At 48.5% G+C, this 173,299-nt stretch carries 138 protein-coding genes, 2 tRNA genes, 1 pseudogene and 1 other annotated feature; of the genes and pseudogenes, 84 read left to right on the top strand and 57 right to left on the bottom strand.

Going from position 1 to position 173,299, the window contains the following annotated elements:
• Positions 1 to 242 precede the first annotated feature (242 nt).
• A complete protein-coding gene (locus Q0852_RS14275; RefSeq protein ID WP_299019026.1) occupies positions 243 to 548 on the top strand; it encodes an MliC family protein in 306 nt (101 codons plus the stop codon).
• 146 nt (positions 549 to 694) lie between these two features.
• On the opposite strand, the gene Q0852_RS14270 is transcribed toward Q0852_RS14275, so the two are convergent.
• From Q0852_RS14270 to hemL, 14 genes are all read right to left on the bottom strand, one after another.
• Positions 695 to 2,107 (bottom strand): phosphoglucomutase/phosphomannomutase family protein, encoded by a 1,413-nt coding sequence (locus Q0852_RS14270; protein WP_299019024.1) that lies wholly within the window; start codon positions 2,105 to 2,107, stop codon positions 695 to 697.
• Between the two features lie 67 nt (positions 2,108 to 2,174).
• Positions 2,175 to 4,580 carry a N,N'-diacetylchitobiose phosphorylase gene (locus tag Q0852_RS14265; RefSeq protein ID WP_299019022.1) on the bottom strand — a complete coding sequence of 802 codons (2,406 nt, stop codon included), beginning with the start codon at positions 4,578 to 4,580 and terminating at the stop codon, positions 2,175 to 2,177.
• 14 nt (positions 4,581 to 4,594) lie between these two features.
• Positions 4,595 to 6,559: a beta-N-acetylhexosaminidase gene (locus tag Q0852_RS14260; protein WP_299019020.1), complete on the bottom strand. Its 1,965-nt coding sequence runs from the start codon at positions 6,557 to 6,559 to the stop codon at positions 4,595 to 4,597.
• A complete protein-coding gene (locus Q0852_RS14255; RefSeq protein WP_299019038.1) occupies positions 6,556 to 7,446 on the bottom strand; it encodes an N-acetylglucosamine kinase in 891 nt (296 codons plus the stop codon). Before Q0852_RS14255 ends, Q0852_RS14260 begins: the two co-directional genes overlap by 4 nt.
• A 4-nt stretch (positions 7,447 to 7,450) precedes the next feature.
• The gene (locus Q0852_RS14250; protein WP_299019018.1) at positions 7,451 to 9,187 is read right to left on the bottom strand and encodes a glycoside hydrolase family 9 protein; all 1,737 of its coding nucleotides are present in this window, start codon (positions 9,185 to 9,187) and stop codon (positions 7,451 to 7,453) included.
• An 11-nt stretch (positions 9,188 to 9,198) separates the two neighbouring features.
• Positions 9,199 to 10,194 (bottom strand): ABC transporter ATP-binding protein, encoded by a 996-nt coding sequence (locus tag Q0852_RS14245; protein ID WP_299019016.1) that lies wholly within the window; start codon positions 10,192 to 10,194, stop codon positions 9,199 to 9,201.
• A gap of 25 nt (positions 10,195 to 10,219) precedes the next feature.
• Positions 10,220 to 11,191 (bottom strand): ABC transporter ATP-binding protein, encoded by a 972-nt coding sequence (locus Q0852_RS14240; RefSeq protein ID WP_299019014.1) that lies wholly within the window; start codon positions 11,189 to 11,191, stop codon positions 10,220 to 10,222.
• Positions 11,191 to 12,216, bottom strand: coding sequence for an ABC transporter permease (locus Q0852_RS14235; protein ID WP_299019012.1), 1,026 nt, complete (start codon positions 12,214 to 12,216; stop codon positions 11,191 to 11,193). The genes Q0852_RS14240 and Q0852_RS14235 overlap by 1 nt, the downstream gene beginning before the upstream one ends.
• Before the next feature lie 2 nt (positions 12,217 to 12,218).
• A complete protein-coding gene (locus Q0852_RS14230) occupies positions 12,219 to 13,205 on the bottom strand; it encodes an ABC transporter permease (protein WP_299019010.1) in 987 nt (328 codons plus the stop codon).
• Between the two features lie 140 nt (positions 13,206 to 13,345).
• Entirely contained in the window at positions 13,346 to 15,022 is a 1,677-nt protein-coding gene (locus tag Q0852_RS14225) for an ABC transporter substrate-binding protein (RefSeq protein WP_299019008.1), read from the bottom strand.
• A gap of 751 nt (positions 15,023 to 15,773) precedes the next feature.
• Entirely contained in the window at positions 15,774 to 19,160 is a 3,387-nt protein-coding gene (locus Q0852_RS14220) for a response regulator (protein ID WP_299019007.1), read from the bottom strand.
• A 310-nt stretch (positions 19,161 to 19,470) separates the two neighbouring features.
• On the bottom strand, positions 19,471 to 20,490 hold the full coding sequence (rsmC, locus tag Q0852_RS14215; RefSeq protein ID WP_299019005.1) for a 16S rRNA (guanine(1207)-N(2))-methyltransferase RsmC: 1,020 nt from the start codon (positions 20,488 to 20,490) through the stop codon (positions 19,471 to 19,473).
• Between the two features lie 116 nt (positions 20,491 to 20,606).
• Positions 20,607 to 21,656: an AI-2E family transporter gene (locus Q0852_RS14210; protein WP_299019036.1), complete on the bottom strand. Its 1,050-nt coding sequence runs from the start codon at positions 21,654 to 21,656 to the stop codon at positions 20,607 to 20,609.
• 360 nt (positions 21,657 to 22,016) lie between these two features.
• Positions 22,017 to 23,315 carry a glutamate-1-semialdehyde 2,1-aminomutase gene (gene hemL / locus Q0852_RS14205; protein WP_299019003.1) on the bottom strand — a complete coding sequence of 433 codons (1,299 nt, stop codon included), beginning with the start codon at positions 23,313 to 23,315 and terminating at the stop codon, positions 22,017 to 22,019.
• Between the two features lie 251 nt (positions 23,316 to 23,566).
• On the opposite strand from hemL, the gene clcA reads away from it, so the two are divergent.
• Both clcA and erpA read left to right on the top strand, forming a co-directional pair.
• A complete protein-coding gene (gene clcA, locus Q0852_RS14200; protein WP_299019001.1) occupies positions 23,567 to 24,970 on the top strand; it encodes a H(+)/Cl(-) exchange transporter ClcA in 1,404 nt (467 codons plus the stop codon).
• 62 nt (positions 24,971 to 25,032) lie between these two features.
• Positions 25,033 to 25,374 carry an iron-sulfur cluster insertion protein ErpA gene (gene erpA, locus Q0852_RS14195; protein ID WP_299018999.1) on the top strand — a complete coding sequence of 114 codons (342 nt, stop codon included), beginning with the start codon at positions 25,033 to 25,035 and terminating at the stop codon, positions 25,372 to 25,374.
• Between the two features lie 87 nt (positions 25,375 to 25,461).
• Here the strand turns inward: erpA and Q0852_RS14190 are convergent, their stop codons facing one another.
• Positions 25,462 to 26,784, bottom strand: a complete 1,323-nt coding sequence (locus Q0852_RS14190; RefSeq protein ID WP_299018997.1) for a peptidoglycan DD-metalloendopeptidase family protein — start codon at positions 26,782 to 26,784, stop codon at positions 25,462 to 25,464.
• A gap of 128 nt (positions 26,785 to 26,912) precedes the next feature.
• On the opposite strand from Q0852_RS14190, the gene tyrS reads away from it, so the two are divergent.
• Positions 26,913 to 28,100 carry a tyrosine--tRNA ligase gene (gene tyrS / locus Q0852_RS14185; protein ID WP_299018995.1) on the top strand — a complete coding sequence of 396 codons (1,188 nt, stop codon included), beginning with the start codon at positions 26,913 to 26,915 and terminating at the stop codon, positions 28,098 to 28,100.
• A 90-nt stretch (positions 28,101 to 28,190) separates the two neighbouring features.
• On the opposite strand, the gene Q0852_RS14180 is transcribed toward tyrS, so the two are convergent.
• The 8 genes from Q0852_RS14180 to gltB (Q0852_RS14145) all read right to left on the bottom strand — a co-directional run bounded on the left by Q0852_RS14180 (position 28,191) and on the right by gltB (Q0852_RS14145) (position 43,893).
• Entirely contained in the window at positions 28,191 to 28,802 is a 612-nt protein-coding gene (locus tag Q0852_RS14180; RefSeq protein WP_299018993.1) for a TRIC cation channel family protein, read from the bottom strand.
• Between the two features lie 118 nt (positions 28,803 to 28,920).
• Entirely contained in the window at positions 28,921 to 29,757 is an 837-nt protein-coding gene (gene btuF / locus Q0852_RS14175) for a vitamin B12 ABC transporter substrate-binding protein BtuF (RefSeq protein WP_299018991.1), read from the bottom strand.
• Complete coding sequence (locus Q0852_RS14170; protein WP_299018989.1) at positions 29,758 to 30,714, bottom strand: cobalamin biosynthesis family protein; 957 nt, start codon at positions 30,712 to 30,714, stop codon at positions 29,758 to 29,760. It abuts the gene before it with no gap.
• A complete protein-coding gene (mtnN, locus tag Q0852_RS14165) occupies positions 30,714 to 31,412 on the bottom strand; it encodes a 5'-methylthioadenosine/S-adenosylhomocysteine nucleosidase (protein WP_299018987.1) in 699 nt (232 codons plus the stop codon). Before mtnN ends, Q0852_RS14170 begins: the two co-directional genes overlap by 1 nt.
• A gap of 139 nt (positions 31,413 to 31,551) precedes the next feature.
• Positions 31,552 to 32,964 carry an FAD-dependent oxidoreductase gene (locus Q0852_RS14160; protein ID WP_299018985.1) on the bottom strand — a complete coding sequence of 471 codons (1,413 nt, stop codon included), beginning with the start codon at positions 32,962 to 32,964 and terminating at the stop codon, positions 31,552 to 31,554.
• A 14-nt stretch (positions 32,965 to 32,978) separates the two neighbouring features.
• On the bottom strand, positions 32,979 to 37,442 hold the full coding sequence (gltB, locus tag Q0852_RS14155) for a glutamate synthase large subunit (protein ID WP_299018983.1): 4,464 nt from the start codon (positions 37,440 to 37,442) through the stop codon (positions 32,979 to 32,981).
• Between the two features lie 438 nt (positions 37,443 to 37,880).
• Positions 37,881 to 39,353, bottom strand: a complete 1,473-nt coding sequence (locus tag Q0852_RS14150) for a glutamate synthase subunit beta (RefSeq protein ID WP_299018981.1) — start codon at positions 39,351 to 39,353, stop codon at positions 37,881 to 37,883.
• Positions 39,346 to 43,893: a glutamate synthase large subunit gene (gltB, locus tag Q0852_RS14145; protein WP_299018979.1), complete on the bottom strand. Its 4,548-nt coding sequence runs from the start codon at positions 43,891 to 43,893 to the stop codon at positions 39,346 to 39,348. Before gltB (Q0852_RS14145) ends, Q0852_RS14150 begins: the two co-directional genes overlap by 8 nt.
• A gap of 617 nt (positions 43,894 to 44,510) precedes the next feature.
• Here gltB (Q0852_RS14145) and Q0852_RS14140 point away from each other — a divergent pair.
• The 4 genes from Q0852_RS14140 to Q0852_RS14125 all read left to right on the top strand — a co-directional run bounded on the left by Q0852_RS14140 (position 44,511) and on the right by Q0852_RS14125 (position 50,594).
• Positions 44,511 to 45,446, top strand: coding sequence for a TIGR01212 family radical SAM protein (locus tag Q0852_RS14140; protein WP_299018977.1), 936 nt, complete (start codon positions 44,511 to 44,513; stop codon positions 45,444 to 45,446).
• Positions 45,447 to 45,571: 125 nt separating this feature from the next.
• Positions 45,572 to 47,503, top strand: coding sequence for a diguanylate cyclase (locus Q0852_RS14135; protein WP_299018975.1), 1,932 nt, complete (start codon positions 45,572 to 45,574; stop codon positions 47,501 to 47,503).
• Positions 47,504 to 47,643: 140 nt separating this feature from the next.
• Positions 47,644 to 50,010 carry an aerobic respiration two-component sensor histidine kinase ArcB gene (arcB, locus tag Q0852_RS14130; RefSeq protein ID WP_299018973.1) on the top strand — a complete coding sequence of 789 codons (2,367 nt, stop codon included), beginning with the start codon at positions 47,644 to 47,646 and terminating at the stop codon, positions 50,008 to 50,010.
• Positions 50,007 to 50,594, top strand: a complete 588-nt coding sequence (locus tag Q0852_RS14125) for a hypothetical protein (protein WP_299018971.1) — start codon at positions 50,007 to 50,009, stop codon at positions 50,592 to 50,594. Before arcB ends, Q0852_RS14125 begins: the two co-directional genes overlap by 4 nt.
• Before the next feature lie 66 nt (positions 50,595 to 50,660).
• Here the strand turns inward: Q0852_RS14125 and arcA are convergent, their stop codons facing one another.
• Positions 50,661 to 51,380, bottom strand: a complete 720-nt coding sequence (arcA, locus tag Q0852_RS14120) for a two-component system response regulator ArcA (protein ID WP_299018969.1) — start codon at positions 51,378 to 51,380, stop codon at positions 50,661 to 50,663.
• A gap of 299 nt (positions 51,381 to 51,679) precedes the next feature.
• Here arcA and Q0852_RS14115 point away from each other — a divergent pair, with 299 nt between their 5' ends.
• Positions 51,680 to 52,180 (top strand): DUF3293 domain-containing protein, encoded by a 501-nt coding sequence (locus tag Q0852_RS14115; RefSeq protein WP_299018967.1) that lies wholly within the window; start codon positions 51,680 to 51,682, stop codon positions 52,178 to 52,180.
• A 37-nt stretch (positions 52,181 to 52,217) separates the two neighbouring features.
• Positions 52,218 to 52,718 (top strand): putative 4-hydroxy-4-methyl-2-oxoglutarate aldolase, encoded by a 501-nt coding sequence (locus Q0852_RS14110; protein ID WP_299018965.1) that lies wholly within the window; start codon positions 52,218 to 52,220, stop codon positions 52,716 to 52,718.
• Positions 52,719 to 52,798: 80 nt separating this feature from the next.
• Here the strand turns inward: Q0852_RS14110 and Q0852_RS14105 are convergent, their stop codons facing one another.
• Positions 52,799 to 53,260 carry a hypothetical protein gene (locus Q0852_RS14105; protein WP_299018964.1) on the bottom strand — a complete coding sequence of 154 codons (462 nt, stop codon included), beginning with the start codon at positions 53,258 to 53,260 and terminating at the stop codon, positions 52,799 to 52,801.
• 171 nt (positions 53,261 to 53,431) lie between these two features.
• Entirely contained in the window at positions 53,432 to 55,147 is a 1,716-nt protein-coding gene (aceK, locus tag Q0852_RS14100) for a bifunctional isocitrate dehydrogenase kinase/phosphatase (protein ID WP_299018962.1), read from the bottom strand.
• Between the two features lie 287 nt (positions 55,148 to 55,434).
• Positions 55,435 to 55,547, top strand: a sequence feature (Thr leader region).
• Positions 55,548 to 55,634: 87 nt separating this feature from the next.
• On the opposite strand from aceK, the gene thrA reads away from it, so the two are divergent.
• From thrA to thrC, 3 genes are read left to right on the top strand one after another with little or no spacing between them, the layout of a single operon-like run.
• Positions 55,635 to 58,094: a bifunctional aspartate kinase/homoserine dehydrogenase I gene (thrA, locus tag Q0852_RS14095; protein WP_299018960.1), complete on the top strand. Its 2,460-nt coding sequence runs from the start codon at positions 55,635 to 55,637 to the stop codon at positions 58,092 to 58,094.
• 2 nt (positions 58,095 to 58,096) lie between these two features.
• On the top strand, positions 58,097 to 59,053 hold the full coding sequence (thrB, locus tag Q0852_RS14090; protein WP_299018958.1) for a homoserine kinase: 957 nt from the start codon (positions 58,097 to 58,099) through the stop codon (positions 59,051 to 59,053).
• A gap of 2 nt (positions 59,054 to 59,055) precedes the next feature.
• A complete protein-coding gene (thrC, locus tag Q0852_RS14085; RefSeq protein ID WP_299018956.1) occupies positions 59,056 to 60,342 on the top strand; it encodes a threonine synthase in 1,287 nt (428 codons plus the stop codon).
• Positions 60,343 to 60,425: 83 nt separating this feature from the next.
• Here the strand turns inward: thrC and Q0852_RS14080 are convergent, their stop codons facing one another.
• The 3 genes from Q0852_RS14080 to grcA form a co-directional block, all read right to left on the bottom strand.
• Positions 60,426 to 61,604 (bottom strand): dicarboxylate/amino acid:cation symporter, encoded by a 1,179-nt coding sequence (locus Q0852_RS14080; protein WP_299018955.1) that lies wholly within the window; start codon positions 61,602 to 61,604, stop codon positions 60,426 to 60,428.
• Positions 61,605 to 61,913: 309 nt separating this feature from the next.
• Positions 61,914 to 63,092: a dicarboxylate/amino acid:cation symporter gene (locus Q0852_RS14075; RefSeq protein ID WP_299018953.1), complete on the bottom strand. Its 1,179-nt coding sequence runs from the start codon at positions 63,090 to 63,092 to the stop codon at positions 61,914 to 61,916.
• Positions 63,093 to 63,369: 277 nt separating this feature from the next.
• A complete protein-coding gene (gene grcA, locus Q0852_RS14070; protein WP_299018951.1) occupies positions 63,370 to 63,747 on the bottom strand; it encodes an autonomous glycyl radical cofactor GrcA in 378 nt (125 codons plus the stop codon).
• 344 nt (positions 63,748 to 64,091) lie between these two features.
• On the opposite strand from grcA, the gene nfo reads away from it, so the two are divergent.
• The 4 genes from nfo (at position 64,092) to Q0852_RS14050 (ending at position 66,629) form a co-directional block, all read left to right on the top strand.
• Positions 64,092 to 64,934, top strand: coding sequence for a deoxyribonuclease IV (gene nfo / locus Q0852_RS14065; RefSeq protein WP_299018949.1), 843 nt, complete (start codon positions 64,092 to 64,094; stop codon positions 64,932 to 64,934).
• A gap of 103 nt (positions 64,935 to 65,037) precedes the next feature.
• A complete protein-coding gene (locus Q0852_RS14060) occupies positions 65,038 to 65,172 on the top strand; it encodes a hypothetical protein (RefSeq protein WP_299018947.1) in 135 nt (44 codons plus the stop codon).
• Between the two features lie 118 nt (positions 65,173 to 65,290).
• Positions 65,291 to 65,980, top strand: a complete 690-nt coding sequence (ung, locus tag Q0852_RS14055; protein ID WP_299018945.1) for a uracil-DNA glycosylase — start codon at positions 65,291 to 65,293, stop codon at positions 65,978 to 65,980.
• Between the two features lie 115 nt (positions 65,981 to 66,095).
• The gene (locus tag Q0852_RS14050; RefSeq protein WP_299018944.1) at positions 66,096 to 66,629 is read left to right on the top strand and encodes a hemerythrin domain-containing protein; all 534 of its coding nucleotides are present in this window, start codon (positions 66,096 to 66,098) and stop codon (positions 66,627 to 66,629) included.
• Positions 66,630 to 66,707: 78 nt separating this feature from the next.
• Here the strand turns inward: Q0852_RS14050 and Q0852_RS14045 are convergent, their stop codons facing one another.
• Positions 66,708 to 66,887 carry a DUF3545 family protein gene (locus tag Q0852_RS14045; protein ID WP_299018942.1) on the bottom strand — a complete coding sequence of 60 codons (180 nt, stop codon included), beginning with the start codon at positions 66,885 to 66,887 and terminating at the stop codon, positions 66,708 to 66,710.
• Positions 66,888 to 67,557: 670 nt separating this feature from the next.
• On the opposite strand from Q0852_RS14045, the gene Q0852_RS14040 reads away from it, so the two are divergent.
• Positions 67,558 to 68,991: a sodium:alanine symporter family protein gene (locus Q0852_RS14040; protein ID WP_299018940.1), complete on the top strand. Its 1,434-nt coding sequence runs from the start codon at positions 67,558 to 67,560 to the stop codon at positions 68,989 to 68,991.
• Positions 68,992 to 69,097: 106 nt separating this feature from the next.
• The gene (yaaA, locus tag Q0852_RS14035; protein WP_299018938.1) at positions 69,098 to 69,871 is read left to right on the top strand and encodes a peroxide stress protein YaaA; all 774 of its coding nucleotides are present in this window, start codon (positions 69,098 to 69,100) and stop codon (positions 69,869 to 69,871) included.
• An 86-nt stretch (positions 69,872 to 69,957) separates the two neighbouring features.
• Here the strand turns inward: yaaA and srmB are convergent, their stop codons facing one another.
• Positions 69,958 to 71,184: an ATP-dependent RNA helicase SrmB gene (srmB, locus tag Q0852_RS14030; protein ID WP_299019034.1), complete on the bottom strand. Its 1,227-nt coding sequence runs from the start codon at positions 71,182 to 71,184 to the stop codon at positions 69,958 to 69,960.
• 186 nt (positions 71,185 to 71,370) lie between these two features.
• Entirely contained in the window at positions 71,371 to 72,087 is a 717-nt protein-coding gene (locus Q0852_RS14025) for a methyltransferase (RefSeq protein WP_299019032.1), read from the bottom strand.
• A 388-nt stretch (positions 72,088 to 72,475) separates the two neighbouring features.
• Between Q0852_RS14025 and brnQ the strand changes: the two genes are divergently transcribed.
• The gene (brnQ, locus tag Q0852_RS14020) at positions 72,476 to 73,786 is read left to right on the top strand and encodes a branched-chain amino acid transport system II carrier protein (RefSeq protein ID WP_299018936.1); all 1,311 of its coding nucleotides are present in this window, start codon (positions 72,476 to 72,478) and stop codon (positions 73,784 to 73,786) included.
• A gap of 71 nt (positions 73,787 to 73,857) precedes the next feature.
• On the opposite strand, the gene fldB is transcribed toward brnQ, so the two are convergent.
• On the bottom strand, positions 73,858 to 74,376 hold the full coding sequence (gene fldB / locus Q0852_RS14015; RefSeq protein ID WP_299018934.1) for a flavodoxin FldB: 519 nt from the start codon (positions 74,374 to 74,376) through the stop codon (positions 73,858 to 73,860).
• A gap of 254 nt (positions 74,377 to 74,630) precedes the next feature.
• Here fldB and xerD point away from each other — a divergent pair, with 254 nt between their 5' ends.
• From xerD to Q0852_RS13980, 7 genes are all read left to right on the top strand, one after another.
• Positions 74,631 to 75,527 (top strand): site-specific tyrosine recombinase XerD, encoded by an 897-nt coding sequence (gene xerD, locus Q0852_RS14010; protein WP_299018932.1) that lies wholly within the window; start codon positions 74,631 to 74,633, stop codon positions 75,525 to 75,527.
• A 205-nt stretch (positions 75,528 to 75,732) separates the two neighbouring features.
• Positions 75,733 to 76,455, top strand: coding sequence for a bifunctional protein-disulfide isomerase/oxidoreductase DsbC (dsbC, locus tag Q0852_RS14005; protein WP_299018930.1), 723 nt, complete (start codon positions 75,733 to 75,735; stop codon positions 76,453 to 76,455).
• Between the two features lie 198 nt (positions 76,456 to 76,653).
• Positions 76,654 to 78,378: a single-stranded-DNA-specific exonuclease RecJ gene (recJ, locus tag Q0852_RS14000; protein ID WP_299018928.1), complete on the top strand. Its 1,725-nt coding sequence runs from the start codon at positions 76,654 to 76,656 to the stop codon at positions 78,376 to 78,378.
• A gap of 227 nt (positions 78,379 to 78,605) precedes the next feature.
• Positions 78,606 to 79,704, top strand: a protein-coding gene (gene prfB, locus Q0852_RS13995) for a peptide chain release factor 2 (RefSeq protein WP_299018926.1) whose coding sequence is annotated in 2 segments (ribosomal slippage) — positions 78,606 to 78,680 and positions 78,682 to 79,704 — 1,098 coding nt in all. Because the reading frame shifts where the segments join, the coding sequence is not laid out codon by codon here.
• A 32-nt stretch (positions 79,705 to 79,736) separates the two neighbouring features.
• Entirely contained in the window at positions 79,737 to 81,242 is a 1,506-nt protein-coding gene (gene lysS, locus Q0852_RS13990; RefSeq protein ID WP_299018924.1) for a lysine--tRNA ligase, read from the top strand.
• A 416-nt stretch (positions 81,243 to 81,658) separates the two neighbouring features.
• Positions 81,659 to 82,933 carry a dicarboxylate/amino acid:cation symporter gene (locus Q0852_RS13985; protein WP_299018922.1) on the top strand — a complete coding sequence of 425 codons (1,275 nt, stop codon included), beginning with the start codon at positions 81,659 to 81,661 and terminating at the stop codon, positions 82,931 to 82,933.
• 259 nt (positions 82,934 to 83,192) lie between these two features.
• Complete coding sequence (locus tag Q0852_RS13980) at positions 83,193 to 84,530, top strand: sigma-54 dependent transcriptional regulator (protein WP_299018920.1); 1,338 nt, start codon at positions 83,193 to 83,195, stop codon at positions 84,528 to 84,530.
• A gap of 89 nt (positions 84,531 to 84,619) precedes the next feature.
• On the opposite strand, the gene Q0852_RS13975 is transcribed toward Q0852_RS13980, so the two are convergent.
• Entirely contained in the window at positions 84,620 to 84,982 is a 363-nt protein-coding gene (locus Q0852_RS13975; RefSeq protein ID WP_299018919.1) for a PACE efflux transporter, read from the bottom strand.
• A 30-nt stretch (positions 84,983 to 85,012) separates the two neighbouring features.
• Here Q0852_RS13975 and Q0852_RS13970 point away from each other — a divergent pair, with 30 nt between their 5' ends.
• Positions 85,013 to 85,264 (top strand): LysR substrate-binding domain-containing protein, encoded by a 252-nt coding sequence (locus Q0852_RS13970; protein WP_299018917.1) that lies wholly within the window; start codon positions 85,013 to 85,015, stop codon positions 85,262 to 85,264.
• 185 nt (positions 85,265 to 85,449) lie between these two features.
• On the opposite strand, the gene Q0852_RS13965 is transcribed toward Q0852_RS13970, so the two are convergent.
• The gene (locus tag Q0852_RS13965; protein ID WP_299018915.1) at positions 85,450 to 86,484 is read right to left on the bottom strand and encodes an NADP(H)-dependent aldo-keto reductase; all 1,035 of its coding nucleotides are present in this window, start codon (positions 86,482 to 86,484) and stop codon (positions 85,450 to 85,452) included.
• Positions 86,485 to 86,682: 198 nt separating this feature from the next.
• Between Q0852_RS13965 and Q0852_RS13960 the strand changes: the two genes are divergently transcribed.
• Entirely contained in the window at positions 86,683 to 86,985 is a 303-nt protein-coding gene (locus Q0852_RS13960; protein WP_299018913.1) for a DUF6482 family protein, read from the top strand.
• Here the strand turns inward: Q0852_RS13960 and mutH are convergent.
• Positions 86,980 to 87,648 carry a DNA mismatch repair endonuclease MutH gene (mutH, locus tag Q0852_RS13955; protein WP_299018911.1) on the bottom strand — a complete coding sequence of 223 codons (669 nt, stop codon included), beginning with the start codon at positions 87,646 to 87,648 and terminating at the stop codon, positions 86,980 to 86,982. The two genes, Q0852_RS13960 and mutH, sit on opposite strands and share 6 nt — an antisense overlap.
• An 848-nt stretch (positions 87,649 to 88,496) precedes the next feature.
• Here mutH and rppH point away from each other — a divergent pair.
• The 5 genes from rppH (at position 88,497) to Q0852_RS13930 (ending at position 93,945) form a co-directional block, all read left to right on the top strand.
• The gene (rppH, locus tag Q0852_RS13950; protein WP_299018909.1) at positions 88,497 to 89,018 is read left to right on the top strand and encodes an RNA pyrophosphohydrolase; all 522 of its coding nucleotides are present in this window, start codon (positions 88,497 to 88,499) and stop codon (positions 89,016 to 89,018) included.
• Between the two features lie 26 nt (positions 89,019 to 89,044).
• The gene (gene ptsP, locus Q0852_RS13945) at positions 89,045 to 91,303 is read left to right on the top strand and encodes a phosphoenolpyruvate--protein phosphotransferase (RefSeq protein ID WP_299018908.1); all 2,259 of its coding nucleotides are present in this window, start codon (positions 89,045 to 89,047) and stop codon (positions 91,301 to 91,303) included.
• Positions 91,304 to 91,309: 6 nt separating this feature from the next.
• Positions 91,310 to 92,113 carry a sulfite exporter TauE/SafE family protein gene (locus tag Q0852_RS13940; protein WP_299018906.1) on the top strand — a complete coding sequence of 268 codons (804 nt, stop codon included), beginning with the start codon at positions 91,310 to 91,312 and terminating at the stop codon, positions 92,111 to 92,113.
• A gap of 56 nt (positions 92,114 to 92,169) precedes the next feature.
• A complete protein-coding gene (gene lgt, locus Q0852_RS13935; RefSeq protein ID WP_299018904.1) occupies positions 92,170 to 92,976 on the top strand; it encodes a prolipoprotein diacylglyceryl transferase in 807 nt (268 codons plus the stop codon).
• A 117-nt stretch (positions 92,977 to 93,093) separates the two neighbouring features.
• A complete protein-coding gene (locus Q0852_RS13930; RefSeq protein WP_299018902.1) occupies positions 93,094 to 93,945 on the top strand; it encodes a thymidylate synthase in 852 nt (283 codons plus the stop codon).
• Between the two features lie 203 nt (positions 93,946 to 94,148).
• Here the strand turns inward: Q0852_RS13930 and Q0852_RS13925 are convergent, their stop codons facing one another.
• The gene (locus Q0852_RS13925) at positions 94,149 to 95,291 is read right to left on the bottom strand and encodes a Na/Pi symporter (protein ID WP_299018900.1); all 1,143 of its coding nucleotides are present in this window, start codon (positions 95,289 to 95,291) and stop codon (positions 94,149 to 94,151) included.
• A gap of 483 nt (positions 95,292 to 95,774) precedes the next feature.
• On the opposite strand from Q0852_RS13925, the gene nhaA reads away from it, so the two are divergent.
• The 4 genes from nhaA to Q0852_RS13905 all read left to right on the top strand — a co-directional run bounded on the left by nhaA (position 95,775) and on the right by Q0852_RS13905 (position 98,602).
• Positions 95,775 to 96,935, top strand: coding sequence for a Na+/H+ antiporter NhaA (gene nhaA / locus Q0852_RS13920; RefSeq protein WP_299018898.1), 1,161 nt, complete (start codon positions 95,775 to 95,777; stop codon positions 96,933 to 96,935).
• A gap of 1 nt (position 96,936) precedes the next feature.
• Entirely contained in the window at positions 96,937 to 97,218 is a 282-nt protein-coding gene (locus Q0852_RS13915; protein WP_299018896.1) for a hypothetical protein, read from the top strand.
• 96 nt (positions 97,219 to 97,314) lie between these two features.
• A complete protein-coding gene (gene nhaR, locus Q0852_RS13910) occupies positions 97,315 to 98,199 on the top strand; it encodes a transcriptional activator NhaR (RefSeq protein ID WP_299018894.1) in 885 nt (294 codons plus the stop codon).
• A gap of 106 nt (positions 98,200 to 98,305) precedes the next feature.
• On the top strand, positions 98,306 to 98,602 hold the full coding sequence (locus Q0852_RS13905) for a metalloregulator ArsR/SmtB family transcription factor (RefSeq protein ID WP_299018892.1): 297 nt from the start codon (positions 98,306 to 98,308) through the stop codon (positions 98,600 to 98,602).
• 87 nt (positions 98,603 to 98,689) lie between these two features.
• Here the strand turns inward: Q0852_RS13905 and rpsT are convergent, their stop codons facing one another.
• On the bottom strand, positions 98,690 to 98,950 hold the full coding sequence (rpsT, locus tag Q0852_RS13900) for a 30S ribosomal protein S20 (protein ID WP_299018890.1): 261 nt from the start codon (positions 98,948 to 98,950) through the stop codon (positions 98,690 to 98,692).
• Between the two features lie 209 nt (positions 98,951 to 99,159).
• Between rpsT and murJ the strand changes: the two genes are divergently transcribed.
• The 10 genes from murJ (at position 99,160) to Q0852_RS13850 (ending at position 113,963) form a co-directional block, all read left to right on the top strand.
• Complete coding sequence (gene murJ / locus Q0852_RS13895) at positions 99,160 to 100,719, top strand: murein biosynthesis integral membrane protein MurJ (protein ID WP_299018888.1); 1,560 nt, start codon at positions 99,160 to 99,162, stop codon at positions 100,717 to 100,719.
• 115 nt (positions 100,720 to 100,834) lie between these two features.
• The gene (ribF, locus tag Q0852_RS13890; protein ID WP_299018886.1) at positions 100,835 to 101,806 is read left to right on the top strand and encodes a bifunctional riboflavin kinase/FAD synthetase; all 972 of its coding nucleotides are present in this window, start codon (positions 100,835 to 100,837) and stop codon (positions 101,804 to 101,806) included.
• The gene (ileS, locus tag Q0852_RS13885; RefSeq protein ID WP_299018884.1) at positions 101,803 to 104,652 is read left to right on the top strand and encodes an isoleucine--tRNA ligase; all 2,850 of its coding nucleotides are present in this window, start codon (positions 101,803 to 101,805) and stop codon (positions 104,650 to 104,652) included. The genes ribF and ileS overlap by 4 nt, the downstream gene beginning before the upstream one ends.
• Positions 104,652 to 105,182 (top strand): signal peptidase II, encoded by a 531-nt coding sequence (lspA, locus tag Q0852_RS13880; protein WP_299018882.1) that lies wholly within the window; start codon positions 104,652 to 104,654, stop codon positions 105,180 to 105,182. Before ileS ends, lspA begins: the two co-directional genes overlap by 1 nt.
• Before the next feature lie 124 nt (positions 105,183 to 105,306).
• Positions 105,307 to 105,741 (top strand): FKBP-type peptidyl-prolyl cis-trans isomerase, encoded by a 435-nt coding sequence (gene fkpB / locus Q0852_RS13875; protein ID WP_299018881.1) that lies wholly within the window; start codon positions 105,307 to 105,309, stop codon positions 105,739 to 105,741.
• A gap of 12 nt (positions 105,742 to 105,753) precedes the next feature.
• Positions 105,754 to 106,695, top strand: a complete 942-nt coding sequence (gene ispH, locus Q0852_RS13870) for a 4-hydroxy-3-methylbut-2-enyl diphosphate reductase (RefSeq protein ID WP_299018879.1) — start codon at positions 105,754 to 105,756, stop codon at positions 106,693 to 106,695.
• 136 nt (positions 106,696 to 106,831) lie between these two features.
• The gene (gene dapB, locus Q0852_RS13865) at positions 106,832 to 107,641 is read left to right on the top strand and encodes a 4-hydroxy-tetrahydrodipicolinate reductase (RefSeq protein WP_299018877.1); all 810 of its coding nucleotides are present in this window, start codon (positions 106,832 to 106,834) and stop codon (positions 107,639 to 107,641) included.
• 549 nt (positions 107,642 to 108,190) lie between these two features.
• On the top strand, positions 108,191 to 109,330 hold the full coding sequence (carA, locus tag Q0852_RS13860) for a glutamine-hydrolyzing carbamoyl-phosphate synthase small subunit (RefSeq protein ID WP_299018875.1): 1,140 nt from the start codon (positions 108,191 to 108,193) through the stop codon (positions 109,328 to 109,330).
• A 17-nt stretch (positions 109,331 to 109,347) separates the two neighbouring features.
• On the top strand, positions 109,348 to 112,572 hold the full coding sequence (gene carB, locus Q0852_RS13855; RefSeq protein WP_299018874.1) for a carbamoyl-phosphate synthase large subunit: 3,225 nt from the start codon (positions 109,348 to 109,350) through the stop codon (positions 112,570 to 112,572).
• A gap of 536 nt (positions 112,573 to 113,108) precedes the next feature.
• Positions 113,109 to 113,963: a magnesium transporter gene (locus tag Q0852_RS13850; protein ID WP_299018873.1), complete on the top strand. Its 855-nt coding sequence runs from the start codon at positions 113,109 to 113,111 to the stop codon at positions 113,961 to 113,963.
• Between the two features lie 132 nt (positions 113,964 to 114,095).
• Here the strand turns inward: Q0852_RS13850 and dacB are convergent, their stop codons facing one another.
• Both dacB and Q0852_RS13840 read right to left on the bottom strand, forming a co-directional pair.
• Positions 114,096 to 115,502, bottom strand: a complete 1,407-nt coding sequence (gene dacB / locus Q0852_RS13845; protein ID WP_299018871.1) for a serine-type D-Ala-D-Ala carboxypeptidase — start codon at positions 115,500 to 115,502, stop codon at positions 114,096 to 114,098.
• A 116-nt stretch (positions 115,503 to 115,618) separates the two neighbouring features.
• Entirely contained in the window at positions 115,619 to 116,611 is a 993-nt protein-coding gene (locus Q0852_RS13840) for a porin (RefSeq protein WP_299018870.1), read from the bottom strand.
• A gap of 514 nt (positions 116,612 to 117,125) precedes the next feature.
• Between Q0852_RS13840 and greA the strand changes: the two genes are divergently transcribed.
• Complete coding sequence (greA, locus tag Q0852_RS13835) at positions 117,126 to 117,599, top strand: transcription elongation factor GreA (RefSeq protein WP_299018868.1); 474 nt, start codon at positions 117,126 to 117,128, stop codon at positions 117,597 to 117,599.
• Between the two features lie 106 nt (positions 117,600 to 117,705).
• Here greA and yhbY read toward each other — a convergent pair whose 3' ends face one another.
• On the bottom strand, positions 117,706 to 118,002 hold the full coding sequence (gene yhbY / locus Q0852_RS13830; RefSeq protein WP_299018866.1) for a ribosome assembly RNA-binding protein YhbY: 297 nt from the start codon (positions 118,000 to 118,002) through the stop codon (positions 117,706 to 117,708).
• A gap of 140 nt (positions 118,003 to 118,142) precedes the next feature.
• On the opposite strand from yhbY, the gene rlmE reads away from it, so the two are divergent.
• The 15 genes from rlmE to nlpI all read left to right on the top strand — a co-directional run bounded on the left by rlmE (position 118,143) and on the right by nlpI (position 134,366).
• Positions 118,143 to 118,772, top strand: a complete 630-nt coding sequence (gene rlmE, locus Q0852_RS13825; protein WP_299018865.1) for a 23S rRNA (uridine(2552)-2'-O)-methyltransferase RlmE — start codon at positions 118,143 to 118,145, stop codon at positions 118,770 to 118,772.
• Positions 118,773 to 118,821: 49 nt separating this feature from the next.
• Positions 118,822 to 120,780, top strand: a complete 1,959-nt coding sequence (ftsH, locus tag Q0852_RS13820; protein ID WP_299018864.1) for an ATP-dependent zinc metalloprotease FtsH — start codon at positions 118,822 to 118,824, stop codon at positions 120,778 to 120,780.
• Positions 120,781 to 120,920: 140 nt separating this feature from the next.
• The gene (gene folP, locus Q0852_RS13815) at positions 120,921 to 121,766 is read left to right on the top strand and encodes a dihydropteroate synthase (RefSeq protein WP_299018863.1); all 846 of its coding nucleotides are present in this window, start codon (positions 120,921 to 120,923) and stop codon (positions 121,764 to 121,766) included.
• A gap of 9 nt (positions 121,767 to 121,775) precedes the next feature.
• Positions 121,776 to 123,113: a phosphoglucosamine mutase gene (glmM, locus tag Q0852_RS13810; protein WP_299018862.1), complete on the top strand. Its 1,338-nt coding sequence runs from the start codon at positions 121,776 to 121,778 to the stop codon at positions 123,111 to 123,113.
• Between the two features lie 200 nt (positions 123,114 to 123,313).
• Entirely contained in the window at positions 123,314 to 123,646 is a 333-nt protein-coding gene (secG, locus tag Q0852_RS13805; protein WP_299018861.1) for a preprotein translocase subunit SecG, read from the top strand.
• A gap of 11 nt (positions 123,647 to 123,657) precedes the next feature.
• Positions 123,658 to 123,742: transfer RNA gene (locus tag Q0852_RS13800), tRNA-Leu, on the top strand.
• A 57-nt stretch (positions 123,743 to 123,799) separates the two neighbouring features.
• A tRNA-Met gene (locus Q0852_RS13795) sits at positions 123,800 to 123,876 on the top strand.
• Between the two features lie 181 nt (positions 123,877 to 124,057).
• Positions 124,058 to 124,513, top strand: coding sequence for a ribosome maturation factor RimP (rimP, locus tag Q0852_RS13790; protein WP_299018860.1), 456 nt, complete (start codon positions 124,058 to 124,060; stop codon positions 124,511 to 124,513).
• Between the two features lie 22 nt (positions 124,514 to 124,535).
• Complete coding sequence (nusA, locus tag Q0852_RS13785) at positions 124,536 to 126,023, top strand: transcription termination factor NusA (RefSeq protein ID WP_299018859.1); 1,488 nt, start codon at positions 124,536 to 124,538, stop codon at positions 126,021 to 126,023.
• A gap of 28 nt (positions 126,024 to 126,051) precedes the next feature.
• A complete protein-coding gene (gene infB, locus Q0852_RS13780; RefSeq protein ID WP_299018857.1) occupies positions 126,052 to 128,802 on the top strand; it encodes a translation initiation factor IF-2 in 2,751 nt (916 codons plus the stop codon).
• Between the two features lie 96 nt (positions 128,803 to 128,898).
• A complete protein-coding gene (gene rbfA, locus Q0852_RS13775) occupies positions 128,899 to 129,294 on the top strand; it encodes a 30S ribosome-binding factor RbfA (protein ID WP_299018855.1) in 396 nt (131 codons plus the stop codon).
• A gap of 3 nt (positions 129,295 to 129,297) precedes the next feature.
• Positions 129,298 to 130,242, top strand: a complete 945-nt coding sequence (truB, locus tag Q0852_RS13770) for a tRNA pseudouridine(55) synthase TruB (RefSeq protein ID WP_299018853.1) — start codon at positions 129,298 to 129,300, stop codon at positions 130,240 to 130,242.
• 265 nt (positions 130,243 to 130,507) lie between these two features.
• Positions 130,508 to 130,777, top strand: coding sequence for a 30S ribosomal protein S15 (gene rpsO / locus Q0852_RS13765; RefSeq protein WP_005369538.1), 270 nt, complete (start codon positions 130,508 to 130,510; stop codon positions 130,775 to 130,777).
• A 333-nt stretch (positions 130,778 to 131,110) separates the two neighbouring features.
• On the top strand, positions 131,111 to 133,240 hold the full coding sequence (gene pnp / locus Q0852_RS13760; protein WP_299019030.1) for a polyribonucleotide nucleotidyltransferase: 2,130 nt from the start codon (positions 131,111 to 131,113) through the stop codon (positions 133,238 to 133,240).
• A gap of 226 nt (positions 133,241 to 133,466) precedes the next feature.
• Positions 133,467 to 134,366 (top strand): lipoprotein NlpI, encoded by a 900-nt coding sequence (gene nlpI, locus Q0852_RS13755; protein WP_299018839.1) that lies wholly within the window; start codon positions 133,467 to 133,469, stop codon positions 134,364 to 134,366.
• 119 nt (positions 134,367 to 134,485) lie between these two features.
• Here nlpI and Q0852_RS13750 read toward each other — a convergent pair whose 3' ends face one another.
• The 3 genes from Q0852_RS13750 to Q0852_RS13740 all read right to left on the bottom strand — a co-directional run bounded on the left by Q0852_RS13750 (position 134,486) and on the right by Q0852_RS13740 (position 138,569).
• Complete coding sequence (locus tag Q0852_RS13750) at positions 134,486 to 135,364, bottom strand: U32 family peptidase (RefSeq protein ID WP_299018837.1); 879 nt, start codon at positions 135,362 to 135,364, stop codon at positions 134,486 to 134,488.
• An 11-nt stretch (positions 135,365 to 135,375) separates the two neighbouring features.
• A complete protein-coding gene (locus tag Q0852_RS13745) occupies positions 135,376 to 136,383 on the bottom strand; it encodes a peptidase U32 family protein (protein WP_299018835.1) in 1,008 nt (335 codons plus the stop codon).
• Positions 136,384 to 136,529: 146 nt separating this feature from the next.
• Positions 136,530 to 138,569 (bottom strand): EAL domain-containing protein, encoded by a 2,040-nt coding sequence (locus Q0852_RS13740; protein WP_299018833.1) that lies wholly within the window; start codon positions 138,567 to 138,569, stop codon positions 136,530 to 136,532.
• A gap of 201 nt (positions 138,570 to 138,770) precedes the next feature.
• On the opposite strand from Q0852_RS13740, the gene Q0852_RS13735 reads away from it, so the two are divergent.
• From Q0852_RS13735 to deoD, 13 genes are all read left to right on the top strand, one after another.
• Positions 138,771 to 139,292: an SCP2 domain-containing protein gene (locus Q0852_RS13735; RefSeq protein ID WP_299018832.1), complete on the top strand. Its 522-nt coding sequence runs from the start codon at positions 138,771 to 138,773 to the stop codon at positions 139,290 to 139,292.
• Complete coding sequence (locus Q0852_RS13730; RefSeq protein ID WP_299018830.1) at positions 139,282 to 139,785, top strand: GNAT family N-acetyltransferase; 504 nt, start codon at positions 139,282 to 139,284, stop codon at positions 139,783 to 139,785. The genes Q0852_RS13735 and Q0852_RS13730 overlap by 11 nt, the downstream gene beginning before the upstream one ends.
• A gap of 125 nt (positions 139,786 to 139,910) precedes the next feature.
• Positions 139,911 to 140,312 (top strand): DNA polymerase III subunit psi, encoded by a 402-nt coding sequence (locus tag Q0852_RS13725; RefSeq protein ID WP_299018828.1) that lies wholly within the window; start codon positions 139,911 to 139,913, stop codon positions 140,310 to 140,312.
• Positions 140,302 to 140,748 (top strand): ribosomal protein S18-alanine N-acetyltransferase, encoded by a 447-nt coding sequence (rimI, locus tag Q0852_RS13720; RefSeq protein WP_299018827.1) that lies wholly within the window; start codon positions 140,302 to 140,304, stop codon positions 140,746 to 140,748. The genes Q0852_RS13725 and rimI overlap by 11 nt, the downstream gene beginning before the upstream one ends.
• 233 nt (positions 140,749 to 140,981) lie before the next feature.
• Positions 140,982 to 142,562 (top strand): peptide chain release factor 3, encoded by a 1,581-nt coding sequence (gene prfC / locus Q0852_RS13715; protein ID WP_299018825.1) that lies wholly within the window; start codon positions 140,982 to 140,984, stop codon positions 142,560 to 142,562.
• A gap of 153 nt (positions 142,563 to 142,715) precedes the next feature.
• Positions 142,716 to 144,803 (top strand): glycogen debranching protein GlgX, encoded by a 2,088-nt coding sequence (gene glgX, locus Q0852_RS13710; protein WP_299018823.1) that lies wholly within the window; start codon positions 142,716 to 142,718, stop codon positions 144,801 to 144,803.
• 69 nt (positions 144,804 to 144,872) lie between these two features.
• Positions 144,873 to 145,667: a TatD family hydrolase gene (locus Q0852_RS13705; RefSeq protein WP_299018821.1), complete on the top strand. Its 795-nt coding sequence runs from the start codon at positions 144,873 to 144,875 to the stop codon at positions 145,665 to 145,667.
• Positions 145,668 to 145,884: 217 nt separating this feature from the next.
• Positions 145,885 to 147,138, top strand: a complete 1,254-nt coding sequence (locus tag Q0852_RS13700; protein WP_299018819.1) for a NupC/NupG family nucleoside CNT transporter — start codon at positions 145,885 to 145,887, stop codon at positions 147,136 to 147,138.
• 314 nt (positions 147,139 to 147,452) lie between these two features.
• Positions 147,453 to 147,623 carry a XapX domain-containing protein gene (locus Q0852_RS13695; protein WP_299018818.1) on the top strand — a complete coding sequence of 57 codons (171 nt, stop codon included), beginning with the start codon at positions 147,453 to 147,455 and terminating at the stop codon, positions 147,621 to 147,623.
• Between the two features lie 421 nt (positions 147,624 to 148,044).
• Positions 148,045 to 148,818: a deoxyribose-phosphate aldolase gene (deoC, locus tag Q0852_RS13690; RefSeq protein WP_299018816.1), complete on the top strand. Its 774-nt coding sequence runs from the start codon at positions 148,045 to 148,047 to the stop codon at positions 148,816 to 148,818.
• A 197-nt stretch (positions 148,819 to 149,015) separates the two neighbouring features.
• Positions 149,016 to 150,347 (top strand): thymidine phosphorylase, encoded by a 1,332-nt coding sequence (gene deoA / locus Q0852_RS13685; RefSeq protein ID WP_299018814.1) that lies wholly within the window; start codon positions 149,016 to 149,018, stop codon positions 150,345 to 150,347.
• A 10-nt stretch (positions 150,348 to 150,357) separates the two neighbouring features.
• Positions 150,358 to 151,578, top strand: a complete 1,221-nt coding sequence (deoB, locus tag Q0852_RS13680) for a phosphopentomutase (RefSeq protein WP_299018812.1) — start codon at positions 150,358 to 150,360, stop codon at positions 151,576 to 151,578.
• Between the two features lie 129 nt (positions 151,579 to 151,707).
• Positions 151,708 to 152,427, top strand: coding sequence for a purine-nucleoside phosphorylase (gene deoD / locus Q0852_RS13675; RefSeq protein WP_075762499.1), 720 nt, complete (start codon positions 151,708 to 151,710; stop codon positions 152,425 to 152,427).
• A 138-nt stretch (positions 152,428 to 152,565) separates the two neighbouring features.
• Here the strand turns inward: deoD and Q0852_RS13670 are convergent, their stop codons facing one another.
• Positions 152,566 to 153,180: an AhpA/YtjB family protein gene (locus tag Q0852_RS13670; RefSeq protein ID WP_299018804.1), complete on the bottom strand. Its 615-nt coding sequence runs from the start codon at positions 153,178 to 153,180 to the stop codon at positions 152,566 to 152,568.
• A 114-nt stretch (positions 153,181 to 153,294) separates the two neighbouring features.
• Here Q0852_RS13670 and serB point away from each other — a divergent pair, with 114 nt between their 5' ends.
• The gene (serB, locus tag Q0852_RS13665; protein ID WP_299018802.1) at positions 153,295 to 154,248 is read left to right on the top strand and encodes a phosphoserine phosphatase; all 954 of its coding nucleotides are present in this window, start codon (positions 153,295 to 153,297) and stop codon (positions 154,246 to 154,248) included.
• A 32-nt stretch (positions 154,249 to 154,280) separates the two neighbouring features.
• Here the strand turns inward: serB and Q0852_RS13660 are convergent, their stop codons facing one another.
• Positions 154,281 to 156,653, bottom strand: a complete 2,373-nt coding sequence (locus tag Q0852_RS13660; protein ID WP_299018801.1) for a PilZ domain-containing protein — start codon at positions 156,651 to 156,653, stop codon at positions 154,281 to 154,283.
• A 129-nt stretch (positions 156,654 to 156,782) separates the two neighbouring features.
• Here Q0852_RS13660 and radA point away from each other — a divergent pair, with 129 nt between their 5' ends.
• Entirely contained in the window at positions 156,783 to 158,171 is a 1,389-nt protein-coding gene (gene radA / locus Q0852_RS13655; protein ID WP_299018799.1) for a DNA repair protein RadA, read from the top strand.
• Positions 158,172 to 158,289: 118 nt separating this feature from the next.
• Here the strand turns inward: radA and Q0852_RS13650 are convergent, their stop codons facing one another.
• The 3 genes from Q0852_RS13650 to ettA all read right to left on the bottom strand — a co-directional run bounded on the left by Q0852_RS13650 (position 158,290) and on the right by ettA (position 161,528).
• On the bottom strand, positions 158,290 to 159,177 hold the full coding sequence (locus Q0852_RS13650; protein WP_299018797.1) for a M23 family metallopeptidase: 888 nt from the start codon (positions 159,175 to 159,177) through the stop codon (positions 158,290 to 158,292).
• 123 nt (positions 159,178 to 159,300) lie between these two features.
• Positions 159,301 to 159,678 carry a PilZ domain-containing protein gene (locus tag Q0852_RS13645; RefSeq protein WP_299018795.1) on the bottom strand — a complete coding sequence of 126 codons (378 nt, stop codon included), beginning with the start codon at positions 159,676 to 159,678 and terminating at the stop codon, positions 159,301 to 159,303.
• A gap of 182 nt (positions 159,679 to 159,860) precedes the next feature.
• Entirely contained in the window at positions 159,861 to 161,528 is a 1,668-nt protein-coding gene (gene ettA, locus Q0852_RS13640) for an energy-dependent translational throttle protein EttA (protein ID WP_299018793.1), read from the bottom strand.
• A gap of 238 nt (positions 161,529 to 161,766) precedes the next feature.
• Between ettA and sltY the strand changes: the two genes are divergently transcribed.
• Entirely contained in the window at positions 161,767 to 163,698 is a 1,932-nt protein-coding gene (gene sltY, locus Q0852_RS13635; RefSeq protein WP_299018789.1) for a murein transglycosylase, read from the top strand.
• Positions 163,699 to 163,771: 73 nt separating this feature from the next.
• Entirely contained in the window at positions 163,772 to 164,086 is a 315-nt protein-coding gene (trpR, locus tag Q0852_RS13630; RefSeq protein ID WP_299018787.1) for a trp operon repressor, read from the top strand.
• Between the two features lie 68 nt (positions 164,087 to 164,154).
• Here the strand turns inward: trpR and yjjX are convergent, their stop codons facing one another.
• The 5 genes from yjjX to Q0852_RS13605 form a co-directional block, all read right to left on the bottom strand.
• Complete coding sequence (gene yjjX / locus Q0852_RS13625) at positions 164,155 to 164,676, bottom strand: inosine/xanthosine triphosphatase (RefSeq protein WP_299018786.1); 522 nt, start codon at positions 164,674 to 164,676, stop codon at positions 164,155 to 164,157.
• A 63-nt stretch (positions 164,677 to 164,739) separates the two neighbouring features.
• A complete protein-coding gene (locus Q0852_RS13620) occupies positions 164,740 to 165,378 on the bottom strand; it encodes a helix-turn-helix transcriptional regulator (RefSeq protein ID WP_299018784.1) in 639 nt (212 codons plus the stop codon).
• 495 nt (positions 165,379 to 165,873) lie between these two features.
• Positions 165,874 to 166,161, bottom strand: a complete 288-nt coding sequence (locus Q0852_RS13615) for a hypothetical protein (RefSeq protein WP_299018782.1) — start codon at positions 166,159 to 166,161, stop codon at positions 165,874 to 165,876.
• 108 nt (positions 166,162 to 166,269) lie between these two features.
• Positions 166,270 to 166,830 carry an NAD(P)H-dependent oxidoreductase gene (locus Q0852_RS13610; RefSeq protein WP_299018780.1) on the bottom strand — a complete coding sequence of 187 codons (561 nt, stop codon included), beginning with the start codon at positions 166,828 to 166,830 and terminating at the stop codon, positions 166,270 to 166,272.
• Between the two features lie 468 nt (positions 166,831 to 167,298).
• Positions 167,299 to 167,490, bottom strand: a complete 192-nt coding sequence (locus Q0852_RS13605; RefSeq protein ID WP_299018778.1) for a hypothetical protein — start codon at positions 167,488 to 167,490, stop codon at positions 167,299 to 167,301.
• 242 nt (positions 167,491 to 167,732) lie between these two features.
• Here Q0852_RS13605 and Q0852_RS13600 point away from each other — a divergent pair.
• Positions 167,733 to 167,982, top strand: a pseudogene (locus tag Q0852_RS13600) (transposase); the annotation flags it as partial.
• 218 nt (positions 167,983 to 168,200) lie between these two features.
• Here Q0852_RS13600 and Q0852_RS13595 read toward each other — a convergent pair.
• The gene (locus tag Q0852_RS13595; protein WP_299019028.1) at positions 168,201 to 168,485 is read right to left on the bottom strand and encodes a transposase; all 285 of its coding nucleotides are present in this window, start codon (positions 168,483 to 168,485) and stop codon (positions 168,201 to 168,203) included.
• Between the two features lie 388 nt (positions 168,486 to 168,873).
• Here Q0852_RS13595 and Q0852_RS13590 point away from each other — a divergent pair, with 388 nt between their 5' ends.
• On the top strand, positions 168,874 to 169,017 hold the full coding sequence (locus Q0852_RS13590) for a hypothetical protein (protein ID WP_299018776.1): 144 nt from the start codon (positions 168,874 to 168,876) through the stop codon (positions 169,015 to 169,017).
• 566 nt (positions 169,018 to 169,583) lie between these two features.
• Here Q0852_RS13590 and Q0852_RS13585 read toward each other — a convergent pair.
• Positions 169,584 to 170,057 carry a helix-turn-helix transcriptional regulator gene (locus tag Q0852_RS13585; protein ID WP_299018774.1) on the bottom strand — a complete coding sequence of 158 codons (474 nt, stop codon included), beginning with the start codon at positions 170,055 to 170,057 and terminating at the stop codon, positions 169,584 to 169,586.
• Entirely contained in the window at positions 170,050 to 171,405 is a 1,356-nt protein-coding gene (locus Q0852_RS13580; RefSeq protein ID WP_299018772.1) for a HipA domain-containing protein, read from the bottom strand. The genes Q0852_RS13585 and Q0852_RS13580 overlap by 8 nt, the downstream gene beginning before the upstream one ends.
• A 1,136-nt stretch (positions 171,406 to 172,541) precedes the next feature.
• Between Q0852_RS13580 and Q0852_RS13575 the strand changes: the two genes are divergently transcribed.
• Positions 172,542 to 173,120, top strand: a complete 579-nt coding sequence (locus tag Q0852_RS13575; protein ID WP_299018770.1) for a recombinase family protein — start codon at positions 172,542 to 172,544, stop codon at positions 173,118 to 173,120.
• The last annotated feature ends 179 nt before the right edge of the window (positions 173,121 to 173,299 follow it).

Raw genomic sequence — 173,299 nt, 5'->3', positions numbered from 1 at the left:
AGGGGGACGCGCTGATGTTCGGTATGGAAAGTCCCGTCCGCTCCGCCACTTATTAAGAAGCCTCGTCAGAAATGACGGGGCTTTTTACGTTTGCAATTTTGGTATTGGTCTAAGTGAAGCGGTAGTTCAGTTGGTTAGTCAGTCATTCCAACATCATTCTCGGCTCCTGTTCATCATTACATTCTGAACTCTGTTCTTATTGCTAGACTTATCGGAGAGAGAACCAGATGAGGGATATAACGGTGAAAAAGATATACTTGGCAGTGAGCATAGGGATGCTTGCTGCATGTACTGTCGATCAGAGCTACTTTCCAGTTGAAATTACTTATGACTGTCAGCAAGGGCAGTTTTTTACGATTACCTATCCGACCGCAGAATCAGCGGTAATCTTTTATCTAAATGAAACCAGGACATTAGAACGGCAACGCTCTGCTTCTGGGGCACAATACCAGGATTTGGAGGGAACAACTTACTTGTTCACTGAAGGTGATGAGGCGATGTTGGAGTGGGATGAGGTGAGGCTTGAAGGTTGTGCTGCAAGAGAATAAGAAAAGAGGGTAGCTAGGCTACCCTTGCCGCGAAAACCCGAAACCAGAGGCTTGCGAAATATAACAGCTATGCCGTGAATAACTCACGAGTTCCACACTTCCTACCACATTGAGTTTGCTGTGATAGGAAGCGCTGGAAAGGATGATTAAAGCTGCAGAAAGTTTTTTAGTTGCCGGATTATGCTTTCTGCTTTCTCTTTGTCTTTCATTTCGGCAAATAAGCGTAGCAGAGGCTCGGTGCCGGAGAATCTGGCTAGAGCCCAGCCGCCGTTTTTAAAATAAACCTTGGCGCCGTCAGCATAGCTGACTTTATCGATCTCATAGCCGAAATCAGGCAGTTCCTTGTTGACATAAATTTTTTCGTAAAGGCGTTGGTGTTCAGCCGGTTTGAAGCTGCAATCACCTTCTGCAGTGTAGGCATATCCATATTTGTTATAGATTTCATCAAGCATTTCAGACAGCTTTTTACCAGTGACGCTGATCATTTCAACTAATAGGCTTGATGCAAACACCCCATCTTTACCCTTTATGTGTCCACGAATAGTCAGACCGCCAGAGCTTTCACCACCAATCAGTGAGTCGTCAGCTTCCATCTGCGAGCTGACATGCTTGAAGCCGACAGGGACTTCAAAACACTTTTCATTGTGTGCTTCAGCGACTTTATCAAGCAGATGTGTGGTGGCGATATTTCGAACCACAGAACCTTTCCAGCCTTTATATTCCAGCAAGTAGTAGTAGAGCAGAAGTAAGACTTCGTTTGGGTGGATGAAATTACCTTTCTCGTCGATGATACCCAGCCGATCGGCATCGCCATCGGTGCCGATCCCAATGTCATAGCCTTCATGGGATACCATATGCTTCAGGCGATAGAGGGTAGCGGCACTCGGAGATGGCATCAGGCCACCAAAAGCCGGGTTTTGGCTGTCATTGATCACGTCGACATCGCAGCGGCCAGAGATCAGTACTGTTTGGAGAGCGTTTTTAGCCACTCCGAACATGGGGTCGATAAGAACTCGTAGGTTGGCTTTCTTGATTGCTTCAACGTCGATAAAGTTGATGATTGAATCGACGAATTCATTCATTGGGTTGATAAGCTTTATTAACTTGTCTTTTTGGGCATCATCAAAGTCGGCGAGTTTGATATCATCCTGAGAAAGGGTCGATATTTGTGTTTCGATCTTTTGGGTGATCACCTCATCGGCATCGCGGCCTCCTTCAATAAATACTTTGATACCGTTGTAGTCTGCCGGATTATGCGAGGCTGTGATACAGGCTGAGTACGTTGCTCCAATCTGTTTAGACTTGAACATAACGATAGGGGTCGGTACATATTTATCGATAAAGCTGACCTGAATGCCATTACCGGCCAGTACTTCTGAGAACCATGCTGCCGCTTTATCTGATAAAAAACGACGATCATAGCCGATCACAAAACCATTCTCGGTAACTTTTTCTTGAAGCATGATGTTGGCCACGGCTTGCGCGACCAGCTGTACATTTGCTTTGGTGAACTCCTCACCGATCAGGGCTCGCCAGCCTCCGGTTCCAAACTGGATCATGATGGAACTCCTATTTCTCTCTGTCGAATAACGAAATGACGGGGGTGAAAGTCACCCCCTAAAAAAATTAACCCATGACGACGGTTACGGTGTTGACTGAACCGGCTGCCTGCGCAGGGATAGCGCCTTCAATGCTTTCTCCGTTTAAGGTGATTGATTTCACGCCTTTGCTGACATGATTCGGGTTTTCTACTTTGATGTTGAAGGTGGCACCGCGCCACTCTCTGGTAACTTCAAATTCCGGCCAATCAGTTGGGATACAAGGATCTACACTCAGACCAGAGAAACCAGTTTGAACACCTAGAATGAAATTAGTTACGGCAAAGTATGCCCAGCCCGATGTACCTGTCAGCCATGGGTGGTTGGCACGGCCGTGATCCTGGTGGTCGCGGCCCATGATGAATTGCACGTACGAGTACGGTTCAGCAATGCGTTTTTCGATGATGTCATTTTGGTTGTATGGGTTCAGCGAGTCATAGAACTTCATTGCACGATCACCACGGCCCAGTTTCGCTTCAGCTACCCATGCCCATGGGTTTGGGTGGGAGAAGATCGCCCCGTTTTCTTTCACGCCCTGGTAAACACGGGTTACGAAACCGATGTCATCATTTGGAGTGGCAAAAGATGGTGCATTCAGGTGCAGGCCGTATTCAGAGAACAAGTTCTCATCAACCGCATCCATGGCTCTCTCACCACGCTCTTGAGAAGCAAGACCAGACAGTACGGCCAGAGTATTAGACTCCAGGTGGATACGACCTTCTTCTTGTTGTGCTGTACCGATTTTATCGCCGTTTTTGGTCAGGCCGCGGATATACCAGCCACCTTCATCATCCCAAAGGTGGGTTTCACAGGCTTCGCGAACATTGGCTGCCATTTCTGTGTATTTCTGTACATCAGCCTCTTTACCAAGGAATTTTGCCAGCTCGATGAACTCTTGCAGCGCCCAGAAGTGAAGGAAAGAGACCATAGATGATTCACCGCCACCCAGATTGAGGCAGTCGTTCCAGTCTGCGCGTAGTCCTTTACAAATACCTGTTTGGCCAACATGTTCGGCTGAGAAGTTCAGTGCTGCCTTCATGTGCTCGTAGACAGTTGCGTCTCCGTCATCAGCGTATGGAATGATTTCTTCGAAGAAGCTTTCTTCACCGGTTTCCATCACATACTTACAAATTGTCGGCACGAGCCACAGATGGTCGTCTGAACAGGTATCTCTGATACCGTGAATTTTATCTTCATCAGACGGGGTTGGGACGACTGTTGGCGATTTTGATGGTGCAACATCTTCTTTTTCTGGATCGAACCAATCTGGATCAAACAGGTGCAAGCCGTAGCCTGCTTTCACCTGACCGCGTAGCAGGTCAACCAGGCGCTTGCGGGTCATTGCTGCATTGGAGTGAGGTACGGAGATCGCGTCCTGAGCGGTGTCACGGTAGCCAAGGCCCGTACGACCACCGACTTCGATGAATGAAGCAAAGCGGGACCAGACGACACACGTTTCTGCCTGATACAGCGTCCAAGCATTGATCATAGTATCAAGGCCTTCGTTTGGTGATTTCACCTGGAATTTATTACAGCGAGAATTCCAGTGCTCTTTGATGGCAGCAAATGCAGCATCAACTTTAGTGAAATCCTGGTATTTTTCGCGAAGTTTGGCACCTTCATCTTTGCCGATCCCCAAGATGATGTTGAAACGTACTTCTTCGCCAGGCTGCAGGGTAAACTGCTTGTGCAGTGTGCCGCACTGGTTGTAGCAAGTCTGGACATGGTTTGAGCAGCGTCCGTTTTCAACAGCTACTGGGTTTGCTTCGTCGCGGTACATGCCAATGAACGAGTCACGCTGACCATCGTAGCTGTCTGGGTCGAAGCTGGATGCCAGATAGTAGAAACCTTCGTATTCACATGTGTTGTAGTACAGATCGTACAGGATCACACCGTCGTTGTAGGAGGTGCCTGAAGAGTACAGGCTCATCTGATGGTTCTGGTTATCAGACTGAATATGGCTGAAAGAGAACTCAACAAACGAGAACGTTGAGATGGTGCGTGGCTGATCACTGTCATTTTTCAGTACAATATCCCAGATTTCAGCATCTTCGCCTTTTGGTACAAATAGTGTTTTCTGGGCTGTGATGCCGTTGTATTCACATTTGAATCTCGAATATGACAGGCCGTGGCGTACTTCGTATTTGGCTTCTTCAAGACTTTTCGCGACAGGTTGCCAGGAGATTGACCAGTAATCGCCGCTTATGTCATCGCGCAGGTAGACATAGTGCCCTGGACGGTCAAAGGTTGCGTTAGGGCGGAATTTAGTAATACGGTTGTATTCCGGTGAATTGTAGAAGGAATATCCACCCGCATTGTGTGAAATCACGGTACAGAAATTTTCGGTACCCAGATAGTTGGTCCATGGCGCTGGGATATCAGGACGAGTGATTACATACTCTCTGTTATCATTGTCAAAATAACCGTATTTCATTATTTTCAATCCTTTTAATTATTTAAATTTTTCTTTGCGGTTAGCGGATGTTCACAGTGACGGTAATTAATGCCTGCCTTGTCTAGATATTTCAGTTGGCCATGCAGCCGGGCCTTGAAGTCTTTCCAGTTCCTTTTTTTCGGCTGGCTCCAACAGAGTTCTGCAATTGCCAGTAGGCGAGGGTAGAGCATGAATTCAAAACGGCTTTGACTGTTGATCAGCTCGCACCAGAGTGCGGTCTGGATTCCCAGAATATGCTGGTGTGCCGGGTCGTTGTGCTCAAGCGCAGAGAAAGGTTGGTAGCTGTAGACAGTATCGAGCGGGAGCTTACCTGCCCAGTCGACACCAGGTTCATCTGCCGAATAGCCTTGCGCCAGATCGAGGTAGGTGTACTGGGCTGGCTGCATGATGACGTCATGGCCTGCTTTGGCACAGGTAATACCTGCCTCCTCACTCAGCCAGGAAAAGATGAGGGCATTTTTGCTCAGTTTGTTGCCAAGGGTAGCTTCTTCCCAGCCCATCATTCGCCGTCCTTTGGCCTGTAAAAACTCTTCGGCAAAGCGCAGGATATGCCCTTGTAGTTCGCGATGATCCTGATAGCTGTGTTGTGTCATCATGGCCTGACAGGCTTTACTGTCGCTCCAAACTCCCTGGGGAACTTCATCGCCACCGATATGGATGTAGGGGGCAGGAAAAAGTTCGCAAATTTCTTCCAGTACCTTGGAGATAAAGTGGTACGTTCCTGGAAGTGCCGGTGACAGGATGTTATCCGGATAGCCCTGGATGCTGAGGTACTTGGAATGGTCGTCCGGGTCGATTAGCAAATCGGGCAGTGATTTGATGGCAGCGCGACAATGTCCCGGGATATCGATTTCCGGAATGATGGTGATGCCGCGAACATTGGCATAGTCGATGAGTTCCCGGACTTCTTGTTTGCTGTAATAGCCGCCGTATCGTTGACTGATCGTTGTGAATTGCGGCTTGATGGCTTCGTTCGGGCCACGCCAGGCTCCAATGTTAGTCAGCTCCGGAAAGGCATCAATTTCGATCCGCCAGCCCTCGTCGTCAGTCAGGTGCCAGTGGAAGGTATTGAACTTATAACGCGCTAACTGATCGAGCAGGAACTTGATCCGCTTGACCGGATGGAAATGACGGGCGCAGTCCAACATCATACCGCGGTAGCTGTAGTGTGGCTGATCCTGAATTTCAACCATAGGTAGCGTATAAGCAGCATGAACCTGGTGTGATGGTGATGTCGGGATCAGTTGCAGCAGTGATGCTGTCGCATGAACAAAACCAGATGATGAGCCAGCTTGTAGCCAGATATGATCCGGTTCTATCAGCAGGTGATAAGCACCTTCAGTCAAATCCTCATGATACTGATAGGTGATATTTCCTTGTTCCTGAACCGGAATATCTTCATGCAGGAGCCGGTATAGTTCAGACTGCAGCCAACGCGCACTGCCTGTGGCTTGCTCTGTTGGTGTGGTGATTGCAGCATGCTGGGTAAGCTGGAATTCTCCTTGTAGCCGGGTGAGCGAATCAGGAGCTGGGATCAGATTGATACTCTTGGCTGCCGGCAATGGTGTCGTGAAATGTTCGACGGCCGGTTGATCTAAGTTAATCGTGGTGACTTCTACCGGGATTGGCACGATTAACTCGTCTTCTCCGGCGATATTTAAAAAAGCTTCCGGAATACCCTCGTCATACAAGGTGAATGGTTTCGTGCCAATGGTGAACTCAGTATAAAAGTGAGAGTTAGAGTTCAATGCCTCAGCACGGTTTGGGGTTAAAGTGCAGTAACTGCCAAGTTGGTGCAACTGGCCATTCGATAGGCTATCGGCTTGGATCCAGCGATCCATCGAGAAATGCAGTGACCAGTTGTCTAAAGGCTGATCGCTGAGGTTATGCAAGGTCAGGGCAAAGCGTGAAGTCTGTTCGTTTTTGCTTATGACTGTTAAATCAAGGCGGTAACTCATAGTGCCCCCTCAAGCGGGTAGAGATTGTGGTTGCCTTTTTGTGCCATTGCAATGGCTCCGTCCATGGCATCGCCCTGAGGCTCGGCAAGCCGCGCTTGTAACGGAGGTGCCAGCCAGTTTTGGATGCGCTCACCAATACTGCCCATCAGGCAAATTCGATCGGCACCTCGCTGGATTAAGGCCGATAGCCACATTTCTACGTCGGCTGCGGTTTGTTTCAGTAATTCGATCGCCAGAGTGTCGCCGTCTGCGGCATAGGCAAAGATGGCTGGTGAAAACTGGCCGTAATCACGTGGCCGGGCGGTTTTAGACCAGCTGACGATTTCATCGACATCATGGTTGAAGTGAGCCATGACATGCTGCGCCAGTGTGGTGTGAGGGACAATACCGTCAACACTGAGCAGTACCTGCTGGATAAGGCGTAGCCCCATTACAGCCCCGCTGCCTTGATCGGAAATCGGGAATTCCCGCCCACCAATAACCTGTTGCTGGTTATCTTTTAGAAGAATGCCGCAAGAACCTGTTCCGGCAATCAGGATTGCCCCTTCTTTTCCGCGCCACGCACCCAGACAGGCACCGTAGGCATCGGTATTTAAAGTAAGCTCCCCATAGGGATGCGGTTGAGCCATAAAGTCATACCAGGCTTGTTTTTGCTCGGCTCCGGCCAATGCCAGCCCGACCGACATGTGACAATAATCATGGTTGCTCAGTTGAGCCTGGGCCGCCGCTGTTGCGATGGCATCCTGGATTGAGGCCATAGCCACTTGGCTGCCAAGCAGGATATTGGCACTGCCTGTCTTGGCTTCACCTAAGATGTAGCCTTGTCGGTTGCAGATCCGGGCGCGGCAGGATGTGCCTCCGCCATCAACTCCAACATAATATTTGATTGAGTTAGCCAAGGTGCCTCTCCTTAAACTGGCAAGTTATTGCAAGCAAATACCAGCCGGCATGAGGGATCCACTGTTCCCCCCAGCGCCAGTTTTGCAACATATCGTCTTTGTGCTCAATTGGCTTAAAGGCGATATCTTGCTCGTTTTCAAAGCCGGAGGTTATTCCGTTACAGACTCCGCCCTTGGCATTGAAAAAGCCCAGATCCGGAAGGTAGTCAGGATTATTATCGCCGTGGCCATCCAGCATGCACATATCGAACGGATTTAGCCCTAAAATCCAGTCAGTGAGCTGGTGGGCATAGGTTTTCAGGCCGGTTTTGAGTTGAATGTCGAGGTCCAGCTTTTGCGCTTGGTATGCCATAGCCGCAAGTGAGGATAAACGTGCATTTTCGCCCTGCCACCAGTAACCGCTCTCATTATGGTGAGGAATGAAAAAAGCACTGTGCTTTTCGCCTCCGAGTGGGCAGATATACTGACGGGGGTAACCGAACGGGTTGTTGACCTCGGTAGTGATTTTAAGCTCAAATTGCAGAGCATTGGCAACAACCTCCAGAGTTGCCAATTGCTTGTCTTCATCAGGCTCGATAGCAAGGTAGTGCATCAGGCTGATCGCTGGCAATCCGGCTTCAGCTGCGTGATAGTAAGGGCGGCTACCGTCACTGTTGGCTGACCAAAAGTGTTGTCGGTTGCAATCGGATTGCTGGCGGCTTGCCAGGCGGGCTGCCCAATATCTTGCCCCTTCCAGATAGCGGCTGTCATGTGTTGCCCGAAAGAGCTCAACTGCAGCCAGAAGGGCACAATATTCATCAATAATATTTTCCGTACCATCGTTGAGGTACTGGATGTTCATTTCAATCAGGTGCCAGTAGCCGGTTTCGGCAGACTTGAGATAGGCTTGCTGGCGCTTGTTGTCATCCAGAGCCAGTTGGCTGGCTGTTTGACTACGGGTCAGTCGTGATGCTGCGGCGAGTGCTGCGATAGTGACACCGCCCCCCTGACGGAATCCTGCCTGGTAGTCGTCAGACTTAATCCCATCCTGGGTTGAATATGAACAAATCTCCCGTTGCCCCGTGGACTTACTCCACTTGTCGAACACCGTTACATAAAAATAACCCTGCGGACTTTGCATCCGCAGTAAAAAATCCGCGCCGTGAATAGCCTCTTCCATAAGGCGGACGCGGGTAAAGTTAGCAATGGAATCTTCGTCTTCCAGCTCTTCGAATGCCTTTAGCATGTTCCAGACCACCATTGGGGTCTGCTGCGGGTTGAGGAAGTTGCTGTAAGACAGGTGACTTAAGTATTTGCTGACATCGCCGGAGGCGTCATACCAGCCTCCGTGGACATCCATTTTTTCGTTGCTGTTGAGCAGCGGTATATATTGGTCGGCACGATCAAAAATACCGCCGCAGCGTTGCGATTTGAAGTAGTGCAGGACATCGCTGAAGGTCTGGTGCATTAACAGGCCTTCGGCCACGACAAACGGTGCCGACAGAGTTTCTCCGACTCGGATTCGGTATTTACCGCACTCTGTGAGTGCGGTGAAATCGATCGAGTAGGTGTAACCCGTGTGCCATTGTGCAACCGTTCCACAGGCCTTGATAGGCAGCTGCATTATGGAGTGTTTATTTCGGCAGCAAATGACTTCTGCATGGCTGTTCGGCAGGTTTGGCTCTGCCTGCAAGATAGCCTGCTTGGCACCGAAACGCTCATACCCAATATGGTTGGTTAACAGCTGCATTGATCCTCCGTTTATTTCTCGTAGAGATAACAACGTACAAAGTGGTTATCTGATAGCTGGGTGACACTTGGTAATTGCTCGCGGCATCTTGCTGTGGCATGGGTACAGCGGCCTGCAAACGGACACCCAAGGCTCTCCGGCGTCCATAACGGGATTTCACCTTTGTTGCCTTTGAGTTTTTCATGAATAGATTTACTTGGATCTGGCACCGCCGAAACCAGAAGCTGAGTGTAAGGGTGCTGTGGGTTATGGATGATCTCCTCGGTATCGCCCCATTCCACCATGTGGCCGACATACATGACGGCCAGATCTTCAGCAATGTAGCGGGCTGTGGCTATATCATGGGTGATATACAACAGTGCCATCTCTCGCTCGAATTTCATCTCTTCCATCAGGTTCAGGACACCGGCACGGATTGAGACGTCCAGCATAGATGTTGGTTCGTCAGCCAGTACAACTTCGGCACCAACTGCAATGTTGCGGGCCAGGTTAACGCGCTGGCGCTGGCCTCCGGATAGCTGGTGGGGGTACTTGGCCGCTGTCTCCTTGGGCGGGATCAGTCCAACCTGCTCCAGGAGGCTGTAAACCATCTCTTCGAGCTCTTTTGTGTTGTTTCCCGATACTTTTTTGTGGATCAGCAAAGGGCGAGCGATGTGATGGTAGATGGTGTGGGTCGGATTAAGGGAGCCGAACGGATCCTGCCATACCATCTGGACACCCTGGCGATAAGTCATCACGTCATTTCTGCTGGTGATATCAGCAATGTCGCGCCCGTAATATTCAATGTGTCCTGATGTCGGCGGGTACATCTTGGCTATCATTTTTGCGGTGGTCGACTTTCCTGAGCCTGACTCCCCAACAACGGACAGGCCGCGACTTTTGTACATCTTGAATGATACGTCGTTGATTGCCCGCATCATCGGTTTTTTCAGAGAGTTGCTGTTGACCTGAAAGTCTTTAATCAGGTGCTTACCTTCGATAATTGGTTGTCCAACTGGCTTGCTCATAGTGCCTCCTTATTTGTTTTATTTATTAACTGCTTTTGTTGAAAAGGTGGCAGTTGGAATAACGCCCCGGCTCTAGCTGACGTAGTTTGGTCGGCTTGCAGAAGCAAGCTTCGTGGGCTTTGCTGCAACGAGCCTGGAACCGACATCCTTGCGGAACATCAAGCAGGTTCAGCGGGTTTCCCGGGATCCCTGTCAGGCGGGTTTTCGGGCCGGTTAATGGAGGAAATGAGTTGCCCAGACCGTCAGTGTAGGGGTGATATGGGCTTTCCAGGATTTGCTTTGATGGTGCGACTTCGACCAGCTCACCGGAATACATGATGCCGATGCGGTCAGAGAACTCGACCATCAGTGACAAGTCATGGGTAATGAACAGGATTGAGAAGCCGAACTCTTCCTTCAGGGCATAGATTTTTTGCAGAATTTCACGCTGCACGACGACATCCAGTGCCGTGGTCGGCTCATCCATGATGATCATCTTCGGACTCAGTGCCAGGGCAATAGCAATAACCAGGCGTTGGCGCATACCACCGGAGAACTGGTGCGGGTAATCGCGCAATCGGCTTGGATGGATATCGACGATTTCCAACAGTCCCTCAGCCCGGCGAACAGCCTGGTCGCGGGTTAAGTTGGTATGGCGCATGATGACATCGCAGAACTGCTCTTCCATTGTCAGCACCGGATTAAGGGCATTCATCGCGCTCTGGAATACCATTGATATTTCACTCCAGCGGAAAGCGCACATTTGCGGCTCACTGAATTTGAGAATATCGCCATGGCCGTCGAAGATAACTTCGCCTCCGGTAATGAATGCAGGCGGCTTATGCAGGCGCATCAGCGAGAAGGCTACAGTTGACTTGCCGCAGCCGGACTCTCCGGCAAGGCCGAAGATTTCGCCCTTGCCGATATCAAAGCTGACGTTGTTTACTGCCCGTACATCACCGGCATCGGTAATGTAGTCGACGCACAGGTTGCGAATGGAGATTTGTGGGTTGTTCATTATTTCTTTCCCCCTTGAAGGGCTGGTTGTGGCTCAACAACCGCTTTGGTTTGCTGTTGGTTCTGTTTTGCCAGGTTTTTCCAACGGCGCATGCCTTTATGGGAACGTAGCTGCGGGTTGGCAATTTCATCGACGGCAAAGTTCAGTAGTGCAAGGCCGACGGCAATCAGAGTCAGAGCTATACATGGAGCAAGGAGTTCCCACCAGGCACCGACCAACATAGAAGATGAGGTTTGGACGTTGTACAGCATGACCCCCCAGCTGATGCTGTTCGGATCGCCGAGGCCAAGGAAGGACAGGGTTGCTTCGGTCATGATGGCAAGCATGACTGAGCCGATGAAGCTGGCACCCACAATGGAGATCAGGTTTGGTAGGATCTCGACCAGGATAATGCGCCATGATGATTCGCCCAGCACTTCAGCCGCTTTGACGAATTCTTTCTCACGTAGAGATAGGGTTTGTGCCCTGACGATTCTGGCGCCCCAGGCCCAGGAGGTCATACCGATTACGATGGCAATCGTGAGAGGCCCTGCCTGACCGATAAAGGCAGCAATAACAAACAATAACGGGAACTGGGGAATAACCAGCATGATGTTCATAGTAGCTGAGAGAATATTATCGACCCGCCCACCGAAATAACCGGCGGACACCCCGATGATTGTTGCCAGAAAACACACCATGAAACCGGCACCAAAACCAACAGCAAGTGATGTGCGGGCTCCATAGACAACCTGAGACCAGACATCACGCCCCATTCGGGTTGTTCCCAGCGTATGCTCCGCTTTTTTAGACATCAGCAGAGTGCGGCGGCTGTCAGCCAGGTTTTGGGCAATCCAGCCATCGGGGTTGTTCTGGGCTGATTTTGCCACCCAGGCCGGGTATTCGTGCGGGTTACCTGTTCTTTTGTCCGGGGCGTGCTCAGTCAGCAAGGGAGCAAACAGCGCACCGAAGAGAAAAGCTGCGATAATTATTAACCCGACAAGAGCTTTGGTATTGCCGCTGAGTAGTTTAATGAGTCCTTTCATTGTTATTTCCCTCCCTTACGTAGGCGAGGATCCAGTGCCACGATAAGGATGTCAGCCAAGAAGTTAAAAAACAGCATGAATAGAGTCATGATAAGAAGCTGACCCTGAAGTACCTGGTAGTCTCGGGCTCTGATGGCGTTGAGCAATACCGTGCCAAGACCGGGGTAGTTAAAAATCATCTCGATGATCAGCTGGCCACCGATAGCCATCCCTATAGCCATTGAAAGTGCGGTGACACTAGGCAGCATTGCGTTACGTGCTGCGTATTTGAATACCACCCGGTTTTCGCTCAGGCCTTTGCCTTTTGCCATGGTGATGTAGTCTTCGTTGAGCAGGTTGATCATGTTGTTTCGCATGTTGATCAGGAAACCGCCGATCTGGATGATGGTGGCACAGAACAGAGGCAATACTGCGTGGTAGAGTACGTCTTTGTAGAAGGCCCAGCTCGTCCAGTCCGGTATCGTGCCTGCGGTGTAGGCATAGGTTGATGGGAACCATTGGGTCCCGATGGCAAAGGTATATAGCACCAACATGGCAACAACTACCGGTGGAACTGCCTGGACAACCATCATTCCCGGAGAGATAAATGCGTCGTATTTGCTGCCGCGGTTCCAGGCGGCAAAGATACCCAGAATGGAGCCAATGCAGAACGCCAGGATAACTGCTGTACCTGCAAGGAACAGCGACCAGCCGACAGCGCCGCCCAACAGATCGTTAACGGTTTGCGGGAAGGTTTGGATTGAAATCCCCAGATCCCAGGCGAGGATACCTTTGAGGTAGATAAAATATTGTTCATAGATAGGGCCATCAACAAAGCCCAGCAGCTCTTTCATTGCAGCGATTCGCTCAGGCGTTACCTGTATCGCGGCATTGGCAAACATCATGGTGACCGGGTCGCCAGGCATTGCCCGGGGTATTATAAAGTTGATTGTTATTGCGACCAGGAGCGCAATAAGATAGAAACTCAAACGTCGTAGAAAAAATCCCATAACTCACACCTTAATCATCCAGTTAGTATTTCTGACCAGATTTAAGACACACCATCCCCTGACCTGTGGCCATAACTAAATAAATGGGGGGAGGGTAGAAGAGGCGGTGCGCAATGCGCGCACCGCAAGTTAAGTAATAATTACGCTTTAGGTTTTAGGTCAAGTACTTGTAGCAGGCGCTCTTGTGTGTTGGTGATAGGCATTGGACGGCCCTTCGGATTCTTCTCGTTCCACCAGCCAGAGAAGCGTGCGGTGTTGTATTGAGAAGTGTATGCACCAGACATGACAGGAATCGTTACTTGGTTCTCTGCGATGATCTTCTGGATTTCATGGGCGATTTCTAGCTGCTCATCACGGTCTGCAGTTTTGTAGAAACCAGCTAGTAGCTTTTCTAGCTCAGCATCTTTCCAGTAATGCAGGGCAAAGCGTGGCATGCCTTCGTTTGCCTGTAGGCGTGAGTGGTAAGAGCTATCCCAGTAAGTGTAAGGGTCAGCACCGTGGAAGTAGTTGGTGTAAGCGACATCGTAGGTTGCATCCAGGAATGCCTGGTTGTAGACCGAGAAGTCAGGAGTGCTTGCTTTGGCTTGGATACCAACTTCCTGCAGCATTTCAACACTTAGCTGTACTGTATTGTTGAAGTCTGTCCAGCCGTTTGGCGACTGAATTGTCAGGTTAATCTTCTTACCTGTCGGTGTTTCGACAAAACCGTCACCGTTAGTGTCCTTAAAGCCCGCTGCTTTTAGCATTGCTTTGGCTTTCTTGACGTTGTAGGTCATGTACGGTTTGTACTTGTTATAGACACTGTCGTCAGACCATGCTGCAAATGCCTTACCCAGACCGGATGCATAGTCATTGACTACGCCGCCGCCATAGAAGGCGATGTCGATGATTGTCTGACGGTCGATAGCCATAGAGAAGGCACGACGGAAGTCAATGTCATTGATGGCTTCGTTGTTACCTGCATTCGGCGTTTTGTAGTTCAGCATGAATGCCTGAGTACCACCCGCAGGGTACCAGTACTTGTTATGAGGGTTGGCAGCTGCATAGGTGCTGTCTACATCAGGAATGAAAGAGTATGTCCAGTCGAACTGGCCGCTCAAAACTTGGCCAAGGAACTGATCGTTACCTGCAACCTGAGGTAGTCGCAGACAATCGACATCCAGGTTTTTGTTATCCCAGTAATTCGGGTTGCGGCACTGGGTGTATAGCTGAGGTGTGAAGGTGTCGATTTCAGTGAACGGACCGGTACCGACAGGGTTTTCATTGGTGAAGCGTGTTGGATCTTTTACTTTGCTCCAGACGTGTTTGGCGACAACAGAAACTTCGGAGATTAGGTATGGAACATTGGAGTTTGCTTCGGTTAGCGAGAAGATGACTTTGTTGCCTGAAGCTTTTACTGATTTCAGACGAGCGTTGATACCTGTACGGTCAAGTTCAGGGTGCTTTTTAAGAAGTTCATAGGTGAATTCTACGTCTTTCGCTGTAAAAGGTTTGCCGTCAGACCACTTCACACCATTGCGAAGCTCGAAGGTGACTTTCACCAGGTCATCAGACATGTAGTAGTCTTTTGCCAGACGCATGACTGGCTCGTTACCTTTTAGCTCATTGAAGACAACCAGAGGTTCATAGATGAAGTCCTGAACTGTATCCAGCTGAGTTTGAAGGTATGGGTTAAAGTTACGTACAAATGTAGGGTAGAACTTAGGTACCATGGTTAGTTCTACTTGATCGGCAGCAGAGGCAATAGGTGCTGTCATCATGGTAGTTGCTGCAGCAATTACTGCGAGTGCTAACGTGGTTTTCTTTTTGGCAAGCATAGCTGTTCCTTACTCTTGCTTATAGTTTCACTTATGGAAATTGATACCCCGCAGGGGCTCTCTTGAACCTACTTCGATAGAGTGTATTAAGCGCTCTTATCGAATGGCCTTGTAGGCTCTAAGTGCCTCTAGGAAACTCCGGATTGACCAGATCGTCAATCTGACTGCCCGTCAAAATCGTTAAATTCTTCAGGCCTGCTGTCAAAACCGTTAATTTGCCGTGATTGGGAAAGTGCCTCATGTGCTTAATATCACATTTTCCAGGCTTGATTATATTGTGGTTGTTGGTGGTTGTTTGTGTGTAGCTTGTTGATTTAATTGATTTTGTTTTTAGTTTTGTTGGTGGGGAATGTAACAAATGAACATTGATTAAGTTAATTCCTAACGGAAAATTTTGCTCCTTTATTTGTTGTGATTGGCTTCTCATAAACTAAAGTTTTCTATCATAGAATGCCTAGGTTGGGGGTTTTATGCCGGATGTGTAGGGTTTTTGAGCAGGATTTTATCATTTAAAAGCGACTTTTTTGGCTGTTTTTAGCAGTGATTTTGCTTTTGAAAAAGTGGCTTTACCGCGTTATGTCATTGGGGTAGGAGCGGTTGATATAGGGGATTATAGGTGGTGTGGGGCGATACCAGAGCAAAGAGATCAGGTGAAGCAGACCTAGGTTCGATAGGTGGAAAAGATGGGAAGGGCTGTCTGATTGCGGAATACGGCGAGAAAAACAAAGCCCGCAGAATGCGGGCTTGATGTTTACTGGCTGACTAGGTGCTGGAGCTTGTCTTTCATCTTTTTGATGTTCTGGCGTTCCGGCGTGGGGGCACAGCAGCGCTCGAGAACAAAATCTATCGTGCTGAGCACCGTGCGCCAGCGTGGCGTTTTGGGGAGTGTCTCAAGATGCAGGTATTTGTCCAGAGTGCGGGTTTGCAGTGTGCTACGATCCAAATATACTCGCCATAGTCCACTTTCTTCTGCCAGCTCGAATTTGTTTTTTTGCGCAGAGGTTTCCCAGAGCTTCAGTGTTGCTTTCATAACATCGACTAATAATACCCGGAGCGAGTCAGTTTTATTTTGTACGCTGTTATCCAGTTTGTCCGCAAGGCGGGTAAATTCGCCGCCAAGTTCCCGTAATTGCTGCAGGTTTCCTTTGTCTCCATCGAAAGCAAAGCCTGAAAGAACATCTATCGCATTTTCAAGTACCTGAACCCGTTGCTGGGTGGCCGCGCCGCCATTGTCGAAAATAAACATTCGTTGCAGGCCTGAGCCCTCAGGCAGGTTGATCACATCGGTTTCCAGTGTTTTAAGCTCTTCACCGATGCGATAGATCAGGCTACCGTTGAAGTGACGACTGTTCGTGATATCGGCAGGCAGGTGGGTTGCGAGGATATCTTCTATATTGTGTCTTTCTATTACTTCTGGTGCGCGCTGGAATAGCTTTCCGGCGGCACTGTTGGCGTAACGGATACGACCATCCTCCTGAACACAAATTATCCCCTCGCTGGTTGACTCCAGCAGGCCAAGCAGTCTGCTCTGTGTTTCAAGCAGTCCAGCCTCGATACTTTCCCGATGCTTGATTTCCTGTTCCAGGGCCTGATTTTTCTGGCGCTGGACTTCAGTCTTCCCGGCTTGAATATGAGCTCTTATCCGGGCGGTCAGTTCTTCTTTGTTGAAAGGTTTGGTCAGGTAGTCATTGGCGCCGCATTCAAAGCCTCTGACCCTGTCTTGGACTTGCCCCAGAGCCGACAGCATGATGATTGGCAGCTCCAGTGGGCTATGTTGTTTACGTAGGTGCTGGCAAACCTCATAGCCGTTCATACCCGGCATCATAATATCTAGCAGGAGCAGGGCAGGCTGTTGGCTTTCGAGCTGTTCGAGTGCTTGCGGCCCACTTTCTGCCGTGATCACCCGGTAGCCTTCCAGCCGCAGGTAATTGGTCAGAACCTGAAGGTTAACCGGTTCATCATCTACAATCAGCAGGAGATCGCCATCCTGGTTTTCCGGCAGATCATTGATTTCGCAGTGGGCTGTATCAAGCGATGGCACCTGGAAATGGTTGCTTGGGATTGCCTGCTGGATATCGGCGATATCCTCTTCTGATGCCTGATTCAGGGTAAAGCTGAATGTGGTACCCACCATCGGCTGGCTGCTGACATACAGCCGCCCTCCCATGATTTCGATAAGCTGGCGGCTGATCGACAATCCGAGCCCGGCTCCCTGGCGGTAGTTACCATTGTTGGTATTGGCTTGGATCAGTGGTTCGAAAATATGTTCCAGTTGCTCTGGCGAGATCCCCTGTCCGGTATCGACAACCTGGATACGGATCTGGTTTTCGAGCTGGGTGGCTGACAGGATGATTTTCCCTTCCGAAGTGTATTTGATGGCATTGCCGACCAGATTATAGAGAATCTGTTCCAGTCGTTGCTCATCACCTAATACCAGAGGGAGATCATCCGGAATTTGGTTGATAATCCTGACCGGTTTACTTCCTAGCAGGTGGGTAGACAGCTCCAGAACTAACCGGATCGCAGAGGCGAGATCGACCGGTTGCTTGTTAATATCAAGATCGCCGTAGCGCATCTTATGATAATCGAGCAGGTCATCAACCAGATTAGTCAGTCGCTGGCCGCTGTTGATCATCATCTCGAGCTGGCGGCGCTGGCTGTGCTGGATAGGACCGTTGGCACCAGCCAGTAATGATTCGGCAATTCCCACCATGCCATGGAGTGGCGTGCGCAGTTCGTGCGAAGTAGTGGCGAGGAATTCATCCTTGAGCTTATCGGTGGTTTGCAGCTCTTCGTTTTGCTGTTGGATCACCTGAAGGCTCTGTTCCTGTTCATTGTTTTGCTCACGGATCAGAGTCATTTTTTCGCGCACTGAGCGTTGCATCCGGGCAAAACTGGTGGCTAGGCGGCCGATTTCATCACTGCGCTCGGTACTTTCTATTTTCTGATCCATATCGCCGGCGGAGACTCGTTCAGCCGCCCAGGTGAGCCGAAGTAGCGGGGCGGTGATGGAGTTCGACAGCCAGTGCGACGCGATGATCACCAACACAATCGCGGTCACCATCGCTATCACAAACAATTTTTCCAGCTGGCGGATCCGGGCGAAAGCCTCTTCTTCCGGCAACTCGATCACCAAAGCCCAGGCGTTACCCATTACATCGATTGGAGCAAAGGCGCTTAATACCGGGACTTGGTTGAAGTTGAGGAAGCTACCGACGCCATTATTTCCGGACAGAGCATTTTCAATACCCGGACTGGACAGGTTATCTGGCAGTGTTTGTGGGGTCGGCAGGCGCGATAGGTGGTCGTTGCCGATCAGAAGGGTATGCACGTAGGTATTGCTACTGCCGGCATCTGTCATGAATTTGCTGATGGCTTCATTACTTAGCTGGAAGAAAACATAGCTGTGGAGGTAGCCTTGCTGGATGATGGGGGCGGCAAACCAGGCTGTATAGTCTTTGCTTGTTGGATCAACGGAAAAATCGGTGAAGGCGACTGGGACATGCTCCGGTTCGATTTGCTGCTGCTCGGCTTTATTTTTGATTGCCGCAAAGGTTTGTCGCAATGCGGTAAACGGAGTGTCTTCGGCAAGCAGGTTATAGCTGAATTTATCAGGGCTGAAGGCGGAGTAGACGACATTCCCCTGAATATCGACCAGCAAGATATCGCTGAAATCAGACCGTTTAAGGTACTCGTCATAGGCCCAGTTATAGCGCTTGTACATCAGGCGATAGCGTTCGTGGCCGACATAGTTGCTATTGTTGCTGCCGTCGTGGGGCTTGGCAGTCAGCGTCTCGGTAAAGTAGCGGCTACGGTCTCGGCCTTGTGTCTGGTAGGAGATATCTCCCAGCTGGTGATAGGCTCCGACTAAGCCGTAGAAGCGGCCTCCGCTGGCATTGGCCAGTTCTGAGCGGGCAAAGCTCTGTACTTCGGATTTTCTGGCCGAAAAAAATGTATTGAGCTGTTTCTGCTTATTTTCCAGCAATGAAGCCAAGTGGTTAGTACTTTGCTCAGCAAGATCATTGGTATGGGAATTAAGAAAAAATAGGGCGGAAAGTGTCAGCGGTGTAATGCTGAGCACGAGAAAAGCCAGCATAAGGGTATGCTGGAGGCGTTTGAAACGGGTGGTATTCTGCATTCCTGTGCCTGAAATTAACCAATTTAAAACGGGGTGTGATGTCATCGCCTAGCCTGATCATGGTTGTTGAATCCGAACGGTTGACCAGCGTGGCTTTTGACGTTTTTAGCGAATAGTTACCGATGCTCTGGAGCATCAAGGAATCCAGTTATACTGAGTTTTTTTTTGTGTTCAAGTAAGTGTGTCGGGAAGCGTGTGGCGAGACACATTATTGACGAGATTAACAAAGGACTGGGCTGAAAATGTCCCTATTTGAGGCGTTATCGTCTGGTTTGGGAATAGGGCTGAGCGTTAGCTCAGCCCGTTTGGCTTATTTTTTTGCAGCGTAAATATTGAATTTATTAGTACTGGCAGCCATTTCGCAGCTACCTAAGCTGGCCTCAATCAGAGGCGGGTAACGTAGGAAGCTATTGGCAACAATGATCAGTTGTCCTTCAGGCTTCAGGTAGCTTGGAGCCTGGGCGATGAAATCTTCTGTTGCTGCGTAGAATGTCTTAAGGCCAGCATGGAATGGCGGGTTGCTGATCAGGTAGTTATAAGGGCCTTCCAGCGCGGTGTAGACATTGGTCGCCGTAAATGTCGCTTCCAGGTTGTTGGCCTTGAAGGTTTCACGGGCCGATTCAATCGCCAGCGCACTGATATCACACAGTTCAAGGGTGATATCGGGATTTTTGGTTTTCATTACTGCGCCGATAACGCCTGCGCCACAACCAAAGTCGAGCACCCGGCCATGCAGGGCCGGCAGGGTTTTGAGCAGCAATTCAGAGCCTTTGTCGAATTCACCATGGCTAAAGACGCCCGGCAGAGATCGGATAGTCAGCTCAGTGCCAGCGACCTCAATTGGGTAGCTACGGAACCAGCTGTTAATGTCAAAGGCCGGAGCCTGATGGTCACAGCGTCCCCAGTAGAAGCTGCAGCGGCGTGCTGAGTCATATTTGGTGAGTGGGCCATAGGCCTGAAACATTTTTTCTGCACTGCGGACACCACTGCGGTTTTCACCGACGATACACACTTCGGTTTGCGGGCCGAATTTGGCCAGCAGCATGGCAAGCAGGTATTCCGCTTCGGCTTTCGCTTTCGGCCAATACAGCAAGATCATGTCGATATCGGCATCGGCGGTTAGCTCGGCACCGAAGTAAGACTGGATCTGGCTGTGGCGGCTCATGCTGCGGTGATAGCCATAATTGGTGGTAAATACTGCCACTGACTGAGCGACCTGGGCTAGCTCTAGTGGATATGAATCAGAGAGCTCGCCGACGACAAGGACTTTGCGGTTTTCAAAAAACTCAAGCTGGCGGGCAATAACCTGGCTTGCGGCAGTATAAGACATAAGGGCCTCAGATTTGCTTTACATGGAGTAAGGGCGCGAATTGTTCCACAAATTGCCGGGTATGAAAAGGTGAACAAAGCCGCGCAGGGCGGCTTTGCTGGAATGGTTGAGCGCGGTTAATGCTGATCCTGCTGATCCAAAAAGTCCTTGAATTCGACTTCGTAGAGTTTGAACAGCACCAAGGTGACAGCAAAGATGATTGGGCCGTAAATCATCCCAATCAGGCCGAATAGATGCAGCCCGCCGAGGATTGAGAAGAAAATGAGTAGGGTATTCATGCCTGAGTTGCCTTGCATGAGTAATGGGCGGAGGATGTTGTCGATAGAGCCGACCACGATTAGGCCCCAGCCAACCAGAAACAGAGCCCATTCCCATTGATGGCTTAATAGCAGGTAAATTGAAGCCGGTAGCCAAATCAGTGCGGTTCCGACTACCGGGATGAATGAAGCAAAGGCCATCATTGAGCCCCAGAATAGTCCGGGGAAACCGGCCAGCCACATTGCAAAACCACCAGCTACACCTTGTGCCAGCGCGGTCAGGAATGATCCCAGTACGGCAGATTTAGCAACTTGTTCGACTTCTGTCAGCAGGGCATCTTCCTGGCTGCGAGAGAGCGGGACGACATGGCGCAGTGCGGAGACCATTTTTTTGTGGTCTCGCAGCAGAAAGAACAGCACAAACAACATTAGCAGGAAGCTGATCACGAAGTTGGTCGCATCACCTAGGATCTTGGCGCTGACATTGAGCAACTGTGAGCCAAATTTGGAGGCCGCCGTGGCAATTTTCTGAACGACAACCTGGGCATCCATGGGTTCGAAAGGTGAATACTTGTCTATCAGGGCAAGGGCCTTGACGGCGTATGGGTGTGACAAGACTTCCTTGACCCCGCCGGAGGTCAGCCAGTCATAGCTATCTTTCGAGAATGTCGTACCTTGATGGACAATCGAACTGAAGACGACCAGTACCGGTATTACGATCATAAAGGTCAGCAAGAGGCAGGAAAGTAAGGCGGCCGTATTAGGCTGGCGCGGGATCTTGCTTTCAACCTTGGCGTGGAGCGGGTAGTAAAGCAGCGAAATAATAAAGGCCATGACAATCGGGCCGAGATATGGCTCGATCAGGCGGTAGCTGGCGTAAGCGGCCAGCGCCAAGGCCGCAATCAGCATCCAATGGCGTGATCCGGCTTGAAATGTTTTGGGCACTGTTTTTATCCTTGCTGTTTGTGAACTCTTAACGAGGGTTATAATTGCATCCACTTGCTTAAGTAGCAATCTTTTAGAAATCAATTGTTTTTAATGAGGTTCACATCAAGATGGGATGTTGTGATTGCGGTTGCGATTCTAAGAAAAAGCGTCGGGTTCCTATGGCTGTTTGGGTACTGCTGGCTTTAGCGGCGTTTGCGGTTTACTTCTGGCAGTGATGAAGAGAGTCGCTGTGGGGGGAGTAACTTCCAAAAGTCTGTAATGAAAGATAAAAAAAAGCCACTCAATGAGTGGCGTTTGTGTTTTTTGCTGTGCAAATATCGATTAAGCCTTGGCTTCTTCAGCCAGCGTTGCAAACGCAAATTCAGCGGCTTCCAGCGTGGCTTTAATCTCTTTATCGCCATGAGCCAGAGAGGTAAAGCAGGCTTCATAAGCTGATGGAGCCAGGTAAACACGTTTTTGTAGCATCAGGTTGAAGAAACGCTTGAAGCGCTCAACGTCGCACTTTGCTACGTCGCCGTAGCAGGTTACGCTTTCCTGATCGGTAAAGAAGAAACCGAACATTGCGCCAACCTGATTGGTTTTCAGCGGAATACCGTATTTTTCAGCCAGAGCCTGGAAACCTTCTGCCAGACGCTTAGTGGTATTAGCCAGGCGTTTTTCGTTGCCTTCCTCAGTCAGAACGCTCAGGCAGGCATGCCCTGCGGCCATTGCTACCGGGTTACCTGATAGTGTACCTGCCTGGTAAACTGGGCCAGTAGGAGCAACGTATTCCATCACTTCACGACGACCACCGAAAGCACCAACAGGCATACCGCCACCGATCACTTTACCAAGTGTGGTCAGGTCTGGTTTGATATTGTAGTAACCCTGCGCGCCACCTTCCGATACTCGGAAACCTGTCATTACTTCGTCCAGGATCAGTAGGGCTCCAAACTCGTCACAGATCTCACGCAGACCTTCCAGGAAGCCTGGTACCGGTGGAATGCAGTTCATGTTACCGGCGACTGGCTCGACGATAATGCAGGAGATTTCTTCCGGATGTTTAGCAAAGGCATCGCGAACTGACTCAAGGTCGTTGTAGGTGCAAGTCAGTGTGTGCTTGGCAAAGTCTTCTGGAACACCCGGAGAGCTTGGTTGGCCAAGGGTCAGGGCTCCGGAACCGGCCTTCACCAATAGGCAGTCTGCGTGGCCGTGGTAGCAGCCTTCGAACTTGATGATCTTGTCGCGGCTTGTATAACCACGGGCAAGGCGGATCGCACTCATGGTGGCTTCAGTGCCTGAGCTTACCATACGAACCATTTCCATCGATGGTACCAGCTTGGAAACGAGCTCCGCCATGGTAACTTCCATTTCGGTTGGGGCACCGAAACTCAGGCCTCGCTGGGCAGCTTCGATAACTGCATCGCGAATAGCAACGTGGTTGTGACCTAGAATCATAGGACCCCAAGAGCCGACATAATCGATATACGCTTTACCATCAGCATCAAAGATGTATGCGCCGTCAGCACGCTCGATAAAGAGTGGGCTGCCGCCAACACCGGCAAATGCGCGGACCGGTGAGTTAACACCGCCAGGAATCGTCTCTTGTGCTTTAGCAAATAAATCGGCTGATTTGCTCATTGTGTTGTCCTATTTTCAAATAATGTCTGATTTGAACTGCCTCGCATTGTACCTAAAATTCCAGGAACTTGGCGAGCGAATTGACAGAATGTGCTCCTTGTAGATTATCAAGTGGCTGAGCACTGATGGAAAGCTAGTTTGCAACATTGGCTATGTAAAAATATCCCGCTCTCAGTTAATCTAATGCCAGACGAACTTCGTCCTTCCTACCGCCCTTCCCGGGGCATTCCAAGTACAGATACGGTTTTGTAATGACTGATAACACCCAAGGCACACCTGCGCCTGAACGTCTGCAACCTAGCGGGCTGGTTAGGCGTTTTCTTTCTCGTGATAAAACACCGGTATCGGTGTTGTTTCTTTCTGCGCTGGTTGGCCTGATGGCTGGCCTGGTGTCGACTCTATTTGAAATTGCAGTTCATTGGGTTTCGGAGCAACGTACAGACTGGTTGCGTGATGTGTTCAGCAGTGTACTGCCATTGTGGCTGGCTGCTTTTCTGATTAGTGCGTTACTGGCCTGTATCGGTTATTACCTTGTTCATCGTTTTGCTCCTGATGCTGCGGGATCCGGGATCCCGGAGATTGAAGGGGCGATGGATGATATTCGCCCGGTTCGCTGGTGGCGGGTATTACCTGTGAAGTTTATCGGGGGCCTGGGGGCTTTGGGCTCAGGTATGGTGCTGGGCCGGGAAGGTCCTTCGGTTCAGATGGGGGGGAATATCGGCCGTATGGTGTCAGATATCTTCCGTCTCAAGGACAAGGAAGCCAGGCATGCCTTGCTAGCATCTGGGGCTGCAGGTGGCCTGGCTGCGGCATTTAATGCTCCGCTGGCCGGGATTATGTTTGTGGTCGAAGAAATGCGACCGCAGTTTCGCTATAGCCTGATATCTATTAAGTGCGTCCTGATTTCTGCCATTTTGGCTGACATTGTTTTCCGTACTATCCAGGGACAGCATGCGGTGATCACCATGCCTCAGTATGAAGCACCGGTGCTTAAGTCGCTGTGGTTGTTCCTGTTGTTGGGAATGTTTTTTGGTGTCTTCGGCGTGATTTTCAATCGTCTGGTTACCATGGCGCAGGATTTATTTGGCCGTATTCATCGTAATAACCGTCGTCGCTATGTGTTGACCGGTACGTTGCTGGGCGGTTGCTTTGGCTTATTGTTACTTTATCTGCCTGAGTTGACCGGTGGTGGTATTGCACTGATCCCGAGTGCAACGAACGGGGAATACAGTATCAGCCTGTTGTTGATTTTATTCCTGGCTCGGGTTGCGACGACTTTGCTGTGTTTCGGTTCCGGTGCGCCGGGCGGGATCTTTGCCCCTATGCTGGCCCTTGGCACCTTATTCGGAACTTTCTTCGGTGCTGTTGCCCAGCTGTTTTTCCCTGATTTGGGGATTGAGCCGGGGATGTTTGCGATTGCCGGAATGGGAGCTCTGTTTGCGGCTACAGTAAGGGCACCGATCACCGGTATCCTGCTGGTTATTGAGATGACGAACAATTATCAGCTGATCCTTCCGCTGATTATTACGACTCTAGGAGCAACAATGTTAGCTCAGGTACTGGGCGGACAACCAATTTACTCTCAGCTCTTGCGTCGTACGATGGAAAAGGAAAAAATAGCGCAAAGAAAACAGTCTGAAGTGGTCAATACTTGAACAACTTACTCAGGTATTAGATAATCAGCCTAATTACTGCAAGTGTTTTGAGAGGTTTTTTAATGAGCGATGCCAATGTACCGCTGAATTTTTCTGATGTGGCCGCGAATAAAGTAAAATCGCTAATCGCCGAGGAAGAAAACCCAAATCTGAAGCTGCGTGTTTATATCACCGGTGGTGGTTGTAGTGGTTTCCAGTATGGTTTTACCTTTGATGAGAAAGTGAATGAAGGCGATACAACCATCGAAAACAGTGGTGTAACACTGGTTGTTGACCCAATGAGCCTGCAGTACCTGATTGGCGGTACCGTTGATTACACCGAAGGTCTGGAAGGTTCACGCTTTTTCGTGAATAACCCGAATGCGACAACAACTTGTGGTTGCGGTGCTTCATTCAGTGTGTAAATTCTGACTGGGTTTTTAACCCTGTCGAAAGACAAAATAAAAGCCGTCGTTTATCAACGACGGCTTTTTTGTTGGAGCGGGTTCCGTTTAACTGCGGTTAATCAGTAACGGGCTATTGTCGGCAATCAGTCCGCTAAATTGCGATAACTGGCTCAGGCGCTCGCTGGCATACTGCTTGAATTTAGTTTTTTCGGCTCCTTTGAGCGATTTGGCTTGCGGCAGTTTTACGGTCCGTGGGTTCTTGTGAACACCGTTTACCAGAAATTCATAGTGTAGGTGCGGGCCTGTAACTCGACCTGTGCCACCCAGAGTTCCGACAGTTTGACCCTGTTTGACTCTTTCCCCGGTTTTGACTTTACGCTTGGTCATGTGCAGATATTTAGTGATATAGGTGGAGCTATGACGGATAAAGACATAGTTACCGTTGAATTTGTTGTAGCTTGATTTCATGACGATGCCGTCACCCGCCGCCCAGATAGGGGTGCCGACAGGGGCTACATAATCCGTACCGCGGTGAGCTCTAACGCGTCCAGTTACCGGGTGCAAACGGCGAGGGTTGAAGTTGGAGCTGACATAGCGGAAGTTGATTGGTGAGCGCAGGAAGGCTTTGCGCATCGCACGTCCTTCTTGGTCGTAATATTTACCGCTTTTGCTGCGAACGGCAGTAAAGGTTTCTCCCAGGTTTGTGAAGGTGGCGGCGATAATATTCCCGCGGCCAATCGGCTCACCTTCGACAAAACGTTCTTCAAACAGTACTGAGAAGCTGTCTCCTTCACGAATATCCAAGGCAAAGTCGATATCCCAACCAAAAATACCGGCAATTTCCATGATCTGGTTAGCGGTCAGACCGGCTTTGTCTGCGGCATTCCAGAAACTGGATGTAATCACTGCCTGAGCAAAATTAAGCTGGGTATCTACCTTTTTGGTTTCCTTGCGGGAGTGGTAGCTATCGCCGGTACGGGTGATCACCAGGGTTTCGGTGGCACTTTGTGGCTGGATCAGCTGGATGAGCTCGTTGTTCTGGTCGAAGCCAAACTTGAGGATATCGCCAGGACGAAGGCTGGTCAGGCTCTTGGTGCCTTTATCGGCATTGACCAAGCGGTAGAGCGTACCAGGTGAGAGGCCTACCTCGTCAAAGACAACGGCCAGGCTTTCACCGGATTTAACGGTGTGCTCTTTCCATTTCAGCCGTGCGTATTCGAGCTTCTCGTCTTTCTCAAGTGGCCTGAGCTGGTGGTCGTCGAGATTTAGATCGAGCGGATAGGGTTTTCCTATTTCAAACTTGCGTTCCGGATGAGTTTGTTTGTCATCTGAACCCTGAATAATGAGCAGGAGCACCACAAAGGCACTGATTAGTGATATGAGTATTTGGTGCACCCGTGGCAACCGAACAAGTTTCGATACTAGCATTAACTGGATTTTTTTCACAAAAGGGAAAAATAAGACAGCGCTTAGTCTAACTGGTTTCAAAAAACATCGCTATTCAAGTAAGATGTTCGATTATTACTTTTTTGCCAATTCTGTGGGAGAGAACAAGAATGGCCAGCATTGAACAAGCGTTAGCTGAAATTAAGCGTGGCGTCGATGAGCTGATTCCAGAAGAAGAGCTGATTGCCAAGCTGAAAGAAAATCGTCCTTTGCGTATTAAACTGGGTGCAGATCCAACGGCTCCAGATATCCACCTAGGTCACACGGTGATCTTGAATAAACTGCGCACTTTCCAAAAGCTTGGCCACGAAGTCACTTTCCTTATTGGTGATTTTACCGCTATGGTCGGTGATCCGACTGGTAAAAACACCACTCGTCCGCCGCTGACTCGTGAGCAAGTACTGGAAAATGCGAAGTCTTACACCGATCAGGTGTTTAAGATTCTGGATCCTGAGAAGACCAAGATTGTATTTAACTCTAGCTGGCTGTCTGAGCTGGGTGCTGAAGGCATGATCCGCCTGGCAGCAAACCAGACGGTTGCTCGTATGCTAGAACGTGACGACTTCAAGAAGCGCTATAACGAAGGTCGCCCTATTGCGATCCACGAATTTATGTACCCACTGCTTCAGGGTTATGACTCAGTTGCAATGGAAACGGATGTTGAGCTGGGTGGTACTGATCAGAAGTTCAACTTGCTAATGGGTCGTGAGCTGCAAAAATCCAATGGTCAGAAGCCTCAGGTTGTCCTGACGATGCCGTTGCTTGTTGGTTTGGATGGCGTGAAGAAGATGTCCAAGTCAGCGCATAACTACATTGGTATCTCTGATATACCAAGCGAAATGTTCGGTAAGATCATGTCAATCTCTGATGATCTGATGTGGAATTACTACGAGCTACTGTCTTTTCGTCCTCTGGAAGAAATTGACCAGTTCAAAGAAGATATGGCGAATGGTAAGAACCCTCGTGATATCAAGATCCTGCTGGCGAAAGAAATCATCGCTCGTTTCCACTCTGAAGCTGATGCCGATGCTGCTGAGCAAGAGTTCATTAACCGTTTCCAGAAAGGTGCAATGCCGGAAGAAATGCCTGAGTTCGAATTCGAAGCGGGTATTGCAATTGGTAACTTGCTGAAAGACGCTGGCCTGGTTAATTCGACATCAGACGCGATGCGTATGATCCGTCAGGGCGCGGCGAAGATTGATGGTAACAAGATTGAAGATACCAAGCTTGTTCCTGCTGCTGGTACTGCTATTTACCAGGTAGGTAAACGTAAGTTTGCACGTGTTACGTTGAATTAATTCAGCAAAACAGTGTTGAAAAAGGCGCCTTGAGCGCCTTTTTTTATATCTTTACTTGATGCGGAACCAACGGCTCCGTTCTGATTTAGTTCATTGCCTCGGGGCAAAGGTCGGAAGCGAGAGGTGCCAGCGAATGGCAGCCAGACGGATAGTTAGGGTCGAGATGATACCCGCCAGCGTAGCCACGGCTGAATCAACATGGATTATCAGGGCTCCCGTATGGATGATTCCGCCAAGGATACAGGCGGTGGCATAGACTTCAGTTCGCAACACCATCGGGATCTCTCGGGCCAGGACATCCCGGATCACCCCGCCGCCGCAGCCTGTCATGACCCCCATGATCACCGCAACCATTGGTGAGGCTCCGAAACGGAGTGCTTTTTCTACCCCGATCGCAACAAATACGGCTAAACCGATGGCATCGGCAACCGGAAGAATGTACCAGGGAATTTGCCTGGGACGGCGGATAGCCAGCATCGATATCAAACAGGTGGCAAAAATCATCCACAGGTAGTTAGTGTCTGTGATCCAGAATACCGGGGTGGCCCCTAAGGCCATATCTCGGATCGTCCCGCCCCCGATGGCCGTAACACTGGCCAAGACAACGACGCCAAATGGGTCCATGCGAAGACGGCCCGCCAACAACACACCTGATGCGGCAAACACTGCGGTGCCAAACATATCGAGAAAATAGATAAGCATGTTTGTACCTGTAAGCTCAGAGAAAGAAGATTTAGCTGAGATTGTACGACGAATAACAATAGGTACAACTTGCTACGGTTACTTTGTGAGCATATTCACAATGATTGTTGACACGCTGTTAAAGAGTGTTTTGTCTAACTATATCAAAGTAGTTACATACCTGTTTCACCGCTTTGATGGTGCGAGGAGTCGGGCGGTTGAGCCAATCGGCCTGCAGGGAGAAGATATGCTGGTTATCGATGGCTGGTAGTTTACCCTGCCATTTTTGCCAGGTGCCGGTTTCAGTGCCCGCATGTGGGGTGCTGAAAATGACCTCCGGCTGGCGAACAATGACTTGTTCTTCGGATATTTGCGGGTAGGCCGCTGGGCTGTCGGCAAAAATATTTCTGCCGCCGCAAAGGGTGAACACCTGACTCGGCCAGCTTTTATTGCTCACAGTAATGATCGGTGAGGAGCTGAGCTGGTAGAAATAACTGACCGGACGTTGGTTGCGGTGCCGGATTTGCAGGGCTTTCAGTGTGGCACGGAACTCGTTGGCATTACGCTTGGCAATTTCTGGTTGGGCGGAATAGCTTCCCAGTTCCTCGATAGCATCGGCAATATCTCCCAGCGCAACCGGGTTGGAATAATAGATAGTAAAGCCAAGTTGTTCTAGTTTGGTCATTTCTCGTGGCGGATTGCCACCTTTCCAGGCCAGGATTAGATCGGGCTTCAGGGTGACAATCCGTTCTAATTTGATCCCACGGAAGTTGGCAACTCGCTCGAGGGACTTGGCAGCCTCCGGGTAGTCACTGTAGTCGCTGGCAGCGATTAGCTGGTTACCAAGCCCTGCAGCATAGGCCAGCTCTGTCGTGTGTGGTGAGAGGCTGATCACCCGCTGGGTTTGAGGGGCAGCAACGGATAATGATGAAAAAAGCAGCAGACCCAATTGCAGGTAGCGATAGCTCCGACGCACTTAGAAAGCTCCTTGGAAAATAAGAATAAGCGCGGTTTGGATTACCAGCCAGCCGAGCAGGCGGTGAGTGACGACTTTTTCTATTTGCGCCAAGTGCAGAGCCGCCGGGGCAATTTTCCCACCGAGGCGGGGGCGTTCCATTTTTTGCTGGTCATAGATCGCAGGACCACCGAGAGAAAGGGATAACTTGTGGCCAGCTGCCGCCAGCAACCACCCTGGCCCGGGTAGTACCCAGCTTTCCCCCTGACGGGCAATTCCCTGCAGGGCCGTTTTGCTGTTGTGACCGATACAGATCAGCAGGGCAAAGATACGAAGTGGAATAAGATCGAGGATAGCCAGAATGCGTACGGCAGGCAGGCCGAATGCGTTATAGCGTTGCCGGCTTGGTGACCAGGCTCTGGCCAATCCGACAGCTAAGCGGTACATCAGGGCTCCGATCCCTCCGGCGAGGGCATACCAAAATAGTACGCCCGCTACCAGCCTGCCATAGGCTAGTAGTTGGGTTTCTGCTGCGGCTTTTCCTAACCCCAGTAGAGATAGGTTTCGGGTATCTCGGTTAAGCAGGCCCTCCAGAAGTTGTCGGCAATAAGCTTTGTCTTCTCGGTTTAAGGCTCGGATAAAGCGTTTGCTTAGTTTGGCGGTGTTGCGCCATTCCAGCGCGAGCCATAACAGGATGAGCTGGAAGATACTGTCTATCCACACTAGTTGGGAAAGGGCGATAAGCAGAACCAGGACGGTCAGCCACATCAGTGACCAGGCAAGCCCGCCGGAGAGCTGCCGCTGTCGATGGGTATCGTCCGGTTTATTGACCTTATCGGCGACCAGGATTGCCAGTTGTTGCCAGAATTGTAATGGGTGGAGTTGGGCCGGTATTGGCAAAAGCCATTGCATGACTAACGCTCCCCACATGACCAGCAGGGAGCTGTTGTCGAGCAGAAACGCCAGGGTCTCTGTCATTACTGGTTCAGCAGCTCAACCATTTTAGCCACCATAAATGAAGAGCTTTTCGCTGCAAGAGGCAGGAACTCTTCAAAGCTCATTGGTGACTCTTTGTCGGCAACGTCAGAGATTGCGCGAACAACAACAAATGGTACCTCGAACTGGTGGCAAGCTTGAGCGATTGCTGCTGCTTCCATTTCAACGGCGACTACAGACGGGAAGTTCTCACGGATGAAGTTTTGTTTTGCTTCAGTACAAACAAAAGCATCACCGGTGCAGATCAGGCCGCGTACGGCATGCATGCTGTCCATGCCTTCCAGGGCTTTTTCTGCTGTATCCATCAGTTTAGTATCAGAGATAAAGGCTGCTGGCTGCTGGGCCATCTGACCGATTTCGTAGCCAAATGCGGTTACGTCAGCATCGTGGTAGCGTACTTCGGTTGAGATCACGACATCGCCGACATTAAGGCTTGCGTCAAAGCCGCCAGCAGAGCCTGTGTTCAGAACCAAGTCAGGCTGGAATACTTCAAGTAGTACCGCAGTACCTACGGCTGCAGCCACTTTACCAATACCTGATTGCAGTAAGATAACATTAGCACCATTAAGCTTACCGGTGTAGAACGTACAACCCGCTTTGCGGTGAGTTTCGCTGTTAGTCAGTTGCTCTTTCAGGATGGCAACTTCTTGCTCCATCGCGCCAATAATGCCGATTTTCATCAATCTGTTCTCTTGTCTGTGAATCAAGGCTCCCGAGCGGGAGCAAATGTGGGAGGAATTGTAGCATGAAGAAATTAAAATCGGGAACGGTGGCGTAGTACCAAGGTTCCCGATTTTGTATTGTTCGCTGGATGCGGGGCTATACCTCTAGGTAGTCGAGGATCCCTTCTGCGGCTTTGCGGCCTTCGTCGATGGCTGTCACGACTAGATCCGAACCTCGTACCGCGTCACCGCCGGCGAAAATTTTGGCATTGCTGGTCTGGAACTGAAAAGCGCCTTCTGCCGGGGCTTTGATTCTGCCCCATTGATCCAGTTCGACATTATAGGCTTTCAGCCACGGCATCGTATGGGGTTGGAAACCAAATGCCATGATCACGGCATCTGCGGCCAGGACGTGATCACTACCGGTAATCGGTTCAGGACGGCGACGGCCAGCATCGTCGGGTTCACCCAGGGTGGTTTTGATCACCCTGACACCGGAGACGTTGCCTTTGCGGTCGACTTCGATGCTCAAGGGTTGGAGGTTGAACATGAATTTGACGCCTTCCTCGCGGGCATTTTTTACTTCCCTGCGGGAGCCCGGCATATTGGCGGCATCACGGCGATAGGCACAGACTACATTTTTGGCTCCCTGGCGAATAGAGGTTCTGACGCAGTCCATAGCTGTATCCCCCCCACCAAGAACCACCACTCGCTTGCCTTTCATATCAATAAAGCTATTGCTGGTTTCCAGCTCCATTACCCGGTAGGCATTGGAGACTAAAAAAGGCAGTGCATCGAATACTCCGGGTGCGTCTTCGTTGTCGAGCCCGGCTCGCATATTTTTGTAAGTGCCGACGCCGAGAAAGACGGCGTCATATTCGCTAAGTAGCTGCTCCATCTGGATATCTCTGCCTACTTCAGTATTGAGGCGGAACTCAACACCCATTTCGGTAAAGATCTTGCGGCGGTTGATCATTACCTCTTTTTCCAGCTTGAAGGAGGGAATGCCAAAGGTCAGCAGGCCACCGATTTCCGGATAGCGGTCAAAGACGACCGGTTTTACTCCGTTGCGAACTAGGATATCGGCGCAGGCAAGGCCTGCAGGGCCAGCGCCGATTATGGCCACTTTCTTGTCGGTCCATTCGACCTGGGACATATCCGGTTTCCAGCCCATTTCGAACGCTTTGTCGGTAATGTATTTTTCAACATTACCGATGGTGACGGCTCCAAAGTCATCATTGAGGGTGCAGGCACCTTCACAGAGGCGATCCTGAGGGCAAACCCGGCCACAAACTTCCGGTAGGGTATTGGTCTGGTGCGCAAGCTCAGCGGCTTCGATGATCCGTCCCTCATTGGCTAGCTTGAGCCACTGCGGAATGTAGTTATGGACCGGACACTTCCACTCGCAATACGGGTTACCGCACCCGAGGCAGCGGTCTGCCTGCGCTCCGGCCTGCTGCTGGGTAAAGGGCTCGTAGATTTCCACGAACTCAATTTTACGTACTTTCAGTGGCTTTTTAGCCGGGTCGATACGGGCGACGTCGATAAATTGGTAGATGTTCTGGCTCATTCGGTATCCCTTCCTTATTGTGCCTGAACACGCAGTTCAGCAGCTGAGCGGCTCTGGTGACCCAAGAGGGTATTCACATCGGCAGATTTTGGCTTAGCCAGATAGAACCTTGGGATCCACTGATCAAAGTCGGCCAGGATTTCCTGGGCTCGGCAGGAATTGGTTTCTTCCAGGTGACTGTCAATAAGCCCGCGCAGGTGTTCCTGGTGGATTTTCAGATTGTCCAGCGGCAGGGCTTCAATCAGCTCAGGATTGACGCGCCCGGCAAAGTCGCCATCTTCATCCAGTACATAGGCAAAACCACCTGTCATCCCGGCACCGAAGTTAACGCCTGTTTTTCCGAGAATAGCGACGATACCGCCAGTCATGTACTCGCAGGCGTTATCGCCGGCACCTTCAACGACGGCGATGGTGCCAGAGTTGCGGACGGCGAAACGTTCACCGGCCTTACCTGCTGCAAAGAATTTGCCGCCGGTTGCGCCGTACAGGCAGGTATTACCGATAATGGTGGCTTCGTTAGACTTGAAAGCCGAGCCCACCGGCGGACGAATGGCAATTTTGCCGCCGGTCATTCCTTTACCGACATAGTCATTAGCATCCCCGGTAAGATAAAGATTCAGGCCACCGGCATTCCATACCCCGAAAGACTGACCGGCAGTCCCTGTGAGGTGGAGGTTGACGGGGGTTGAGGCCATGCCCTGATTGCCGTAGCGAAGAGCAATTTCTCCGGACAGGCGTGCTCCGATTGAACGGTCGGTGTTGCGGATATCATGGTACAAATCGGCACCGCTGCGACTTTCAATGGCAGGCAAGGCCTCTGATAACAGTGCGCTGCCTAATACTGCCGGGTCAAATGGCGTATTGGGTTCGCTGCAGTAGAGTGTCTTGCCTTCAACGGGTGTCGGTGCATGTAACAGGCTGCTCAGTTCCAGCTTACTTTGCTTGGCGGTATAGCCGTCGAGGATTTCGAATAAGTCGGTCCGTCCGATCAGGTCGGTGAGCTGTTCGACTCCCAGTTTTGCCAGCCATTCCCTGACTTCCTGACCGAGGCCGGTAAAGTAGCTCATTACCTGCTCCGGTAAGCCCTTGAAGAACTCGCGTCGCAGTTTTTCATCCTGGGTTGCTACCCCGGTTGCACAGTTATTGAGGTGGCAGATCCGGAGGTACTTACAGCCCAGAGCAACCATAGGTGCGGTACCGAAGCCGAAGCTTTCTGCGCCGAGGATCGCCGCTTTTACAACATCGAGCCCGGTTTTCAGGCCGCCATCGACCTGGAGTCGGATTTTATGGCGCAGTCCGTTGGCAACCAGGGCCTGTTGCGTTTCGGCCAAGCCAAGTTCCCATGGGCTACCGGCATATTTTACCGAGGTCAGCGGGCTGGCACCTGTGCCGCCATCGTAGCCTGAAATAGTGATGAGATCGGCATAGGCCTTCGCGACTCCGGTGGCGATAGTGCCGACGCCCGGCTCTGATACCAGCTTGACTGACACCAGTGCTTTCGGGTTGACCTGTTTTAAGTCAAAGATAAGCTGCGCCAGATCTTCAATGGAGTAGATGTCATGGTGCGGAGGCGGAGAGATCAGGGTAACTCCGGGTACGGCATAGCGCAGCTTGGCGATTTCGGTTGTCACTTTGTGGCCTGGCAGCTGTCCGCCTTCACCGGGCTTGGCTCCCTGGGCGACTTTGATCTGAATGACGTCGGCATTGGCAAGGTAGTGCGGGGTGACACCGAAGCGGCCGGAAGCGACCTGCTTGATGCGTGAATTTCGTTCGTTACCGAAGCGACGCGGATCTTCGCCACCTTCTCCGGAGTTGGAGTAGCCGCCGAGGCGGTTCATCGCAATTGCCAGTGCCTCATGGGCTTCAGGGCTCAGGGCTCCTATGGACATCGCTGCAGAGTCAAATCGCTTATACAGCTCGGTTGCTTCCTCGATATTGTCGATATCAGTTGAGGTGTCTGATTCTTTGAGTTTTAGCAAGTCACGGATGGCAGCCACAGGTCGGTCGTTGACTTGTTTGGCAAAGGCTAGATAGTCCTGATAATCACCGGTTTTAACGGCTTTCTGCAGGGTACCGACCACATCCGGGTTATAGGCATGGAACTCCCCGCCATGGACGTACTTGAGTAAACCGCCATTTTCGACAGGTTTGCGTTTGAGCCAGGCGCGGCGTGACAGGTTGAACAGATCCTGCTGAAAATCGCTGAAATCGGCCCCGGCTATCCGGCTCGATACGCCATGGAAGCAAAGGTCGACGATCTCTTCGCCTAGCCCCACGGCTTCGAATAGTTTTGAGCAGCGGTAAGAGGCGATGGTTGAGATCCCCATCTTGGACATGATTTTGTACAAGCCTTTGTTCATTCCGTCGCGGAAATTGAGCATGACTTCACGGTAGGGCTTGTTGATGGCACCGTTGTCGACCAGCTCGCCGAGTGATTCATAGGCGAGGTACGGGTAGACGGCAGTCGCCCCGAAGCCAAGCAGGACCGCAAACTGGTGTGGATCACGGGCTGTCGCGGTTTCGGCTACGATATTGGCATCACAACGCAGGTTCTTGTCGACCAGACGGGTTTGTACTGCTCCGACAGCCATCGCTGCCGGGATTGGAAGCGTGTCAGGGTTGATGCCACGGTCGGAGAGTACAACCAGGACGGTGCCATTGCGAACCAGTCGTTCTGCCTGATCGGCAAGATCAGTAATGGCCTGTTTGAGATTTTTTTCTCTGGGATCGTAGTTGATATCAATGATGCTGTTGCGGTAGTACTGGCTGTCGAGTTCCAGCAGCTGAACCAGATCAGAATAGAGTAATACCGGTGATTTGAAGGCGACGCGGTGAGCGTGACCGTCGGTTTCGCAGAAGACATTTACTTCACGACCGATACAGGTTGCCAGTGACATTACGTGTTTTTCCCGCAGAGGGTCAATCGGCGGATTGGTAACCTGGGCAAACATTTGGCGGAAATAGTCGGTGATGGCTCGCTCTTTTGATGACAGTACTGCCACCGGGGCATCGTCACCCATTGAACCCGTTGCCTCCTGACCGTTTTCACCGACAACGCGTAGTACCTGATCCAGCTCTTCGTTGTTGATCCCGAATAATTTTTGGTAGACCTTCAGCTCGCTATCGTTGAAGGCACGGTAGCCGACTTGATCATCCTCCAGCTCTTCGAAGGGAACCAGTCGCTTGACGTGGCTATCCATCCATTCTTTATAAGGGTGACGACTCATCAGTTCGTTATCGATATCGCTGGAATGCCAGATTTTGCTGAACTTGGTATCGATCACCAGCAACTCACCCGGCCCCACCCGGCCTTTTTCGGCCACTTCGTCCGGGGCGTAGTCCCAGATCCCGATCTCGGATGCCAGGGTGATCAGTTTGTCTTTGGTAATTACATAACGGGCCGGTCGCAGACCGTTACGGTCGAGGTTACAGGCAGCATAGCGACCGTCGGACATCACGATACCGGCCGGGCCGTCCCAAGGCTCCATATGCATAGTATTGAAGTCGTAAAAGGCACGCAGTTCAGGATCCATATCCGGGTGGTTTTGCCAAGCTGGCGGTACCAGCATCCGCATAGCCCGGAACAGATCCATTCCGCCAGACAGGAAGAGTTCCAGCATATTGTCGAGGCTGGAGGAGTCGGAACCTGTTTCGTTAACGAAAGGGGCGGCTGCTTGCAGATCAGGCAATAGCGGCGAGGAGAATTTATAGGCACGGGCACGTGCCCACTGGCGGTTACCGGCGATGGTGTTGATCTCACCGTTGTGGGCGAGATAACGGAAAGGTTGTGCCAGTGGCCAGCGTGGTTGGGTATTGGTCGAGAAGCGCTGGTGGAACAGGCAGATTGATGACTCCAGCCGGATATCGCCCAGATCGAGATAGAACTTTGGCAGGTCAGCAGGCATACACAGCCCCTTGTAGACCATCACTTGGGTCGATAGGCTGCAGATGTAGAAGTCAGGGTCGTCATTGATGCGTTTTTCGATTCGGCGGCGGGCAATATAGAGTCGGCGATCGACATCACGAGGCTTCCAGCCTGCAGGGGCATTGATAAAGACCTGCTCGATTTGTGGGAGTGAATCGGTGGCAATCGGTCCCAGAACTTTTGGAACGACGGGAACTTCACGCCAGCCGACAATTGTGAGGGTTTCTTTTGTCAGTTCCTCATTGATGATGGTACGCGCTTGTTCGGCCCTGACGGGATCCTGGCTTAAAAAGATCATGCCCACGGCAAACTCACGGGCGAGTTTCCAGTTTTGCTCTTCGGCGACAATGCGATAAAAGTTTTCGGGCTTTTTCATCAACAGGCCACAGCCGTCGCCAGTCTTGCCATCGGCGGCGATACCGCCTCGGTGGGTCATACGATCCAATGCGGATATAGCTGTACGGACAAGTTTGTGGCTGGTTTCGCCTTCAATATGGGCAATAAGGCCAAACCCACAGTTATCTTTTTCCAGCGTTGGGTCATACAGTGTCATTGCAACTCTCCCTTGCTCCTGCCCATCCGGACAGCTTTACTGCATAATTATGACAATCTCCCTGACCGTCATTTTTGCTTTCAGCTTTAGCTGAAGTTAACGAGAATTTACAAAAAGGTCAAATATTCATCACAAGCCCGCGTGGAAGTAAGAGTTACGTAGACGTTGCATTCTAACTGTTAGCGATGCTTCCATTCCTATCTTGTTGTAACATTGTGCTTACAGCTTGGTGGGTGGAAATACTGAGAGGGAAGAGGATGAAAAGTCGGTGTTTTTCTGAAATATGGTGAATAATTGCCGTTTGATGTTATGCAACAAAGGTTTAATTATTCTTAGCTGTTGCAGTGTCGTTGATTGTTTTGATGGTGGCGGCTGTACGGGTAATAAAAAGCCAGCTCCTGCGAGCTGGCTATATCGGTAGGACAAAAGTGAATAAAATTAAGCTTTAGACAGCATAAGTGAATCCGATTTTGCTTCCAGGTTGGAGTTACCCATCAGGTAATCATCGATTTCACGGGCACATTCGCGGCCTTCGTTGATACAGCGAACAACCAGAGATTGACCGGTACGCATGTCACCGGCGGCGAAGACGCCTTTCTGGTTGGTGGCAAAACCGTTGGTAGAGACATTGCCACGTTCATCCAACTTGATATCCAGCTGGGCCAGTACGCCTGTTGGTTCCGGATGTAGGAAGCCCATGGCGAGGAAAGCCATATCACACGGAATGATGCGCTCAGACCCGGCCACCTCGGTGAAGCTCGGACGTTCGCCTGATTTTGCCTCTTCCCACTGGATATCAGCGATACGCAGTGCCTTGAGATTTCCGTTTTCGTCGCCGATAAACGCCTTGGTCAGGATGTTCCAGTGACGATCGCACCCTTCTTCATGGGATGTCGAGGTTTTCATTATTGTTGGGTATGACGGCCATGGCTGCTTCACCGGGCGTTTTCCCGGCGGTATCGGCATGATTTCTACTTGGGTAATGCTGGTAGCACCATGGCGATTAGATGTGCCGACGCAGTCTGAACCTGTGTCACCGCCCCCAATCACAACGACATGCTTACCCTTGGCATGGATTTCTTCTGACTTCAGCTCCATGTCGTTGGCTCGGCGGTTGTTTTGAGCCAGGAAGTCCATGGCAAAATGCACACCATTGAGCTCCCGTCCCGGGATGGGTAGGTTCCGGGGTACGGTTGAGCCGCCAGTAAGCAAGACAACATCAAAGTCCTGGCGTAGCTGCTGGGCATTGATGTCGACGCCGATGTGGGCATTGACTTCAAACTTGATCCCGGCATCAATCATCAGGTTAATTTTACGGTCAATGATATCCATGCCGAGCTTGAAGTCCGGGATCCCGAAGCGAAGTAAGCCGCCGACTTTTTCGTCGCGTTCGAACACAGTGACGCAGTGTCCGGCACTGTTAAGCTGTTCTGCCGCGGCTAGTCCGGCTGGGCCGGAACCGATAATCGCTACCGTTTTACCTGTGCGGGAACGCGGTGTTTTTGGTTTGGCATAACCTTCACGGTAGGCCGTTTCGACAATGGTTTTTTCGATGTTACAGATGGTAATTGGGTCTTGGTTGATCCCCAGCACACAGCCGCTTTCACATGGCGCGGGACATACCCGGCCAGTAAATTCAGGGAAGTTATTGGTTGAGCTCAGGATATTCCAGGCTTCTTCCCAGCTGTCACGGTAAACCGCGTCGTTGAATTCCGGGATGATGTTACCAATCGGGCATGAGTTATGGCAGAACGGCACACCACAGTCCATACAGCGCGACGCCTGCGTGTTGATTTTGCTACCAAACTCTTCATTCAGAACAAACTCCCTGTTGTTCTGGATCCGCATACCTGGTTCCAGTTTTTGTGGCAATTCACGGCCAAATTCTAAAAATCCTGTAGGCTTACCCATTTACTGCCTCCAACTCTTCCTTGTTTTCTGCTTCCGTTTTGCGCTTCTGTAGGACTGCTTTGTAGTCCCTCGGCATGACTTTCATCATTTTCTGAAGGTTTGCATCGAAGTTGGCGAGGAAAGTCTGCGCGACAGTACTGCCTGTCAGCTCAACGTGCTTGGTCAGCATCGACTGTAGCAAGTTACGGTCTTCTTGCTTGATTGGATCCAGGTCTACCAATTCTGGATTGAGTTTGCTCTGGAAGTCATTAAACTGATCCCAGACGTAAGCGACACCGCCGCTCATTCCGGCTGCAAAGTTACGGCCTGTCTGACCAAGGATTACCGCCACACCGCCGGTCATGTACTCACAGCCATGATCACCAATCCCTTCGACAACGACTTTGGCTCCGGAGTTACGGACACAGAATCGTTCACCGGCCAGGCCGCGGATATAGGATTCACCAGAAGTTGCCCCGTAGAAGCAGACGTTACCGACGATAATGTTATCTTCCGGGACTAAGTTGGAGTTGGCATCCGGATACAGCACCAGGGTACCGCCCGACAAACCTTTACCCCAGTAGTCGTTGGCATCGCCCTCGACCTCGAATGTCACTCCTTTGGCCAGGAAGGCACCGAAGCTCTGACCGGCTGAACCATTGAACTTGATGTTCATTGGCTGCGGTAATCCCTGATCTTTGTAGATTTTGGAGATCTCATTTGACAGCATGGTACCGGCACTACGGTCGGTGTTGATGATGTCAAACTCAGCATCGACTTGCTTGCCTTCACCAAGGGCTGGCGCGGCAATTTCAATCAGCTTGCGGTCAAGTACATTCTCGAGGTTATGGTCTTGTTCTCGCTGGTTATAAATACCGTCTTCCTCGCGCGCAGCTTCGGTAAACAGTACAGGGCTCAGGTCAAGGTTCTGGTATTTCCAGTGGCTGATGTTTTCACGGATTTTTAGTTTCTGCGACTGGCCGACCATTTCATCAATGGTGTGGAAGCCAAGCTCAGCCATGATTTCACGCAGACCTTGTGCCATGTAATGGAAGAAAGTCACGACATCTTCTACGCGTCCGTCAAAGCGCTCGCGCAAGGTCTTGTTTTGGGTTGCGATACCGACCGGGCAGGTGTTCTTGTGACATTTACGCATCATGACACAGCCTTCGACTACCAGGGCCGCCGTTGCGACGCCCCACTCCTCGGCACCCAGCAAGGTTGCCACCGCAAGGTCGCGAGGGGTTTTCATCTGGCCGTCGGTCTGCACCACAATACGGTTACGCAGGCCGTTTTTCAGCAGGGTCTGGTGGGTTTCAGCCAGGCCCAGCTCCCAAGGCAGGCCGGTATGGCGGATGGATGACATCGGTGATGCACCTGTACCACCGTCGAAACCAGCAATCAGGACTACGTCGGCTTTGGCTTTGGCGACACCGGAGGCAATCGTACCAACACCGGCTTCTGATACCAGCTTGACGTTAACACGTCCGGCACGGTTGGCATTTTTCAGATCGTAGATCAGCTGTGCCAGGTCTTCGATAGAGTAAATATCGTGGTGCGGTGGCGGTGAAATCAGGCCAACTCCAGGGGTTGAGTGGCGTGTGGCACCGATCCAGTCATCAACTTTGTCTCCCGGCAGCTGACCGCCTTCACCAGGCTTGGCACCCTGCGCCATTTTGATCTGGATTTCGTCAGAGTTCGTCAGGTAATAGGATGTGACGCCGAAGCGGCCAGAGGCAACCTGTTTGATGGCTGAACGTTCCCAGTCGCCGTTATCTTTTTTCTCGAAACGGGTCGGATCTTCGCCGCCTTCGCCTGAGTTTGATTTTGCGCCGATACGGTTCATGGCGACCGCAAGCGTCGAGTGGGCCTCGTAAGAAATTGAGCCAAAGCTCATCGCCCCGGTTGCGAAACGCTTGAGGATATTCTCGACTGGTTCAACGTCTTCCAGCGGGATTGAACCGGCCGGGTTGTTGATGAACGCTAGCTGGCTACGCAGTGTTGCTGCGCTGTCACCTTGCTCATCAATGGCGCTCGCGTATTGTTTGAATTGTTCAAAATCCTTGTTGCGGGTGGATTGCTGCAGCAAGGAGATAGTTTCTGGGTTGAACAGGTGTTTCTCACCACGCTGTTTCCACTGGTAAACCCCACCGACATCCAGCATCTTGATTGGGATTTCACGGGTCGGGTAGCCAATGCGATGACGAATAAGCACTTCTTGGGCGATATCGTCGATCGTCAGGCCTTGGATCCGTGAAACGGTGCCGGTGAAGTATTTGTCAACGACGGCTTTGCTGATCCCCAGCGCTTCAAAAATCTGTGCGCCATGGTATGACTGAAGGGTCGAAATCCCCATTTTCGAGAAGATCTTGAGCAGGCCACCATTAACACCTTTACGGTAGTTATTGAACAGCTCCTCGACTGACAGTTCCGGATCGAGTTTACGTTTCTTCTGCAAGTCAACCAGGGTTTCTGTTACCAGGTACGGGTTAACCGCGTTGGCACCGTAGCCGACCAATGTGGCGAAATGATGGGTCTCGCGGGCATCACCGGTTTCGACCACGATGTCACACTTAGCCCTTAGTCCTTTGCGGATCAGGTGGTGATGGATGGCGCCGACAGCCAGCATTGCCGGGATTGCGGCGTGGTTAGAGTTCACCGCACGGTCAGTCAGGATGATGATCGAATAGCCATCGATAACAGCATCTTCCGAATATTGGCAGATGCGTTTCAGGGCGCGCTCCAGTTTGCCAGGCTCGCCGTTGGCACGGAATACGATATCAAGGGTTTTGGCCTGCAGGTGCTCGTTGTCGATAGCACGGAGTTTTTCCAGCTCGGCATTGGAAAGGACTGGCGATTCCAGCTCGACTTTCTGACAGTGCTCAGGGGTTTCGGTCAACAGATTCTGATCTTTACCGAGGTAAGTATTCAGCGACATCACCATCCGTTCCCGGATAGGGTCGATCGGCGGGTTAGTTACCTGGGCAAATAGCTGCTTGAAGTAGTTGGACAGGTGCTGTGACTGGTGTGAAAGTACAGCCAACGGCCAATCGGCACCCATGGCGCTCAGTGGCTCGTAGGCGGTTTTCGCCAGCGGAACAATGATGTCGTTCACTTCTTCCGTGCTCATACCAAACGCTTGCTGGTGGCTCAGCAGACGTTCCGGCGTGGGCTGGTGGTGCATGTTTTCCGCTTCTGGCAGGGCCTTAAGGCTTAGCAGGTTGTCTTTAACCCACTGATCGTATGGCTGTGCTGCGGCGATGGTATCTTTGACTTCTTCATCAGAGATGATCCGGCCTTGCTCCAGGTCTGCAACGAAGATCCGACCTGGCTGGAGGCGGCCGCGGAACTGGATGTTTTCCGGCTCGATTTCGACCACGCCGGATTCAGATGCCATAACCAGGAAGTCATCTTTGGTAACGGTATAGCGTGATGGGCGCAGGCCGTTACGGTCAAGGGTGGCACCAACCTGGACACCGTCAGTGAAGCAGACTGAAGCCGGGCCGTCCCACGGTTCCATGATATTGGCATGGTACTGGTAGAATGCGCGGCGCTTCGGATCCATATTTTTGTTTTCTTGCCACGCTTCAGGGATAAGCATCATCAGGGCATGTGGCAGGCTTCGGCCGGACAGAACCAGAAGTTCTAATGCCATATCGAAGTTGGATGAATCTGAGCTGCCTTCCTGGCAGATCGGCAGCAGCATGTCGATTTCCTGCTGGCTGAATAGATCTGATTCAAGAATAGCTTCGCGGGCCTTCATCCAGTTCAGGTTGCCGCGGACCGTGTTGATTTCGCCGTTGTGGGCAATGTAACGGAAAGGCTGTGCCAGGCGCCATTTCGGGAAAGTATTGGTCGAAAAACGCGAGTGAACCAGCGCAAGGGCCGTTACCATGGTCGGATTCAGCAGATCCAGGAAGTATTGGGGAACCTGCTCAGTAGTTAGCTGGCCTTTGTATACCAATGTTTTATATGACATTGAGTTAATGTAGAAGTCATCGCCGATATTGGAGATGCTTTCAAGGCAGACTCGAACTGTGTAGTTACGCAGCACGTACAGCTTTCGCTCAAGAACGGCTGGGTCGAGGTTTGCACCACCGGTAATAAAGACATGTTCAAACTGAGGTTCGGTGCTGAGAGGGTCGTCACCGATCATTGAGTTATCAACCGGCAAAACACGGTAGCCGATAACTTCCAGATCCAGCCGCTTGGCGTTACGTTCCAGAATATCGCGGCATTGCTGGCGCTTGTACTCGTCTTTAGGAAACAGGACGACACCGACACCGTATTGTTCGAAAGACGGTAGTTTTATGCCCAGCTTTACGGTTTCTTCTAATAAAAACTCATGGGGTTTTTGCAGGAGGATACCGGCACCGTCACCACTGCTTGGATCGCAACCCTGGCCGCCACGGTGTTCCATCCTGGCAAGCATATCAAGGGCTTGGGTTACAATTTTATGGGATTTTCGGTTCTTCAGGTGGGCTACAAAGCCGATACCGCAGGCATCGTGCTCCATTTCAGGCACATAAAGCCCCTGAGCATTAAGCTCTTGATCTGTCATAGATACTTCCTTCCAGTTTCAACAGGCATCAATCCAGAGCCTGAGTTATCCCTAATTTGTTATTTTTCATCGCCACTAACCTTTGGGTGGACTCCTGTCCGGTCGGTGAGATGTGTGTTTGCTGTGGGATGAGAGCGTCAATCATAAGCAAACTAAATTCTGTAGCACCTTTGTTCTGGTTTGCAAAAGTGCTAAGACTGCTTGGGGTGGTGGCAGAAATCACTATTTTTTGGAGTGATTTCATTACATTTATTGTTCATAAAATGCACACTGCTGTAACTATCCTACAGTTTTGATTTATTAATTACCAACAAAAATTGGCAGCACTAGAGCATAAAAGTGTTATGTGTATGAATTTCTAGCGCGATTATCTGCTTGAATATTCGATAATGGTTCTCATTGTGAATAAAGCCGGAGAGCACAGGGTAATTATCCATTATTTTAATAAGGTTAATGTGTTGAGCCTATGATTGAGTTTTGTTGTTTTTTGTCAACAGAGCGAAGCAGGATGATGTCGATATAAATTTAAGTCCTGTTTATTGCTTTGACACATTTTCCGGGTGCAGTTTTGGTGTTAACCTGCGATGCTTTTTTCAATTAACAACTCAGGTGACACGATGCAGTTGCACGAACTAGTCAATACTTTTGGACAGGATTTACAGCGGCGCTATGGAGAGAAGGTTCACAAGCTTACCCTGCACGGCGGATTCAGCTGTCCAAACCGTGATGGCACTATTGGTCGTGGTGGCTGTACCTTCTGTAATGTCGCCTCCTTTGCTGATGAGCAGGCCCAGCATAAACCGATCACTGAACAGTTGACCCAGCGTGCAGGTGAAGTTAACCGCGCCAAGCGTTACCTGGCTTATTTCCAGGCTTATACCAGTACCTATGCTGAAGTGCAGACGCTGAAAGCGATGTATGAAGAGGCATTGAAAGCGGCTGATATCGTTGGCTTGTGTGTCGGTACCCGGCCTGATTGTGTGCCGGATGAGGTACTGGAATTACTGGCTGGATACCACCAGCAGGGGTATGAGATCTGGTTGGAACTCGGGTTGCAGACCGCCAATGACAAAACCCTGAAGCGGATCAACCGCGGCCACGACTTTGCCTGTTATGAAGTCATCACCAAGCGCGCCCGGGCGCTGGGGCTGAAAGTTTGCGCTCACCTGATTGTCGGGCTGCCGGGTGATACCCGGGAAGATAACCTTGAGACAATTCGCAAGGTCGTTGATGCCGGGGTTGATGGCATTAAGCTACACCCGCTGCATATCGTCGAAGGCAGTATCATGGGCTTGTCCTGGAAAGCTGGGCGTCTGGCTGAACTTAGTCTTGAGGATTACACCGAGATAGCTTCGGAGATGATCCGCCTGACACCTCCTGAAGTGATCTTCCATCGAGTATCTGCCAGTGCGCGCAGACCCACTCTGTTGGCACCAGTCTGGTGCGAAAATCGCTGGCTGGCGATGACCGAGATTGGCCGTAATCTCGATCAGTTGGGTGCGCAGGGAAGTGCATTGGGTAACCCATTTGTTTATCAGCCTATACCGAGGTGACCTCAAGATGCGCTCCTTTAAGTCTTGCTGAAACAAGCATTTTGAAGTTACTTGGGGATATTGTCGCATCACACTAAATATGTGTTAGATTAGCGGGGGATAATCAGCAATCATTCAATAACATAATGCATACCGCTCGCCCCCGTTTTAGCATCATTAGCCGTCTTGCGCGCCGACCCAGGACGGCTGATATTCAAAATACCTCCGAGAACACCGCCGGTTTGTCCTATTGGTCTTCGGGGCGTATCCCTGCCTTTTTTTTTCTTGCAATTATTAGCCTGCTTTTCCCGCGCACGGGGCTAGCTCTGGGCGGGGAAGATAGCCTTCATAGCCCAATACTGTTTTTTACCCTGATGACCTTAATGCTGCTTGTCGGTGTCGGGCTTGTTGTTTGGGTTTTGTATTACATCGATTCTTCTTCCTTCCGAAAACTCCATGCCGCTTTGGCCAATATGCCGCTGGCGGTAGTGATAGTCAGAAAGAAAGACGGTGTATTGCTGTATGCCAACAGAGGCAGCCAAGAGCTGCTGGGTGTTCGTGAATTGGATGGCTGTTATTTGTATCCGGATGAAATCAGTTCGCAGATGATGTTTGATTTCCTGCGTCCGTTTTCGTTTTACCGGGGATTTCGGAACGTTAGTGAAGAGTTGCAGTTTACTCGTGGGCGGCTAATGAAGTTTCAGGTTTCAGGTCAGCCCGTGCGTTTTAAATGGCAGGCGTCCTGGTTGCTGTTTATTGTCAAACCCCAGGAGTCACAAGCGGCTGATGTCAGATTGGAGCAGGAACAGCGGATCTTCCAGCAGGTGCTGAACTCGCTGTCGGAGCTGGTGTACTACCAGGATAAAAGCGGGCTGGTCATGGGAACCAACAAGGCGTTTGATCGCTTTTGGCATGGCAGGTTTGAAGAAGGGGTGATGGAAGGGGATGACAGTTTTTCCTGTCATAATTCCATTCATTCCTGGACAACGGCACCGGATGGCTCCAGCCGGTTACTGGAAACCAATAAGACGATGTTGATTGGTGATAACGGCGAAGCCATCGGTACTCTTAACATTAGCCATGATGTGACCGACTGGCATGAAATGCAGGAAAACCTTAAGCAGGAGATCGAAAAGCGAGAGATCACTGAGCAGGCATTGGCTCAGCGCAAAAACCTTTTTGACACCATTATGAATGCCAGTAAAGACCCGATAGGGCTTTATAACGAGCATGGCGTTTATGTGGGATGCAATGAGCCGTTTGCTCGATCGTTGGGGTTTCGCAGGGAAGAGCTGCTTGGTAAAAATGCTGCTGAATTGATGGATGAAGAAAGATGGCAGTTATTTTGGGAAACGGATCAGCAGGTGATGCGAGATGGGGTAACCGTCAAGATGGATGACTATGTGATCCTGGATGACGATACGCCAATCTGGTACGAAGTGGTGAAATCACCCTATAAGGATCCGACGGACGGAACTGTTGGCGTGCTGATCATGGCGCGGGATGTGACGGAGCGTAAGATGGCCGAGCAGCAGTTGGCGGATGCTATTATGGAATTGCAGGAACTGAGTTTTGTCGACAGCCTGACCAAGGTTGCTAATCGACGCAGTTTCGATGAGCAGTTGCGTAAGCTGTGGCATACCCATATTCGGGAGCAAAAGCCGCTAACGATGATCTTTTGTGATATCGATAATTTCAAAGCGTTTAACGATAACTATGGTCATCAGCAGGGAGACTTTGCCTTGCGTGAGGTTGCGCAGGTCTTCCAGACAGTCGTTAAGCGCGAGACGGATGAGGTGGCGCGATACGGCGGTGAGGAGTTCGCATTTTTGCTGCCGAATACCGATATGAAAGGCGGTAAGGTGATTGCCGAGAAAGTCCACCGACACTTGGCTGAGAAAGGCATACTTCATCATTATTCGGATGTGGCCGAACAGCTGACGGTGAGCCTGGGTATTGCGACAGTGATGCCGAGGCCGTTTCAGGATTATGGGGATTTGATCGAAATGGCGGATATCGCCCTTTATAGAGCTAAGGCGGCAGGGCGAAACTGTACTATGTCGATGTCAGACCAATAAGGCTGTGAATGAGCCAACGCTATATTTTTGATCTTCAAGGCCTGCGCGAGCAGGCTTTGTTTTATCTGAGAGGCTTATCCTTTGGTTATGGAGCCGAGGCGATTATCATGGTGGCAGCTTTTCATTAGTAGGAATAAATAATGAAACAAATCAAAGTACTGGCTCAGTTCTATGTTGACTTGCTGGTGAAGCTAGGGATTGTCCGTTTCAGCCTGTTGCTGGCGCTGGCACTGGTCGCGCTGGCGGTGTTGGTACAGGTCGGGGTAACTCTGGTGCTGCAGGGAGAGGTGGATAATATCGACATTGTCCGCTCGGTTTTCTTTGGCCTGTTGATCACTCCCTGGGCGGTGTATTTCTTGTCGGTCGTGGTCGATCAGCTTGAGGACTCACGCCAGCGATTGTCGAAGTTGGTGACCAAGCTTGAAGAGATGCGTTCGCGCGACATGCAGCTCAATAAGCAGCTGCAGGATAATATCACCCAGCTTAATCAGGAAATTGAAGAGCGGGTTAAGGCTGAAGAGGCCCGTGAGCTTGCGATGCATGATTTGGAAAACGAAGTCTTTCAGCGTGAAAAAGCCCAGCTGGATCTGGCAGAGCAGAGTGCACTGCTGAAATCCTTTCTTGATGCTTCGCCCGATTTGATCTACTACCGCAATGAGAAGGGGGAGTTTTCGGGTTGTAACCGGGCGATGGAAGAGCTGACGGATCGGACTGAAAAACAGCTGGTTGGGCTTACCCCTAGGGATGTCTACAGCGAGGAGATTGCCAACAAGATTGCTGAAACAGATCAGCAGCTATTTACCCAGAACGTTTCCCTGACCTATGAGCAGTGGCTGGAGTACCCGGACGGTCGCAAGGCGATCTTCGAGCTGCGCAAAGTCCCTTTCTACAGCCGCGACGGTCGTCGTTTGGGGTTGATGGGGTTTGGTCGTGATATTACTGATCGTAAGCAGTATCAGGATGCCCTGGAGAAAGCGAGCCGGGATAAAACGGCCTTTATTTCTACGATCAGCCACGAACTGCGCACACCACTCAACGGGATTGTCGGTTTGAGCCGTATGTTGCTGGAAACCCGCCTTGATGATGAACAGCGGGGCTATATGCGGACGGTTCATGTCAGCGCAATCACACTTGGTAATATATTCAATGACATTATCGACATGGATAAGTCAGATCGTCGTCGGTTGGAGTTACTGCCCAAGCCTCTGGATTTTGAAGAGTTCGTGGTTGAGATGGGGAATATTTCCGGTCTGATGGCTGAGCAGAAAAGCCTGCGTTTTGATCTTGAGCGCCTGAGTGATTTACCGCGTTTTATTGAAGTTGATAGTACCCGACTGCGGCAGGTGCTTTGGAATCTGGTGAGCAACGCCACCAAGTTTACTAAAGACGGTGGTGTGATCCTGTCTGTCAGCAGTGAGATTATTGATCAGCAGGCTGAGATTATTTTTGAGGTCGAAGATAGCGGAATTGGTATCCCTGCTGATGAGCTGGATAAAATCTTTGCCATGTATTACCAGGTTAAGGATGAGAGTGACAACTTGCATGCAGTTGGAACCGGTATCGGCCTGGCCGTGTCGCGTCAGTTGGTACAGATGATGGGAGGTGATATTACCGTTTCGTCTGAGGTTGGAGAGGGCAGTACCTTTACCGTAACCATCCGTGTACCACTGGTGGAAAATGTTGTTGAAGAAGAAGTGATGCCTGCTGTACCACAGCTCAGTCTGAATATATTCATGGTGGAAGATATCGAACTGAATATCACCGTTGCCAAGGCTCTGCTGGAAAGTCTGGGACATCAGGTGACGATTGCAATGCGTGGTGAGGAAGCATTGGAGATGTTTGATCCTGAAGCCTATGATTTGGTATTGCTTGATATTCAGTTGCCGGATATGACTGGCTTTGATATTGCGAAGCAGCTGCGCGAGAAGTATGACTACCTACCAGCTTTGGTTGCCCTGACAGCTAATGTGATTAAGGACAAAGCAGAGTATCTTGAGAAAGGCATGGATGATGCGCTCAGTAAGCCGCTTAGCGTGAAGGCTATCAGTGATGTGATCCAGCGCTTGGTACTGACCTGTCCGATTGATGAGGATGAGCTAATGGAAGAAAAACAGCAGGATGTTGAGGCCCTGGCCCCGAGTGAAGATATGATCAACCAGCTATTGGATCTGGAGATGCTGAGCTCTTATGTTGAGATTGTCGGTACTAAGCCAGTGTACGACAGTATTGCTATGTTTGAGGAGAAGATGCCGGAATATATCGCGATTCTTGATTCGAATATGACGGCTAAGGATAAAGACGGCATTAAGTTTGAGGCGCACAAGATCAAAGGCGCGGCAGGATCTATCGGTCTAAAACATATTCAGCAGGTGGCCCAGAAGGCGCAGTCGCCGGAACTACCGGCATGGTGGGAAAACATCAATGACTGGGTCGATGAAATCAAAGATGGTTATCAGAATGATTTGACTGTCCTGAAAGGCTGGTTAGAGATTAAGGAGAAATCATGATGAAGTTACGGAAAATGACCTGGGTAGCTGCTTGCCTGTTGTTAGCGGCGTGCTCTGAGCCGGAAAAACCGGCATCGACCGAAGCGGAGGCTCCGGTGGTTGAAGCCGAAGCCCAAGAAACACAAAGCCAGACGGAAACCGATACGGCAGAGGTAGCAGAACCTGAAGCCAGTGTGCCGCTAGTAACAGAGATCTGGCAGTCACCGACGGAGCTGACACTCTCGGGAGTGCCTGTTAACCTTCGTAGTGATATTTGGTTAAACAGCATGCCGGTAATTGGCGATGACGGAACCCAACCGGCTGATAAGCTTCATGCGTCGGTGAAATTACAATCAACGGATATGCAGCCTTTACCTGCTGGTATCGAGATCACCCAGGTATTACTGGAACAGGAAGATAAGCAGTGGCTGGTGAAGGATAATCTGGAGGTGCGTGCTGAAGGCGAGCTGACCCTTGAGGTGGTGATGCGGGCCGGCCCTGAGTGGGATCCGGGCAGCTTGGTCGATGTGGCCATAATCTTCACGTTCAACGGTGAAGAATTTAAGCTGGTGCAGCATGATGTGGCGCTTAGCCAAGTATTCTAACTAATGGGTAATACTTGTAAAAAAGGCTCCGTTACGGAGCCTTTTTTGATGGAAATCGGAAAAATCTTATTCTTCTTCCAGATCACCGCAGAAACGGTAACCTTCACCGTGGATAGTGGCAATGATTTCCGGAGTATCAGCAATAGACTCGAAGTGCTTACGGATACGACGGATAGTCACGTCAACTGTACGGTCATGTGGCTTCAGCTCACGGCCGGTCATTTTCTTCAGCAGTTCAGCACGGGTCTGGATCTTGCCTGGGTTTTCACAGAAGTGAAGCAGGGCACGGAACTCAGAACGAGGCAGTTTGAACTGTTCACCGTTAGGGCTGATCAGAGAACGGCTGTTGATCTCAAGAGACCAACCATTGAACTCGTAACGCTCTACCAGACGCTTGTCTTCAGTAGGTAGGCCCTGGTTCATTGCACGGGTTAGCAGGTTGCGAGCACGGATAGTCAGTTCACGTGGGTTGAATGGCTTGGTGATGTAGTCGTCAGCACCAATCTCAAGACCCAGGATCTTGTCAACTTCGTTGTCACGGCCTGTCAGGAACATTAGCGCCATGTCGCCTTGCTCGCGAAGTTCGCGTGCCAGCAACAGGCCATTTTTACCTGGTAGGTTGATATCCATGATCACAAGGTGAACTGGGTGTTCTGAAAGCATCTGGTGCATTTCGGCACCGTCGTTAGCTTCAAATACAGTGTAACCCTCTGCTTCAAAGATGCTTTTCAAGGTGTTACGTGTTACGTGCTCGTCTTCTACAATTAGAATGTGAGGGGTTTGCATTGGCAGTACCTAAATTTCTAAAAACGGAATCTGGTCAAAAACAGAATAGTTAAATTCTATAAAAAAAATTCACATACAGGCAAAGTCTTGGACATAATACATTTTGTCCTTTTTAAACACGGCCTGTTTGGTACGCCATCCTTTTATTCAGCAAGACGATGTGTCATAGCATTTGCTGAAAGTGCCCTAAAAAATAGAGGCATTGGCTACAATCTCCGTGGGATGGCGACGATTGTATGCACTTAACAGCACGCTAACAATATTACGGCTTTGTTTCGTGACTGCTTTTTGGAGCTTTATTGATTTATATCAAACAGGCTGAAGTCTATTACGAATCTTCACTTTGTTTAACATTAGCTACAAAAAAATTCGTCGCGCTGAAGGTAAATCCGAAAATGTGTGAAAACATCTCGCTTTGGTGTAGCTATCAGACTATTTCATTCAAGGTAAAGCAACACTCCATTTACCCTTGCTTTGCAATTCTAACAGCATTTAATCCTAGAAGCATTGTTCTTAATGAACCGAGTAACATTTTGCGCAATGAAATATTGAGATCCCAGTTGGAAAAATTGACAAAAGACATTCAGCCAGTGATTTGCCATGACCTTCAAGGTTGTTGGCTGGAAAATAGTTTTCTTACCGCTATTTCTCTGGAACAAGCCTGTGGACTGGCTCGTCAATGGCAACAGAATGCAATTTATTGGGGGGAATATGGAAAGCTCTATTTGGTTCCGGTGTTAATGGAAGGTGTCACGAGAATGAAATTGGGGGAAATCAAAGACTTTTTCTACACTGAGTAGAGACCCGCTACTTGCCATTTAGACAAAGGAGCTTGTGATGTTAGATTTATTACCCGACCTGTGCGATCACTATGGACCGGATGTTCGCTGGTTGCCGCTGGCTGCGAATGATTACGGCGGCAGGATCATTTTTTATGGTGAGGTAGTGACCTTACGGTGCTTTGAAGATAACAGCCTGGTTCGGGATATTGTATCCGAGGACGGTACCGGTAAAGTTTTGGTGATAGACGGCCATGGTTCTTGTCGCTTAGCGCTGCTCGGCGATCAGCTGGCAATGCTTGCCCACAATAATAATTGGGAAGGTATTGTCATTAATGGGGCTGCGCGGGATATCGGTACTTTGGCAACGATTGATATCGGGGTTAAGGCTCTGGCGGCCTGTCCGTTTAAAACAGAAAAAAGGCAAACCGGCGATAGGAATGTAACGCTGACGGTTGCCCATACCCTGGTATATCCCGGTGATATGGTATATGCCGACCGTAATGGAATTTTGCTCAGCAAGAAGCCGCTTGACCTGTCTGTGGTTGGTGAAGGGTGATGTGAGCCAACGAATATAAATGGCTTCTTGTATAAATGGCTTCTTGCCGTTTATATTCGTCGCCCCCTAAAAGTAAAAGCCTAAAAGCGAAAACCGATGCCAAGTTGATAGATTTGTTCCAGAGCTTCGTAGTCAACGGTGGCATGTAGGTTCACTCGCTCCGTGACGTCATATTGGCTTGATACTTCGACACCCACTATGGTTTCCCGCTCTATCGTTTCCGAGGTCACGGCACTTTTCAGGCTGATTTTTGGGGAAAGGTTATATTTAACACCAGATAATAGTCCGCGGCTCGCAGCCTGGGACTCATTGCCGGTTTTGAATCGGGTACTTAGGTAGAGTTCGGTTTTGTCTGTTAGCGAGTATGCATAGCCACTATCAATCTGCCAGACATCGAATTGTTCGGCACTTTTTGATTGGGATGATATAAACCAGCCGGACGAAGAGGTATCGTTTCCGCCCAGGTCGAATAGCCCTTTTTCTGCTGCTGTTGTTGGTAACGCCACTACCAGCAGGGCAATTGTGATCAGCAACTTCCTCATTGCGCCACCTTCCCTGTTGCTTTTATGTTTATAGGTTTTTTATCTTTGGCTGATCAAAATCAGCATTATCAATAATAGGACACAATTCTGATTATTGATACGCGCGATGCCATTGAATGAGATATACAACAAAATATTCAGCGTCAATGCCCTGTTATATTTGTCGATAGGCTACTTTCGGAGTCGATGTTTGTTTTGGTAAGGGTATACATCTTCATACACCCCATTAGTAATATTTTGCTGTAGCTGCTTCCAGTAGCTGGCCTCAAATAAATCACTGTGAAGCTCGTTGAACAGTTTTCTTACGGTAGGGTTGATCAGCAGGAATGTTCTGAATTCTTCAGGGAATACATCGTTGATCCCGACGCTGTACCAGGGCTCTGCAGCCATTTCGTCTTCCGGGTAACGAGGTGGTGGAATTTTGCGAAAGTTCATTTCGGTCATGTAGCTGATTTCATCGTAGTCATAGAATACGACGCGTTTGTGTCGGGTGACGCCGAAGTTTTTAAACAGCATATCACCGGGGAAAATATTGGCAGCCGCCAACTGTTTGATGGCTTTGCCGTATTCGTCAACGGCATGGCGTAGATCTTCGTCCTCGGCCTGCTCGATATAGATATTAAACGGAATCATCCTCCGTTCAGTATAGAGGTGCTTAATGATGATTTGATCGTCGTTAACCTTGATTACGGAGGGGGCAACTTCAAGTAGTTCATCGAGCAATTCGTCACTGAAGCGGTGACGGTCAAAGCTGAAGTTCTGGTATTCCTGAGTATCAGCCATGCGACCGACCCGGTCATGCTCTTTAACCAGTTTGTACTTCTCCCTTACGGTGGCGTGGCTGATGTCTTTTTGCGGTGCAAACTTATCTTTGATGATTTTGAACACGAAATCATAGGATGGAAGGGTAAACACGGACATCACCATCCCTTTGATCCCCGGCGCGGAAATAAACTGATCATCGGAGCTTTCAATATGACGCAGGAATTCACGGTATAGCTCTGTTTTACCGTGCTTCTGGCAACCGATAGCAGTATAGAGTTCAGCATTGGTCTTGTTAGGCATCAACTCACCTAAAAAGCGCACTAGAGCTGCAGGTGCGGGTGCATAGACCATAAAGTAGGAGCGTGCGAAGCCAAATACAACGCTGATGTCGTCGACATTACACAAGCAGGCATCAATATAGAGCTGTTTGTTACTGTTGTTGAGAACAGGCAGCACCATCGGTGCGCTGCGGTTGTCTTTGAGTCTGATACGGCCAATCAGGTAGGCTGCCTTGTTGCGGTAGAAGGGTTCACGGATCATTTCGATTGTGGGTGTATTACCAAGGGATGAGCCCAACTCGTTACTGAGCCGTTGGACAAGAAGGTCAATGTCCCGGTTTTTATCTTCCCAATTTAATGTAAAAGGGGTGTCGTCCAGTACTCGTTCCAGTAAGCTTTTTAGCCCGGCACCGGTGTTATAGGTGCGGGTAAGTGAGGTGGGATAGGTCGGGATTCGGCCTTCCTGCGAACTGTGGACAAACAGTTTGTCGCGATTAATGTTGCGGTGCTCAAAGATTCGGCAGTAGACCGAATTGAAAAAGCTTTCTGCGATGTCGTATCGCGGATAGTCCAGGAGGAGGTCGATATAGGCCGATTTGACGGCCATCAGAAATTCCCGGTTAGCAAAACGCTCTCCCAGCATGATTTGGATCTGGCTGGTAACTAAACCGACATGGTGATCGTAAAAGTTGATTCGCTTTTTGAGAGCCAAGTGAACGGCGGTCCAGTCTTTATTTTCAAAGCGTTCCTGGGCACCGGCTGTGACATCCAAAAAACGTCCGTACATGGCATCAAAGCCTTGCAAGATTGTATGGGCTACGAGCTGTTCCATTGCTGCTGTCATTCGGGATCCCTCCGAACACTAAGGATAGATATTTTTCACCGTCCCACGTCTTAGAATGGCGACTGGTTAATTATTCACCGCTCTAGTTACTATGCATTGCTATGGGCTGTTGTGCAATCTATTGCTTCTTTTTATGCTTTTTAGGTATGTGGGGCGGCGAAATTACCGCCATGTTGCTAGCACCTTACCCGGAAAAGATAAAAAACTTTGTTGACTCCTCTGCAGTATTCAGGTAAACGTTAATTAATACAAAATATTGGCAACATTTAAGACAACTATGTTTAAAGCGATCAGCATTACCACCACCATTACTATTATCGGCACTATGCGTGTTGGGGTGGGCTGATACGCATAAGATTTGAGAAAAAGCCCGCACTCAAAACGTGCGGGCTTTTTTTTAACCATTTTTTGAATGAACGAACTGACACCAGTGTAAAAGATGCAGCTAGGCTGTTAGTCAACGAATAAAGGAAGCCGGGAGTAGGGGATGCGAGTATTAAAGTTTGGTGGTTCATCATTAGCTGACGCGGAGCGTTTTTCACGGGCTGCGGATATCATTGCTAATAACGCCCAGCAGGGGGATGTGTCTGTCGTGTTATCGGCACCGGGCAAAGTGACCAATAAATTGGTATCGGTGATTGAAAGCACGGTAAAAACCGGTGATGCAGAGTTGCAGATTGCTGACTTGGAAGCGGTATTCAATGAATTGTTTGCGGGCCTTGAGGCGCTGGAACCAAAGTTTGACAAGGCATTGCTTGATGCCAAGCTTGTCAGCTCGCTGGGTCAGTTGCGCCAGTATGTTCATGGGATGAAGTTGCTGGGGCTATGCCCGGATAATGTTTATGCCAAAGTGATCAGCAAAGGCGAGCGGCTGTCTATCGTGGCGATGAAAGCGATGCTGGAAGCGAAGGGACAACCTGCCAACCTGATTGATCCTGTCGAGCACTTACTGGCACATGGCGATTACCTTGAAGCGCATGTCGATATTGAAGTTTCAACCCAGAACTTTAAGGAAAACCCGTTGCCGGAAGGGCACGTCAATATTATGCCGGGGTTTACCGCCGGAAATGTGAAGGGGGAACTGGTAACTCTGGGGCGAAATGGCTCTGATTATTCCGCTGCGGTACTGGCTGCCTGCCTGCGTGCGGAGTGCTGTGAAATCTGGACGGATGTTGACGGTGTCTACAGTTGCGATCCTCGCCTGGTTCCGGATGCCCGCCTGCTCCAGTCTCTGAGCTACCAGGAGGCGATGGAGCTCTCTTACTTTGGTGCATCAGTCTTGCACCCTAAAACTATCGCTCCGATAGCCCAGTTCCATATTCCTTGTCTGATAAAAAATAGCTTTAACCCGCAGGGGGCTGGCACTCTGATTGGCCTTGATACTGGCGAAGACAAGCTGGCCGTCAAAGGGATTACCACCCTGAAAGATCTCACAATGGTTAATGTTTCCGGTCCGGGGATGAAAGGCATGGTCGGTATGGCTGCGCGGGTTTTTGGCGCGATGTCTGCTGCCGGTGTTTCGATTGTGCTGATCACTCAGTCATCATCGGAATACAGCATCAGTTTCTGTATTGAAAGTGAGGATAAAGCGGTAGCCCAGCAGGCATTGCAGAATAACTTTGAGCTGGAGATGAAAGAAGGCTTACTTGAGCCAGTCGAGTTCATGGATGACTTGTCTATTGTGACCTTGGTCGGAGACGGAATGCGTACTTCTCGCGGGGTGGCATCACGCTTCTTTACGTCGCTGGCAGAGATTGATGCGAATGTGGTCGCGATTGCCCAGGGCTCGTCTGAACGTGCTATATCTGCGGTGATCCCGGAAGAAAAAGTAGCTGAGGCTGTTAAGGCTTGTCATGAAAATCTGTTTAACAGTAAGCACTCGCTTGATGTGTTTGTGATTGGTGTCGGCGGTGTTGGTGGTGAGCTGGTGGATCAGATTGGTCGCCAGCAGGAAAAGCTGTCTGATAGCGGTATTGTGATCCGGGTATGTGGCCTGGCGAACAGTAAGGGGCTACTGTTGGATAGTAATGGGCTGCCGCTTGATAACTGGCGTGATCAGATGGGACAGGCTAGTGAGCCTCTTAGTTTGGCTCGAATGATCCAGCTGGTGAAGCGTAATCATATTATCAACCCGGTGATTGTTGATTGTACTTCCGATCAGGGTATTGCTGAGCAGTATGCCGACTACCTGGCGGCAGGTTTTCATGTTATTACTCCGAATAAAAAGGCCAATACGGCGAGCATGGCGTATTACCACCAGCTTCGTCAGGCTGCCCGTTCAACGCGCCGCAAGTTTATGTACGAAACCACTGTTGGAGCCGGCCTGCCTGTTATCGAAAACTTACAGAACCTGATGGCTGCCGGTGATGAGCTGGAACGATTCTCTGGCATCCTGTCTGGTTCGCTTTCTTATATCTTCGGTAAGCTGGATGAAGGTATGAGCTTCAGTGAGGCGACAACGGTGGCTAGGAACAATGGCTTTACTGAGCCGGATCCGCGTGACGATCTGTCCGGTACCGATGTGGCGCGCAAGGTACTGATCCTGGCCCGTGAAGCGGGAATGCCGCTGGAGCTGGATGATGTGGTTGTCGAGCAGGCGCTGCCGCCGGGCTTTGACAGCAACGGCTCGGTCGATGAGTTCATGGCGAGCCTGCCGGAGGCCGATGCCTACTTTGGTCAGCTTTATGAAGATGCAGCCAAGGAAGGAAAAGTATTACGTTATGTTGCCGAGATCAACAACGGTCAGTGTGCGGTGAAGATTGCCGCAGTGGACCAGGATGATCCTATGTTCAAAATCAAGGACGGTGAAAATGCCCTGGCATTCTACAGCCGTTATTACCAACCAATCCCTCTGGTGCTGCGTGGTTACGGGGCTGGTACTGAGGTGACTGCCGCAGGTGTGTTTGCGGATTTGATGCGCACATTAGGCTGGAAGCTAGGAGTATAAAGATGAGTGTTGTGGTTTATGCGCCAGCATCGATTGGCAATGTCAGTGTCGGGTTTGATGTACTGGGTGCTGCAGTGTCCCCGATTGATGGTACTTTGCTGGGGGATAGGGTAAAGGTTGAAGCAGGTGAGCAGCCATTTTCATTGTCTTGCGTGGGGCATTTTGTCGACAAGTTGCCGCAGGTGGCGGAGGAGAACATTGTCTTTCGTTGCTGGCAGGTATTCGGGCGCGAGCTGGACAAGAAAGAGTTTCCGCTTAAGCCGGTTGCCATGACGCTCGAAAAAAATATGCCGATTGGCTCCGGGCTGGGCTCCAGTGCCTGCTCAATTGTGGCTGCACTTGATGCCTTGAACCGTTTCCATGATATGCCGTTGGATGAAATGGAATTGCTGGCGCTGATGGGCGAAATGGAAGCGGAAATCTCCGGTAGCCTGCATTATGACAATGTGGCTCCGTGTTATTTGGGCGGCCTTCAGTTTATGGTCGAAGAGCTGGGAATTATCAGCCAGTCTGTACCTTGCTTTGATGACTGGTATTGGGTGATGGCTTATCCGGGGATTAAGGTGCCTACGGCTGAGGCGCGTGCAATTCTGCCTTGCCAGTATCGCCGGCAGGATGTGATTGCTCATGGTCGTTATCTGGGGGGCTTTATTCATGCCTGCTACTCACAGCAACCGGAGTTGGCAGCTAAAATGATCAAAGACGTGGTGGCTGAGCCTTATCGTGAAAGACTGCTATCGGGTTTTGCTGATGCACGCCAGTACGCGCTGGAAGCCGGTGCGCTTGTCAGTGGTATCTCAGGATCGGGTCCGACCATGTTCAGTGTCTGCAATGATATAGAAGTGGCTAAGCGGATTGCGCGTTGGCTCGAAGAACATTATGTTCAGAATGAAGAAGGATTCGTCCACGTTTGCCGTCTGGACGGACAGGGATCGAAAGTAACAGGAAGCGAGCTATAACAATGAAGTTGTATAACCTAAAAGAACATCAGGAGCAGGTTTCGTTTGGCCAGGCAGTTCGCCAGGGCCTTGGACGTAACCAGGGACTTTTTTTTCCGTCAGAGTTACCGGAGCTGGGAGATGTTGATGCTCTGCTGGAGATGGATTTTGTGAGCCGAAGCAGCAAAATTCTCTCGGCATTTATCGGTGAGGAACTTGCGGCTGACGCAGTCGAGCAGATGGTGAAGAATGCGTTTCAGTTCCCGGCACCGGTTGCCAAAGTCAAAGACGGTGTTTATGCCCTCGAACTGTTCCACGGGCCGACGCTGGCTTTCAAAGATTTCGGTGGCCGTTTCATGGCCCAGTCACTGGCAGCAGTCAGTGACGGTGACGGCAAGATCACTATCCTCACAGCCACATCCGGTGATACCGGTGCCGCGGTTGCCCATGCTTTCCATGGGATGGACAACATCAAAGTGGTGATCCTGTATCCGAAAGGCAAGATCAGCCCGTTGCAGGAAAAATTGTTCTGCACGCTCGGCGGCAATATCAGCACCGTGGCGGTTCACGGGACGTTTGATGACTGCCAGGCATTGGTCAAGCAGGCTTTTGATGATGCTCAGCTGCGTGAAGATGTCGGCCTGAATTCGGCAAACTCAATCAACATCAGCCGTCTGATGGCACAAATTTGTTATTACTTTGAAGCGGTTGCTCAGTTGTCGAAAGCGGAGCGTGAGAATCTGGTAGTGGCGGTGCCGAGCGGTAACTTCGGTAACCTGACAGCTGGTTTGCTGGCGAAGTCGCTGGGTCTGCCGGTGAAACGCTTCATCGCAGCAACTAATGTTAACGATACTGTACCTCGCTACTTGCAAAGTGGTGAGTGGGAGCCGAAACCGACTATCCCGACGATTTCCAATGCGATGGATGTGAGTCAGCCAAACAACTGGCCGCGAATTGAAGAGCTGTGCAAGCTTAAAGGCTGGGGACTTGGCGAACTGGGCTATGGTGCAGTTACGGATGAACAGTCTGCGGAAACTTTGCGCGAGATGGATGCTGAGGGGTATTTGTGCGAGCCACATGGGGCTGTTGCCTACCGTATTCTGAATGAACAGCTTGAAGCGGGCGAAACGGGCATGTTCCTCTGTACCGCCCACCCGGCGAAGTTTAAGGAAGTGGTTGATGAAATTCTGGAAAAAGATATCGACCTTCCAGGACCGCTGGCGAAGCATAATGCGATGGAGCTTTTGTCTCTTGAGCGTGACAATGACTTTGAGCAGTTAAAAGCGGTTCTTTATAGCGTACAGGACTAATCTTTAGGTCCAGCTCTTAGTGATTAAAAAGAAAAACGGTAGCCTCTTGGCTACCGTTTTTTATGCCTGATGAAAAATTAGTATTAGCTTTCTTGCTGTGGCTCAGCAACAGGTTCTGCATTTTGCTTGGCGAACTTGTTTACCCACAGAGAAATGGCACCGTCACCGGTAATGTTACAAGCTGTACCGAAGCTGTCCTGGGCAAGGTACAGGGCAATCATCAGTGCCAGTTCGGATTCGCCAAAGCCCAGCATGGAGGCCATCAGTCCCAGAGCGGCCATAACAGCACCGCCCGGCGCACCCGGTGCGGCAATCATGGTGACACCCAGCATCATAATAAATGGCAGCATGTCCACTAATGATGGGATCGCAATGTGCTGACTCAAGGCCATCACGGCAGTGGAGCAAGTGACCAGCGTGATGGTAGAACCTGATAGGTGGATAGTTGCGCATAGTGGAATGGTAAAGTTGGCGATTGACTCATCCACACCATTTTCTTTGGTTTGCTTCAGGGTGACAGGAATGGTGGCGGCTGAAGACATGGTACCCACGGCGGTGAAATAGGCCGGTAGCATGTTTTTGAGCAGCTTCATTGGTGACTGTCCGGTTGCCAGCCCTGTGATTGTGTACTGAATGGTGAGCCATGCCCAGTGCATAGTAATGGCCAGCGCCAGTACGACACCAAAGGTTTTCAGGGTAGAGAAGACGGTTCCTTCCGCTGACATCTCAGCGAAAACACCGGCAATGTAGAATGGCAATAGTGGGATGATCACTTTAGATAGCAGCAGGTCAATGACACTTCGGCCTTCGTTCACGACTTTTTTAAGTTGCGTACTGTTGGTAATGCTGATCCCGAGGCCGAACAGGAAGGCGGTGGCTAGTGCGGTCATCACCCCAAATAGCGGCGGAATTTCAAGTTTGATGTAGCTGGAGAGTTTTTCCGCGGCATCGGCGCTGGCAGCTGTAGGTTCTGGCAGGCCGGCTATGACGAAGCTAGCGACGATAAACGCCAGGCTACCGGCAATGATGGTTGAACCATAAGAAAGGGCGACGGTTTTGCCCAGCAGTGAACCTGAGTTTTTGGGAAGGCTGGCAATACCACTGGTGATGTAGAACAGAATAATCAAGGGAATGGTGAAGCCAATGAGCTGGCCACCAAGGAGTTTCACAGTAAGTAGCAATCGAATTATTGCATCAGGTGCAAAAAATCCGAGGAGGATACCGGCTAAGATACCGGCGACTAACTTTAGGATTAACTTCATTGAGCAGACTCCAGAGACGTGTGTTTGAATGACTCCTTTAAATCGAAATTGTCTGCCATTATTTTGATAAAAAGTGGCAGGCAATGCTGATAATCTACGCTGTATATAAAATTTACGCCTAAAAATTAATCAGAAGTGAGAAGTATCTATCAGTATGGTTTTTGAGCAAAGGTTGCGTGCGATATATACAAAGTGGGTAAGTTGTGCGGGATTGCTGGACAGTTTAGGAGCGAGCTTAAGGTGGTTTTTAGCTTGAAAAGAAAACGGTAGCCAGAGATTGGCTACCGTTTGGATTTGAAAGTAGGCCGATTAGCTTTCTGGCTGTAACTCAGCTACCGGAGTTTCACTTTTCTTGGCAAATTTGTTGACCAGTAGTGAGATCGCACCATCACCGGTAATATTACATGCAGTGCCGAAGCTGTCTTGCGCCATATACAGCGCAATCATCAGCGCAAGTTCGGACTCACCAAAGCCCAGCATGGAGGCCATCAAACCAAGAGCCGCCATTACGCCGCCACCTGGTGCACCCGGTGCAGCAATCATAGTGACGCCCAGCATCATGATGAATGGCAGCATATCGGCTAGCGATGGGATTGCTGCGTGTTGGGTCAGCGCAATAACTGCTGTAGAGCAGGTCACCAGCGTGATAGTCGAACCAGACAGGTGGATAGTCGCGCAAAGTGGAATTGTGAAGTTGGCAATTGACTCATCCACTCCACTGTTTTTAGTCTGGCGCAGAGTAACCGGAATTGTCGCTGCAGATGACATAGTACCAACGGCAGTGAAGTAGGCCGGTAGCATGTTCTTGATCAGCTTCATTGGTGATTGGCCGGTTGCCAGGCCTGTTATCGTGTATTGGATTGTGATCCATACCCAGTGCATGGTGATCGCCAGTGCCATAACGATACCAAAGGTCTTCAATGTCGAGAAGACGGTTCCTTCTGCGGCCATTTCAGCGAAGATACCGGCAATGTAGAACGGCAGCATTGGAATGATCACTTTCGACAACAGTAGGTCGATAACTCCACGGCCTTCATCAGCAACGGCTTTTAGCTGCTTGCTGTTGGTAACGCTGATCCCCATACCAAACAGGAAAGCGGTGGCCAGTGCAGTCATTACGCCGAATAGAGGCGGGATTTCCAGGGTGATATAGCTGGTCAGTTTCTCTGCTGTTTCAGTTGCCGTGGCAGCAGGCTCGGGCAGGCCGGCAATCACAAAGCTGGCAACGATGAACGCCAGGCTACCTGCAACGACGGTTGAGCCGTAAGAAAGGGCAACCGTTTTTCCCAGTAGTGCACCGGAATCTTTTGACAGACTGGCGATACCACTGGTGATGTAGAACAGAATAATTAATGGGATGGTAAAGCCAATCAGTTGGCCACCGAGAAGTTTCACGGTCAACAGTAGTCGAATTATTGCGTCAGGGGCAAAAAATCCGAGCAGGATACCGGCCATGATGCCGGCAACGAGTTTTAGGATTAACTTCATTGAGTTTGTTTCCTGAAGATGTGTGTTTGTAATGGCTCCATCAATTGCTATCACCTGTCGATAATTGGGGGAGTCCCCCAGACAGGCAATGCTGCTAATCTGTGTTTTTTTATAAACCTCTGACTATCTATATAAGAGGGTCCGGGCTATTTTTCAGCAGAGATTGATTGCAATCTAAACAACAGCGGAGAATAGTGTTTTGTAACGCGGAGTTACAAAAAAAAACGGCATCAGAGATGCCGTTTTCGAAGCTATTTTACTATATATCAATAAGCGATTACAGGCTGTTTGTAAAAGTACGAGCGATTACGTCGCGCTGCTGATCTGTTGTCAGAGAGTTGAAGCGTACAGCGTAGCCTGATACACGGATCGTTAGCTGTGGGTACTTCTCTGGGTGCTTAGCTGCATCTTCCAGTGTTTCACGCTTCAGTACGTTAACGTTAAGGTGCTGACCACCTTCGATTTTTGCCGGTGCTTCAATAGCAACTTCACGGCTCTCGTATTCGCCCAGATCCGCTGCAGGGATAACCTGATCAGCTTCAAAGCCTGCCGCAGCCGCTACACAACGTGCTTCGTTTGTTTCGCTATCTAGCAGCCAGATAGAATTCAGTAGATCAGTGTTTGTTGCTTTAGTGATTTGAATACCTGTGATCATGACTTACTTCTCCGAAGAATGTAGTTAATTTTTGAATTTTTGTATTGAGCTGACTGTATTATATACTCGGCTGGCGAGGAAATGGTATTGATATAGATCAAATAACAACAAAAAACCTCAAGACACCTAAGGTTGTTTTTTTGAGCTATATCAATTAACACTTATATTTACTGGGATTTAATGTATATTTTATTTATTCAAAAAAAGTTGAATTGATCAGATGTAGTAAAATTACAACTTTTTTACCGGTGTCACCTCGTGAGTTACCGTGATAATGTGGCCTGTATCTGATCATTTTGTAGTGGCTAACGTTTGAAAATAACGCTTGAGTAGAAGGTATTGAAATGAAGCTTATTGGAGCCCACGTTTCCGCAGCAGGTGGTGTGCACAATGCCCCAGTGAATGCGGCTGGGATTGGTGCAAATGCGTTTGCCCTGTTTACGAAAAACCAGCGCCAATGGGTGGCTAAGCCACTGGAAGAGGATGTCATAACCGCGTTTAAGGCTCGCTGTCAGCAATACGGCTTTTCACCTGAGGCTATTTTGCCCCATGATTCTTACCTGATTAACCTTGGTGCGCCGGAAACGGAAAAGCTGGAGAAGTCGCGTAATGCGTTTATTGATGAGATGCATCGCTGTCATCAGCTTGGTTTGACGTTACTGAACTTCCATCCGGGTAGTCATCTGAAAAAGATTTCAGAACGAGAGTGCCTGGCATTGATCGCTGAATCAATTAACCAGGCTCATCAGGCTGTACCCGGTGTTGTGGCTGTCATTGAAAATACGGCTGGTCAGGGGAGTAATCTTGGCTGGCGCTTTGAGCATCTGGCTGAAATTATAGAGCAGGTTGAGGATAAGGTACGAGTCGGAGTCTGTATTGATACCTGTCATACTTTCGCGGCCGGCTATGATTTGCGTGGCGAGGCGGCAACGGATGCGACATTTGCAGAGTTCGATCAGGTTGTGGGGATGAATTATTTGCGAGGCATGCATTTGAATGATTCCAAGGGCGGGCTGGGCAGTCGGATCGACCGCCACCATAGCCTGGGAGAAGGAGCTATCGGCTGGGATTGCTTCCGTTATTTAATGCAGGATAGCCGTTTCGACAATATTCCTTTGGTATTAGAAACCATTAACTCGGATATCTGGCAGCAGGAAATCGAGCAATTGCGCTCGTTCGTAGCCTGACACTGGTGCAATTGAGCGTTTCTTTTTTATGGCATCAATTTTTCATAGCTTATAGTGTTCTTCATTCTCTGCCTGTCTTCGGGCTGTTCGCAAGGAGCTTATTATGAACCAGGATATGATGACGCTATGTAATGGTTTTGCTTTTAGTATGCGTTACCCTCAAGCCAACCGCCCTATTCAGGGGAGAGGACATTGGCGAACGCCTGTTCAGCGCTTACCTCACCCTGAACAGCATTAGTTAGTGGTGTGCAGCTTATCCCTATAAGTATGACTTGCTCCTGTCTTTTGGGCCTCGTTTCCTAATTGCATGAATCGGTAATAGAATAAGCGGCTAAATTGAGTATCAGGAGCAAGTCATGAGTGAAGCGATGACCTGGCAGCAGCTTATTAGCCAGGAGCAAGAGCAACCTTATTTTCAACACATAGAGCAATTCGTTGCTGCTGAACGTGCCGCCGGAAAAGCGATCTATCCGCCTGAAGGCGATGTGTTTAATGCTTTTGATACGACCCCGTTTCAAGATGTAAAAGTGGTGATTTTAGGCCAAGATCCTTATCACGGCCCCGATCAGGCACATGGCCTGAGTTTTTCTGTGCGCCCCGGTGTGAAAACGCCGCCTTCCCTGGTCAATATGTATAAAGAGCTTGCCGATGATATTCCGGGATTTGAAATTCCTAACCATGGCTATTTGCAGCATTGGGCAGAGCAAGGTGTGCTGTTGCTAAATACTGTGCTGACTGTTGAGCAGGGCAAGGCGCACTCCCATGCCAAGATTGGATGGGAAACCTTTACCGATCGGATTATTGAAGCATTGAACTTGCGCCGTGAAGGGGTGATCTTTTTGTTATGGGGAGCCCATGCCCAGAAGAAAGGTAAGAAGATCAACAGTGATAAACACCATATTCTTAAGTCGGCCCATCCATCACCGCTTTCAGCCTACCGCGGATTCTTCGGTTGCAAACATTTTTCTCAGGTGAATACCCTGCTTAAGCAGATGGATAAACCAACTATAGATTGGAAGTTGGACGATTGTATCCAATTTGCGTAATTGTGATGGTTTTGTAACTGTTTTGAGCGGTAAACAATCAGGATCAAGGCGAGTTTCCCCGAGTCGGATTACACTCAAAATAAGGTTTAAGGAAGAATAAGTTGGGAGCGAGGCTATGATGTTGGAGAGTATTCATACCGAACATGGCTATATCAATCGGCTACTCAAAGTATTGCAACAAAAGCTGGATGCTATTCGTAATGGTCGGCCTGTTAATTATAGGTTGATCAAAGATATCGTTGATTATCTGCAAAAATATGCCGAGTGTTGCCATCACCCCAAGGAAGATCTGCTGTATCACTATTATCAGTCGCATTATGCGACGAGTCGTGAAATGCAAAACCTGGAAGCTGAGCATGAGGAGTTAGCTAAACTGACCCAGGAGTTTTCTGAAGCAGTGGATATGATCCTGATGGATGCCGTGATCCCGCTGGATGTGTTTGCGGATAAGCTGAATGTTTTCGTTACTCGGCAAAAGGCGCATCTTGAGTTTGAAGAAAAGCACATTCTTCCTTTGATCCGGAATACTTTTACCGCTCAAGACTGGGTCGCGATATCTGCTGAATATGAGCAGACTGAGAGTGATCCTTTATTTGGTGACAAAATTGATGAGCGTTATCGTAATCTGGCTGAACGCCTGAAAGCATAATTGGATTTGATGAAGTAAAAAGGCCGGCAATAATGCCGGCTTTTTTGTTGATGGGCGAACAAATTTGCTGTCAAAAGGTTAGAAGTCAATATCGTCGTCGTAGTCACGGAACATATCAATGTCTTCTAATTCTTTACGAAGTCTTTGCTTGTCCTTAAGCGCCTCAATCTCACGCCATTTACGTTTAACGGGTTTGCTTCGAGTACTCCGACGTGGCGTATCATTTGCAAGAATGTCATCGAATGCATAACTGTCCATAAAGCACCTCTTTCTTACACTTCGGTACTAGTTAAATATCATATCGGCAATAAAAATAAAATTGATGTGTTTCGCATTTGTTGCTTTTTTATGAATATTTGACGTGTGTGAACTCACAATTTATTGAGCCTTGTTCAAATAATCGACGTTATTCGCCTTGGTTTAATGGGACTAAAGGGGGGAATCTTAACGGCAAACAATAGAAATCACTCAGTGCGGACAAATCGCTTTGGGTGGCTGGTAGTTACGGTATCGTTTTGCTGGCTGCTAATTTGGGGCTGAGGGAGATGTTCAGGGTAGATTTCAGTAGTTGGCTGTCCGATTGTGTTGTTTTTATTGGATGGAATTGTTAATTATTTACATTTGCCTACTGTTTTTTCTGATTTATGTTGGTGTGGAATGTATCTGTGTATGCGCGGCGTGCATATTGATTTTTGTCGCATATCTTTGCATGATCATCTGCCATCTGCAGTTACACAACACATATCAACTGCTTTCAGGTACGGCAAAATCACTCGGAATAAGAGGGTTTTGTGCCTGTCATTTACCATATAAAAAAGAACGACTAAGGTTGTTTATAAGCAACCCAATTTACTACTTCGGTTATATTCGGTACCGGTGAATATGGTACTGGGTAGGGCCGTGTTTTGATGATTTTACAGGGGGAGACGTGTCAAGCCAGATTAATTTTTTGAACGATCTGTTGTGGGGCTCTGTGCTCATTTATCTCCTAATTGGGGTAGGTGTTTTCTTTACTTATCGCTTGGGGTTTATTCAGTTTAGACATTTCGGCCACATGTTCAGTGTTATGAAGAACAGCCGGAAGTCAGACAAGGCAGGTATTTCGTCATTCCAGGCTTTGTGTACAAGTCTGGCCGCTCGGGTGGGTACCGGTAATATGGCCGGTGTGGCAGTTGCCTTGACCTTGGGTGGTCCGGGTGCAATCTTTTGGATGTGGCTGATTGCGATGCTAGGCATGGCAACGGCATTTGCCGAAAGTGCGCTGGCTCAGTTATATAAAACTCGAGACGATGACGGTAACTACCGTGGTGGCCCTGCTTACTATATGGAAAAAGGGTTGGGCATGCGCTGGATGGGCGTGGTGTTCTCAATCTTTCTGATCATTGCATTCGGCTTGGTTTTCAACTCGGTACAAGCGAACTCTATTACCCAGGCGATGAACGTAGCCTTTGGCTGGAACCCGACTTATGTTGGTGTTGCGCTGGTGGTTATGGCCGGTGTGATTATCTTTGGTGGCTTGCGTGCGATTGCACGTACTGCAGAGATCCTGGTTCCGGCAATGGCGCTGTGCTACCTGGTACTGGCACTGTTTATTATGTTTGCCAATATCGAGAAGCTACCGGATGTGCTGATGATGATTATCCGCAGTGCGTTTGGTCTTGAGGAAGCCGCATCAGGTGCTTTGGGTTATACCATTGCACAGGGCATGATCAACGGTTTGAAACGCGGCCTGTTCTCAAACGAAGCAGGTATGGGTTCTGCGCCTAATGCGGCTGCATCGGCGACACCTTATCCGCCGCACCCGGCTTCTCAGGGTTATGTGCAGATGCTTGGCGTATTTATGGATACGATTGTGATCTGTTCGGCTACTGTAGCCATTATCCTGATGTCGGGCGAGTATGTGCCGCACGGTGAGATTACGGGTATCGAGCTGACCCAGCGAGCTCTGAGCTCACAGGTTGGTGGTTGGGGCTCAGTGTTTATTGCCGTGGCTATTTTCTTCTTTGCCTTTACTTCATTGGTAGCGAACTACTCTTACGCTGAGACAAACCTGATCTTCCTTGAGCATAACCACAAGGCAGGCCTGGCTGTATTCCGTGTGGTGGTGCTGGGTATGGTGATGTTTGGTGCCGTAGCGGATTTGCCGACTGTCTGGGCGATGGCTGATGTTTCGATGGGGATGATGGCTATTATTAACCTGATTGCTATTGTGCTGCTGTCCGGGACGGTAGTGAAGCTGGCCAAAGACTATAACAAGCAGCTGGCTCAGGGCAAAGTACCGACGTTCGACAGTAATGATTACCCAGAGTTGCATGCCCAGCTTGAAGAGGGCATTTGGGATCAATCGGTAAACAAGAAATAGGTTTTGCCTATCGGATAAATAACGAAAGCCACGCGACAATCGCGTGGTTTTTTTTTGCATCGGTGTTACCCTTTTGAACAGTTAGCCTTAATAGGAATAAAACCTTATGTTGATTGTGGTTTCTCCTGCAAAAACACTTGATTACGATTCACCTCTGGCCACTAAAAACTATACTTTGCCGGAGCTGACGGATCACTCTGCCGAGCTTATTGAAGTCTGTCGTGAACTGACACCGGTCGACATTGCCAGCCTGATGAAGGTCAGTGACAAGATTGCCGGGCTGAATGCCGCACGCTTTGCCGAGTGGCAGCCGGAGTTCACTATGGATAATGCCCGCCAGGCTATTCTGGCATTCAAAGGGGATGTCTATACCGGACTGGACGCCGAGACGATGAGTGAGGAAGGCTTTACCTACGCTCAGTCACACTTGCGAATGCTATCGGGACTTTATGGGTTGCTCCGACCGCTGGATTTGATGCAGCCGTATCGTCTGGAAATGGGCACCAGGCTGGCTAATTCGCGCGGTACTAACCTCTACCAATTCTGGGGGGATATCATTACCGACAAGCTAAATCAGGCACTGACGGAGCAGGGTGACAACACTCTGGTGAACCTGGCTTCGAATGAGTACTTCAAGGCGGTGAAACAGAAGACGCTGGATGCACAGGTGATCACCCCGGTGTTTAAAGATTGCAAGAACGGCAATTACAAGGTGATTAGCTTTTACGCTAAGAAAGCTCGCGGAATGATGGCGCGTTATATTCTGGATAATCAGATTGATTCAGTTGAAGCCCTGAAGCAGTTTAATGTTGCCGGTTACTACTTTGCTGCTGAGGAGTCGACAGAGAAAGAGTTGGTTTTCAAGCGGGAAGAACAGTGATCCTAAACGGCTGTTAGGCACGAATACAAAACGGGCTGGTATTAACCAGCCCGTTTTTTTTATGCATCTCAGTAAATTAATCAGTATTAGTTCTTAGCTTTTTTCTTTTTAGCTGCTGATTTTTTCTTACTGTCTTTTTTCTTTTTCTTCTTCACTGTTACCGGCTTCTTATGCTGTGGGCGCATGCCTTCAATGAAGCGTTCTGGCACATCTTCTTTCATGTAGCGGCTTACACGCTCCATCATCGTCTGATCATGGGCTTCAACCAGTGAAATCGCGGTGCCTTTCTTACCGGCACGGGCGGTACGGCCAATGCGGTGCAGGTAGATATCGGCAGTACGAGGCATGTCGAAGTTGATGACATGGCTGACATCTGGCAGGTCGATACCACGCGCTGCTACATCGGTTGCGATTAGGACATTAACCGTACCATCGCGGAAACGGGCAATGGCATTGTTACGGGCAACCTGTGCCATTTCACCCTGGATCCAGCAGCATGGGATCTGCATTGTCGCCAGCTGATCGCGCAGGGTTGCCAGGCGCTCGCGGGTTTTAACAAACAAGATTGTACGTTCAGCCTGAGTTTTCAGGATGTTTTCCAGTAATGCCAGCTTGTGTTCCATATGGTCACAGCGGTGGTAGTACTGGTGGATCTTCTTGCGCTCACGACGTGGCGGTTCTGCATTGACTTCTTCTGGTTCGGTCAGGATGGTGCGTGAGAACTCGCGTACTCCTTTGCCTTCCAGGGTGGCAGAGAACAGCAGGCTCTGGCGGCGCCAGCGGCATTCTTTGTTGATGCGCTCGACGACTTTGGCAAAGCCCATGTCTAGCATGCGGTCGGCTTCGTCCAGGATCAGGCACTCGATAGCACGGCAGTCGAAACGTTCAGATTCGATGTACTCCATCAGACGGCCTGGAGTCGCGACGACGATATCCTGGGTTTTACCCAGCAGCTCGGCGTGCTCGTCATAGGAGATCCCGCCGGTAATGGTGAAGATTTTCTGGTTGGTAAACTTCGCCAGTGCACGCGCTTGATCGGCAACCTGGATCGCCAGTTCACGAGTAGGGGTCAGTACCAGTACTCGGGCTGGCCCAGGTTTTTTGCGCGGGAAATCCTGCAGGTGCTGAAGCATCGGCAGAAGAAATGCGGCAGTTTTTCCGGTACCGGTCGGAGCGGAAGCCAGAACATCTCTACCGTCCAGGGCATGAGGGATAGCCTGCGCCTGAACAACTGTCGGGCGCTCATAGCCGATTTCTTCAATCGCTTGGAGTAGCTCGCTATCTAACTCTAATTCGGAAAAGTCTCTCACCAGTCATTTCTCCTCGGGAATTAAGACTTACGCCCGCCACTGCGCTTATGTTGGCAATGGCGAGAGGATGGGTATAAGGGGCGGCATTATAGAGATAATTGCCACAAGTCGCACCGATTAAAATGCAAAAAATTCGTGATAGTACGAAACAGTGTAATGGTCAGGCTGAAATCCGTCTGTCGATGTGGTCTACAGCTTGAGGTAAAAGTGGCGGGTTAGGGCTATAAATGCCTCGGAATAGCGTCCTTGGTCGTGAATAGAAAGCTGTTCGGTCACAGTATCACCGGATTGTGGCGATAGTGTGATCAGTAATCGGCTTATCGGTTTTTTCTCAGTACTGCGCACTTCGCAGAGTCGGCGGCAGAAAAGTTGCTGTTGTTCGGCTAGGTTGATCAGCTGGCGCCCTTCGTATTCCGGGAGGACCAGGCTGGCTGTCCCGTTATCGCTGAGTAAATGGCGGATAACTGACAGCAACTTGGGATGGGTAAGGGTATCTGTGTGGCGGGCCGTTGCCCGAGATTGGCAGTCAGCTTGTAACCCGTTGTTGAAATAGGGAGGGTTACAGACGATAGCGTTAAAGCTGCCTGCTGTTTGTTCGTTTGCCCAGCTCTGCACATTTTGTTCTACACAGTGCAGGCGCTCTGCCCAAGGGGAGCAAGCAAAGTTATTTCTGGCGGCGTTGGCTGCAGCCTGAGCGATTTCGATGGCGGTGATCGGCATCGCCGTATGCACGCTGCGCTGGGCTGCAATCAATGCTAATAATCCGCTGCCGGTACCGATATCCAGGAGCTGCCCTTGTTCAGGCAGATCCGCCCAGGCCCCTAGCAGCACACCGTCGGTGCTGACAGGCATACCGCAGCCATAGTCGTCAACATGAAATTGCTTGAAAGTAAAACCCTTTGCCATTTTCTCTCCGTCAGGTTCGGCATTAACTAGCGCCGAGGGTGGGTTGTTTAGTTGGGTCGGCATTATATCCAGTTCATCACGAACATCTGAATATTTTAATTTTGATAATTTATTGTTACCTAGAGGTTAATGCTATTTTTAATCTTTTTAATAAACTAGATTTTGTGGTTTTATATTCCGATCTGAGTTCTTAAAGTGGGTGGATATACTGGTTTTGAAAGTGCTAACCCAAAGATTATGGTGTTTTTCACTGGGTGGTTGCTTCTTGCTCTCTTTTTCTTCATTATGCTGCGATAAATGTCACATTCAGCAATAAGTAATTTGTGACAAATAATTTTAATTTTGCAGACATATCATCGATACAGCAATGACAGTGGGAGGGTGCAGTTTGAGCAAATCACTCAAGGTTACAGATATTATGGCGCTAGGTTTTATGACCTTCGCATTCTTTTTGGGAGCAGGTAATATTATTTTCCCTCCTCAGGCCGGTTTATCAGCAGGTGAAAACCTTTTACCTGCGATGTTTGGCTTTCTTTCTACAGCTGTAGGCTTGCCGCTGATCGGTATTATTGCCGTTGCTGTTGCAGGTGGTGGCTGGAAAGGACTGACTCGTGACCTGCCACCAAAGGTGGCGACCCTGATGGCTGTGCTGATTTTTATTATTATTGGTCCCGCTTTTGCAGCACCGCGTACAGGTCTAGTTGCTTATGAAATGGCTGTGAAGCCGTTCATTGCTGATGCTGGTCAAGCTAGCCTGACGGTGTTCTCGGTTATCTTCTTTGCTGTCGCTCTGTTCTTTGCCTGGTCGCGTGGCAAGCTCATCGACATGATTGGTAAGTTCCTGACTCCGGCACTATTTGCTGTTTTGGTTGTTCTGGCGATTGCAGTATTTGTTAATCCGCAGGGCGAGATCCTAGCTGCACAAGGCGAGTACATGGATATGGCCTTTACCAAGGGGTTCCTTGAAGGTTATAACACCATGGATACCTTTGCGGCACTGATGTTCGGTATGCTGATTGTGGATGTGATCCGCAAGAAAGGTGTGACTGACGAGAAAGCAACCTGCTCTTACCTTATCTATGCTGGTTTGATTGCGGCGGCGGGTTTGGCATTTGTTTATATTTCATTGTTCTACCTTGGTGCGACTAGCTCGGCTGTTGCTGCTGGGGCTGACAACGGCGGTGCTATTCTGGCAGCTTATGTACAGGCACTGTTTGGTCCGGTTGGACAGATGATCCTGTCAACTATCGTACTGCTGGCTTGTTTGACAACGGCTATCGGTCTGATCAGTGCGTGTTCTGACTACTTCAGCTCACTAACTAAACTGTCTTATGAAAAGTGGGCGGTGATCCTGGCTGTTATCTGTGCGGTTATTGCGAATGTTGGCCTTAACCAGCTGATCTCGCTGTCAATTCCGGTACTGTTTGCTCTTTATCCGGTAGCTGTTGCTCTGGTAGCCCTGACTTTTGTTCGTAAGTGGATGCCTAACCCACGTATGGCATACCGCACTGTATTGCTGGTTTCATTGGTGTTCAGCCTGATTGATGCGGCGAAGTTCATGGGTATTGATATGTCGGCACTGAATGTATTGCCTTTGTTCGACTACGGAATGGCATGGGTACTGCCGACATTGGCGGCATTGGTTATTGCTCGTGTTGCTGGTGGCGCGTTGAACCAGCAGGAAGCACAAGCAGCTTAAGCCTGAATGCACTATCAATAAAAAACGGGATGCCTTGGCATCCCGTTTTTGTATCTGGCTTGATTGGAACCCTAAAGAGTTTCGCTGTATTCGGTCAGGATCTGTTCGCACCACTGGGTTATACGGGCATCGCTTAGCTCGTACTGGCTGTCTTCATCCAAGGCGAGGCCAACAAAGAACTTCTGGTCGTCAGTCAGCGCTTTTGATGCTTCGAAATTGTAGCCTTCATTTGGCCAGTAGCCGACGACGTTGACACCGGTTGGTAGCAGCTTGTCATGCAGCATACCCATCGCATCAAGGAACCATTCGGTATACCCTTCCTGATCGCCTAGGCCAAACAGTGCGACTGTCTTGCCCTCAAGCTTCAACCCATCCAGCTGATCCCATACGGCTTCCCAGTCTTCCTGCAGTTCACCGAAATCCCATGTCGAGATCCCCAGAATCAGCATGTCGAAGTTATTCATCGTGCTGATGTCTGCTTCTTTGATGTTATGCAGTTCAACCAGCTCTGCCCCGATACAGTCACGGATTTTTTCCGCGCTCATTTCGGTGTAACAGGTGGTTGAGCCATAGAATAAGCCAATTTTCATGCTGTTAGTCCAGTTGGTTTGTGCATAGGTACAATACCGGGGGATTCTACCTAGGTTGGCGGCTGTTGACTAATGGTGTAAGCCGGTTTCGGAGCTTTGTAGCAATATCGGCGATGTGGCCGGATGTTTGTAAAGAATGGAAGAATCAAATCGGTATTCATTAATTGATCAGTTACTTTTCCCGACAAATCGACTACCATGGCAAAGTACTGTGTATTTATCCATGTGTTGGTGGTTTTTGACCAGAGGTTGTAGTGGAAAACGATGAAGTGATCATTGAGCGGTTTCTTGATGCGATATGGATGGAGCGGGGGCTGTCAGAGAATACTCTGACTTCTTATCGTAACGATCTTAAGAAACTATCTGACTGGATCGAGAAAGAAAAGCTTAGCTTGGCTACTGCTTCGGTTGATGATTTGCAGCGCTACCAGCAGTGGTTGTTTGATGCCGATTATATGCAGACCTCCCGTGCCCGGATGGTGTCGGCGATCCGCAGGCTCTACCAGTATCTGCATCGGGAGAAAATTCGTGAGGACGATCCGAGCGCCATGCTGGTGACGCCGAAACTACCGAAGCGCTTACCGAAGGATATCAGCGAGGAGCAGGTGGATGCCCTGCTTGATGCTCCAGATCCGAATGACCCGATAGAGCTGCGTGACAAAGCTATGTTAGAGCTGTTGTATGCAACTGGATTGCGTGTTACCGAGCTGGTGAGTCTGACAATGGAAAATGTCAGCCTGCGTCAGGGCGTTGTGCGTGTAACCGGTAAAGGGGACAAAGAACGCCTGGTGCCGATGGGCGAAAATGCGATCGACTGGATTGAGCAGTTTTTGGAATCCGGCCGTCCGCAGTTGCTGGGCGAGAAAAGTTCAGATGTGGTGTTCCCCAGTAAGCGGGCCAAACAGATGACCCGTCAGACCTTCTGGCACCGAATCAAGCATTATGCTGTATTAGCCGGGATTGATTCCGATAAACTGTCTCCTCACGTGATGCGTCATGCCTTCGCAACGCATTTGCTGAACTACGGTGCCGATTTGCGGGTGGTGCAGATGCTACTGGGGCATAGTGATTTATCGACAACGCAGATTTATACTCATGTAGCGACAGAGCGATTGAAACAGCTTCACGAAACGCATCACCCGAGGGCCTGATGCTTGCGCGAGCCCAAACTAAGTAAATAAGTTATACTGGTTGCTTATCGATAAAAAAGGGCGATAACTGTGAATCGCCAATGCTGCTATTTGGGAGCGGGTTCACGGTGTTTGTATCTGTGTCTTTATTATTGAACTCTGAAAGTTTTTGGGACTCTTACTGGTCTTAGTGATTATCTATATTTTGCTGAAAGGAAATAGTCGAATGCACTTTTTTGGTCGTACGATACTGGCAACTGCTGTGGCCCTGACTGCGTTTACAGCAGCGGCTAAGCCTGATGATGCTGCCATCAAGGCGAAACTCAGTGGATTGGGGCTAGTTCCGAATTCCATTTCGCCGTCACCGCTTGCAGGATTGAACGAAGTGGTTACAGACCGCGGTATCATGTATGTATCTGATGACGGTAGCTATTTCCTTGCCGGTCACCTTTATAAGAATGACGGAGCTAAGCCGGTTAACCTGACCGAGCGTAAAATGGCTAAGTTGAATAAGGAAAAGCTGAAAGGCATGGAAGGAGAGATGATTGTCTATCCGGCCAAGGAAGAGAAATACGTTGTGACGGTCTTTACTGATACCAGTTGTGGCTACTGTCGTAAACTGCACAATGAAATGCAGGCGTATAACGATGCCGGTATAACAATTCGTTACCTGGCTTTCCCTCGCGGTGGTGAACGTTCACGTAATTTTGCTGAAATGAGTGCCATCTGGGGCGCCAAAGATACTGCAAAAGCGATGGATGATGCCAAGAATGGCCACTTTGATCTGACAGGCATTGCTCAGCGCGGAGATGTTGTGCGTAAGCACTACCAGCTGGGTGTGACGATGGGCGTAAGCGGAACACCTGCAATGATACTGGAAGACGGCACTATGCTGCCGGGTTACCAGCCAGCTGAGATGTTGCGTAAGATGCTTGACAGCCGCAGCTAACATTTACAATGTTTGAATATAAACCCGAAGCTGGTAGTAGCAGCTTCGGGTTTTTTTATATCTACCTGTGCGCTAATACCAAATTGAAGAATAATCGGATAGGTCAGATTATTCTTCAGTTTGGTATTATAATGGCCTGATATTTACATTGAGTGCCTTGCGCCGAAGACTCAACAACCCAGCGTAGACATAGCCTTTATGATTGAAATAAAACGTCGACCTCCAGCCGATATAACCGGCTTCTCCGATGCCATCCATCCGTTGCTTAAGCGAATTTACGCTAGTCGGGGCTTAGCTTCCGATGCGGATCTGGAGCGCGGTGCCCGCGGTTTGCTGGGATTTAACCAGCTTCATGGTATTGCGCCTGCGGTTCAGCTATTGATGTCTGCCTTGGCGGATAACCGACGTATTATTATCGTCGGTGACTTTGATGCTGACGGGGCTACTAGTTCGGCATTGTCGGTACTGGCGCTGAAGATGTTGGGTTGTCGCAATGTTGATTACTTGGTGCCGAACCGGTTTGATGATGGTTATGGGTTAAGCCCTGAAGTGGTTGAGCAAGCTCAGGAGCGTGGTGCAGAGCTGATCATGACGGTTGATAATGGGGTATCTTCTATTGCCGGGGTTGCTGCAGCGAAAGCGAAGGGAATTCAGGTACTGGTGACAGACCATCACTTGCCGGGTGATGAGTTGCCGCAGGCTGATGCGATCGTGAATCCAAACTTGCATGAGTGCGAGTTCCCGTCGAAGTCATTATGCGGTGTCGGGGTTGCGTTTTATTTGATGCTGGCGCTGCGTGCCGAGTTACGCCAAAACGGGTGGTTTAGTGAGCAGGGGATTGCTGAGCCTAATTTGGCCGAGTTGCTGGATTTAGTTGCCTTGGGGACGGTGGCCGATGTGGTTGCTCTGGACGGTAATAACCGTATTTTGGTTCATCAGGGATTGCAGCGGATCCGCGCCGGCAAATGCCGCCCGGGCGTTCAGGCTTTGATTGAAGTTGCTAACCGCGATCCGGCTCGACTGGTTTCCACCGATCTGGGATTTGCTCTTGGCCCGCGGATCAATGCCGCAGGTCGCCTTGATGATATGTCGTTTGGGGTTGAGCTACTGCTTTGCGATAACATTCAGGCGGCGCGCCGGATGGCTTCGGAGCTCGATGCCTTAAATCAGACCCGCAAGGAAATAGAGCAAGGGATGAAAGAAGAGGCGCTGGCGATTTGCGAGCAGCTTAAGTTTAACCAGAAGGATATGCCCTACGGCCTGGCATTGTTCCAGCGCGACTGGCATCAGGGGGTTATCGGGATCCTGGCTTCGCGTATCAAGGAGTTGTACCACCGCCCGGTGATAGCCTTTGCTGATGCCGGTAAGGGAGAAATCAAGGGGTCTTGCCGTTCAATTCCTGGTTTGCATATGCGGGATGTACTGGATCTGATCGATACTCAGAATCCGGGGATGATTATGAAGTTTGGCGGCCACGCGATGGCGGCAGGGTTAACTATTCCGGAAGACAAGCTGGCAGCGTTCAGTCAGGCATTTGATCAGGCAGTTCGGCTGGAGCTGGATGAAGGTGCGCTAAAAGGCGTACTGCTGACGGATGGGGAGCTTGAGCAGCATGAACTAAATTTGCAGACAGCAGAGCTGTTACGTTCCGGCGGCCCTTGGGGGCAGCAGTTCCCTGAGCCGATGTTTGACGGTAAGTTCCGCCTGTTGCACCAGAAGCTGGTGGGGGGCAAGCACCTGAAAATGATGTTGGAGCCGGTTTCCGGTGGCAGCGTGATTGATGGTATCGCCTTTAATGTTGATCTACGCCGTTGGCCAGACGCTTCTGTTCAGCAGGTGCAGCTGGTTTACCGGCTTGATGTCAATGAGTTTCGCGGAAACTGCAGTGCGCAGCTTCTGGTTGAACATATCGACGCGATTTAAGCTTTGTGTAGGTAGCGGGGCTGTTATGGCTTCGCTACTGTGATCATGCTCGAAACTCACCGAGTGTGAGAGACGGTAAATAAATTATTTCAAGATGGTGACAAGACTGTTTCTGTGACCAGGATGGAATAATAAAATCACGGATAACCTTTCTTCCCCTCTGTATATTCTATCTACAATTCGATAGAATCTTTCGGTTATGTCCATTTCGGCTATGAAGAGTGGCAATGTTCGAGATTAATCCTATTAAAAACCGACTTGAGGATGTATCAGCGCGTACTGATGTCCTTAGGGGGTACCTTTGACTACGATGCTAAGAAAGAGCGTCTAGAAGAGGTCAATGCAGAACTAGAGCAACCAGATGTATGGAATGAGCCAGAACGTGCTCAGGCTCTGGGTAAAGAACGTGCAGCGCTGGAAGCTGTGGTTGATACCATCGATCAGCTAGACCAGGGCGTTGAAGACGTTGAAGGTTTGTTAGAGCTGGCGATTGAAGAAAGCGATCAGGAAACGTTTGACGAGATCGAGCCAGAACTGGCAGAGCTGGAAACCAAGCTAGCTAAGCTGGAATTCCGCCGTATGTTCGCTGGCGATCATGATGAATCTGATTGTTATATCGACCTTCAGGCGGGCTCTGGTGGTACAGAAGCTCAGGACTGGACGTCGATGATGCTACGTATGTACCTTCGCTGGGCTGATGCTAAAGGCTTTAAAACTGAAGTGATTGAAGTCTCTGAAGGTGAAGTTGCGGGTCTGAAATCTGCAACTGTCCGTATCAGTGGTGAGTATGCCTATGGCTGGTTACGTACTGAAACGGGTGTCCACCGCCTAGTGCGTAAGTCACCGTTTGATTCAGGTGGCCGCCGCCATACATCATTTGCTTCTGCGTTTATCTATCCGGAAGTTGATGACAATATCGATATCGATATTAACCCATCAGATCTACGTATTGACGTATACCGTGCATCTGGTGCAGGTGGTCAGCACGTTAACACCACAGAATCGGCAGTACGTATTACTCACGTACCGACCAACACCGTGGTGCAGTGTCAGAATGACCGTTCTCAGCACAAGAACAAAGATCAGGCGATGAAACAGTTGAAAGCAAAACTGTTTGAGCTTGAGATGCAAAAACAAAATGCTGAGAAGCAAGCCAATGAAGATTCGAAATCAGATATTGGTTGGGGAAGCCAGATCCGTTCTTATGTATTGGATGACTCCCGAATTAAAGATTTACGTACCGGGGTGGAAAACCGTAACACCCAAGCGGTACTAGACGGCGATTTAGACCGTTTTATTGAAGCTAGCCTGAAGTCAGGTCTGTAACCGAATTCGGTTTAACATTTAAGGGTTCCCCCATGACAGATCAATTACAAGATGAAAATAAGCTGATTGCGGAGCGCCGCGCGAAACTGGATATGATTCGCGAGAAGTGCAAAGCAAACGGCCACCCGAATGATTTCCGTCGCGATAGCCTAGCGGCAGACCTGCAGGCTAAATACGGCGAGTTATCAAAAGAAGAGCTTGAAGAAGCTGGTAATGTAGTTGCTATTGCAGGCCGTATCATGGCTAAGCGTGGTCCTTTCCTTGCGATCCAGGACGTATCTGGTCGTATTCAGGCATACGCTGCGAAAGATGTTCAGAAAGAACTAAAAGAAAAATATTCAGGTCTGGATATCGGTGACATCATTGGTATTAAAGGTGCGCTTCATAAGTCAGGTAAAGGCGATCTTTACGTGAATATGGAAGAGTACGAGCTGCTGACTAAAGCACTTCGTCCGCTACCGGAAAAATTCCACGGTCTGACCGACCAGGAAATGCGCTACCGTCAGCGTTATGTTGACCTGATTGTGAACGAAGATTCTCGCAATGCGATGATGATGCGTTCTAAAGTGGTTAGTGCAATTCGTCACTTCATGACAACCAAAGGTTTCATGGAAGTTGAAACACCGATGATGCACGTTATCCCTGGTGGTGCAACGGCTCGTCCGTTTATTACCCACCACAATGCGCTGGATATCGATATGTACCTGCGTGTTGCGCCTGAGCTTTATCTTAAGCGTCTGGTTGTTGGCGGCTTCGAGCGTGTGTTCGAAATTAACCGTAACTTCCGTAACGAAGGCCTGTCTCCTCGCCATAACCCAGAATTCACAATGATGGAATTCTACATGGCGTATGCAGACTACAACGACCTGATGGATCTGACTGAAGAAATGCTGAGCAGCATTGCAACGGATCTGTGTGGCTCGCCAAAACTGCCATACGGTGATGAGACAATCGACTTCGGTGGTCCATACCCACGCCTGAGCATGCTTGATGCAATCAAGAAGTACAATCCGGATAACGAAACTATCCAGAAGATGACTTACGATGAAGTTCGCGATATCAACTTCATGCGTAACCTTGCTGAGTCTCTGAGCATCGCGATTGAAAGCTTCTGGACTTGTGGTCAGCTACTTGAAGAAGTCTTCGGTGAGACGGCTGAGCCTAAGCTAATGCAGCCTACCTTCATCACTGAATACCCAGCGGATATTTCTCCACTGGCTCGTCGTAACGATGAAAACCCATTCATTACTGACCGTTTTGAATTCTTCATCGGTGGCCGTGAAGTGGCAAATGGCTTCTCTGAGCTTAACGATGCAGAAGATCAGGACAAGCGTTTCAAAGCGCAGGTTGAAGCTAAAGATGCGGGTGATGATGAAGCAATGTTCTACGATGCGGACTACATCACAGCACTAGAGCACGGCCTTCCGCCAACAGCGGGTCAGGGTATTGGTATCGACCGTCTGGTAATGCTGTTTACCAACACGCACACAATCCGTGACGTGATCCTGTTCCCGGCAATGCGCCCTCAGGCAAAATAACTAAATCATTAAGTAGTTATTTAGATATCAAGAAGCCACCCAAATGGGTGGCTTTTTTGTTGGCTACACAGTTTCCGATAGTGAAAATTGTTCACTTTTTACTCTCATAGTAAATTCTTGTGCGTGATCAGATTCACGTTATAGGGATTTCTTACCTCAATAAACAGAACAGTATTCTGCGAAAAATCCCCGCATTACCTTGTCTATAAGTTGCCGATTGTTAAATGTTTTAGTGTCTTTGGCTGTGATTTGTCTGATCTGGGAGTATTTGATTTTGTGTCGGCGTTGTAGCCGGAATGTAAAAATCAATCTTTTCAGTCGACATCATCTGTGTAAAATGTCGCCTAACCCACGGCTAACAGTGGGAACAGGATGTAAATGGAACATTAACAAGCACAACCGACTGGAGATGGACGATGAAGAAATCGCTATCAGGAAAAATTTTTGCTGGCCTGTTCGCGGGGCTGATTATAGGTACTGCTATTCAGTACTTGTTTAACGGCGTGACATTAATGGATACCTATGTACTAGGCTTGGCAGAAGGTGCCGGTGGTATGTTTGTATCGCTGATCAAGCTATTGGTCGTACCGTTAGTTTATGTCTCAATTGTTTGCGGTATCGTTGAACTGAAAGACATCACGGCTTTTGGTCGCTTGGGTGGAAAAACCTTTGGTCTCTACATTCTTAATACCATCATCGCGATTACGGCAGCGTTGACGGTAGGGATGATTTTCCAGCCGGGAGCGGATGCTAACCTGGCAGGGGCGATGTCTGAAGCGGTTGAGCTGACGACTACGGAAACACCAGATATCTTCTCTCTGATCGTCAATATTGTGCCTAGTAACCCGGTCCAGGCATTTGCTAGTGGTGATATGCTCCAGATTATCTTTATGGCAATTCTGACAGGTCTGGCTATTCAGGCGCTTGATACCCGCGGCGGTCCTGCTATCAAGACGTTCAAGATGGCTAATGAAATCATGATGAAGCTGGTTGGCCTGGTGATGAGCCTTGCGCCATACGGTGTTTTTGCCCTGATGATTCAGCTGGGTGCGACTCTGGATGCCAATACGCTGATGTCGGTTGCAGGCTATGTTGCACTTGTTGTTGCAATGCTGGTGTTCTGGATTTTCTTCTTCTATCCAGCGATGGTGGGCTTAGCTACCGGGATCAAGCCATCACAATTTTTGCGCAGTATTCGTGAGCAAATCCTGTTCTCGCTATCGACTGCAAGTTCAAATGCGACTATTCCGGTTACCATGCGTACCCTGACGGATAAGATTGGTGTATCTAAATCTGTGGCTGGCTTCGGTGTTCCACTGGGTGCAACCATGAACATGTCAGGTGTGTCTATCTACATTGCACTGGCTACTATCTTTGTGGCAAATGCGTTTGGCCAGCCAATTAATAGTGCAGACTTGTTTACTCTTGGCCTGACTATTCTGCTGCTGTCTATTGGTGCCGGTGGTGTCCCAGGTGGCGGTGTGGTGATGGTTGGTGTGCTTCTGCACCAATTAGGCCTACCAGCTGAAGGTCTGGCGATTATTGCCGCGGTTGATCGAATCAATGATATGTTCTGTACCAGCTCGAATGTTGTTGGTGATACTGCAGTCAATACCATTGTTGCTAAGAGTGAAAACGAAATTGGTGTGGAAGAGGTTGATGGCCAGGCAGAAGCTGCAACAGTGAGTTAACTCGCAATTAGATGATGATATAAAAGCGCCTTCGGGCGCTTTTTGCGTTTGGGGGCGATAATTTAGATGAAATATTTATCAGGATATTGATTATAATAGTAAACAGGTTGCATTTGTTTTGCCGAGCAATTTATCATTAGTGTTTGGTATTTTATCTGTATGAATTATAGAGCAAATCCTGAGCTTAATTACGCCATGTGGTGATGCCGCAGGTTAATGAATCGGTGATTTGTCCTGGCAGATGGAAAGGCGGTAAAGGATGAAGACAGAATTGAAGCACGCTTCAGCCCTGGGAACATTAATCGTATTAGGGGGGAGCAATATACCCTGGATCGAGACGTTGGAGAAGGCTGGTTGGATATGCCACCGCTGTTATGATCTCCGTACTGCCGAGTCGTTGCTATTGGAAGTAGGGCCTTGTGTCGGTGTCGTGGATCTGACTCAAGATGATTTTAGTCTCAATGGTATTGCCGGGGTGGTAAACCGGAACAAACAAGCACGTTGGCTGGCATTGGTACGTGAAGCTCAGCTTAATACAGAAACGATTTGCCAGTTTATTGTTAGTTTTTGTATCGACTATTTTACGTCGCCAGTGCCGGAATCTCAGTTACTGAAGACAATCGGTCATCAGTTGGGTATGTTGCAGCTTGAACGCAAGGTGTGGCCTGAGCTTGGGAACTTTGGCCAGCACGGGCTACAGGGAAATGCGGCTGCAATGAAGAAGCTGCGCCATCAGGTCACGCGGATGGCAGCTGCGGATATGCCGGTTTTTGTTCAGGGGGAAATTGGTACCGGGAAAGAGCTGGTCGCTCAGGCGATTTACCAGGCTTCAACCCGTGCCAAGGCCACGTTTGTCAGCGTCAATTGTGATGCTGTCAATAATAGCTGGACGTTGGTCGATGATAATCATCCAGCTCAGAACCGGTGCTGTTTTGATGCAGCTAATAAAGGTGTCTTGTATCTTGATGAAATTTCTTTGCTCAATGATGAGCGCCAGCAAGAGCTGTCCCGTTTCCTGCAGGATGGGTATTTCACATCAATTGATGGTGATTTGATAAAGTCTGATGCTCGTTTGATTGTCTCGACTTGTTATCCGCTGGAAGAGCTGTTGGCGAGTGGAAAGATTCGTGAAGATCTTTACTATCGTCTGAATGTGTTGGGTTTGGTCGTGCCAGCACTGCGTGAGCGGGGAGAGGACATTTTGTTGCTGGCTGAGTATCTGTTGCTGAAGTTCTCCCGTCAGTATAACAGCATGGCGAAGTCGCTGTCGGAGGAAGCTCAGAAGCTGTTGTTACATTATCCGTGGCCGGGTAATGTCCGGGAGCTGATTGGTCAAATCAAGCGGGCTATTTTGTTGGCTGAAAGTAAGGTGATTGAAGCCGAGCATTTTGATCTTCCTCGTTTGTGTGATGATAAACAGAGTCTGAAGAAGATACGTGAAGAATCGGAACGCAGTGCCTTACTGACGGTACTGGAAAATAATAAGGGGCAGATTTCGGCGGCAGCACGTGAGCTTGGTGTTTCGCGTGCCACTATGTACCGCTTGCTGAACAAGCATGATCTTGTCCCCCCTCCACGGCATTTCCGCCAGGGCTGACAAGTTAACAATGAAAAGCGCCTTTGGGCGCTTTTTTTGTGTGTGGTGGGAAATCAACTGATTGGATCAGTTTATTGTTCAGTTTGGTTTTATGCCGCCTTGGCTGGTAGAGGAAACACTTTGTCATAAGCAAGGTTGTATCTGTAGGTGTAGAACAGGTAGAAGACAACCAAGCCGATATCCATGATGAAGGCATCAATCAAACTAATGTTCAGCCACCAGGCAATTACTGGCAGGGTGAACCATAGCAGGCTTACCTCAAATAGGATGGCATGTATGATCCGGTGTTTAGTTCGCTTTTCCAGCTGTCCGGTGTATTTCATCATGGCTTTGTCAAACAATAAGTTATAAGCAAAGTTCCAACCGGTAGCAAAGAGAGAGAAGGCTATACCTAACGCGCCGACCTTGTGTGCTTCAAAGCCGAATAGCTGGCTTAGGATAGCCACAATCATGGTAAGGGCTATCAGTTCAAAACCGATTGCATGGCGGATTCTGTCTGGCAGACGGAGAACGCAATCTCAGCAATGCAGTTGGTCAGTAGCGGGATTGGCTGGACGGCATTACCGGTAGAGATGGTCAGGGATGTGATTGAATCGGGAGTGCTAACGCGTCTCGCGCTGGATTTTGAAAGTCAGCCCTGGCAGCAAGGAGTGGATATTGCGTGGTCTACTCAGCATCCGCTGGGACCGGCTGCAAAGGTTTTACTGCAATTGTTGAGGACAATTAAGCTGTAATTTTTGTCAATAATAAACAGTGCTATATGGCTGAGATATCAAGGAGCATAAATAAGGACTTTGTATGCTGGTTTTCCTGAAAGTCATGCTGTTGTACCGGAGGGGATAGTGTAGCAGCCCCCGGTTACCGGGGGCTCTTTTATTGGCAGCTATATTCGAGCTAAATCTATCACGATAGGGGTTGGTTATGGGCAAGGGTTAGAGTAGCTCACTCCAATTTCTTCCAAATCAGTCAGTACGTCATTGCTGAGTTTGAGGTTGATGCTGTCAATATTGGCGCCCAGCTGCTCAAGAGTAGTCGCGCCAATGATATTGGATGCCACAAAAGGACGTTGATTAACAAATGCCAGTGCCATTTTGGCCGGATCAAGGCCGTGCTTGTTAGCTATATCGACATAGGCTTGGGTTGCGGCAATGCCTTGCTGATTAAAGTAGCGGGAGAAACGCTCAAATAAGGTACAGCGTGCTCCGGTCGGACGAGCTCCATGTAAGTATTTGCCACTTAAAGTACCAAACGCCAGTGGTGAGTATGCCAGTAGTTCGACCCCTTCATGATGGCTGATCTCTGAGATGCCGACTTCGAAGCTACGGTTTAGCAGGTTGTATGGGTTCTGGATCGAGATGACGCGTGGTAAATCGTGTTTTTCGGCCAAACGGAGAAAGGACATCACGCCCCACGGGGTTTCGTTGGACAGACCGATGTAGCGAATTTTACCGGCCCGGATTAATTCAGCCAGAGCTTCAAGGGTATCGGTGATCGTGACGCCACAGTTTTCATCTTTATAGGGATAGTTGAGGGTGCCGAAGCAGTTGGTTTCGCGCTGAGGCCAGTGAAGTTGGTAAAGGTCGATATAATCAGTCTGGAGGCGGTTGAGGCTGGCTTCGATTGCATCATGGATATTGCGCCTATCAAGAGCCATATTTTCGCGGATATAAGGAAGGCTTCTTGGCCCGGCCACTTTAGTCGCCAGAATTACTTTATCCCGCTTACCGGATTTTTTCAGCCAGTTGCCGATATAGGTTTCAGTCAGTCCCTGAGTTTCCGGTTTGGGTGGCACCGGATACATCTCTGCGGTGTCGATGAAGTTTACTCCCCGCTCAAAAGCAAAATCCAGTTGGTTATGAGCATCCGTTTCGCTGTTCTGCTCGCCGAATGTCATCGTACCGAGACAGATTTTACTGACTTCCAGCGAGGAATGGGGGAGTTGGTGGTATTCCATAAGCCCTCCTTGGACCAGTGATTTTCTTTGAATATAACCTGTCTTTATCGTGCTGAGAAGGACGAAAAGCAATTAGAAATGTGCTCTGCCCCAGAACAATTCCCAAAAGGCATCTTGCTGATATTGTTAATATGTCACATAGTTAAAAACTGACTGATCCCTGATTCGGTGTCTAGCCGTAGGATCCTAGGAGGCGTAATGAAACTGACACAGTTGAAACATTGGTTGAAAGCGGGTCATGGCCAAGTTCCCAAATGTATTCTGAACAGTTATGCCGGTTGCTCAGACTATTTGATGGAAATTGAATTTAAGCAGCAGCTTGAGCCATTAAAGAATGACAATGATGAAATGATGCGTTTTCAGTCCATTGAACAGGTCAAGGAGTTGCTTCATCCGCTAGGGATCACTTCGGTTGTTCTGCGGGTGATAGATCCCTATGATGAATTTTCTCCGGACGGTAAGGTATCTTCCTGTCAGGAAGATATGATTATCTCGTTATAAGATGAAATGCCGTCTGAGTAATTCGGCGGTGAAGCTTGTTTTGAGATAAAATCCCCTCGGAAGGGTTTTTATTGGCTGGCCATTGGCACCGTAGGCTTCGGTCAGTGCTTTGCTGTTTGCGGCTTTTGGCCGCAGTTGCAGTACTTCACCATGTCTCGCCGTGATTTGTTCTATTTGTCCCAGCACAATCATGTCCATGAGCTCTTCCCAGTCGCGGCGCAGCTGTAGCTCTTCCTCGACAGATGGGCTCCATAACAGCGGCGAGCCGACATGGCGGTCAGCCAGAGGTATATCCCGTTCACCCTCAACTGGGATCCAGAGTACCTTTGCCAGCTTATGTCGGATATGGCTGTTCTCCCAGTTTAATCCTTGCAGGCCAATGAGTGGCGCGACGCAGACGAAGGTCGTCTCAAGTGGTTTGCCGTTGTAGCCGATTGGAATGGTTTTGAGCTCAATGCCCAGTTCCATGAAATCTGGCACAGGTTTGCTGCCGGCTACCGCTCCAAGATGCCATTCCAGTAACTGGCCTACCCAGCCTTTATCTCGCTTCAGATCCGGTGGTGTAATGATACCGGCTTGCTCTGCCAGTTCACCGAGGGTAAGCCCTGCCAAATCGTGGGCACGGCTGAGGAGTTCTTGCTCTGTCTGAGGAGTCGGACGCATAACAATTAAGGTTTAATTTGGGGGAATCATTACAGGAACCAAGCATACTATCACAGCGCTTCTATGCTGATAATAGTACTCGTAAAGGGCACCCCGGTAGCTTGTGATTAAGAAGTACAGCGCTTGGCTATTGCGGATGAATTAGAGATAGTTGGTTGAAATACAGACGATCCTGCCAGGTGCTATAAATCACTTTATATGAAATTGGTGGGTGCTTATCTATCATGTTGAATAAAATGTTTTTTTTTGCTCTTGTTGGTTGTTTTGGTGTTGAGTCATCTGGCGAAGGGTAGAGGTTATCAAGCACTAATGTAAGGATCTTTCATAAAGATATCCACAGGATGTTGGGGTAAATATTTTTATTCTGCAGAATATGGTTATACATCCAGGTGTTTGGTGGATATTTCAGCGTTTATTTCGGTGGGAAAGTTGCTGCTGCTGATTTTTGGTGTGGATAAAGCAGTGGTTGGTTAATCTTTGACCGATCCTGTTTTTATAACAAAAATGATCTTTCCTTAATGAGTGGATACTAATTTAATTTTCATTTAAGTTGTTGTCTGTAAATGTTTTTATTGGTTGTTTTTTGTTTTTGATTACAGTTTTGTATCAATCATGGTTTGTCGGGATTTTTAAAAAAACAGGCTTCTTCACAAATCTATCCACAGAAAGCGTGTATAAATGTGGTGTATGTCTCATTTGCCTGTTTATAAATTAGCCGAGTCGGTGAGGTTATCCAGAAATTGAGTGCTAGGTAGGAAAAAACAGTTATTAATTAGAATGTTTGTTTACCCATTGCATCGTCTGTGAAAAAATCACTGTTAATAGAGATTTATAGTTGAGGTCGTCCAGTGATTGATGGCGATGGATACCGCCCTAATGTAGGGATAGTTATCTGTAATAGCCATGGCCAAGTATTTTGGGCTCGACGATATGGACAACATTCCTGGCAGTTTCCGCAAGGCGGCATTGATGAGGGGGAAACCCCGGAACAAGCCATGTACCGGGAGCTGTATGAGGAAGTAGGGCTTACAAAGAAAGATGTCCGAATTTTGGCGTCAAGCCGACATTGGCTACGTTATAAATTACCCAAGCGCCTGGTAAGGTGGGACTCTAAGCCGGTTTGTATCGGGCAGAAGCAAAAGTGGTTTTTGCTTAGCCTGGAATGTGATGAGTCAAAGGTGAACATGCAGCGTGGTAACACGCCTGAATTTGATGGTTGGCGATGGGTCAGTTATTGGTACCCGGTGCGCCAGGTTGTGTCTTTTAAGCGGGATGTCTATCGGCGGGCGCTGAAGGAGTTTGCCGCGATGGCCATGCCATTCAAGGAGAGAAGAGAGCGTAAGGCCAAGCGCAGAGGCAAGCGAGGATAACGCTGAAATCCCAGGTAAGGTTTATTATGCTGACGCAGCTTAGAGAAATTGTTGAGAAGGTCGCAAGCGCACCGAGCTTGATGGAAGCGCTTGAACAGCTGGTTGTCAGTACCTGCCGTGCAATGAAGACGGAGTGCTGCTCTGTCTATATCGCGGATCATAAACGTCGGAAATTTACGCTGATGGCGACTCAGGGGCTGACGAAGCCCCACCGGCAAATAGGACTGGACTTTGATGAAGGTCTTGTCGGTTTGGTCGGGAGCCGTGCTGAGCCCATTAATGTTGCCGATGCCTGTCATCACCCCCATTTCAAACATCTTCCCGGTATCGGTGAAGAGTCTTTCGGTTCGTTTTTTGGTACTCCAATTATTCACCAGCGCCAAGTGTTAGGTGTCTTGGTTATCCAGCAGCGCGAGCGACGGGAATTCGATGAAAGCGAAGAGTCTTTCATGGTAACACTGGCTGCTCAGCTGGCGGTGATCCTTGCCCATGCCAAAGCACAGGGAATGTGGCCAGATCAACACAATGGCCTACACCTTATTGGTTCGGCGGCATCAACCGGCGTCGCGATTGCCAGAGCGTGGTGGGATGATAACCAGCCCAGGCTAGAACAGGTCTCGCCCGCCTCCTGCGTGGATCTTGAAGCCGAACAGGAGAGGCTGAGTATTGCTGTCGAGCTGGCTGGTGCTGAGTTCCGGCGGCTTAGGAAGCGCTTCGATAGCGAACTGCATAAAGAAACCCTGGCTATTTTTGATCTGTTTAGCCATCTGCTTAATGACCCTATGTTGCGTAAGGATCTGTTTGCCAAAATTGCTGGTGGCGATCAGGCTGAGTGGGCGATCCGTCAGGTGGTCGAAGCTTATTCTGACCGATTTGCCAAGATGAAGGATGAGTACCTCAAGGAGCGGGCCCAGGATATTCGCGAATTGGGTCAGCGCCTGTTGTTCTTCTTACAAAATGAGGGAGGCATCGAGCATCAGTGGGATGAACCGGTAGTTTTATTGACTCGGGAGCTGACAGCGGCAATGCTGGCCAGTATTCCCCGGGATAAGCTGGCGGCGGTGGTGGCCCAGGAAGGGGCTGCGAATTCCCATGCCGCTATCCTGTCGCGGGCCTTGGGGATCCCGGCCATAATGGGGGTCGATTTTATACCAGAGAAGGTGCATAACTGTCCGGTGATTGTCGATGGTTACCGGGGGGACTTTTTGGTTAACCCAAATCGACATGTGTTGGCCGAGTATACCCGGCTGCTGAAAGAAGAAAACGAACTGGCGAAGACCGTTGAAGAGGAATTGGGTAAAGCGGCCTATACCCAAGATAACCAGCGGATTTTCATCCATCTCAACGCGGGACTGAGTGCCGATACCAGTATTGCGGTGAACCAGGGCGTTGACGGGGTTGGTCTTTACCGGACAGAGGTTCCGTTTCTGCTGCAGCGGAGCTTTCCGTCGGAAGAAGAGCAGACACTGCAATACCGGGCGATACTCTCAACCTATAGCGACAAGCTGGTGGTAATGCGGACCCTGGATGTTGGTGGCGATAAGCCCTTGCCGTATTTGGCGATAGAGGAAGATAATCCGTTTTTGGGTTGGCGAGGTATCCGTTTTACCCTGGATCACCCGGAAATTTTTCTGATCCAGGTGCGGGCGATGCTGAAAGCAAGTATCGGGCTGGAAAACATGGATATTCTCTTGCCAATGATTTCCGGTATTGCTGAGCTGGATGAATCCAGGGCTCTGATTGAACGTGCCTATGTCGAAGTTGCCAAGTATGCCAAAGAACAAGGGCGGGAGCTGAAGCGACCAAGGCTCGGGATCATGATTGAAGTTCCGTCGATGCTATACCAGCTGTCGGCCTTGAAAGGGAAAGTTGATTTTATTTCGGTCGGCAGTAATGACCTGACACAGTATTTATTGGCAGTTGATCGGAACAATTCCCGGGTAGCGAGTGTCTATGATGCGTTGCATCCTGCTGTCCTGCATGCCTTAAAGCATATTATTGAGACAAGCCAATCACTCGGTATACCGGTTAGTGTGTGTGGCGAGTTGGCTGGTGATCCGGTGGGAGCACTGTTACTGGTTGGGATGGGGTACCGCTCATTGAGTATGAATACCCGTAATGTCGCCAGGATCAAATATATATTGCGCCATATTTCAGTGAATGAGATGGAGCAGCTCGCTGAGTTTGCTTTGCAGTCGACCTTGGCTGATGATGTTCGCAATATGGCAACGAAGTTCGTAGATGATCGTGGTTTGGGTGGATTCATTCGTGCAGGTAAGCAGTAGGTTAGAATGATAGATAATGCGTTGTGGCTGTTTGCCATGTGTCTGATCTTGGGAAGCGGAGTCGGTTTACTGGCTGGTTTACTGGGTATTGGAGGGGGGCTGGTTGTGGTTCCGTCGCTGGTGTGGTTGTTGCCCCAGGCCGGTATTGAAAGCAGCTTGGTGATGCATATTGCATTAGCAACGTCGTTGGCCAGTATTGTTTTGACGTCGGGGGCGTCTGCCCGCAATCACTTCCGGTTGGGAAATGTGGATTTTTCGATTGTGAAATCGCTGGCACCGGGTGTGATCCTCGGAGGACTCGGAGGCAGCGTCATTGCCGAGCTGGTGCCAACGGCATTGCTCCCGAAGATTTTTGCGGTAATTGTACTGTTGTTAGCGATGCAGATGCTTCTATCTATGCGTGTCAGCCGTCAGGGTACAATGCCGGGGCCTGTGGCAACGGTATGCAGTGGCGGGGTGATCGGTATCGTTTCGAGTTTGGCCGGTATTGGCGGCGGTTCGCTGACGGTACCATATTTAAACTGGCACGGCGTGGAAATGCGCCGGGCAATAGGGTGCGCATCGCTGTCAGGGGCTATGATAGCCATTGCTGGTATGATGGGCTTTATTGCCGCCGGAGTCGGTGATGAAGCGTTGCCTGCGATGAGTATGGGATATGTCTATCTGCCGGCATTGGCTGGTATTGTGATGACCTCGATGGTGACAACCCGTTATGGTGCGGCATTGGTCAGTCGTTTGCCGACCATGACGTTGAAGAAGATTTTTGCCGTCTTTTTGCTGTTTATCAGCACAAAGATGTTTTTGGGATAATGCAGTTAGGGAGAGATCATTATTGAGTCTTGTCCCTGCTTTTTGAGATTAATTGAATGAGCCAAGGTTATTTGACGTTTCCAAATATTGACCCAATCCTGATTGAAATTGGTCCGCTGGCGATTCGCTGGTATGGGCTTATGTACCTGCTGGGATTCGTTTTTGCTATGTGGCTGGCGAATCGACGGGCTGATAAACCCGGAAGTGACTGGACTCGTGAGCAGGTCAGTGACTTGCTGTTTGCCGGATTCCTCGGTGTGGTACTGGGCGGCCGTATCGGTTATGTGCTGTTTTATAACTTCGAACTGTTCCTTGCTAATCCGTTGTACCTGTTCAAGGTTTGGACCGGAGGGATGTCGTTCCATGGCGGCCTGTTGGGGGTTATTACTGCCATGTTCTGGTATGGCTATAAAAATAACCGAACATTTTTCAATGTGGCTGATTTTGTTGCTCCGCTGGTACCGTTTGGTCTCGGTGTCGGCCGACTGGGTAATTTTATTAATGGCGAACTGTGGGGGCGGACGACGGATGTGCCTTGGGCGATGATATTCCCGACCGGCGGTCCACTGCCACGTCATCCATCACAGCTGTATGAGTTCTTCCTGGAAGGGCTGGTTTTGCTGGTCATCCTGAATCTCTTTATTCGTAAGCCTCGTCCAGCCGGAGCGATTTCAGGACTGTTTTTACTGGGATACGGTAGCTTCCGTTTCATTGTCGAGTATTTCCGCGAACCGGATGCCCACCTTGGCCTGTTTGGTGGCTGGATCAGTATGGGACAGATCCTCTCATTGCCGATGGTAATAGGCGGCTTGTTGATGATGGTTTGGGCTTACAAATTTCAGCCGAGGAATAAAACCGCATAAGGTGTTATTCGGTTATTGATTGCACAAAGGCGGCACCCCAGAGGTGCCGCCTTTTTTGTATTCTGTTAAAATCGGGCACAATTTTATGCCTTGAGCATAGCTATCAACGGGTGGGATATGAAACAGTATTTAGACCTTTGTCAGCGAATTGTTGACGATGGTGTTTGGATTGAAAACAAGCGAACAGGCAAACGTTGCCTGACAGTTATTAATGCTGATTTGACTTACGATGTGGCTAACAACAAGTTCCCACTGATCACAACGCGTAAGAGTTTCTGGAAAGCAGCGATAGCTGAGCTGTTGGGTTATATCCGCGGTTATGACAATGCTGCCGATTTTCGAGCCTTGGGTACGAAAACCTGGGACATGAATGCCAATGACAACGAAGCCTGGCTGAATAACCCGCACCGTAAAGGTGAGGATGACATGGGGCGTGTATATGGTGTCCAGGGACGCAGCTGGCAAAAGCCTGATGGTTCGACACTGGACCAGCTACGTAAGATTGTTGATAACCTGACCAAGGGGGTTGACGATCGTGGTGAAATCCTGACTTTCTATAACCCGGGTGAGTTCAATATGGGCTGCTTGCGTCCGTGTATGCACACTCACACGTTTTCTCTGCTGGGAGATACACTCTACCTGACAAGCTACCAGCGCTCTTGTGATGTGCCGCTAGGGCTTAATTTTAACCAGATCCAAGTTTATACCTTGCTGGCACTGATGGCTCAGATCACCGGCAAGAAACCGGGACAGGCTTATCATAAGATCATTAATGCCCACATTTATGAAGATCAGCTGGAATTGATGCGTGATGTTCAGCTCAAGCGTGAGCCGTTTGAATCACCGCAGTTGATCATTAACCCTGAAATCAAGAGACTGGAAGATCTGGAAACTTGGGTGACAATGGATGACTTCGAAGTGGTGGGTTACCAGCACCACGATCCAATCAAGTATCCTTTTTCTGTATAAAACTGTTGCCTGGGGTAACGAAATGTTCAGTACCTGAAACATTTACACCTATAGGAGGGAGTCAGTGTTCAGGTGATTTTCACGGGCAAGACTGATCAACGACGAATGCGGATTGGTATTATTCCCAGCTGAGTTTTCAGAACAACAAAAAGCCCCGCACAGTGCGCTGTGCGGGGCTTTTATTTGTTTTGAGTTTGGCTTTATTAAGCTGTGAACGCCAGAATTGAGCCAGGAATTGCAACAAAGACAAGCCCCAGGTAACCAGCTACAGCTGCTTTGTTCTTAGATGCAAGTTCACTTAGGTAGAACGCTGCTTTTAGCGGTAGTTCACGTAGTACGGGAGTACCGAAGATAAACAGGGTTGCCAGTATGTTGAATGACAGGTGGACTAAGGCAATTTGCAGGGCAAATATGGCGTTATCACCAGAGATTGCCGTTGCTGCCAGCAGAGCAGTAATACAAGTACCGATATTGGCACCCAGAGTGAATGGGTAGACGTCACGCACTTTTAGTACACCAGTACCCACTAGTGGAACCATCAGGCTTGTGGTGGTCGATGAAGATTGTACCAGTACCGTAACTACGGTTCCTGAAGCAATACCGTGTACCGGCCCATGGCCGATAGCACTTTTCAGAATTTCACGGGCACGACCTACCATGAGGCTACGCATTAGTTTGCCCATTGCTGTGATAGCAACAAAGATCAGGGCAATACCAATGAAGATAAGGATTACGCCACCCATGTTACCCAATGCTTCTAGCGGCCCTTTGACAATTTCAACGGCTGGTTTGGTCAGCGGTTTCATGAAGTTCAGGCCTTTCATGCTCATATCGCCAGCACCCATCATCGGTGATACCAGCCATGAAGAGATTTTTTCAAGGATGCCGAACATCATTTCCAGAGGCAGGAATATTGCGACAGCAAGCAGGTTAAAGAAGTCATGAACAGTTGCACTTTCAAAGGCTCGGCGGAATTCATCTTTGCAACGAGCATGGCCCAGGCTCACTAGAGTATTGGTAACTGTAGTACCGATATTAGCACCCATCACCATTGGAATTGCCGTTTCAACTGGCAAACCACCAGCAACTAGACCGACAATAATAGAAGTAACTGTACTGGACGATTGAATCAGTGATGTCGCCACCAAGCCAATCATCAAACCGGCAACTGGATGGGATGCAAATTCAAACAGCGTTTTTGCTTGTTCACCGACAGACCATTTAAAGCCGCTGCTGACCATAGATACAGCAACAAGTAGAACATAAAGCATGAACGCCAGATTTGCCCAGCGGACCCAACGCATAGAGCTGTTTATTGGTGCAGCAGTAGTGGCTTGGGTATTCATAATCAATTCTCCATGACAAAGATATGTCGTTTGGGTTTCATTTGTTTGAAATCTGGGGCGATGGTAGAGCTGGAATATTTCAGAAATATGACACGGCTTGTCACAAAGCGAATTTCTGACTGAAACGTGACTAAAGTGACTGTTTTACTATGTAAAAAAAAACTTACGATATTTATTAGGTTTTTGTTTTTAATTGTTTTTGTTGTTTGTTTTGAGGTGTAAGGTAAAAAAAGAATTTTATTGGTAATTTTTGACGTTAGATAGAGTTTTGAAAGGTTAGGACTAATGAAGATAAGGGAAATATTCTCTTATCTTGATAGTTATATAATTAATGTGCGGATATTACTCTCTATAATCCGTAATAACTCGGTTTTTCCGAGTGTTTGTCTCTAAACAAACGATTTCTCAGGACGGTAGTGTGACGTCTAAACTAAATTTACATTTTTGTTGTGATATCTGTTTCATGTAAAGGAGTTACGGTCGATGGCCGAAGCAATTCGTAATTTTCTCAAACTAGAGTCTGCAGGCGGTATTATTCTGATCATTGCCGCAGCGATCGCGATGATGATTGCGAACTCGCCACTGGAGTCGCTCTATACTGGCACCTTGCATTCTTATGTTGCCGGTCTGTCTGTTGCGCACTGGATCAACGATGGCCTGATGGCGATTTTCTTTCTGTTAATTGGTCTGGAAGTGAAGCGTGAGCTGATTGAAGGGGCACTAAATACCAAAGAAAAGGCAATCTTTCCGGCGATTGCAGCCGTTGGTGGCATGATCGCTCCGGCATTGGTTTACACCGCCTTTAACTTTGCTGATCCGATGGCTGTCAAGGGCTGGGCGATTCCAGCGGCAACAGATATTGCATTTGCCTTGGGTATAATGGCCCTGCTAGGCAGCCGTGTTCCGGTTTCGCTGAAAGTATTCCTGCTGGCGCTGGCAATTATTGATGATCTGGGTGTGATTGTGATTATTGCTCTGTTCTATAGCAGTGATCTGTCAACACTGGCTCTGGCTGTAGCCTTTGCGTCAACCGCTGCCCTGTTCGTGATGAATGCGAAGAATGTAACCAAGATTTCCTGGTATCTGGTTGTTGGTTTGATCCTGTGGGTTAGCGTATTGAAATCGGGGGTTCACGCAACGCTGGCGGGCGTGGTACTTGGCTTTGCGATTCCTCTGGCAGGTAAAGACGGAGATCGTTCAGAGCATGCGTCACCACTAAAACATATGGAACACGCACTGCACCCATATGTTGCATTCATGATTCTACCGTTGTTTGCATTTGCCAATGCCGGTATCTCTCTGGAAGGTGTGTCGCTTTCTGGTCTGACATCCATGCTACCGCTGGGTATTGCCCTCGGCCTGTTCATTGGTAAGCCGCTTGGGATCTTTACAGCAAGTGTTATGGCTGTGAAAACCGGCTTGGCGAAGCTGCCTGACGGTGTTGGCTTTACCCATATCTTTGCTGTATCCGTGCTGTGTGGTATCGGTTTTACGATGTCCATCTTTATCTCTTCGCTGGCTTTTGTCGGCGCGCCAGAAGACTTCAGCACCTATTCGCGTCTTGGGATCCTGCTGGGCTCTACGGTTGCAGCGTTATCGGGGTACTTCATGTTAAGTCGTACCCTGCCTAAAACGGAGGCGTAATATGAAACGTTATCTTCTAAGCGTTGTAATGTTGTCATCTTCAGCGGTTCTTGCGTCGGTTGATTACAATGACTGTACTGAGAACAATAATACGGAAGTGTGCCAGGCCTATTTGGCCGGTCTTAGCCACGGTAAGGCTAGCGTTGAAAATACAGTGATGTCTGAGTCGAAAGATGATTTTCGCTCACGAGCACTGGAGCAGCGCGTAGGAGAGCGTTACCGTAAGTCGGTTCAGAAAGAGAAAACGTCAATCCAGTTAAAAGACGACGAAGTTTCTTCCTAACCAACTCTTCTCTGGCGAATAATTATTGAAGACCCCGAGGGCACAGCGTAAGCTGCGCGTTTGGGGTTTTTTATTTCCGGGAAGTAGTAAAACAGGATGTCTCACCTAAATTACAATCACCTCTATTATTTTTGGATGGTCTGCAAGCAAGGTTCTGTCACGAAGGCCGCTGATGCCTTGTTTCTTGCGCCTCAGACGGTGACCGGCCAAATCCGAGCGCTGGAAGAGCGACTTAAAGGTAAGTTGACCAAACGGGTCGGGCGTAATATCGAACCGACTGAGCTTGGGCAGCTGGTTTTTAAGTACGCTGATAAGATGTTCGACCTTAGTTATGAGATGTTGGATATTGTTAACTATACCCAGCGGGAAAATCAGCTGTTAGAGGTTGGTGTTGCTGATGCTCTTTCCAAGCGCCTTGTTAGCAAAGTGCTGTTGGAGGGGATTCCTGAAGATGAGCGTATCCACTTGCGCTGTTATGAATCCACCCACGAAATGCTGCTTGATCAGTTGTCTCAGCATAAGCTGGATATGATTTTGTCAGATTGCCCGGTAGATTCAACCCAAAGCCCTGGTCTTTATAGTAAGAAGCTGGGGGAGTCGAGTATGAGCTTCTTTTGTTCGGTTCCGACCAAGCCGCTGAACTTCCCTGCTTGTATTGAAGACTATAAATTGCTTGTTCCCGGTCGAAGAACGGCGATGGGGCGCAAATTGCACCATTGGTTTGATCAGCAGGGGATCACCCCGAATATCCTTGGGGAATTTGATGATGCGGCTCTAATGAAGGCCTTTGGTGCCTACCACCAGTCGATGTTTGTTGCTCCTTCTATTTATGCCGAGGAAATTGAATCCAATAACATCCGTGAAGTGAAGCGGGTAAAAGAGATCACAGAGGAATATTACGTTATTTTTGCTGAGCGAATGATCATGCACCCGGCGGTGAAGAAGATCTGTGAGGCTGATTTTAGGAAATTGTTTAAATAACGTTGCGCTATTGGATTGTTTGCGTGAGATTTCGTCAGCTATGGCTAGAAAAGCGTTCCCAAATTAAGTACATTAGCATTAACTTAAGTTTAATGATGGTGGAAGTATGGAACTACAGCAAATGGAGCAAAATGCCCCTAAGGCCGTAGCGCTGCTGAAAGCCATGGCGAATGAACGACGTTTATTTATCCTTTGCTATTTGCTGGAACGAGAAATGTCGGTTGGGATGATGAGCGAAAAGTTGGGTTTGAGTCAGTCTGCATTATCTCAGCATTTGGCATGGTTAAGGCGTGATGGGCTTGTTGATACGCGCAAAGAGGCGCAGACAGTCTACTACCGCTTAAAAAGTGAAGAAGTCAGGGCGATGATGCAACTGCTTCATAAAATGTACTGTAGCGCTTAGTGTCGTGATATGGAGCGAACTACAAAAATCAGACAGAAAAAAACCGGCAGAAGCCGGTTTTTTTATAACTGAATCGCAACTCTTAAATTAAAGAGCTTTGATTTTAGCAGTTAGACGAGCTTTGTGACGTGCAGCTTTGTTTTTGTGGATCAGGCCTTTAGTAGCCATGCGGTCCATAACAGGTTGCATTTCAACGAAAGCTTGAGTAGCAGCTTCTTTGTTGCCAGCTTCGATTGCAGCAACAACTTTTTTGAAGAAAGTGCGCATCATAGAACGACGGCTAGCGTTGTGCTGGCGACGTTTTTCTGAAGTGATAGCACGTTTCTTAGCAGATTTGATATTTGCCAAGGGTGTAACTCCCAAATCTTGGTACGGTGACAATTTAAGGCCGAGGACTATGCCTGCAAAACCAGAGAATGTCAAATGATTTGTGCAAAGATCCGCCTAACCAATCAAGTTGGCACTTGCGGATTAACACGGTTAATATGGCGGCAGATTTTACCAGCATTTAGGTTCGGAAGTCACCTTTTCTGAGCCATCTTTATGAGGTTTTTTTTGTGAGTAAGCGTCTTTTGCGCTCTGGACTGATTGTCAGCACCATGACATTGGTCTCTCGGGTACTGGGATTGGTACGGGATGTAGTGGTGGCGAACCTGATGGGAGCCGGTGCAGCAGCCGATGTTTTCTTTTTTGCCAATAAAATTCCTAACTTTTTACGTCGATTATTTGCCGAGGGTGCATTCTCTCAGGCATTTGTTCCGGTATTGACTGAATGCCACGCTTCAGGGGATATGGATAAAATCCGGAAGCTTATTGCTCGCGCCTCGGGCACGCTGGGAGTTATCGTCACTGTTGTGACTTTGTTCGGTGTATTGGGTTCAGGTATTGTCACCGCTTTGTTCGGTGCCGGTTGGTTTGTCGACTGGCTGAATGATGGCCCGGCCGCACCAAAGTTTGAACTGGCCAGTTTATTGCTGAAAATTACCTTTCCTTATCTTTGGTTTATTACTTTTGTTGCCTTGTCTGGGGCGATCCTCAATACCTTGGGAAAATTTGCAGTTTCTTCCTTTACCCCGGTATTTCTTAACGTTGCTATTATTGGTTGCGCCTGGTTCCTGGCTCCGAATCTGTCTCAGCCTGAGATAGGCCTGGCGATAGGGGTGTTTCTGGGTGGCTTGATCCAGTTTTTGTTTCAGCTTCCATTCATATATAAAGAGGGCATGCTGGTTAAGCCACAATGGGGGTGGAGCGATCCTGGGGTGGTCAAGATCCGCACTTTGATGATTCCGGCCTTATTTGGGGTATCGGTGAGTCAGATCAACTTGCTATTTGATACATTTATTGCCAGTTTCCTGACGACCGGCTCCATTAGCTGGTTGTACTACTCGGACCGTTTACTGGAATTTCCGTTGGGACTGTTCGGAATTGCGATTGCTACAGTGATTTTGCCTGCTCTTTCGCGTAAGCATGTTGAGCAGACCAGTGAGCAATTTGCCCACACGATGGATTGGGGGGTAAGGATGGTGCTATTGCTGGGGATCCCGGCGATGCTTGGCTTGATGGTACTTGCTAAGCCGATGTTGATGGTACTGTTCATGCGCGGTGAGTTTTCACCTGCAGACGTTGAGCAGGCTTCTTTATCACTGCTGGCTTATGCTTCCGGTTTGCTGAACTTTATGTTGATCAAAGTATTGGCTCCCGGCTATTACGCCCGCCAGGATACAAAAACACCGGTGCGCTATGGGATCGTTGCGATGGTGACCAACATGGTGTTTAACGCGATCTTTGCTTATTTATATGGCTATATTGGATTGGCGATGGCAACAGCCCTCTCAGCTCTGGTTAATGCCGTTTTGCTATACCGTGGCCTTCACCGCGCTAATGTGTACCGGGTTACCCGAACAACCTTGACGTTTGTCCTGCGCCTGGTATTGGCTGGGGCAGTGATGGTGGCGGTATTGCTTTGGATGCTACCGGTAATGAACCAGTGGCTGGCCTGGACATTGAGCTACCGCGTGTTGTGGTTGGCGGGGCTGATTGCGTTAGGCGCAGCGGCTTATTTGATGACGGTTGTTCTGCTGGGGATTCGGTTACATCACCTTCGGGCCGAGGGGTAAGCACTTGCCCCGAAATATGATATCACCCAGTCAGAAAATGATTCTGATTGGTATGATGGGCTTAGAGTAGTATATAATCCGTCAGTTTTTCACTCTGCGAAAATTTAAGCGGCGCATGGAATTAATCCGAGGTATACATAATATCAAGCCAGAGCATCACGGAAGCGTGTTGACGATTGGTAACTTTGATGGTGTTCACTTAGGTCATCAGGCGGTGTTGCGTCAGGTGCTGGCGAAAGCGCGGGCACTGGGCTGGCCGGCAACGGTGATGAGCTTTGAGCCTCAGCCGATGGAATTATTTGCGGGAGAGAATGCCCCTGCAAGGTTGACGCGGTTTCGCGATAAGTACCTGCAGTTGAAGCAGGTAGGTGTCGATCGTTTGCTTTGTGTCAATTTTAATACTCATTTTGCCAATATGTCGCCGCGAGACTTTGTCCGCCGCTTGTTGGTAGAGCAATTGGGTGTTAAGTTTCTGGTTGTTGGCGATGATTTTCGCTTCGGTAAAGGCCGGAGTGGGAATTTTGCTATGCTAGAAGCTGCGGGGAAAGAGTTCGGTTTTACGGTTGTCAGTACCCAGAGCTTTTGCGTTTCTGACCAACGGGTCAGCAGTACGGCAATACGTCAGGCCCTGGCAAGTGATGACTTGTTATTGGCCGAGTCGATGTTAGGCCGTCCATATAGTATCAGCGGACGAGTCTCCCATGGGCGCAAACTAGGCCGAACAATCGGTTTTCCGACAGCAAATGTACCTCTCAAGCGTCGAGTATCACCGGTCTCCGGTGTCTACGCGGTAGAGGTCTTTGGTGTTGACGGTGCTCCGCTACCCGGAGTTGCCAATGTTGGCCATCGGCCGACAGTAAATGGTGTACGCCAACAACTCGAAGTACATCTGTTTGATTTTAAATCTGATCTCTACGGACACCAGATTGAAGTTGTGCTGCGTCATAAGCTGCGTGACGAAATTAAATTTGAATCATTTGATGCGCTAAAAGCGCAAATAGAGCGTGATGCTCACACAGCACGGGTGTGGCTGTCTGAGCGTAATAATGTCCAATTTCGCCCAAGTAACGGAATCGAGAATCAATGAGCGACTATAAAGATACCCTGAACCTGCCTGAAACAGGGTTTCCGATGCGAGGCAATCTAGCTAACCGTGAGCCTGCGATGCTTAAGCGTTGGTATGATGAAGATCTTTACGGTGAGATCCGTAAAGCCAAGAAGGGTAAAAAATCCTTCGTATTACACGATGGCCCTCCATATGCCAACGGTGATATTCACATTGGTCACGCACTGAACAAGATTCTTAAAGACATTATTATTAAGTCAAAGACTCTTTCTGGCTTTGATTCACCTTACATTCCAGGTTGGGACTGCCACGGTCTGCCAATCGAGCTGATGGTAGAGAAGAAAGTTGGCAAGCCAGGCCATAAAGTTACTGCGGCTGAGTTCCGTGAGAAATGCCGTGCTTACGCAGCTGGCCAGGTTGAAGGTCAAAAAGAAAGCTTCATGCGCTTGGGTGTTCTGGGTGAGTGGGACAAGCCTTACCGCACAATGGATTTTGCAACAGAAGCGAACATCATTCGCTCTCTGGGGAAAATCGCGGATCAGGGCCACCTGCTAAAAGGTTTCAAACCTGTTCACTGGTGTACTGACTGTGGTTCGGCACTGGCTGAAGCAGAAGTTGAATATAAAGACAAAGTTTCACCGTCTATCGACGTGAAATTCAAAGCGGTTGACGAAGCAGCAGTTGTTGCTAAATTCGGTTGTACTGAAGCGCATGAAGGTCAGGGTGATGTGTCTATTGTTATCTGGACAACAACACCTTGGACTCTGCCTGCTAACCGCGCTGTAGCTATCCGTGATGATCTGGAATACGTATTGATTCAGACGGAAGGTGACAATCCTGAACGTCTGATCGTTGCAGCTGAGCTGGCAAAAGATGTAATGGATCGTGCCGGTATTGAGCACTACCGCAATCTTGGTTTCTGTAAAGGTGCAGATCTGGAGCTGGTACGCTTCAACCACCCATTCTATAGCTTCGACGTGCCGGTTATTCTTGGTGATCACGTAACGACTGATTCTGGTACTGGTTGTGTTCACACAGCACCAGGCCACGGTCAGGAAGACTTCGTGGTAGGCCAGAAATACGGCCTGGAAGTGGCTAACCCTGTTGGCAGCAACGGTGTTTACCTGCCGGATACAGAACTGTTTGCCGGTCAGCACGTATTCAAGGCGAACGATGCTGTTGTCGAAACGCTGAAAGAGCACGGCGCACTGCTGCATCACCACGCTTATGAGCACAGCTACCCGCACTGCTGGCGCCATAAAACGCCGATCATCTTCCGTGCGACACCACAGTGGTTCGTATCAATGGATCAAGCCGGTCTGCGTGCTAAAGCCCTTGAAGAAATCAAGAATGTTCAGTGGATGCCTGAGTGGGGTCAGAGCCGTATCGAAGGTATGGTTGAAGGCCGCCCTGAGTGGTGTATCTCTCGTCAGCGTACCTGGGGTGTGCCAATTGCACTGTTCGTTCATAAAGAAACACAAGATCTTCACCCTAACACCGGTGAGCTGATCGAGAAAGTTGCGAAGCTTGTTGAAGAAAAAGGTATCCAGGCATGGTGGGATGTTGAGCCTGCTGAGCTGATGGGTGAAGAAGATGCCGCTAACTACGAGAAAGTACTGGATACACTGGACGTTTGGTTTGACTCAGGTGTAACACACTTCTCTGTAGTAGACAGCCGTGAAGAATACAACGGCAACAGCGCTGATCTGTACCTTGAAGGTTCTGACCAGCACCGCGGTTGGTTCCAGTCTTCATTGATCTCTTCTGTAGCAATGAAAGGCAAGGCTCCATACAAGCAAGTGCTGACTCACGGTTTCGTGGTTGATGGCCAGGGCCGTAAGATGTCGAAATCTGTCGGTAACGTTGTTGCACCGAAAGATGTAACCAATAAGCTGGGTGCTGATATTCTGCGCCTGTGGGTGGCGTCTACCGACTACACTGGTGAAGTTGCGGTTTCTGATGAAATCCTGAAGCGCTCTGCTGATGCTTACCGGCGTATCCGTAACACGGCTCGTTTCTTCCTGGCAAACCTGAGCGGTTTCAACCCGGAAACGGATCTTGTTGCACCGGAAGAGATGGTCGCGCTTGACCGTTGGGCTGTGGGCCGAGCGAAAGCAGCACAGGAAGAAATCATCCAGGCGTACGATGAGTACAACCTGCACACAGTGACTCAGCGTCTGATGCAGTTCTGTTCTGTTGAGATGGGCTCTTTCTACCTGGATGTGATCAAAGACCGTCAGTACACAGCGAAGCGCGGCGGCCACGCACAGCGTAGCTGTCAGACGGCTCTGTACTACATTGTTGAAGCACTGGTTCGCTGGATGGCACCAATCATGTCGTTCACTGCTGACGAGATCTGGAATGAAATGCCAGCTTCTCAAGGTAATGGTGAGCAGCGCGACAAGTTCGTATTCACGGGTGAGTGGTTCGAAGGGCTGTTCGGTCTGGCTGAAGGCGAAGAGCTGAACAACGACTTCTGGACTGAAATCCAGCATGTTCGTGGCGCAGTGAATAAACTGCTTGAAGGTGCGCGTAAAGACAAAGTGATCGGCGGTGCATTGCAGGCTGAAATTACTATTCACGCAAATGAAGCTTTGGCTGCGAAATTGAATAAGCTGGAAGATGAGCTGCGTTTTGTGCTGCTGACATCGAAAGCGCAGGTTGTCGTTGCTGACAGCAAGCCTGAAGGCGCACAGGAAACTGATGTTGAAGGCCTGTTCGTAACCGTTAAGGCGTCTGAAGCTGCGAAGTGTGACCGTTGTTGGCACCATGTTGCTGATGTTGGTACTATCGAAGGTCATGAAGAAGTATGTGGCCGTTGTGTGAGCAACATCGACGGCGAAGGTGAAGAGCGTAAGTTTGCCTAATGATTAAGTTATCGCCTAAACAGATCCCATCGCTGAAACAATCTGGAGTTCGCTGGCTGTGGCTAGCGGCTCTGGTGTTTATCATGGATTTCGCCAGTAAGCTGGTGGTGATGAATACCATGGAATACGGTTGGCCAAACCGTATTGAGCTTCTGCCATTCTTTAACTTGCTGTATGTGCATAACTACGGTGCAGCATTCAGCTTTTTGAGTGATGCTGGTGGCTGGCAGCGCTGGCTGTTTACGGCGATTGCATTAGCTGTTTGCGGATTGTTGGTTTTCTGGATGCGTCGTTCACCGGCCTCCCATAAGCTGGCAAACAGTGCTTATGCACTGATTATCGGTGGTGCTCTCGGCAATTTATTTGACCGTCTGTACCATGGCTTTGTGGTCGACTTCCTCGATTTTTATATTGGTAAGCACCACTGGCCGGCATTTAATATTGCGGATATAGCTATCTGTGTCGGTGCTGGGTTGATTGTTTTGGAAGGCTTTCTGGCCGATAAAGATAAACAGCCGGTTAACCGCTAAAAGCGGATGCAAGTTATAACCCTAGGCGCTGTCCGTTGATACGGACGGCGCTTTGTTGTAAAAAGAGCAGGGAAAGTTGTCCCCAGGGCATGCTCATCAATACAACAATTAAAAGGAACGCCACATGTTGGTAATTAAGGAAAATAGCGAAGTACTGATGCATTTTGCCATTAAGCTAGAAGATGGTTCAGTTGCAGATTCAACCCAGGCGATGGGCAAACCAGCGAAGTTCCGTATGGGTGATGGCAGCCTGACGGATAATTTTGAAAAATGCCTGTTGGGGTTGAATGTAGGTCAGAAAAGTACTTTTGTGCTGGAGCCGGAAGATGCCTTCGGCCTTGCTAATCCTGATAACATCCACCATATCGATTTGTCGAAATTTGGTGCAGATACGCCTGCCGAGGTGGGGACCATCATCGCTTTCTCCGGATCGGATGGTAACGATATTCCAGGAATTATTACTGAAGTTATCGGTGACTCGGTGACCGTTGACTTCAATCACCCGCTTGCCGGGCAACGGGTCACCTTTGATGTCGAAGTTGTGGCCATTGAAAACTAAGAGCTGTTAGCAATGAAAATCTTATTAGCCAATCCACGCGGTTTTTGTGCCGGCGTTGACCGTGCCATCAGTATTGTTGAACGTGCACTGGAAATGTATCAACCGCCAATTTATGTTCGCCATGAAGTTGTTCATAATCGCTTCGTGGTTGAAGGGCTCAAACAGCGTGGCGCTATTTTTGTCGAAGACTTACATGAAGTACCTGATGACAATATTGTGATTTTCTCTGCCCATGGTGTTTCACAAGCGGTTCGCAATGAAGCTAAAGCCCGCCAGCTGACGGTTTTCGATGCTACCTGCCCGCTGGTAACCAAAGTCCATATGGAAGTAGCGCGCGCCAGCCGTCGCCATATGGAAGTGGTGTTGATCGGTCATGCCGGCCATCCGGAAGTGGAAGGCACTATGGGCCAGTACACCAGCGAAGAAGGTGGTATGTACCTGGTTGAGAAACCGGAAGATGTCGAGAAGCTGCCGGTTAAAGATCCGAGCCATCTGCATTATGTTAGCCAGACAACCTTATCTGTGGATGAAACGGCTGATGTGATCGCCAAGCTGCGTGAAGTCTTCCCTGAGATCCAGGGCCCGCGTAAGGATGATATCTGTTATGCGACCCAGAACCGACAGGATGCCGTGCGTGAAATGGCGCAGTTGGTGGATGTGATGATTGTGGTTGGCTCAAAGAACTCTTCCAATTCAAACCGCTTGCGTGAGCTGGCTGAAAAGCTGGGAACACCGGGCTTCCTGACCGACTGTCCGGAAGATGTGCAGCCGGAATGGTTTGAAGGCAAGCTGAAGGTCGGGATCACCGCGGGGGCATCGGCACCTGAAGAATTGGTTAACCAGATCATCGATCGTATCCGTCAGTTAAGTGGTGCTGAAGTTGAAGAGTTGACCGGCCGGGAAGAAAACATGTTTTTTGAAGTTCCCCGCGAGCTACAAGTTAAGAACGTGTAAGCCGTCTGCCATCTTTGATATTAAGGGATGCTATCCAATTGAAGCCTCAGCGAATGCTGGGGCTTTTTTTATACTCGTCAACAGGCTACATTGAAGTAATACTTATCGATAAAACATATTAGGGAGAAAAGACGCAATGGTAAGAATTGCGATTGCCGGTGCGGCAGGACGCATGGGTCGACAGCTGTTAAAAGCGACACATCTGTCAGAACAGGCTGCACTGGGTGCAGCGACTGAGCGCAGTGAGTCCACCCTGGTCGGTGTTGATGCCGGTGAACTGGCTGGTATTGGTATACTGTCTGTTGCTGTCGTAGATGATCTGGCTGCAGCGAAAGATGACTTCGATGTACTGATTGATTTCACGGCACCGGTTGCAACTTTGGCTAATATCGAGTTTTGTCAGCAGCACGGCAAGAAAATTGTGATTGGTACGACAGGCTTTAGTGAGGAAGAGCGTCAGCTGATTGACGAGGCTGCTAAGAGCATGCCGATTGTGATGGCACCGAACTACAGTGTCGGTGTTAATTTGATGTTCAAACTGTTGGAGAAAGCCGCAAAAGTCATGGGTGACTATTGTGACATCGAGATTGTTGAGGCACATCATCGTCATAAAGTTGATGCGCCATCAGGTACCGCAATTGGTATGGGTGAGGCGATCGCTGGTGCGATGGGCAATAAACTCAATGACGTGGCAGTGTATGCTCGGGAAGGCATTACCGGTGAGCGCAGTCGTGATGAGATTGGCTTTGCGACGATCCGAGCTGGAGATATCGTCGGTGAGCATACCGCGATGTTTGCAGATATTGGTGAGCGAGTGGAAATCACCCATAAGGCTACCGATCGTATGACTTTTGCCAATGGTGCTGTCCGTGCTGCTGCCTGGCTGAACGATAAAACGCCGGGTTTTTATACAATGCACGACGTACTTGGCCTGGACGAACTTTAATCTCATCTGTTAATTACCGCTTCTCCCCTTCCTGCGGTATCTATTCCAGTTAAATACATCGATATGCACCCACAGACTTGTGGGTGCATAATTAGTGACTGCGTTCCTCTGGTTTTTATTATTTTCTCGAACGTGCTTCCCTGCTGGAAAATTAACCGGGAATTGTGTTGTTTTTGGTGTTTTGTGGGTGGTGTTTGTTCGGGTGCGGTAAAAGATCGGCTTTTGTTGGTGTGATTGAAATGGTTTTATTGTTTTTTGTTGTGTTGTGGTTGGTGTGGTTTTGGGCAAACGATAAAATGAGAACGAGTGTTGTATTGTGTGATGTAAAACCGATGAAAATGTGTGGTTATATGGATTTAGCCTGTTTTTTCTTTTGGGTTGGTCTAAATTCAAATTAATTTTGACTGTTTTATTGACACTTAAAAGAGTGATCCCTAGAATGCGCGCAATTTGTCAAAAATCAGCTTGACTCGCTTTTTGACTTTGTATGGAATGGGTGGTTGCAATTTTATCTGTTTTAACTGCATTTTTATTGTTTTGGAGGTTGTCTTGAGCAAATCAGCGCTGTTAGTCCTTGAAGATGGGACAGTGTTCCACGGCGTGTCCATTGGGGCAGATGGTTCGGCCGTTGGGGAAGTTGTTTTTAATACCTCGATGACGGGGTACCAAGAAATTCTCACTGACCCTTCCTATTCACAACAGATTGTTACTCTTACTTATCCCCACATTGGCAATACCGGAACTAATTCCGAAGACGAAGAATCCACCTCCATCCACGCGCAAGGCCTGGTAATCCGCGATCTCCCTCTCATAGCTTCAAACTTCCGTAGTCAACAGTCCCTTTCTGATTATTTAAAATCCCAAAACATTGTCGGCATTGCCGATATTGATACCCGAAAGTTAACTCGTATTCTGCGCGAAAAAGGTGCCCAGAACGGTTGCATTATGGCGGGTAATAGCCTGGATGAAGCGCTTGCTCTGGCTAAGGCTAAAGATTTTCCCGGTCTGAAAGGCATGGATCTGGCGAAAGAGGTGACTACGAAGGAAACCTACTCTTGGAAGCAAGGTTCATGGACGCTGGAAAACGGTCTGCCGGAAGCGGCTGATGACTGCGAACTGCCATACCATGTGGTTGCGTACGATTTCGGAGCAAAGCGCAATATCCTGCGGATGCTGGTTGATCGTGGTTGTCGCCTGACCGTTGTGCCGGCGCAGACATCAGCAGAAGAAGTACTGGCGATGAATCCGGATGGTGTGTTTTTGTCAAACGGCCCAGGTGACCCTGAGCCATGTACTTATGCGATTGAGGCGACGAAAACCTTCCTGGACAAGGGGTTACCAATCTTCGGTATTTGTCTTGGCCATCAAATCCTGGCTCTGGCATCGGGAGCGAAGACGGTGAAGATGAAGTTTGGCCATCATGGCGCCAACCACCCGGTTAATGACCTTGACCGTGATGTTGTGATGATCACTTCGCAGAACCATGGTTTTGCTGCTGATGAAATGTCATTGCCGGAAAACCTGCGCGTAACGCATAAGTCTCTGTTTGATGGCTCCTTGCAAGGAATTCACCGTACCGACAAGCCGGCATTCAGTTTCCAAGGCCACCCTGAAGCGAGCCCTGGTCCACATGATGCAGCACCACTATTTGACCACTTTATCGAACTAATCAAGCAGCACAGCGCCTAAGCCGGGAGTAAAAAGAAATGCCAAAACGTACTGACATTAAAAGTGTTCTTATTCTAGGTGCTGGCCCGATTGTGATTGGTCAGGCATGTGAGTTTGACTACTCAGGTGCACAGGCTTGTAAAGCGCTGCGCGAAGAGGGTTACCGCGTTATTCTGGTTAACTCTAACCCTGCCACTATCATGACAGATCCGGATATGGCCGATGCAACTTACATTGAGCCAATTCACTGGGAAGTTGTCCGTAAGATCATCGAAAAAGAGCGCCCGGATGCAGTACTGCCGACAATGGGTGGCCAGACCGCATTGAACTGTGCCTTGGATCTTGAAAAGCACGGTGTGCTGGAAGAGTTCGATGTGGAAATGATCGGTGCAACGGCTGATGCGATTGATAAGGCAGAAGATCGTTCTCGCTTCGATGCGGCCATGAAGTCTATTGGCCTAGAGTGTCCGCGTGCCGATACGGCTAAGACCATGGAAGAAGCCTACAAGGTTCTCGATATGGTCGGTTTCCCTTGTATCATTCGTCCTTCGTTTACCATGGGCGGTACCGGTGGTGGTATCGCATATAACAAGGAAGAGTTCGAAGAAATCTGCCGCCGTGGTCTGGATTTGTCACCGACCAATGAGCTGTTGATTGACGAATCATTGATTGGCTGGAAAGAATACGAGATGGAAGTCGTTCGTGATAAGAACGATAACTGCATCATCGTCTGCTCAATCGAGAACTTCGACGCTATGGGTATTCACACAGGTGACTCCATCACCGTCGCCCCGGCACAGACTCTGACTGACAAAGAATACCAGCTGATGCGTAATGCATCGTTAGCGGTATTGCGGGAAATCGGCGTCGAAACGGGTGGTTCTAACGTCCAGTTCGGTATTAACCCGAAAGATGGTCGCATGGTTATCATCGAGATGAACCCGCGTGTATCGCGTTCCTCGGCGTTGGCTTCAAAGGCTACGGGTTTCCCGATTGCTAAGGTGGCAGCCAAGCTAGCCATTGGCTTTACTCTCGATGAGCTGATGAACGACATCACAGGTGGTGCGACCCCAGCCTCGTTCGAACCGACGATCGACTACGTCGTGACAAAGATCCCGCGCTTTAACTTCGAGAAATTTGCCGGTGCTAATGACCGCCTGACAACACAGATGAAGTCTGTTGGTGAAGTCATGGCGATTGGTCGTAACCAGCAGGAATCACTGCAAAAAGCCTTGCGAGGTTTGGAAGTGGGGGCTAACGGCTTTGATGAGATGGTTGATTTAGATGCACCGGATGCTCTGACGCAAATCCGTCATGAATTAAAAGATGCAGGTGCTGAGCGTATTTGGTACGTCGCTGATGCATTCCGTGCTGGCCTGTCTGTCGACGGTGTTTTCAACCTGACCAATATTGATCGCTGGTTCCTGGTGCAAATTGAAGAGCTGGTTAAGCTGGAAAATGAAGTAAAAGAGGGCGGTTTTGCCGGCCTGAACGCGCAGACTCTGCGTAAGCTTAAGCGTAAGGGCTTTGCTGATGCCCGTCTGGCGAAGCTGTTGGGTGTGGCTGAAACGGAAATTCGTAAGCAGCGTGACCAGTTCGATATCCATCCGGTTTATAAGCGTGTGGATACCTGTGCGGCAGAATTCTCTTCAGATACGGCTTACATGTACTCATCTTACGATGAAGAGTGTGAAGCCAATCCAACGGACAAGGATAAAATTATGGTACTCGGCGGCGGTCCTAACCGTATTGGCCAGGGTATTGAGTTTGATTACTGCTGTGTTCACGCTTCCCTTGCACTTCGTGAAGATGGTTATGAAACCATCATGGTTAACTGTAATCCGGAGACGGTATCGACTGACTACGATACATCTGACCGTTTGTATTTCGAACCGGTAACTCTGGAAGATGTTCTGGCTATTGTTCGCGTCGAAAAACCGAAAGGGGTTATTGTTCAGTACGGTGGCCAGACACCACTGAAACTGGCTCGTGCACTGGAAGCGGCGGGTGTGCCGGTTATTGGTACCAGCCCAGATGCGATTGACCGCGCAGAAGACCGTGAACGTTTCCAGGCTGCCGTTGAGCGCTTAGGTTTGCTTCAGCCTGAAAATGCCACTGTGACCACAATGGAGCAGGCGGTAGAGAAATCGAAAGAGATTGGTTTCCCGCTGGTAGTTCGTCCATCTTATGTTCTGGGTGGTCGTGCGATGGAAATTGTGTATGACGAGAGTGACCTGCGCCGTTACTTCAATGAAGCCGTGAGCGTGTCAAATGAGTCGCCAGTGTTGCTGGATCGATTCCTGGATGATGCAACTGAGGTGGATATTGATGCTATCTGTGACGGCGAGCGTGTGGTTATCGGCGGTATTATGGAGCACATTGAGCAGGCAGGGGTTCACTCTGGTGACTCAGCATGTTCATTGCCGGCTTATACCTTAAGCCAGGAAATCCAGGATGTGATGCGTCAGCAGGTTGAAAAACTGGCCTTAGAACTAGGCGTACGCGGCCTGATGAATACCCAGTTTGCGGTGAAAGATAACGAAGTCTACCTGATTGAAGTTAACCCGCGAGCGGCGCGAACGGTACCTTTTGTCTCTAAGGCAACCGGTGCGCCGCTGGCGAAAATTGCTGCTCGCGTGATGGCTGGTCAGTCACTTGAATCACAGGGTTTTACCAAGGAAATTATTCCACCGTACTACTCGGTGAAAGAAGTTGTGCTGCCATTTAACAAGTTCCCGGGCGTCGATCCACTACTTGGCCCTGAAATGCGCTCAACCGGTGAGGTGATGGGTGTCGGCAATACGTTTGCAGAGGCTTTCGCTAAAGCTGAATTAGGTTGTGGTAAAGAGAAGCTGGCGAAAGGTCGTGCACTGCTGTCTGTGCGTGGCAATGACAAACAGCGTGTAGTTGACCTGGCTTCAAAGCTGGTGAAGCAAGGCTATGAGCTAGATGCGACCCATGGTACAGCGATTGTTCTGGGTGAAGCTGGCATTAACCCTCGTTTGGTGAACAAAGTGCACGAAGGTCGCCCGCACATTCTTGACCGTATCAAGAACAACGAATACTCCTACATTGTTAATACGGCAGAAGGCCGTCAGGCGATTGAGGATTCGAAAGTGCTGCGCCGAGGCGCTCTGGCAGAAAAAGTGAACTATACCACCACCTTGAATGCCGCTTTTGCAACTTGTATGGCTTGGGCAGCAGATGACCGTAACACGGTTACCTCCGTTCAGGAGTTGCATGCCCGCGTGAATAACGCTTAATGTAATGCCATAATGTAACAACAGCCCGCTTTATGCGGGCTGTTTTGTTTTTAAGTGTAATTGATTGGAAAATGCACGAAAGAAGCAAAATCCGGGCTTTTATTGCTTGAACTGAGCACCGAATTGCGTAAAATTGGCCGCGTCGCATAAGCGATAAATCTTTTTGGAGACATTAATGAACGATACCGACCATCCCCCGAGTATGAAGGTGGAAAATCAAACCCGTTAACGGTGTCGGTCTCCTGTGATTCCGGACCTTCTTTTCGGGTTCGGAATAATATGTCTTATGTATCTCTTCTTCTGATATCTATCCTGACAAATCATTCCTCGGTTTTCTTGCCAATATTCTCAATATAGAACGGCGTCAATCTACTGTAGATGACAGGCTTTTCGCTATTTTTTTATCAGACAAAATGAGTTTTGTTTTTCTGATGTAGTAGTGGTTGGCACATTTGCATAGTTGTATGACGTGATTCTGGTGGTCGTTACCCATGCTGCGTCTGAAAAGGCGGGCATTGCCAATCGGGAGATTCGCCATGGCGGTAATGAACTATGCGGCTCAGGCTGCAACTACAAATGAACACCTAGGCCAGAGTGATGTGCTGGCTGTCCGTAATGCGTTCTTGAAATATGACATTAATGAGCAGGCGACACTCCTTGCCAGGATGCCAATTTCCGATGCGATTGCGGTATTACATGAATGCCCTTTGCGGCATGTGCAGACCTTGCTGGATCTGCTTGATGAACGAAATGAGCAAGTGCGTATGCGTCACTTGGCGAACGGACTTGGATTGATCTGCTCGGAAGCTGAGCCGGCAGGGCATTATCTGAAAAACAGTGTCTTTAGCCATGTGCGTGAGCGCATTGGCTGGATTGTCGGCCTGGCTTTGCTGGGTATTGTTTCGGGATTGATCATTTCTCATTATGAAGACACCTTGAGTCAACTAGTGCTACTGGCGATTTATATGCCGGTGATTGCGGCTGCGGGAGGGAATACCGGTTCGCAGGCGGCGACATTGGTGGTCCGGGCGCTGGCAATGGAAGAAATACGGTGTCGAGACTGGCTGGCTGTACTTTGGAAAGAGTTCCGTGTAGCCATTGTGATTGCAGTGGTGCTGGCACTTGTGATTGTCGGCCGGGTTATGGTGTTCAGTGACAGTACGGTATTGCCGATTGGCATGAGGCTCGAAGATATCGCTCTGGCGATTGGAATGGCGATTTCGTTGCAGGTGGTGCTGTCGACCACCGTCGGCGGAGTGCTGCCGATGATTGCCCGAGCCTGCCGTCTGGATCCGGCGGTGCTGGTGAGTCCGGTATTGGCCTCAGTGGTTGATATTTCCGGGATGATTATCTATTTCACCACAGTGAATACATTTTTGGGATTAGCGTAGAGAGCGCAGGCTCAATAGCTTTACTCTTCAGTTTTACATCCGAAAATAACCAGATTAGAAAAAGCGAGTGACTTTTGTTACTCGCTTTTTTTTTGTTGTAGAACCTAGAACCTAGAACCTAGAACCTAGAACCTAAAAGCTTTTATATAGCGCGCGGTATAACTCTCGCTCGAACTGTTCGATAGGAGGGGCGACTTTAGGGGTATCATCGTCTCGCTCTTCCGGGTGGTAGTTGGTGACAAGTTGTACAAACAGTAGCTCCTTACCCGATTGGGTAGTAAGCACTCCGGCAAGGTTGTGAGTGCCGAACAGTGAACCGCTTTTGGCAGCAATTTGTCCGATCAGTGGCTGGTGGCGGATACTCTGACGGTAACGTAAGGTGCCGCTTTGTCCGCTGACCGGTAAGGTTGTCAGCAACCCCAACTGTTTGTCATGGTGGTAGATGTAAGTGATCACTTCCATCATTTGACTCGCTGTCAGGCGGTTGTTGCGAGACAGTCCCGAGCCGTCGACTAATACGGCCTGGTGTAGGTCAATGCCTGCTTTTTCTTTCAAAATAGCTTTAATGGCTGCGACACCATTATTAAACGTACCAGGTTGGCTGAAGTAGCGATTGCCGAGTGTTTTAGCGAGGTTGTCGGCAATCAGGTTGTCGGAGTCTTTTATCATGGTATCGAGCAGCTCACTGAGCGGGGCTGAAGAGTGGCGGGCAATGCGTTTGCCACGGGCGGTATCACTTCTCACTATATTACCGGTAAAACGGATCCCGGCTCGTTTTAGTTCTCTGCGAATCACTGCCTCAGTAAATTTAAATGTATTCTGTACGGCAAAGTTCAGTGGTAATGGACGTTTCTGCTGCTCCAGGCAACCGCTGAGCAGATAGTGGTTGGTATCTTCGGCATAGAGTTCCAATTCACAATGGCGGGCTTTCTGCTGCTCCGTGGTCACTGTGAGAGCGTGGGTGCTGACCTCAATTGGCTGGTGGGGAGGGATGTGTACCCGAGTCAGTTGTCCGGCTGTTTTATTGCTGTAAAGAGCGCCCTGAACGCAATTATGTTCAAGGGAAATACTGCTTGATGGAGCACTGTAGCAAACGCCTAGTACATCCCATGGCCAGCCCGGCGCACGTTCGTACCCACTGAAAATGGCACCATTAAGGATTATGTCACCACTGATGGTTTTCCTGACTTTTTTTATTTTTTTCAGCAGGGCAACCAGTTGTTGCCGAGATAGGCTTGGGTCGCCGCTGAAATGGAGAATAAAGTTGTTTTTGTCTTGCTCTAATTCGGTGTGAAATCGAAAGTTTTTGCCGAGGTAAAGCCTGGCCGCTAATGCCGTGATGAGCTTTTGAGTACTGGCTGGTGCCTGCAGCTGGTTTTCGCGTTGGGTGGTTAAGGTGGTGCCTGTTGTCGGATCGGTGATCAACAGGGCTGTATCATGACCTTCTGGCAACTGATTTAAGGCCTTCTGGGGAGAAAAGCTGGCAAAAGCTGGAAGGCAAAACAGAATGCCGATAAGTAATGGGAGTGCTCGTAACATGATTGGTGCCATAAAAATGAGAGGTTCAGTTAACCCTAGCCATCTTATAGCAAAACGGTACCGGCTCGAAGGCAAGTACCGTTTTTTTGGATCTAACGCTCTGAATTCTAATTAAATTAGAAGTCGTAACGTGCACCTAGAACGAATTCGTCAGACGCAACTTTCTTACCAACAACGTCTTTGTCCAGGTTGTTGAACTTGTAAGAAGCGTAAGTACGGAAGTTCTTGTTGAAGTAGTGAGTTGCATCTACAGCAACAGAGTCGCGTAGGTCAACGTTCTTATCCGTATCTTCTAAGTAGTTGTAAGTAGCGATAAATACAGTTTTGCCTAGGGTGTATGATGCTGCAAATTCGTAGCCAGTTGAATCTTTGATTAGGCTGTCATGAACCACTGTGTCACGAGCGTCCTGGTAAAGACCTGCAACGTAGAAATCGCCGACAGTGTAAGAAATCGCACCGAATGCCTGCTTACCTGTTTTGTCTTCGTTGCCGTTTTTAGAGCTCTGACCGTCTTGTTCACCGTAACCCGCACCGAAGCCTAGGCCCATATCCATCACGTACATAGCACCAACAGAGTAGCCGTCAGTGTTTTCGCCGTTGTCGAATACGTAGTTAGTTTTAACAGTCAGGTTGTTGCCCATTAGGTCGAAAGAGCCTACGTAAGCAAGGTTATTGTCAGTACGGTCAGCCGCAGCTAGCTTGTTACCAGCTTCGTTACCGTGGAAAGACATGATATCAGTAAAGTCAGTCAGCATGCCTAGAGAGCCGTCGGCCTTACCGTAAACCAGCTGGCCGTATGTGCCACCGATACCAGCGTAAGCATAACGGGTTTCGTCATCGCTGCTGTCCGCGCTTTGGAATTCTTTTTCGAAGAAACCTGTACCGTACAGATTGTCAGTGATGTCTGTTTTACCTGCTACGTTGATACGTACGCGAGTTGCATCAGAAACTTTGTTGCTGCTAGTTTCTGTATCAGCCATTACTGCACGCGCTTCAAAACGACCACCGACTGCAAGGCTAGATGCTTCATCTGAATATACTTCTGCTGCTGTTGCTGCGCCTGAGATTGATGCTGCTGCTACTGCTAAAGCAATAAGGTTCTTGTTCATTATCGAATCCTTTTGGAAATCCTTTTGGAATTATTTTGTGGTATGCATGAGACTGCTAAATGCATAGTGTTCTTTTTACTGGTTATTGGTTGGATAGAGTTAGTAAAAAAAACTGAAAAATACTTTATTGGTATGATTTTAAATGGTTTTTTGTTTTTATGGTCTGGTTTATCAGTCACTTAACTGATTTGGCTAAAGTTCGCCTGTGATTGTGTTTTTTAGTTGTATTTAGAATGCGGTTGAGCTTTTCTTTGACGATAAATTTACGCTATCTGGTATTTTTGTGACTATAGCCACATTATTTTGTGGTCTATTCTTGTAAGCGTATGTTGTTTCAACAGGCCGTTAGTGATGTGGATGATGCCGGAGCGGCGATCCGGGATGATCTCTTGCTCAAGTTTGTTTAGAATGATTCTGTTCCCTGTTAACGATGTTGGTTCAGCGATGCTGCTGGGCTAGCTTTTTTTTGCCCAAAAAGTGACAAGCGCTTAAGGGTATTGAGGTAAATATATTTATGGATAAGATTCCAATGACCGTACGTGGTGAGAAATTGCTGCGTGAAGAACTGGAAGTTCTGGTTAAGCGTCGTCCACTAATCTCTCAAGCGATCGGTGAAGCGCGCGAACTGGGCGATTTGAAAGAAAACGCGGAATATCACGCTGCTCGTGAAGAGCAGGGTATCTGTGAAGCACAGATCCGTGATATCGAATACAAGCTGTCTGTAGCCCAGGTGATTGATGTTACCAAGATGGAAAACTCAGGTAAGGTGATTTTTGGTGTGACAGTAACCCTGATTGATGTTGATACCGAAGATGAAGTGACCTACCAGATTGTGGGTGACGACGAGGCTGACATCAAGGCAGGCCGTATTTCTGTAAACTCTCCGATTGCACGTGGCCTGATTGGCAAGATGCAGGACGACGAGGTGACGATTACGACACCTGGTGGCCAGAAAGAATTCGAAATTGCCGAAGTAGCTTATCTATAAGCTGGTATATAGGGCATGAATTGTTAGGGAATGTTACCGTTGGCTGCAATGGAAAGCATTCCATGCCATTATCGAGACGTAAAAAAGGCCGCAGCGGCGGCCTTTTTTATTTTCGAGGAAGTTCGATTTTGCGCTCTTCGCTTGGGCGATATAGAACTAGCGTTTTACCGATAACCTGTACTTTTTCAGCTTTAGTTTCGCGAATAATTGCATCCACGATCAAAACCTTTGTTTCACGCTCTTCAGCCGCTACCTTAACCTTGATAAGCTCATGGTGGTCAAGCGCGAGTTCAATCTCAGCCAAAACTGCTTCAGTTAGGCCGTTTGCACCCATAAGGACAACAGGTTTTAGGTTGTGAGCAAGGCCTTTTAGGTATTGCTTCTGTTTGGTGCTTAGATTCATGATGACTCTATTTTTATATTACAAGGGTTGAAAACAGGGTATTCTAACGCCATCTAGTCTAGAAGACTAATTTGTTTAGTATATGCCACTGCGTGGTGGTCAAGTATACTTTATAAGTACGCTAACTCATTAGGTAAATCATGAGTAAAAAAAAGCACTCGGGTAGTTCAGGCCGTTGGCTGAAAGAGCATTTTGATGATAAATATGTTCTTGAAGCGCAAAAGAAAGGCTATCGTTCCCGCGCTATTTTCAAAATTGAAGAAATTCAGAATAAAGACAAGCTGTTAAAACCAGGCATGACAGTGGTCGATCTTGGTGCTGCACCGGGTGGTTGGTCACAATATGCGGCGGAAGTTGTTGGTGATAGCGGACAAGTTATCGCCTGTGATATTTTGCCAATGGATTCCCTGCCAGGCGTGAGCTTCCTGCAGGGGGATTTTCGTGAAGAAGCTGTGTTAGATGCACTGTTGGAACGCATTCAGCCAGATATGGTTGATGTGGTACTGTCAGATATGGCTCCTAACATGAGTGGCAATTTAGCTTCAGATCAGCCTAGAGCTATGTATCTTGTTGAACTAGCATTAGATATGTGTAGACAAGTACTTGCGCCGAACGGCAGCTTTGCGGTAAAAGTTTTCCAGGGTGAAGGCTTTGATCAGTATCTGGCTGAAGTTCGCAGCATGTTCAAAGCGGTCAAAATTCGGAAACCGGATTCATCACGAGATCGCTCTCGTGAGGTTTATATTGTAGCTACAGGTTATAAACTGTAGTACCCTAAATTCATCTTTAAGTTATCGCGAGGTTAACACCTTGAGTGACATGGCAAAAAACTTGATTCTGTGGTTGGTTATCGCTGTGGTTCTGATGTCTGTTTTTCAGAGCTTCGGTCCAGGCGATAGTGCTGGCCGTCAAGTCGACTATACAACCTTTGTCCGTGAAATCGGTCAGGATCAGATAAGGGAAGCGCGATTCAATGATCGTGAAATCACCGTTTATAAACGTGATAACACGCGATACGTTACTTATCTGCCTGTCTATAACGACCAGAAGCTGCTAGACGACTTAATTAACGCTAATGTGAAGGTGATGGGTACACCACCTGAAGAGCCAAGCCTGCTGGCTTCTATCTTCATTTCATGGTTCCCAATGCTCCTTCTGATTGGTGTTTGGATTTTCTTTATGCGCCAGATGCAGGGCGGTGGTGGCAAAGGTGCCATGTCGTTTGGTAAATCTAAAGCGCGCATGATGAGCGAAGACCAGATCAAGACGACTTTCGCAGACGTTGCCGGTTGTGACGAAGCGAAAGAAGACGTTAAAGAGCTGGTGGATTACCTGCGTGATCCAAGTCGTTTCCAGAAGCTGGGTGGTAAGATCCCAACTGGCGTACTGATGGTTGGTCCTCCTGGTACAGGTAAGACCTTGCTGGCAAAAGCAATTGCTGGTGAAGCTAAAGTACCGTTTTTCACTATTTCCGGTTCTGACTTCGTTGAAATGTTTGTCGGTGTGGGTGCATCCCGTGTCCGTGACATGTTCGAACAAGCCAAGAAAGCGGCGCCTTGTATTATTTTCATTGATGAGATTGATGCCGTAGGTCGCCAGCGTGGTGCTGGTGTGGGTGGTGGTCACGATGAGCGTGAACAGACCCTGAACCAGATGCTGGTTGAGATGGATGGTTTTGAAGGTAATGAAGGTATTATCGTTATCGCTGCAACTAACCGTCCTGACGTACTTGACCCAGCGCTATTGCGTCCTGGTCGTTTCGACCGCCAGGTCGTAGTTGGCCTGCCGGATGTCCGTGGCCGTGAGCAGATCCTAAAAGTGCATATGCGTAAAGTACCGCTGGACAACGATGTGAAACCATCGCTGATCGCGCGTGGTACTCCAGGCTTCTCTGGTGCGGATCTGGCTAACCTGGTTAACGAAGCAGCCTTGTTTGCTGCACGTGGTAACAAGCGTACCGTTTCCATGGTGGAGTTTGAGCTGGCGAAAGACAAAATCATGATGGGCGCCGAGCGTAAGTCCATGGTGATGACGGATGAGCAGAAAGAGTCGACGGCTTATCACGAAGCTGGCCACGCGATTATTGGCCGTCTGGTACCTGACCATGATCCGGTTTACAAGGTGTCTATCATTCCTCGTGGTCGTGCTTTAGGTGTGACCATGTACCTGCCGGAGCAGGATCGTGTCAGTCATTCGCGTGAATTCCTTGAGTCAATGATTTCAAGCCTGTACGGCGGTCGTTTGGCTGAGGAGCTGATTTACGGTGTGGAGAAAGTGTCGACTGGTGCATCGAACGATATCGAGCGAGCAACTGATATTGCGCGTAAGATGGTCACTCAGTGGGGCTTCTCGGATAAGATGGGTCCGCTATTGTATGCTGAAGACGAAGGTGAAGTGTTCCTTGGTCGCTCTGTAACCCAGACTAAACATATGTCCGACGAGACGGCGCGCGCAATCGACAATGAAGTTCGTGCTCTGATCGACCGTAACTATGAGCGTGCACGTGAAATTCTGATGCAGAATATGGATATCATGCATGCAATGAAAGAAGCATTGATGAAGTATGAGACCATTGATGCTGGTCAGATTGATGACTTGATGGCGCGTAAATCGGTTATTCGAGCTCCTAAAGGTTGGACCGATGAAAATGACACGCTAGTTGCTTCTGAGGGCGAAACGGCTGAGGAAAAGGACGATAAGGCCGCTGATAATACAGTGACTGAAAAAGTCGAAACTCCTGATGCAGATGACAAAGAAGACAACAAGCCGCAAGTATAATTTGTGAGCTAAACAGTAAAACCCCGAGCTGTCTCGGGGTTTTTTTTGTTTAGCTGTTATGGATTACTAAGCAGGCTGTTGTATCGAGGGGAAGTATTTCCTCTCGCTGCTACAGATGCTTGGCGTTATGGGGGAAGGCGATGATCCTGACCAGTAGAGATAAGACTCTCGATCTTTCTTATGCCCATACCATGGGTATTTTAAACATCACTCCTGATTCTTTTTCGGATGGTGGTAAATTCTTTCACCAGGATAAGGCTTTGTACCATGTCGAGGAGATGCTGGCTGCAGGAACCAGTATTATCGATATTGGTGGCGAGTCGACTCGTCCTGGGGCTGTGGATGTGGCTTTGGAGGACGAGCTTGAACGAGTGGTTCCGGTTATAGAAGCAATTCGCCAGCGGTTTGATTGCTGGATCTCGGTGGATACCAGCAAGGCACAAGTGATGACCGAAGCCGTTAAGGCCGGCGCTGATTTGATTAATGACGTTCGGGCCTTACAGGAACCGGGTGCTGTAGCAGCAGCTGCCAACGCCGGGGTGCCAATTTGTTTAATGCATATGCAGGGGCAACCGCGTACAATGCAGGCCCAGCCTCAATATGACGATTTAATTACGGATGTCAGCGATTTTCTCACCGAGCGGGTTGCAGTATGTGAAGAGGCTGGAATCGGCCGCGAGCGGTTATTGCTTGATCCTGGGTTTGGTTTTGGCAAAACGCTAGAGCATAATTACCAGCTGCTTGCGCAGTTATATAAATTTCATCAATTTGGTTTACCGCTGCTGGTCGGTATGTCGCGTAAATCAATGATATTTAAACTACTTGATAAAAAGCCTGCAGAATGTCTGGCTGGTAGCCTGGCTTGCGCAGCAATTGCTGCCATGAAAGGGGCACAGATCATTCGGGTCCACGATGCACAAGAAACTGTTGATGTATTGAAAGTGTGTCGGATGACATTAGAGCAGGAACATAAGATAAATTGCTAGGAGCTGAAAATGGCTGAACGTAAGTTCTTTGGTACGGATGGTATTCGCGGATTGGTAGGTAAAGCACCAATTACACCAGATTTTGTTTTGAAACTTGGCTGGGCGGCAGGTCGGGTTCTGTCCAAGCAAGGCACCAATAAGGTGATCATTGGTAAAGATACCCGTATTTCCGGCTATATGCTGGAATCAGCATTGGAAGCCGGCCTAGCTGCTGCTGGTCTGCAGGCTGCATTTACCGGTCCGATGCCAACACCGGCGGTTGCTTATCTAACCCGTACTTTTCGTGCCGAAGCTGGTATCGTTATTTCAGCTTCCCACAACCCTTATTATGATAACGGTATTAAATTCTTCTCTTCAGAAGGAACCAAGCTGCCTGATGAAATTGAGCTGGCTATCGAAGAAGAGATGGAAAAACCATTGACATGTGTTGAATCAGCCATGCTGGGTAAGGCTTACCGTATCAATGATGCTGCAGGTCGTTACATTGAGTTCTGTAAAGGTACATTCCCGACAGAGTTGAGCCTGGCTGGTTACAAGATCGTTGTTGACTGTGCCCACGGTGCAACCTATCACATTGCTCCGAATGTTTTCAAAGAGTTAGGTGCTGAGGTGATCACGCTGGGTTGTGAGCCGAACGGTATCAATATCAATGATAAAGTAGGCGCGACTGACGTGGCAGCTCTTCAGGCTAAGGTACTGGAAGAAAAAGCACATTTCGGTATTGCACTGGATGGTGACGGCGACCGCGTAATCATGGTTGACGAAGAAGGCAACAAGGTTGATGGTGATCAAATTGCGTACATTATTGCTCGTGATGCCCTTCGCCGTGGAGAGCTGAAAGGTGGTGTTGTTGGTACTTTGATGACCAATTTGGGCATGGAAGTGGCGCTGAAGAATCTGGGCATTCCGTTTGTTCGAGCCAAAGTGGGTGACCGCTATGTGATGGAAGAGCTGCAAAAGCACAATTGGTTGATTGGTGCTGAGAATTCTGGCCATGTGATCTTGCTCGATAAAGTGACAACGGGTGACGGTATTGTTGCTGGCTTGCAAGTCATGGCTTCGATTGTTGGCAGCAAAATGACACTGAAAGAGCTGACTGATGGTATGGCAATGTACCCGCAGGTGCTGGAAAATGTCCGTTTCGCAAGTGATGCTAATCCGCTTGAGTCTGAGGCTGTTCTGGCGGCACAGGCTGCGGTAGAAGCTAAACTTGGAGATAGCGGTCGAGTGCTGTTGCGCAAATCTGGTACTGAACCTTTAATCCGTGTAATGGTAGAAGGCGAAGACGCTGATTTAGTTAAAGAATCAGCGCTGGCGATTGCACAGGCCGTGAAGGATAACTGCTAATCTTTTCCTCAACGGGAAGTAACTTTGGAGTCGGTTTTGCTTAAAACTTAGTCAAGTAATTCATGGCAATAGTTTTTTTGTTAAATTTTACTTGTCACAAGGGGAGGGTTTCGCTAGTATTCCCTCGCTCCTTTAGTTAGGGAGTGCGCTGGCACTGCTTAAGCAAAGCCGGCACAACAATTTAACCATAGGTGGAACCCATGTACGAAATTCTACTTGTGATTTATCTGTTGGCTGCGCTTGGTGTAATTGGCCTAGTTTTGGTTCAACAAGGTAAAGGCGCAGATATGGGAGCTTCATTCGGGGCTGGCGCATCAGGTACGCTGTTTGGCGCGAGCGGCTCTGGAAACTTTTTAACCCGAATGACCGCAATTTGTGCAACTGTTTTCTTCGTTATCAGTCTTGTTCTTGGCAATATTAGTGCTAAGCAAGCGAAAGAAACAAGCGGCTGGGAAGACCTAACAGCCCCTGCAGCAGAGCAAGTTGTAGAAAAAACTGAGAATGTTCCTGCAAACAGCGATATTCCTCAGTAATTAAAGATTTAGCCGAGATGGTGAAATTGGTAGACACGCTAGCATGAGGTGCTAGTGCCGCAAGGTGTAGGGGTTCAAGTCCCCTTCTCGGCACCATGATTCGTTACTTGAAAGAGTAACATCTGAACGATATAATCGTCGTCAGATTACGGACGCGGGGTGGAGCAGCTTGGTAGCTCGTCGGGCTCATAACCCGAAGGTCGTTGGTTCAAATCCGGCCCCCGCAACCAACTTTTGAAAAAACGGCTATTCTTTTAAAGAAGTACGTTTTTTCTATCATAGCTATGCGCTGTGATAATCAGGGTCCAGTAATAAAAAACCCCGTAATTCGGGGTTTTTTATTATCTGAAAAATGACCATTCAGGTATTTACTGGGCTTTAGTGCCCTTTTTTTGTTTCCAGGGGGTTGTTTTGACAGCTTTAGAGATGCAATTGACTGAACTGCTTGAAGCGCCGGTAACGGCTTTGGGCTATGAATTAGTCGGTTTGGAATTTATCCGTGCAGGCGAGCACTCAACTTTGCGTGTTTTTATCGATCATGAAAACGGCATTTTCGTTGACGACTGTGCAGAGGTTAGCCGCCAAATTAGTGCGGTAATGGATGTTGAAGATCCAATTACTGTGGCTTACAACCTGGAGGTGTCATCCCCTGGTCTGGAAAGGCCGCTATTTAAAGCAGCACATTATCAGCAATTTATTGGCCACGAGGTCAGCCTGGTATTGAAAATGGCGATGGAAAATCGCCGTAAGTGGAAAGGTGACATTGTTTCCGTTGACGGTGAGCTAGTCACAGTGAAAGTTGATGGCAATGAAGAAACATTTGCACTAAGCAATATCTCCAAGGCCAACCTGGTTCCAAAGTTCTAACCGCTAAATTGGGGCATTAGAAATGAACAAAGAAATCTTGGCTGTCGTTGAAGCGGTATCCAACGAAAAAGCTGTTCCTCGTGAGCGTATCTTCGAAGCACTAGAGATCGCACTGGCAACAGCGACTAAGAAAAAATACGAAGCAGAAATCGACGTACGTGTAGCGATCGACCGTAAGACCGGTCATTTTGATACATTCCGTCGCTGGAAGGCCGTAGAAGAAGTGACTCAGCCAACGCTGGAAATCACAATCGAAGCTGCTCAGTACGATGATGAAACTATTCAGCTTGAAGACTTCGTGGAAGAAGAAATCGAGTCAGTAACATTTGACCGTATTACGACTCAGACTGCTAAGCAGGTTATCGTACAGAAAGTACGTGAAGCTGAGCGTGCTCAGATCGTGGAACAATTTATTGACAACGAAGGTGAGTTAATTACTGGTGTTGTTAAAAAAGTTAATCGCGATGCTGTTATCATTGACCTTGGTAATAACGCTGAAGCTGTTATTCAGCGTGATGATCAGCTACCTCGTGAAAACTTCCGTCCGGGTGACCGTGTACGTGGCCTGCTATATGCGGTACGTCCGGAAGCGCGTGGTTTCCAGTTGTTCATGACACGTTCTAAGTCTGAGATGCTATCTGAGCTATTCCGCATCGAAGTGCCAGAAATTGGCGAAGAGATGATTGAACTGATGGGCGCGGCTCGCGATCCTGGTTCTCGTGCGAAGATTGCTGTGAAGACAAACGACAAGCGTATCGACCCTGTTGGTGCGTGTGTTGGTATGCGTGGCGCGCGTGTGCAGGCTGTATCTGGTGAGCTTGGTGGCGAACGTATTGATATCGTGCTTTGGGACGAGAACCCAGCACAGTTTGTTATTAATGCGATGGCTCCGGCCGAAGTTAGTTCTATCATCGTTGATGAAGATAACCACACCATGGACATTGCTGTTGAGAAGGATAACCTTGCTCAGGCAATCGGCCGCAGTGGTCAGAACGTACGCCTGGCATCTCAGCTAACTGGCTGGGAACTGAATGTGATGACTGTAGAAGATCTTCAGAAGAAACATCAGGAAGAAGCGCAGGAATCAATTGAAGCGTTTACCAAGCATCTAGATATTGATGAAGATTTCGCAGCTGTACTGGTTGAAGAAGGCTTCACATCACTAGAAGAAATCGCTTATGTTCCAGTAAACGAGCTAATGGGCGTTGAAGGTCTGGATGAAGACACTGTCAACGAACTACGTAACCGTGCTAAAGAAGCGCTAACAACGCTAGCTCTTGCCCAGGAAGAATCTTTTGAAGGTGTTGAACCTGCAGAAGACCTGCTTGGTCTTGACGGTCTAGAACGCGAAATGGCGTTCAAACTGGCAGCTAAAGGTGTGAGTACGCTTGAAGATTTGGCTGATCAGGGCACTGATGACCTGACTGACATTGAAGGCATGGACGATGCAAAAGCGGGTGAGCTAATCATGGCAGCGCGCAACATCTGCTGGTTCGGCGACGAAGCGTAATTACAAATGATAGCAAGGGAGGAGCAGCATGTCAGAGGTTACAGTTAAAGCATTAGCCGAGGAAATTGGTACTCCGATTGATCGTTTGCTTAAACAGTTTGCCGATGCTGGTATCAGCAAGAAAGCTGAAGAAAGCGTAAGCCAACAGGAAAAACAGACGCTGTTAGCTCACCTGAAGAAAGAACATGGTGGCGATAGCGCTGGCGGGGCTCCTACACGCCTTACTCTTCAACGCAAGACCCGTAGCACTTTGAGTGTATCGGGCTCTGGTGGTAAGAGTAAAAGTGTTCAGGTTGAGGTGCGCAAAAAGCGCACCTATGTAAAACGTTCTGCGCTTGAAGAAGAACAGCGCGCCGCTGAAGAAGCAAAACGTCAGGCAGAAGACGCTGCCAAACGTGAAGCTGAAGAAGCCGTTAAGCGTGCAGCCGAAGAAGCTGCCAAGCGAGAAGCGGAAGAGCAGGCGAAGCGTGAGGCTGAAGAAGCAGCCAAACGTGCCGCTGAAGAAAAGCGTTTAGCTGACGAGAAAGCTAAACAGAATGCAGAACTAGAGGCCAAACGTGACGCTGAGGAAAAGCCGCAACGTGAAGCTGAAGATAAGCGTTTAGCTGAAGAAAAAGCTAAGCGAGCCGCCGCTGATGAACAGGCTAAAAAAGAAGCTGAGGCGCTACAACGTCGCCGGGAAGAGGAAGCCAAGCGTAAAGCCGAAGAAGAAAGTCAGCGCCAGCTAGAAGAGGCACGCAAAATGGCAGAAATGAATGAAAAAAACTGGTCAAAGGCTGATCAGGGTACGACTAATATGGAAAAATCAGATTACCATACTACAACGTCTAGCTACGCTCGCGCAGCTGAAGACGAACAGGATCGTAAAGAAGAAGGCGGTCGTCGCCGTAAGAAGAAAAAAGCTGGCGCTAAGTCAGATGATCGCAATGCTCGTGGTGGCCGTCATCAACGTGGTCGCGGTAAGCCGCAGATGCACAAGCCGACTTCAATGCAGCACGGTTTTGACAAAACAGCAACCGTTGCTAAGCAAGATGTTGTAATTGGCGAAACCATCGTTGTTTCTGAGCTTGCTAACAAGATGTCTGTGAAGGGCGTTGAAGTTATCAAGGTTATGATGAAGATGGGCGCAATGGCGACTATCAACCAGGTTATCGACCAGGAAACAGCTGCGCTAGTGGCTCAAGAAATGGGTCACAAAGTTATCCTGCGTAAAGAAAACGAGCTGGAAGAAGCGGTTCTTTCTGATCGTGACGAAAACCTTGCTTCAGTGCCTCGTGCACCGGTTGTTACTATCATGGGTCACGTTGACCATGGTAAAACATCGACACTTGATTACATCCGTAAAGCTCACGTAGCTTCAGGCGAGGCCGGCGGTATTACCCAGCACATCGGTGCATACCACGTTGAAACTGAAAACGGCATGATCACCTTCCTTGATACTCCGGGACACGCAGCATTTACAGCTATGCGTGCTCGTGGTGCTCAGGCGACGGATATCGTTGTACTGGTTGTTGCTGCGGACGATGGTGTAATGCCACAAACGATTGAGGCTATCCAGCACGCGAAAGCGGCAGGCGTACCTCTGATTGTTGCAGTGAACAAGATCGATAAAGAAGATGCTAACCCAGATAACGTGAAGAACGAACTGGCGCAGTACGATGTTATCCCTGAAGAGTGGGGCGGTGAGAACATTTTCGTTCATATCTCTGCGAAGCAAGGTACTAACATTGACGGTCTTCTTGAAGCGATCCTTCTTCAGTCTGAAGTTCTTGAGCTGACAGCTGTAGAAGAAGGCATGGCGAAAGGTGTGGTTGTAGAATCTCGCCTGGATAAAGGCCGTGGTCCTGTAGCAACTGTTCTTGTTCAGGAAGGTACTCTTCGCAAGGGCGATATCGTACTTTGTGGTCTTGAACATGGCCGTGTACGTGCGATGCGTGATGAGCTAGGCAAAGAAATCGAAACTGCGGGTCCATCAATCCCGGTTGAGATCCTAGGTCTTTCTGGTGTGCCGTCTTCAGGTGACGAAGCAACAGTTGTACGTGATGAGCGTAAAGCTCGTGAAGTTGCGCTTTACCGTCAGGGTAAATTCCGTGATATTAAACTGGCTCGCCAGCAGAAAGCTAAACTGGAGAACATGTTCGCAAACATGGCTGCCGGTGAAGTTGCTGAGCTGAACGTAGTTCTTAAAGCGGACGTACAGGGTTCTGTAGAAGCAATCGCAGATTCTCTACGCAAGCTTTCAACTGACGAAGTTAAGGTGAACATCGTTGGTTCTGGCGTTGGTGGTATCACTGAAACTGATGCGGTACTGGCTGCTGCGTCTAACGCAATCATTCTTGGTTTCAACGTTCGTGCTGATGCATCTGCGCGTCGTACTGTTGACACTGAGAACCTTGATCTGCGCTACTACTCAATCATCTACCAGCTGATTGACGAAGTTAAAGCAGCGATGGGCGGCATGCTTGCTCCTGAATTCAAGCAGGAAATCATTGGCCTTGCTGAAGTGCGTGATGTCTTCAAATCACCTAAGATTGGTGCTATCGCCGGTTGTATGGTTACTGAAGGTATCATCAAGCGTAACAACCCTATCCGTGTACTACGTGAGAACGTTGTAATTTACGAAGGTGAGCTTGAGTCACTACGTCGCTTCAAAGACGACGTTCAAGAAGTTAAGAACGGCTACGAATGTGGTATCGGCGTTAAGAACTACAATGATGTTCGCGTTGGTGACCAGATCGAAGTTTACGAAATCGTTGAAGTTAAGCGTACTCTTGACTAACCATCAGGGTAAGTAGCTGTTTTATAACGACTGATTTTATGGGGAGCCTTGGCTCCCCATTCTTTCAAGAGATGAATTCTTAGAGAGAAAACGAATATGGCAAAAGAATTTAGCCGTACCCAGCGTGTTGCACAGCAGTTGCAAAAAGAGCTGGCGGTGATCCTACAGCGTGAGATTAAAGATCCGCGTATTGCAATGGCAACCATTTCTAGCGTCGATGTATCTCGTGATATGGGCTACGCAAAAGTGTATGTGACTTTCCTAACGGTGGGCGAACAATCGCCGGAAGACAGCCTGGAAGCATTGCGCGAGCTGGCTCCTTATATCCGCTCATTGCTGGGTAAGCAGATCCGTCTGCGTGTGACGCCTGAGCTAAACTTCATCTTCGACCAGTCGCTGACTGAAGGTATGCGTATTTCTAACCTGGTAAGCCAGGCGGTACGTAATGATGAAGTGCGTCGTGGTGACGAACCAGAAGAAGGTGAGGAATAAACCATGGCACGTCGTCGTAAGGGTCGTCCAGTCGATGGGGTAATCCTCCTCGACAAACCAACCGGACTTAGCTCGAACGATACGCTGCAGAAAGTAAAGCGTATCTTCTTTGCTCAGAAAGCAGGCCATACGGGTGCACTTGATCCATTGGCAACCGGTATGCTGCCGATTTGCTTTGGTGAAGCGACGAAGTTTTCCCAGTTTTTGCTCGATTCGGACAAGCGCTATCGTGTTATTGCTAAGCTGGGTGAACGTACCGATACCTCGGATTCCGATGGAGAAGTTGTTCAAACACGTGAAGTGAAAGTGGATCGTGGTCAGCTGGAGCGTTGCATTGCTAAGTTCCGCGGGACAACAGACCAAATTCCGTCGATGTACTCGGCACTGAAATACCAGGGACGTAAGCTATATGAATACGCCCGTGAAGGGATTGAGGTGCCTCGCGAATCTCGTAAGATCACCGTGTATTCAGTGGAGCTTATCCGTTTTGACAACAACGAAGTCGAGATGGAGCTGCATGTATCGAAGGGTACTTACATCCGCACTATCGTTGACGACCTGGGTGAAATGCTGGGTTGTGGTGCGCACGTAACTTACCTGCGTCGTACCGGTGTTTCTAACTTCCCGATGGAACGCATCGTGACATTGGAGCAGCTTCAGGCCTTGCTGGACCAAGCCAATGAGCAGGGGATTGTCCCTAGCGAGTTGCTTGATCCTTTGTTGCTGCCGACAGACACTGCGGTTCAGGATTTACCGGAAGTAAATATACTGCCGATGCTTGCAACTTACATTCTAAATGGCAACCCGGTCCAAGCCGGTCGAGTGCCAGAAACAGGTACGCAGGTGCGTATTACTGTTGGTGAGCAACGTGAGTTTATCGGTGTGGGCGTTATCGATGATGATGGCTTGCTGGCACCGAAACGCGTGATGGCGAATAAGCAAGCTTAAGGAGCGAGAGGCCGAAGGTTCCTCGTTTTGAAAAGAGATAAAGGTGCTTGGTTATACTAAGCCCGAGAAGAGCGGAATACTTGTTGTGGGTATTCCGTTTTTTTATTGCTGCCAGCCTGCTTTTTCTCTTGTCTTATAAGCCTTCGCGAAATTGAATATTCTCTTGTAGTTGTTGTGGGCTACCAGTATAATCCGCGGCTCGGGTGTCGGCTGAATCAGAGATTGGCTGGCACAAATTTGAAACATCTTGTATTAGGATAGAGTTATGTCTCTGAATGCAGAAACTAAAGCAGCAATCGTTGCTGAATACGCACAATGTGAAAACGACACTGGTTCTCCTGAAGTTCAGGTTGCACTGCTAACAGCACAAATCAACCACCTTCAAGGTCACTTTGCTAACCACAAACACGACCACCACAGCCGTCGCGGTCTGCTACGTATGGTTTCTCGTCGTCGTAAGCTTCTAGACTACCTTAAAGGTAAGAACCTAGATCGCTACCAAGACCTAATCAAGCGTCTAGGCCTACGCCGCTAAGATTGCTTTTGAGAAAGGAGCCTTTTGGCTCCTTTCTTTTTGCTCTTTCATTCTCCTTACTTACAGCTTCATCTAATACCTGCATCGTCATTGCTCATTGAATGTTACTGTAGTGAGTAGATTGATTAATCACTGACATATTTACGTCGTGAGATCGCGAGTCGTTTTCGTCGACCTTCAGGTCGCGGCTAATGACAGTTCTTTCTCTCTGCAAGAATTTTCATTAGTCGCGATACGTGAAATCACAGTAAAGTGTCTTTCATCACATGACGCTTTTCCTTGTGTCAGATATACTTAACGACGCAAATAGAAAGCGGAATAAAAATTAAGGAAATTCACGTGAATCCTATCGTAAAGACTTTCCAGTACGGTAACCACACGGTTACTATCGAGACTGGTGTTATGGCACGTCAAGCGACTGCTGCTGTAATGGTAAGCATGGACGACACTTCAGTGTTCGTTTCTGTTGTTGGTAAAAAAACAGCGGTTGAAGGCCAGGACTTCTTCCCTCTAACTGTTAACTACCAAGAGCGTACTTACGCGGCAGGTAAAATCCCAGGTGGTTTCTTCAAGCGTGAAGGTCGTCCATCTGAAGGCGAAACACTGACAGCTCGTCTGATTGACCGTCCGATCCGCCCGCTATTCCCTGATGATTTCAAAAACGAAGTGCAAGTTATTGCAACTGTCGTTTCTGTAAACCCAGATGTAAACCCAGATATCGTTACCATGATTGGTACGTCTGCGGCGCTGGCTATTTCTGGTATTCCATTTAATGGCCCTATCGGTGCAGCACGTGTTGGTTACATCAATGATCAATTCGTTCTAAACCCAAGCAACACTGAGCTAGAAGAAAGCCGTCTAGACCTAGTAGTTGCAGGTACGGAAGGTGCTGTTCTGATGGTTGAATCAGAAGCTGACCGCCTATCTGAAGAGCAAATGCTACAAGCTGTTGTATTCGGTCACGATCAGCAGCAAGCAGTGATCAATGCGATCAACGAGTTCGCAGCTGAAGTTGCAACACCAGCATGGGATTGGGAAGCGCCAGCAGTAAACACAGAGCTGAAAGCTCTTGTTGCTGAAAAAGCAGAAGCTCGTCTAGCTGAAGCGTATCAAATTACTGAAAAAATGGCTCGCTACGACCAAGTTGGCACGATCAAGAATGATGTCGTTGAAGCTATGCTGGCTGAAAACGAAGAGCTTGATGAGCGCGAAATCCGCGACATGCTTGGTTCTCTAGAGAAGAATGTTGTACGTAGCCGCATTATTGCTGGCAACCCACGTATCGATGGCCGTGAAAAAGACATGGTTCGTGCGCTAGACGTACGTACAGGTGTACTTCCACGTACTCATGGTTCTTCTCTGTTCACTCGCGGTGAAACTCAGGCGCTAGTAACTGCTACTCTTGGCACACAGCGTGATGCGCAAATCATCGACAGCCTAACTGGTGAGAAGAAAGATCACTTCCTTCTACACTACAACTTCCCTCCATACTGTGTAGGTGAGACTGGTTTCGTTGGTTCACCTAAGCGTCGTGAAATCGGTCACGGTAAACTGGCGAAGCGTGGTATTGCGGCAGTAATGCCTTCTGTTGACGAATTCCCGTACACAGTACGTGTTGTTTCTGAAATCACAGAATCTAACGGTTCATCTTCAATGGCTTCTGTATGTGGTACATCTCTAGCACTTATGGATGCTGGTGTGCCAATCAAAGCATCTGTTGCGGGTATCGCAATGGGTCTTGTTAAAGAAGGCGATGACTTTGTTGTTCTTTCTGACATCCTGGGTGATGAAGACCACCTAGGTGACATGGACTTTAAAGTTGCGGGTACTGATGATGGTATCACTGCACTGCAGATGGATATCAAAATTGAAGGTATCACTAAAGAGATCATGCAGATTGCTCTGAACCAGGCTAAAGGTGCTCGTAAGCACATCCTTAGCGTGATGGATGATGCAATCAACGCACCTCGTGAAGATATTTCTGAGTTCGCTCCACGTATTCATACGATGAAGATCAACCCAGAGAAGATCAAAGACGTGATCGGTAAGGGTGGTGCAGTTATCCGTGCTCTAACGGAAGAGACTGGCACTACGATCGAAATCGAAGATGACGGTACTGTGAAGATTGCAGCGACAGAAGGTACAGCAGCGAAAGAAGCAATTCGCCGTATCGAAGAAATTACTGCAGACGTTGAAGTTGGCCGCATCTACACCGGTAAGGTAATGCGTATTGTTGACTTCGGTGCATTTGTTTCTGTGATTGGCGCGAAAGAAGGTCTGGTACACATTTCTCAGATCTCTCAAGAGCGTATCGAGAAAGTTGCAGATCACCTGGAAATGGGTCAGGAAGTTAAGGTTAAAGTCCTTGAGATTGACCGTCAGGGCCGTATCCGTCTAAGCATGAAAGAAGCACAGGCCGAGCTGAACCCAGCTCCTGCTGGTGAAGAGAAGCCAGAAGCTTAAGTCTTTTTAAAAAAGCATGATATAAAGGGGCTGAGAAGCCCCTTTTTTAGACCTATGAGTTACTTACACCTGACTGAATCATGTACAACCTTCTCAATGAGAGAGAAAATGTCAGGATAATTGTTCAGTTTGGTATTAGCATTTAACGAAATGCGCCTTCTTGCGCTAATGGTATAAGCTAGTAAGAAGAACTCGTCAGTTTGGTAATACCTCAGGGAGAATTGCATTGATTGCAAACAGGTTAAAAATCGCATGTATCGCGGTGACGATGTTGGCTGGTTGTAGTATGGCTCCTCAGTCTAAATGGACCCATCCCCCGATGGCGGTACCTTTCCAGCCGACTATCCAGCAACAGATTCAGCTGGCACGCATTGATCAGTTACTAAAGCGCAGCGATCTGGATACTGATACCCTGGCCCAAGTTTATTATGAACGTGGTTTACTTCATGACAGTATTGGCCTGCGGGATCTCGCCCGACTTGATTTCAACCAGTCGCTGTCACTAAAACCGGATCAGCCGGATGTATTTAATATTCTCGGTGTCTACTTCACTCAGAGTGCCCACTTTGATGCGGCCTATGAAGCGTTTGACTCCACCCTTGAGCTGAACCTGCGTCACCCGTTTGCCCAGCGAAACCGCGGGATTGCTCTGTATTACGGTGGTCGATACGATTTAGCTCATGAAGATCTCATTGCCCACTATCAGCAGAATGTTAATGATCCCTACCGGGTGATTTGGCTGTACCTGGTTGATTTGGAACGTTCGCCTGAAACGGCGCAGGAGAAGTTGCAACAACGTTATGATGTTGCTGATAAGCAAGAGTGGGGCTGGCAGATCGCTCGGCTTTACCTTGGAGAGCTGACGGAAAGTGAGTTACTGGCTCAGATTGCCAGTGAAAGTGAAGATAATGACATCTTGGCAGAGCACTTGACCGAGGCGTATTTTTATCTTGCTAAAATTTACCACTATAACAAGGATTACTCGTCAGCCTTGATGCTGTATAAGCTGGCATTGGCAGGCAATGTGTACGAGTTTGTTGAGCATCGTTTTTCATTGTTAGAGCTTAGTCGCCTGATGGCTGCGGCCAAGCTAGAGCAGTCAGCTGAAGAAGTAGGCGAAAGCTGATACTGTTGTTGATACAGGCACAGATAGACAAAATAAAAAAGCCGCGGATTCCGCGGCTTTATTTTATGGCGATAATGCAAGATAGCTACGCAGCACTTTTGTAATGCTTTGTTTGCAATTTATTGGGCAATATCCAGGCCAGCCAGGCTGTGCCAGTAACCATTGCATTGGTGACCGCCTTCCAGTTGGTGACGTATCGTACCTTGTTCGTTGGCACGGAAATCATCGACCAGGCTTAGAGTTTCAACACCAAGCGGACTCAGGCGAATTACATCAACCAGCCCTTCCATTCCTTTAAGATCATTGATCAGGTTGTAGCAGTAACCTGATTGGGTCTGAATACCGTTTAGGGTAAAGACTTTCTGCGATTCCTGACTGTTGACCGTGATCCCGTTCGGGTATTTGATACAACAGGTTTCGCAGTCATCCTTGGCGCGATCTTCGGCACGGGCTGTGAAGCAGCGGGCCGAGTAGGCCAGCGGCAGGTAGCCGTAGCTGAAAACTTCGGTTTCGAATTTGTCGCGGATGCCAAGTTGTTCGCATTCTTTCACGACATTTTGTAGCCATTCGCGTGATAGCTCGACTGGCATACACCAGCGCACCATGCCTTTTTTCAGGAACAGGTTCAGCGTCTGGGCGTTATAGCAGTTGACTGCTGGGCCGACAACAAACGGAATACCTTTTTCGTGAGCCATTTGTATCGCTGAGACATCGTTGGCTTCGATGATGAAATCACCGTTGTCGATGTACTTCTTCATTACATTGACTTCACTCGGTGCTTCGAGCAGAGCCATTGTCGACAGTACAACCTGCTTGCCAGTTGATGCGATGTCTTTGGCGATATCAAACCACTGCGCCGGCTTCACTTCGCGGCGCTTCGAGCACACGCTCTCACCAAGGTAGATGATATCGGTATTGGCATTTTTGGCCTGTTGGTAGAAGGTTTCTACATCGTTTTGGGGCCAGAAATAAAGGAGTGGACCAAGTGAGTATTTCATTATGTTCTCCTTTATTGCCACTTGCGGTGGTAAGCACCCAGGGTGGTTTGCTTACCTTCTGAAACATTACCCAGACAAGAGTTCCACGCCGGATCGACATGGTAGCCTTCAGGGTTTGCTAAGTAGCGATCGATCGCTGCGCGCCAGGTACGGGTAACCTGTTCAACATAGGCAGGACTGCGCTGGCGACCTTCGATTTTCACAGAAGCGATATTTGCCTTGAACAGCTCTGGCAGGATTTCCAGGGTGTTGAGGCTGGTTGGCTCTTCCAGGGCGTGGTAACGCTTGCTATTGCCATCAAGGTCGACTTCAAAGCGGCCTTTACACAAGGTCGGGTAACCTGCGTTTTCGCCATCTGCATAGCGGTCAATCAAGATATTATTCAGGCGTGACTCTAGTCCCTGCGGGGTTTCCTGCCAGCGGACATACTTGGCTGGTGAGCAAGCACCGACGGTGTTCGGTGACTCACCCGTCATGTAGGAAGACAGGTAGCAGCGGCCTTCAGACATGATGCATAAGCTGCCGAATGCAAAAACTTCCAGATCCATATCTGTATTGCGGGCAAGCTGCTTAACCTGGTGGATTGACAGCACGCGAGGCAGTACCACACGTTTGACATTGAAGTTCTGTTTGTAGAAATCAATAGCAGCCGTATTGGTTGCAGATGCTTGTACAGATAGGTGGAGTTCTAGATCCGGGTATTTGGTTGCCGCATATTCCAAGACGGCAATATCAGCTACGATCAGGGCATCAACGCCCATTGCAGCTGCATTGTCGACCGCACGTGCCCAGCGTTCAAAGCCGTCTGGGTGGGCGAAGGTATTAAGGGCAACGTGTAACTTCCTGTCATGATCTTTCACGTATTGGACGGCTTTCTCTAGCTTGCGACCAGTAAAGTTTAAACCTGCAAAATGGCGGGCATTGGTGTCATCTTTAAAACCGATGTATACCGCGTCCGCACCGTTATCAATGGCAGTTTTCAGCGCCGGAAGGTTACCGGCGGGGCAAAGTAGCTCCATATTATTATATCTACCAGTGGTGGAATGAAGTTATGGAGGAATAGTAGGGGGGTTGGTGCCCCCTTGTCTTGATATCAGGCAGGTTTTATTGATTTAGGACAATTTTTTTGTGTCTGGTGACTATTTTGTCAGCAATTGGGCAAAAATTAGTCCTGATGGCGGCTATGTTTGAGCAAAATCGCTTCGAGTTCATTTTTGGGCTGCGGCCGATAGAAGTGGAAGCCCTGGATATAGTCGCAATTGAGGTTTGACAGCAGTGTTGCCTGCTGGCGGGTTTCTACCCCTTCCGCCACAATGCTCATATTTAGTGATTTGCCAAGGTTGATGATGTTTTCAATCAGAGTTACCTGCTTGGGCACTGTTTCGATGTCTTTTATAAAAGCCCGGTCAATCTTGAGTTCGTCGAGCGGGAAACGAGCAAGGTAGGACAGTGACGAATATCCTGTTCCGAAGTCGTCGATGGAGAGAGCAAAGCCTTGCTTTTTGATGGCGTTCAACATCTGAATTGCATGTTTACTGTCGCTCATTACCGCGCTTTCTGTCAGCTCGAAGGTTATATCATTGGGATTGACCCTGGTGGATTTCTTTAACTGCTCGACGTAAGTGTTCAGGTTCGGGTTACCAAACTGCTGTGGTGACAGGTTAATCGCCACCCGCCCAGCCATCAGCCCCTGCTGCTTCCATTTACAGACGGTGGTGAATACTTCTTTCATTACGACCTGTCCCACTTGCTCAATCATGCCGGAGCGCTCAGCTACCGGGATGAACTGGGCCGGGCTGATATAGCCTTCCACCGGGTGTTTCCAGCGTACCAGGGCTTCTGCACCGTCAATCACAAAGTCGCGGGCATTGACCTTAGGTTGGTACCAGACTTCAAGCCCGTTATGTTGCAGGGCTTTTTGCAGTTCGATTTCTAGCCATAGTTGCATCCGTGCTTCTTTGTTCATCTCTTCGCTGAACCTCACCAGCCGGTTCCGGCCGCGGTTTTTGGCCTCGTACATCGCGGTATCGGCATTTTGCAGCAGGATGCGGGCGTCGTTACCGTCTCCCGGATAGCTGACCATACCGATAGAGCATGCGAGATGCTTGCTGAAATGATGCAGGTCGAACGGCTGGTTGATAAGGGCTATGATTTGTTGCGAGATCAACTCGCCGGCACGGTCATGTTCGGGCTCAGGCAAGATGACGGCAAATTCATCACCACTGAGATGGCCGATAATTGCCGTTTCTGGCAACAGGCGGCGAAGGCGCTGGGAGATTTCCTGCAGTACCCGATCGCCGATATGGTGCCCCAGTGAATCGTTGATATTTTTGAAGTTGTCGAGGTCAAGGTAGATCATGACCAATGGCGTTTCATTGTTGATCAGCTGGCTAAGCCGACGACTGAAGCCGTGACGGTTATAAAGCCCTGTGAGCGGATCGGTATGGACTAACTGCTCGACCTGACCTTGCTGCACTGCTTGTTCGGATGTGTCTTTTAATAGCACCAGTTTAGCTGGCGAACCAAGTAAAGTAATATCGGAAGCCGAAACCTGTAGCGATCGATCGGTATTGCAGCGGGGGCTGGTCTGGCATTGGCGTGGAGTCGTTTTGTCCAGTTGGCTTATTTGCCCGCCGAGGATACGTTGGCTGTGGCTGTCAATCAGCAAGCGGCCAAGTTCTTCGCCGATCAATTCCCGTGGAGACTCGAATCCCAGCAGATTTGCTGCGGCCTGATTGGCTGAGATGATGATCTCGCCTTCGACAATACAGCTGCCGTCACTGAGCAGTTCATTGAGTTGGCTTAGTTGGTCTTCCAGCTCCTGTAGCGAATTAACCAGTACCTGGCGCTCGGAGGTGTCGGCGGAATGTAGAACGATATAAGGAATATTGCCGGATTTATCTGGAAGAGGCGCCAGGCTGAAGTGCATACTGGTATCGTGGCGGTTGTCGTTGAGCACAACCTCGCCTTCGACCGATTCTCCTTTGAAAGCCCGATCGTAATATGGGCGCAGTGAGTCGTAAAACGCATGGCCAAGAATAGCGGTGTCGTTTTGTCCTACCAGCTCTTCGCGTTTCAGTCCGCTTACTTCACAGTAGCGGCTGTTGACGACCAGGTAATTATGATCTTTGTCCAATATAGCAAACAGAAAGGGGCTGTTATCGGTCAGCAGCGGAAACCAGTAATTAAGTTGCTCAGTCGGCATTGATGAATCGTACGTCCGTATGCGTTAGACTTCGGCCTGTAGCCGGTCAATAATTCGTGCCGGATACTATAACCTGTGATGAAGGCGCAATTCCAAACTTTGCGTGCAGAGAAGCGTTTTTTTTGACCTGAGGCATAAAAAACATCCCCTTCATTACCCTACAATCGATGAATAATTGCGACATAGACAGGATAATAAACAGTGATTGCTCAACTACGAAAGCACATGGTACAGCATGGCCCGGCATTGATTCGTGTGCCTGCTAAGTTGACCCCTTTCGCGATCCAGAAGAAATGTATGCTGGATGGCTTGGCGATGGTCTTTAAAGAAGCGCTGGAAGACGGCGACTTTGAATTTTTGGAAGACCGTTGGTTGAAAGTCGAGGTAAGGGATCTTGGCCTGCGCTGGTTTATCAGTTACCAAAATGAGCAACTGGTTGTCTCGGATCATGTTGAGCAGGAAGATGTGAGTTTTAGCGGTGAGTGCAATGATCTTGTTTTGATTGCGGCTCGCAAGGAAGATCCGGATACGCTTTTCTTCCAGCGCCGCCTTCGCATTGAAGGTGACACAGAATTGGGTCTGGAAGTGAAAAACCTGATGGATAGTATTGATTTGGAATCACTGCCGGCACCCGTAAAATTTGTATTGCAGCAGTCAGCTGACTTCATCCAGAAAGGGATGCAGGATATCGCTGCTGAACAAGAGGTTATTAATGCTCATTAGAACTGAGGCACCGGCAGATATTCTGCCTATCGACCATTTACTTAAAGCGACGTTTGATACAGAGGCAGAAGCTAATCTGGTGATGAGGTTGCGGGAAAATGGCCGCCGCACCTTGTCTCTTGTCGCATGCAGCGATGAAGGTGAACTGATCGGACACTTGTTTTTCAGTCCGGTGACCGTTGACGGACAGGATGATAACTGGCAAGGACTGGCACCGCTGGCAGTGAAGCCGGAATGCCAGGGGCAAGGTGTTGGCCTGGCGCTGATGGAAGAAGCTAAAAGCATGCTGGCTGAGTTTGGTTACCCAGTTACCGTGGTGCTGGGCCATAGCGATTATTACCCTAAGGTCGGATTTGTTAAGGCTTCTGACCATGGGTTGAGCTGTAGCTGGCCAGTTCCGGATGAAGCATTTATGGTCTTGGAGCTGATCCCTGGTACATTGGCCGGGAAAAGTGGGCTGGTCGAGTACAGTGCCGAGTTCTCGGATGTTTAGTACCGCCGTGTTTTCGGGCTGATAAAATACCACCAGAGGGTGGTATTTTTATTGGTGTAGTTGGTTACGGGGATCTGGTAGGATCGCCTGCCGAAGTGATACCACCAGACAGAAATGGTAAGAGGATGAATCAGCGAGACATACAGGTATTACAGGAGATGGGCCTGACTTACTGGCAAGTAAGAAAGCCGTCATTCTTTCCTAATATGGAGGTGCCTGCGATTGACCTTCCCGAAACGTGCAAACTGCTGTTTGTCTGCTCGGAAGAGCTGGATGAGCACGACCGCTGGTTATTTGGTCGGATCCTGAAAAGCATGAAGCTAAGCCCCGAGCAGGCGCTGCTGGTACCGCCGCAGGCACTGGAGCAGATCCGGGAGCATCACTTGACCTGGTGCTGGCTGGCTGGTTGTCAGGGGGGGCATCCCGCAGGTAGTCAGTTGTTGACTTCGGTATCACTGAAACAAATGCATACTAATCCGGTTAGCAAAAAAGCCTTATGGCAACAGATTTGTTCATATGAGTCATAAAATTGTACCACTTGAGCCACATCACCAGGATGATGTCTGGCGTATTGAGCAGGCAGCTCATGCCTTTCCTTGGTCAGAGTCACTGATCCGTAAAGAGCCGAATAAGATTGCTGCTAACTTTGTATTGCAGGTTGGAGAGCAGGTGGTTGGTTACTGCTTTGGCCAGAACGTAGCTGGCGAAGCGACGCTGCTCAACATCGCTATTGATCCTGCTTGCCAGGGCAAGGGTTACGGCAAGATTTTGCTTGAAGGGTTTATTGATCAGCTTTCGGCACGCAATGCCGAGGAGATCTGGCTTGAAGTACGGGCTAGTAATACCCGGGCTTTTCAGCTGTACGAGGCACTTGGTTTCAATGAAATCAACCGTCGGGAGGGTTACTACCCGACGGAAACAGGGCGCGAAGATGCCCTGATCATGACGTATCTGATCATGTAGCCGCTTAATCACGCTTTGCGTGTTGTAAACAGAGCAGGCTTACCGCTGTTTCTTTCTGCGGAGTTTGCGTATAATTCCGCCATCTTTTAAGGCTCCATTGATTTGCCGCCCGTATTGCGCGCCAGTGACGGAACCTAATTGAGGTGCCGATTCAGGAGCCGGGTAGCCCATACAGATGAGTCTGACGGGCTGCTGCTCGATTATTGAAATCTCTAACAGGATTATCAACGCTTATGTCATTTCTACAAGAAGTGGGTAAACGCCGTACGTTTGCTATCATTTCTCACCCGGATGCGGGTAAAACAACAATCACCGAAAAAGTACTGTTATTCGGAAACGCGATTCAAAAAGCCGGTACCGTAAAAGGCCGTGGTTCTAACCAGCATGCTAAGTCTGACTGGATGGAAATGGAAAAAGAACGTGGTATCTCGGTAACGACTTCGGTGATGCAGTTCCCATACAACGATTGTTTGGTGAACCTGCTTGATACCCCAGGACACGAAGATTTCTCGGAAGATACCTACCGTACCCTTACCGCCGTTGACTCCTGTCTGATGGTTATCGATGCCGCGAAAGGTGTCGAGGATCGTACTCGTAAGCTGATGGAAGTAACCCGTCTACGTGATACGCCAATCGTAACCTTCATGAACAAACTTGACCGTGATGTTCGTGATCCAATGGAAGTGCTAGATGAAGTAGAAAGCGAGCTAGGTATGGCTTGTGCTCCTATTTCATGGCCGATTGGTTGTGGTAAAGAATTTAAAGGTGTTTACCACATTCACCGTGATGAAACGATCTTGTACGAGTCTGGTCACGGCCATGAAATCCAAGAAGTACGTATCATCAAAGGTCTGGACAACCCTGATCTAGACGCTGCAGTCGGTGCCGTTCTTGCGGAAAGCGTACGTGAAGAGCTTGAGCTTGTGATTGGCGCATGTCCTGAATTTGATCACGACTTGTTCCTGGCCGGTGAGCTAACGCCAGTTTACTTCGGTACTGCATTGGGTAACTTCGGTGTAGACCACATGCTGGACGGTCTGACTAAGTGGGCACCAGCTCCGGAAACCCGTAAAGCGAACGAGCGTGATGTTGAAGCGACTGAAGAGAAATTCTCTGGTTTCGTCTTCAAGATCCAGGCAAACATGGATCCAAAACACCGTGACCGTATCGCATTCATGCGTATCGTTTCGGGTACTTACAGCCAAGGCATGAAAATGAACCATGTTCGTACCGGCAAGAACGTAAGTATTTCTGATGCGGTAACCTTCATGGCAGGCGACCGTGCCCGTGCAGAGAAAGCTTATGCGGGTGATATTATCGGCTTGCATAACCACGGTACGATCCAGATTGGTGATACCTTTACCCAGGGTGAAAACCTGAAGTTTGCCGGTATTCCAAACTTTGCACCTGAGCTATTCCGTCGTATCCGCCTGAAAGATCCTCTGAAGCAAAAGCAGCTGCTGAAAGGTCTGGTTCAGCTGTCTGAAGAAGGTGCGGTACAGGTATTCCGTCCGCTACAAAACAACGACCTTATCGTTGGTGCGGTTGGTGTGCTTCAGTTCGACGTAGTTGTTGCCCGCTTGAAAGCAGAATACAACGTAGAAGCGATCTACGAAGGTGTTAATGTTGCAACGGCGCGCTGGGTAGAGTGCGATGATGCCAAGAAGCTTGAAGAATTCAAGCGCAAGAACCAGTCTAACCTGGCTCTGGATGGTGGTGACAACTTAAGTTACATCGCACCGACGATGGTGAACCTGAACCTGGCTAAAGAACGTTTCCCTGAAGTTGACTTCCGAGCAACCCGTGAGCACTAAGGGATAATGAGTAAGGCTATAGCCTACGGAACGACAAAGCCGTCACAATAGTGGCGGCTTTTTTTATGACATTTTTATGGATCTGCCCTAGCTCTCTTTCCTTCTGTTTGTTGATGTCTAATATTCCATGTATTGCACTTTGTGGGAGGATGCATGATGGAGCTTGCAGCAGGTAAAGAGATTTATTCCTGGCCGGGTGAACCGTATCCGCTGGGAGCGACCGTAAAAGAACAGGGGGTAAATTTCAGCCTCTATTCAAAAGATGCCACCCGGGTGACATTACACTTGTTTGACAGCCCGGATGCCGAGGCGCCGCTTTTATCGTTCGAGCTGGATCCTGTCCACCATAAGCGCGGGCATTACTGGTTTTTGTTTGTTGCTAATATCGGCCACGGTCAAGTGTATGCTTTTCAGGTCGCCGGCCCCTGGAAGCCTCGTTCCGGGCTGCGCTTTGACAAGGACAAAGTGCTGATTGACCCTTACAGTCAGGCAATTTGTTTTGGTGAAAATTATGACCGGAACAGAGCCATTGGTCATGGCTCGAATATCGATGCCTGTATGAAAAGCATCGTTGTTAATCAGCATGCCTTTGATTGGCAGGGTACTTTATCGCCTCACCACTCGTTGACCGATACGGTAATTTATGAGATGCATGTCGGGGGCTTTACCAAGCACTCTTCATCAGGTGTTGAGGAGAGCAAGCGTGGAACGTTTGCTGGAATTATTGAAAAAATCCCATACCTGAAATCACTTGGGGTGACGGCGGTTGAATTGATGCCGGTGCAGCAATTTGATATCCAAGATGCGCCGGATGGACGAAAAAATTATTGGGGTTACAGCCCGATCAACTTCTTTGCTATTCATGCCGATTACAGTGTTGAGAAAGAGCCGCTGGCCGCTATCAATGAATTTAAAACTTTGGTAAGGGAGCTTCACAAGGCCGGGATAGAAGTGATCCTAGATGTGGTGTTTAACCATACCGCTGAAGGGGATGAGTGCGGACCGACATTTTGTTTTAAGGGGCTGCAAAACGGCACCTACTACTTGCTGAATAAAAGTAATGGCAAATATGCCAATTACAGCGGTTGCGGTAATACCTGCAATGCTAACCACAGTGTTCTGCGGCGAATGATCATTGATGCCCTGCATTTTTGGGTGACTGAAATGCGGGTTGATGGTTTCCGTTTCGATTTGGCCTCGGTGCTTGCCCGGGATAGTCAGGGACATCCGATGAAAGAGCCACCTCTGTTGTGGTCGATTGATTCGGACCCGATCCTCAGCAGTACAAAGATTATTGCAGAAGCCTGGGATGCGGCTGGTTTGTATCAGGTGGGATCGTTTATTGGTGATCGCTGGAATGAATGGAATGGTAAGTACCGCGATGATATACGGGCTTTCTGGCGTGGTGATAATGGTTATGTCAGCCGCTTTGCCTCGCGTATCCTGGGATCGCCCGATATTTACTGTAGCCACCGCCACTCCCCACACCGCTCGGTGAATTTTATCAGTGCCCATGACGGCTTTACCCTTAATGATCTGGTTAGCTATAGCGAAAAGCATAATCATGCCAACGGGGAGAATAATTGTGACGGCGATAACCATAACATGTCGAGTAACTATGGTGTCGAAGGGCCGACTGAGATTAGTGAAATCGATAATTTACGTAATCGCCAGTGCAAGAATATGTTGGCTACCTTGTTCCTCTCCCTCGGAATGCCGATGATTTGTATGGGAGATGAGGTTCGCCGCACTCAACAGGGCAACAACAATGCCTATTGTCAGGATAACGATATTAGCTGGTTTGACTGGCGCTTTGTCGATAAGCATGCAGACATGCACCGTTTTGTGATGTTACTAAGCCAAATTCGCCGGGCAGAGCCGACTATCGACTGGAACATGCACATGTCACTCAGTTCAGTGCTGGAAAATGTCGGAATCAGCTGGCATGGTATGCAACCTCACCAGCCGGATTGGTCAGAACACTCACACTCTTTGGCATTAACCGTTAATCATCCGATCACCAAAGATGAGCTTTATGTAATTTGCAATGCCTATTGGGATCCGTTGGAGTTCACCGTTCCCGATCGCGACGGCTGTGATTGGTACTTGTTGATTAACACCGCCGCTTCGAGCCCTGATGATATCTATACTATCGAGCAGGCGCCGAAATTCCTTCGAAATACCATTTTAGTGACGGGACGTAGTATGATCGTGATGGTTGCAAAACCGAGCGAGACATAATGCAGGTGGGAGGATAAATGCGAAACTGGCTGAAGTTGTGGGTTACGAGGAATGACAGGTGGTGTGGCTATGCTTATTGACAGCCATTGTCATTTTGACTTCGAGCCATTTGCCTCTGATCCTGCCCACTACCTGGCGCTGGCCCGCCGAACCGGAGTCGGGAAAATCATTATTCCATCCGTGGGCGAGCGAAACTGGCTGGCTGTTCAGGAACTCTGCGAGCAATTTGACGATTTGTACTATGCTCTTGGCTTACATCCGTTTTTTAGCCATGAGCATAGTCCGATAGCATTAAGTCGTCTTGAGGCGCAGCTTGATCAAGTCGTCGGAGGAGCGGAAAAAAAGGCGTCCAAATGCGTTGCTGTTGGGGAATGTGGACTAGACTTTGCCATTGCGGATGCAAATCGGGAACAGCAGGTTGAGTTGCTTAGGGCGCAGTTGATATTGGCCAATCGTTATGCGCTGCCAGTGATCCTCCATTGCCGAAAGGCCTTTCCTGAACTGATGAGTTTGTTGAGACAACACCCGCCGATTGCTGGTGGTGTTTATCACGGTTTTAGTGGCAGCTTGCCGCAGGCAAAGCTGCTTATTGATCAAGGTATCAAAATTGGCGTGGGTGGAACGATTACATATCGCCGGGCCAATAAAACACGCAATACAATTGCAGCTCTGCCATTGACAGCACTGATGCTGGAGACCGATGCGCCGGATATGCCCGTTGCCGGCTTTCAGGGACAACCGAACCGTCCCGATAGGCTACGTAACATCATTGAGGCGTTAGTCGATATCAGAGCTGAATCCGAGTCGGAAATCGAACAGGCGACGAGTTTAACTGCGGCTGAATTTTTTCGAATTTCGATGTGATCTTGATCGACAAAGCAAACGAAAGTGCCAAACGGTTGCGATGGCTATTAAGTGCTTTGTGAGTAGCGTCACAATTGTGGTTTTGCTTTCACTTTCTTTCCTTAGAAAGTGTGATATCAGCATTATTTTATCGGTCGCGGCATCAGTATAATGCCCACGACTCTTAATGAGCCGAATTGTCGAGACGCCAAACTTAACTAAAGGGATGCCATAAACTATGAGCCTGTTTATGAGCCTGGTTGGGATGGCAGTACTGCTAGCAATCGCAGTTCTGTTGTCAGATAACCGTAAAGCTATTAATTTACGTACTGTTGGTGGCGCATTTGCCATCCAATTCTGTCTGGGTGCATTTGTACTATATGTACCTTGGGGTAAAGATGTTCTAGGTGCTGCGAGTAACGGTGTCCAGAGCGTTATTGATTTTGGTAACGTGGGTATCGAATTCCTATTCGGTAGCCTGGTAAACTTCTCTGTTGAAGGTATTGGTTTTATCTTCGCATTTAAAGTTCTGCCAACAGTGATCTTCTTCTCTGCACTAATCAGCGTTCTTTACTACTTGGGTGTTATGCAAGTTGTAATCAATGTTCTTGGTGGTGGTCTTAAGAAAGTTCTTGGAACCTCTAACGCAGAATCAATGTCTGCTACAGCTAACATTTTCGTAGGTCAGACTGAAGCACCACTTGTTGTGCGTCCGTTTGTACCTAAGATGACTCAATCTGAGCTGTTTGCAGTTATGTGTGGTGGCCTGGCTTCTGTAGCAGGTGGTGTTCTTGCTGGTTATGCTGCAATGGGTGTTCCTCTTGAGTACTTGATCGCTGCATCATTCATGGCCGCTCCAGGTGGTTTGCTGTTTGCTAAAATCATCAAGCCTGAAACCGATGAGCCTGTTGAGCAATTAGCAGGTGATGACGCTCAAGGTGATGATAAGCCTGCTAACGTTATCGATGCGGCAGCTGGTGGTGCATCTTCTGGTATGCAGCTAGCGCTTAACATTGGTGCAATGCTATTGGCTTTCGTTGGTCTAATTGCATTAATCAACGGTATGCTTGGTGGCATCGGTGGTTGGTTCGGTATGCCTGAACTGACTCTGGAAATGATCCTTGGTTACGCTTTCCAACCTATTGCATTCCTAATCGGTGTGCCATGGGCTGATGCGAACATCGCTGGTTCATTCATTGGTCAGAAACTGATTCTTAACGAATTCGTTGCTTACCTAAGCTATATCCCTTACCTAGGCGATGCTGCTCCTGCGGTTATCTCTGAAAAGACAAAAGTAATCATTTCTTTTGCGCTGTGTGGTTTTGCTAACTTGTCTTCAGTAGCAATCCTGCTGGGTGGTCTGGGTAGCATTGCTCCAAACCGTCGCCACGACATTGCTCGCTTTGGTATGAGAGCGGTAGCTGCAGGTACGTTATCTAACCTGATGTCAGCAACAATCGCTGGTTTGTTCTTCTCTCTAAGCGCAATGTAATATTGTTTAAAATTTAGTGAGATAAAACGCCACAGCCTTGCTGTGGCGTTTTTGTATTTGCGTTATATTTGTTGTTATCAATTAATACCAAACTCTAGAGCCGCGTTTTTTCCCTTCGAACTTTCTACTCTCTCAATTTTGATCAACAGATCCGGTAAAAACCATGTAACGTGCTGGATTTTGTTTCATTTAATCGATTGCGCTCCGATTTTGGTGTTTTCCCTTTGTTACTATCAATCCTGTCGATACAACGACACCCCCTGTGGCGGCGGGCTACACTTTCCTTTGTGCTGTATAACACAGAGAGAAATGCGATGAACGAAGTCATATTGGCGTTGGTAGCCGGCTTTATTGTCGGGGTCTTGTTTTCAGCAATCAGACTGCCTATTCCTGCGCCGCCAGTGTTGCCCGGTGTGATGGGTATTTTCGGGGTGTATGCCGGTGGTATTTTTTATCATTGGCTTGTGGAGCGTTTCTTTACTTGATGAGTAATTTATCAAGTAATAACAATTGTTTATTCTAATCTATAGTCGTAAACACATTGTGCACGTATGGAAACACGACTTTGATGGTGAGGCGGAAAATAGCTTGGTATTATTATCGAGCACCATCAAAAATTGACGATTGCTGTTACAGCGTTTCCCCGTCGTGATGGGAGTACTGTCACGGTTTGCTGGACGGCACTAATTGCAAGGTACGTTGGTTACCCTAGTATCTTGCGCGGTGAAATGGATATCAATCAGGTCGACAATCTCGCATTGTTTCCCTGAGTCTTCAAGGAACCAAGTCCGCTCATCTAACTGTTCGCTGTAGGCGGGCCGTTTGACGGTATAGGAATAGATTGCCGTCAAGCGTATGGAACAGTTTCTATAAGCTTGGTAGAAAATAACTGGACTGGAGATAGTCATGAGCGATTTAAAAGCTGCTGCACTACGTGCACTTAAATTAATGGATCTTACCACTCTGAACGATGACGACACTGATGCCAAAGTGATCGAGTTGTGTAAGAACGCGAAAACCCCTGTAGGCAACACAGCAGCTGTATGTATCTACCCACGTTTCATCCCTGTTGCTAAGAAGCAACTGCGTGAGCAAGGTACGCCAGAAGTCCGTATTGCAACTGTTACTAACTTCCCTCACGGTAACGATGACATCGAAATTGCAGTTGCTGAGACTAAAGCAGCTGTTGCATACGGTGCCGATGAAGTTGACGTAGTATTCCCGTACCGCGCGCTAATGGCGGGCAACGAGGAAGTAGGCTTTAAGCTGGTTAAGCAGTGTAAAGAAGCATGCGGCGATATTCTGCTTAAAGTGATCATCGAAACTGGTGAGCTGAAAACGGAAGAGCTGATCAAGAAAGCGTCTGAAATTTCTATCAAGGCCGGGGCTGACTTCATCAAAACTTCAACAGGTAAAGTGCCTGTAAATGCAACTCCGGAAGCTGCTGAGATCATGCTGACTGTGATCAAAGAAATGGGCGTAGCTAAAACTGTTGGCTTCAAGCCTGCTGGTGGTGTTCGTACAGCTGAAGATGCGAAAACTTTCCTAGAAATGGCTGACCGTATCCACGGTGCTGACTGGGCTGACAACATGCACTACCGTTTCGGTGCATCTAGCCTGCTTGCGAACCTGCTTCACACTCTGGGTGAAGGCGAAAAAGCGGCTGAAGGCGGCTACTAATCATATCTCGTAAGGTGGCAATGATTGCCACCTTATTTATTTCCGTGACTGTTTACTGTTTGGTTCTTGCCGGGTTGAGGCTCGAACGGCATCCCCGTGGCCGAGAATCATGCCGTGAAGCGATTTAGGACGTAAAAATCGGCTTCACAGGGTAAATCGTCATATGCCCTACACAAATTATCCGATTGGGGAATACCATGTATTTACCACAAGAAATTATTCGAAAAAAACGCGACAACATCGAACTAACTGCTGACGAAATCAATTTCTTCATCCAGGGCGTTGCCAAAGAGACTGTCTCTGAAGGTCAAATTGCAGCATTCGCTATGGCAATCTACTTCAACGACATGACCATGAACGAGCGAGTTGCCATGACTTGTGCAATGCGTGACTCTGGCATGGTGATCAACTGGGATCACATGAACTTCGGTGGCCCGATTGTCGACAAACACTCGACTGGTGGTGTTGGTGACGTAACGTCACTAATGCTTGGTCCTATGGTGGCTGCATGTGGCGGTTTTGTTCCAATGATCTCAGGCCGTGGCCTTGGCCACACTGGCGGTACACTGGATAAGCTGGAAGCAATTCCTGGTTACAACATCACTCCTTCTAACGAAGTATTCGGTCAGGTGACCAAGGATGCAGGTGTGGCGATTATCGGCCAGACCGGCGACCTTGCACCAGCTGACAAACGTGTATACGCAACGCGTGACGTGACAGCAACGGTTGATAACATTTCCCTGATCACCGGTTCTATCCTGTCTAAAAAACTGGCTGCCGGTCTTGGCTCGCTAGTAATGGATGTAAAAGTGGGTTCAGGTGCCTTCATGCCAACTTACGAAGCATCTGAAGAGCTGGCTAAATCAATTGTTGCAGTAGCAAATGGTGCCGGCACCAAGACGACAGCCCTGCTGACAGATATGAACCAGGTACTGGCTTCTACTGCAGGTAACGCGCTTGAAGTTCGTGAAGCGGTTCAATTCATGACCGGTGAATACCGTAACCCTCGCTTATTTGAAGTGACCATGGCATTGTGTGCAGAGATGTTAGTTAACAGTGAGTTAGCAACAGATCTGGAGCAGGCGCGCGAGAAACTGCAGGCGGTACTGGATAACGGTAAAGCGGCTGAGTGCTTCGGCAAGATGGTTGCTGGCCTTGGTGGTCCGGTTGACTTCATGGAAAACTACGACAACTACCTTGAAAAAGCAGATCTTGTTAAGCCGGTATTTGCCGAGACAACTGGTTACGCTTACTCAATGGATACTCGTGGCCTAGGTATGGCTGTTGTTGGTATGGGCGGTGGTCGCCGCGTAGCAAGTGACACCATCGACTATGCAGTTGGTCTGAGTGACATGATCCGTCTGGGTGATGAAGTGAATGCTGAAACCCCACTGGCTGTGATTCATGCCCGTACTGAAGCGCAGTGGGAAGAAGCCGCTAAAGCAGTTCGCGAAAGCATTGTAGTTTCTGAGCAGAAGCCAGAGCCGACCCCTGAGGTTTATCGCCGCATTCGCCCTGAAGATGTTTAATGGAGTCAAAATGAAACGTTCAATTATCCTTGTACTCGATTCTTTCGGTATTGGTGCTACAGAAGATGCCGTAGATTTCGGCGATGTAGGCTCAAATACACTTGGTCATATTGCAGAAGCTTGTGCGCGTGGCGAAGCTGATAACGGCGAGCGTAGTGGCGCACTTCACCTGCCGAACATGACTAAACTGGGTCTGGGCAAGGCCTGTGAAGAGTCTTCAGGCGTGTTCCCTGCTGGTCTTGACGCTGATGCGGAAATCACGGGTGCTTATGCTCACGCGAAAGAATTGTCATCAGGTAAAGATACCCCGTCTGGCCACTGGGAAATTGCGGGTGTTCCTGTACTGTTTGAATGGGGTTACTTCAAAGAGCACGCAAACAGCTTCCCTCAAGAGCTGCTGGAGCGCATTGTTGAGCGCGCTAAGCTGCCTGGTTACCTGGGTGACTGTCACGCTTCTGGTACTCAGGTACTGGATGATTTGGGCGAAGAACACATGAAGACTGGCAAGCCAATCTTCTACACCTCTGCGGACTCGGTATTCCAGATTGCCTGCCATGAAGAAACTTATGGCCTGGACAACCTGATGGAACTTTGCCAGATCGTGCGAGAAGAACTGGAAGACTACAATATCGGTCGTGTTATCGCCCGTCCGTTCATTGGCGCAGGTAAAGGCCAGTTCGAGCGTACTGGTAACCGTCGTGACCTTTCTATCGAGCCACCTGCAGCAACCGTGCTTCAGAAGCTGGTTGACGAAAAAGGCGGTGATGTAGTGTCTATCGGTAAGATCTCTGACATCTACGCAGGTTGCGGTATCACTAAGAAAGTGAAGGCAACAGGTATTCCTGCTCTGTTCGAAGCAACGCTTGAGCAGATCAAGGAAGCGGGTGATAACACTATCGTTTTCACTAACTTTGTAGATTTCGATTCAGCTTACGGTCACCGCCGCGACGTGGCAGGCTATGCTGCAGCGCTTGAGTACTTTGATAAGCGACTACCAGAAATTCTTGAACTGCTTCAGGAAGACGATGTACTACTTCTGACCGCGGACCATGGTTGTGATCCAACATGGGAAGGTACTGACCATACTCGTGAGCATATCCCAGTATTGGTTACCGGCCCTAAAGTGAAGGCTGGTTCTCTGGGGCGCCGTGAAACATTTGCTGATATCGGTCAGAGCCTGGCTGAATACTTCGGTACGTCTGATATGGAATACGGTAAGTCATTCCTGTAAGCACGGAAACAAATCCCTGTCGCTGTTTCGTCCTATAGTTTTATAGTTCGAAACAGCACTCTCGATTAGTTAAATGATGTTGGACCAAAGCAATCCAACGGATAAATGGATAAATCTAAGGAAATAACGATGGCTACTCCTCACATTAATGCAGAAATGGGTGATTTCGCAGATGTTGTTCTGATGCCGGGTGATCCGCTACGTGCTAAGTATATTGCAGAAACTTTTCTAGATGACGCAAAAGAAGTGTGTAACGTACGTAATATGTACGGTTACACTGGTACTTACAAAGGTCGTAAGATCTCTGTAATGGGCCACGGTATGGGTATCCCTTCATGCTCAATCTACGCGACTGAACTAGTTAAAGACTTCGGTGTGAAGAAAATCATCCGTGTTGGTAGCTGTGGCGCAGTTCGTGACGATGTAAACCTACGTGATGTAGTGATCGGCATGGGTGCTTCAACAGATTCTAAGGTTAACCGTATCCGCTTTGGTGACCACGACTTCGCAGCACTGGCTGATTACGGCATGGTACAAAATGCAGTAGAAGCCGCGAAAGCGAAAGGTATCGACGTTAAAGTTGGTAACATCTTCTCAGCTGATCTTTTCTACAACCCTGATTTTGATTTCTTCCAGACAATGAAGAAATACGGCATTGTGGGTGTAGAAATGGAAGCGGCGGGTATTTACGGCCTTGCGGCTGAGTTCGGTGCAAAAGCACTGACTATCTGTACTGTTTCTGACCACATCCTGCGTGGCGAAGCGACAACGTCTGAAGAGCGTCAGCTGACTTTCAACGACATGATGGAAATCGCGCTGGAATCTGTTCTTCTGGGTGACGCTGAATAAGCCGACCTGGTGTAGATAGTATCAGGATACTTACTTATCTCGATTGATATAAAGGGCTTGCCGATGGCAAGCCCTTTTTCTTTACGTGAATTTAATCGGTGTTATGTTCGCTCGTTTATGCTGATTGATATAAATGGCTCAGTCTTTCGCGTTCGAGGTAAGTAAGAACGGGAAGTGCCAGATGTCTTTGCGGCGGCCGAAGGTAAAGGCCAGCAAGAAACCGATAATCAGGGCGGCAATGACCATGCCGCGGATAATATTGGTCATGTATTCAACCTGGCTGGCTGCATGTTCGAGCAATTTTCCGTGCTCCAGGGTGATCCGGACAAAACCGACGACCTGATCTTCAGCCATTATGGGTTCAATGATTTGCAGGCGACCAAAGCTGGCGACAGACAGTGGGGTAGAAATACCGGTAACCTGTCCAAGCGGCATTGCATCTTCGGTTTTGGCTACGGTGATCCCTTCCAGGTCATAGATAGTGGCATCGAGGATCAGAGGTTCTAGCGACAGTTGTTGGACTAACGCCTGAAGCTTGTCTTGCTGTTTTTCTATTATATCGTTGGCTGCGGTTTCCGCTGCCTGGCGAACCACCATTCGAGACAGAGACTGAGTCTGGTTACTGAGCGCCTGGTAACTGCGGATGGTAATATCCGAACCATATTCAAGCATGGCAACTAATCCGCTAAAGCAGATAATTAATACCAGAATTTGCCAAGCTCGATGTAATCGTTTTGTTTTCAGTTTCATCATCTTAACGTACGCCAAAAATATGGTCGAAATGTCAGAATGCCATATTGGGGCTTGCCCAAATAAATTGCAATAGGGTACTTTGGTAGCTGTTGATTATTATTACCTAACCTGAACATGGATGTATCAAGCGTGCTAACAGTAAAAAAATACACTTCTTTGCAACAGCGTTTCCCTGGCATAACTACTGCTTCAAATTTAGACTCAAACCAGGCTCGTGTGCTTATTTTCGGCCGAGGCATTACCCCAGAGCAGCTATCTGGGGTAGAGAGCTTGGCTGGTGTAACTCTGGAGGTTGTCGCAGCCTGGCAGGTAGGTACGTATGATGCCTTATTGATCGGCAATGCACTTTCTGATGCGCTTGAGCAGGCTGTCATTGAGTATCGCCTTGATTGCGTCCGGGCTGATGAGCTCCCCAATTTATCTGATCCGGGTCTGGTGGTGATGGATATGGACTCTACGGCAATTGAAATTGAGTGCATTGATGAGCTGGCTGTATTGGCAGGCGTTGGTGAGCAGGTTGCCGCGGTGACAGAGCGAGCGATGCAGGGAGAGCTTGATTTTGAGCAGAGCCTGCGCCAGCGGGTGGCGGCATTGGCCGGGGCTGATGAGGGGATCCTGCAAACTGTGCGTACATCGCTACCTATGATGCCGGAGCTACGGGAATTGGTGGCTACGCTCCACCATTTCGGCTGGAAGGCCGCTATCGCTTCCGGCGGTTTTACCTACTTTTCGGATTACCTCAAAGAGGAGCTGAACCTGGATCACGCCCAGTCTAATACCCTGGAAATTGCCGACGGTAAACTGACAGGCCGGGTACTTGGTGATGTAGTTGATGCTCAGGTGAAAGCTGATATCCTGCGTGCTCTTGCCGAGCAGCACGAGATTGCACCACACAACACGGTTGCCGTTGGCGACGGTGCCAATGATCTTTTGATGATTAAATCCGCAGGGTTAGGGATTGCCTATCATGCCAAGCCGAAAGTCGAAGCACAAGCCCCGGCCGTGATCCGCTATGCGGATTTGGGCGGGGTGCTGTGTATCTTGTCAGCTTCTTTATATAGGATTTAGTTTGTATAGGATCTAGATCTGAGGGGCTCGAGTCATCCTATCTCCAGCCTTACCAGCACCTCGTCGGTAATGTCGTATATCTCACCGCAGCCAATCAGCGAGGTGAATTCCATTTCAAGGGCCCTAGCCCGGTGCAGTGTCATCCGGGCTAATTCCCCTAGTTCCAGACCTGTCAGAGCTGTCATCGGGTTGAGTACCGGAACGGCGGTGATCCTCAGTGCCATGAAGCCACCTTTGGTCTTGGCTTTTTTGATGAATTTGATCCGCGCTTCGGTAGTGTCAAATTCATCGAGCAATTTGCTTTCAATGCTCTTAAGTTTGTCACCGCTTTTCTGGATGTGAATGTACATCTCATGAACGTAAGGCTGGTGGATTTCAACCGGGCGCATAGTTTCTGCCAGCATCCTTTTCAGCCTGTTTCTGAAAATAGGTGCAAGAGAGTAGGTATTATCTTCATCATTTGCCGCGAAGTTTAATAGTTTTAGCAGGGCTGGAAGTGGGTAGTTACTGCCGATTGCCCTGACTTTTACTTTGTGGTCGATTTTTTCCGTAAAGTAAGGCGTCATATTGAGGTGAGTCAGGAGCATCTGGTGCATTGCCAGCAGCAGCTCCCCGGTCGGCAATTGCTCTTCGGCCAGTGTGAGCTTATTTTTGTTATGCTGGATCAGCCGGCGTAAGAATTGCTCCCCCCTTAAGGCACTCTCGCCACTGCCGGTTGTCAGTTGAATGTTCTGGCAATCCGGGCTGACCCGGATCACGCGGTAGGGGACATGGCTTAGCGGCGCTTGCTTGTTTTGTTTTTGTAGCTCACTGAATTTTATCGTCACTTCATCGCCGCGCCTTACCTGTAGGGGCAGGTTTAGGTTCAGGTTCAGGCCGCGGATTGAAAAATCAAGGGTAGCGCCGGTGACTGGTGACAAATCCGGGTGGTTGAGCTCGATCGGTGTTTCGAAGATAAACCGTGATTCGCTACGCTGCGGTTTTGGATCGAAAAATACTGCTTTGGCACCGGATACCGGGTTTCGCGGATGGCGGAACGGTTGCAATGCCTTGCCAGGAAGTTGCGGCTTGATCGCCAGGCGGAAGTCTTGCAGCGCTTCTGCATTGGTCAGATCCTGCAAAATACCGATATGGGTGAGGCTGCTAAGCTTATCGACCATTTCCGGCGCAATATCTTTTAGCTTTTCCAGGCAATCCTGCTCGATAGGGTAGACGGTCAGCCGATTGACGCGCCAGCTGCTTCGGGTTGCCCCGACATGCCAGAACAGGTGGCGCTCTTCCATTGTCATTTCCGGTAGGGCGGCAGAATAGAAAAAGCTCTTCTGGCCATGTTCATGACAGAAGCTGTAGATCAGGGTGCTGCATTGCTTGAGGCCGGCTTTGCCCAGGGTTGCCATGCGATCAGCTGAGAGCAGGTGGTTGATGACGGGTTGGTTGCGTTCATCATGCCAATGTTCCCAGATATGGCGGTTGTGTTCGGTTAGCAGGCAGTATTCCAGTCGGTTACCGGCAAAGAACATCGGCATACTGGAGGTATGCTTAAGAAAGCAGTGCTCGTAGCCTTTAGTGCGAGCCTGGATAACTCTGTCTTCATGGTTTTTACGGGTACGGTTGTGTGAGATCTTCAGACTGCTATCAATTGCATTTTTGATGGCGCTATTATCGCCGCTCAGCTTGAGCCGGAGCCATTTGAAGCTGTCGTTGTCTTTGTTATCGTCGATATCCAGAATGCGATATTCAATTCCTGTGCTGAGGCGTGGATCATGGAAGGCTTCAGCCATGAGGGGAAATTTAGCCGTAATTGACTGGCCGAGGTTGTACTTAAAGGCAGAAGGGACTTTGAATTTTGCACCGGAATAAGATAAATCCGATGTCACGCCGTGTACCGACTGTTTTAAAGGCAGTGCCAGTTCGACCTGTGTGGTAATTTGCAGTCGGTTTTCTTCACGCGTAAGGTAGTGGCCAAAGCGGATCAGGCTGGCATCAAACTGTGTATCTCGTTGCGGCCCTTCGTCTTTATGAAGGTCTACTTTTTGTTGCTGGTGGAGTACCCGGAAATTATTTCGGGTATTCATCAGGGTTTCGTATAGCCCGACCCGGAATTTACCGCCGAATACCTTAATATGTTTGTGATAGGTATTGATCGCGACATCATCCAGCCAATGCTCGAGGCCGTTTAATTCGTAAGGGCGACAATCACCATTGACCCGTCCGCGGAGATCAACGACTTGATGGCATGGAGCCATGATGCGGTTGAGTTCCATTTTGAGCTTAAGACGGGTTGGGCCATTGGTTTCGTGTGTCATCATTTGAAACACGTGCTCAAAATCATCGCTGTCGTAGACAGGTATAAGTTTTTCGATTAGTCCTTTATAGTCGTCCGGCAACATAATTTTTTGATACATTGATCCAAAGTTTAATATTTGTATTTTGCAGCAAAAGAATTTTTTGTCATTAGGATTCCGATTGGAATTAGCAGTTTAAGAATTCTGCGATTAAATAGTGTGCTGTTGATCAAATAAGTTAGGTGAAACATGGCTAAGACCAAGCGCGCTTATGTGTGCAGTGAATGTGGTGCAGATTTTCCTCGCTGGCAGGGCCAGTGTAGTGCCTGTGCTGCCTGGAACACGATTACTGAATTTACGATCCCGAAAACTCGGGCGGCCGTTGGATCTGGTGTCGCTTCTGCTACGAGTAGTTATGCCGGAGCATCAACAAAGATTCAGAAACTGTCTGAGGTTGAAAGCAAGGACTTGCCTCGCTTTAGCTCCGGTATAACGGAGCTGGACCGGGTACTGGGTGGTGGCATTGTGCCGGGCTCGGTGTTGCTGCTGTGCGGTGACCCAGGTGCGGGTAAATCAACCTTGCTCTTGCAGAGTATTGGTTCGGTAGCAGCGGGCAAGGCGGCGCTGTATGTCTCGGGTGAGGAGTCTATCCATCAGATCTCCCAGCGTGCCAAGCGTTTGAATACGCCAAATATCGATAAGATCAATGTGGTAGCTGAAACCTCTGTAGAGCAGGTCTTAAATCACGTGACGCAGCAAAAGGCTGACTTCGTGATTATTGACTCGATTCAGACCATGACGGTAGCTCACAATGATTCGGCAGCAGGTAGCCCGAGTCAGGTTAAAGAATCTGCGGCGGCACTGACACGCTTCGCAAAGACTGAAGGGGTGACCTTCATGATTGTTGGTCATATTAATAAAGACTCTAATGTGGCGGGCCCGATGCAGTTGATCCATATTGTTGACGGTTTGTTTGCCCTGTCGTCGACATCAGACGAGAAGTTCCGGGTATTGCGGACTTCGAAAAACCGTTTCGGTGCCGATTCCGAATCCTGCTTTTTTGCTATGACGGAAACCGGGATGAAGCAGGTGAAGAACCCATCAGCGATTTTCCTTAGCCGCTCAGAGAAAAATCATGCCGGTTCTGTCTGTACCACGTTGTGGGAGGGAACGCGTCCGCTGCTGGTGGAAGTGCAGGCGCTGTGTAATAACTCCGTGACCGAAAACCCGCGCCGCCTGACTGTGGGGTATGATTCTAACCGTCTGGCAATGTCAATTGCGGTACTGGCCCGACATGGCGGGGTCATGCTCTCTGATATGGATATCTTTGTGAACTGTGTCGGCGGGATCAAGGTGGAAGAAACTTCGGCAGATTTGGCAGTATTGCTGGCGATTTTCTCCAGTTTCAAGAATGCGCCAATCCCCCAGGATGTACTGGTCTTTGGTGAGATTGGTCTGAACGCGGATATCCGCCCGGCAGCCAATGGGGTGGAGCGAATTCGTGAAGCTGCCAAGCAGGGCTTTACTCGCGCGATTGTGCCGAAAGCCAATGCTAGTCGCCAGGTGAACGGTATTGAGATTATTGCGGTTGAAGACTTACAGGAAGCGCTGACCGCTTTTGAACGGGTGGCGATGTAATCCGGTATCTACTGTTGGCGATAATATGCAATTAAAAAACAAGCAATAAGAAAACGAGAGCAAGGCTCTCGTTTTTTGTGTCTGTCATTTTGGGCGCACAGCCTGCGTGAGCTTTGGCTTAGAGCTGGTGCTGATCCGGTGCCACCTCCTGGTTGCTGGCCGTTTTTATTGGTGTGGCGGCTTCCGGAACATGGTGAGTCAGCTGAACCTGCATTGATACAATGTTATTGAACATATCCAGTAGGTGAACCCATTGCACCGTTTTTTCTTTCTTAAACAGTGAGTCAAAGTTCTCCGGTGTCCATTCTACGAATGGACGAGGGTTGAGGGCGCGTCCCAAAAAACGAATTTCATAGTGCAAGTGCGGGCCGGTCGACAGGCCGGTATTGCCAGTCCAGCCAATCAGATCCCCTTTTCGAATGAACTGACCGCGCTTAACATTGAATTTGTTCATGTGCGAGTAAGTCGAGGCAAAGCCCATTGAATGGCTAAGCTTGAGGAAATTGCCGGAGCCTTTTTTCTTGCTCGGACGGATCACCTCAACGACGGCATCTGCCGGGGAGTAAATCGGTGTGCCGATGTTGGCGGCGAAATCCAGTCCGCGGTGGTACTTGCGCCGACCGGTAACCGGGTGGATCCGGACACCGTACTGGGAAGACATGCGGATCCCCGGTGTCGGGCTACCGTTAGGCAGCAGGCGGAACAGGGTTCCCCGGACAGCTGAGCTGATAGCTGCACTGTCGATACGCTGTTCAAGCGGCAGTACTTCGCCATCGTTAGATTGCAGGCCGAGGATGGTTTCGACATCATCGATACGCTGGGTTAGTAAGGACAGAGCGGCTTTTTTGTCTGCCAGTTCTTGGTTAAGTACCTGGTTGGCAGTACTTTCTTCCGAAAGGGAGGCGGTAAGCTGCTCAGTTTGTACATTCAGTTCATTTAGCAGTTGGTCTGATTCAATAGTTTTCTGATAAAGGCTGTAGACGCTGTAACCGGCTGACGAGATCATGGATAACACAATAATCAAAGCGAGGAAAAAATAGCGTTTTTTAAAGCGATTGATTAAATAATGGGAAGTGCCTCGGTGATCAGAGACCGAGATACAAATACTGTCCGACATAGTGAATAACTACTACTCGTTAAGGTGCTTTTTAAGATCTGCCAGTTGTTCGAGTTCTCGATGTAATAGCTCGTCCGTGCCGATATTAAGCTCGACTAGGCGTTTGAGGTGGCTGGCACTCTCAATGTCAATATGATGGATCTGCATGCGCAGGTAATCGTCGTCATGGCTGACCAGCTGTGTCTCCATGTTCAGTTCGACGTCACAGTCATGCAAACAGAAGCTGACGGTGTAGTATTTGTCATGGCCGGATTTCCAGCCAGGAGGGCAAGTGAGCAGGATCCCCTGTAACGAAAGGTCACAAACTTCCGCAGACCATTCCTCCTGCGATTGCTTTATTTTTGCGGGAGTCCGGTAGAGGATGCGGATAAAGTGACGTCTCTCGACCATAGCAATACTTTTTTGTTGTTTTAGTGATTTAAGTGTAATTAGAAATGAGATATTTCTCCAGCCATTGGATCACAAAAATACGCCACCGTGGCACTGAGTCTGGTTGAGTTGGTCACATTCTTGGTTAGAAATACCAAAAAAGGGCTGCATAATGCAGCCCTTTGGAGTTATAAGTACGCAAATTACTTAGCGATACGCTTGTACTTGATGCGATGCGGCTCTGCAGCCTGTGACCCCAGGGTCTTTTTCAGCCAGTCGGTGTACTCGGTGAAGTTACCTTCGAAGAAGTTCACCTGACCTTCGTCACGGTAGTCCAGGATGTGAGTTGCAATACGGTCGAGGAACCAGCGGTCGTGCGAGATAACCATGGCACAGCCTGGGAATTCCAGCAGGGCTTCTTCCAGTGCACGTAGGGTTTCTACGTCCAGGTCATTGGTCGGTTCATCGAGTAGCAGAACGTTACCGCCCGCTTTAAGCAGTTTCGCCAAGTGAACACGGTTACGCTCACCACCAGAAAGGTCGCCAATCAGTTTCTGCTGATCGCTTCCTTTGAAGTTGAAGCGTGAAGCGTATGCACGTGCAGGAATTTCGAAGTTGTTGATACGGATGATTTCCGCACCTTCCGAAATTTCTTGGTATACCGTGTTTTTGTCGTTCATGCTGTCACGGAACTGATCAACCGATGCAAGACTTACTGTCTCACCCAGTTCAATCGTACCCGCGTCAGGTTGTTCTGTGCCGCTCAGCATCTTAAATAGGGTTGATTTACCGGCACCGTTAGCACCGATGATACCCACAATCGCACCCTTAGGCATGCTGAAAGACAGGTTGTCGATAAGAACGCGATCACCGAACGATTTAGTTAGGTTGTTCACCTCAAGCACTTTATCACCTAGGCGCTCACCTGGCGGGATAAATAGCTCGTTGGTTTCGTTACGTTTTTGGTGATCGTTGTTGTTAAGCTCTTCAAAGCGTGCCATACGTGCTTTTGATTTCGCCTGACGACCTTTTGGATTCTGGCGAACCCATTCAAGTTCTTTCTCGATCGTTTTCTGACGTGCTTTCTCTTGCGATGATTCTTGCTTCAAGCGCTCATCTTTTTGCTCAAGCCAAGAAGTGTAGTTACCTTCCCATGGAATACCTTCACCACGGTCAAGTTCCAGGATCCAGCCAGCAGCGTTGTCAAGGAAGTAACGGTCGTGGGTAATCGCAACAACAGTACCGCTGTAGTCAACCAGGAAGTGCTCAAGCCATGCAACCGATTCAGCATCCAGGTGGTTCGTCGGTTCGTCAAGCAGTAGCATGTCCGGCTTGTCTAGCAGCAGGCGACAGATAGCAACACGACGACGCTCACCACCAGACAGGTGTTTGATTTGTGCATCCCATTCAGGAAGGCGAAGGGCATCAGCAGCACGCTCTAGTTGCATCTCCAGGTTGTGGCCATCTTTGGTTTCGATCAGCGCTTCAAGTTCGCCCTGTTCTTTGGCCAGAACGTCGAAGTCTGCATCTGGTTCTGCATAAGCGGCATAAACTGCATCAAGGCGAGTCAGTGCATTTTTAACATCAGATACTGCTTCCTCAACAACTTCACGGACGGTCTTTTCTTCATCCAGAACCGGTTCCTGTGGCAGGTAACCTACTTTCAGACCCGCTTGTGGACGAGCTTCACCTTCGATATCGGTATCGATACCAGCCATGATACGTAGCAAGGTCGATTTACCCGCACCGTTCAGGCCAAGTACACCAATTTTTGCACCTGGAAAAAAGCTTAGGGAAATATCTTTCAGAATTTGGCGCTTAGGCGGAACGATTTTGCCAACGCGCGACATGGTATAGACGTATTCAGCCATATCCGTTTGTAATCTCTAATCTAAAGGGAAAGGAGGTATTTTACCTGTTCTGGACATAAGTTTAACAGCATTGTTCATCATTAGCGTTTAAGATGAATAAATACCAGTCTGATCTTGGCTGCCGTTTCGGTAGTTCCGGGATGATGGAAAACAGTACTAGGAATAAAGTGCAGTTGAGTGCATATTTATTAGCTGGGTATTTCTATAGGGATGGAATCGACTGGAGTGGAATTGTACTGTGACTTGCTATTTTATCCGTAAGGCGTTTTCGGTCACCGTAACGGTGCTGTGCTTGCTGGCCGGGCCGCTTAGCCAGGCTGCTTCGCTTGATCAGCAGCGTCAATGGTATGAAGAGGCAAAAGAGGCGCTGAGTGACAACAATGAGAAGGACTTTCGTCAGCTGCGTGAAAAGCTGGGCGATTATCCGTTAGTTCCCTACCTTGACTATCGTGATTTTTCTCGCAATTTGACACAGAAAACCCCTGCGCAGGTTGAGACCTTTATTAAGGAATTCGAGAGCCTGCCATTTAGCGAGACCGTTAGGGAGCGCTACCTCCAACATCTGGCCGATTCCGAGCGTTGGCAGAATTTTGTCGATGTCCAGCCGATGCCGCCGCGTGATGAAGTGCTGAGGTGTCACTATTATTATGCCCAGAGCAAGCTCGGTAATACAGAAGTTGCCTGGCAGGGCGCCGAGTCATTATGGTTGACCGGCAAGTCTCTCAGTGATGCCTGTGATCCCCTTCTGACAAAATGGCAAAAGGCCGGCCAGCGTAGCAATAATGTTATCCTCGACCGTATGCTGCTGGTTTATGAAGAAAAAAATCGTAACCGTCTTAAATATCTCAATAAACAGTTATCCAAAAGCGGGAAGGGGCAGGGTAAGGCGGTGCTTGAGCTTTACGATAGCCCCGATCGGGTTGGTGACTTTGCCAAACGTAGCAAGGTGACACCTTTCAACCAGAACCTGACGATTATTGCTTATAAGCGGCTGGTGCGCAGTGATGTGCGAGAGGCTGTTAGGCAGTATGAGTGGACGATGAAAGGGCAGCATTTTTCTGCTGTCAAGCGCCAGCTGATGGCCGACTATACCGCCAGCAGGCTTTTCTCAACTGATGATAAAGAGTTGATCCGCTGGCGTGACAAGAAGCTGACAGGCACGCGAAATGAATCGTTGTTGGAGCGCCGGTTCCGGTTGGCAATCCGCCAGGCTAAGTGGCAGGAAGCCAAGGGGTGGATGACGCGCTTGCCCGATGAGGCCAAAAAATCTATTCGTTGGACGTTCTGGCAGGCCAATTTTCTGGCCAGGGAAGGGAACAATAAAACGGCTGATGAGCTTTACCGTTCCATTTTAGGTGAGCGTAACTATTACAGTGCGGCGGCAGCCACCATTCTGGGTAAACCGATCGTTTATCCTGTTAGGACGTCTGATAGTTCAGTCGATCATCACCATGAATACACGGATTCACTCGGGCGGATCAAGGAGTTGATAGCGTTGGACAAGTTGTTTTCCGCTAACCGCGAGTGGGAATACCTGCTTGATAGGATGGATAATGATGAAGTGGTGATGCTGGCCACTTATGCTGCGGCGAATAAGTGGCACCATATGGCCGTTCAGGCAACCATTTCCGGCCAGTTGTGGGATTATATTGAGCTACGTTTTCCGGTCGCCCACAAATGGTGGTTCGATTTTTTCAGCAAGAAGCGTGGCTTGTCGGCTACCACGATGATGGCACTGGCGCGTCAGGAAAGTGCACTAAATATCGAGGCGATCTCGCCGGTTGGAGCCCGGGGGCTGATGCAGCTGATGCCTGCCACGGCCAAAGAGACGGCGAAAAAGCTGGGGCGAAACTATCAGGGTAAGAAGAGCCTGTTTGATCCCGGGGTTAATATTCGCCTTGGTAGCGGTTACCTGAAGATGATGCTGGAGCGTTATGATGATAACCGGGTGTTTGCGTTTGCTGCCTATAATGCCGGGCCTACCCGCGTAACACGCTGGCGTCAGAAAACCGATGAACAGCTGAATGTATATGAATTTATCGAAGCGATTCCGTTTGCTGAAACCCGGCGATATGTGCAGAACATTTTAATGTTCGAGGTGTATTACGGGGATCTGATCGGCAAGAAAACGCCATTGCTCAAACCTAACGAGCTGGATGCAAGGTACTGATTGTCGGCTTGGTTGTACGTAAATAACAGGATAGAATCCGGTGCTGAGAAAGGTACTCATTGATGAGGTTTAAATGTCTTCCACCCCAGAAACTCCAGAATTCACTGAATGGCAGCAAGTGATTGATATTTTGCGTCAGGCTGCGTCTGAGCAAAAAGATGACACTTTACTGAAGTTGCTACTGACGCCGGATGAGCGAACGGTATTGTTGTCCCGGGTCAATATTTTTAATGAGTTGCTAAATGGTGAGCGGAGCCAGCGAAAGATCAGTGAGTTGTTAGGTGTCGGTGTTGCAACAATCACTCGTGGTTCAAATGAGCTGAAGCATCATGATGAGGCGACCAAGGTGTGGTTGGCACAGTTGCTACAGCAGCAGAGTACTAAATAGCGGAACATATTGCTCAAAACCAAATCAACCCTGCCCAAACGGCAGGGTTTTTATTATCTGGCAAATATTCAGGCTGGAAATAGGTCTTGGTTCATGAATGGGATCAGAGCCAGGATCAATGCTTGCTGGTAAACCGAGCTGCGGCTGAGTTTATGGTTAGTCAGCATAGCGATTGCCCCGCCTTTTTGCTTGACGTTGGTCTGGTTGAACATTTCATCCATGACATCCCCAAGCTCGATGCCCTGGTGGATCTTATCCAGTGCCTTTGGCGGCAATGGTAAGGATGCCGATCGCGCCTCACCACGCTGAGTGCTGTTTTCGACAACCATCCAGGCAAAGGTGGAATCACCGTCGATACCGGCTTCAATGCTGACATAGTAGTCGGCTTCCGGTACTTGCTTGCGAGCGTTGTTGATCCGGTTACGGGCGCCGGTCAGGGTTTCGTCAGCGCACATAGGCTGATCTCTCACCTCACTGGCGACACTGATCCCCTGGAATGAAAAGGTTTGTGCTGGAAAAGCTGTTGAAAAAGCCTCAGCGACTGCAGATATTTTGGCAGGATTAGCTGAGGCGACGATAACTGATGACATACTATTACCTCCACCCCAGCTATTTTACGGTTTGACGACATGAAGTCACGCATGTAAGGCGACTTATCGGTCGTAAGCCCAATCCGACTGAATGATATACCCGTGGATTTGGAACTCGCCATTGTTCACAAACAGATTTGGAAAATCTGGCTGGGAAGTTGAAAACACAACGCCGTCGGCCAGCTGAGTCATGTGGTAGAAATCAGGCTCACTACCGCGTACTGAAGCGAATACCGGCTGCTTTGGACGGTAGGTCGCTTTGCGCGTCGCAAGCGCATAGCTGCCAACCGGTGCACACTGTGCGATGTTCTCATTATCAACTAACAGTCCCAGGCATTCTTCACGCTCCAGGTGGTGCGGAATAGCACGCTTGCTTACAACATTGACGGTTCCTCCCTGACTATACGTCGTAAAATCTTTACGGTGAATGATCGGGATGTAGGTACTTGTTGAACCTTGGGATGCTTCATCGCTAATAGCGGTGGTCGCACGGGTACCGGTATCAATTTGCCCTGTTAGCAGGTAGCTGATTGATGTACTAAGTGTCATCGCAATTTTTTCAAGCTCGCGAACTTCGATACCGTATTTGCCCGAAAGCTTACGGCTCATTGTACCTTGCTGGAGTTCAAGGGCTTCGCCCAGCTGCTTTTGGCTGATGCCCTGAATTTTGGCTAAACGCTTAATTCTCTCTAAATATTCCATGCTCTCAGGCTTCCTGCTCACAGTGATTGAATGCAAAAATAGGCATTCGTAAAAGTCATAGCCCATTTTACTGAGAACCATTCCAAAGGAATCTATGAAGCATAAAAAGTGCGATTGATTTCGTTAAAGGAATATCCTTGATTGGTATGATGGGTAAAAAAGGGAACAAAATTTTGACGGCAAAATAACGGTAGCGCCAAAAATAAAACTGCGAGCCAGATCAATTTTTGTGGTTTGACCACTTATCAACCAACAACACGTTATCGGATCCTATCAATATTTGCCCTGATAACATCTTATTTGTGAATGGATATATTTTTCGGCGGAAAATATATTATCAGGTCTGCTTCTGTTGAGACTTTGACCGTTTAATATAATCAATCGCGCATAACAGGCTGCTTGCTTTTATTAACTGGCTCACATTACGAATGAAACTTGGCATTTTTTTGACGACCATTACTAATCCGCAAGCCTTAACATTAAGGGAGGGAATGCTTAATGAGTATGAATGGCTGTCCAAGTATGAAGGCAGTGCAACAAAGCGGCTAAATGGTGAAGAAGTTTTGAGTCATTTTGAGAGTGTTTCGCCGAGAGAGTGGCGGTGATTTGCTGGTGGTTATGTTGTGGGGGAATGCGGGGTGTTGTCGTTGTGGGTTTAGCTAGGAGTATCGTCAGCGATAATGACATAGCCAGGGGGGTTGTATTTTGCTGGCCACCGGTAGGGGCACCCAGGATAATTAATGGCAGCACCAGCAGTGCCCAGACTAATCCGGTTCGGTCCACGCTGAGGTTAACCAAGTTGTCAAAGGTACCACTGATCGCCAGTTAGCTTATTTGATGATGGTTTTCAGAGAAGAAAAAACAACTCAAATTAGGGTTACAATACCGATATCAGACGGGAGCATTCAGGTGTCCTTCCCGTTGGTTTACTGTCTCAAATACACGTTTGGCGTGTGCATGTGCCAGAGCGATGGTGTTGGCCAGATCGCCGCCTTCCTCTGGAATTGCATTCATTTCAAATGTGGTAATGGTGTCGATAATATTCACTTCTGCGGCGCGAAACGGGTGCTCATAGGCTACCTGATAGGCTTCAAAAGGCAGGAAGTTGAAGCCATTTTCGCTGTAAGAGTCTTCGGTTGCACCAGCTGTTATCGAGAAAACTACTGGTTTGCCTTTTAGCTGACTGCCTTCCGGACCGAATGCAAAACCGTAAGTGAATACATCATCAACCCACTTTTTCAGCACCGCAGGGTAAGTGCTCCAATAGAGTGGAAACTGTACCACGATAAGATCAGCACGGAGCAGTAAATCCTGCTCGGCCTTAATATTACCGTTAAAGTAGGTGACGTGATTGATTTCCCAGTGCGTTTGCTGAGTCTGGTGAGCCAGAATGGTTGAGTTGGCGACCGATTGAGCCAGGTTTGGGTGTCCATCTATAACGAGTACATTCATGTATGAATCCTTGGGAGCGTTTCTAATGCAATGAAATGCACTAGAATGAATGGTCGAAAGCCTGTTTCTCTGGCTTCATTTGTGGCTTTTAGTTATTGCCAAGGATTATAAGTAGGTAGAAATAGATTAAGGAGGACATTTGTCCTCTCAGACCTGAGGCAGCTCAGAGTATTGATATGAGGCTTATTTTTAGCCGTCAGAGGAGCGGCGTGTAGATCTGGCGGGTAACACAACTTTATTTTCTGCGCTGGCTCGGTGTGATACCACATTGGAACCCTGTCGCCTAGAATCTATATCATGCTGAGGAGAATACAAATTCTGCTTATTCGGGCAGTGCCGGGATGGTAAGTGTTTCGGACGGAGGTTCAGCTCCTCGTTTGGGGGAACTGAAGGTGGTGTAATAAATCTTTCAGGTAATAAAAAGCCCATACAGTGATGGGCTTACAGACTTGGAGCGCTTTACGGAGGTTATGGTAAACAAACTTGTACTAAATTTTCGCCACTAACTTCAAAACAAATAGTGATTGTTCCATTTTTTTCCTTTTTTTGGCTGATACTTACATCCGATTTAGGGAATCTTGCAGCAATGGTCTCTAGAAGATCATTGATTAGATTTTCTTTTTCAGTACCACTGAAAACAGTTTGTGACTTAAGAAACATAGAAACGTAGAACCAAAAATAATGCGTAAATAGTTTAAAAACGACTCATTTTAAAATTTATTAAATTTATAACTCTCTTAATTTTAGAACGTGGTACTTGGCAAACCGTGGCGACTATGTATGATAAATGCTAGCGTTGTTGAGCAAATCAATTGCTAAGCGGATCTGGTTGTAGTGATGGTCTAATTATCCCGGACACCATTTTAGGTGGTAAAGTTACTGCCTAGTTTTAGAGGTGTTCAATGACAAAACAACGTCGTACTTTTTCTGCTGAATTTAAACTTGAAGCTGCCAATCTGGTCCTAGACCAGGACTATACCGTTTCTGGGGCTTCCCGTTCTCTGGATGTGAGTGAAAATGTCTTTCGCCGATGGGTAACAGGAGCGAGGTGGTCAAACGCCATCGAGTAAAGCGCTCACTCCGGAGCAACAAAAAATTCAGGAGCTAGAAGCTCGTATTAACCGCCTTGAGCGGGAAAAGTCGATATTAAAAATGTATGGTCTGCTCCTGAATTGCAAGAGAAGCTCGATTCTAGAAGTCGTTTGCGTCAATGTATCCGGCCTTGATGGGATCCGCACATCACCGTCCTAGTAAAGCTTTCAGTCACGATGGACTGCTTTTTTAGCCAGGCTTCAGTGATGTGGGATTAACGCTTCTTTCATCAGGTTTCTTCCGCAAAACATAGGTTAGCTATTGCTGTTGTGGATGCTTTATACAGCGCTCGGGTATGCCTGATATTCTCGGCCAGAAGTTAATACTTTCCAGCAGATTCGAATGAGTTTATTTGCCAATGCAATCAGAACCACATGGTGATGATGTGAGGCCTCCAGTCTGCCAATCCACTTTCCAAGTGATGATTGCTCTCGATTCATGTGGATTTTCAATGCCTTTGCCCCTTGGATAACGAGCGTTCGTAAGTAGGTGTTACCGCGTCTACTAATGCTCCCGAGGTTAGATTTTCCTCCGGTCGAATATTGCGCTGGCGGGAGTTGAATTATAATGGTAAGTGGCTGAAATTAAGTTAATTTTTAGATTTGTGTTTTTGTGCTTGTTACTTCCTATGTTACTAAAAGAAAAAGTCATCCCCAAAACATGACAAATATGTGATGCTTATCACGATTTGATATACTTCCTATCATACACGAACATAACTAGTGATTCTCGTCGCCTATCTTAAACGTCTAAAGGCTTTTTATCAGGTATCAATTCATGATTGTATTTATTTTCAAGCATCAAGCCGTGTGAATTTTAGACTATATCTTCCGTAGTTATTCTAACCTTAGTGTTGATATATCTGCTTTATCTAGTTCATGACTTAGGTAAATGCTGCTATTCTAGTTATCGTTACTCTTTTGTGTTCAACTGCGATGAGGAAGCTTATTGATGGAAAAAGTGAAACGTAAAGTTCTAGAAAATCCTTTCGGCAAGAAAGAAGGGTTTAGTAATCCAGGGGTAACCTTAAGCCAATCTAAGAAACGTATCATTGCAAAGTTAGAAAAGAGAGGATTAGTTACCTTCTTACGTTAAATTCATTTGTGATCTACATGATGAAAATATTAAGGTAATTAGCGTAAAGAAATAATTCAACTTAATTCCCTGTGGAGCAGGGGATACCTATGCATTAACCTTTCTCAAAGAATACACTTTTGACAAGAATCTTACCTTAAAGAGGCTTTTATACGCTTTAATAAAAAAATCTTGAAAACCATTTTAATGAAAAAAAACTCAATTCGGTTAAGTTGTTGATTTAAAAGCAATACACATTGTGTATTGACATGGGCTAAGCTGTGTTTTTGATATTGATTAAAGTGCTTTTGGTTGAAAAGAGATCTTTTAAGTTATCAAATAGCAACTTGTTTTAATAAAAGTTGATTAAACCAAAGTTATCAGATATAGGAAAAATCAAGCAGGTTCAGGCCATCACTCAAACAAGCTAATTTAGTGTTAGGAAAAGTATGTAAGAAGGTGACATTTTTTTGATATCATGAGCTTAATATGCAGATTACTATTGAAAAATGAGTTCAAAATCAACACATATCCAATGATAATGTGTCATGGCTTGATATAGAAAAACTATAAAGAAAACTGAATACTCAAGTTTTATTGTGATTCATGCTTGAAATAAACACTAGCCCCATTTTTAATCCAAATGGTTTAAATGCCTTATTGATTATCTCTGGTGTATAGTTTCCCTTGTCATTCTCTAGTTCTGAAATGGTTTTACGAGATACCTTCACTAAGTCAGCAAACTCTGTTTGCTTAATATTAAGTACGTGTGTTCTTAATAGCTTAAGAGCTTGACCTTGACTAATCTCTCCATCCGTTAACAACTCATAAATTCTAAGAATATTCGCTTTGAAGTTTTTACGATCTGGTGCTTCAGTCCTACTTGAAACTCGCCGAGTTGTATCAAGCTTTATCTTATTGTCATTGCTATGCTGAGTTTGACTAACATACATGGATTTCTGATCATCTTTTAAATTTAAGATCTTTAGTCTTTTAACAGTATCTTCAACAGTAACGTAATCTGTATTACGATTCCTCTTTTTCGAGTAATGATCATTCATGAGTTAATAACCCCCATTTTTCCAACCTTTTTTCAACAAAATTAAGGCCAATAGCTGGCATATCTAGAATCTGTTTTGGTAATCCTTTATCTTCGAGTCTTTGCCTTAAGCCAATTAATTGTTTTGATGTCTGACATAATGCAGAGATAAGCTTTTCCTGTGGGACTAGATGATTTAAAGCTTTTGAAATACCAATGAAATCATACTCGCCACCTACTTCAAAATCGCGCCATTTGGTTGTTCTTATGATACCTTCTGCATCTGCTTTCATTGGAGCAAAATCGTAAATTGGGGCAAGCCAAATACCATTTTCATCTCTTAAAAACGAAGTATTCCGACCATGGTTGTCGCTATTACCAAACACAATATTCAGAAGATCTCTACGTACCCATTCAATGACAAATTCTTCAATATCAAACTTAAAGCCATTAGCAACCATATTGCTATTGTTAATTATAGATATGATTTTTTCTAAGCAGTCTTGATGATAAAGAGTAGTTCCTGGCTCCGCACCCATCATCGAGTAAACAGATTCCATAGCAAACCGTTTTATCTGGTTGTCTTCAAGAAATTTAATATCAAATCTTGGTAACCATAGGGATGGATAACGCGTACCTTCTTCTAACCTCATATTATCTATAGGAATTGTACTAAAACCCATTTCAGTTAGTTCATGATAGAAATAATACTCGGCTCTTAAGATATTACAGTCGGCTTCTGAACGCTGGCCTCGCGGAAACTTCACAAGGTAGTGTAGATCGCGGCATTCTGTATCATCTTGAAATGTGTCTATCCAAATTTCCTCGTTTTCACTGCATCGCAACAGTAATTTAGGAGCTTCTCCCCCTGCACCTGTTGCACCGCCAGCCGCCGCCCCTTTACTCTGAGCGTACGATAAAAAGTCACCATCTCGTTCAACTACATCTGAAATGGCAAACTTCATTTTTTCAGCAACCTGATTAACTGGAGGAAGAGAATCTTTAATTCGTAGGTTACCGATTGGTGACATTGTTCCATGCTTAAGTAAAACAAATGTCTGTTGGCTAAAACTTAATCCTGCAAGATCTAAATACTTAATCCAGTAGCGGCGGCTCGCACCAGCCGGAACTATATCATCTAAGAATTTTAACCAGCCAGGTGCAAGCCCATGATCATCAAAGAAAAAATTAACAGGATAATTTATAGAGGCTGCGTGATTATTATCAGCCTCAAAAAAGGTTAGTGCATGTTCTGTTGTGTACTCAATAGTGGTGGTTGTGAAGTCACCTTCTGAGCTATTTGGCAGAGTAATAGTGGCAATATCAATCCATTCATTATGCAAAAAAGCTTGAACAACAACCTCTTCCATCAGTACACCTACATCAAAAAACATTATGTGAGATATAATACTCATAAAACAAAAAAACTTCAATTAGTGTGTGGTTTACGTTACATGAGGGTGCTTGGGGTATACATTTATATGTGCGATATATGTTACGTAAATAAAGGTAACAATCTTCTCTGTGCGGTATGTGTTACATTGAAAGGCAGAAATCAATTTTATGTCACTTATATGGATCATATGCTAAGTTCAAGTCGGAAGTGATCCTTAACTGTGTGCTCATGTCACATCGGTTAGTAAGTTGATTGCTTTTGAGTTGGTCTATATGGGTGAGGTTTGCTCGGCTTTGATTAAGGCTAAGTTGCGTGTTTTTAGTGCACTAAAGGAATGCCTGCCACGGTTACACAGATCACGAAGTGGTTGGGATATGGCACTATGGTTTAACAATGAGCGAACTGTGCTGATGAAAAATGCTGATCCTGTGCTTTAGTGCTGTGAACTTAGATGGGGGCGATTGAGGTTGGAAAGTAAGATGCCTCAGAGTTAAAAGCCTTTCTTGAAGACTCTTTGAATCCAGATTATCGAGAGATACTCAAAGCATAATCCAATCAAAAGTCAGACTCTTAATTCTAAGAGGCTTTTATATGCGTTAATAAAAACCACCTATTTAACCGTAACAAAATATCTAATCTTTTGATTTAAAGGTGATACACATTGTTTATTGGCTTTAGCCAAGCTGTATTACTGGCAAAACGGCATGCCGTTTTAGACTTAATATTTTATGTTTTTTCCAATATTAACAGTATATTGCAAGGAATATTAAACAAAAAAAGGTTGGCGCACATGAACGCAAAAATGGATGGTTTATGAACCCATGCCATTTTGCATTCTTAGAAATGATACGTTGCTTTTAACAATGCGATCCTGAACTCAATATCCGTTTCGGTTTGAGACTTTATTTTGGTGGTTTTTCGATTTACCTGTCGCCTGTTAATTAAATGTCACGTCGCAATTTTCAATTCAATAGAATCATTGCTGGTATCGTAAAACACTCGTTAAATGATACCAATTTAAATAACCTGATAGAGGTATCATAAAAATACACTTTCAATTATATGATACCAATGAGATAATGATACTAGGTTTTATGATGCGGAAAATGTATGTCAGGTAGATTATTTGCTTATTGTCGAGTTTCGACAACAGAACAAAACACACAGAACCAAATTCTAGCAATCCGAAGAGCTGGTTATGAAGTAATAGATAGCCGTGTTATTTCAGAAACGGTATCGGGAAGTACTCGTGCTCTTGAACGCCAGCAGTTCAAAAATCTAGTTGAGCATAAACTAGAAAAAGGCGATTCATTAATCGTTTTAAAGTTAGATCGCCTAGGAAGAGATAACATTGATGTACAGCAAACAATAGAGCTGCTATCAGCTAAGGGAATAAAGATAGTCTGTCTTGATTTGCCTGTTTCAGATTTAAGTAGCTCTGAAGGCAAATTAATGCTTCAAATGTTCAGTGCATTTGCCGAATTCGAACGCAATAGAATTCGTGAAAGAACTCAGGAAGGGTTGGCTCGAGCCAAAAACGATGGCAAAAAGCTAGGAAGGCCTAAGGCCATTGAAACAACCAAGGCTGTACAAAGTTGTAAGCTGAATGGTAAGTCCCAAAGTTCAACAGCCAAACACTTAGGAATTGGTATAGCGACAGTTAAACGTCATTGGAATAAAATAATATAATATAATATCGTTCTATTTTCCAGCCGCTTGCGGCTGAAGCGTACGAGTGGAGTTTAATCCAATCCTACACAGGAAAGCTTTATTCTGAGAAAGCTGTCCTATTGCGTATTCCGGCGAAGTTGAACACCGATTCCGGCTGAATGTGAACACTTAACTTTTCAACGTATCACGACAGTTGT

Source organism: uncultured Photobacterium sp. (assembly GCF_947502415.1).
Classification (GTDB): domain Bacteria; phylum Pseudomonadota; class Gammaproteobacteria; order Enterobacterales; family Vibrionaceae; genus Photobacterium.
The sequence above is the reverse complement of the archived record's forward strand: the minus strand, read 5'-3'. Positions and strand labels throughout refer to the sequence as shown.

Bases quoted from the DNA above. Each gene is read 5' to 3' on its own strand.
- Q0852_RS14270 (WP_299019024.1), bottom strand. From the start codon at position 2,107: ATGATCCAGTTTGGAACCGGAGGCTGGCGAGCCCTGATCGGTGAGGAG.
- Q0852_RS14265 (WP_299019022.1), bottom strand. From the start codon at position 4,580: ATGAAATACGGTTATTTTGACAATGATAACAGAGAGTATGTAATCACT.
- Q0852_RS14260 (WP_299019020.1), bottom strand. From the start codon at position 6,559: ATGAGTTACCGCCTTGATTTAACAGTCATAAGCAAAAACGAACAGACT.
- Q0852_RS14250 (WP_299019018.1), bottom strand. From the start codon at position 9,187: ATGCAGCTGTTAACCAACCATATTGGGTATGAGCGTTTCGGTGCCAAG.
- Q0852_RS14245 (WP_299019016.1), bottom strand. From the start codon at position 10,194: ATGAGCAAGCCAGTTGGACAACCAATTATCGAAGGTAAGCACCTGATT.
- Q0852_RS14240 (WP_299019014.1), bottom strand. From the start codon at position 11,191: ATGAACAACCCACAAATCTCCATTCGCAACCTGTGCGTCGACTACATT.
- Q0852_RS14235 (WP_299019012.1), bottom strand. From the start codon at position 12,216: ATGAAAGGACTCATTAAACTACTCAGCGGCAATACCAAAGCTCTTGTC.
- Q0852_RS14230 (WP_299019010.1), bottom strand. From the start codon at position 13,205: ATGGGATTTTTTCTACGACGTTTGAGTTTCTATCTTATTGCGCTCCTG.
- Q0852_RS14225 (WP_299019008.1), bottom strand. From the start codon at position 15,022: ATGCTTGCCAAAAAGAAAACCACGTTAGCACTCGCAGTAATTGCTGCA.
- Q0852_RS14220 (WP_299019007.1), bottom strand. From the start codon at position 19,160: ATGCAGAATACCACCCGTTTCAAACGCCTCCAGCATACCCTTATGCTG.
- rsmC (WP_299019005.1), bottom strand. From the start codon at position 20,490: ATGTCTTATACTGCCGCAAGCCAGGTTATTGCCCGCCAGCTTGAGTTT.
- Q0852_RS14210 (WP_299019036.1), bottom strand. From the start codon at position 21,656: ATGCTGATTGCGGCCTTGGCGCTGGCCGCTTACGCCAGCTACCGCCTG.
- hemL (WP_299019003.1), bottom strand. From the start codon at position 23,315: ATGAGCAAATCAGCCGATTTATTTGCTAAAGCACAAGAGACGATTCCT.
- clcA (WP_299019001.1), top strand. From the start codon at position 23,567: ATGACTGATAACACCCAAGGCACACCTGCGCCTGAACGTCTGCAACCT.
- erpA (WP_299018999.1), top strand. From the start codon at position 25,033: ATGAGCGATGCCAATGTACCGCTGAATTTTTCTGATGTGGCCGCGAAT.
- Q0852_RS14190 (WP_299018997.1), bottom strand. From the start codon at position 26,784: ATGCTAGTATCGAAACTTGTTCGGTTGCCACGGGTGCACCAAATACTC.
- tyrS (WP_299018995.1), top strand. From the start codon at position 26,913: ATGGCCAGCATTGAACAAGCGTTAGCTGAAATTAAGCGTGGCGTCGAT.
- Q0852_RS14180 (WP_299018993.1), bottom strand. From the start codon at position 28,802: ATGCTTATCTATTTTCTCGATATGTTTGGCACCGCAGTGTTTGCCGCA.
- Q0852_RS14170 (WP_299018989.1), bottom strand. From the start codon at position 30,714: ATGACAGAGACCCTGGCGTTTCTGCTCGACAACAGCTCCCTGCTGGTC.
- mtnN (WP_299018987.1), bottom strand. From the start codon at position 31,412: ATGAAAATCGGCATTATTGGCGCGATGGAGCAAGAAGTTGCCATCCTG.
- Q0852_RS14160 (WP_299018985.1), bottom strand. From the start codon at position 32,964: ATGAGCCAGAACATCTACCAATTTATCGACGTCGCCCGTATCGACCCG.
- gltB (WP_299018983.1), bottom strand. From the start codon at position 37,442: ATGACACTGTATGACCCAACGCTGGAAAAAGATAACTGTGGGTTTGGC.
- Q0852_RS14150 (WP_299018981.1), bottom strand. From the start codon at position 39,353: ATGGGTAAGCCTACAGGATTTTTAGAATTTGGCCGTGAATTGCCACAA.
- gltB (WP_299018979.1), bottom strand. From the start codon at position 43,893: ATGACAGATCAAGAGCTTAATGCTCAGGGGCTTTATGTGCCTGAAATG.
- Q0852_RS14140 (WP_299018977.1), top strand. From the start codon at position 44,511: ATGCAGTTGCACGAACTAGTCAATACTTTTGGACAGGATTTACAGCGG.
- Q0852_RS14135 (WP_299018975.1), top strand. From the start codon at position 45,572: ATGCATACCGCTCGCCCCCGTTTTAGCATCATTAGCCGTCTTGCGCGC.
- arcB (WP_299018973.1), top strand. From the start codon at position 47,644: ATGAAACAAATCAAAGTACTGGCTCAGTTCTATGTTGACTTGCTGGTG.
- Q0852_RS14125 (WP_299018971.1), top strand. From the start codon at position 50,007: ATGATGAAGTTACGGAAAATGACCTGGGTAGCTGCTTGCCTGTTGTTA.
- arcA (WP_299018969.1), bottom strand. From the start codon at position 51,380: ATGCAAACCCCTCACATTCTAATTGTAGAAGACGAGCACGTAACACGT.
- Q0852_RS14110 (WP_299018965.1), top strand. From the start codon at position 52,218: ATGTTAGATTTATTACCCGACCTGTGCGATCACTATGGACCGGATGTT.
- Q0852_RS14105 (WP_299018964.1), bottom strand. From the start codon at position 53,260: ATGAGGAAGTTGCTGATCACAATTGCCCTGCTGGTAGTGGCGTTACCA.
- aceK (WP_299018962.1), bottom strand. From the start codon at position 55,147: ATGACAGCAGCAATGGAACAGCTCGTAGCCCATACAATCTTGCAAGGC.
- thrA (WP_299018960.1), top strand. From the start codon at position 55,635: ATGCGAGTATTAAAGTTTGGTGGTTCATCATTAGCTGACGCGGAGCGT.
- thrB (WP_299018958.1), top strand. From the start codon at position 58,097: ATGAGTGTTGTGGTTTATGCGCCAGCATCGATTGGCAATGTCAGTGTC.
- thrC (WP_299018956.1), top strand. From the start codon at position 59,056: ATGAAGTTGTATAACCTAAAAGAACATCAGGAGCAGGTTTCGTTTGGC.
- Q0852_RS14080 (WP_299018955.1), bottom strand. From the start codon at position 61,604: ATGAAGTTAATCCTAAAGTTAGTCGCCGGTATCTTAGCCGGTATCCTC.
- Q0852_RS14075 (WP_299018953.1), bottom strand. From the start codon at position 63,092: ATGAAGTTAATCCTAAAACTCGTTGCCGGCATCATGGCCGGTATCCTG.
- grcA (WP_299018951.1), bottom strand. From the start codon at position 63,747: ATGATCACAGGTATTCAAATCACTAAAGCAACAAACACTGATCTACTG.
- nfo (WP_299018949.1), top strand. From the start codon at position 64,092: ATGAAGCTTATTGGAGCCCACGTTTCCGCAGCAGGTGGTGTGCACAAT.
- Q0852_RS14060 (WP_299018947.1), top strand. From the start codon at position 65,038: ATGAACCAGGATATGATGACGCTATGTAATGGTTTTGCTTTTAGTATG.
- ung (WP_299018945.1), top strand. From the start codon at position 65,291: ATGAGTGAAGCGATGACCTGGCAGCAGCTTATTAGCCAGGAGCAAGAG.
- Q0852_RS14050 (WP_299018944.1), top strand. From the start codon at position 66,096: ATGATGTTGGAGAGTATTCATACCGAACATGGCTATATCAATCGGCTA.
- Q0852_RS14045 (WP_299018942.1), bottom strand. From the start codon at position 66,887: ATGGACAGTTATGCATTCGATGACATTCTTGCAAATGATACGCCACGT.
- yaaA (WP_299018938.1), top strand. From the start codon at position 69,098: ATGTTGATTGTGGTTTCTCCTGCAAAAACACTTGATTACGATTCACCT.
- Q0852_RS14025 (WP_299019032.1), bottom strand. From the start codon at position 72,087: ATGGCAAAGGGTTTTACTTTCAAGCAATTTCATGTTGACGACTATGGC.
- fldB (WP_299018934.1), bottom strand. From the start codon at position 74,376: ATGAAAATTGGCTTATTCTATGGCTCAACCACCTGTTACACCGAAATG.
- dsbC (WP_299018930.1), top strand. From the start codon at position 75,733: ATGCACTTTTTTGGTCGTACGATACTGGCAACTGCTGTGGCCCTGACT.
- recJ (WP_299018928.1), top strand. From the start codon at position 76,654: ATGATTGAAATAAAACGTCGACCTCCAGCCGATATAACCGGCTTCTCC.
- lysS (WP_299018924.1), top strand. From the start codon at position 79,737: ATGACAGATCAATTACAAGATGAAAATAAGCTGATTGCGGAGCGCCGC.
- Q0852_RS13985 (WP_299018922.1), top strand. From the start codon at position 81,659: ATGAAGAAATCGCTATCAGGAAAAATTTTTGCTGGCCTGTTCGCGGGG.
- Q0852_RS13980 (WP_299018920.1), top strand. From the start codon at position 83,193: ATGAAGACAGAATTGAAGCACGCTTCAGCCCTGGGAACATTAATCGTA.
- Q0852_RS13975 (WP_299018919.1), bottom strand. From the start codon at position 84,982: ATGATTGTGGCTATCCTAAGCCAGCTATTCGGCTTTGAAGCACACAAG.
- Q0852_RS13970 (WP_299018917.1), top strand. From the start codon at position 85,013: ATGGCGGATTCTGTCTGGCAGACGGAGAACGCAATCTCAGCAATGCAG.
- Q0852_RS13965 (WP_299018915.1), bottom strand. From the start codon at position 86,484: ATGGAATACCACCAACTCCCCCATTCCTCGCTGGAAGTCAGTAAAATC.
- Q0852_RS13960 (WP_299018913.1), top strand. From the start codon at position 86,683: ATGAAACTGACACAGTTGAAACATTGGTTGAAAGCGGGTCATGGCCAA.
- mutH (WP_299018911.1), bottom strand. From the start codon at position 87,648: ATGCGTCCGACTCCTCAGACAGAGCAAGAACTCCTCAGCCGTGCCCAC.
- ptsP (WP_299018908.1), top strand. From the start codon at position 89,045: ATGCTGACGCAGCTTAGAGAAATTGTTGAGAAGGTCGCAAGCGCACCG.
- Q0852_RS13940 (WP_299018906.1), top strand. From the start codon at position 91,310: ATGATAGATAATGCGTTGTGGCTGTTTGCCATGTGTCTGATCTTGGGA.
- lgt (WP_299018904.1), top strand. From the start codon at position 92,170: ATGAGCCAAGGTTATTTGACGTTTCCAAATATTGACCCAATCCTGATT.
- Q0852_RS13930 (WP_299018902.1), top strand. From the start codon at position 93,094: ATGAAACAGTATTTAGACCTTTGTCAGCGAATTGTTGACGATGGTGTT.
- Q0852_RS13925 (WP_299018900.1), bottom strand. From the start codon at position 95,291: ATGAATACCCAAGCCACTACTGCTGCACCAATAAACAGCTCTATGCGT.
- nhaA (WP_299018898.1), top strand. From the start codon at position 95,775: ATGGCCGAAGCAATTCGTAATTTTCTCAAACTAGAGTCTGCAGGCGGT.
- Q0852_RS13915 (WP_299018896.1), top strand. From the start codon at position 96,937: ATGAAACGTTATCTTCTAAGCGTTGTAATGTTGTCATCTTCAGCGGTT.
- nhaR (WP_299018894.1), top strand. From the start codon at position 97,315: ATGTCTCACCTAAATTACAATCACCTCTATTATTTTTGGATGGTCTGC.
- Q0852_RS13905 (WP_299018892.1), top strand. From the start codon at position 98,306: ATGGAACTACAGCAAATGGAGCAAAATGCCCCTAAGGCCGTAGCGCTG.
- ribF (WP_299018886.1), top strand. From the start codon at position 100,835: ATGGAATTAATCCGAGGTATACATAATATCAAGCCAGAGCATCACGGA.
- ileS (WP_299018884.1), top strand. From the start codon at position 101,803: ATGAGCGACTATAAAGATACCCTGAACCTGCCTGAAACAGGGTTTCCG.
- lspA (WP_299018882.1), top strand. From the start codon at position 104,652: ATGATTAAGTTATCGCCTAAACAGATCCCATCGCTGAAACAATCTGGA.
- fkpB (WP_299018881.1), top strand. From the start codon at position 105,307: ATGTTGGTAATTAAGGAAAATAGCGAAGTACTGATGCATTTTGCCATT.
- ispH (WP_299018879.1), top strand. From the start codon at position 105,754: ATGAAAATCTTATTAGCCAATCCACGCGGTTTTTGTGCCGGCGTTGAC.
- dapB (WP_299018877.1), top strand. From the start codon at position 106,832: ATGGTAAGAATTGCGATTGCCGGTGCGGCAGGACGCATGGGTCGACAG.
- carB (WP_299018874.1), top strand. From the start codon at position 109,348: ATGCCAAAACGTACTGACATTAAAAGTGTTCTTATTCTAGGTGCTGGC.
- Q0852_RS13850 (WP_299018873.1), top strand. From the start codon at position 113,109: ATGGCGGTAATGAACTATGCGGCTCAGGCTGCAACTACAAATGAACAC.
- dacB (WP_299018871.1), bottom strand. From the start codon at position 115,502: ATGTTACGAGCACTCCCATTACTTATCGGCATTCTGTTTTGCCTTCCA.
- Q0852_RS13840 (WP_299018870.1), bottom strand. From the start codon at position 116,611: ATGAACAAGAACCTTATTGCTTTAGCAGTAGCAGCAGCATCAATCTCA.
- greA (WP_299018868.1), top strand. From the start codon at position 117,126: ATGGATAAGATTCCAATGACCGTACGTGGTGAGAAATTGCTGCGTGAA.
- yhbY (WP_299018866.1), bottom strand. From the start codon at position 118,002: ATGAATCTAAGCACCAAACAGAAGCAATACCTAAAAGGCCTTGCTCAC.
- rlmE (WP_299018865.1), top strand. From the start codon at position 118,143: ATGAGTAAAAAAAAGCACTCGGGTAGTTCAGGCCGTTGGCTGAAAGAG.
- ftsH (WP_299018864.1), top strand. From the start codon at position 118,822: ATGGCAAAAAACTTGATTCTGTGGTTGGTTATCGCTGTGGTTCTGATG.
- folP (WP_299018863.1), top strand. From the start codon at position 120,921: ATGATCCTGACCAGTAGAGATAAGACTCTCGATCTTTCTTATGCCCAT.
- glmM (WP_299018862.1), top strand. From the start codon at position 121,776: ATGGCTGAACGTAAGTTCTTTGGTACGGATGGTATTCGCGGATTGGTA.
- secG (WP_299018861.1), top strand. From the start codon at position 123,314: ATGTACGAAATTCTACTTGTGATTTATCTGTTGGCTGCGCTTGGTGTA.
- nusA (WP_299018859.1), top strand. From the start codon at position 124,536: ATGAACAAAGAAATCTTGGCTGTCGTTGAAGCGGTATCCAACGAAAAA.
- infB (WP_299018857.1), top strand. From the start codon at position 126,052: ATGTCAGAGGTTACAGTTAAAGCATTAGCCGAGGAAATTGGTACTCCG.
- rbfA (WP_299018855.1), top strand. From the start codon at position 128,899: ATGGCAAAAGAATTTAGCCGTACCCAGCGTGTTGCACAGCAGTTGCAA.
- truB (WP_299018853.1), top strand. From the start codon at position 129,298: ATGGCACGTCGTCGTAAGGGTCGTCCAGTCGATGGGGTAATCCTCCTC.
- rpsO (WP_005369538.1), top strand. From the start codon at position 130,508: ATGTCTCTGAATGCAGAAACTAAAGCAGCAATCGTTGCTGAATACGCA.
- Q0852_RS13750 (WP_299018837.1), bottom strand. From the start codon at position 135,364: ATGAAATACTCACTTGGTCCACTCCTTTATTTCTGGCCCCAAAACGAT.
- Q0852_RS13745 (WP_299018835.1), bottom strand. From the start codon at position 136,383: ATGGAGCTACTTTGCCCCGCCGGTAACCTTCCGGCGCTGAAAACTGCC.
- Q0852_RS13740 (WP_299018833.1), bottom strand. From the start codon at position 138,569: ATGCCGACTGAGCAACTTAATTACTGGTTTCCGCTGCTGACCGATAAC.
- Q0852_RS13730 (WP_299018830.1), top strand. From the start codon at position 139,282: ATGCTCATTAGAACTGAGGCACCGGCAGATATTCTGCCTATCGACCAT.
- Q0852_RS13725 (WP_299018828.1), top strand. From the start codon at position 139,911: ATGAATCAGCGAGACATACAGGTATTACAGGAGATGGGCCTGACTTAC.
- rimI (WP_299018827.1), top strand. From the start codon at position 140,302: ATGAGTCATAAAATTGTACCACTTGAGCCACATCACCAGGATGATGTC.
- prfC (WP_299018825.1), top strand. From the start codon at position 140,982: ATGTCATTTCTACAAGAAGTGGGTAAACGCCGTACGTTTGCTATCATT.
- glgX (WP_299018823.1), top strand. From the start codon at position 142,716: ATGATGGAGCTTGCAGCAGGTAAAGAGATTTATTCCTGGCCGGGTGAA.
- Q0852_RS13705 (WP_299018821.1), top strand. From the start codon at position 144,873: ATGCTTATTGACAGCCATTGTCATTTTGACTTCGAGCCATTTGCCTCT.
- Q0852_RS13700 (WP_299018819.1), top strand. From the start codon at position 145,885: ATGAGCCTGTTTATGAGCCTGGTTGGGATGGCAGTACTGCTAGCAATC.
- Q0852_RS13695 (WP_299018818.1), top strand. From the start codon at position 147,453: ATGAACGAAGTCATATTGGCGTTGGTAGCCGGCTTTATTGTCGGGGTC.
- deoC (WP_299018816.1), top strand. From the start codon at position 148,045: ATGAGCGATTTAAAAGCTGCTGCACTACGTGCACTTAAATTAATGGAT.
- deoA (WP_299018814.1), top strand. From the start codon at position 149,016: ATGTATTTACCACAAGAAATTATTCGAAAAAAACGCGACAACATCGAA.
- deoB (WP_299018812.1), top strand. From the start codon at position 150,358: ATGAAACGTTCAATTATCCTTGTACTCGATTCTTTCGGTATTGGTGCT.
- deoD (WP_075762499.1), top strand. From the start codon at position 151,708: ATGGCTACTCCTCACATTAATGCAGAAATGGGTGATTTCGCAGATGTT.
- Q0852_RS13670 (WP_299018804.1), bottom strand. From the start codon at position 153,180: ATGATGAAACTGAAAACAAAACGATTACATCGAGCTTGGCAAATTCTG.
- serB (WP_299018802.1), top strand. From the start codon at position 153,295: ATGGATGTATCAAGCGTGCTAACAGTAAAAAAATACACTTCTTTGCAA.
- Q0852_RS13660 (WP_299018801.1), bottom strand. From the start codon at position 156,653: ATGTATCAAAAAATTATGTTGCCGGACGACTATAAAGGACTAATCGAA.
- radA (WP_299018799.1), top strand. From the start codon at position 156,783: ATGGCTAAGACCAAGCGCGCTTATGTGTGCAGTGAATGTGGTGCAGAT.
- Q0852_RS13650 (WP_299018797.1), bottom strand. From the start codon at position 159,177: ATGATCTCGTCAGCCGGTTACAGCGTCTACAGCCTTTATCAGAAAACT.
- Q0852_RS13645 (WP_299018795.1), bottom strand. From the start codon at position 159,678: ATGGTCGAGAGACGTCACTTTATCCGCATCCTCTACCGGACTCCCGCA.
- ettA (WP_299018793.1), bottom strand. From the start codon at position 161,528: ATGGCTGAATACGTCTATACCATGTCGCGCGTTGGCAAAATCGTTCCG.
- trpR (WP_299018787.1), top strand. From the start codon at position 163,772: ATGTCTTCCACCCCAGAAACTCCAGAATTCACTGAATGGCAGCAAGTG.
- yjjX (WP_299018786.1), bottom strand. From the start codon at position 164,676: ATGTCATCAGTTATCGTCGCCTCAGCTAATCCTGCCAAAATATCTGCA.
- Q0852_RS13620 (WP_299018784.1), bottom strand. From the start codon at position 165,378: ATGGAATATTTAGAGAGAATTAAGCGTTTAGCCAAAATTCAGGGCATC.
- Q0852_RS13610 (WP_299018780.1), bottom strand. From the start codon at position 166,830: ATGAATGTACTCGTTATAGATGGACACCCAAACCTGGCTCAATCGGTC.
- Q0852_RS13605 (WP_299018778.1), bottom strand. From the start codon at position 167,490: ATGTTTCTTAAGTCACAAACTGTTTTCAGTGGTACTGAAAAAGAAAAT.
- Q0852_RS13590 (WP_299018776.1), top strand. From the start codon at position 168,874: ATGGAAAAAGTGAAACGTAAAGTTCTAGAAAATCCTTTCGGCAAGAAA.
- Q0852_RS13585 (WP_299018774.1), bottom strand. From the start codon at position 170,057: ATGAATGATCATTACTCGAAAAAGAGGAATCGTAATACAGATTACGTT.
- Q0852_RS13580 (WP_299018772.1), bottom strand. From the start codon at position 171,405: ATGGAAGAGGTTGTTGTTCAAGCTTTTTTGCATAATGAATGGATTGAT.
- Q0852_RS13575 (WP_299018770.1), top strand. From the start codon at position 172,542: ATGTCAGGTAGATTATTTGCTTATTGTCGAGTTTCGACAACAGAACAA.